This is a genomic window from Kitasatospora sp. NPDC053057 (assembly GCF_044546945.1).
Taxonomy (GTDB): Bacteria; Actinomycetota; Actinomycetes; order Streptomycetales; family Streptomycetaceae; genus Kitasatospora.
On record NZ_JBITZP010000014.1, the window covers coordinates 1 to 190,927 of the forward strand.

The window sequence follows — 190,927 nt, forward strand, 5'->3', positions numbered from 1 at the left end:
TTCCAGCGGGCCCTCCGGGCGCTTCGTTCTTTCGTGTTTCCAGCTTATCAGATGTTTTCCGCTCCGTTTTCCGGGGCTTCGTCATCCAACTCGCTGCTGTCTTCTGCGGCTTGACGCCCCGTCCGACGTTTCAAACTCTAGCCGACCCCCGCTCCGAAAAGCGAATCCAGCCGCAATCCCGATAAACACGCACACCGAATAAGCACCCGAGCCGCACCGCGAGAACGCGAAAACGACCGGCGCGAACCGGGAGTGGTGTTTCAGAGGATTGGCCGCCCCGGGACCGTCCGCGCAGAACTGCGTGTCCGGTGCTCCCTGCCGAGCGACTGGGAGACAGTACCCCTCCCCGGCGCCCGACACAAATCGCTGGAGCAGTCACTCCGGAAACACGGGCGATCTCCACCCGGTGTGGTCCGAAACGTCACCTATACCCGCGTGCGCGAAGCGAGCCATCGGCTGGTCTGGCGCAGCAACCGCAAAGCACCCTCCGCGACCGCAAGTCTCCCAGCACCCCACAAGCCCGGCTGCCGCCCGCACGCGCTGGGCCGACCAGGGGAATCCGGGATCCGGCGCCACCGCCTTGGCCCGTCAGCCCACACCACCGGCGCTAGTTTTGTCGACGTTTGGTCAACTCTGCACCCTCACAAGGGACTAGCCATGTCCAAAGTCCGTCGGCACGCCCTCGTCGCCGCCACCGCCCTGCTGGCACTGCTCGGCAGCGGCTCCCCAGCCGTGCCGGTCCCCCTCTCCTCCCCCGACCCCGAGCCCGCCTCCGCCCCTGCGGCCAGTGCGGGCCCTGCGGCAACCGCCGTCCTGGCTCCGATCGCCGCACACCACCACGGCGGCGGCCTGCTGCACGGCACCAGCAGCAACTGGTCCGGCTACACCGCCACCGGCGGCACCTTCACCAGCGTCAGCGCCGGCTGGGTCCAGCCGTCCGTGTCCTGCACCAGTTCCGACGCCTGGTCCGCCTTCTGGGTCGGCCTCGACGGCGACGGCAGCAAGACCGTCGAGCAGATCGGCACCGAGGCCGACTGCTCCAGCGGCTCGCCGGTGTACTCCGCCTGGTACGAGATGTACCCGGCCTACCCGTCGAACTTCAGCAACCCCGTACAGCCCGGCGACCACTTCACCGCGAGCGTCACCACCGACGGCGCCGGATCGTTCAAGCTCACCCTCTCCGACACCACCCAGGGCTGGTCCCGCACCGTCGACAAGTCGCTGAAGAACGCCACCCTGGCGTCCGCCGAGGTGATCGCCGAAGCCCCGTCCAGCATCTTCGGCGTCCTCCCGCTGGCCGACTTCGGCACCGTCGACTTCACCGGCGCCGACGTCAACGGGCAGAGCCTCGGCGCTTCGAAGGCGTCGATCACCGACATGGCGGAGGACGGCGTCACCCGGGCCACCACCTCGGAGCTCAGCGGCGGCACCGACTTCTCGGTGACCTGGCACCACAGCTGAACCTCCCGGCACGCAACGCCGTCGGCCACCCTCCGGTGGTCGACGGCGCCCGGCGGCGAGCCGCTCAGGCGTCGCCGGCCAGCCGGCAGCCCTGCTCCAGAAAGGCCATGAGGCCGACGACACCGCCGAGTTCACGGACCGCCCGCGCGGCACCGAACGGCGCGTTCCGGAACTCACCCTGCCGCGGGGCGTGCGGGCCGACGTACGCGTACGGCTCCGGCCGGAAAGCGTCGCCGAGCGAGACGCCGTAGTTCACCCCGCCCACCGTCACCCCGAGGTCGAAGTGCTCGGGCCAGACGACCGGCTCTTCGCCCGGGAACAGCGCGCCCAGCGCGGCCTCGCCGAGTCGGCCACCGCGTGCAGGGAACGGCGGGTTCGTACGGCCGTCTCGCTGTCCATGGAGGCATCGTCTCCCAGGAGGCGGGCCCGCGCACGGTCTTCCACCGCGCCCAGCCTTACGTAATCCGCGCCGAAGTCCTTACCGGAACGACCCACCGGGCCCGCCTGCCGACCGTATGCTCACCGGATGGAGACCAACCCGGCAGTGCGGTCGTGCGAAGTGCTCGTCTCCGGGGCGTACTTCGCGGATCTGGTGTTCCACGGCCTGGCGCGGCCGGTGCGACCGGGCACGGAGGTCTTCGCCGACGGCTTCGGCCTGGTGCCGGGCGGCGCTTACACCCTGGCGATGGCGCTGCACCGGCTGGGGCGACGGGTCCTGTGGAGCGCGGACTTCGGCACCGACCTGTTCAGCGCCCACGTGCTGTCCTGCGCCAGGCAGGAAGGACTGGCCGAGGGCGCCTTCCGCCACCATCCCTTCCCCGTCCGGAGTCTGACCGTCGCCCTCGCCTCCGCCGACGACCGGGCGATGGTCAGTTTCCAGGACCCGGTCGACGCCCAGCCGCTCGTCACCGTGCTCGGACGCCTTCGTCCACAGGTGTTGATGCTGCCCCAACTCCGTTGGGACGAGGCCACGATGCTCGGTCTTCGCGCGGCGCGAAAGCTCGGCACGCTGGTGGTCATGGACTGCCACGACACTCCCGCGACGCTCGACGACCCGGTCGTCCGCGAGGCCCTCGCACTGGTCGACGTCTTCACGCCCAACGACACGGAAGCCCTCCACCTGACCGGTGCGGGCGACCTGGACGGCGCGATCGCCGAACTCGCCGGCCTGGTGCCCACCCTCGTGGTCACGCGTGGCGGGCAGGGCGCCGTCGCGGTCCGGGACGGCGAGCGGTACGACGCCCCGCCGGTCCGCTGGGCCGCCGGCATCGACCCGACGGCTGCGGGCGACTGCTTCAACGCCGGTCTGGTGCACGGGCTGCTCAACGGCTGGAGCCTGCCCGACTGCCTCGCCGCGGCGACGCTCTGCGGAGCCGCGGCGACCACCGGCCCCGGCTCCAGCGCAGCCCTGAACGCAGCGGACCTCGTCCGCCACCTCGCCCGGTCGCCCCGGGCAACCACCAACGTGGGGTGAACACTTCACCACCAGACGTGATCGTGTTAGCGTCCGTCGGATGTCGAGGATTCTGGTCACCGATCTGGACGGCACACTGCTCGGCGGCACCCACGGCGACCGGATCCGATTACGGGACGCCCTGGCCCGTCACCCCGAGGTCACACCGGTGTTCGCCACCGGCCGGGGACCGGCCTCGATCCGTGAGGTCCTCCGCGATCCGCTCGTCCCACGGCCGCGGTGGATCATCGCCGACGTCGGCGCCACCGTCATCGACGGCACCGACTTCACCCCCGTCGACCCGGTGCAGGAACAGCTGCGGGCCGGCTGGCCGGGCCCCGACCGGGTCCGCGCCGCACTGCGCCGCTTCCCCGCGCTCGCCTACCAGCACGGCGTCGTCCAGAACGGCCGCTGCTCCTACCACCTGGCCCCGGACGCACTCACCGACGACCTCACCGCGGCCGTCGACGCCCTCGGCTGCACCTGGGTGTACTCCGCGGACCGCTACTTCGACGTCCTGCCGCCGATGGCCTCCAAGGGCAACGCCCTGCAGGCCCTGGCCGCGAAGCTGGGCTGGCAGCCCGAGCACATCCTGGTCGCCGGCGACTCCCTCAACGACCTCTCGATGTTCCGCCTGGGCACCCACGCGGTGGTCGTCTCCGAGGCGGAACCCGCGCTACTCACCGCCCTCGCCGAGGACCCCCTCGTCCACCGTGCCGACCGGGCCGGCGCGGGCGGCATCCACACGGCTCTCCGGAGACTCGGCTGGCTCTCCCCCGACCCCGACCCCGGCCCTGCCCGCGCCCCCCACCGCCCCGCCGGCCCCGACCTCCCCGCCGGGCCACACTCCCTCGTCGTCGCCTACCACCGCCCCCCACACCACTGGAACGGCGACAGCTGGCAGCCGCCCCGCAGCCCCAACGGCATCCTGCCCACCCTGAGCAGCGCCTTCGCCGACGGTCTGCCGGGCGTCTGGGTCACCGCCCTGACCGGCCGCGACCGGCTCGCCCCGCTCCCGCAGCCCACCGCGCTGCCGCTGTCCCCCGTACCGCTGGACACCGCCACCTGGGGCGGGTACTTCCACCGCGCCTGCAAGGAGACGCTGTGGCCGGTGCTGATGTCCGAACCGGACCGGGCCGTCCACGACGAACGGGCCTGGGCCGACTACCGCACGGTCAACGCGCGCTTCGCCGAGCACATCAGCACCCAGGCCGCGCCCGGCGCCACCGTCTGGCTCCACGACTACAACCTGTGGCTCGTCCCCGGTCTGCTGCGCCGCCGCCGACCCGACCTCAGGATCGGGCTCTTCCACCACACCCCCTTCCCGGCCCCCGAGGTCTTCGCCGCCCTCCCCGTCTCCGACGAACTGCGCCACTCACTGGGCTGCCTCGACTGGGCGGGCTTCCACACCGAGGACTTCGCCGAGCACTTCCGCCGGACCCTGGCCGGCCTGTCCGTCCAGCCGCACACCGCCGTCCACCCGCTCGGGATCGATCGGCCGTCCGTCGAGGAGCTCGCCCGCCTCCGCGCGCCACACCGCCGCCCGGCCACCGGCCGCCTGGTGCTGTCGGTCGAACGCCTCGACTACGCCAAGGCCCCGATCCAGAAGGTCGACGCCATCGACCACCTGCTCGCCCTACGGCCCGAACTGCGCGGCCGGCTCACCTTCCGGCTCGTCTGCCCGCCCCCCGAACCCGGCATCACCGCCTACGACACCACCCGCCATCTCCTCGAACGGCGCATCGCCGACGTCAACGCCGCGTGGCGGCAAGGGGATTGGCAGCCGGTCGACTACCTGCCCCGCAGCCTGTCCGCCGCCGAGGTCATCGACGAGTACCTGGCGGCCGACGTCCTCTGGGTGACCTCCCTCCAGGACGGGATGAACCTCACCGCCAAGGAGTTCACCGCCGCCCAGACCACCCTCCCCCACCCCAACAGCGGCCCCGGCGTCCTGGTGCTCTCCCGCCACACCGGCGCCGCCACCGAACTCGGCCCGGCCGCCCTTCTCACCGACCCCCGCTCACTCGACGACCTCAGCACCGTCCTCGCCCGCGCCCTCGACCTCGGCCCCGCCGAACGCCGCGCCCGCATGGACCGGCTCTCCCGACTCCTCGGCCACGAACGCCCCGCCGACTGGGCCACCCGCATCGTCCACGGCATTCGCACCTGCACCCCCTGCCCCACGGCGCCGACGGCCTGACCCCACCCCGTCCGCGTTCGCCGAACACGCGAGGTCCGGGACGGCCGGCGGATCGCCGACGAGCGGCTGGGCGGACTGCTCGGGGTCAGCCGGCGCCGGCCGGAAAGAGCCCGCTCAGCAGGCGCTGGAAGGTGTGCCGGTCCCGCTCGCCGAGTTCGTCCAAGCCGCTGAGGGTGGCCAGCAGCTCGGCGCGGATCTCGTGGACGGTCCGCTCGCCGTCCTCGGTCAGGGTCACCCTCTTGATCCGCCGGTCAGCGGGGTCGGCCTCGCGGCGGACCAGGCCGTGTGCCTCCAGCCGGTCGACGATGCCGGTGACGTTGGACGCGTCACAGGCGAGCAACTCGGCGAGGGTCCGCATGGACATCGGGCTCCGGAGCAGGCTCAGCACCTTGCCCTGCATCAGGGTGAGGCCGCGTGCCGCCGCCACGGTGGCGAAGCTCCGGTAGTACGCGGCCGCGGCCTGGGCCAGCTGGTCCATCAGCTCGATGGACGTGGGAGCGGTGGGCGGGGTGATGCTGGTCATGGATCGAGTGTAGGCCGATTAGTTGACATCCCCAACCATTGAGGTCTACCGTCGAACGCATTACTTGAGGTCCTCAACCATCGAAGCCCTCAACTCATCCGGGAGCACCACCATGACCGCCGCCCTCTTCGTCGTCACCGGCGCCACGCACTGGACCCTCGCCGACGGCACCACCCACCCGACCGGCTACTGGGCTGAGGAGCTCGCCGAGCCGCACCGTGTCTTCCGCGAGGCCGGGTACGCGATCACCATCGCCACGCCCGGCGGTGTCGCGGCCACCGTCGACCGCGGCAGCCTGACCGCCGCGGCCAACGGCGGCCAGGAGCGGGCAGACGCCATCGCCGCGTACCTCGACTCCATCCGGGCCTCGCTCACCAGCCCCGCCACGCTGGAGGAGGTCGACCCGGACGCCTACGACCTGGTCTTCTACCCCGGCGGCCACGGCCCCATGGAGGACCTCGCGGTCAACGAGGCGTCCGGCCGGATCCTCACCCGCGCCCTCGACTCGGGCCGGCCGCTCGGCGTGGTCTGCCACGCACCGGCCGCGCTGCTCGCCGCGCGCCGCGAGGACGGCAGCTGGCCCTTCGCCGGCTACCGCATGACCGCGTTCACCAACGCCGAGGAGACCGCGGTCGGCCTGGCCGACCGCGCCGAGTGGCTGGTCCAGGACCGTCTGGTCGAACTGGGCGCCGACTTCGCCGAAGCCGCCCCCTTCACCCCGCACACCGTCGTCGACCGCAACCTGTACACCGGGCAGAATCCGGCCTCCTCCGCGGCTCTGGCCCACCGGCTGGTCGAGGACCTCGCCACCGATGCCGGTGCCGTCGTGGAGCGACTGCGCGCCACGTTCCGGTCCGGCCGCACCAAGCCGCTGGCCTGGCGCCTCGACCAGCTGGGCGCTCTGCGCGCGCTGCTCACCGAGCAGTCGGAGGCGTTCCTGGCCGCCCTCAACGCGGATCTGGGCAAGGGCGCTGCCGAGGCGTACCGCACCGAGGTGGCCTTCACCCTCAACGAGCTCGATCACACGGTGCAGCACCTGGAGGAATGGCTGCACCCGAAGCCGGCCGCCGTTCCCGACGTCTTCCTCCCGGCCCAGGCCCGGGTGGTCCGAGACCCGCTCGGCGTGGTGCTGATCATCGCCCCGTGGAACTACCCGTTGCAGCTGGCCCTCGCCCCGCTGGTGGGCGCCCTCGCGGCCGGCAACACCGCCGTGGTCAAGCCCAGCGAGCTGGCCCCGGCGACCTCGGCGGCCATCGCCCGCCTGCTGCCCCGCTACCTCGACCCGCAGGCCGTCGCCGTCATGGAGGGCGCCGTCCCGGAGACCACCGCGCTGCTGGAGCAGCGCTTCGACCACATCTTCTACACCGGCAACGGCGCGGTCGGGCGGATCGTCATGGCGGCCGCCGCCAAGCACCTCACCCCCGTCACCCTCGAACTCGGCGGCAAGAGCCCCGTCGTGGTCGAGCCCGGCGTCGACCTGGCCGTGACCGCGCAGCGGATCGCCCGGGGCAAGTTCCTCAACGCCGGCCAGACCTGCGTCGCCCCCGACTACGTGCTGGCCGTCGGCGACACCGCTGCCGCGCTCGAGGCCGAACTGGCCGCCGCCGTCCACGCGGCCTACGGCGACGACGCGGCCGGCGACCCCGAGTACGGGCGGATCGTCAACGAGCGCCACTTCGACCGTCTCACCGCTCTGCTCGCCGAGGGACGAGTCGTCACCGGCGGCGGCCACGACCGCGCCACCCGCTATGTCGCACCCACCGTGCTCGCCGACGTCTCGCCCGCGGCTCCCGTGATGCAGGAGGAGATCTTCGGACCGATCCTGCCGATCATCACCGTGCCCGACCTCGACGCGGCGATCGCCTTCATCAACGAGCGCGACAAGCCGCTCGCGCTGTACGCCTTCACCGACTCCGACCGCACCAAGCAGCGGCTGGCCGAGGAGACCTCGTCCGGTGCGCTCGTCTTCGGCCTGCCCGTGTCACACCTGGCGGTCCCCGAGCTGCCGTTCGGCGGCGTCGGCGAGAGCGGCATGGGCCGCTACCACGGCGAGTACTCCATCGACACCTTCAGCCACGCCAAGGCGATCCTCGACAAGCCGCTCGGCTGAGACCAGGGCGGAAGGCTGGGCCTGCCGGCTGACCGACGGCGCGCCGGCGCGACCGGGCCGGCGCGCCCCGGAGCCGGCGCTGGGGATCCGGCCCGGTTCCGGTCCGATGGGAGCACACGAACGGCCCGCTTCTCCCCGGAACCCCTGCTGACCTGCGCGGATTCTTCCGGCAACGGCCTTGCCCGCACCCTGTGCAGATTGTGCAACAGACCCCGGGCAGGGCTGTCGGCGAGCCGGATGCCGTTCATAAGATCATCCCCGCAATCGCACCTCACAGGGGATGAAAGAACATGAGCAACGAGTTCGGCGGCATGCTCGGCATCGCGCAGCAGCTGTTCAGCGACACGCCGCAGCAGGGCCACGGCGAGCACCACGACAACTTCCTGATGGACCTGGGCCAGAAGCTGATGAACGGCCACCAGCCGGTGCCGGAGGGCGTCGTCTACGACATCGACGAGAAGTTCTTCTCCCCCACCCACGACTTCTGGATCAAGCGCAACGGGGAGCGCGCGTTCCAGGTCGACGAGAAGATGTTCAGTTTCAGCGGTGTGATCGCCTTCCAGGACGTCGAGGGCAACGAGCTGTACCGGATCTCCGAGAAGATCATGACGCTCCGTGACATCCGGTACATCAAGCGCGGCGAGCAGACCATCGCCACCGTGAAGAAGGCGCTCTTCTCCCCGCTGGTCTACAAGTTCACCGTGACCTTCGAGAACGGCGCGGAGATCCACGTCACCGGCAACATCACCGACCACCAGTACGCCATCACCTACGGCGAGCAGGAAATCGCGCACATCTCCCGCGAATGGTCGCTGCTGAGCGAGCACTACTCGGTCAAGATCGTCCCCGGCCAGGACGACGCACTGCTGCTCACCATCGCCGCGTGCGCCGAGGCCATGGTGCTGGACGACTGATCCACCGGCCCGGTCCACCGCCGGGCACCATGAGTTCGCCCGACACTCCGCCGGCCCTCCTTCCGCCTCCTTCCCGGAGGTGCAAGGAGGGCCGACTGCTCCTCGACAAGCCCGGCAACCTCGGTCTGCCCCTGGACGCCTCGCTCAGCGTGCCGGCCGTGGAGGCCCTCGCGGAACCCGACGAGCCGAGCGAACTGCCGCCGCTTTCCGAGGGGTTGGGCAGCATCCGAGTCCTGCGCACCTCGCCGCGCTCGTCCCGGTGCCGGCCATCTGCCCGCCGCCGCACTGACCTGGGCGCCCATCGTCCGGGACTCCGAACCCGTCCGTGCCCGGGATCGAGGAGGAACCACGGGCACACCGCCGAACGTCCGCATCGACATGACCGCCGACGCGGGCGTGCAGCAGGCGCTCGGATCACTGGGCCTCGACGCCGGGAATCGTCGACGGCTCCGTGGGCCCGCTGACGACGGCCGCCATCAACGCGTTTCGCGCGAGCCGCACGCCCCCATGCCAAAGGGCGATATCGACCCGGACTTGCAAGACGCGCTGGCGGCAGCGCCGGCGGATGCGGCAGTCCCCTACAGGCAGTCCAGCGGGCACGCCCCTCCGCTCCGCGCCCCGAACACAAGGTCCCGACTACGAAGTGCTTCACGCCCGGTGAGCGGCGATCAGATCCCGGTACCAGGTGTAGGAGGCCTTCGGCGTGCGGCGCTGCGTCGCGAAGTCGACGTGGACGAGGCCGAACCTCTGGGCGAAGAGCCCTTCCGCCCACTCGAAGTTGTCAATCAGCGACCAGGTGTAGTAGCCGCGAACGTCGACGCCTTCGGCGACGGCCTGGGCGAGGGCGTCAAGGTGGGACTCCATGAAGTCGATGCGGGGCTGGTCGGGGTCGGTGGACTCGGTGACGGAGCAGCCGTTCTCGGTGATGGTGATGGGCGGAAGGGCCTCACCGTACGACTCCCGCAAACCCAGGAGGAGCCGGCGGAGGGCGTCAGGGACGACGGGCCAGCCGAAGGCGGTGTGGGGGGCCTCGGGGATGTCGACGAGGGCGAAGGGCAGGCCGGGGTCGGTGGGAGCGGCGACGCGGGTGGGGTTGTAGTAGTTGACGCCGAGGCCGTCCAGGCCGGGGGTGCGGATGAGGTCGGTGTCGCCTGGGTGGACGGCGCCGTAGATGTCGTCAGGGACGCCGAGGGCGGAGAGGTCAGGGTAGCGGCCGAGAAGGATGGGGTCGGTGAACAGCCGGTTGTGGAGGGCGTCGTAGGCCACAGCAGCGGCCGTATCCTCGGCGGACCCGGAGGCCGGCTCGACGAGCGTGAGGTTGTTGGAGAGCATCACCTCCAGACCGCGCTCATGAAGCAGGGACGCGGCCAGCCCATGACCGAGGAGCTGGTGGTGTGCGGCCGGGAGCGCCTCGAACATCAGCGTGCGGCCGGGGGCGTGGGTGCCCAGGGCGTAGCCGAACACCGTGTGGACGAAGGGCTCGTTGAGGGTGATCCAGGCGGGGATGCGGTCACCGAGGCGGTCGGCGACGATCCCGGTGTACTCGGCGAAGCGGTACGCGGTGTCGCGGTTGAGCCAGCCGCCGGTGTCCTCAAGGGCCTGCGGGAGGTCCCAGTGGAACAGGGTGGGCAGCGGAGTGATCCCGGCGGCGAGTAAGGCGTCCACCAGTCGGTCATAGAAGGCGAGTCCAGCGGGATTGACGGTGCCGGAGCCGGTGGGCTGGATGCGGGGCCAAGCGACTGAGAAGCGGTAGCCGTCGAGCCCGAGGCCCTTCATCAGGGCGATGTCCTCGGGGTAGCGGTGGTAGTGGTCGCAGGCCACCGCTCCCGTGTGCCCGTCGCGGATGACGCCCGGGCGGGCAGAGAAGGTGTCCCACACCGAGGGCCCGCGACCGTCCTCGGCCACCGCCCCCTCGATCTGGTAAGCAGCGGTGGTGGCACCCCAGCGGAAACTCGCCGGCAGGTCGAAACGATCCGGCATGGCAGCATCCTTCCGACAGAACATGAGAAGTACTCATGTTACTGGGGTTTACCTCGCGAAGCACCAGGCGAGGGCCCGGCAGGCACGCGCTGTCCAGCCCGCCGTGTCGGCCTCAGCGAAACAACCCCGGAAGCCGCGCAAGGTCGATCCCGAGGCCGAGCGGGCACGGCTGCCGGCCGCCGGCGACAACAGCGTCCTGTGGGGCTGGAGGAGTGGCATCCGCTGGTAGACCAGGCACTGGTGCATGACGGTGTCAACGGTGTGGCGGAGATGGTGGAGGATCTGCTGCCCGCTCTCCCCTGCCCGACGGGTGCCGCGATGCGGACGAGGTCTGCTACTTCCCCCAGGCCGCGCAGCTGCGCGCCCACATCGGCTTGCCCTCCCCGGGGTCGTACCAGCTGTAGCGGCCTATGGTCGGGGCCGAAGATCCAGTTCTGTTGCCGGTCGGGCGGTTCTCTGACGGTTACAAGCCAGACGGACTTCGGGGGACGGAAGCGGATGACACGGACTCCGGCTTCCAGCGTCCCTGCGAGGGCATACCTCGTCCTTCCCTGGCGCGCAGGTGGCGCGTGACTTCTGGAAGGACTGACCTTGGGTGAGACCATGAACAGGCGGCAGCTGCTGGCGTGGACCGGCGGGGGTCTGGCGGCCGCGGGCGTGCTGTGGCCGGGGAAGGCCGAGGCGCTGTCCGGCCGGTCGGGCGAGAGCCGGCCCAACCACCGCAGCGACCCGATTCCCCACCCTCTCCCGGCGGTGGGCACGGAAATCCCGTTCAGCGGCCACGCGGCCAACGCGCCGCTCAAGCTGGGAACGGAAGTTGTCCATCTCGACTTCAAGGGCGGAATCCGCTTCCGCGTCGAGACCTCCAGCCGCGCTGGGCTGACGATGTCGGTCATCGGCTTCGAGATGACGGCGACCGACCCGGTCCTCGGCACCGTGACCATGGAGCGGGCGGACAGCGAGCTGACCCCGCTCAGCGTGCTGTACGTGAGCAACGTGAGCCGTCACCTGCGCAGCCAGTCTCGGGCTGTCAGGACGGCGCCGCCGTGCGGCACCACCGAGATCGGCGGCGACCAGCGTCCCGGTCACCCATTCACCATCGCCGGTCAACGCCATGCGGACCGGCACCGAAGACGCACAGGCGGTCGTGGCGGCCCAACCCGTGATCCACAACTCCTTCGGATCACACACCGCCCCCTCGACCCGCAGCCGCCCGCCACGCAACACCCGCTCCACGTCCGGCGCCTGACCGTTCAACACCGCCAGCAGGCGACACCGGGGAGGTAGGGGCAAGGAGGTCGTCGGCCGCGGGACCGTTCGTCAACCGCTCACTCCTTTACGGCTTGTAGTCGCTTCCCGCAGCGGGCAGCCGGCGCCTGGCGAGGATGGGGGCCACCACCGACCACAAAGCGCGAGAGGACGGGTGACGGGTCCCGAGAGCCGGACCGGGGCCCTGTGCACGCGCGGTACCGCTGTCACCCGCCGTGTCCCGTCCGGCAGCCGCCGGCCAGCGGCCGTCGCCGCCGCGCACGCGGCTCGCAGTCGCCGCCGAATCCGGGCCGGTGGGCCGAACCGTGGGAGCGGTCACCGACAGGTGTCGTGATGTCCCCTTTCGGGTGATCGACGGCGTGATGCCCTCCTCCGGACGGAGGCGTGTGAGACGTTGGCGAACGGCAACCAACGCATGAGGAAAGGAAACAGGTGCACCTGTGGTGACTCGGACGGAGCGCGACCGCTTCCAGGCCATGTTCAGGAAGCTCGACATCGACGGCGACGGTGTGATCGAGCAGGTCGACATGGACCAGGTGGTCCAGGAGGTACTGGTGCGGACCGGCGCCCTGCCGGGCTCTCCGACCTGGCGGCGGGTGACCGACCTGAGCAACAAGTGGTGGCAGACGCTGCGCAGCAGTGCCGATGCGGACGGGGACGGGAAGGTCACCGCCCGAGAGTTCGTCGCCGCCTACCGTCGCCCGGAGTTCCTCGACCAGGTCGCCATCCCCTTCGAACTCGCCGTTCTGGAGACGATCGATGCCGACAACGACGGCAGGATCTCCCTGGTGGAATGGCTGACCTGGCAGCAGGCCAAGGGGCTCCCCCCGCACGAAGCCCTCCAGGAATTCCAGCAGATCGACGTCGACGGTGACGGTTTCCTCACCCGCGACGAGTGCACCCAGCACGTCAAGGAGTCCTACACCACCCCTGCCTCGTAGGACACCAACGGCCATCGGCCGCACCACCTGCCCCGGCCGCCGGTGCGCCGCGCTTCCGCAGTCCGGCCCAGGCCACTGACTGCTGCACGGCCCCTCGGCGATGCCGGCTGCCCGAGCAAGTTCCACTGATCGGGCTCCAGGCCGGGCCGACCGCACCTGGGGCCGGCAATCGAACTGCTCGCGGCCGCGCCTCCATGACGGAGGCGCGTCGCTCGGTACGTCACGTCATGATTCACACGGATCGAAGTACGGGAGACCACCATGACCACTGAGGAACTCGCCAAGTTCTACGCCCTGTTGACCATCCTGGAGCCGCAGGCGCAGACCTGCGTCCAGGCCGCCCGTCTCGCCGAGGCGGGGACGGCGGGTGAGGGCGACACCGACACCACCGTGGTGAAGCAGCTGAAGGCGCACGCCGACAAGATCGCCGCCGAACTGGCTTCGGTGAGCCCCGAGAAGCTGCAGCGCAAGACGGCTGCGATCGCCAAGTTCCTCGGCTGACCCAGCAGTTCCCCTCGTGGGCCCGCCGGCTCTGTTCGCCGGCGGGCCCACGCATGTGCGGGCCGGCGGCAAGCTTCGTCACCTGAATGGATATCAACCACTCGATGTCATGAATCAACGGACAGAGACGTGTCAGCCCCTGGTGTCGAGTGGAACCTTGCACGCCATGAACACATCGGCCGAACCGGTCTTCCGAACGATCATTCCCCCACACATTCTCGACAGGCTCGCGGAGTCCGAGGATCCCCGGAGGCACGAGCCCGCGCGCCGCACCCTGGAGCACGATGGCGCCATCCGCACCCGGCGCCGGGTCACCGCCGCCGGCAGCCTGCCCCCGACCGCTCCCGCCGCCGCCTCGGACAGCCCCAACCGCAGGATCTGTGACGCCGGGCACGTGGACACCCTGCCCGGCGACGAGGTCCACACCGAGGGTGCCGCCCCTGGCGGGGATGCCACGGTCAACCGCGCCTACACCGCGCTCGGCACCGTCTTCGACTTCTACCTCAACGTCTACGAACGCCACTCCATCGACGGCGCCGGCCTGCCACTGACCGCCAGCGTCCACTACGGCCAGGACTACGGCAACGCGTTCTGGGACGGCGAGCAGATGATCTTCGGTGACGGGGACGGCGGCGTCTTCGTCGACTTCACCACCTGCATCGACGTCATCGGCCACGAACTGACCCACGGCGTGATCCAGTACACCGCGAACCTGGAGTACTACGGCCAGGCCGGCGCCCTCAACGAGTCGATCTCGGACGTCTTCGGCTCGCTGATCAAGCAGTACTCCCTCGGCCAGACCGCCGACCAGGCCGACTGGCTGATCGGGGCGGGCCTGCTGGGCCCCGACTTTCACGGGGCCGCCCTGCGCTCCCTGAAGGCCCCCGGAACGGCCTATGACGACCCCGACCTGGGCAAGGACCCCCAGCCGTCCACCATGGATGATTTCGTGAGGACCTCGCGCGACAACGGCGGCGTCCACATCAACTCCGGCATCCCCAACCGCGCCTTCTATCTCACCGCCTCCGCCCTGGGCGGCCATGCGTGGGAACGCGCGGGCGAGATCTGGTACAGGACCCTGACCGGCGGCGACCTGGCCTCCGATGCCGACTTCGCCACGTTCGCCCGTCAGACCGTCGCCACCGCCCGGAGCCTGTTCGGCGACGGCGACGAGACCCAGGCGGTACTCAAGGCCTGGTCCGAGGTCGGAGTCCGCTCCTCGTAGTCCACGTACCGAACGGAGCCGTCTGGACCACGTCCTCGGCGAGCCGGGTAATGCAACGCCTCCGCCGAGGACGCCGGCACGGAATGAACCCGCACCGGAAGGGTCCGCTGACGATCTCACCATCAGGGGCCCTGCTGCGGTTGGCAGGGAGTCAGCAGGACCGGGACAGCGCGGATGACTGTGTGGAGCTACCGACGTTGGCCGGGCACCCGAAGACGGCCAGCAGCCTGGAACGATTGCTCATATAGTCGGCGAAGCGGTAGGCGGTGTCGCGGTTGAGCCAGCCCCCGGTGTCTTCGAGGGCCTGGGGAAGGTCCCAGTGGAAGAGGGTGGGGAGTCGGCCGGATGACTTCCAACATTCCTGGCCGTCCGCGACCCGGTCTCGTCTTGTCGTTCAGAGGTTGTCTCACGTGGCAAGTTTCGCGAGCTTCTTGTAGCAGGTCAGGGCGGCGGCCATGGCCATGCCTCGGCTCTGCCAGTCGTTGCGGACCATGTACGGGATCTTGAGACCACGAGCAGCCCATGGCAGGCTCATGCCGCATGATCGATGAATTCGCGAAAGACAACCTGCACGGGAGACTGCGGCGGGACCGCAAGGCGCTGCTCTGGAAACTCGACGGCTTGTCCGAATACGACGCCCGCCGACCGTTGACAGCGACCGGGACCAACCTCCTCGGCCTGGTCAAACACGTGGCCGGCGTCGAGGCCAGGTACTTCGGCGAGGTCTTCGACCGCCCTTCCCCGGAACCGCTGCCCCGGTGGCAGGACTCCAACGGCAGCGATCTGTGGGCGACCGAGGACGAGACCCGCGATCAGATCATCGGGTTCTACCGGCGCACGTGGGAACACTCGGACGCGACGATCAACGAGCTTCCCCTCGACGCCCCCGGCCACGTGCCGTGGTGGCCGGAGCCTTATGCCGACACGAACCTGTTCGCCGTCATGGTCCATGTCCTCGGCGAGTCCATCCGGCATGCCGGGCACGCCGACATCCTGCGCGAGGGCCTCGACGGCCGGACCGGGTTGCGCGCCGAACACGAGAAGCAGATCGACGAGGAAGCCCGTGCAGCCTACTGCGCGAAGGTCGAGCAGGCCGCCAGGTCGGCCGCAACAATCAAGGGTTAGAGGTTGTCTCACGTGACTTGGTGTTCGTGCGGCATGATGCCGGTCGTGGGTGCTGATCCATCGGAGCGTCTGGTTGCTGATGAACTCTGGGAGCTGGCCGCCCCGTTGCCGCCATCGTTCGCTGCTCGTCCGCAAGTGGTGGGACCGCTCCGTGTGACGAGCGGGCCGTGTTCACGGCAGTGGTGTACGTGCTGACCAGCGGCTGTGCCTGGCGGCATCTGCCGCCGACGTTCGGCACGCCGCCCGCCACCGCGCATCGCCGCTTCACGGTATGGACCGAGGCCGGCCTGTGGCGTCGGCTGCACCGGGCGGTGCTGGACGAACTCGGGGCCCTGGGCGAGGTGGACTGGACCTCGGCGATCGTCGACGCGGCCTCCGTTCGCGCCAAAAGGGGCGATCGCTGACCGGGCCGAACCCGGTCGATCGCGGCAAGAAGGGCAGCAAGCTGCACGTGCTGTCCGATGCCCAGGGCGTCCCGCTCGCCGTCGCCGTGTCCGGCGCGAACATGCACGACAGCCTCGCCCGGTCTCGCCGACGTTGTGACGCCTGGCGCACTGCTCGTTCTTCGAGCCGAGAGGTCGTCCCGGGCCCGACCGGGACGGTTTCAGTGCGGAGGCCAGGCGGCTGCACATCGAGTCGCTCCGCCCACCCAGGAGATCATTCCGGCTGTCGCGTCCTATCGATTCATCGTGCGGCGCCTGGAGATCGCGCCGCAGGCGGCCGAGGAGCCGGAACGGAAGGACACCCACCGCCGTTTCAGGAGACCGGTCGAGGACGTGAACCAATGTGGGGAGCCCGTGATCACGGCGCCGGCCCGCGCGTTGTGGGCCCAATGGTCCGGGTGAGGCCGATGAGGCCGATGAACGGCATGGCCGCCGTCCGCCTCGGACCGGCCCGTCAGCCCGCCATGGTCGTCACCCGGTCGAGGGAACCGGTCTTGGCCTGGTCGAGGAGGTCTTGGAACTGGTCGGCACTCAGCTGGATCTGCTGGCCGAAGTCGTCGGTGATCCGGATCCGGCGCTCTTCCGACGCGTCGGGGTCGACGAACACCTGCGGGCAACCGCAGTTGCAGTTTCCGCAGAACCTCGCCACCGGCTCGTGCCTGGACTCAGACATGGGACACCTCCGCTTGTTGATGGCAGGCACCGGGCACGGCACCGCTCCTCAAGGGCTTACCCGTCCGCTCCGCCATGCTCACCCCTTGCGCCGCATCGGTCGCCGAAAGTGTCGGATTGGGAACGATATGGGGGAGTCCGACCGGGACGGTGGGCGCCGGTGTCATGATGTCCCGGCCATGTCTGCCCCGAGAACCACGCCCGTGCCCACGCCGGTACATGCCGCCGCGCTCGACCTTCGCGTACTGCGGGCCCTGCCCTTCGCGACGGTCTGCGTCGCGCTGGCCGCCGCCGGGCACGGGCTGGCGTCCGGCAGCGCGGTACCGTCGGGTGCGCTGCTGCTCGGGTGGGCACTCGTCGGTGTCGTCGCCGTGCTCGCGGCGCGGCGGGAGTGCTCGCTGCGGGCGATCATCGGCGGTCTGGCCGTGGGCCAGGGGGGACTGCACGTCCTTTTCCATGCTGCGCAGTGTGGGCGGCGGCCTCCATCGGCTGCCTCGCCGGCGAACCCGTCCTCGGTCTCCTCCATGGTCGGGATGCCTGGGATGCATGGCATGTCCGGCATGGCCGGGATGTCCGGGGCGCTGCCGGTGGGCAGTGGGCGGCCAGGCCCGTCGGCCGCACATGTCGCGGCGGGAAGCGGCGGTGCTGCGCACGCCGTCGTGGCGGCGACGCATGTCTCCTTCTGGGGCCATGCGGCGCTCCTGGGGCTGAGTCCCGCGATGCTCGTCGCGCACCTGGTGGCGACCGTCGCCGCGGGGTGGTGGCTGTGGCGGGGCGAGGTGGCGGTCTGGCGGCTGGTGCGGCTGACGGCCGAGACCGTCTCAGCGACGGTTCACGCCCGCGAGGCTTCGCTGCGCGGGGTGCTGGCCCTGTTCGCGCTGTTGCGCGGCGGGACGGCCGGACGGTCGCGGGCCGCCGCTACGCGCTTCGTGCCCGCCGAGGGCCGGTGGTGGCTGCCGCGGTGGACGTCGTTGCGGCATGTGGTGATCAGGCGCGGTCCGCCGCTGGTATCGGCCGCCTGACCGGAGCGGAACCGCTCTCGGGTCGCGGCCCTCCGCCCTCCCTCTGATCACATACACGTGCTCCGCCTCCACGGGCAGCGGCGCCGGGTCCACCGCGCGCCCGCCGCTCGTGCACACCGGTGTGCGCGTGCCTCCGACCTGGAGACCACACAGCCATGAGCCTGTCCCTGAAGAAGCGTCTTGCCGCCGCCTGCGCCCTGGGCGCCGCGACCGTTCTCGGTGCGGCCGTGCCGGCGTCCGCGCACGTCATCGTGCAGCCGTCCAGCGTGCCGAAGAACGCGACCGACCAGACCTTCGCGTTCCGCGTGCCCAACGAGGACGACAAGAACAGCACGGTGAAGGTCGAGATCGACTTCCCCACGGACCACCCGATCCCGTCCGTCAAGGTCGCGCCTGTGCCGGGCTGGACCGACAGCATCCAGACCACCAAGCTCGCCACCCCGATCCACACCGACGACGGCGACATCACCGACGCCGTCTCCCAGGTCGTGTGGACCGGCGGCCAGATCACCCCCGGCCACTTCCAGGACTTCACCGTCGACCTCGGCGCGCTGCCCGACGGCACGGACAAGGTCGTCTTCAAGGCCCTGCAGACCTACAGCGACGGCAACATCGTGCGCTGGATCGAGGAGCCCCAGGCCGGCCAGCCCGAGCCGAAGAACCCGGCCCCAGTGCTCAAGCTGACCGCCGCCACCGCCGGCGACTCCGACGCTCCCGCCCCCAGCGCCGCGGCGAGCGCCAAGGCCGACCCGGCCTCGACGAGTACCACCACCGCGAAGGCGAGCGGCAGCGACTCCACCGCCCGCGCCCTGGGCATCGCCGGCATCGTGGTCGGCGTCCTCGGCGCGGCGGTAGGCATCGTGCTCGGCCGCCGCGCCCGTGGCACCGGTACGGACGCCTCGGCGTAAGCACACCCTGCGCGTAAGCAGGCCGCGGCCGGTGCGGGGCGCTTCCCTGGCTTTGTTCACGAGAACCGACAGCACTTGTACACGAGTTTGGGCGGCACTCGAAGCTGTGCAGAAATCGAACAGTTCATGGCCTCGGGACCGCGGGCCCCTGCCAGGTTGGCAGGGGCCCGCGGCACATAGCAGAGGAGCGTCAGGACCCGCCCTCGACGAACAGCATCCTGGCCAGCACGGCTTATCGTCTGCTTGTGGCCTGGCGGCCCGGCCTCACCGCAGGTGCCGGGCGAAGAACCGGGCCCCGGCGTCGAGCTCGAACTGCGGGACGCCGGTGTGCCCGCCCATGTTGGCGTGCAGCGTTTTCTCCTTGGAGCCGAAGGCGTCGAACAGGTCCAGGGCCGCCTGCCGGGGGTTCCCCTCGTCGTCCCACTGCAGCAGGACCTGCAGCGGAATGGTGACCTGACGGGCCTCCTCGACGATGGCGGCCGGCACGCGACTCCCGGCGAAGAGACCGGCGGCCGCGATGCGCGGCTCGACCGCCGCCAGCCGGACGCCGATGGAGATGATTCCCCCCTCGTACCCGACCGGGCCGCCGATCTCGGGCAGCTCAAGGAGGGCGTCCAGGGTGGCCCGCCATTCCGGGACCGCCCTCTCCACGAGCGGGAGGATCAGGGCGTTGACGATCTCGTCGCCGACCGGCTCGCCCACCTCCATCGCCCGGCGCAGATCGGCGCGGGCTTGCTCGGCTGCGGGCCAACCGGGCCGGTCACCGCTCCCGGGGAGCTCGATGGTGGCCACGGCGAAGCCGTACTCCGCCGCGTAGTACCGGGCTCGCCCAGCCAGCCGGGGGTACATCTTGCGCAGTCCGAGCGGCGGGGGGCTGATCAGGATCAGCGGCGCCGGTGCGGACCCGGACACGGGCGTCCACAGGATGCCGGGAATCTCGCCAAGGGTGAACTCGCGCTCGAGGACACCGTCCTCGAGGCGCTGCTCAGAAGTGAAATGCATGGTCGTGTCTTTCGGGAGTGCTTTGGAACGGCGCTCCCGGACGACCTATCGCCCGACCGTGACCCCGGAGGGGAGCACCCATATCAATACTGCGTTCACGGGTACCACCTCCTCGCTCTCTCGCACGGCCTCCGGAAAGGTAGCAGTGGTCGGCGTGGTCCGCCAAACAGGTTATTGCACAAGCTCCGTGGCCGGATGCCGCGGAGTCGGAACAGAGATCCTTGGGATCACATCGCGGCTTCCCGAGATGCTGCTGGGTGAAGAGGCCGCCATAGCTCGCCCTCCGCGTCGCCGACCTCGAAGGCTCCATCGCCTTCTACTCCAAGCTGTTCGGCACCGAACCCGCCAAGCGCCGCCCCGGCTACGCGAACTTCGCCATCACCGAGCCCCCGCTCAAGCTCGTCCTCATCGAGGGCGAACCCGGCGAGGACACCCGGCTGGACCACCTCGGCGTCGAAGTCGCCTCCACCGCGCAGGTCACCGCCGCCACCACCCGCCTCAAGGACGCCGGCCTCGCCACCTTCGAGGAGAACGACACCTCCTGCTGCTACGCCCTCCAGGGCAAGGTCTGGGTCCACGGCCCCGGCAAGGAGCCTTGGGAGGTCTATATCGTCAAGGCCGACGCCGACACCCTCGGCAAGAGCGCCGACAACACCCCCGGCACCTGCTGCACCAGCACCGGGCAGACCGCTGCGGGATGCGCCTGCGGCTGACCCTCACCACCACCGATGGCCTCAATTGACGGGGACAGTCGGGCAGTCCCGATTGCGCCGCTGGTCGGCTCGTCTTCTCATCGTCCCCACCGTTCGGAGATCTCGGGCTTGTTGGCCTTCGGGCGTGCTGTGCCAGCTACGCCGTGGGTGCGGTCGGGACCAGCGATTCGAGTACGTCTTTCAGGGTCTGCTCGATCTCGGCCCCGACGGCCGCCTGCGCTACGACGCCAGTCCCACGGGATGTGCACCCGCCGCCGGCAGACCTGCGTATCGGCGCCTTCAACGTCTCCATCTTTCAGGGCTTCTGACATGGCGTCAGAAATGTGAGCTCGCCCACAGGGGCGGCGACGGCATGAACCGATCAAGCGCTCTTCGCTACTGTCCGAGTGCGAAAAGTAGCGTGCCGATGTCATCGCCCCTTCGCCCGGAGGTCCCTGAATGCCCCCTCGCCGTAGCCGCCTGTCACCGCTCCCCGCTCTCGTGGCCTGCACGGCCCTGGCTGCGGGTCTGACCGCCGCCACCCCGGCGTTCGCCCACACGCCGACCCCGGCGGTGCGTGTGGCGCCCGCCTATCCCAACCCATCGCTTGCGGTTGCCAACTCCACCGGCGCCAACTACCAGGCCTTCGTCAAGGCATTGCGATTGCGTGCCACCGACGGCACGGTCTTCTACCAGACGATGTTCAAGACCCGCCCGACGGCGACCGGCGACCTGTTCCCGGTGCGCTTGACCACGAGCACGGGGAAGTCGGTCGACCTGGTGGTGCGCGCGAGCAACCTCTACGTCGTCGGCTGGTACTTGCCGGCGCCCACTGACAAGTTCTACTCCCTGAACGACAGCCCCGCCCCCGTCTACAACCCCACCGGCAAGACCACCGAGGTCCGCACCGGCTTCGACGGCAGCTACACCACTCTGGAACGCCAGGCCCAGACCTCACGCGAGGCTGTGCCGCTCGGCCGCAGCAGCACCGACCAGGCCGCGATCGACCTCGCCACGCCGACGATCCCCCTCGACGTGAAGAAGATCAGCAAGGCCCTGCTCATCCTCGTTCAGGAGACCAGCGAGGCCGCTCGCTTCACCAAGATCGACAGCCTCGTTGCCGCCGACTGGACCACCGGGGCCCCGGGGGAACGGCAGCTGATGGTGGCCCTGGAGAACGACTGGGGCTCCTTCTCGAACTGGGCGATCCAGAAGCTCCAGAATCCGCAGACGCCCGCGCACCATGTAGGCGGGCACACCGTCAACGATCTTCAGGCGGCGCAGCAGTACCTGGGCGTGGTCAAGGCCGCGTAAGCACGCGGTGCCGCAGCAGGTACCGCACGATCCTGTCGTTGGCCTCCAGGAGCCTGGTGCACTGCGTACCCTGGCCGATGATGAAGCGTACGGCCATGTCGAACGCGCACCCCGGGTCGTCCACGCGGTTTCGGGACCGCGGAAGCGGTCCCGGGGAACCCGGGCTGTGCGGCGGCGGTCGGACTGATGTCCTGCTCGACAGCGTCCGCGCCCGGTTCGCGTGGACCAACTGATACGCCGCCACAGGTGGCTCAGGCGATGGAGTCCCGACGGGGGCGGCCTCACCCTCCCGCGAGCTTGTCGAGCACGGCCTGGGGAAGGTCCTCCCCGGTGATGGCAGCCACCACTGCCGAAACGTTCTTACCCATGGGGATCCAGTAGAAGACCCCGCCGGTGTTTGGCTCCTGGTAGTAGTACGAGCATGTCTGGCCCTTTCGTACGGCTGCGGTCACACAATTTCCACCGTTGCCGTTGTAGCCACCCGTCAGCCATTCCCCGCCGATGTTGATGCTGACGAAGCCGTAGTGGGACGACTGGCGTACACGCCCGATGAGGATCCCGGAGGTCGGAGCGGTAAAGGACCGCACGCTGGTGCCCGATGGGAGCGTCTGCACCGTCCCGAACATGTCCACCGCGCCGTTGACCTGGATTTCCCCGAGGGTGGACTTGCCGGTGACCCCGAGCGTCTTGCTGACGTCCACCGAGCCCTTCACTGTGAGGTGGGCGGGAGTGCCGGTGGGGAGCGCCACCTCCTGGATCCAGACGGGGGAGTTGAAGACCACCTGCTTGCGGCTGCCGGCGGGGTCGGGGATCTGGATCGTGTCGGCCTTGAGTGGCTTCTGGGACGGAATGGTGATGCCGTCCGCTGCGGTGACCAGTCCTTCGAAGTCAATCTTGCTCTTGACGGTCACGGTGCCGCCCGACGTGCCGTCCAGTGCCCAGATTCGTGCGGTGTGGACCCCGTAGTACTTTCCTGCGGGGCCTCGGTCGACGAAGATGTTCTGATTCGCCTTGATCGGCCCGTTGGCCTCCAGCTCGCCGCCCACCGTGAGTTTGTTGTTGCCTGTGATGGTGACGTCTCCTTCGAATGTGGTGGACCGGGCCCAGGTCTTCTTGCTGTCCTTGTTGTCGGCCCAGAAGGTGTCGGTGACGGTGACTTTGTCGGTGGCGGTGAGGGTTTTGGCCTTGATATCAGCGTCTTTCACGGTGACGGTGGTGGAGAGGTAGTGGTGGAGCACGGTCGCTCCGTCTTCGGCCTTGGTGCGGGCGTCGAGGACGAAGGTGGTGGTGTCGGTGAGGGTGTGGGAGAGGTGGCTTCGGCCAGTCACCTTGATCGGGGCCTTGTCGTCCCAGGAGAGCCAGTACTCGGTGCCGGCCTCGCTGCCCTCCCAACGGAGCACCACTGAACCGCCGTTGGTGACTTGGGGCTTTTCGCAGGAGAAGCTGCGGAAGAAGAAGTCGGTGATGGTCTCCTGATGCTTCGTGACCGGCTCGGTGCTCACGGGGCGGGTCTCCCAGTCGTCGGTGAGGGCGGTGCGGGCGGTGATGGTGAGAGTGGCGTTGCCGGGAGTGCGGGTGACGGGGATGGCGGAGAGGTTGAGGGTGAAGCGCCGGGTTGGGTCGAAGGTGACCATCGGCGGGTTGCCGGGTGCTTCGGGGGTGCAGGTGAAGGTGACGGTGTGGTTGGTGGCCTGCTTGGTGATGCGCCAGGTGCCCTGGCCCTCGTAGTTGGCCTCGACGGAGGTGGCGCTGCTGGCGAGGTCGGTGTCGGTGGTGCCCACGGGGAGGGTGACGGTGATGGCCTGGCATTTGATGTCGTCGGGGCTGTCGTCGGGTTTGGCGAAGGTGAGGTCGAGGACGCCGTTCTTGGTTTTGCTGGGGGTGGATACCGGGAGTGGGTTGGGGCTGGGGGCGCAGTCCACGTGGAGTTGGGCGTGGGGTGCGGCGGCGCTGGTCTGGGTCACGGGTGCCCTCGCGATCGGGAGTGGGGACGGAACCGGGTGCGGCGGCTACGTGATGGTGACGTCGCCGTCGAATGTGGTGGCGCGGGCCCAGGTCTTGTTGGCGTTGGTCCGGTCCGCGACGAAGGTGTCGGTGACGTCGACCTTGTCGGCGGCGGTGAGGCTCTTGGCCAGGATGTCGGGGTCTTTGACCGTGACGGTGGTGGAGAGGTAGTGGTGCACCGTCTGGTTGGCCGCGTTCCTGGTCTGGGCGTTCAGTACGAAGGTGGTGGTGCGGGTGAGTTGGTGAGTGGGGACGGTGAGTGGTGGTTGTGCGGGCAGGTCGGTGAGCCGTTTAGCGGGCGCGTCGTCCCAGTACAGGTAGTACTCGGTGTTGTGGGGTGTGCCGTCCCACTGCAGGACGGTGGCCTCGCCGTGGGCGACCCGGGGCTTGACGCACGAGAAGTTCTGGAAGCGGAACTCGTTGCCGGCCTTCTCGATGGCGGGCAGGGCGATGGGTCGGTCCGCCCAGCCGGTACCGGTGCCGGTGGTCGTGGTCTCGGTGATCGTGAGGGGGGCCGCGCCAGCGGTGCGGTTGATCGGGACGCTGGAGAGGATGAGGGTGAACTCGCGGCCCGCGCCGAAGGTGGTCTCGCCCGAGGGCGGGGTGCAGGTGAAGGTGATGGCGGTGACCTCGGAGGGAGACCCCGGCTTCTCCGGGGTGGTCTGCCGTTCGATGGTCCAGTCGAGGCCGGTGCTGTCGCGCGGGTAGTCGTCGATGTCATCGGCGTCGGCGCCGCTGGTGTTGCCGACCAGGTCGGTGGGTTCCTGGCCGACCGGGATGGTGATGGTGATCTTCCGGCATTCCACGTCCGGCCCCGTCGCGGGTTTGCGGAAGGTGAGGAACAGGGTCCCCTTCTTGTTCTCCTGGGGCGTGGAGATGGTGAACAGCGGGGGCGTGGTCTCGCAGACGAGGTCGAGTAGGGCCGCGGACGCGGCGGCGAGCTGGTACACGGGCGGGGCCTCCGGTGTGACGGGTGCGGGCGTCGTGCAGGCCTCAGGACGCGTCGGCGGGATCCTGTTGGACGGCGACGGACAGCTCGGTGCTGCGCCGGGCGTGAGCCTGTGAGCCGCCGGCGGTGTCGTCGGTGATGCGCAGGCTGACGGTGCCGGGCGGTCCGGTCAGCGCGATCCGTTCGAGGATCAGGGTGAGCGTGGCGGTCTCGTCGAAGACCGCCTCCCGTCGCGGGTTCTCCGGGGTGCAGGTGATCACGGTGCGGTCGGGGTGCGTGGCGGTGTTCTTGTGGATGTGCCAGCTGCGGCCGTGCGGGGCGCTGTAGGCGGTGTCGATGCGTTCGGGGCGGTCGGTCAGCGCCTGCGGATGACCGCCGCTGGGCACCTCGACGGTGATGCTGCGGCAGCTGGCGTCCCCACGGGCCTGGGGGTTGCGGGAGACCGTGATCTCCAGTCGGCCCTGGCGGGGGTGTCCGGGGGTGGCCCGGACCAGGACGGCGGGGGTGGTGGTCAGGGCGTAGGTGAGGAGTGTGGTGTCGGCCGGCTCGGTCATGCGGCGCTGTCCCTTCCGGGGGTGACGGGTGGTCAGGGCTGAGGCGCCGGTTCGTCGCTCGGCGTGGCGGGGTGGAGCTGGAGGTATCCGGCCCGGGCGGTGGGCAGCGCGTCGTCAGGGTGGGTGAGGTGGTCGGCGGGGATCAGCGCGCGTTCGTCCCAGTCCGGCGTCTCGCTCGCGGTGGCCTGGGGCTGGGCCCAGGACCAGGTGCCGTAGCGGGCCGAGAGCGGCGGGATGACCACGGGGTCGTCCTGGGGGGTGACCTGGAAGCTGCGGATCACCGTCGAGTACTGGTTGGCTTTCAGCACCAGTTGCAGGTAGCGGGCCAGCAGCGGGGGTCCGGTGAGGCTGCGCTGCCAGTGCAGCTCGGCCTGGGTCGCGGCGGCCTGGGCGAGCTCGGTCCATTCCTCGCCGTCCTCGGAGGCCCGCAATTGCTTGGCGGGCGGGATGCGTCCACCGCCGGCCTCCCCGAAGTAGATGTCGATTCCGGTGACGGGCTGGACCTCGCCCAGGTCGACGGTGACCGTGTCCCCGTCGCGTGGTGCCGCGCCGGTCTGGTACCAGGTGTCGAGTCGGCCATCCAGGATCCGCTCGACGGGTCCGGCCTGCGGCGTGTTGGTTCCGTGGCCGGGGATGCTGCTGGTGGCGGTGCGTGGGCTGCGGGTGGTGGCGAGCAGCGGGTTGAGGCGGAAGGAGGCGCGGATCGCGGCGAGGGCCTGGTGCACCTGCTCGGCGTCCAGGCGCAGCTCCTGGACGGGCAGGATGTCCGTGGTGGCGTGGATCGGCAGGTGAGGGTGGGCGAGCAGGGTGACGTGGCGGGTGGTGCGGCCGGTGGCAGTGCGGGCCGGCAGGTCGAGGTCCGCGGCGTCCACGGGCTCGATGTAGCCGCTGCTCCCGAAGGGCTGCAGGGCGCTGAGCCGGGCGTAGTCGACGTTCTGGTCGCGCTCGGCGCTGTAGTAGCCGATCAGTCCGTCGTCCAGGTCGTACGGGTCGCCGAGGCGGATCGGCCAGGCGTAGTCGGTGTACTCGGGGTGGTTCTCGCCGGCCTGGTTGAGGATGGTGGCCCAGGACGGGTCGGTGAGGGGCGGGCCCTGGAGGTCGAGGTTGAGGTCGGCGCGGATCAGGGCCACGGGTCGGCCGATCAGGCGGGCGGGAAGTTGGTCGTCCTCGGCCCCGGAGTCCACGATGGTCCGCAGGCTCTTGTCGATGGTCCTGAGCAGGTCCTCGAACGCCACCGCCGAGTCGCGACGGGCGAGCAGCGCGGCCAATAGCCGGTGCAGCTCGGGGTGGTCGTTGATGAACCGCTGGTCGTCCAGGCCGCTGTACGGGGAGTGCGGGAGTGGGGTGTAGCGGGCCTCGCGGGTGGTCCCGGCGGTGGTGATGACGCGCAGTTCGCCCAGGGCCTGCCCGGTGGGTCCGTACAAGCACAGCGTCTGGTCGAGGTAGTTGGCCAGCAGCCAGCCGGTGATCGGCGTGCCCCGGCCCGCGGGCGCCGGGGCGAACGCGAGGCGGGCGTCCTGCAGGAGGCGGGGCGGGAGCTGGATGAACCGGTCGGGGTTGTCGACCTCGGTGTAGAGATCCTCGCTCGGGGTCACCGAGGCGGTGCGGATCGGGTACTGGTCGTTCCAGTTGCCGTCCGCGCCGGAGGTGACCAGGTCGACGGCACGGCCGAAGCGGTCGACGATGCGCAGGTCGGTGAAGAAGAACTGCCCGGCACGCACGGGTTGGAAGCGCCGCTGGTGCGGTTCGCCGGCGCCGTCGGGGACGTGGTTCTGCTCCCCGGTCAGGTGGGCGAGGGCGCCCTCGGTGGGGACCTGGGCGCCGCCGTCGAGTTGCAGGAGCCAGTCGTTGAACCCGTCGAGGCTCTGTGAGAGGACGTCGAGTTCCTCCAGGTCGTCGCGGAGCGCGGCCAGGGCGCGACGGTCGGCGCCGGGGTAGCCGGCCAGGTAGCGGGCCAGTTGGGCGCGCAGCACGAAGACGGTGGTGGGGGCGAGGTAGGCGCGGCCGCGGAACAGCCGGGTGAGCACGTCGCCGTCGCTCGGGGAGTCGGCCGGCAGGGTGCCGGTGCCGTTCCACACATGGCCGTAGGAGTCCAGGCCGCTGTCGGCCGGCGCCTCGAAGGTCCAGTGGTAGCCCTTGTCGGTGCGGTACGGGGTGGGCGAGAAGTTCAGCTTCCACATCAGGAACATCGGCAGCCACGGCTGCTGCCAAGGGGCGGTGAACTCGGCAAGCGGTCCCTCGGTGTGGGTGGCCGGGTTCTCGGTCAGGGCGTGCAGCGCGGTGCGGTCGCCGTCGCGGGTGCGGGCGGCCCGGTCGAGGAGGGCGAACTCCTTGAGCAGGGCGGCGCAGGGGGCGGGCAGTCCGGCGATGCCCGGGTCGGCGGGATCTGTGGGCGGGGGCGTCATGTCACCGCCGAGCAGCACGCCGCGCAGCAGGTTCGAGGGCACCCGGCAGGGCAGCGGGTTGTCGGCGTCGCGGGTCAGTGGCACGGTGCCACCGCCGGTGCCCTCGACCAGCAGGACGGGGTCGGCGGGCTTGTAGAAGCTGCCTTGGGGCAGGCGCTTGAGCTGGAGGTGCTCGGGCAGGCCCCGTTCTTCGTCCGCGGCCCAGGCGTCGATGGCCTCCTGTGGGTCCTGGCCGTCGACGGCCGTGGGCGGCAGGGCGGCCAGCAGCTGGGCGAGCGTGTCGCGGTGGGCCTCGACCGCCTTGACCAAGTCGCCGGTTTCGGGGTGGAGTTGCCGCTCGCACTGTGCCTCGAAGTCGGCGGGCAGGCCGATGGGACGCTGGTCCGGGGCCAGGTGCTCCAGCTGGTTGCGCAGCCAGTACAGTGCCCACAGCCGCCACTGGCTTGCGGTCAGGTCGTTCAGCGTGGCGTCGTAGCGGGTCTGGTCGGTGTTGAGCTGGTCCAGCCAGTCGGGGGTCAGGTCGGCGCTGCGACGCTTCGGCGGGGCGTCGGGGCCGGGCGCCTGGCGCGGGACGATCTGCCAGGAGGAGCCGCCGTCGCTGCCGGCGAACCAGCTGCTGTGGGTGATCTCCGCCAGATCGCGCTCGCCCTCGGCGCCGTCGAAGGTGTCCAGGGTGCCGTGGAAGAGCGCGCTGACCAGCGAGGCGTGGCGCGACCCGGGAAGCTGCCGCTCGACCAGTGCGGCAGCGGCCTCGCCGGTGCTGTGCCCGACGGCGACCTTGAGGAGTTCGCCGTTGTCGGGGTGGTCCGGGTGCTCCGGGGCGTCGCCGAAGCGCTTCCAGTTCAGGCCCAGCGCGGTGCCGCTGTACACGGTGCGGTCGACCCTCTCGGGGGCGGCGGTGACCTGGGCGGTGCGCACGGCGACGGGCTCGGTGCCGGGCTCCCTGATCCACAGCTGGAGGTAACGGGCCTCGCAGGGCTCCGGCGGGCGGTAGTCGATGACGGGCGTGCCGGCCTCGTAGTCCTGGTGGAACTCCTCGGGCCAGTTCTGGTTGTCCACGGACGTCTGAACGCGCACCTTCGGGAGCAGGTGTTGCTCGTCCGGGTCGCCCAGCAGCACCCGGAACGTGCCGATCTGCTGGATGCTGCCGAGGTCGATGGTGATCCGGCTGCCCGCGGTGGGGGCGTTCGCGCTGAGGTAGTAGGTCTCCTCGTCCGTATCCAGGATGTGCTCGGCGCCGTGTTCGGCGGCGGCACCCAGGCCGCCGAGTTCGGTGGCGGTCCGTCCGGCGGTGGTCCAGCCGAGCGCGGCGACGACGTCGGCGGGAGAGCCGTCGCTGTCCGGTGGCAGCAGGCCGGGGATGGCGGGCACCTGCTTGAGGATGTCCTGGGCGGGGTCGCTGTACCAGCCGCAGACCAGGTAGCTCAGCGTGGCGTCGGGCGGGTAGCTGTCGCCCTGGCCTTTGAGGTCCATGAGGTCGTCGTGCATCGAGAAGACGTTCTCGTGGTACGGCTCGAAGGCGGCGAAGGTGGGCAGGCCGGCGCCCACCGCGGTCAGGAACATGTCGGGGGCGTCCTTCGGATCCTGCTCCTGCCAGGGGCCTTTGGCGAGTGAGTGGATGCGGCCGAGCCAGTCGACCTCCGGGTTCTGCTTGCGCGGGTTGACGAAGCTGTTGATCACCCCCTTGCCGTCCCAGGAAGCGCCGTCGTCGTCGCTGTGGAGGTAGTCGCTGTGCACCACCCAGCCCACCGGAGCTGCCATGGCGCCCCGCACCTCGGCGTAGCGCACCACCAGCCAGCGGTTGGGCACCAGCGGGTAGTTGGTCTGCCCGGTGGCCTCGTCCAGGACGCCGTCGGTCAGCGCCTCGGGCAGCTGCCACTGGACGTGGACACCCTCGAACGACTCGTGCCCGCCGGTGTTCCCGCCGCTGAACGGCTCGGGCTCGGCGGCGCCGCGGCCCGTCATGTTCGGATTGCTGCCCAGCATGTGGTGGAAGCTCGGCTGGTAGCGGTAGAAGGGCTGCGTGGTGCGCACCTTGTCGTTGACCAGCAGGGCGTGCACCTCGACCGGCACGATCAGTTCGCTGTCGCTCATGTGTCCGGCTCCTAGGCGTTGTTCGCGGGGAGCAGGAGTTGCTCCAGGGGTGCGTTGACCAGTTCCAGGGCGAACTGGGCGGGGGTGGGATCCGCGGCCAGAGCCAGGGCCGACTTGAGCGCGGGCAGCAGGCTGCGCAGGTCCAGCACGTCCGCCTCGGCGCGGCCCGGGACGAGCGGGTCGCGCAGATGGGCGGCGAAGATGTCGGGCGCGCCGGTGGCGGGGAACTGGTCCCCGGTGCGCTCGCCGATGGTGTCGCCGTCGAGGTGGCGCAGGTTGATGCGGTGCTGGTCGTTGATGCCGAAGTGAATGCCCTGACCGGGTTCACGGATGGCGATCCGGTCGGGGACCTCGTCCCACAGCACGAGCAGCACGTCGGGGGCCAGGTGGTCGCGGCGCAGCTCGTTGACCGGGGTCTGGTCGGTGCCGGTGGTCGCGAGGATGTCGAAGACGGGCCAGGCGCGCACGAGTTCGGAGTTCATCAGCAGGCCGGCGACCGGCTCGCCGGTGCCGAGCGTACGGGTGAGGCGGGCGCGCAGCACCTCGTCCAGGTCGCGGTCGATGGAGGTGTGCGCGCCGACGTCGCTCGCGCCGGCGACCAGCGCCTTGATCCACCCGGGGTCGACGCGGAACAGGCGCAGGCTCTCCGGGGGCAGCATCCGCGGGTCCGGGACGAGGTGGTTGAAGGGCACCCCGCGCAGCAGGCCCAGACGCTCCAGCCACGCGGCGGCGGTGGGGGTGCGGGCGGCGGCCACGGAGCTGAGCGACTGGCGGGTGCGTGCGTCGGCGAGCAGCGCGGGCGCCTCGCGGCGGGTGGGGCGGGCGGCACGGGACCGGCGTGGCTCGGGGGCCAGGGGGGCTTTCAGGGCCCGGACCAGGCCGCGGCCGAATCCGGCGTCGGCCAACTCGCGCAGCGCGGTGCTCGCGGGCAGCGCGTCGGGGTCGTGCAGGGCGCGGCGGCGATCGGCGCTCAGCGCGCTCAGGGTGGCCGCGCGGTTGGCCATCTCCCGTCGGGCTTCGATGACTTCGGCACTGTAGTCGGGGTCGGCCAGCGCGATGGTGCGGCCCAGCGTCCAGGCGGCGGCGTAGCTGACGTCGAACAGGCCGTGCTCCCGGTCGTAGATCAGGGCGTGGTCGGCGGTGGTGTACGGCCCCGCGGAGTCGGCTTCGGCCTCGTCGTCGGTCCAGGGCACTGTGGGGGCGGTGAGTGGGGTGAGCGGGCCGCGGTACCAGGCGTAGGTGTGCTCCCCGGACAGGGTGCGATAGGGCACGGCGGTGTAGCCGTGGTGCAGCCGCTCGCGGGCGTACTCCTCCTCCGGTGAGGCGGCCTGGCCGGTGGCGGCGGGGCGCAGGCGCAGCGCCAGCTCCTCCCGGTCCTCGGCGGCGGGCTCGACCAGGTTGGCCAGCAGCTTGGCCGGATTCAGGCTGCCGTCGGGGTCGTTGGTGAAGGACCAGGACCACAGGGTGCACAGCCGCACGTGCTGGGTACCACCGGGAAGGCTTTCCAGGCGGCCGATCCAGCCCTCCAGGGAGACCAGGTGGACGGCGTAGCGGCCCTCGGCCCGGGGGAAGCGGTTGGCGGCGAGCACCGCGTAGTCGCCTTCGGTGAGGATCTCGCCGTTGTCCCGACGTTGCGGGGCGGTCCGCACGTCGCGCACGTGGGCCAGCTGCAGCAGTTCGTCCTCGCGCGGCACGACGGCGGTGAACACGGCGGCGGGCACGTCGATGGTGCGGCACTCGACGCTCTCGTCGAGTTCACCGCTGAGCCGGGGGCCGAGCAGTCCCGGCCCCGGCTGAAGCAGTTCGCGCACCGTGCGCTGGCTGAACGCGCCCTCGGCGTCGGGGTCGTCGAGGACCTCGCCCTCGGCGAAGACCAGCAGTGCCAGCCAGGCGGCGCGCGCCACCACGCCTCGGCCCTGGAGTTCGCGTTCCCAGGGCAGGATCGCCCGGTTCAGGGTGATGTGCGGAAGCACGTGGGTGTACAGGCCGGCCGCGTCGGCGGGCGGGTAGCTGGCGTGCACCCAGGCGGGGTCCAGGACGAACTGGGCCGCGCGGATCTCGTACCGGTCCGCGACCTCCGGCAGCCGGGCACCGTCGGTCTCGACCGGGTCGCCGTTCACGGTGAGGCGGTGCTTCATCGAGACGGTGTAGACGCCGGCCGTGGCCTTGGGCTGCAGGTGGTCGTAGAACGTGACGTTCAGGTCAGGAGCGGTGGTCATGACGGGTCACCTCGTGCCGGGGGCAGTGAGCAGCGGGGGGTCGGTCAGCGTGTTGCCGGCCAGGTCGGCGTAGCGGGTCAGCGGGCCGTCGCTGCCCGGCGCCGCGCCGAGCGCGGCCAGCGCCTGGTGCACCTTGGTGCGGGTATCCGCGGTCGCGGTCAGGGTGCTGGTGATCACCCCGACGCTGCCGTCGTCGATGACAGGGGAGGTGCCCGCCTCCGTGGTGTCGTGCAGCGGCATGTTGCCGTCCGGCAGCACGGCCTCCACCTCCAGCGCGTCGGCCGGCACCGGGCCGACGAACTTCTCCGACCGCTGCGGCCCGGGCACCTCGATGGTCACGCCGGTCAGGCAGCCCGGGACGAGTCCCTCCTCTCCCAGGGCCTGTTGGGGGTTGGCCAGCGGCCTGCCCCACAGGGCCCGCGGCACCCCTTCGGTGGTGGGCTCCACCTTCCAGCCGGCCTGCTTCCAGTCGTACCTGGCGTCCTGCTTGCGGATCTCGATGACCTGCTCGCTGATCACGCCGGTCAGCCGCATCGGGCGGATGTCGATTCGCGCTTTGTCGCTGCCGTCGAACAGATCGCCGTTGAGGGTGATCTTCGAGGCGGGCACCGCCGACTCGACGGCCACGGTGAAGCCGTCCATCCGCACCTGCAGGGGCGCGGGCGCCTCGGCTCGCGCCTCGGACTCGTCCTGGGTCGCGTCCGGCAGCTCGATGCCCCGCTTCACCGCGGAGCGCGAGGCCGCGGGCAGCTGGACGTGGAAGTCCTCCCAGGGCACTGGGGGCGCACCCTTGCGGTCCGCGCCGAAACCGATGGTGAAGGAGATGAACCAGATCTTGACCTTCGCCCGCCCGCCGACCGGCGGCAGCCACATCTGCATGCTGACCCCGACCTCCACGGAGACCCGGACCCGCACGAAGAGCACCTTGACGGAGGCCGACACGCCGATGCTGAGTCCGTAGGCGATGTCGGCGTAGAACGGCTTCCACTGCACCAGCGCGTCGACGTGGACGGTGAACCAGGCTCGCAGGTTGATGCCGTGACCGTTGTCGTAGACGGCGGCCAGCGAACCGCCGATCATGAACGCGCCGTCGCTCAGCGCCGCGTACGCCTGTCCCTTGATGGTGATCGGGCCCCGCTCCCACAGCCAGCCGATCCGCGGCGGCTTGGGGTAGTAGTCGGGGGCCTGAAACTGGGGGTGGTAGCCGCCGGCGGAGAGCACGAAGCCCTTCTTGACACCCAGCTCGGGCAGGTCCTTACCCCACACGTACAGGGAGATGCCGCCGGTGAGTTCCGCGGCCGGGTCCAGCAGGTACGAGCCCTTGGCGATGACGGTGTCCATCGAGAGACGGCTCAGCGCGGAGTCGAACGCGAAGACGAAGTCGACGATCACCTGTCCGATCGGGCGCATCAGGGAGTTCGAGCCGTACGGTGATCCGGCCCGCGCGTCGCTCTCGTTCGGCATGGTGGGCGGCAGGGAGAGGGTGGTGCTGCCGGCGAGCATGGCCTTCCAGCCGGCTTGGCCGAACTCCACCAGGGCCAGGGCCCGGGCGTGGATGAACTTGTAGACGGTGAACTCGATGCCGCCGGCCACCCAGTACTGGCCCTGGGCCGGCGTCACCCAGCCCGGGGCGACCACGAGTTCGTTCAGCGCCTCCACCGGCGACTTCTTCTCCACCTCGCCGCCCTGCGCGGGGGGATTGTCCCCCAGTCGCCTGGTCAGCGGGAAGGTCTGGAGCTCGGTGGTGGTGGGGATGCGGACGGTGCTGTTGATACCAACGCCGAGAACGATGCCGACGACCGTGACCGGGCCGAGCGGGAACAGGCCGTTGATCTTCTTGCGCTGGCCCACGAGTTCGGCGTAGCCGAAGAGGGAATCCCAGCCCGCGTTATTGCGCGCCCAGCTGCCGGCCAGCTGCAGGGTGACGAGGCCCTGGATCTCGATCCGGCCCAGGGCGGCGAACGCCAGGTCGAAGTCGGCCAGATCCAGCCGGGTGAACGCCGCGGCCATCTCCACCCGAGGCGGACCGGGCAGCTCCAGGGCCACACTGGCGCCGCGCAGCACCGGCAGGACCTTCCAGTCCTTGTCGACGCCCAGGCCAAGGCCCAGCAGATCCAGGGTCAGCGGGCCGACCGCCAGCGTGGCGTCCAGGGCGACGAACAGCAGGCCGTGCGCGTAGCCCAGTCCTGCGTGACGGAACCGCACCGGGCCGATCGCGAACCCCTCCAGGCTCTTCTCCGTGCCCGGCTCGGATGCGCCAGCGGCTCGCTCACGGCCCAGCACCACGCCCTGGCGGAGCGGGGGCAGCTCCCGGTCCGCCGGCCACACCAGATCCACTCGGTAGTTCTCGCCCAGGTTGAGGGTGGCCCAGATCATCGTGCCGGGCGCGAATTCGTGGTTCGGCAGGGCTGTCGGCAGGACCGGCAGCACCCCGCGGTTCCCGATCACCGGGTCGATGTCGAGCTCGGCCAGGATCTCGTTCAGCTGTTGGATCTCGAGGAGCGACCACACCTTGACCTGCGTGCCGGTGTCGCCGGCCCAGGCGAAGTGGATGTCCGCGACGGTGAGGTCATGGTCCGGGGAGGTCGGCGCGGAGATCACCGGCAGATCCGAGGCCTTCGCCCGCACGGTGCCGCGCACCGCCAGCATGAAGCGACGCTTGGTCTCGTTGACCGGCCGGGTGGCCAGCATCCAGCCGAAGTAGTCGGTGGTGCTGGTGAGGACCAGGAGGTAGGTCTGGAAGTTGAAGTACAGGCCCGCTGATTGCAGGCGCGGCATCAGCTGCTCGGGGATCACCGCGCCGGCGAGCTCGGCGCCCAGGCCGAGCATGAGGTCCGTGGCCGGGATCCCCTCCTCTTCCTCCCCCGCCTGCCAGCGGGCGACCAGCTCGATCGGCTCGGACGACGTGGGCATGGGGACGGCGAAGGTCAACTCGACGTTGCCGGGCAGCGACAGCGACAGGCTCGGGAACCGGGGGTGCACACTCAGGTTCTTCAGGTCGATGTCGAACCCGAGCCCGGGCAGGCCCAGGGTGATCCCGCCGCCGAACGTGATCTTGGCGTCCAGGACCAGGCGCAGGACCCAGTCCGAGCCGACCGTCCAGTCGATCTCGTCCGGGCCCGGCCAGGACAGGCCGATCCGCGACACCTCGATCGGCCCCAGGCTCAGGTCGGGCAGGTCCAGCCAGAACGGCTCCAGAGGCGGCGGCGCGGACGGTGGCCAGGGGATCCCCCAGGCCACGCCGGAACCACCTGGCAGCTTCCAGTCCATGTCCAGTGACCAGCCCGGCCGTCCCAGAGCACCCCCGGAGAAGTCCCAGCTCAGGGTGGGCCACCAGGCGTCCACTCCGCCCGGGAACGAGCCGATCCGCCCGTTCAGCAGCTCCAGTTGCAGTTCGGTCAGGGTGGTGCCGAGCCCGGCCAGGCTGATCCCGTTCGGGGCGAAGTCGGACAGCCCTCCCAGCAGCCCTCCGATGAACGGCAGATCCTCGAGCCACCTCTCGAACCCCGTGACGCCGAGCAGTGCGACCTTGCCCCAGTCCGGGCCGGAGGGCAGGCCGGCCAGCACGAAGCGCAGTGAGATCGACTCGCCGACCAGCTTCAGGCTGCCGGTCAGCTCAAAGTCTCCCTCGCTCAGGTCGAACCTCAATCCCAGAGAGGGCAGTGGCGGATTGAACAGGTCGGGCAGCGACGGCGGCTCGATGCCGAACGGCCGGAGCAGGTCCAACAGCCGCATTCCGTCGCCGCTGTCCCACCAGCCGGTCAGCAGCCGGGCCTTCGGCAGCCCTGGGAAGCCAGGAACCCCGGGTAGGTCCGTCTTGGGCACCGTAAAGGTCAACTCCGCGTCCCCCAGTCGCAGGGAGAGGCTCGGAAGCCGCGGATCGACCGAGAACGCCCCCGTGTCCGGGAGTGACAAGTCGAAGCCGACGTCGGGCAGCGACAGGGACAGCCAGCCCAGTTGGACCGACAGGTCGAGGTACACTCCCAGGCCGCCGCCGTCGCCCACCAGCGGCCAGCACAGCCCGAAGCCGGAGAGGGTGAAGCGGCCCAGCGGGACGGTCGGAAAGTCCGGAACCCGCCCGATGCCTTGCCCCAGCCGCACCACCCACACCTGCGGATCAACCGCGGGCAGCTGGTAGCAGGCGCCCACCCAGAGCCCCGCCTCCAGGCCCCGCTCCGGCAGCAGCGGCCACCACGACTCGCCGCCGACCGCCTCGGCCACCGCCGCGTTCACCAGCGCACCCTGCGCGGCGGTGAGGCCGCCGGGACCCACCACGATCAGCTCGACCCCGAGCACCCCGATCCGCTCACCGCCAGGGATCTCCGGGCCGACGTACGGCAGCTCGGACAACAGCGCCTGACTGTCCCTGACACCGACCAGGCCCACCAGGCCCGCGTCCTGCGCCGGCCTGGCGAACACCAGCCGCAGCCGCTCGGTCTGCGCCGTGATCACCACCCGGCCGACCGTGAGGTCGTAGCGCGCCGTCAACGCCGCCACCTCGGTCAGGAACGCCAGCGGCGCCTGCGCCAGCTCCAGCCCCCAGGCCGCGGCGAGGTCGACCAGACCCATCGCCGCATCGAACTCGGCCCGCAGTCCGGTGACGAGGTCATTCGCCGCGTCGGCGAGGAACACGAGCTGCAGGGCCACCGGGTGGCCGTCCAACGCGGCCTCGCCGATCACCTTCAGCTGATCTTCGGCGACTTCCGTCACCCGCAGCACGAGCTCCTTGCCGGCGGCGAACAGCTGGTACAGCTCGGGCAGTTCGATCGCATCCAGGGGGAGGACGAAGTCCTCGCCCACAGCGGGGAAGGCTTCGAGCAGATCGGCGACAGACAGGGCCATGGGGACGGAGATCCTCTCGTGCTGGGCTGCGGGAGGTCCTGCACGAGAAACCGCACCAGCGAGCCCGCAAGGGCGCGCCGGCACGGCTCCCGATACGACGTGCGATACCACCACCGCGGCCCGCACCGCGCCAGACCGCCCACCTGACGTGTGATCAGAACACGCCAACTATGCGCAAGGCGCCGCGGAGACGACTTCCGTTTGATACCGAGCGCATACAGAGAGTAGCGCCCTGCGCGCCGGGACCGGCCAGTCGATCTCGCAGTGCTCCCCGCCCCGCAGCGAAGGATCGCCGGGTCGGGCCGAGTGGCCGCCGCGCTGTGTTTCTTCAGGGACGCCCAGCGCTCTCCAGCCCCGACCCGCCAAGATGCCACACCCGCGCTGCCAACTGCGCCCGCCACATGCGTGCGTAGCGGCCGTCGCGGTCGGCGAGGAGTTCGGTGTGGGTTCCGTGCTGGGTGATGCGGCCGGCGTCGAGGACGAGGATCTGGTCGGCGCCGACGACGGTGGAGAGACGGTGGGCGATGACGACGACGGTCTTGCCGGTCACCAGGCGGTCGATGGCCTGCTGGACCACGACCTCTGATTCGGTGTCCAGCGCGGCGGTCGGTTCGTCCAGCAGGACGACCGGTGCGTCCTTGAGGATGGCCCGGGCGATGGAGATGCGCTGGCGTTCGCCGCCGGAGAGGGCGGAGCCGATCTCGCCGACCCGGGTGTCGTAACCGTCCGGGAGGCGGGAGATGAAGCCGTGCGCGTTGGCGGCGCGGGCGGCGGTCTCGATCTCGGCGTCGGTGGCGTCCGGGCGGGCGAGGGCGAGGTTGGCGCGGATGGTGTCGTCGAAGAGGTAGACGTCCTGGAAGACCACGGCGATGTGGCGCAGCAGGTCGTCGGGTTCGAGGGTGCGCAGGTCGGTTCCGCCGAGGCGGACCGTGCCGTGCTGCGGGTCGGCGTAGCGGCTGATCAGTTTGGTGATGGTGGTCTTGCCGGAGCCGGACGGGCCGACGAGGGCGGTGAGGCTGCGCTCGGGGACGGTGAACGAGACGTGGTCCAGGGTCGGTTCGTCCTGGCCGTCGTAGGCGAAGGTGACGTCGTCGAACGCGATGTCGTGGGCGGTGGGCCGCTGTCCGCCGGGGGCGACCGGCAGGGGCTCGGTGGCGAGGAGGTCGTCGATCCGGTGCAGGGCCGCTTCGGACTGTTCGAAGAGCTTGGTCATGACGGCGGCCAGGCCGAGCGGTTCGGCGAACCGGGCGGCGGTGACGACGACGGCGACCACGGTGGCCGGGGAGAGCCGCAGTCCGAGGGCGAGCGCGGAGCCGAGCGCGACCAGGGCCACGAGGGCGAGTTGGACGATCAGTTGGGCGCCCGCCACCGGGAGGGCGGCCGAACGGTTGGCCGCCAGCTGGGCGTGGTGCTGGTGGCCGAGCACGGTTCGCAGGCGCGGGGAGTGGGATCCGGCCTGTCCGGTGGCCTTGAGGACGGGCAGTCCCTGGACGTACTCGACGATGCGGGCGGCGAGGTCGGCGTCGGCCCTGTCCACCTGGTGGAAGCCGGAGTTGGCTCGGCGTTGTACCTGGCGGACGAGCGGGAGGGCGGCAAGGGTGGCGGCGACGAGGACCAGGCCGAGCCGCCAGTCGAGGGCCAGGACGACCACGCCCAGTACCGCGGGGACGGCGACGAGTTGGATGAAGAGCGTGGAGAGCGAGGAGATCGCGCCCGCGGCGGCGGTGGCGTTGGAGCCGACGACCGAGGTGAGGTCGCCGGCCGCCCGGCGGGCGAGTTCCTGCTGTGGCATGGCGCGCAGCTTGGCGCCGAGACGAAGGCGGGTGGCCTGGGTGACGAGGTGCCAGTAGTCGTAGGTGAAGGCCGTCTCGCGTGCCCGCAGGATCGCTTCGACGACGACCAGGACGGCGAGCAGGCCGACCCACAGCCAGGCCTGGCCGGTGCGGACCGGGTCGCCGGTCAGTTCGGCGAGCAGCGGGACGAAGGTCGCGTAGGCGGCTGCCTGGACGAGCGAGGCCGCCAGTGAGATCCGCAGGGTGCGACGGAACTGCGGTGCGTACGGGCCCGCGGCGGTGAGCATCAGGCGAAGGATCCGCCTCATCGTGCGTTCTCCAGGTCAGAGGTGGCGGTGACGGCGTTGAGGCCCCAGCGGGTGGCTTCCTCGTGGCGGGCCCAGAGCGCGGCGTAGCGGCCCTGGGCGGCGACCAGTTCGGGGTGCCGGCCGCGTTCGACGATCCGGCCGCCGTCGAGGACGGCGATCTGGTCGACGTCGGTGATGGTGTTGAGGCGGTGGGCGATGATCAGGACGGTCCGGCCGGCCGTGAGGCGGGCGACGGCCTGCTGGATGGCGGCTTCGCTCTCGGGGTCGGCGAAGGCCGTGGCCTCGTCGAGGATCACGATCGGTGCCTCGGAGAGGATGGCGCGGGCGATGGTGATGCGCTGGCGCTGGCCGCCGGAGAGGCGTGCGCCGCGTTCGCCGACCTGGGTCTCGTAGCCGTCCGGCAGTTCGGTGGTGATGAACTCGTGTGCCGCGGCGGCTTCGGCGGCGGCGTGGACCTCGTCGTCGGTCGCCTCCGGACGGGCGAGGCGGATGTTCTCGGCGACGGTGCCGGTGACCAGGAAGGGTTCCTGGAACACCAACGCCACGTGCCGGAGCAGGACTTCGCTGCGGATTTCCCGTACGTCGACGCCGCCGACGCGGACGGAGCCCGCGTCCACGTCGTGGAAGCGCGGGATGAGCCGGGCGATGGTGGACTTGCCGGAGCCGGACGGGCCGACGAGTGCGCAGACCGTGCCGGCGGGGATGTCGAGGTCGATGCCGTCCAGCGCCGTACGGTCGGGCCCGTAGCTGAAGCGGACGTGGTCGAGGGTGATGGCCGAACCGGTGGGCTCGCGGGGGTGTTCGGGTTCGGGCAGGGCGGGGGCGGCGAGCAGTTCGGCGATCCGGACGGCGCCGGCCTTGGAGTCGTTGATGTAGTTGGTCAGGTTCATCAGCGGTGCGGCGGCCTCGATCGGCATCGCGCCGATCAGCAGTCCGACCAGCAGATCGGTGTCCGAGATCCAGCCGAGCGCGTGCATCGGGACGGCGGCGGCCGCCACCAGCAGGAGCGTCGGCAGCGGCACGATGAACAGCTTCGTCAGCAGCCCGGAGGCGCGGGAGGTGGCCAGCCAGCCGGCCACGGCCTCGGTGAATTCCCCCACCGCGGTGGAGAACCGGCGGAAGGAGACCTGGCCGTCGTCGAAGGTCCGTACCACCGGCATGCCCTGGACGAACTCGACGACGGCGGCGTTGACGCTCTCGTTCGCCCGGTTGTATCGCTCGCGCTGCCGGGTGTAGTCACGGGAGAGCAGGGAGAGGCAGACCATCGCGATCGGGAGGATGAGCAGGACGGCGAGCAGCAGGCGCCACTGCACGACGCCGAGGGCGAGCAGGGCGGCCAGCGGTTGGGCGACGCCCGAGCCGATGAACGGCAGGGCGTCGGCGACCACGTTGTGCAGGGACTTCACGTCGTCCTGCACGATCTTCTTGATCGGGCCGGAGCCGAGTTTCTGCACCTCGCCGAGCGGCATACGGGCGAGGGCGTCGGCGAGCCTGCCGCGCAGCACCACTTCGAGTTCGTAGCTCGCCTCGTGGGCGGTGTTCTCGGCCAGCCATCGGGCTCCGAAAGCCAGCACCAGCGCCACCAGGGCGGCGACGGTCCAGCCGACGACGGCCGAGCGGTGGCCGCCCAGCAACGCGCCGACGGCGAGAGCCACGCAGAGGTGGCCGGCGACGGCCGCGAGGCCGCCGAACACGCCGAGCACAGCCGCCCGTCCGAGCCGGGCGCGGACGGCTGGGGCGAGGGCGACGAGTTCGAGGATGGTACGCACGCCGTTCTTGTTCATCGCGTCCTCCCGACAACCAGTTCGGCCAGCGCCCGCTTGTTCACCTTGCCGAGTGCGGTGCGTGGGAACGCCTCCAACACCTCGATCCGGTCGGGGAGTTTGAAGGCGGCGAGGCCGAGGCCGGTGAGGTGGGCGTTGAGGTCGGCGCGGGTGGGCGGGGTGCCGCGGGGGATGACGCAGGCGCAGCTGCGTTCGCCCAGGGTCTCGTCGGGGATGCCGACGACGGCGACGTCGTGCACGGCCGGGTGGCCGAGCAGGTGGTTCTCGACCTCCTCGACCGGGATCTTGTCGCCGCCGCGGTTGATGACGTCCTTGATCCGGCCTTCCACCACCAGGTGTCCGCTGGGCAGTTGGCGCACCAGGTCGCCGGTGCGGTAGTAGCCGTCGGGGGTGAAGGCGGCGCGGTTGTGGTCCTCGGCGCGGTAGTAGCCGCGCAGGGTGTACGGGCCGCGGACGTGCAGTTCGCCGATCTCGCCGGGTGCCACCTCGTGATCGTCGGCGTCGACGATCCGCAGTTCGTCGTCGGCGGCGAGCGGGCGGCCCTGGGTGTGCAGGACCAGGTGGTCGGGGTCGTCGTGGCGGGTGAAGTTGAGCAGTCCCTCGGCCATGCCGAAGACCTGCTGGAGGCGGCAGCCCAGGGTGGGGGTGACCCGGGCGGCGGTGTCCGGCTTGAGCCGTGCGCCGCCGACCTGGAGCAGGCGCAGGCTGCTGAGGTCTGCCCCGGTCCAGTCGGCGGCCTCCAGCCAGAGCAGGACCAGCGGTGGAACGAGGGCGGTGTGGGTGACGCGCTCGCGCTCGATGAGGCGCAGGGTGTCGTCGGGACTGGGGGTGGGGCTGAGCACGACCGTCCCGCCGGCGTGCAGCGTGCCGAGGACGCCAGGGCAGGCCAGCGGGAAGTTGTGGGCGACCGGCAGGGCGGCGAGGTAGCGGGTGTCGGCGTCGAGGCCGGTGACCTCGGCGCTGGCGGTGAGGTTGTAGAGGTAGTCGTCGTGGGTCCGCGGGATGAGCTTGGGGACACCGGTCGTGCCGCCCGAGAGCAGCAGCAGGGCGACGTCGGCGGGCTCGGGCGCCGGCAGTGGTCGCGGCGCGGCGTCGACGTCCGCGAGCGCGGTGAACTCGGCGGGGTCCCCGGCTATCAGGACGTGGCGCAGGGTCGGCACCTGGTCCCGTGCGGCGCGGGCGAGGATGCGGTGGTCGAAGCCGAGGTGGGTGTCGGGGGCCACGTAGGCGACGGCCTCGGAGAGGCGGGCCAGATGGACGATCTCCGTCTCCCGGTGGGCGGGAAGGGCGTAGACCGGGATCGCCCCGAGCCGGAACAGCGCGAAGGACAGGGAGAGGAACTCTGCCGCGTTCGGCAGGTGGACCAGCACGCGGTCCCGCGGGGCGATGCCGAGGCGGTGCAGGCCGGCGGCCAGCCGGTCGGCGCGTTCGTCGAGTTCGCGGTAGCTCCAGCGGCGGTCGCCGTCGACGACGGCGGTGTGCGCGGGCCGCGTCCGCGCCCGCTCGCGCAGCAGGGAGCCCAGCGTGCGACCGCGCCAGTAGCCGCGCTCGCGGTAGCGGGTCGCCAACTCATCCGGCCAGCCGGTGAATCCGTCTAGCATGACAGCCTTTCTCGATCGATCCGGTGTTGCCTGGTCAGCTCTGGGCGGGAACGACGTAGGGGGCGACGCTGGTGAGCTTCTCGCAGGTCTCCTCGTACTCCCGTTCCGGGCGGGACACGCCCACCACGCCGGCGCCGGCCCGCAGCCAGGCTCGCCCGTCACGCTGGTAGACCGCGCGGAGCACCAGCGCCGCGTCGAGCGAACCGTCGCTGCCGGCCATCAGGACGGCGCCGGAGTAGAGGCCGCGCGGTTCGTCCTCCAGCTCCTCGATCAGCCGGTAGGCGGCGGGCTTGGGGATGCCCGAGGCGGTCACGGGCGGGAACACCGCGCCGAGGGCGTCCCAGGCGGTGCGGCCCTCCGCCAGGGTGGTGGCGACGCGGGAGGCCAGGTGCTGGACACTGCCGCGCGGTTTGACCGTGAGGAACTCACTGACACGGGTGGTCTCCGGGCGGCCGACCGAGGTCATCTCCTCGACGGCGAGTCTGACCGAAGTCGCGTGCTCGAAGACCTCCTTGGGGTCGGTCAGCAGTTCGGCCCGCAGGGCGTCGTCGCGGTCCGGGTCTCCGGTGAGCGCGCGGGTGCCGGCCAGCGGCTGGGTGGACGCGGCACCGGTGGCATCGACCTCCAGCACCGTCTCCGGGCTGAAGCCGGCGGCCTGCCAGCCACCGAGGTCCAGCAGGAAGGAGCGGGCCGGGGTGTTGTGGCGCCGGCCGAGGACGTAGGTGGCGCAGAGGTCGACGGTGAACGGGATGGCCACCGGGCGCGACAGGATCACCTTCTCCAGCCGGTGGCGGCCGATCTCCGCGACGGCGTGTGCGACTCCGGTGCCGTAGGAGGGGCCGTCCACCCGGATATCGATCGGTGCGGGCTCCGGGTGCAGCGGTTCGGCGGGCTCTCCCAGGAGCTTGCTCGCGGCGTCGAGGGTGTCGCTGTCCAGGGCACGGATCCGGACCCCGTCAGCCGTCACCTGGAACTCCAGCCGAGGGATCATCAGGTGGGCCAGCCGGTCGTGGGCCGCCCTGCCGTCGCGGCTGGCGAGTTCGAAGCGGGCCCAGCCGTAGGCGTGCCAGTCGGCCACCGGCACCTGTTCGAGCGCCGCCCGGAGGGCGGGCCAGGGCGTCGTCGCCCAGGGCTCGGTGGTGCCGAACGTGCTGTGGACCTGGTGCGCGGCGACGTGGATCTCGCCCAGCGGGTTGCCCGCGACGTGCCAGCGCTGCCCGCGCTCGTAGACCACGTAGTCGGTGAGGAGGCCCGAGCGCACCAGGTGCGTGACGACGGCGAGCGGGTCGAAGCGGCCCTCGACCAGGGCCTCCCGGTAGTGCTGTCTCACGGCGCGGTCCTCTCTGCGGGGATGATCGGGGCGGGGATGATCGGGGCGGCGATGAGCTCGGCGACGCGGCGGGCGTTGTGCTCCTCGATGCAGGTGAAGTGGTTGCCCTCGATGTCGGTGACCGGGAGGTCGCCGAGGCAGACCTCGCGCCAGAAGGCGAGGGTCGTGTCGTCCATGCCGGGGGCGAAGCCGGATTCGCCGCGTGGGCGCAGGAACCGGATGTCCCCGGCGTACGGGGGCGGGGTGAAGCGTGCGGACAGGAAGCTCTGCCGGAAGACACGGAACATCGCGCCGACCATCTCGGCGGGCATCTCCTGGCCGGTCAGCTCGGAGACGGCGGCCGCGTAGCGGGCGAAGCGCTGCTCGCGGGTGTGGGCGGCGAGGTGGCGGAAGTACGCGGCGGCGCGGTCGAGTTCGTCGTCACCGCCGACCTGGCCCAGCGCGTCCTTCGGCACCCGGCCGCCGTTGCTCTCCAGCACCCGGGTGAAGGCGCGCAGCACGGCGGTGGAGTCGATCTCGCCGAAGCCGGCCTGCTGGAGGGTGATGTGCAGGTTGGGGATGAACAGGATCTCGATCATCAGGTCGTCCTCGACGTCGACGACCACGGGGTGGCTGCTCACCAGGACCAGGTCGTCGACCCGCACGCCGCGTTCCGCCAGGCGCCTGGCGACCTCGGTGGCGAACAGGCCGCCGAGGCAGTAGCCGACGAGCTGGAAGCGGGTGTGGCCCTCGGCCAGCAGCCGGTCCGTGTAGTCGTCGGCCAGCCGCTCGATGACCTCGGCGGGCTCCAGCGAGCAGTAGATCTCCGTGTCGGCGATGACGATGCCGAGCACCGGGCCGAGGTCCTGGGCCACCAGCTCCTTCGCCAGCGGCCGGAAGCAGTCCATGGTGCCGAGGCCCGCGTGGAACAGCACCCGAACCGGTCCGTCGCCGCCGGTGCCGAACGGCACCAGGACGGCGTTGCTGTTCTCGGCTCGCCGGTCGGCCAGGTCCTCGGCCGGGGCCGTCGTGGAGCGGTCCCGCAGGAAGCGGGCCAGGTCGGCGACGGTCGGGTGGTTGAGCAGCTGCCGCAGCAGGGTGTCGAAGGGCACGTCGGCTGCTTCGGGCAGCTCCTCGCGGAGCCGTCCGGCCATCCGGGCCGTGATCAGGGAGTCGGCGCCGAGATCGTAGAAGCGCTCGGTGCGGCCGACCCGGCCGATCGCGAGGGCGGCCGCCCACAGCTCCGCCAGCCTGGCCTCGAAGGGGTCGGCGGGTTCGTCGGCGCCGCTGGGCCGGACGCCGTCGGTGGAGACGGGGCGCCAGCCCTGGAGGGTGCGCCGGTCGACCTTGCCGTTGCCGGTGAGCGGTAGCGCGTCGACGATCTGGACGTGGGAGGGGAGCATGTGCGCGGGCAGGCGGTCCCGCAGGTGCCGCAGCAGCTCCGCCTCGCTCATCTGTGCCCGGTCGGTCTTCAGGCGGGCTGCGAACAGGTGGATGCCCTGCGGCGCGAGGATGTGCTCGTCGCCGGGCAGGCAGAGCACCTGACCGGCGCCGGCGGTCTTCGCCAGCAGCTCCCGCCACTGGTCGCGGTCGAGGTAGGAGGCACCGGCGGTGCGGCGGGCGTCCTCGGGGGCGGTCATCATGAACGCCTGCGAGGCCAGGATCCACGGGTGCTCCCGGGTCGGCTCGGTGAGGACCAACCAGCCACCGGGGGCGGTCAGTTCGGCAAGCCGGGCGAGGGAGGCCTCGGTGTCACGGGCGTTCTCCAGCACTCCGGCGGCCAGCACCACGTCGAAGGAGTTCGGCACCAGCCCCTGGGCGCGGTGGTCGGCGTCCACGTCGAACACCCCGAAGCGCACCCACGGATACCCGCCGAAGCGGTTCCGCGCCTCGGGCAGGAAGAACGGCGAGACGTCGGTGAACAGGTAGTCGGCTTCGAAGCCTTCCAGCACCTGGAGGACGCCTTCGGTGGTGCCGCCGGTGCCGGCGCCCACCTCAAGGACGCGCAGCGGGCGGCCCACGGGGTGCTGCGCCGCGATCTGCCGGAACAGCGAGGCCACGGCCTGGTTGAGGTAGCGCGCCATGCCGTGCTCGCGGTAGAGGGCGTCGGCGGTGTCGAACCTGCCCTCGGGGAAGAGCAGTTGGACAGGATCCTGGTCGCCGGTCAGCAGCGCGGGCAGGCGGTCGGCGTTGCGGCGCAGGTAGGCGAGGAACTCGCGTGAGCCCAACTCGCCGGTCCAGGCGGTTTCGAGCCGCTCCCAGCGGTCCGCGACCGCCGCCTCGTCGAGGGGGCCGGGGTCGGCCTGCGCGAGCACCGCCCGCCAGCGGGCGACCAGCCACGCGTGGCGCGGGTCGACGGACGCGCCGGTGCGGTCCAGCTCCGCCAGGGCGAGGGCCATCGAGGAGAGCAGGGCCGCGTCCAGGCTTTCCACGTAACGCTCGACCTGGGCGCGGGTCAGGCCCTCGACGGCGGGTTCCACGGGCATGACCGGCTCACCGCCGGTCGGGGCCGTCCGGGCGGTCTCGACCACGGCGAGCAGCCCGCGCTGGGCGCCCGCGCCGTCGAGGACGGCGCCCGCGGCCGCGACCGCCTGGTGGTCCAACAGGGCCGCCTCGACCTCGCCGAGCTCGATGCGGTGACCGCGGATCTTGACCTGGGTGTCCTCGCGGCCGAGGAACTCGATCTCCCCGCCGGGCAGATAGCGGCCGAAGTCGCCGGTGCGGTAGAGCCGTTCACCGTCGGGGTGCGTGATGAAGCGGTGGGCGGTCGTCCCGGGGTCGCCGAGGTAGCCCTGGGCAAGGCCGGCACCGGAGATGTGGAGCTCGCCGACGGCCCAGACCGGGCGGTCCCGCAGCGCGCCGTCGAGCACTCGGAACCCCTGGTTGGCCAGCGGCCGACCGTACGGGATGCTCCGCCAGCCGGGCTCAAGTCCGGTGCAGGGGTGGTGGATCGACCAGATCGCGGCCTCCGTCGCGCCGCCGAGGCCGACAACCTTCAGGCCGGGGACGCGGGCGGTGATCTCGTCCGGCAGGGTGAGCGGGATCCAGTCGCCGGACAGCAGGGCCAGTCGCAGCGAGGGGAGTTCGAGCGCCGGTTCGGTGGCGAGGTAGGTGGCGAGCATCTGCATCAGCGCGGGCACGGAGTTCCACAGCGTCACGCCGTGCTCGGCGATCAGGGACGCCCAGTGCGAGGGGTCGGTACGGCGCTCCGGGTCGGGGAGGACCAGCGTGCCGCCGGCCGCGAGCGGGCCGAAGATGTCGTAGACGGAGAGGTCGAAGCCGAGGTTGGCCAGGCCGAGGATGCGGTCCTCGGCGGTGACGCCGTAGCGGCGGTTGATGTCGGCGACGGTGTTGCCGGCGGCCCGGTGGCTGATCACCACACCCTTCGGACGGCCGGTGGATCCGGAGGTGTAGATCACGTACGCGGGGGCGTCCGGGTCCCCTGCCGCGGGATCGGCCGCTTCGGTGGCGGGCGGCAGCTGGTCCACGGCGATGACGGCGGTACCCTCCGGCCACTCGGCCGTCACCCAGGACTGGGTGAGGACGTGGCGGACCTCGGCGTCCGCCAGGATCGCGGCCCGTCGCAGCGGCGGCTGAACGGTGTCCACCGGCAGGTAGACGGCTCCGGCGAGCAGCGTGCCGAGGACGGCGGCGACCTGTTCGACGCCCTTGTCCATGACGATCGCGACCCGCTCCCCCGGCGTGCAGCCCGCCGAACGCAGGGCATCGGCGACGGCGGTGGCCCGGCGGGCGAGTTCGCCGTACTCGACCACGCCGTGCGGGCCGTACAGCGCGGGCCGTTCGGGTGTCCGGGCTGCCTGGGCGAACACCGGCTCGTGCAGCAGGGTGTCGGGCAGGGTGGTCGCGGTGTCGTTGGCACGGCGGCGTTCCTCCGCCTGCCAGGCGGGCAGCGGGACGGCGTGCGCGGCTTCCCAGAGCTCGTCGGTGTCGGCGAGGCCGCGCAGCAGGGTCTCGAAGGCGGCGAACATGTCGTCGACCAGACCGTCGGGGAAGATGCCTTCGCGCACATCCCAGTTCACCTGGAGGCCGTCCGCGTCGTCCATCGCCTGGCAGTCGATGAACACCTGCGGGGTCTGGGTGATGCCGAATCCGTCGAGCCGTCCGGTGGTGCGGCGGCCGTCGGCGTCCTCGCCGAGGCCGATGGCGCTGGTGAAGACGATCGGCAGCAGGGCGGCCTCGCGTCCGCGCCGGCGGGCGAGTTCGCGCAGCACCTCGACGCCGGAGCAGAGCCGGTGGTCGAGGTCGTCGAAGAGACGGTCCGTGATGGCCTTCGCCTGATCGGTGAAGGAGCGGTTCGCGCTCCAGTCGACGGCGAGCGGGTTGACGGACGTGAAGTCGCCGACGATCCGGTCAACTTCGGGGTGGAGGGGCAGCCGGTTGAGGACGGTGAGGTTGAGCGAGAAGCGCGGGCTGCGGCTCCAGCGTTCCATCGCGGCGGCGTAGGCGGCGAGCACGGCGGAGGACGGGGTGAGCCCGCGCCGCTGGGCGCGCCGCACGAGCCGTTCCCAGGCCGGGCGGTCCAGCTTCAGGAACCGGCGGCAAAAGCGCGGCTCCGTCTCACGCTCGGCGAGCGGGAGTTCCGGTGCGGCGGGGAGGTCGTCGATCCGGGCCCACCAGTAGTCCCGGTCGCGCTGGTAGCGGGGGCTCTCGCGCAACTCCCGTTCGGCGAGCAGGTAGTCGCGGAAGCGGAGCTCCAACGGCGGCAGCTCGCAGGCCGGGTCGGCGTGCAGGGCGTCGAACTCGGCCAGCAGCAGCCAGATACTGGCCCAGTCCGCGATCAGGAAGTCCATCGACAGGTGCAGCACCGCCCGGTCGGGACAGCGGCTCACCCGGAGGTCGAACAGCGGCCACCGGCTGGTCTCGTACACGCGGTGGCCCATGTCGGCCCGCGCCGCCTCCAGCGCGGCCTCGATCCGCCCGGGATCAGCGTCCCGCAAGTCGGTCGTCGGCACGGGAAGGTGGGGCACGGTCGGCAGGACCCGCTGGTATCCGTCGGCCTCGACGACGGCCCGGAGCATGTCGTGGCGTTCGACCAGCCGGTTCCAGGCGGCCTCGGCGCGCTGCGGGTCGAGGTCGGGGTAGTTGACCTCCAGGTAGACGTGGCAGGCGACCCCGCCGTAGCCGAAGGCGTCGTTGCGGCCGAGCAGGTAGGCGGCCTGGACGTCGGTGAGCGGGAACGGCTCGTGCGCGGTCGCCGGGTCCGGGGTGAGGGCGGTCGGTGCGCTCTCGGCCCGCAGGTGCTCGACGACGGCCGACTTGGCGGCCCTCAGCGCCTCCAGCTGCTGCGGGGTGATGGCGCCCTTCGGCGCGCGGTAACGGAGTTGGCCGCCTTCCTCCCACAGGGTCACTCCGACGCGGCGCAGTTCGGCGATCAGTTCGGTGGCACTCATGCTTCTCGGCCTTCTTCTCGGTCACGTCGGGGTGGGAGCGGCGGGATGTTGGCGTTGAACCGGAACACGTTCTCCGGGTCCCAGGTCCGCTTCAGCCGGGCCAGCCGCTGGTGGGTCTCGGGGCCGTAAGCGGCGTGCACCCACTCGGGTTCGGGGTCGGGCAGCAGGTTCGGGTACGGGCCGCAGGTCACGGGCTGCAGCGAGCGCCAGGCCTGGACGGCGGGCCGGACGTGGACGGGGTTGTCCGCCGCGCCGTACCACTGGGCGCAGATCTCGGCGAACCAGCGGGCCTTGCGGTGGGTGAAGGCGGTGGGTCCGGCCGGGGCCCGGCTGATCGCGCCACCGAGGGCGCCGAGGACGACCGAGAAGTTCGGCCCGGCCGCTGCCCATTGGGCGAGCAGCGAGTCGATGGTGTCGTCGGACAGCTCGGTGAGCAGTTCGCCCCGGTTGTAGACGTGCTGCTCGCGGTGGTTCGGCGGGGAGGGCAGCAGCCGCTGGTAGTCGGCGTAGCGCATCGGAGCGACCCCGTCGGCGACCGGCCGCGGACTGCCGTGGCGCAGCGGTGCGAGGATCTCCTCACCCTGGTCGGGGTCGCCGAACCAGGTGGGAACGAGCATCGCGCCGCGTTCGAAGTGGAGGTGTTCCGGGATGTACGGCAGGGGCGGCGCGGTCCAGACGATGGCGATCAGTGAGGCCTGGTCTGGTGCGGTCGCCAGCCAGTCGCGGGCTGTACGGAGGGCGGCGCCGACCTGCGGGGCGGGGTGGACGAGCGGCCCGGCGAGGACGTGGGTGACCGGGTGCAGCCGGAAGCCGAACCGGACGACGACGCCGAAGTTCCCCCCGCCGCCGCGCAGTCCCCAGAACAGTTCGGGGTGGTGCTCGGCGTCGGCCCGGATCCGGCGGCCGTCGGCCGTGACGAGGTCGAAGAAGAGCGCGTTGTCGCTGGTGAGGCCATGCTGGCGGGAGAGGTCGCCGACGCCGCCGCCCAGGGTGTGGCCGGCGATTCCGACGTCGGTGTTGCGGGCACCGGGCAGCGCGAGGCCGTGCCGCTGCGTGGCGGCGTCGAACTCGCCCCAGGTGAGCCCGGGTTCGGCGACCGCCGTGCGGGTGTGCGGATCGACGTCGATCCGCTTCATGCCGCCGAGGTCGAGCAGCAGTCCGCCGTCACAGGTGCCCCAGCCGGCGACGTTGGCGCCGCCGCCGCGCACCGCGACGGGCAGGCCGAGCCGGCGGGCGTGGGCCAGGGCGGCGATCACGTCCTCGGTGCCGGTGCAGCGGGCGATCGCGGCGGGGCGGCGGTCGACGCGGGCGTTGCGGACCCGCCGGGCGGCGTCGTATCCGGGGTCGCCGGGGGTGAGGAGCTGCATGGTCTAGCCCTTCCTGGCGGCTGCGGTGAAGACGGTGCCGTGCAGCTTGTCCGGGTCCAGGTCGGCGGCCAGTCCGGCCAGTTCGACGCCGAGGACGCCGGTGCGCGGCGCGGGCTCGGCGGCCAGCCGGCCGTCACCGCCGATCAGCGTCCGAAAGGTGGGCCGGTCGGCTTCTGCCACACCGAAGCGGACCCGGGCGACGCCCTCGGCACCGTTGGGGTGGGTGATCCGCGACGGGCGCTGCGGTGGGTCGTACGCGGAGACGACGAACGGCAGGCGGGCCGGGCGCGGGGCGAGGAACTGGTAGCGGACGGTCTCGCCGTCCGGGCGGGTGCGCCTGCCCTTCATCACCCGGGAGACGGCCAGGTTCGCCGCCCGCAGGGCGGTGCGGGTGCCGGTGAGGTCCAACTCGTCGGTCTCCAGGGCGAGATCGCGCCAGCCCTCGCCCGGCCGCGCCCAGCGGGCGAGCCGCTCGCCGGCGCCGAGACCGTGCACTGTGCTCAGTGGCCACCTCAGCAGGCGGAAGGCGGAAGGGAGTTGGAAGAACTCGATGAACGGGCCCTCGGCGAACCAGAGCAGGGCGTTGTGCGCTCGAGCGGGGTCACTGCCGAACTCCATGGTGAATCCGAGTTCGGTGAAATCCCGGACGGCCGCCCGGACGTCGTCGACCTTGCACAGGATGTGGCTGGTTCTCAGCATCGCGCAGTCCCTCAGCATCGCGCAGTCCTCGCGGCGAACAGACGCTGGCCGAGCGGCGCCAGGGGGTGGTCCTCGCCCGGCAGGGTCAGGACGTCGTCGAGGCCCACGGCTGCGAGGACGTCCAGCCACTGGCGGCGGGAGAGGAAGGTGGCGCCCGTTGCCGCGCGGGCGTCTTCGGGGGTGGTCATCATGAACGCCTGGGAGGCCAGGATCTCCAGGTGCTCGCGGGTCGGTTCGGTGATCAGCAGCCAGCCGCCGGGCACCAGCAGTTCGGCCAGTCCTCGGACGGTCGCGTCGGTGTCCCGCGCGTTGTTGAGGACACCGGCCGCGATGACCACGTCGGCCGAGCCCGGCTGGTAGCCCTGGGCCCGTGCGGCGCGGTCGATGTCGAACAGGTCGAAGCGCATCCACGGGTGCCGGCCGAAGCGCTCGCGGGCGGGGCCGAGGAAGAACTTCGAGACGTCCGTGAACAGGTAGTCGGCCTGGAGCCCGTCATGGGCGAGGGCGTCGACGACGGCCTCGGTCGTCGCTCCCGTGCCTGCGCCGATCTCGACGACGCGCAGGGGACGGGGCCCCGGGTGGGCGGCGGCGATGGCGCGGACCGAGGCCGCGACGGCGGCGTTCAGGTAGCGGGCGGTCACGGTGTCCCGGTAGACGGCGTCGGCGCGTTCGGTCCGCCCCTCGGGGAAGAGGAGCAGGGCGGCCTGCTCCTCGCCGGTCATCAGCTGGGGCAGGCACTCCGCGTTGAGGCGGAGGTAGTCGATGAACTCGGCCGTCCCGAGTCGCCCGGTCCATGCCTCGGCGGCGAGATCCCAGGCGCGTCCGACGTCGGCGGCACCGACCGTACGGGTGGCGCTCAGCAGGTCACCGTCGCGTTCGACCAGGCCGCGCTCCACGAGGACGTCCAGCCAGCGCCTGATCAGGCGGTGGTGGGCGGGTGCCACCTGGGCGTCGGCCAGGATCCTCGGCAGGCTGTGGCCGCCCTCGACGCCGAGGGCGAGCAGCATCGAGGACAGGACGGCGTCGTCGAGCCGTCCCACGAACGTGTGGGCCTGGTCGGCCGTGATGCCGCCCGCCTGCGGTTCGGCGCTGCGCATCGCCTCGGCGAGGACGCCGTGCAGGGTCAGCGGGCCCTGGTGCCTGCGCGCGGTCGGGCACCGGCCGGCGCCGACGGCGGCCACCGCTGCGGCCAGCTCACCTACGACCACTGGCTGGTGGATCTGCCCCGGGTGCGGTTCGGGATAGCCGAGCCCGGTGGTGACGTCCTGCCACATCCGGCAGAGCGTCAGCAGGTACTGGTCGGGTCGCTCGCCACCCGGCTCGCCGAGGACGGCGGCGCGGAGCGCGAGCAGGTCGCCGCCGATGGCGGCTGGCCACAGGTCGCGCAGCGTCCGCCGGAGGCCCGGGGGCTGGGGCGGCCCGAGCACGGTCGTCGTGGGCTCCCCCAGATGCTCGGTGTCCCGGCCCTCGAAGTCGAAGCGGTTCTTGACCGCGTCGGGGATGTGCAGGCGAGGGGTCCAGGTGACCGGGCCGTGTGTCTCGCCGAGGGTGAGGCTGCCGCCGGCCGTTCCGAGGGTCACGCGGTGCAGCAGGTGCAGATGGTTGTCGGGGTCGGTGGGATCGACCTGGTTCTGCACCCGCAGGGTGAGCGGCGCTCCCCCGATCCGTCCGGTCAGCACGGAGAACGGGCCGGCGATGCGGGTCGCGTCGGTCAGCTGCCAGGGACGTACCGCGCCCAGCGCATCACCCAGGATGTGCAGCAGCGGGAAGGCGACCTGCACCGAGCAGGCCGCGTCCACGTACTCGGCCGGCTGCCGGTCCAGCAGCGCGCGGGCCGCCGCCGTGAACCGGCGTACGGACGGCAGCCGTACGTACAGGTCGCCGACGCGGTAGTGGACGCCGCTGCGCCGCGCCTCGCGCAGGCAGGCGGCCAGGTCGTCGTGGTGGACCGGCTGTTCCTGGACGACGTGCACACCCCGGCGCAGCAGGCGCAGCGCCAGGTCCGTCCCGGCTCCGCCCATCACCCCGGAGCGCAGCACCACGCAGGCGAGGTCGATGTCCCCGGGCAGCTCCTCGGGGTCGGTGAACAGCGGCACGCCGTACCGCTGGGCGCACTCGACGGAGCGCGGGCTGCCCTGGGCGAGCACCCCGGCGATCTCGAACTCCTCCGGCAGTGCGGCGAGTGCGGCCAGGTAGAACTGGCCGAAGGTCGTCCCGCACACCACTGCCCGCAGTCTGCTCCGCCCGTTCACAGCGCTCCTTCCTCGATCACCGTGAGCTGATCGATCGCTATTTGATGGATAGTCAGGTCAAGGACCTCGCGGAGCCGGGTGACGGTGGCGGACGGGTCGAGCACCGTGGCGGCATGGTGCGCGCCGGCCGGTACCTCGCCGTTCAGGACCGCGACCGTGGCGGCGGCGGCCGTGGCGCCGGTGAGCTGAGCGATACCCGGTGCACGCACAACGGCGGTGCGGGTGGTCGTCCGTCCCGCCGCCGTGCCGTCGAGCTGGGCCAGCATGACGACGTACGGCGTTCGCCCTGCGGCGTCCAGCGCGGTGGCCCGGCACAGTCCGGCGACCGCGCCGTCCATCGGCAGGGCGCGGGCAGCGTCCAGCGCGGCGGTGAGGTGCCCGCCGTCGAGCACGGTGTACCAGCTGCCGTGGATGAGCGAGAGGTCACGGGCCACGTGCTCGCCCTCCGCGTCGAGGTACGGGAAGGCGCTGACCTCGCGGGGGAAGCACGGCAGGGTGACCGTGGAGCGACGGGTCAGCGCCGCGGAGCGGCGGGAACCGTCCCGCCACGCGGCGAGCGGCTCGTTGGCGCCGCCGAGGACGCCGTGCAGGTAGTCCTCGGCACCGGTGGCGGTGAAACGGTCGAGTACTCCGGCGTAGACGGTCAGGGCGTGCACAGTGTCGAATTCCTGGGCGGCCAGCCAGCGCGGCAGCAGTCCGGAGAAGCCGGGCAGCGCGCCCGCCGCGAAGACCGCGCAGCGGCCCGCGGTGTCCGACGGCAGGCCGTCCCCGCCCGCGTCCACGTGGTGTGCGCCCGCTGCCAGCGCCGCTCGGGCCACGCGCGCGGAGATCCGGTGCGACGGCCCCGCGCAGTTGACGACCACCTCGCACCCGCGGACGAACGCCGCGAGCGAGGTGGCGTCCTCGACGTCGACCGCGACCGCCTCGACCGCCCCGGGCAGGGCTGCCGTGGTGTGCTGCGCCTGACGGAGGTCCCGGCCGCCGATCCGCAGCGGGCCGGCCCCCCAACTGCCCAGCAGCCGGGCAGCCTGCTCGCCGACCGCGCCGTAGCCGCCGATGACGCCGATCACAGGGCGCCCTCTTCCATGTCGTCCAGTGCCGCGAGTCCGTCGGCGAGCGCTGCCGTGACGTGCTCAAGGCTCGGCCCGGAGAACATCCGCCGCAGCGGCAGCTCCACGCCGTAGCGCTGCCTGACCTGTTCGATGAAGCGGGTGGCCAGCAGGCTGTCGCCGCCGAGTGCGAAGAAGCTCCGCCTGCGGCCGACGCTCGAACGGCCCAGCAACTCGCCCCAGATCAGGGCGACTTCCCGCTCCAGCTCACCCTGCGGCTCCTCGTCCGGGTTCTCCGGGCCGTCCTCGCCGGCGAGCGCGGCGAGTGCCGTGCGGTCGACCTTGCCGTTGGCGCTGAGGGGCAGCCAGGGCAGCACCTCGATGCGCTCGGGCACCATGTGGGCCGGCAGCCGCCTGGTGAGGTCGGCGCGCAGCAGGCCGGGGTCGAGGTCGGCCGCGCTCTCCGGGCGGCGGGCCTGGAGCAGTTGCGTGAAGGTCTCGCCGACCGGCCGGTGGCCGATGCCCGTCAGACCGGCCCGGGCGAGGAGCTCGGCCCAGCGCGCGCCGGAGAGCATCGGAGTGCCGGCGAGGCGGCGTTCCCGGTCGAACCCGTCATAGCCGCGGTCCAGCAGCGCGGCCGTCAGCAGTGCGACCGGTGTCAACTCGGTGCGCTCGACCGCGAGCAGTGTGCCGCCGGGCCGGGTGAGCAGACCGGCCAGGGCGGGGCCCTGCGCCGGGTCCGGGTAACGGTGCAGGACGTTGTCGGCGAGCACCACGTCGAAGCGGTACCGCAGGTCGTCGGGGATCCGCGCGCCGCGCAGAAGGTGGCATTCGGTCCGGTGGGGCAGCGCCTCCAGGCGACGGTTCGCGGAGGCGATCATCGCGGGTGCGGGATCGAGCAGGGTGTAGCGCACCTGCTCCGGGGCAAGCAGGCGGAGCAGTCGCTCGGCGAACCGTCCGTCCCGGCCGTCGAGTTCGGCGACCTCGATCGGCCGTCCGAGCTCCCCCGCCAGCGCGGCGAGGCTGCGGGCGATGTCGTTGACGGCGAGGGCCGTCCCCGGGTCGTGTTCGGCGAGGCTCGCCGGGGCGAGTACCTCGTCGTCGAGGAGCACGGCGGGATCGAGGCGGCCGGCGAGGATCTCCCGGTAGCCCTCCAGTCGTTCCAGCAGCCGCGCGTGGGCACGGGCGATCAGACGGCCGTACTCACTCCGGGCATCGGATTCGGGCTCGGTACGGGCCAGGGCGGTGGGGAGGCCGGGGCCGGCACCGTACCGGCCCGTCTCCTCGACCAGGACCTTCCGCTCGACCAGCCAGCCCAGCCACAGCCGCAGAACCGGCAGGTGCTCGTCCGCCGCGTCCAGCCGCGCGGCGAGTTCGTCGAATGTCGCGCCGGTGAACCCGTCCAGGCGGAGCAGCCCGCAGAGCGCCGCCTCGGCCGCCTCGGCCTCCACCTGGGCGGCCCTGGCGCGGGCCGCCAGGAGGTCGGCGCCGGGCTCCACGCCCTCGACCGCCGACGCATCCGCGGCCACGGCCGGGACGACGGCGGCCGCCAGCTGTCGGGCCGCCGCCTCACCCACCACCGTGACGGCGGCTTGGCCGACGCCCGGGTGGTCCTTCAGGGCGGCCTCGATCTCGCCGAGCTCGATCCGGTGACCGCGGATCTTGACCTGCTGGTCGGCCCGGCCGAGGAACTCCAGCGTGCCGTCCGGCCAGTACCGCCCCAGGTCACCGGTCCGGTACCACCGCTCACCGCCCAGCGTGATGAATTGAGCATCCGTCAGCGCAGGTGCGCCCCGGTAGCCCCGGGCGACTCCCGCACCGCCGATCCACAGCTCCCCCGCCACCCAGTCCGGACAGTCGCGGCCCAGCTCGTCGACGACCCGGTAGCGCTGGTTGCGCAGCGGGTGGCCGTACGGGATCGAGCGCCAGCCCGGCTCGACCTCGGCGACCTCGAAGGCGTTGGACCAGATCGCGGCCTCGGTCGCGCCGCCGAGGGCGACGAACCGGCAGCCGGGGCGCTGGGCGGACAGCCGGCCGGGCAGGTCCAGGCCCACCCAGTCGCCGGAGACCAGCGCGAGCCGCAACGAGGCCGGCGGCTCCGTCCCTTCGGCCACCACGAGGAGCATGTCCAGCAGCGCCGGCACGGTGTTCCAGACCGTCACCTCGTGGCGTCGCACCAGCTCCAGCCAGCGCCTGGCGTCCCTCCGGGACTCCTCCTCGATCAGGACGACCGAGCCTCCGGCCGAGAGCAGGCCGAAGACGTCGTACACGGAGAGGTCGAAGTCGAGGGCCGAGACGGCCAGGACGCGGTCGTCCTCGCCGATCGCGTAGCGCTCGTTGACGTCGGTGACGGTGTTCGCGGCCGCACGGTGGGTGATCTCCACACCCTTGGGGTCGCCGGTCGAGCCGGAGGTGAAGATGACATACGCCAGCTGGTCCGGATCGGTCTCGGCCGGTGCCGCCGCCGGTTCGACGGTCCCGAGGTCGTCGGTCACGATCGGCCGGAGGGAGTCGGACCAGGTCGAGGCGGTCTTGCCGGCCTGGTCGGTGACGACGAGGCGGACGCCGGCCAGGTGGTGGATGCGCTCGCGCCGGACCGCCGGCTGGTCCACGCCGACCGGCAGGTAGGCGGCGCCCGCCGCGAGCACGCCGAGCACGGCGGCGATCTGGTCGGGTCCCTTGGGCAGGGTCACCGCTACGGGCTCCCCACGGCCGACTCCCCGCTCGGTCAGCATCGCGGCCAACCGCAGGGCCCGGTCGGCGAGTTCGCCGTAGGCCAGCTGCCCGTCATCACCCCACCGCAGCGCGATGCGGTGGGGCTGTTCGAGGGCGCGCTGGAAGAAGCGCGTGTGGAGCAGCTGGTCCGGGGCCTCGGTTCCGGTCGCGTTGACCCGGGTGCGGGTCCGGCGCTGGCCGTCGGGGAGCAGGTCGGGTGCGGGCGCGTCCCAGTCGCCCCAGCCGAGCCAGTCGAGCAGCCGGAGGTAGGCGGCGAACATCTCGTCGAGCAGGCCGTCCGGGAAGAGCTCCTCGACGGCGTCCCAGTTGAGCCGTACGCCACCGCCGGGGGCCTCGGTGACCTGGTGGTCGAGCCAGACCTGCGGGGTCTGCGACACGCCCCAGACGTAGTCGCCGAAGAGCCCCGAGTCGGGTTCGCCGCCCACGCCGAGCGCGCTGGTGAACACCACCGGCATGGTCGTCCCGGGTTCGCCCTGGTACCGGGCGAGGTCGCGCAGGACCCGGACGGCCGAGACCTCCCGGTGGTCGAGTGCGTCCCACAGCTCCTGCTGCACCCGTCGCGCCCGGGGCAGCCAGCTCTCGCCCGGCTGCGGGCGGGCGGCGACGAGCAGCAGCGAGGTGAAGTCGCCGAGCACGTTGGCGATGTCGGGGTGCACGTCCTGGCGGTCGAAGAGGGTGAGGTTGAGCGTGAGATCGGCGCGGGAGCTCCAGCGGCCGAGCACTTCGGCGAAGGCGGTGAGCAGGACGGCCGACGGGGTGAGGCCGTGCTCCCGGGCGCGCTCGGCGATCGGGCGCCACTGCGCTGCGCCGATCACGGTCTGGCGCCGGGTGAACCGCGGCCGGTGCACCTCCGACGGGTCGATGGCCAGCGGGAGTTGAGCCGCGGGTGGCAGCACCGGAAGCTGCCGGGTCCAGTACTCCCGCGCGGTGGCGAGAGCGGCCGGATCGGGCGCCGCACCGAGTACGTAGTCGCGGAACGAGACGCCCGCCGGTGGCAGTTCGCGCTCCAGGTCCTCGTAGAGGGCGCCGAGTTCGGCGTAGAAGGTGAGGATGCTCAGGGCGTCGAGGACGATGTTGTCCATGCCGATGCCGAGCCGGGTGCGCTCGCCGGCGCGGACGGCACGGATGGCGAACAGCGGCCAGCTCGCCGGGTCGAACCGCTGGTGGGAGGCGGTGTCCCGCAGGTCCTGGAACGCGGCCTCCGGGTCGGATCCGGCGTCGGTGACGATGACCCGGTAGTGCGGGACTTCGGGGAGGATCCGCTGCTCGCCGCGCTCGTCGATGACGGCGCGCAGCATCTCGTGCCGCCGCACGAGCCGGTCGACGGCGGCCTCCAGGCGGGCGACGTCGAGGTCCGGTACGTCGTACTCGCGGTAGAAGTGGCAGCCGGTCCCGCCGAGGACGAAGTCCTCCCCGCGGCCGAGCCAGTAGGCACGCTGGACGTCGGTGAGGGGGAACGGGTCCAGCCGGTGCTCAGGATCGGCCGGCAGGACGGCCCGGGACGCGGCGCGGTCGTCGAGCCGCAGGGTGGTGGCGAAGTCGGCCAGCACGGGATGGGCGAAGAGCTGGGCGAGTTTGAGGTCGGCGAATCCGTCCACGCGAAGCCGTCCGACCAGCCGCGTCGCCAGCAGGGAGTCCCCGCCGAGGGCGAAGAAGTCGTGCTCACGGCCGATCTCCGGCACACCGAGGATCTCGGACCAGGCCGCGGCCGCGCGGCGCTCGATCTCGCCGGCAGGCGCGGTGACCGATCCGGTTCCGTGGGCGTCGTGGATGGCGAGGGTGCGACGCAGGGCCGCGCGGTCGATCTTGCCGTTGGGGGTGAGCGGCAGCGCGGGCAGGAGGACGATCCGCTCGGGCACCATCGCGCGGGGCAGACGGTCCGCCAGGAACCCGCGTAGCGCGGCGGTGTCCGGCTCCTCGCTGCGGCGGGCCGTGGGCCGTCCTCCCGCGACGGCTGCCAGCGCGGTCCAGTCCGGCACTTCAAGAGCCGTGTCACGCGTGATCGCGGCACCGAGTCTGCCGTCCTCGCAGACCACCGCGACACCCTGGCCGACTCCCGGGAAGGAGGTCAACGCGGCTTCGATCTCGCCGAGTTCGATCCGGTGGCCGCGCACCTTGACCTGGTGGTCGGCCCGGCCGAGGAACTCCAGCGTGCCGTCCGGCCAGTAGCGGGCCCGGTCGCCCGTGCGGTACCAGCGGCGGCCGTCGATCTCCAGGAACCGTTCGGCCGTACGAGCCTGGTCGTTACGGTAGCCGCGAGCGACACCGGCACCGCCGATCCACAGCTCTCCGGGTACGAGGTCCGGGCAGTCACGGCCGAGCGGATCGACCACCCGGCAGGCCACATTGCGCAACGGAGTGCCGTACGGGACGGAGGTCCACGCTGTGGGCAGGTCGCCGATCTCGCAGATCGTGGAATGGATCGCGGTCTCGGTGGTGCCGCCGAGCGCGACGAACCGGCAGGCCGGCGCGACGGTGGCCAGCCTGCCCGGCAGCTCCAGCGGCACCCGGTCACCGCCGAGCAGTGCGACGCGCAGCGGCAGCTCGCCGCCCGCCGCCGTCACCAGCATGTCCAGCAGTGCGGGAACGCAGTTGACCACGGTCGCGTGGTGGCGGCGGGCCAGTGCGGCCCAGGCGTGGGCGTCCCGGCGCTCGGGTTCCTCGACACACACCACGGCGCCGCCGCAGGAGAGCGGGCCGAAGATGTCGTAGACCGAGAGGTCGAAGTCGAGGGCGGACAGGGCCAGCGTCCGGTCGTCGGGGCCGAGGGCGAAGCGCTCGTTGAGGTCGGCGACGGTGTTCATCGCCGCCGCGTGGGTGAGTTCGACGCCCTTGGGTTCGCCGGTGGAGCCGGAGGTGTAGATCACATAGGCGAGGTCGTCGTCACTCCCGGGCACCGGGTGGGCCAGCGGCACGGCGTCCGCGGGGAGGGTGACGTCGTCGAGGACCAGCCGGATCCCGGCGGTGCGGTGGATGCGCTCGCGCCTCAGCTCGGGCTGGTCGACACCGATCGGCAGGTAGGCCGCGCCCGCGGCGAGCACGCCCAGGACGGCGGTGATCTGGTCCGGGCCCTTGGGCAGCGTCACGGCGACCAGGTCTCCCGCGCCGACGCCCTGGGCCCGCAGGTGCGCCCCGAGTGCGAGCGCCCGCCGGGCCAACTCGCCGTAGCCGAGCGATCCGCCCGCTCCCCAGTACAGGGCGGTGGCCTCTGGGTTACGGGCGGCCTGCGCGAAGAAGCCGTCGTGCAGGCGGGCGCCCGGCGTCGGTCCCGCCGTGTCGTTGACGCGCGTGCGTACCGAGAGCTGCGGCGCGGGAAGCAGCGCCGGAACCGGCTCGGCCCACGCGTCGGCGTCGGACAGCAGCCGGTCCAGCAGCCGGGTGTAGGCGTCGAACATGCCGTCGAGCACTCCGGGTGCGAATGCGTCCTCACGGGCGTCCCAGTTGACCAGCAGCCCGCCGTCGAGCTCGGTGACCTGGGCGTCCAGCCAGACCTGCGGGCCCTGCGAGATGATCCAGGCGGCCTCGCCGAACGCGTCCCGGACCTCGTCCGGGAACAGCTCGCCCAGGCCCAGGGCACTGGTGTAGACGACGGGCGCGAGGATCCGCTCGCCGTGCAGGCGGGAGGCGTCACGAAGGACCTCGACGCCGGAGTGGCTGGCGTGGGCCGCGTCGGCGTGGAAGCGCGCCTGGAGCCGGGCGGCCCGTTCGGCGAACGTACCGGGCGTGGCACCGTCCCAGGCCAGCAGCACTGATGAGGTGAAGTCGCCGACTAGGGAGCCGACTTCGGCGTTCAGCGGCTCGCGGTCGAAGAGCGGGAGGTTGAGCAGGAAGCGCGGCTCGGCGCTGAAGGCCGTCAGGGTCTCGGCGAACACCGAGGCCAGCGCCATCGCGGGAGTCAGCCCGTGGTCGCGGGCCAGCTCGCCGAGCCGTCGCATCATTCCGGCGTCCAGCCACCGGTGTCTGCGCACCACCGTGGCCTGCTCCGACGGTGCGACGAGGGGAAGTTCAGGCGCGCCGGGCAGGTCGGGCAGGTGGCGGCGCCAGTAGTCGCGGTCGGCGTCGAGGGCCGCCGCGCGGGTCGGTTCCGCCCGGGCCGCGCGGCGCTCGGCGAGGTAGCGCGGGTAGCTGTAGCCGAGTTCGGGCAGCGGAGTGTCGGGGTCCGCATAGCCGCGGGCGAGGTCGGCGAGCAGGACGCGCAGACTCAGGGCGTCGGCCGCGACCATGTCCAGGTTGACGTGGACGCGGGTGCCGCCCGGCCTGATCTCATCCGGCAGCAGGGAGAGTTGGACGTCGAAGACCTCACCGGACTCGATGTCCAGGCTGCGATGGGACAGCAGCCGCCGGATCTCCGCCAGCTCCCGCTCGGCGTCGGCCGCGCTCAGCCCGCGCAGATCGTGCACCCGCAGCCCGGGCCAGACACTCCGCTCGGTGATCTGCTGACGGCCGTCGTCGAGGATCCGCACCCGCAGCATCCCGTGCCGCGCGAACACGGCCCGTACGGCGGCCTCCAGTCGGGCCGGCTCGACCCCCGCACCGTCGAACTCGTTGTAGAAGTGCGCTGCCACGCCGCCGAGTTGCTGGATCTCGCTGCGGCCCACCCAGTAGGCGTGCTGCATCAGGGCGAGTTCGAAGGGTGCCGACTCGTCCACCCTGCGGGCGTCCGCCGGAAGGCTGGCCCCGGCTCGGGCCATCAGCTCGCGCCAGGCGGCGAGGGTGGGTTCGGTGGCCAGTTCGGCGAAGCCGATCTCCCGGCCCGAGCGCCGGAGCCGACCGGCCAGCCGCATCATCGCGAGCGAGTCCAGGCCGAGGGCGATCAGGTTGTCCTGTTCCCCGATCTCCTCCGCCGACAGCGCCAGCAACTCCGCCACGACTCCCGGGAGGTCGACGGCAGCGGTCCCGTGATCCTGCGACAAGTGGGTTCCCCTCCTCGGGATGTGAACGAGCACGCGGCGGTGACGACGACGTCGGCCCTGGAGGCACTGGGGCGCCGGAACGCGTACCGCGACCCGACAGCCCGGCGGAATGCGAGTATTACGGCCATGTTGCTATCGGTAGTGGTTATCATATGCATTAAGCCTCTCCGGCAGGCAAGCCCCAACGCGCAAACACCGGTCCAAATCCGAGGAAGCCGCCGGGGGGAGTGGATCTGACAGACCGTCACGATGACGCAGACAGAGAGGACACTCATGAGTACGACCGAAGCCGACGCGGTGGAGGCGGCGATCCCGCCCGAGGTCCGAACCGCAAGGCGCTGGACGACCGCTGTGACCTCGCTCGCGGCGGCGATGATGACCCTGGACATCACCGTGGTCAACGTGGCGCTGCCGCGCATCGGCGTTGATCTGGACGCCTCACTGGACAGCCTCCAGTGGATCGTCAACGCCTACACCCTGACCTTCGCCGCCCTGCTGCTCACCGCCGGCTCGGTGTCCGACCGGATCGGCCGCCGCAGGATCTTCCTGGCCGGCGTCGCGCTGTTCACGCTCGCGTCGGCGGTGTGTGCGCTGGCGCCGGACGCCGGGGTCCTCATCGCGGCCCGCGCCGTCCAGGGTGCCGGGGGTGCGATGGTCCTCGGCACCTCGCTCGCCCTGATCGCGGGGGCGTTCGAAGGCGCGCCGGCCCGTTCCCGGACCACGGCCATCGGACTGTTCACGGCAGGGGGAGCCGTCTCGGCGGCGCTGGGCCCGCTGGTGGGCGGTTCGATCGTCGAGTGGCTGAGCTGGCCGTTCCTGTTCGCGGTCAACGTGCCGGTCGGCCTGCTCATCCTGATCGCCGCCGCCCGCAAGGTACCGGAGAGCGTGGCCACCGACGCACCCGACCGGATCGACTACGCGGGCGCGGTGCTGGCCGTGCTGGCCCTGTTCGCCCTCAACTACGGCCTGCTGGCCGGATCGGAGAAGGGCTGGTCGGCGCCGGACGTCCTCACCGGGCTCGTCGCGGGTGCGGTGCTGGCGGCCGCGTTCATCGCCGTGCAGTGGAGGCTCGGCTCGAACGCCATGCTGGACCTGCGGCTCTTCGCCATACCCACCTTCAGCGGCGCGGTGCTGCTCAGCTTCGCCGCCCGGATCTTCAGCTTCGGCCTGCTGCCGTTCCTGACCCTCTGGCTCGGCGGCATGCTGGGACTCAGCCCGTTCCGGATCGGCCTGGTGCTGCTCGCACAGTCAGTGGCCCTGGTGATCGCGGCACCGCTGAGCAGTCTGCTCACCAAGGTGATGCCCGTCTCCAGGGTGCTGGCGCTGGGCATGGCCGTCGTCGCGGTCGGCATGTTCCTGGCAGTCGGGATCGGCCCGCACGACAGCTGGACGGCCGTCCTGCCCGCACTGCTCCTGCTCGGCGCGGGCGCCGGTCTGACGCTCCCCCACCTCCTGGCGCTGGCCGTGGGCGTGGTGCCGGCCTCCCGGGCGGGAACCGCCTCGGGCGCGGCCAACAGCTTCTTCCCGCTCGGCACCGCGACCGGCGTCGCCGCCTTCGGCGTGGTACTGAACGGGAAGGTCGGTTCCGCGATGTCGGCTGCCGCGCTCGACCGCATCGGCCTCCCGCCGGGCGACTCCGGATACCTGCGCAAGCTCGTCACCGCGGGCCAGTTCGACGCACTCGCGGCAGCCAGCCCAGAGGCCGTCCGCGGCCAGGTGCTCGATCTGGCGCACAGCGCCTACACGGGGGCGCTGTCGGCGATCTTCCTCATCGCCGGCATCGCCGGGCTGCTCGCCGCCGTCGCGAGCCTTCTCCTGGTCCGCGAGCAGGACAACCTCGACACCACATGACCGGGTTCGGCGGGTGAGACCTGGCAACAGGCCTCACCCGCACCTCACGCCGGGGCCGTCGGGTACCGGACGAGCTGCCGGCGGACCGCGCCCACCACCTCCTGCGGGTGCTCCGAGAGGTAGAAGTGCCCGCCGGGGAAGGCCAACCGCCGGAACGGGCCGGAGGTCCACTCCCGCCAGCCGTCGGCCTCCTCGACCGTGAGCTCGGTGTCCTCCGTGCCGATGAGTGCGGTCACCGGACAGCTCAGCAGGCCCGCCGGACGGGGCTGGTAGGTCTCGATGAGCCGGTAGTCCCCCCGGACCACCGGAAGCACCAGCCGCCTCAGCTCGGGCATGGCCAGTAGAGCGGCGTCGGTGCCGCCGAGACGGACGAGTTCCGCACACAGGGCATCGTCGTCGAGCAGGTGCGTGGTGCCGCCACGGTGGTACTGCGGTGCCTCGCGGGCCGAGACGAAGAGGTGCCTCGGCGGGCGGCACCCCCGCCGAGCCAGCTCCAGGCCGAGTTCATGGCCGACGCTCGCCCCCATGCTGTGCCCGAAGACCGCCCAGGGCCGGTCCAGGAGCGGCGCCAATGCGGCCGCCAGCCCGCCCACGAGTGCGGACAGGTCCGCCGGGAGGGGATCGTCCAGGCGGTCCTCGCGCCCCGGCGGGCAGACGAGCAGCAGTTCCACCTCCGGCGGGAACAGGGCGGCCCACGTCCGGTAGAGCCCCGGAGAACCGCCCGCGTGGGGCAGGCAGACCAGCCTCAGCGCGGCGTTCGGGCGGGGTCGGGGTCGGCGCAGCCAGCGCGCTGAGGTCATCGGTAGGTCCTTCAAGGTCGGTCGGTGGTCCCGGCTGGTGTGATGGCGGACGGTGGCAACGCCGGTATGGCCGCGAGCAGTTCACGGGTGAGTGGATCGGCGGGCGCGGTGAGCAGCCGCTCGCTGGGACCGCTCTCCCTGATCCGGCCGTCGGCGAGCACGGCGAGCCGGCCGCCCAGCCGTGCGGGGACGCTGAGGTCGTGGGTGACGACGATGAGGGCCACGCCCAGGTCGCGGCGCAGCTCGGCCAGCAGGGAGATCACGGTGTGGGCGGTCGGCGCGTCCAGGGCGCTGGTCACCTCGTCGCACAGCAGCACCGCGGGATCGGAGGCCAAGGCCCTTGCCACGGCGACTCGTTGGCGCTGACCGCCGGACAGCTGGGCGGGTCTGCGCCCGGCGTGCTCGGATGCCAGCCCGACCCGTTCCAGCAGCCGTTCCACCTCCCTGCGCAGCCCCTTCGGGTCCAGCTCGGGGCGGATCCGGCTGAGCGGGCGGGCGATGATCCGGCCGACGGTGTGGCGGGGGTTGAGCGAGGAGTGCGGGTCCTGGGGCACGAGTTGCAGCCGGCGCAGCTGTTCCCGGGACCGGCCTCGCAGCCCGTGCGCCACGTCCTGATCCGCCAGGCGGAGGGTGCCCGACCAATCGGAGTGCAGGCCGGTCAGGCAGCGCAGCAGGGTGGTCTTTCCGCCACCCGAGGGGCCGACCACGCTGAGGCAGCCGCCGGGTTCGACGGACAGGTCGATGGCGGCGAGTACGCGGTGCCCGTCCCTGCGTGCCTCCAGCCCCTGCACGGCCAGGGCCGTCGGACCGGCGAGGTCGGCGGACTCGCGCGGCCCCGGCAGTCCGGTTCCCCGTGCGGCGTCGACCAGCCGCCGGGCGGCCGGGCTCACCGGACGGGCGAGGAGTTCGGCGACCGGTCCGTGCTCCACCAGCCGCCCTGCGTCGAGGACGGCCACCTCGTCGGCCACCGAGGCGACTTGGGCGAGATCGTGGGCCACCAGCAGCACGGCGGGGCCGCCGTCCTCACGCAGCCGTCTGATGTCGGCGAGCAGCGCGGTCGCGGTCACCGGGTCGAGAGCGCTGGTGGGTTCGTCGAGGACCAGCAGGTCCGGCCGGTGGGCGAGGGCCGCGGCCAGGGCGACCCGCTGGCGCTGCCCGCCGGAGAGCTGATGCGGCAGGCGCCGCAGGAAGCCGTCGTCGCAGGGCAGTCGGACCATGCGCAGTGCGGCGCGGATGCGCTCCGGACGCTGCTGCCTGGGCACCGAGCGGGCGCGCAGGAACTCCCCGATGTGGTCGCCCACCCGCATCGTCGGGGCGAGCGAGGTGCGCGGGTCCTGCGGGACGTAGCCGGCGTGGCGGCTGCGCAGTCGGCGAAGCGCCCGTTCGGACAGGCCGAGGACGGACCGGCCCGCCAGGTGGACCTCACCTCCCAGCAGGGAGAGTCCCGGCCGCAGTTCACCGAGGGCCGCGAGGGCCACCGTGGTCTTCCCACTGCCCGACGGCCCGACGAGCGCGAGGATGCGACCGGGGGCGAGGTCGAGGTCGACCGCGGCGACGACCGTACGCGGCCCGTCCGGGCCGTGCGCCCGCACGGTCAGGCCGCGCAGCCGCAGCACCGGGGATCCAGCCGCGAGGTCGGCGACGACGGGTACCGGCCGCCACCGGGAGCGCGGGCGGCGGGCGGCCGGGAAGACGGCGTCCACCAGCAGGTTGGCGGACAGCAGAAGGGCGAGGATGCCGGCTGCGGGAACGGCAACCGCCAGCGGCTGCAACGAGAGCCCGTCCCGGTTCTCCAGGACCATCAACCCCCAGTCCGCAGCCGGAGGTTGCGCGCCGTAGCCGAGGAATCCGGCGGTGGAGACGATGAACACCGCGCCGACGAAGCGCACGGCGGCGTCGGCGGCGAGCACCGGTGCGAGGTTGGGCAGCACCTCGCGCAGCAGCACGTACCCGGTGCGCTCGCCCCGCGCGAGGGCCGCCTCGACGTAGTCGTGCTGCAGCGCCTGTAGGGTCGCGGCCCGCACCACTCGGACGATCTCCGGCAGCAGCACGACGGCGGCGGCCGCCCCCACCCCGGTCACGCCCCGGCCCAGCGCGACGACCGTCAGGCTCAGGAGCAGGAACGCGGGCAGGCTCAGCAGCACGTCCGCGCCGCGCAGCAGCACGGTGTCGGTCCGTCCGCCGCGCAGCGCCGCCAGCATGCCGGCCGTCGCGCCCAGCGTGTACGCGGCGGCGAGTGCGGCCAGCGAGAGCAGGACCAGGGATCGGCCGCCGGCGAGGAAGCGGCTGAGCACGTCGGCACCCAGGTGGTCGGTGCCCAGCGGCGCGGCCCCGCCGGCCGGGCCGTACGGCATGTCCAGCACCTCGCCGGATCCGTGCGGGGCGAGGAACGGCCCGAGCAGGGCGAGCAGCACGGTCGCGGCCAGGATCAGCGCCGCGACCGCGGAGCGCCATCGCTGTTTGGTCAACTCATCCTCCTGGCAGCAGGGTTGAGCGCCGTAGCCAGAAGGTCCGCGAACAGGTTGAGGGCGACGGTGACTGCGGCGACGATCAGGGTCACGCCCTGGACGACAGGGACGTCCCGCGCGGCGGTGGCGTTCACCAGGGCGGCGGCCAGGCCCGGGTAGCCGAAGAGCGTCTCGGCCACCAGGGTCCCGCCGAGCAGGTAGGCGAGGTAGCGGGCCAGCACCGGCACGACGGGCACCACGGCGGCCGGGAGCACCCAGCGCAGCACCACGCGGTGCTCGGGGACACCGCCGAGCCGGGCGGTACGGGCGGCGTCCGAGTCGGTGGCGGCGATCACCCCCGCACGCACCAGCCGGACGTTCTGGGCCAGGCAGACCGACAGCAGCGTCAGCACCGGCAGGACCAGGATCCGCGGTTCGCCGAGCACGCCGCGCCCGGCCGAGGGCACCGACACGGCGGGAAGCCAGCCGGGCCCCACCGCCAGGAGCAGCACCAGCAGCGTCCCGATGACGAATTCGGGCAGGCTGACCAGCGCGAGCGTCGCGGTCGACACCACACGGTCCGCCGCCCGCCCGGCCCGCATCCCCGCCCACAGGCCGAGGCCGACCGCCAGCGGTACCAGCAGCACCGCCGCCACGGCCCCGAGCAGCAGGGAGTTCCCGGCCCGCTCGGCGATCAGCTCCGACACCGGCCGGCCACTGGCGTAGGAGGTGCCGAGGTCGCCCTGGAGGGCGTGCCAGAGCCAGTGGGCGTAGCGGCTCCAGAGCGGCCGGTCCAGGCCGAGGCTGTGCCGCAGCGCGGCGATCTGCTCGGGTCCGGCCTTCCCGCCGAGCCGGGCCGCGGCCGCGTCGCCCGGTGCCAGTGCGGTCGCCGCGAAGACCAGGACGGAGGCGGCGAGCAGGGTGCCCGCCGCCATGGCCAGCCGGCGCAGGACCGCCGTCACGAAGCCAGGAAGGCGTCGCGCAGACACGGGTAGTCGAAGAAGCCGCGCGACTGGATGCCGTGGACGGCGGGCGTCGAGGCCGCGACCGGGGGGATGCGGGCGAAGACGGCGTCCCCGCCGTGGTCGTACAGGTGGTGCTGGACATCGTGCACGGCGGCGGTGCGCCTGGCATCGCCGACGGCGGCGTGCATGGCGGTGATCAGCCCGTCCAGGGTGGCGCCGGCCGGCCCGGTGAAGGGGTAGGACGCCTTGGAGCCGTAGTACATCGACAGCTGCAGCGGGAGCGGCATGGCGTGGTACAGGTTGGTCTGCAGCGGGGTGCTGAGCAGCGTCTTGATGTCCGCGTAGTAGTCGGCGGCGGGGATCTTGTCGACCGACACCGACAGCCCGGCGGCCCGGGCCTGCTGGACGAAGGCGGTGGCGCTCTCCAGCATCCCGTACTCGTAGTCACTGGTGCGCACCGAGAGCGTCCCGCCCGGCAGCAGCTTCCGCGCCTGGTCCGGGTCGTGCGCCCGGCGCGGCAGCGAGGTGTCGTACCAGGACTGGTGACGGCCGAGGGCATCGTCGGCGACCTCGCCGTAGCCGAGGGTGACGGTACGGACCATCGCCTCGCGGTCGATCGCGTACTTCACGGCCTGGACAGCCTCGGGCCTGGTGAACGGGTCGGCGCCGAGATTCATGGTGAACGAGAGCTCGCTCCACAGTTCCTGCGGCGCGGTGAGGATGCGCAGGGCCTGGTTGTTCTGCTCCGCGCGGGCGGCGGTGAGGGTGAGCCCGCCCGCGTAGTCGAACTGGCCGGCCTTCAGGCCGTTGAGCCGGGCGCCGGCGTCCGAGACGGAGAACAGCTCGATCTGGTCGAGGTAGGGGCCGCCGTCGGCCGAACCCCAGTAGTCGGTGCGGGCGGTGAGCAGGCTGCTGCTGCCGGCGGTCCAGTTCTTGAGGACGAACGGCCCCGAGCCGGGTGCGTGCGCGAAGTCGGTGGTGCCGTCCGGGAAGACGAACATCGACTGGGCCAGCACCAGGTCGAAGAAGCCGTCGGGGGCTTTGAGTTGGAGCTCCAGCGTGCGCGGGTCGCGGACGGCGGAGGCCGCGGGGTCGAGGCCGCCGAGCAGGCCGCTCTGGACGGTGGGATTGGAGGCGAGCGTGCGCAGGCTGAACAGGACGTCCTGGGCGGCGAGTTTGCGGCCGTCGCTGAACGTGGCGCCGTCGCGTACCCGCACGGTCCAACGGGTGGCATCCGCGTTGGGCTCGGCGGACTCGGCGAGCCGCCAGACCGGGTTGCTGCCCTCGATCTCGCCGAGGGTGTCCCAGATCAGGCGCGCCCTGACGTAGTCGACGGCGCTGCCGGTCGCCTGGATCACACTGGTCGACTCGGCGCTGGATCCGGCGAACGCCGCCCGCAGCCTGCCTCCTCGCCGGGGCGCGACCGAGGCGGTCGCACTCGTGGCCGCGGCGAGCGGCGCACGGGCGGTCGATCCGCTGCTGCAGGCCGCGAGCAGGCCGCTGCCGAGCACGGTGCCCGCGCCGATCGCACCCAGCAGGGCTCTCCGAGATATCTGACGATCAGTCATATTGCCCTCACTCATGGACGTCGCCCAACCCTAGAGCGAAACGATAATGCTTTTCAATAACTTGGCGGGAGAAGGCAGTTCAGGCGCGCGCTCGGCGATACGTTGCCCGCTTTCGCCGTTCATGCGTAGGTTTGGAAGCATCGAAGGAAGGGACAGGCGAGATGAGCACCCCGGTCAAGCACCAGACCCACGGCGCGCACGGCCACGACCACGGCGAGGGCTGCGGGCACGTGGCGGTCCCCCACGGCGACCACGTCGACTACGTCCACGACGGCCATCTGCACCGCGTCCACCAGGGCCATGTCGACGAGTGCGAGCCGCCGACCCACGTCGAGCACTCCGGCCACGCTCACGACCACGGCGAGGGCTGCGGCCACGCGGCGGTCCCCCACGGCGACCACGTCGACTACGTCCACGACGGTCACCGCCACGCCGCCCACGGAGGCCACTGGGACGACCACTGACCCAGCCGGCCTCAGCGCACGGCGACCGGGACGCAGCCGCTCAGGCCACCGGGTCGAGCATGTCGTCGAAGGCGTCCGGCAGCTGCTTCCAGCCCTCTTCGCCGGAGGCGAGTTCGTCCTCGGTGAGCAGGCAGGAGTCGAGCAGCTCGACGATCCCGTCGGCGTCCAGGCCCTCGGCGGTGAAGCAGAGCTGCTGCACCCGGTCGCCGTGGACCGGGTCCCAGTCCAGTGCCGCCGCCGCCCGCCGCTGCGGCGGGTAGAGCTCCCAGTCGGCGTCCGAGAGTGACACCAGCCAGGGTCCGCATTCCTCGACGACCAGGCTCGCCCCCGCCGCATCCCAGCCCAGCAGTAGATCGGGCCGGTTGGCGAGCCAGAAACGGCCCCGGCTGCGCTGGGCGGCCGGGACGAGCAGGTCCAGCGCCGCATGGAACCGGGCCGGGTGCAACGGGCGCCGGCGCTCCCACACCAGGGTCGCGACGCCCGCCTCGTCCTGCGGGTACGGGAGCAGGGCGAGCGCCGGGTTGACCCGGTCCCGGGCGGCGGGCACGTCGAACCCGGCCAGCGCCGCGGGGGCGAGTGCGCCCGTGCCGAGGGTGACGGTGCGGGCGGACGGGTGCAGCTGGCGGAGCATGGCGAGGCCGGCGTGGAGCTCGGACGAACCGGCGACATCACCCGCCCTGGGGACCGCATGGACGGTGGCGTACTCGATCTGCTGCGTCAGCGCCTCGGCACGGGTCCGGGTGTCATCGGCACAGGTATGGGCCTCGTGCTCACGGAGCGTATCGGGCACGGACAGCTGGGGCACGAGCCGCAGGGGATCGACGGCGGCGACCACCCCGGCCACCACCACCGCCTCGGAGAGGCAGCGGCCGTCGACCTCGCCCTCCGCGATCACCTCGACGGCCGGGTGCGGGTCGCTTCCGCCCCACAGCTCCACCACCGCCAGGCTGTGCCGGCCGGCGTCGGCTATCCGCAGGAGTTCGGGAAGCAGGTCCTCCCGCAGTGCGCAGCACGGGCAGTCGTCGGTCAGCGGAACGTCGGACTCGCTGCGCGAGCCGGCGGCGTCCAGGATGTCCCGTCGGACCCGGCCATGGACGGCGTCGGTGAGATCGTGGTGCAGGACGACGGCGTTTCCGCCCCCGCTCAGCAGTTCCAGGACCGCTCGGCGTCGCTCGGCCTCGTGGAGGCCGGCGACGACCACCACCGGCAGCCGGGTGTCGTCGGACATCGTCTTCCTTTCGGCGTTTGCGACTTCCGTACGGACTCGCACGGATTGAGGTCGCGTCGCGGGCGGCGGCAGGTGGATAGGGCTGCTCGCGGCCACGGCACCGGGAATGCCGTGGCCGCGAACCGCGTTGCCACCCTACAGCTAGATGGAAACGAAAACCATTTCGCTATGATGATGGCTCACCGATCGCCGATCCGCTCCAGGAGGACGCCGTGGCCCGCAACGACCTGCGCCCGATCATCAAGCTCCGCTCCACCGCCGGCACCGGCTACACGTACGTCACCCGCAAGAACCGCCGCAACGACCCGGACCGGCTGGTGCTGCGCAAGTACGACCCGGTGCTCGGCCGCCACACCGAGTTCCGCGAAGAACGCTGACCCGACCCCACCCAGCCAAGGAGAACCCGATGAAGCCCGGTATCCACCCCGCCTACCGCCCCGTCGTCTTCCGCGACCGCGTCGGCGGCCTGACCTTCCTCACCCGCTCGACTGCCACCAGCGACCGCACCATCGAGTGGGAGGACGGCAACACCTACCCCGTGATCGACGTGGAGATCTCCTCCGCCAGCCACCCCTTCTACACCGGCGCCGCCCGCGTCATCGACACCGCAGGACGGGTCGAGCGCTTCGAACGCCGCTACGGCACCGAGGCCGCCCGGCGCCGGGGCTGAGCCACGGATAACGGACGAGGCCCGGGCACTCCCGCGAAGGGAGTGCCCGGGCCTCGGCGTGCGGTCATCTCGGACGCAGATGCTCGACGTGGGCGAGGGCTTGGTCGAGCAGGACCGCGACATGGTGGTCGTGGAGCGCGTAGACGATGTGCCGGCCCCGGCGTTCGCTGGTGACCAGGCCGAGGTTCCTCAACAGGCGCAGCTGGTGGGAGCAGGCTGACTGCTCCATCCCCACCGACTCGGCCAACTCGGTTGCCGGACACGGGCTCTGGCGCAGCCGCGCAAGGATGAGCAGTCGGGAGGGCGCTGCGAGGGCCTGGAGGGTGACGGCCAGTTGCTCGGCGGTGCCGGCGTCCAGGAGGGCGGGTGCGGTCACCGGTGTGCCGGGCGGCGCGTGCCCCATCGGCTGATCCTCCCCTGTAGGCCCGGGCGCCTGCCGGCGGGGTGCCGCCGGCAGGCGCCCGAGTGCGTCATCGGCGTCGGGCCGTGCCGAGCGGCCTGGGCGGTGCGATGCGTTGCAGTTCGAGGGCGGCGGGCAGGTCCGCGATGCCCGGACCGCCCGCGAGGGCCCAGCCGATGACCAGGTCGATGCCGTCGTCGTCCAGCGCCCAACCGAGCCAGACCGCGCGGCCGCCACGGGTGCGGCCACGGGTCGAGGGCTGGACGACGATGACGTTGGACTGCGGGCAGGCGTCCAGGCAGTCCGTGGTCCGGACCGCCAGTGCGCCGCCGGAGGCCTCGGCCGCCGCGCGCAGGCTCGCGAGTTGGCCGTCGTGGTCGGTGTCGGGGTGTTTGCGGGCGCTGCCGCAGCAGCAGCCCCGGCACACGACCACGGTGCACGGCCGGCCGCCGGCCCGCAAGGTCACCGGGCCAGGTTGTCCGGAACCGGCCATGCCTCCACCCGCCCCTCGTAGTCCGCGACCACCAGCACGTCCGGTCCCGCCCAGGCGAGCGCGGTGACCGGCTCGGGGAGTTCACGTTCGTGGACGGGACGGAGCAGCGCGCCGGCCCGGCCGGCGTCGGCCCGCCACAGCGCGACCTTGTTCTCGGCGCCCGCGCTGGCGAGGACTGCGCCGTTGCCGGGCCGCCAGGCCAGGGCGGTGACGGTCTCGTGGGCGCGCAGGGCGCGCGGCTTGGTGCCGGCCGGCCCCTTTCCGGAGAAGTCCCAGACGGTGATGTCGGGGGCGCCGTCGGAGGCGAGCCAGCGGCCGGAACCGTCGAAGGCGAGGCGGGCGATCTTGTCCGGGTAGCCCTGCATGGCGAGTTCGTCGCCGTCGCGGGTACGCCAGATGTGGATGCTGGCGTCCTGGTTGCCGGTGCAGATCCACCGGCCGTTCGGGTTGAGGGCGATGGCGAGGTGCGAGCCGAGGTACTTGTACTCGGCCACCGGCTTCTCGCTGTGCCGCTCGTGGCAGCGCACGCCACCGTAGGCGGAGCTGGCGAGGCGTCGGCCCTCACGCAGCCAGGCCACATCGGTCACGGTGCTGGGCGCGAGGTCGGTGCCCCACTGACGCACGCCGTCCGGATCCAGGACCTGCACCCGTCGGCCGCAGGCGACGGCGACCCGGTCCGGCGAGGCCCACCGTACGGCCGCTGACCAGGACCCGGTTTCCGAGCTGAGGAACCGGCCGTCCGAGCGCCGCCACAGGCCGTAGCCGGTCGGCCCGGCCAGAGCGAGGTGGGCGGCGTCCGGGGAGAACTCGAGAGCGAGCAGGCCTCCGGGCAGGGTAACGGTGCCGACCGGGGTACCGGAGGCGGCGTCCAGGATCCACGCGGTGCCGGCGGCGCCGGCGATGGCGACCAAGCCGGCGCCGGTGGCGACGGCGACGGCGACCGGAGCATCGTCAACTTCCGTGGTCCACTGGGCGGTCAGGGTATCGGTGATCACGCGGCGACTCCGGCGAGGCACGAGGCGAAGCCCTTGTTCAGGGCGTCGCGGTCGAGGTTGCGCCCGATGAAGACCAGGCGGTTGCGGCGCGTCTCGCCGTCACGCCACTCGCGGCCGTTATCGCCTTCGAGCAGCATGTGCACGCCCTGGAAGACATACTGCCGCTCGGAGCCGGCGATGGCGAGGATGCCCTTGGAGCGGAAGATGTCCGCGCCCTGGGTGCGCAGCAACTGCCCGAGCCAGGAGTTCAGGCGGTCCTCGTCGACCTCGCCGGGCAGGTCGATGCCGACGGAGGTCACGGTGGTGTCGTGCTGGTGCTCGGTCTCGGTGAGGAAGGCGGGGTCGCCCTCCAGCACCCGGTCCAGGTCGAAGGCGTGCACGTCCAGGACCTGGGTCAGCTCGACCTTGGCCTGCTGGGCGGGCAGGATCTCGGCGAGGGCGTTGACCTGGCGGATCCGGCCGATGACGTGGGTCAGGTGCTCCTCGGTGACCAGGTCGGTCTTGTTGAGGACGATCTTGTCGGCGAAGGCGATCTGCTCGACGGACTCGTTCTCGACGCCTTCGGGCTTGTCCTCGTCGAGGTGGTCGAGGATGTGGGCGGCGTCGACGAGGGTGACGATGGCGTCGAGCCGCAGGTGGGAGGCGATCTCGTCGTCCATGAAGAAGGTCTGGGCGACGGGGGCGGGGTCGGCGAGGCCGGTGGTCTCGATGACGATGCGGTCGAAGGTCTCGCGGCGGCGCATGAGGGCGCCGAGGATGCGGATGAGGTCTCCTCGGACGGTGCAGCAGATGCAGCCGTTGTTCATCTCGAAGATCTCCTCCTCGGCATCGAGGACGAGGGCGTCGTCGACGCCGACCTCGCCGAACTCGTTCTCGATGACGGCGATCCGCAGGCCGTGCTGCTCGGTGAGGATGCGGTTGAGCAGGGTGGTCTTGCCGGAGCCGAGGAAGCCGGTCAGCACGGTCACGGGGACGCGGGTATCTTCAACTTCGGTGGTGGTCAAGGTCGTTCTCCTTCATCGGTGCCCGGCGATTCGGCCAGGGCGTGTGCGAGCAGTTCCGGGGTGATCTCGTCCAGTGGGTGGTGCAGCGTCCAGCGCCTGGTGGCACCCGAGGGCGGCAGCACCGCGACCACCGTCTCCACCGGTGGGCATCCGGGTTCGGTGCAGTCGAGTTGGCGGATCATGACGATGTCGTCATCGGTCAGCGCGAGCAGTTCCCGGGTCCGGCTCTTGAGAGCGGTCGACAGCGCCGCGAGGCGCGGAGTGGCAGGTCTGGGCATGGCGAATGCCTTCCTCGGTAAGGAAGTTGTTTGAGGTCGAGCGCCGGTCAGGCGGTGGTGCGGCAGTTGGGGCAGACGCCTGCCAGCTCGACGGTGTGGTGCACCTGCGTGAAGCCGGATATCTCGGCGATCTGCTCGGCCCAGGCCTCGACGGCCGTTGAGTCGACCGGCAGGCTCAGACCGCACTCGCGGCAGATCAGGTAGTGACGGTGGTCCGGGCCCGGCCGGTAGCGGAAGAGCCGTTCGCCGTTGGCGTCGCGCACGACGTCGGCGCGGCCGACGGCGGCGAGAGCGGAAAGGGTGCGGTAGACGGTGCTCAGGCCGACCCGCGAACCGGCCTGGACCAATCGGGCATACAGCAGTTGGGCGCTGACGAACTCCTCTGAATCGACCAGCGCCTGCAGGACCTCGGCGCGGCGCGGAGTCGGCCGGCCGAGCAACTCGACGTCACCGGCGGCCGGGCGAGCAGGCGTACGGCCGGCGGCGGCCACGAAGGCAGTGGGCTTCGTGTCGGTCATCCTCTCCCCCGTTCAGCGCTGCGGTCAGGCCGCCGCCGGGCGGACGGCGCGGTGTGGACGGACCAGGAAGGTGGCGGCGTAGACGGCGCTCGCGGTGGCCATGATGGCGAAGCTCGGCGGGAGCTTGGGGGCGGCCGCGCTGAGCAGCAGTCCGCCCCACATCTCGGCGACGGCGAGTGCGGCGGACAACGCGAGGGCGCGGTACGGGCGGTCGGTGAGGCGGATCGCGGCGCCGGCCGGGGCGGCGAGCAGGCCGAGCAGCAGCAGCGAGCCGACCGCCTGGGTGGCCTCGCCGGCGGTGGCGCCGACGAGGGCGAGGAAGGCGAAGCCCAGCAGCCGTACGGGTACGCCGCGGGCGCCGGCCACGGCCTCGTCCAGGGTGGCGAACAGCAGCGGGCGGGCGATCAGCAGCAGGAGCAGGCACACCGCACCCGCGATCACGACGGCGACGGTGGTCTGGTTGCCGTGCAGACCGAAGATCGAGCCGAACAGCACGCTGGTTCCGGCGCCGCCCTGGGCGCCGCTGCGCGAGGTGGTGTAGACGGTCAGGAAGAACGCGCCCAGGCCGAGGATCCACGCGAAGACGCTGCCGATCACCACGTCGTCCGCCCGGCCCCGGCGGCCGAGCCCGCCGATCAGCAGACCCACGCCGATGGTCGCGGCGAACAGACCGAGCCGCAGGTCGTAGCCGCCGGCCAGGGCGGCCATCGCTCCGGTGAACGCGACGTGGCTGAGCACGTCACCGGTGAAGATCTGGGCCCGCAGGACCAGGAAGTAGCCCACCAGCCCGCAGGCCAGCGCGATGAACGTCCCCGCCAGCACCGCGTGCTGGAAGAACGCCTGGGTGATCACCGCGTTCATGCGGTTCCTCCGATCGCGAGCGGCCCGCGGGCGCGGTCGAATGCCCCGCGGATGTAGCGGATCAGGTGGGCGAGCAGGTAGCCCGCGAACGCGAAGCCGGTGACGAAGAAGCCGAGCGGATAGGGCTGGTAGTACGCCGTGATCAGCCCCGCCCAGCACGCCGCCAGCGCGAGCACCACGGACAGCAGCAAGCTGGGCCCCGGCCTGGCGGTGAGCTGTTGGGCGGTCGCGGCCGGGATCACCATCAGCGCGAACACCAGCAGCGTGCCCGTGATCTGGCTCGCCTCGGCCGTCGCCGCGCCCAGCAGCACCAGGAACACCGCGCCCAGCAGCCGCACCGGCACCCCGCGCCCGGCAGCCACCTGCGGGTCGACGGAGGCGAACAGCAGCGGCCGTCCGATCACCGCCAGCACGGCGAGCACCACCGCGCCGACCACCGCGAGCACAACGACCTGGCCGGTGGTGATCCCCAGGAAGTCGCCGAACAGCAGCGCCGTCGGCCCCTCCAGCAGGCCCTTGTAGAGGCTGATGAACAAGTACCCGCAGGCCAGCGCGAACGCCTGCACGGTACCGGTGACCGCGGTCTCCTCCGCCCCGTTCTCCCTGCCCTTGCGCCCGAGCGCGGCGATCACCAGCGCGGCGGCGATGCAGAACCCGAAGTAGCCGAGCGTCGTGGAGAAGCCCGCGAGGACCGCCAGCGAAGCGCCGGGGAAGGCCGCGACGGAGAGGCTGTGCCCGGCGAAGGTCTGCCGGCGCAGGACCATGAACCAGCCCACCACCGCGCACACCACCGCCACGACCAGCCCGGCCCGGAACGCGTTCACCATGGACAGGTAGGACCACATGTCCTGGAAGTCCGCAAGCAGGTTCCAGGAGAACACCGGTGATGCGGTGTCAGCCAGTGACATCGCGGCCTCCTGTGCCGTGCCGGTCAGTGTGGACGGCCGGAGCCTCCGGCTGGCCGACCACCACCAGCCGCCCGTCCGACGTCTGCAGCACCTCAACCGGCGTGCGGTACAGGCGGGTCAGCGTCTCGGAGGTGATCACCTGTTCCGGGGTGCCGGAGACGGCGCCACCCTCGGCGATGTACACCACCCGGTCCAGGTGGTGGAGTATCGGGTTGACGTCATGGGCGACCATCACCACCGACACCCCCTCCAGGTGGCAGATCTTGCCCAACAGGCAGGCGATCGCGGCCTGGTTGGTCAGGTCCAGGCTGTCCAACGGCTCGTCCAGCAGCAGCACGCGCGGACGCCGCACGAGCGCCTGGGCGATCAGCAGCCGCTGCTGCTCGCCACCCGAGCACTGCCCGATCGGCCGGTGCGCGTACTTGCTCGCTCCGACCAACTCGATGACCTGATCGACCCGCTCCCGGGCGGCCCGGCGCTTGGCCCGGCCCAGACCCGGGACGGGGATCCCCCACCGATCCCCGTCCAGGCCCAGCCGCACCACATCCACCCCGCGGATGCGCACGCTCGCGTCGAAGTTGCGGCGCTGCGGCAGGTAGCCCACCGCGGCGCTGCGCTCCCCGGGCGCCGCGCCGAGCACCCGCACCTCACCGGCCGCCGCCGGGAGGACCCCCAGCAGGACCTTGACCAGCGTGGACTTGCCGACCCCGTTCGGGCCGAGCACCGCGGTGAACTCCCCGGCCCCCACAGCCAGATCGACACCCGACCACAAGGTCCGCCCGCCCACGCGCACAGCGGCCCCACGCAGCGACAGCACCGGCTCCGCGCCGGGAACGGTGCGCTCCATCTCCGTACGGACCTTCTCGGCCGGGTGGATGCTCACTTGCCCGTCGCCTGCTTCAGCGCGTCGGCGATGCCCTGCAGCTCCTGGGTCTGCCAGTCCTGGAAGGTCGCGTTCGCCGGAGCCAGGGTCTCCGTCACCTGCGCGACCGGAATCCCCTGCGCCTTCGCGGCGTTGACCTGCGCGACCACGTCGGGGTTGGAGTTCTGCGTGTTGTACACGTAGATCTTGATCTGCTTGCCGGAGATCTGCTGGTCGATGGCGGCCTTGTCGGCGGCGGTCGGGTCGGTGCCCTCGCTCTCCGCGTCCAGGAACGTCTCCGGGGTGAGCATCTTCAGGCCTGTGCTCTCGGCGAGCGGGGTCACGATCGACTCCGAGGCGCCGATCGGGGTGCCCGCGTACTTGGCCTTGATGTCGGCTTCGACCTGGTGGTACTTGGCCAGCGTCTGGGTGGTGAACGTCTGCTTCTGGGTGTCGAAGTAGGCCGCGTCGGCCGGGTCTATCTTCTTGTAGTCGGCGGTGATCTGGTCGATCACCTTGGTGACACTCTCAGCCGAGTACCACTGGTGCGGGTTGTCGCCCTCCTTCTTGCCCAGCAGGTCGCCGACCTTCAGGGCGGTACGGCTCGATGCCGGGTTCGCAGACAGCAACTTGTCCGACCAGGCGTCGTAACCGATCCCGTTGCTGATCACGTAGTCCGCACCCGCCACCGTCCGGCCGTCGGCGGCGGTCGGCTCGTAGGAGTGCGGGTCGGTGTCCGGGTTGGTGATGACGCTGGTGACCTTCACGTGGTCACCGCCCAGCTGGGTGGCGATGCTGCCCCAGAAGTTCTCCGCCGCGACGACCTGGATCACCTTCGATCCCCCGCCGCTGCTCGAACCACCGGAGGCGTTCTTCGCCGACGAGGCGGTCGAGCACGCACTGGTGGCGGCGAGCGCCGCGACGGCGGTGGCCGCGAGAACGGCTCTGACGGGAACGACTCTGGCGGGCTTGCGACGGGCCTTGCTGGACAGGGCGGCACGCATGGCGACTACTCCTTCAAACCTGCTGACCCCTGCCCCCACAGGCAGGGGCCAGCTCCGGTGGACGCCCTCAGCCTAGATGGAAACGGTTTTCATAACTAGATGCCTGAAGCAGGAGATGGAAATCATTGCCAAAACTTGACGCGACAGACGCCTCTGCGCCGACGAGGCCGAGCCAACAGCGCGACTGAACAGCGGCAGGATGCGGAACGCCGGGTCGAACTCTCCGGCCTCTCCGGCGCCGGACAGCCAGGAGTCGTGACCACCCACGGTCACGGCGCGATCTGGATCAGCCAGCACCGGCCCGGCTCCGCCGACGGACGCCCGGCCGATGCCGACCGGGGCTTCCATCTTGCTCAACTACACTGCGATAAAGGTATGTTGAGGCATGATACGGACAACTTCGGTGGGCGGGTGAGCGGCCGGCGGGCGGGCGCGGCGGTGCTGCCGGCGTCGTGGCACGGGTGGCTCGGGCTGGTTGCGGGGTTCGCCGCGTTGGTGGTCGTCGTGCTCGGGGTCCGGTATGCCGGTGAGGGCGGGCCCGGGAGGGTGGACGCGCGGATCGGGGCGGCGCTGGACGGCGTGCGGCCGCCGTGGCGGTCCGTCGCACTGGCCCTGGACTCCCTGGGGGAGCCGGTGGGATCCACGGCGCTGGTCGTGGCCGCCGTGACGGGCTGCCTGCTGCTGCGGCGTCCTCGCGCGGCAGTGTTCACCGTTGCCGCGGTCGGACTGACCGTGGGGGCGGCGACGCTGCTCAAGCACCTGGTGGGGCGCACCATCCACGGCGAGAACCTGTCGTACCCGAGCGGGCACACCGCCTTCGCCACCGCACTCGCCCTCGTCGTGGCGATGCTCGCGACGGGCCGCCAGGGCCGGAACGGGCCCGCGGTCGGGCTCGGGCTAGCGGCGCTAGCGGCGCTGGTGGCCGGCGCCGCCATGGGCTGGGCGCAGGTCGCGCTGGGCGCGCACTACCCGACCGACGCCCTCGCCGGCTGGTGCACCGCCCTGGCGGTGGTACCGGCGACAGCGCGGCTGGTCGACCGGACGGCCGACCGGATGGCCGACGTCAGTCGGCGGAAGCACCGCTGACGTCGGCACCTCACGACACACCACGTCACTTCACGTCAGGCGACGGAACACCGGCTTCACCGGCCGCCCGCCCAGCCAGGGGGTGGGGTCGCCGGCATCCAGCGCCTTCCGGTACACGGCGCACGCCCCGGCCACCACGTCGACGGTGTGGTCGATGTCGGCCTCCCCTGGGGGCCTCCGGCGCGTGCGCCCTCGGCGGCGACTGTGGTGCCGGGGGGATTCGTTCGCCCTCACACCCTGTGCAATCTCGCGCTTCGCACTATGATCGTCACGCTGCGTGTCGATTGGGGGATGTGCATGGCTGCGGGTGGATCGGCGGGGAGGCGGGCGCAGGACGCTCGGCGGCGGGAACGTGACCTGCGTGAACAATGGCAGGCCGCCCGGCGCGAGGCGGGCCGGTGGGAGGCGGCGAGCGACGGTGAGCAACAGGTCGCGGCACGGCTGCTGTTCCTCACCGCGCGCGGGTGGCGGCTGCTCGTGGACCGCCGTTGGCCCGGGACGCGTACGGCGAACGTGGACATGCTGCTGGTCGGACCCGGTGGTGTGTTCGTCATCGGCGTCAAGAACTGGAGAGCCGAACCCACCCTGGTGAACGGCCAGTTGTACGCGGCCGGGCAGAATCGGGACAACGAGGTGGCCAAGCTGCTTGCAGTCACACAGGTGGCTGAACGGGCCGTGGGAGAGCTGGGCCTGTCCCCGGTGGCGGTACGGCCGGTCATGGTCTTCGCCGGACACCGGGTGAACCTCCGGCTCGGCGTCGTGCACCTGCTGGGCGAACCGGAGGTGGCTCCGGCACTGGCCTCCGAGCCCGCTCGGCTGAGACCCGCCGCAGTGCGGGCGATCTCCGATCACCTGTCCCGTGTCTTCCCCGCGTACGAGTCCGCGGAGGTTCCCGCGGCCCGCACCACCGTCCCGCAGCCGGCTCCGCCCGAGCCGGACACGCTCTTCGACGGAGAGGCCCTGCGTGAAGCGGAGATGGCCGCCGCGCGGCAGGCGCCCATCGAGCAGTGGATGACCTTCCTCCACCCGGACCAAGCGGCACTGGTCCGCCGCAACTGGGGTGGCCCGGCACGCATCTCCGGCCCGGCGGGCACCGGAAAGACCGTCGTCGGCCTGCACCGTGCCGCCTACCTCGCCCAGCGCACCACCGGCCGGATTCTCTACGTCACCTTCGCCAACAACCTCCCCCGGGTGCAACGCACCTTCCTCCAGGCGATGGCCCCGGCGATCGCCGACCGGGTCGAGTTCAGCAGTCTGCACGGCTGGGTCCAGTCGTACCTGCGCGAGCACGGCATCGAGACACGCCTGCACGGGAACCGTGCTCGATCCGCCTACAGCCTCGCCTGGCTCCGGTCGGGGCGTGACACCGTACTGGCCTCTCTCGACGCGACGTCCCACTACTGGCGTGAGGAGATCGACTACGTCATCAAGGGTCGTGGAATCACGAGCTTCGACGAGTACGCCGTCCTGCCGCGCCGCCGCCGTCGGACCGTACTGCGCCGCAACCACCGCGAAGCCGTCTGGGCCCTGTACGAGGAGTACGAACGGCTGCGCGTCGAGCGCGGGATCCACGACTTCAACGACGTTCTCTCGCTGGCCGCCGAGCAACTGCGCGTCACGGCCGCCCCGCCGCCGTACGCCGCGGTGATCACCGACGAGATCCAGGACCTGTCCCTCACCGGCCTGCGTGTCCTGCGGAACCTCGCCGGAAGCGTTCCCAACGGTCTGCTGCTGATCGGCGACGGCCAACAGGCGGTCTACCCGGGAGGATTCCGCCTCAGCGACGCCGGCATCGACATCCGGGGCGACCGGAGCCAGGTGCTGCGCACCAACTATCGCAATGCGAAGGAGATCCTGGACACTGCTCTCAGCATCGTCCAGGGCGACGACTTCGAGGACCTCGACGGGGAGCGCACCCCGGGCAAGCGCGACGTCGAACAGTCCTACCGGGCCGGCCGGGTCGCACGGGTAGAGGCCCCGACCCGTGTCGAGCACGACGCGGCGCTGCTCGCGGCGCTGCAACGAGACCTTGGCGACCCGGCCTCGGGGCCGCCGGAGAACCACGTCAACTTCCCGGGGAACTGGGGCGATGCCGCGCTTCTCTGCTCGAACCGGCAACAGCTCCAGCACTACCAGCGGCTTCTCGCCGAGGCGGGAGTGCCCGTCGTCTCGCTCGAACAGTACGAGGGCTGCCCTGTCGCGGCGGTGAAGGTCGGGACCTATCGCAAGGCCAAGGGGCTGGAGTTCAAGCACGTCTACCTGCCGTGCCACGACCAGGCCCTCCGGTGCAGGGCCGAGGACGGCGGGGAAGTGGCGGCGGAACGAGCGGAACTCGCCCGGAGTCAGCTCTTCGTCGCCATGACCCGCGCCCGCGACACCCTCTGGCTCGGCAGCGTCATACCGTCGGACGTCGAGACTCTTCGGACCTCGACGGCGTGAGGGAGCGGAGGTCTTGGTAGCGGGCAGTCCGGATCGCCTTCTTCCGTGGGCTCAGAAGTGGTCGGGCAGCCAGGGGGCCTCACCGGCTGTTGCCTTGAGAAGCCCGGCGAGGGCAGCGTTGGAACGGATGCGGACGCCGGAGAGTCGGGCTGTCTCGGGGCTGCGCCAGCCTCCGGCGTACCACACCGCGAACTGACCGGTGGTGAGGGTCACGTGGCCTTCGTCCGGGGTGGGGGTGAGGTCGCCGGTGCCGGCGCAGATGTGTAGCAGGTAGCGGTGGGGCGTCGTGCGGGGGGCTGCTTGCCCGATCTCGATGGGCAGTTCGAGGTCGATGTCGTGGGACCAGCCGCGCAGGCGTACCGCGCCTTGGGGGTCGAGGATGCGCAGCATCCAGGGGTGCCAGGCTTGGGTGGTGACCTGGTAGCGGTGGAGGTTGTGCAGCAGCAGGTGTGCGGGTGGGAGGGCTCCGCGGCGGAAGTGGATGGTCTCGGTGCGGCTGTGGTGGCGGCCGAGGAAGGCGAGCATCGCGGCAGCGCAGTCGTGGTCGTCTGCCCAGAAGTCGTGGACGGTGAGGTCGGTGCCGTGGTGCTCTCGTCGGTTGGTGGTGAGGGAGAGCCATCCGGCGGTCGGCTGGCCGGAGCGGTGGAAGCGGTAGGTGGTCAGATTGCTCTTGGCGTTCTTCCAGTCCTGCCACCAGGTGGGGCGTTCGAGGGGAGCGTTCCAGCGGCGGGCGAGGTCCCGTTGCAGGGCGCGGGTACCCGGTCCGTCGCCACCACGCAGGGGTCCGCGACTTCCTAGAAGCCGGGCAGGCGCAGGAGCTCGCGTAGCCGTCGGGCGACCACATCCTCGTCCAGCCCCAGCACAGGGGTGAAGCCGAGCCGCTGGGCAGCGACGAGGTTCTCCTCACTGTCGTCCACGAACAGGCACTCCCCGGCGCCGACACCGAGGCGCTCCAGCACGACCTGAAACGCCTCGGGTTCGGGCTTGCGGACACCATGCTCCGCCGACAGCACCACCGCATCGAAGGTGCCGTGCAGATCGAAACCCGCGTACGGGTCGTAGGGCTGCCGCCCGAGGCTGTTGGACAGTACCGCCGTCCGCACCCCCTCCGCACGAGCCTGCCGCGCGACCTGGAGAACCTGGTACGCCGGAAAAGCGTCGTGAAGGTACCTCGCCAGCAGGTTGTCCGGCTTCACGCCCATCAGGGCCGCGAACCCGGTGTTCCAGTCCTCCTGGCTGATCCGGCCGAGTTCAAGATTCCGGAACAGGTCCTGCCCCCGGGGGTCGGACCAGGCACGCAGGAACGTCCCCGGGGCGATCCGCTCCCGGTTCTCGAACCACGTGATGACCTCGACCATGTTCGACGTCAGGACGCCGAAGAAGTCGAAGACCACCGCACGAAACGAAGTCACTGCAGCTCGCTCCATCCGCACAGCGTACGGCCGCTCCTGGCTGGTTGCACCGAGGTTTGGTCAGGTCCGGCGACCGCGTGGCTGGTCGATCGGGTAGCGGACCCTTAGGTCAGGCCTGGCGCCGGAACACCGGCTTCACCGGCCGCCCGCCCAGCCAGGGGGTGGGGTCGGCGGCGTCCAGCGCCTTCCGGTACACCGCACAGGCCGCGGCCACCGCGTCGACGGTGTGGGCGATGTCGGCCTCGTCCAGCGCGCTGCTCACCACGAACGACGGGGCCAGCACCCCGCCCGCTAGCAGCTGCCGCAGGAACAGGGTGCGGTACCGCTGCGACGGCTGGCGGTTCTCGTCGAGGGTGGCGAAGACCAGGTTGCTGGCCCGGCCCCGGACCACGACGTGGTCGCCGACCCCCATGGCGGCGGCGGCCTCACGGACACCGGCGGCGAGCCGCTCGCCGAGGACGTGCAGCCGGGCGGTGACGCCCTCCTCGACGTAGGTGGCCTGTACGGCCATCGCGGCGGCCAGCGAGTGGGTCTCCGCGCCGTGGGTGGTGGAGAGCAGGAACACCCGGTCGCCGTCTCCGCGCAGCCCGCCGCGCTCCATCAGGTCGCGGCGCCCGGCCAGGGCGGAGACGGCGAAGCCGTTGCCGAGGGCCTTGCCGAAGGTGGAGAGGTCGGGGACGACGCCGTACAAGCCCTGGGCGCCGGCCTCGGACCAGCGCAGGCCCGTGATCATCTCGTCGAAGATCAGCACGCAGCCGTGCCGGTCGGCCAGTTCGCGCAGGCCGGCGAGGTATCCGGGCGGCGGTTCGGTGTGGCCGGCGGGTTCGAGGATCAGGCAGGCGATCTCGCCCCGGTGGCGGGTGAGCAGTTCCTCGGTCGCGGCCAGATCCCCGTAGGGGAAGGAGACGGTGAGGTCGGTGATCGCCGAGGGGATGCCGGCGTCCATGGGGGTGGTGCCGATGAACCAGTCGTCAACTGAGAAGAACGGGTGGTCCGCACAGATGGCCACCCGCGGGCGCCCGGTGGCGGCGCGGGCGAGCCGCACGGCGGCGGTGGTGACGTCGGAGCCGTTCTTCGCGAACTTCACCATCTCGGCGGTCGGCACCGTGGCCAGGAAGCGTTCCGCGGCCTCGACCTCCACGACGGACGGCCGGACGAAGTTGCTGCCGCGGTCGAGTTCCCGCCGCACCGCCTCCAGCACCCGCGGGTGGGCGTGGCCGAGGCTGACCGACCGCAGGCCGGAGCCGTACTCGACGTAGCGGTTGCCGTCGACGTCCCAGACGTGGGCGCCGCGGCCGTGGCTGATGACCGGTGCGAGGTGCTCGGGGTACTGGTCGTCGCCCTTGGCGTAGGTGTGTGCGCCTCCGGGGATCAGGGCGTGCAGCCGCTCGTTGGCCGCCCGCGACTTGGGGAGCTGGAAGTCGTCAACGGTCATGGGACTCAGTTCTCCTCAGAACGCAGGGCCTCGGCGAGGCTCCGCGCCTCCCGGTCCCGCTTGGACATCGACACGGGCGGCAGCGGCCAGGCGATGGCGAGCTCCGGGTCGTCGAAGGCGATGGTCACGTCCTCGCTCGGGTCGTGCGGGCGGTCGATCCGGTACGAGACGTCGGCGTCGGTCAGCGCCTGGAAGCCGTGCGCGCACCCGGCCGGGATGTACACGCTGGCCTGCGTCTCGCCGGACAGTTCGAAGGTGGCCACGTTGCGGTAGGTCGGCGAGTCGGGGCGCAGGTCCACGACCACGTCGAACACCTCCCCGTGCGAGCAGCGCACGATCTTGGCCTCCCCGGCGCCGGAGCGCAGGTGCAGGCCGCGCAGGACGCCCTTCACCGAACGGGACACGCTGTGCTGCACGAAGGCGTCGGGGTCGAGGCCCACGGAGCGGAACACCTCGGCGTCGAAGGTGCGGCAGAAGAAGCCGCGCTCGTCGGTGTACGGGGTCGGGGTGAACAGGTAGGCGCCGGCGATCGCCGGGACTTCGGTGACCTTCAAGAGTGGTCCTTAGGCAAGTTCGGGAAGAGGGCCGCGGTCAGGGCGGTGAACTGGTGGCCGAGGCGTCGGCCGGCCGCGAGGTTCCGCTCGGCGAGGGTCAGCCGCAGCTCCGCCGACCGCTTCTCCAGCTCCCGGAACTGCTCCAGCAGCCGGTCGGCGTCGACCTCGCGCGCCGGATGGCAGTACGCGCCCAGGCCCATCCGCTCCATGAGCGCGTCGCTCTTGGCCGCGTAGCTCAGGGCGAGGGTCGGGGTGCCGACCTTCAGCGCGCAGATCAGGTTGTGGTAGCGGGTCGCCACCACGGAGTCGGCGGCCGCCGTCTCCTCCATCAGCTCGGCCAGGGAGGCCGCATCGGAGGCGGTGACCAACGGTGAGCCGACCGCCTCGATGATGGCGGTGACCACCGCGGCGTCGGCGCCGTCGCCGATGAGCAGCCGCACCTGCCGGCCGTCCTCGACCAGGGTGCGGACGAAGCAGGTCGTCCCGTCCACGTAGCGCCGGTGGATCTCGCGGGCGCGGGCACGGTCGTCGTTGCCGCCGTGGAAGTCCATGACGCCCACGCAGACCCGCCCGGGCGAGGGATCCGGGGCGGCGGGCGTCGGCAGGGCGAAGGCGAGGTCCGGGTAGACCTCGTCCCGCGCGGTGTCCACGCCCATCGCCCACATCGCGTCGCGGGACAGCGTGTCCCGGTAGGACCGGTACGCGGCCAGCCGTGCCGACCAGCGCACCAGGGCCCGGGTGGGGCGGTCGGCGATCGCGGCGGCGCCGACGCCGACCAGCGCCACCCGGGTGCCGACCAGTCGCCCGGAGGCGCAGAGCAGGAACAGCGCGTACGGGAAGCCCCAGGGCCGCAGGGGCAGTGTGGCCTCCAGGACGCCCATGCCCGGCACGATCACCACGTCGTGCCGGCGCACCCAGGCGGCGGTGCGGACGGCGTCGACGAGTTTGCCCAGGCCCTTCGCCGCGATCGCGCCCACCCGCGACGCGGTCCGGTACTCGCCGCGGTACCAGTGCAGCCGGGTCGCGGGGATCCGGTACCGGGCCGCGACGACCTCCGGTCCGCCGCACAGGGCGTCCACGACCGCCTCCGGGTGCTCGGCGCGCAGGTAGCCGAGCACGGCCTCCAGCGACCCGTCGTTGCCGAGGTTGCCGGAGCCGAGCAGGCCGAACACCCCTACCCGCAATGGGGGTTGCTTCATGCCCGCCTCCCCTCGCGTCCGGCCACCAGGGCGTCGACGGAGACCGTGAGCCGGGCCGGGTCGGCCGGGGCGCGGTCCTCGACCCGCTCGCCGGCGCCCGGCCGGAGCCGGCTGGTCATCCAGGAGGCCAGGTGGCGGTGGCAGGCGCGCCGGTCGTCCGGGGACAGCGGCGCCCGCCGGATCGCCGAGGCGAAGCCCCAGACGTACTCGGCGAGCAGTCGGGGCGTCGGGTGCAGCGGCCCGGCCCGACGCGGGTCCAGGTTGACGCACCGGGACCGCTTGGAGGGGTTCGCCCGCTCGGCGCGGGTGGGGTGGTCGCGGCGGAAGTAGAGCAGCTCCGGCACCTGGTGGAAGGGCCCGTGCAGGGTGATCTCGGCGACGAAGGTGCGGTCCGCGTGGTGGTAACTGTCGTGCGGCTTCACCCGGCGCAGCACGTCGGCCCGCATCACCCCGTAGAAGTCGTCGCCGCCGGGCTCGAACAGCAGGCTGCGGAAGCGCTCCGGCGCGTACGGCGATTCGGTGGCGAGCCCGTACTCGTAGGGGACCTTCACCCGGCCGTGCTCGTCGATGACCGCCTGGCCGGAGTGGGCGAGGATGATCTCCGGCCGCTCGTCCAGCGCCTCCACGCAGCGCAGCAGGAGGTCCCGGGCGTAGAGGTCGTCGTGCGAGGCCCACTTGAACAGTTCGCCGCGGCACTGGGTGAAGACGTAGTTGTGGTTGGGCGCGGCGCCGATGTTCCGGGGCAGCCGCAGGTAACGGATCCGCGAGTCCCGGGCGGCGTACGCGCGGCAGATGGACTCGGTCGCGTCGGTCGAGGCGTTGTCGGTGATGACCAGCTCGAAGTCCTCGTAGGTCTGGCCGAGCAGGGCGTCGAGCGACTCGGCGAGGTACTCCTCGCCGTTGTAGACGGGCAGGCCGATGCTCAGTCGGGGAACGGCGGTCACGGTGTCCTCACTTCGGGGATGGGGTCGCTCATTTCGGGCCTGCGGGGGCGTTCGCGCAGGGCGCTCCGCAGCTGCAGCCACCACAGGGCCGAGCCGCAGGCGGTCGCGGCGGCGACGCCCCAGGCCGAGCCGACCGTGCCGGCCGCGGCCGCCCCGCCGAGCCCGCCGCCGAGGTAGCAGGCGGAGGCGAACAGCTGGCAGCGCAGGCTGCGCCGGGCCGCGGCGAGCGCGCGCAGCCCGGCCGCCGCGCCGCTGCCGAGGCCGGCGCCCGCGACGCCGAGCGTGGCCGGGACGATGAGCTGCGAGGCGGAGTGCCAGACGTCGCCGAGGACGAGTTCGCCCGCCCGGTCCGGCATCAGCAGCAGCGCCGCGCCCCACAGCAGCGCGGCGGCGGCCTGCCCGCCGCCCAGCAGGAGGCAGAACCTGCCGAGCCGTTGCGGTGCCTGCCGCAGCACCCGGGCCGCCTCGGCCACGGTGACCAGCGACAGCCCCATCAGCAGGGCGAGGAACGGGCCGAGCAGGAGTTCGGCGCCCCGGACCGCGCCCACCGCGCCGACCCCGGCGATCGCGCCGAGCCCGTACGCCCGCAGCTGGCCGGCGCCGCTGAGGCTGACGTTCTCGACCAGGTACCGGCTGCCGAGGTCGCGCTGCTCGCGGAGCCACCCGCGGGCCCTGGTCACCCGGGGCCGCAGGCCGGACTGGAGGCAGCCGTACGCCGCGGCGACCGCGGCGGAGGCGCCCCAGGCGAGCAGGAAGGCGGCCACGGTGCCCACCCGGGCCGCCACGACCATGGCCGGGACGAGCATGACGCCCTGCACCAGGTCGTTGGTGAACGCCTTCTTCCCGGTGCCGGCGGCGAAGAACGCGAACCGCCAGGCGTCCTGGAGCAGCAGCGCCGGCAGGGCGACGCCGAGGCAGGCGAAGGCGGGCCCGACCCGGCCGCCGAGGCCGAGCCCGACCAGCAGGCACACCGCGCCGAGGGTGGCGCCGACGGCGAGCGCGGCCCCGGTCGCCCGCGCCGCGGCGGCCCGCCAGGGCGCGTTCGGCACGCCGCTGAAGCGCACCACGAGCGGGTCGGTGGCCAGCCCGCGGGCGACGTTGAGCACCACGCCGTAGGTCAGCCAGGCCAGGCTGAACACGCCGAAGGCACTCACCCCCAGCTCGCGGGCCACGTAGATGCCCACCGCGAAGTTGGTCATGCTGGAGGCCGCCTGGTCGGCCAGCCCCCAGGACAGCCGGCCGACGACGCCACGCTTGCCGGTCGGCCGGGCCGCTCCCGGCGCGGTCGCCGGTGTCGTCGTCTTCACCCCCTCGGTGGTCATCGGCGTCACGCCTTGATCAGCCCGGCGCCCTGGAGGGCGCCGGCCGCGACGGCGACCGTGTCGAAGGGCAGCCCGGACCGCTCGGCGACGTCCAGCAGGCTGTGCCGGCCGTCGGAGAGGCTGAGCACCCAGAGCATGGCCAGCTGGGCCTGCTTCGCGTCGCTGCGGCCGCCGAGCGAGTCGTACAGTCCGCGTCGGCCCAACTGCGGTTCGCCGTACGGGCAGAGGTTGAGGTAGCTCCGGTTGCGGTCGAGCAGGGAGAAGGCCTCCCGGCAGACGGCGAGGGTGTCCGCCATCGCCTCCGGCTTGACGAAGTCCGGGTCGTCCGCCGAGGTGTGGTACTCGGGGTACCCGGCGTACGGGGTGCGGCTGAGCGAGCCGACGCCGAGGTCGAACCCGGGTGAGCAGAACTGCCGCTCGTCGTAGCCGTACGGGGTGAACTCGGTGACGCGGTGCGGGCGTTCGGAGGCGGCCAGGACGTGCCGCAGCACCCGGTCGATCTCCGCGTCACCGCGCCGGCTCTGCTTGTACGTCAGCTGTCCCGGGTCACCGGCACAGGCCAGCACCAGCCCGTGCCTGACCCGCTCCACCCGCTCCGCGTTGCGGGCCAGCCAGGTGATCGCCCCGATGGTGCCGGGGGCGAACAGGAAGCGGTAGGTGTAGTGGGGCGACCGCTGCGCCAACTCCCGTGCCAGGAACGTCGCCACCGCGATGCCCGCCAGGTTGTCGTTGGCCAGCGACGGGTGGCAGACGTGACAGGAGACGATCACCTCGTCGGCGACCTGCCCGGGGACGACGTGCTCGGCGTAGGTGAGGTGGCCGTCCGCGAGCGTGGAGTCGATGCGCACCTCGTAGTCGCCGTCCGGCAGGGCGTCCAAGGTCTCCTGGGCCAGGCAGAACCCCCATTCCGGTGTGTAGTAGCTGGTGCGGTACGGCACCCAGGTCGGGTGGTCGGGCAGGGTGTGGAGGTGTCCGCGCAGTTCGGCCAGCGGCATGGTCGCCACCACCGGCACGCTGTAGCCGAGCACGTGCAGGCTGGACGCGGCGAAGTCGACGACCCGGCGGCCGGAGACGTCGGCGATGTACGCGTCCCGGATGTTCCACTCCTGCGGCACCGTCCAGTCGAGCACCCGCGTCCCGGTCGGCACCTCGTGCACCTGCAGCGGAAGGTACTCGCCGACGATCTCCAGGGTGGCGCGCACCCCGTCGCCGGTGATGCTCCGGCAGAGCGGGTACAGCCGCTCCACCAGCGCGTGCATCTCCTCCCCGACCGCGCTCATCGGCGCCACCGCAGGGTGTCGTCGACGGCGCCGGCCTCGGACGCCCGGCGCAGCACGGCCAGCCGGGTGAAGTTCCGCTCGAAGGCCTCCCGGGTCAGCCCGAACTTCCGGTAGGCGTCGGCGAGTTCGAGCGCGCCCTGCTTGACCGTCCACTCGCAGTCGAAACCGGGCAGCGCGGCGCGGAACCGGGAGAAGTCCACCCGGTACGACCGCGGGTCGGCGCCGGTCTCCCCGGTGATCACCACCCGCGCGCCGGCCACCGCCTCGGCGACCTGCCCGGCGATCTCGGCGACGGTGACGTTGTTGGCCTCGGTGCCGATGTTGAACGCCCGGTCGTGCACCGCCTCGCGCGGCGCGGTCAGCGCGGCCGCGAAGGCCCGGGCGATGTCGGCGGCGTGCACCAGCGGGCGCCACGGGGTGCCGTCGGAGAGCACCAGCACCTCGCCGGACAGGTGCGCGTGGCCCACCAGGTTGTTCAGCACGATGTCGGCGCGCAGCCGGGGCGAGTAGCCGAAGGCGGTGGCGTTGCGCATGTACACCGGGCTGAAGTCGCCGTCGGCCAGCGCGTGCAGGTCGTCCTCCACCCGCACCTTGGACTCCGCGTACGGCGTCACCGGGCGCAGCGGGGCGTCCTCGGTGACCAGCTCGTCGCCGCCGGCGGCGCCGTAGACGGAGCAGGTCGACGCGTACAGGAAACGCCGCACCCCGGCGTCGCGGGCCAGTCGGGCCAGCCGTACGGAGGCGTGGTGGTTGATGTCGTACGTGAGGTCCGGCGCCAGCGAGCCCAGCGGGTCGTTGGACAGCGCGGCGAGGTGGATCACGGCGTCCACTCCGGCCACGTGGTCGGCGGTGACGTCGCGCAGGTCCACCCGGTGCCCGGGCGGGTCCACGGGCACCGGGCCGAGGACGCGGTCCGCGAACAGGCCGGCGTCCAGCCCGACGACTTCGTGCCCGGCGGCCGCGAGGACCGGGGCCATCACGGTGCCCAGGTAGCCCTGGTGTCCGGTCAGCAGTACGCGCAAGGTTCAGCCCCCCAAATTGAGAGTGAGTTTGGTGACGGCGAAGGCCTCGGCGTAGCGGGCGTGGCATTCGATGCCACGGATCCGCGCCAGCCCGAGGAAGGCCTCCCGGTCGTACCACGGCCGGTGCCGTTGCGAGGGGTAGTGCTCCTGCAACAGCCGCACCTTCTGTTCCGCGGTCTCCGGGGACAGCGGCTGGTACGCCGACGGGCGGCCGAGGTCGCCGTCCCACTTGACGATCTCGTAGCCGAGCACGAGGTGGTCGCGGAACGCGGTGGGGACCAGCTTCGCCAGGCCGCGGTGGTCCTGGTGCGCGTCGTCGGTGCGCGGCGCCAGGAGCAGGTCCGGCTCGGTCTGCCCGCGCAGCTCCTCGACGGCGCTCTTGGCCTCGCCCCAGTGCGAGGGCAGTCGGCCGTCCGGCAACTTGAGGACGGTCAGGCGCAGTTCGGCCCCGGGACAGAAGGCGGCGAGCGCGGCCCGCTCCTCCTGCTCCCGCTCGCCGCCACCGCCGGAGAGCACCAGCGCGTCGACCCTCAGCCCGGGACGCGCCAGGCACATCGTCAGCAGCGTGCCGCCGGCGCCGATGGCGATGTCGTCGCAGTGCGCCCCCAGCGCGACGATCCGGTCCAGGCGCCCGGCGCCGAGCCGGATCACGCGGTCCTCACCCCGGCGCCGTCCTTCTCCCACACGGCCCACGGGCGGTCGCCCCGGACGTAGGCGGCATCGAGCGCGGCCCGTTCCTTCACGGTGTCGGTCGGCTTCCAGAAGCCGCGGTGCTGGTGTGCCACCAGCCGTCCGCGCTTGGCCAGTTGGGTGCATCCGTCGGCGACCAGGTCGCCGTTCTCCGGGATGTGGTCGAAGACCTCCTGGCGGAGCACGAAGTAGCCGCCGTTCTCCCACAGCGGCAGCTCGCTCACCGCGGTGATGCCCCCCACCAGGCCGTTCTCGCCCAGCTCCACGCAGTGGAACGAGGACTGCGGCGGCACCACCATCATCGAGGCGCCGGCGTCGCGCTGGGCGAAGCGGTCGATCATCTCCGGCAGCGGGGCGTCGGTGAGCACGTCGGCGTAGTTGGCGAGGAACATCTCGTCGCCGTCCAGGTGGTGGCGCACCCGGCGCAGCCGCTCCCCGATCGGCGACTCGATGCCGGTCTGCGCGAAGGTGATCGTCCAGGAGGCGATGTCCGTGGACAGCAGCTCGGTCCGCCCGCCACGCAGCACGAAGTCGTTGGACGTCGTCTCCTCGTAGTTGAGGAAGAAGTCCTTGATGTGATGGGCCCCGTACCCGAGGCAGAGGATGAACTCGGTGTGCCCGAAGTACGCGTAGTAGCGCATGACGTGCCAGATCAGCGGCCGGGGGCCGACCATCGCCATCGGTTTGGGCATGTCGTCGGAGGCTCCGCTGCGCATCCGCAGCCCGTAACCGCCGCAGAACAGGACGACCTTCACGCCTTCGCCTCCACGATGCTCAGTTCCGGGATGGGGAAGACCAGTCGGCCGCCCCACTCGTGCACGAAGGACAACTGCTCGACCAGTTCGGCCCGCAGGTTCCACGGGAGGACCAGGACGTAGTCCGGCTGGTCGGTGCCGATCTGCTCGGGCGCCAGGATCGGGATGCGGGTGCCCGGGGTGAACCGGCCGTGCTTGTAGGGGTTGCGGTCGACCGTGTACGGGAGCAGGTCGGGCCGGATGCCGCAGTGGTTGAGCAGGGTGTTGCCCTTGCCCGGGGCGCCGTAGCCGACGACCGTCTCGCCGCGCTCGGCGGCGTCGATGAGGAACCGCAGGAGGTCCCGGCGCACCTTGGCCACCCGGGCGGAGAACTCGGTGTACCCGGACAGCTCCTGGAGCCCGGCGGCCTTCTCCCGGTCCAGCACCTCGGCCACCCGCCGGCTCGGCTCGCCGGCCGCCCCGGCCGGGCGGGCCCACAGCCGGATGGAGCCGCCGTGGGTGGGCAGCAACTCGACGTCCACCAGCGTGAGTCCACCGCTCGCCAGCGCCCGGGTCGCGGAGGCGACCGTGTAGTACTGGAAGTGCTCGTGGTAGATGGTGTCGTACTGGTTCTCCTCGATCAGGGTCAGCAGGTGCTGCACCTCGATGGAGACCCAGCCGTCGTCGGCCACCAGGGCGCGCAGTCCCCGGGTGAACCCGACCACGTCGGGGATGTGGGCGTACACGTTGTTGGCCACCACCAGGTCCGCCGGGCCGTGCTCGGCGCGCACGGCCGAGCCGGTGTCCGGGGAGAGGAACTCGGTGAGCGTGGGCACGCCCGCCTCCCGCGCCGCGGCGCCGACGTTCACCGACGGTTCGATGCCGAGGCAGCGGATCCCCCGGTCCACCACGTGCCGGAGCAGGTAGCCGTCGTTGCTGGCGACCTCGACCACGAAGGCGTCGGGGCCGAGGCCGAGGCGCTGGACGGCGCCGTCGACGAAGGTGCGGGCGTGCTCCACCCAGGAGGTCGAGTAGGAGGAGAAGTACGCGTACTGGGTGAAGGTCTCCTCCGGCGTGATCAGCGGGGGGATCTGCGCGAGCCAGCAGTCGGTGCAGACCCGCAGGTGCAGTGGGTACGCCGGTTCCGGCCGGTCGAGTTCGTCGGCGGCGAGGAAGCTCTCGCACGGCGGGGTCGCCCCCAGGTCGACGACGCTCTCCAGCGCCGCCGAGCCGCAGAGTCGGCATCGTGTCATGTGGTGCCCCCATTCCCGCCCGCGCGGGTTCCCCGCCGCGGGCCAGCGTTTGCGTTCCCTACCGGCGGCGCGCCGTCCGCGCCGCCGGACCGACCCGCGATCGCGGTGCGGTACCCCTCCACCAGGCGCTCCAGCCCGACGGCCGGGCTGAACCCCTGCTCGTAGCGGCGCCGGGCCGCCTGGCCCATCTCCTGGTTGCGGTCCGGCAGGGCCGCGATCCGGCGGATGGCGGACTCGAGGGAGGCCGCCTCGCCCGGCCGGTGCAGCAGTCCGGTCACCCCGTCCTCGACGAGTTCGACGAAGGCGCCGTGACCGGCGGCGACGACCGGCACCCCGGCCGCCATCGCCTCCACGACCACCAGACCGAACGCCTCCAGCCAGGTCGAGGGCGCCAGCACCGCGACCGACCGCGCGACGGCCTCCCGGCACCGGGCCGGGTCGTACAGGCCCGCGTACCGCACGTCGTCCCGGCCCGCCGCCCAGGCGGTCACCTCCCGCTCCAGCGGCCCCGCGCCGGCGATCACGAGTGGCACGCCCACCCCGCCGTCCGCGGCGAGCCGGTCCCACGCGGCCATCAGCAGCCGCACGCCCTTGGCCTCCGCGAGCCGGCCGAGGTAGAGCAGGTGCTCACCGGCGCCGGTTCGGCCGACGCCCGGCTCGGGCACGAAGTTGTGCTTCACCGCGAGCCGTTCGGGCGGCAGGCCGGCCCGCGCCAGGACATCGCGCTGCGCCGCGGAGATGCAGAAGAACCGCTCCACGCCGGACCACCACCGCCGCCGGTTGACCGCCAGGCTGACCGCGAGCGGCACCGTCGCCAGCCGGGAGCCGCGGTAGCAGCCGTGCCGGACGGCGGGCAGCGGTGACCCCCCGACGCACTCGGTGCACGGCCGGCCGTCCCGCTGCAGCGTGCCCGGCGGGCAGACCTGGGTGTAGTTGTGCAGGGTGGCGACGGCGGGCACCCCGGCGTCGGCGCAGGCGGACAGCACCGCGGGCGACAGCAGCGGGAAGACGTTGTGGACGTGCACCACGTCCGGCCGCTCGGCGCGTAGCCGGGCGGTGAGCTCCGCGCGGACCGCAGGGTTCCACGGCACCAGCAGCGGCACCGCGACCTTGCCCAGCAGGGACCGGGCGGCGATGTCGTCGCTGCGCCGCTCGAACACCTCGACCCGGTGGCCCGCCTCGCGCAGCAGCGCCACCTCCTGGTCGACGACCTTGTTCTCCCCGCTGGGCTGCGCCGAGCCGTAGCGGTTGTGCACCACGAGGACGTGCATCTCAGGTCACCTCTTCACGCGTCGGGCGGGGAGCGGCAGGGGCCGCCAGCAGCGAGGCGGCCACGGTCAGGTGCAGCAGGTACGGCGAGGCGTCGCCGAGCCCGGCCTCGGTGTACGACGCGATCGCGCAGTAGCTGATCAGGAAGATCGCGCAGGCCCTCGACAGCGACGGCGGCCGCAGCAGCGCGACGCCGCCCAGCGCGACGAAGACCGCCGCCACGATGGCGGTGCCGGTCAGGCCCTGTTCGTTGTAGACGGCCAGCCAGCTGTTGTCGATCGGCAGCCCGCCGAAGGACTTGTCGCCCAGGCCCGTGCCGAACAGCTGCTCCAGGGTCGTGCGGGGCGCTGCCAGCAGGGCGTCCCAGACCTTGGCCCGGCCGGTGAGGTTGGAGAAGTTCTCCTGGCTCTGTCCGCGCAGGAACCACGCCTCCAGCAGCGAGCTCAGCGCGACCGCGGCCACGGTGGCGCACAGCACCGCCCAGCCGAAGAACCTGCGGGCGGCGGCGCTGGTCAGGACGAGCGAGCCGATCGCCAGCGCCAGCCCGATGATCAGGCCGAGCGTGGCCGTGCGGGTGTGGGTCAGCGCGAGCAGGACGAGTGAGGGCACGACGATCGCGGCCGCACTGGCCCCGGTGGTCCGGCGGCCCAGCAGGAGCAGCACGGTGAGGCCGGTGATCACCGCGGCGTACTGGCCGATCTGCGGCGGGGTGAGCGGCCACAGCGCGCCGACCAGCCGCCCGCCGTAGAGCTCGGGCATGGCCGCGCCCGGTGAGACGACCAGGCCGGCGGCCACCGACACGAGCACCGCGAAGTACATCCGGATGTGGTAGCGGACGAACGTCGGTCCGCCGTCCCACCAGCGGCTGAGCAGCCACAGCGTGCCGACGAAGAGCGCCAGCCGGAAGCAGCGGAAGAGCGCGCCGAACCCGGACTCCAGGTGCGCGCTGGAGACCACGCTCAGCACCAGCAGCAGGGTGAGCAGGCACAGGAAGGCGCTGGCCCGGATGCGCAGCCGCGGGTTGAGGACGAGCGCCAGCGTGAACGCGCAGACCAGCGCGCCCATGGTGGCCATCTGGATGAGGGAGCGGGGCAGCGGGATGATGGTCACCGCCCCGGCGGAGCCGAGGGTGTTGAGGATCAGCAGCCCCCAGATCACCTCGACGGTCCTGGGCGGGCCGGCGCGGCGCGGTCCGGCGCCGGGCCGCGGCTGTCCGGTGTCCTCGTCGAGCCCTTCACGGGTCAGGTCCCGGCCCATCTCAACCACCGGTCCGTGGCCGGAAGGTGCTGCCCGCGTCCTGCTGGTACGGCCGGCCCTGCCACTGCCCGAAGTCGAGCGCGCGGCTCGGGTCGTGGGCGACGAAGCTCCACGGGCCGAGGTAGGTGTTGTCGTGCCAGCGGTTCTGCTGCTTGCCGGTGATCGCCTCGGCCACCGGTTCGCCCTTGTACGGCGACCAGTCGGGATAGGTGCCGTAGTTGGCCAGCACCGCCATCCGGCCGCACTTGACGGTACAGCCGACGACGGACGGGTCCAGCTCGAAGCGGTTGTCGTGGATGTCCACCCGCTGGGTCTTCCATCGGCAGTCGGCGTAGAGCGGCGGGGTGGCGATCGTCGGCTGGGAACAGCTGTCGGTCTTCTTGACCAGCAGGGTGCAGTCACCGGTCGAGGTGTTGGCCGGGCTGTTGCAGAACCGGTCGGCGTTCTCCCACAGGGTGATCCCGGACCAGTTGTCCTCCAGCACGTTCCGGTAGATCTCGATCCTGTCCGTGCGGGCCGGGATCCGTGGTTCGCCGCCGGACTCGGACAGGTAGACGGTCGCGTACGGGAAGTCGTCGCCACGGTCGGCGGCGTTGCGCCCCTCGACCCAGTCGTTGCGCCGGATGGTGTTGTCGCGGATGACCGCGTTGTAGCTGGTCTCGTAGATCAGCGCGGCACCGTCGTTGGCCTCCAGGACGTTGTCCTCGATGCGGAAGTCGTTGTTGTTGGTATCCGCCCACAGCCCAGGTCCGCGGTTGTCGTGCACCCAGTTGCCGCGCACGTCGGCGCCGTTGACGGCCCAGAACTTGACGCCGCCGGTGCAGCCGCAGCCCGGCTGCCGCCGCTCCCACTGGTCGGTGTCGTTGCCCGTGATCTCGTTGCCCTCGACCAGCAGGTCGCTGACGGGGGCACCGGACTTGTACGCGTTGATGCCGTACTGTCCGTTGCCGCGAAGGCAATTGGCGCGGACCCGCTGGCGGGCACCGGCCATCAGCCCGGCGCCGGAGTTGTCCTGGATCGTCGCGTGCTCGATCACCCAGCCGTCGGCCGAGTCGTGGTTGACCACGCCCTCGTTCTGCGGCGCGACGAAGCCCCGCACGGTCAGGTAGCGGATGGTGACGTCGGCGGCGGCACCGCTGAACGCGTACTCGTTGGTCTTCCGGCCGTCGAGCACCGCGCCCGACGCGCCGAGGTAGCTGTCCCCCTCCTTGGGGACGACCTGGGCGTACCGGTCCGAGTCGAGCGTGTGCGTTCCCGGCTGGAGCCAGAAGGTGGTGTGCGGGGGGCTGCTCCTGGTCTTCGCCGCCAGGTCGCCGACCACCGCCGGGTCGACCGTCACCGCGCCGGCCGGCGCCTGCGCCGGCCCGGCCGAGGGGCCGGCGCACACCCGGGCGACGGCCGCCGAACCGGTCGGCGTGGCGGTCGGCTCCGGCGGGGCGTCCGAGCCGCTCGGGCAGCCCGTCGCCGTCAGCAGGGCGAGCGTCAGCAGCGCCGCCGCCAACGCCCCCCGGTGCCGCCTCTTGATCCCCACCCTCCCCCCTAGCCCCGGAACCCGAGGACGGTGGTGAACCCCTGCGCGCCGTCGGCGAAGCCGGTGCCGACCAGCGTGGTGGCGGGTTCCCTGCGTCCGAAGCCGGCGGAGTACCAGCCCAGCGGCGGGTCCGTCTCGCCGCGGTGCGCCTGCCAGGACAGCTGCCCGGGCAGGTCGAGCACGGCGGAGCGGTCCTCGCCGTCCCTGGTCCAGGTCAGCACGGCCCGGTTGCCCGTCAGGTCCGCGGTGATCGCCGGGCCGAGGTGGAACGCCAGGCGCACGGCCCGGCGCGGGCCGCGCAGCTCGTCGACCACCCGCAGCTCCCGGCTCGCGGCGGTCAGCTCCACCCGCCGGCGGTGCACCGACTGCTGGTAGCCGTCGTGCTCGGCGCACCAGCGGGCCAGCCCCGGGTCCGAGGTGTCCGCGACCAGCACGCGGGTGCGGGCGTGCCGGGTCCACAGGAAGGGGCCGCCGGAGCGGGACTGGTCCTCGCCGTCCACCTGCAGGGTGTTGTGGCCCAGGGTCGAGCGGAAGTACCGCCGCCACTCGGGCTGCCCGTGGTAGCAGAACGTCCCCGGGTCGGCGAGCACGTCGACCCCGTCGTGCCGGACCTCCACGGACAGCGCGTCCGCGTGGGCGTGCGCGGCGATGGACAGGAAGCCGTGCGGACCGCCGTCGCAACGGCACCAGATCTCCCCCGGACCGCGCAGGACGGTCATCCCCGCGTCGGGGAAGTGGACCGGCCGGCTCGCCGGGCGGGCCACGGATCCGTCCTTTCGGTACGGCCGGATCAGCGCGGCCAGCAGCGGGGTGCGCACATCGGTGCCGGTCACCGCCGGCCACCAGTCGAGCCGGCCGAACACGGCGTCCCCGGTGGCCAGCAGCGAGGCCCAGCGGTCGGTGCCCGCGCCGTCCAGGACCAGCCCGTGCCCGTCGTCCGCGTCCCCCTGGCGCGGCGGCCGCAAGCGGTTGTCCACGACGGCCGCGAGCGCGTCGGTCATCCGCAGCAGCACCGGCCGGACGGTCGCGGGGACGGGCACGGCGGCGGCGTCCGCCTCGGCCAGCGCGGCCAGGCCGAGTTCCAGGACGAGTCCGTGGTACTCGGTGGCGAGCTCGCGGTTGAGGCCGGACTGGAAGGTGTTGGCGCGCAGCTGCCGCTCCAGCGACCGCAGCGCGCCCGAGCGCCAGCGCGCCGAGGAGGGGAACCAGCCGAAGGCGCAGGCCGCGGCGAACTGCCCGGCGGCCTCGGCGATGACGTGGTTGTTCGCCGAGGACCCCCGGCTGGGGAAGGCGGCCAGCCAGCGCTGGTGGTGCCAGATCTGGTCCAGCGCCACCGGGTTGCCCTCGAACAGGGCGGCCGCGCCCGGCCAGCCGTCGAGCAGCCGGCGGATCCACACCCAGGACAGCAGCCGGATGCCCAGCTCGATGCCGCTGGTCCAGTGCACGCCGCGCAGCGGCGGGTTGGCCGCCCACCAGGACCGCAGGTGCTCGGCCACGCGCTCGGCGTACCGCTCGTCGCCGGTGATCGCGTAGGCGGCGGCGAGCACGGTCAGGTACTGGTGCCGGGAGGGCTCCCAGATCTGCTTGATGTCCCCGACCGCGTCCTCGTCGCGGTACGGCACGTCGAATGCGTAGCCGGCCGGGGCCCGGCGCCCGGTCTTCGGGTCGCGCCACCAGTCCGGGGCGGCCAGGTCGTCGCGCTCCACCCCGAAGAACTCGGCGTGCCCGTCCATCAGCCGGTCCGCCTGCGCGAGGAGGCGCTTCGCGGCGTCCGGCGGCACCGAGGCCATCGTGCCGGCGGGCAGGACGGCGGTGAACCGGGCGCCCGTGACGCTCGGGCCGTGCGGCGGCACCGCCGACCGCCACCGCTGCCTGCGCACCGCGTCGCCGACCCGGCCGCCGACCTCGTGCGGCCCCATCCGGGACAGCCGCCGCAGGTACCAGCCCGCGCTCATGGTCATCGGGCGCCCGCCAGCGTCACCGGCGCGCCGCCGACCAGGGCGGCCTGCACGGCGAGGGTGGCCGCCGTGGTGGCGACCAGCGACTCCAGCGGCACCGGCATCGGCCCGCCGGTGCGCACGGCCTTGATGAACGAGGCCAGTTCGGCGGACTGGCCCTTGTCCCGGGCCTTGGGCAGCCGCGAGCTGACCCACCGCTTGCGGCCGGCCGTGTTGTCGAAGTACACCGAGGCGCGGACGAAGTCGTCGAGCTTCAGCACCTTGCCGTCCGCGACCAGGTCCAGCGTCTCCTTGGGGAAGCCGGGCGCGCCGGTGGTGACGTAGCTCAGGGTGGCGGTGGAGTCGTCCGGGTAGCGCAGCACGATCTGGAGGTCCTCGTTGCCGGACGGGGCGACCGCGTACACCGAGACCGGGTCGGCCTCCAGCAGCCAGCTCGCGGTGTCGATGAAGTGCCCGCCCTCGCCGGCGAACCGCGAGCCCTCGGTGCCCTGTTGGAGGTACCAGCTGCCGTGCTGCAGCCGGCCCGCGTTGACCAGGTAGCGCAGGCTCGCCGGGCCGGTGCGGGCGCCGAACCGGGCCTTGGCCTCCCTCAGCAGCGGCGCGAACCGGCGGTTGAAGCCGACCTGCAACCGGTCGTTGCCGGACTCCTCCACCGCCGCGAGCACGCCGGCCAGTTCGTCCTCGGTGAGGGCCAGCGGCTTCTCCACGAACACCGCCTTGCCGGCCAGCAGCGCCCGGCGGGTCAGTTCGGCGTGCGAGCTGTGCCGGGTGACCACGAACACCGCGTCGATGGACGCGTCCCCGAGCACCGCGTCGAGGTCGGTGGTCGCCCGGGCGAAGCCGAACTTCCGCCGGGCGTTGGCCGCGGACAGCGCCGTCGTGGTGACGACGGTGGACAGTGCGACGCCGTCGCGCTGGGCCAGGTGCGGCAGCAGCATCGAGGTCGCGTAGTTCCCGGCGCCGACGAACGCCAGCCGCACGGGCGACCTGGACGGCCGGGCCGGGGCGGACGCCGCGCCGCGGCGCACCTCGGGCACCGCCACCGTCGGGGCCTGCGCCTTCACCTCCCCCGCCGCCCCGGGGTAGCGGAACAGCACGGCGACGGCCTTCAACTCGCCGTCCTTCAGCCGCCGGTACGTCTCGACCGCGTCGTCGAAGTCGGCGATGTGGGAGATCAGCGGCTCCACGTCGACCCGGCCGCGGGCGGCGAGGTCGAGGAAGCAGGCCAGGTTGCGGCGCTCGGTCCAGCGCACGTAGCCGATCGGGTAGTCCCGCCCGTCGAGCTCGTACTCCGGGTCGTAGCGCCCGGGGCCGTAGGAGCGGGAGAAGCGGACGTCGAGTTCCTTCTCGTAGTACGCGTTCCACGGCAGGTCCAGGCGGCACTTGCCGATGTCGACGACCCGGCCGCGGTCCCGGCTCAGCCGGGCGGCCAGCTCGACGGGCTGGTTGCTGCCGCCGCCGGCGGCCAGGTACACCTGGTCCACGCCGTGACCGTCGGTCAGCTCGGCGACGGCGTTCTCCACGGCCGCGGACCCGGGGTCGCCGCAGGCCACCGCGCCCAGGCGCTCGGCCAGTTCACAGCGCACCGGGTCGGGGTCGGCCCCGACGACGCGCACCCCCGAGGCGGTGAGGAGCTGCACCACCAGCTGCCCGATCAGACCGAGGCCGATGACCAGCGCCACCTCGCCGAGCTGCGGCTCGCCCTGGCGCACGCCCTGCAGGGCGATCGACCCTACGGTGCCGAAGGCCGCGTGCCGCGGCGCGAGGCCGTCCGGCACCGGGGCGTAGAGGTTCCTCGGCACCCAGTTCGACTCGGCGTGCAGCGCGTGCTCGTTCCCGGCGCAGGCCACCAGGTCGCCGACCTTCACGTCGTCGATCCCGGTGCCGACCTGCTCGACCACCCCGCACAGCGAGTAGCCCAGCGGCGTGTAGGAGTCCAGCTTGCCCATCACCTTGCGGTAGGTGGCGGGCAGCCCGTTGGTGGCCACGCTCTGCATGACCTTGGCCACCTGGTCCGGACGGGAGCGGGCCTTGCCCAGCATCGACATGCCGGCCTCGGAGACCTTCATCAGCTCGGTCCCGGTGGAGATCAGCGAGAAGGTGCTGCGGACCAGCACCCCGCCCGGCTTGCACCCCGGCACCGGCACGTCGAGCACCGACAGTTCGCCGCTCTTGTAGTTCTGCACAACCTGTTTCACCGGAAGTCCCCTTGCTTCTGAGCCGGTTGCCTCTATGCCGGAAAATGAGCCCTACGCCGTCAGGTGATCGCTGTGGCCGGAGCCGGAGGTCGCGCCGCGGTACCAGTACTCGAGCGTCAGCACGTGCCACAGGTGCTTGGAGAAGTCCCGCTGCCCGGCGGCGTCCTCGGCGACCAGTCGCGCCAGCGCGTCGCGGCGCAGGAACCCGGACCGCACCAGCTCGCCGTCGTTGATCACCTCGCGCACCAGCGGTGCCAGGTCCCGGCTCATCCAGGCCCGCAGCGGGGCACTGAACAGGCCCTTGGGCCGGTACACGATCTCCCGGGGCAGGACCGAGGTGGCCGCCTCCTTGAGCACGGCCTTGCCCTGCCGTCCGACGATCTTGCGGTCGCCGGGGACGGCGAACGCCGCCCTGACCACCTCGACGTCCACGTACGGCACCCGCACCTCGGTGGACGCGGCCATGCTGGAGCGGTCCGTGTAGGCGAGGTTCAGGCCCGGCAGGAACATCCGGGCGTCGCCCAGGCACATGCGGTTGACGAAGTCGTCGAGGTCGTTGTCCCGGTAGACGTCCGCGTGCTCGGTCAGCACGTCCTCGACCGTCCCGGCCAGGTCCGGATCGATCAGGGCGAGCAGTTCGTCCTGGTCGTACATGGTGTAGCTGCGCCGGAACGCGGTCTCCTCCGGCAGGTCGGCGAAGGAGAGGAACCGCTTGGCGAACCGCACCGAGCGCAGCCCCCGGTTGGCCGTGGCGACCGGCAGCCGGTCCACGGCGGCGGACAGGCCGCGCCGCAGCGGCCGCGGGATGCGCTGGTAGCGCAGCGCGAGCTGGTTGGCCAGGTGCTTGCGGTAGCCGGCGAACAGCTCGTCGGCGCCCATCCCCGAGAGCAACACCTTCACCCCGGCCTCCCGGGCCGCCGAGCAGATCAGGAAGGTGTTGATCGCGGCCGGGTCGCCGATCGGCTCGTCCAGGTGGTACGTCATCCGCGGCAGCAGGTCGAGCACGTCCGGGGCGATCTCGATCTCGTGCAGGTCGACGCCGAACCGCTCGGCCACCTGCCGGGCGTAGCGCAGGTCGTCCGGCATCGCCTCGAACCTGGCGTCCTCGGCGCGGAAGCCGATCGTGTAGGCGGAGATCCCGGGGTGGTCACGGGCGGCCAGCGCGGTCAGGTAGCTGGAGTCCAGCCCGCCGGAGAGGAAGGTCGCCACGGGGACGTCGGAGAGCAGGTGACGCCTCGTCGACTCCTCGACGATGGCGGCGAGGTCCGGCAGCTCGCCGGCCCGGGCCCGCTCCCGGCCCTCGGCGGCGACCTCCCGCAGGTGCCAGTACCGGCCGCGCTCCACCCGGCCGTCGGGCCGACAGCGCAGCCAGCTCCCCGGCGGCAGCTTCTCCGCCTCGCGGAACGCGCAGCGCGAGTCCGGCACCCAGTAGTACAGCAGGGAGGCCACCAGCGCCGCGTGGTCAACCTCCAGGGAGCCGCCGGTGGCGGCGGCCAGCGCCTTGAGCTCGGAGGCGAACACCAGGCCCTCGCCGCGCCGCACCAGGAAGAGCGGCTTGATGCCGAGTTGGTCGCGGGCGAGCACCAGCTCACCGGTGCGCTCGTCGAAGATCCCGAACGCGAACATGCCGCGCAGCCGTGGCAGGCAGTCCGTGCCCCAGCGCCGCCAGGCCTCCAGCAGCACCTCGGTGTCGGAGGTGCCGCGGAAGCGCACCCCGGCGGCCGTCAGTTCGGCGCGCAGCTCGGGTGCGTTGTACAGCTCGCCGTTGTACGTCAGGACCAGGCCGTCCGAGACCATCGGCTGGGCGCCGGTCCTGGACAGGTCGATGATGGCCAGCCGGCGGTGCCCCAGGTGCACTTCGCCGTCGCCGAGGGGGTGGCCGTACCGGCCCGCCCCGTCCGGGCCGCGGTGGGCGAGGGTGTCGGTGAGCAGGTCGGTCACGGCCTTGCCGTCCGGCCATCGGTACGTGCCCGCGATGCCACACATGTCCTACCTCGCCTCCTGGTCGCTGTCCGGGACCGGTGCGGTCCGCATCGGTGGTCGTTCTGGCCGCCGCCGGCCCGTCCGGTTCTGCCGGGCCGCCAGGCCGTCCCGGCCGCGCAGCGCGGTGTGCGGGCCGTCCCACAGGGTGCCGTCGGTCCGGTCCCGCGGATCGGGGTCGATCAGCACCACCCCGAGCACCGGGATGCGCTGGTCCGCGAGCTGCCGTGCCACGGTGTGCAGCCAGGCGGCGCTGCCGTGCCCGGCGCGCACCACGAGCACGGTCCGGGTGCCGAGGTGGCGCAGGTCGGTCCAGGCCGTGCCGGGCGCCACCGAGCCGACGCCGAGCCGGCGTTCCTCGGGCGGCAGGGCCGCGGCCCGCTCGCCGTCGACCACCGTCGGGTCCCCCGGTTTCGGGCGGCGCCCGGCGAGCCGCGGGCCGGGCAGACCGTCGACCACGACCACCGGCCCCTCCTGCGCCAGGGCGCCGGCGAGGTCCAGGGCGATCGCGCCGGCGCTGCGCGCACAGCCCAGTTCCAGCAGCGACACCGCCTCCGCGGAGCCTCGCACGGTGCGGGCCAGGGTCGTGACGACCCTCGTCCGTGCCGTCCGCGTCCGTCGGAGCTGTAGGCGGCCGGCCGACCGGCGGGGTACGCGGCGCAGCTCCGCGATGACGGAGGCGCCGAGGTTCGCCGCGATCTCCCGGCGCAGCACGGGGCGGTCCGCCACCACCGCGCCGACGGCGGCCACCGCGATGCCGAGGACGAGCCCGAGGACGAGCCCGATCCCGGCGTCGGTGGCGGCGGTCGTGGGCAGGGACTGCCGCACCGCGCGCGGGGCGTCCACGATCTGGGTGCCGGCGACGAGCCGGGGCGTGCCGACCTGCGCCTCCGCGGCGCGCTGGCCGAAGTCGGTGATGCGTGAGGTGAGTTCGGCCCGGTTGGCGTAGAGCGACTCCAGGTTCGCCGACGCGTTCGGCCCGCTCTGCTTCGCGGCGTCGCCGATCGACTGGTTGACCTGGGCGAGTTCGTCCCGCATCCGGTCCCGCTGGTCGAGCAGGGCCTTGGCCTCGGCGTCCGCGGCATCCCGGAGCCGCTTCACGTGGTCCGCGACGAAGGCGTCGGCCAGCGCCTCGGCCCGGGCCACCGCTTCCGCGTCGCTGGGGCCCGTCACGGTGATCTGCAGCAGGTTGTTGGTCAAGCCGGTCCCGCCGTAGTCCCGCATGAAGTCCTCCGGTTTCTCCGGGGACCGGAGGGACTTCAGGGCCTGGCCGGCGATCCCCGTGGTCTGCAGCAGGGCGACGTCGGTGCGGATCAGTGTTCCGGGGTCGTTCGGCTGGTCCGCCTGGTGCGCGACCAGCACCTTGGCCACCGCGGTCGGCGGCGGCGGCCGCAGGACCGCCACGGCCGCACCGAGCAGCAGCCCGACCAGCGCCAGGGAGCACCAGAGGCGGCGGCGCCTGCGCACGGCGACCACCAGGGCCTGGAGGTCCAGCAGTGGAGCGGCGGCCGACGACTCCGAGGTCGTACTCGTCGTCACCCCGACCCTCTCCCCGCGTCGTCGCCGACCGCGAGCGCTGGCGCGGCGGCCGTGGCCGCCGGCTCGGCGCCGTCCGGGTGGCGGCCGCCGGAGCGCGCCGGGCGGTCCCGGACCGGGCCGGCGACGACGATGCCGACGACCTCCTGCCCGGCGTCCGCACACGCCTCGGCGATCCCGGCGAGCTCCTCCGCCGTCCAGCTGCCCGCGCTGAGCACGACCAGGACGCCGGACTCGTCCTCGCCGTCCGGCACCAGCGGCCGGTCCACCGGTACGCCCACCACCCGCAGCTGCGGATCGCTCCCCGCCTCGGCGGCGAGCTGCCCGGCGGCCCGGCGGGCCGTCTCGTCGCCGTCCGGGACGAGCACCAACAGCCGCCGAGGGTCCGGCAGTTGATCCCGCAGGCGGGCGCACACCCGCCGGTAGCGGAGCTGCCGGCTCGCCTCGTCGCCGGACGCCTGCGGGATCGGCAGGTCCCACCGGACGTCGAGGCCCAGCAACCGGCGGACCATTGCCCGCGGGCCACGGCCACGGCCCGGCGGCCGGTGCGCGCCCCGTCCACCGGGGACGTCGACGGTGCCGAGCAGCGCCGAGCCCAGCGCCGCGGCGATCTCCGGCCCGGTGCGCGGCCGGCGGCTCATCCGGGCCGCGGCGAGATGGCCGACGACCCCGAGCAGGAAGAACAACAGCGCCCCGGCGCCCACGAGTTGGGTCCTCGTCGGCGGCGCCTCGCCGGACGGCCGGGGCGCCGACCCCATGACGACCATGTTAGCCCTGTTGGCGGCCGGGTCGACCTGGTCCAGCTTCGTGATGGCGTCCTGCAGCGTGGTGCGCAGCTTCTCCAGTTCGGTACGGGTCTGCACGCTCTCCACGGTCTGCCCCGGATCGGCCGCGGCGGCCAGGTCGGTGATGCGGCGGCTGGCCTGCACCACCAGCTGCCGCAGCGCCTCGGGCTGCGCCGCCTCGGGGTCGGCGCTGTCGCCCGCGATCCGCCCGGCGAACGTGACGAACTGCTGGGCCACCTGGTCGGAGAGCTGCTGGGCGCGCTCCGGGGTGTCGGCCGTGCCCGAGATCTTGATGATGTTCCCGTCCGCGGCCGTGGCGCTCACCCGGTCCCGCAGCGCGCTGCCGCTGACCCCGGCCCAGCCGAGCGTGGCGGCCGCGCGGTCGACCACCACCGAACTGGTCGCGATCTCCGCCTGGGTCAGCAGTTCGCGGTCCTGCCACACCCCGGGCAGCAGGACCGATGCCGACGCCGTGTAGCTCGGCGGGAACAGCAGCGAGCCGCCGTACCCGACGAGCGCACCCACCACGGCGAGGACGGCGAGCAGCCGCCAGCGCCGGCGGAGGATCCGGCCGATCGTGACCAGGCGTATCGTGTCGTCGCTCAACGGCGCGGCCTTGGGCGGCAGGCGGCGGCGTAGGCGGCGAGCAGCGACCGCTGGGAGTTCCGCCAGGCGAGTGGCCCGTTGATCCGCTCCTGGCCGAGCTTGCCCATCCAGGCCCGCTTCTCCGGATCGTCCATCAGCTCCGCGATGAGCCTGGCGAACTCGCCCTCGTCGTCGGCGGGCGCGTAGAGGGCGGCGTCACCGGCGGAGACCCGCGCCTCCCGCAGGTCGAAGGAGACGATGGGCCGGCCCATCACCATGTACTCCAGGACCTTGTTCATGGTCGACACGTCGTTGAGCGGGTTGCGCGGGTCCGGGGACAGGCACACGTCCGCGGTGGACAGGTAGCGCACCAGGTCGGCGTCCGGAACGCGCCCGGTGAACTGCACCTGGTCGGAGAGCCCGAGCCGCCGGGACAGCTCCACCATCGCGTCGAAGGTGTCGCCGCCGCCGACGAACACCGCGTGCCAGTCGCTCCGCCCGAGCTCGTCACGCAGCTTCGCCAGGGACCGCAGGGCGTAGTCGACGCCGTCCTGCGGGCCCATGACGCCGAGGTAGCACAGCAGATGGGGCTTGCCGCGCTTCAGCTCCGGCTCGGGCGGCACCGGCTGGAACCGGTCGGTGTCGGGCGCGCTGCGCACCACGAAGACGTCCTCGGGCCGCCGGCCGCCGCGGCTCAGCGCGACGTCCCGGTAGCTCTCGTTGGTGGCGAGCACGACGTCCGCGGCCCGGTAGGTCCACCGTTCCAGCGCGCACACGGCGCGGTAGAGCAGGTCCTCGCCGCGGTCGAACCGGGAGAGGTACAGCTCGGGCACCAGGTCGTGCTGGTCGAACACGAACCGCGCGCCGCGCCGCTTCAGCCACAGGGCGGGCAGGAACAGCAGGTCGGGCGGGTTGCAGGCGTGGACCACGTCGACCGGGCCGACCTTGCGGGCCAGCCTCGCCGTGTGCCACAGCGCCGATCCGTACTCCTGCAGGTAGCCGGCCGGCCCTCCGGTGGCGGCGCGCAGCGGGTAGCGGTGGATCCGCACCCCGTCGATCACCGCTTCCGGCTCCGTGTCCCGCTTACTCCCCCGCGGGCAGATGACGTCGACCGTCCAGCCGGCGTCGCGCAGCGTCGTGCACTCCTGCCACACCCGCCGGTCGAAGGGAACGGACAGGTTCTCCACCAGGATCAGCGCGCGACGGGTCCGCCCGTGGCCGCCGACCGTGTCATCGAACGATGTGTCACCAAGCAAGGCCCGTGTACCCCGGTTCGGTCCGGCGCGCGTCGGCGTCGGGAAGGTGGATGAGGTCGACGATCATCGGGCCGTCGCCGTGGGGCAGGGCCGACAGCACGGCCGGGTCCCTGGTCCCGACCACGCACACCTCGGCGTGTTCGAGCACCTCGCCGACGGACTCCGCGAGCAGCTGCGCCAGGTGCGGCAGCCGGGTCTCGATGTACTCGCGGTTCGCGCCGAGCAGCCGGGAGAGGTTCACGTTGGGGTCGTAGATCCGCAGGTCGTAGCCCTTGCCGAAGAGCCGCTCGGCCAGTTCGACGAGCGGGCTCTCGCGGAGGTCGTCGGTGCCGGGCTTGAAGGACAGGCCGAACAGGCCCACCCGGCGCCTGCCGGTGCGCTCGACCAGCTCGACCGCGCGCCGCAGGTGGTCGGAGTTGGAGGGCAGCACGTGGGAGAGGATCGGCACCGAGACGTCGGCCCGCTGCGCCGCGTGGACCAGGCTGCGCAGGTCCTTGGGCAGGCAGGAGCCGCCGAAGGCGAAGCCGGGCCGCAGGTAGGCGGGGCTGATGTTCAGCTTGCGGTCGGCCAGGAACACGTCCATCACCTGGTGCGAGTCCACCCCGAGCGCCTGGCAGACCGCGCCCAGCTCGTTCGCGAAGCCGATCTTGAGGCCGTGGAACGCGTTGTCCGCGTACTTGATCGCCTCGGCCGTCGGGACCGGCACCCGGAACACCTCGCCGGGCAGTCCCTCGTACAGCGCCGCGACCACGTCGCCGCTGGCGGGGTCGAGTTCGCCGATGACGGTCTTGGGCGGGTCGAAGAAGTCCCGCACGCTGGTGCCCTCGCGCAGGAACTCCGGGTTGACCGCGACCCCGAAGTCCGCCCCGGCGGTGCCGCCGGCGTGCTTCTCCAGGATCGGCACCAGCAGGTTCAGGCAGGTGCCCGGGAGCATGGTGCTGCGGAACACGACGGTGTGCCGCCCGCCGCGCTCGGCCACCGCGGCACCGATCTGCTCGGTGACCCGCTCCAGGTAGGTGGTGCACAGGCTGCCGTTGGGCTCCGACGGCGTGCCCACGCAGACCAGCGACACCTCGCTGCCCGTGATCGCCTCGCGGACGTCGCCGGTGGCGCGCAGCGCTCCGGTCCGCACGACCCCCGCGATGAGCTCGCCGATCCGCTCCTCGACCACCGGGGCCTTGCCGTCGTTGACCAAGTCGACCTTCACCTGGTTGACGTCCACCCCGATGACCTCGTGGCCCAGACTGGCCAGGCACGCGGCCGACACGCAGCCCACGTAGCCGAGCCCCAGGACGCTGATCCTCATGACCCGTTCCTCCCCTCGGGCAGGCCCCTTCGGCCGGCCATCCGCGCGCCGATCGGACGACGACGCCCCCCACCCATCAGTAGGCCCCCTGCCCCTGGAGCACCGCACGCAGCGTCTTCCACAAGATCACCGCGTCCAGGGCGAGCGACCAGTCCTCCACGTACCGCAGGTCCAGCCGGACCGCCTCCTCCCAGGGCAGGTCGCTGCGCCCGCTGATCTGCCACAGGCCGGTGAGCCCGGGCTTGACGAGCAGTCGCCGCCGGATGTCCGGGCCGTACGCGGCGGACTCCTCCGGCAGCGGGGGCCGCGGCCCGACCAGCGACATCGAGCCGGTGAGCACGTTGAGGAGCTGCGGTAGCTCGTCCAGCGAGTACCGGCGCAGCACCCCTCCGACCCGGGTCACCCGCGGATCCCGGCGGAGCTTGAACAGCAGGCCCGCGCCCTCGTTGCGGTCGGCCAGCTCGGCCCGGGCCCGGTCCGCCCCGGCGACCATGGTGCGGAACTTGACCAGGGTGAACTGGCGGCCGTCCTTGCCGACCCGGTGCTGCCGGTAGAACACCCCGCCCCGGCTGTCCGCCAGCACGAGCAGCCCGACGGCCACCATCAGTGGCGCGAACAGCACCAGCAGCACCGCGGCGCCCAGCCGGTCGACGACCGCCTTGACCGCCCGCGGGCCCCCGGTGAAGGCGGGCATGCTGACCCGCAGCATCGGGATGCCGAGCACCGCGTCGACGTGCAGCCGCGGGCCGGCCACCTCCATCAGCACGGGGGCGACGACCATCTCGGCGTCGCCGCCCTCCAGGTTCCAGGCCAGCCGCTGCAGCCGGTCCGGTGACCAGTACGGGTCCGGGGTGATCGCGACGACGCGGTAGCCGTCGCGGCGGACGTGGTTGGCGACGTCCGTCAGCCGGCCGACGACCGGCACCCCGTCCAGCCGGTCACCGCCCGGACCGAGGGCGTACGGCGTGCACACCGCCTCCACCCGCCAGCCGAGGTGCGGGAACTTGCGGGTCCGGGTGATCAGGTCGCGCACGGTGGCCGGGCTCCCGGCGGCGAGCACCGGGCGCAGGCACCGTCCCCGGTTGCGTTGTCTGTGCAGCCAGAGCCGCAGCAGGTACCGCTCGGTCATGGTGACGAGCGTGATCGCCGGGATCGCGACGAAGATCCAGAGCTTGATGTTGTGCGAGGTGAGGGCGATCCCGCCGAGCGCCAGCACGACGGCCGCCGTGAACAGCGAGCGCCCGAGCCGGCGGAACTCCTCGGCGCCCTCGCCGAGCACGGCCGGAGCCCACGAGCGGGTCGTCGCCAGCGCACCCAGCACCAGCAGCTCGGTGCCGAAGGCGAGAATTCCCCATTTCTCGTGCCAGTTGGCCGCGTCCCGAACCCCGAAGAAACCGCCTATCGCCGCTACCACGAAGGCGGTGGCCACCGTATCGCCGATGATCACCGTACGGCGGTACTGCTGCTCCCAGTCGATCTCGGGCCGGCTGAATTTCCCGTTTCTCCGGCGCCTCGACGCCGGTGGAAACGGGCTGACTAATTCCCCCTCCCCTTGCTCGACAGCCCCGTCCAGGTCGCCAGTGGGTTCGACGTGCTCGCTCCACACGGTTCCTCCCCCCGGGAGGCCCGCGCCTCCCGCACCTGTTCGTTCCTCCCCCGGAAGGCTCCGCCTCCCGTGCCGCACTGTTCCTGGCTCCGGAAGGCCCCCGCCTCCCGCGCATGGCAAAACCGGCCACTGCCGCGCTACTTGAACATCCGGCCACACTCAAGGCCCGTTTTCGGGCACCAAGAATTGATCACCCAACGCCTGCCGCCGGGGACGCGACTACGTACCGTCCGCAGCACCGGACCCGTAGATCATGACTTCTCGCGCCTCGCGCCCAACCTTGCGGAGTCGAAATCAATCTAGAGCATCCAGACCACCCGAAGAGGGGGATATGTGAAACACGTGCACGATATTTGAACCCTGGGCTACCGAATGATCACCGGCGGGGGTGCCCGGAAGCCATGGATGTGCGATGTGACCTGTGAGGACGGGCCGGGTGGTGGTGCCGCCCGACAGCGGCGCCACCGGTCCGTCACTCCCCTGCGGCGTCGAGCAGGATCCGGGCCAGCTCGCGCGGGCGGGAGAACATCGGCCAGTGGCCGGTGTCCAGTTCGACCAGCCGCCAGTGCTCTCCGGTCAGCAGCTCGGCCACCTCCTCGTCGGGCTCGGCGTCGGGGAGGAGGCACTTGAGGTAGGTGGTGGGCAGGTCCGCGAGCGGGCCCGCCAGGACGGCGGGTTCGGTGAGGGTGGCGCCCGGGTGCGGGGTCGCACCGGCGACGATGCGGGCGGTCTGCTCGTCGGTGAGGCCGTGGCCCGTGAAGTGTTCGCGCTTCGCGCACGGCCACCAGCCGCCGTTCTCGGCGATCGCCGCCTCCAGCGCCGCACCGCCGTCCGGCCAGCCGGCGGCGAAGGACTCGCCGTCGACGGGCACGCCCGCGTCGACCAGGACCATGCGGGCCAGCCGGTCGCCGATCCGCTGGGCGGCCTGGCCGACCGGGACACCCGCGTAGCTGTGGCCGACCAGCACGACCTCGTACAGGTCCCGGCGCTCGACCTCGGTCACGATGTCCTGGACGTGGGTCTGCTGCCCGGCCGGGACGCCCCGCTTCTCCGCCAGCCCGGACAGCGTCAGCGGATGGACGCCGTGGCCGGCCGCACGCAGGTGCGGGACCACGTCCTGCCAGGCCCAGGCCCCGAGCCGGGCGCCGGCCACCAGTACGAAGTTCACCATTCCCGCACCCTAGGCCCGGCGGCCGTCGTCCGGATATCCCATGGGGCGCTCAGGCGCTCCGCTCCCGGTGCCGCCATCGCACCGGGTCGACCACCGCCTCGCCGCGTCGGCCGGCGCCCGGGGCGGTGGGCGCCGGAGCCCGGTAGCCGGCGCAGGTGAGCACCAGCATCTCGTCGTCTCCCGGCTGGAACTCGTAGGCCACCCGCTCCACCCTGCTGCCGATGCCGAAGCCCGCCAGCTCCTCGCGCAGCCGGTCCAGGCCCCGGTAGCGCTCGCCGGTGTCGTACACCATCAGCGGGAAGAGCCGGACCTCCCGCCGTGCCACCCGGGCGAGTTCCAGCAGCGCGGACCGCTGGAACTCCTCGCCCAGCCGGTTGCCGTACGAGAAGACCAGGTGCGAGCTGAGCACCAGGTCGAAGGAGCGGTCCGGGAAGGGGAGTTCGGGCAGTGACCCGGCCAGGTAGCGCTCCGGGCGGGCGGCGATGTCGGCCCGGAACAGCCGGGAGTTGGCGGTCCACTGCCGGATCATGTCGTCGGCGTCGGCGTACCAGGCCCGGGCGTAGCCCGCGGTCTCCTGCGCCAGCAGCTCGCGCTTGAAGCTGGTCTCCCGCTCGACCAGCAGGCCCAACTCCTCGCGGTGCAGGGCGTATTCGCGGTCGACGGCGACCACGTCGATCCCCCGCTGCCCGGCTTCGGCGACGAAGCTCGCCGCGCCGCCCGGGCAGTCCAGGATGCGCTGGTCGAGGTCGCGGTCGGTGAGCGCGAACATCGCGCGGTACTCGGCGAAGGAGCGGGCGCTGACCAGCACGGTTCACCCCCTCCCGACGAACGGCATGGTGGCCGGCAGCACCACCAGTGACTGGATGCTGGTGTCCGGTGGCTGGGAGGCCATCAGCAGCAGGGCGTCCGTGAAGCGCTCCACCGGGATGGTCGCCTCCACCGCCATCGTCCCGTCGGCCTGCATCGCGGCGGGCTGCGGGCTCCCGTCCAGCGGGGCGACGTTGCCGACGTCGATCTGCCCGCAGGAGATGCCGTACGGGCGGCCGTCCAGTGCGAGCACCTTGGTGAGGCCGAGGACGGCGTGTTTGGCGGCGGTGTAGGCGAGGGAGTTGGGGCGGGGCACGTACGCGGAGGGCGCGCCGTTGTTGATGATCCGGCCGCCCTGCGGGGTCTGGGTGCTCATCAGCCGGAAGGCCTCCCGGGCGCACAGGAAACTGCCGGTGGCGATGGTGTCCAGGACGCGGTTCCAGTCGCCGAACGGCGTCTCGGTGATCGGACGGCGAGGGGCGGCGGCGCCCGCGTTGTTGAACAGCAGGTCGAGCCGGCCGTACCGGTCGCGGACGGCGTCGAACAGCCGGGCCACCTCCTCGGGGCTGCGGATGTCGGTCGGCACGGCCAGCACCCGTTCCGGGTCGACCTCGGCGAGGGCGGTGGTCTCCTCCAGCGCGTCCTTGCGGCGCCCGGCCAGCACCACCGTCCAGCCGGCGTCCAGCAGGGCCAGCGCGGAGGCCCGGCCGAGCCCGCTGCCGCCACCGGTGACCAGTGCGACCTTCCCGTGCGGCTGAGTCACGGCGGGTTGAGTCACGGCCGGTTGAGTCACTGCGGGTTGAGTCACGGCCGGTTGAGTTACTGCGGGTTGAGTCACGGCCGGTTGAGTCACTGCGGGTTGAGTCACGGCGCCCACGCCTCCCCCTCGTTGAGCCAGATCCGCAGCATCCGCCGGGCGTGCGGGCCGGGTTCGTCGATATACGCCGAACGCCCGTGCAGCACCCGGCTGTTGCGGATGATCAGCAGGTCCCCCGCGGCCATCGGCAGCCCGAAGGCGATCTCCGGTCGGTACAGCACCTCGTCCAGCACGCCCAGCGCCTCCCACTGGCGATCCGTCAGTTCCGGTCCACCCCGGTCCGGCGAGGAGCGGACGGTACGCGTCTGGTAGTAGCAGCCGATCGTCCCGTCCTTCCTCGGGTACAGGATCGGGGTGACGACCAGCTGCGGGCCCGCTCGGCCGGTCCGGTCGAAGGTCCAGTCCTGGCTGAGGGTGGCCAGCGCGTCCGGCCGCTCCCGCCCGATCAGGTCGTGGACATGCCGGGCGCTCGCCAGCTTGGTCAAGCCGCCACCGTGGTAGGCCGGTTGGAGGCAGAGCAGGACGAGCAGGTCGCAGGTGTCGCAGTGGAAACCGAGTTCGGTGTTGCCGTCGCCGTCCTGGTCGCGCAGCACCGAGGTGAGGTCGCCGCGCCCGTTCTGCGGCACGATCCGGCCGTGGTCCCGCAGCAGGAAGGACAGCACCTCGGTGATCTCCTGCTCCGGCTGCGCCGGGTCGACCAGGTTGGCGACGTGGGTGAGCCCGACCGAGTCGATGCTCTCCCGCATGAAGGACCGCAGCCGCTCGCGCACCGGCTCGCCCGCGCCCCAGCGTCCGGCCCGGGCGTCGGCCCAGAGCAGCCGCCGCTCCTCGTCGCCCAGCGGCAGCGACCACAGTTGCCGCCTGGCCTCCAGCTCCAGGCTGCTCCAGCCGATCTCGGTCACGGTGTGCTCGTTCACAACGCCTCCTCCGACCGGGCCCCGGCCTCGACGGCCTTGGACCAGAGCGCCAGCGCCTCGTCGATCTGCGCGGCCGTGACGACCAGGGCGGGGACCATCCGGACCACGTTGAGGTGGATCCCGCAGGTCAGGAGCAGCAGGCCGAGGTCGGCCGCCGCCTGCTGGACGCGCCGGGCGGCGTCCGGGTCCGGCGAGCCGTCCGGTCGGCAGAACTCTCCGGCCGCCATCAGGCCGAGGCCCCGGACGTCGCCGATTTCCGGCGCCCCGGCGGCGACCGCGCGCAGGCCGTCCAGCAGCCGCGTGCCCTGCTCGGCCGCGTTCTCCACCAGCCGCTCCTCGCGCAGCACGTCCAGGGTGGCCAGGGCAGCGGCGCAGGCCACCGGGTTCCCGCCGTAGGTGCCGCCCTGTGAGCCGGGCCAGGCGCGCTTCATCAGTTCGGTGGGTGCGGCGATGGCGGACAGCGGGAAGCCGCTGGCCAGGCCCTTCGCGGTGATCAGCACGTCGGGCAGCACCCCGGGCTCGTGCTGGTGGGCCCAGAACCGGCCGGTGCGGCCGAAGCCGGTCTGCACCTCGTCCACCACCAGCAGGATGCCGTACCGGTCGGCGCGCTCGCGCAGCCCGGCGAGGAACCCGGCCGGGGCGGGGACGTAACCGCCCTCGCCGAGCACCGGTTCGACGAACATCGCGGCCGTCTCGGCGGGCGCGGAGACGGTGGCCAGCACCTCGTCCAGCCCGCGCAGGGCGTGTGCGACCGCCTCCTCCTCCGACAGTCCGAGGCGGAAGGCGGCCGGGAACGGCGCCACCGCGACCCCGGGCACCAGCGGGCCGATGCCCGCGCGGAAGCGGGTCCCGGCGGTGGTGAGCGAGGCCGCCCCCATGGTGCGGCCGTGGAAGGAGCCCTCGAAGACGATCACGTTCTGCCGTCCGGTGGCGTGCCGGACCAGCCGCAGGGCCGCCTCCACCGCCTCCGTCCCGGCGGTGGCGTAGAACAGCGAGTCCAGGCCGGGCGGCAGGACGTCGCCCAAGCGCTCGGTGAGGGTGAGGAGTTGGTCGTGCAGGACGGTGGTGTACTGGCCGTGGAGCAGCCGGCCGGCCTGTTCGCGGACGGCCTCGACCACCTTCGGGTGGCAGTGGCCGGTGCTGGTCACCCCCACGCCGGAGGTGAAGTCGAGGTAGCGGCGGCCGTCGGCGTCGTAGAGGTGGAGGCCTTCGCCGCGCACGGCGACGACGGGGGTGGCCTGCTTCAGCACTGGGGAGAGCTGGGACAACGGAGTCTGCCTTCTCTCAAGGGCCTGTCGGATCGGGGCGGTTGGGATCGGAGCTGACGGGTAAGGGCTGTCGGATCAGGGTCGGCGGGTCGGGTCGGCGGGCGGCAGGTAGCCGGCCTCGGCGGCCCAGGCGAGCGCGGCCGACCACCACTGCGGGGTCGGCGCGGTGAAGCGGACGCCCAGTCGGTCCAGCACGGCGGTGGTGTAGCCGCTGTCCACCCGGACGTTGCGCTCCTCCTGCTGGGCCCAGGCGGCGGCCAGCCGGGCGGCCGTCGGGTGCTGCCGCTCGGCGCGGGCGATGGCGGCGGCGAAGGCCGCGTCGTCGGTGAGCCGGACGGGGTGGCCCAACGCCGCGAGCCAGTCGACGAGTTCGTCGTGCGGCGTGGTGTAAGGGGTCTCGACGTGGTAGGCGCCGGGGGCGGCGTACGGGTCGAGGGCGATCGCGGCGATCCCGGCGGCCACCGTGTCCACGTGCGAGAACGCGAAGGCGGTGTCCGGTCGGCTGGGGGCGGCGCCGGCCAGCAGGTAGCCGCGGACGAGCTGGTAGATCCGGTTGTCGCCGACGTTGGCCTGGAAGGCGCCGGTGCGGCTGTGCGCGGCGATGTGGCCGCTGCGGTACAGGTAGGCGGCGTGCCCGGTGGCCGCCCAGGCCCGGACGGCCTGCTCGGCCCGGTACTTGGTGCGCTCGTACGGGGTGCGGAAGTGCTGGCCGATCCACAGGTCGGCCTCGCTGAAGCGGCGCGGCGGCCCGTCCACGCCGCCGGACACGGCCAGCGTGGAGACGTGGTGCAGCCGGGCGTGCGGGGTGTGCTCGTCGACCCAGCCGAGCAGGCGGCGCACCGCGGTGTGGTTGGCGCGTTCCAGCTCGTCGGGCGAGGCGACCAGCCGGACGTCAGCCGCCGCATGCACCACGATCCCGGCTTCCCGGGCCCGTTCCAGCCCGGCCGGGGAGAGGCCGAGGCCGTCCCGTTCGATGTCCCCGGCGACGACCTGGGCCCGCCGGCCGGCCAGCCGCCGTACGGCTCCGGCGTCGTCGGCGGCCCGCACCAGGCAGGTGACCACGGCGCCGCGCTGCCGGAAGGCGTCCAGCAGGTGCCGTCCGAGGTAGCCGGTGGCGCCGGTGAGCAGCACCCGGGCGGGCTCGCGGACGCTCGCCCGGGCGGTGGGCGCCACCCGGGCGTGCAGCAGCTGCCCTGAGGTGGACAGCGGCGAGCGCTGCGGCCGGGCGGCCGCCGGTCCGGCGATCGCCGTGGCGAACCGCCGGAGGATCAGCTCGGCGGCGTGGTGCGCCACCGCGGGCCATCCGTACACCAGGTCGACGACCAGTCGCTGTTCCACCACCCTTGCGGTGAGCCGTAGTTGGTACAGCGGGTCGCCCCCGGCGCAGCGGGCCGCCCCGGCCTGCTCGTCGGCGACGGTCCAGTCGAGCGCGGGCTCCTCGGGCAGCCGGAAGGTGCCGAGGAAGTTGAACCCGACCGTGGGCTGCCCGCCGGCCCCGCCTGCCGCGTCCATCGGCCGGACGGGTGCATCGCGCAGCTGCCGCGCCGTCTCTTCCGGGCCTGCGGACGGGTCCAGCTCGATGTGCTTGACGGCGGTGAACCAGCCGACGGTGTCCAGGAATTCGCCCGGGTCGCCGGCCGTGTCCCGCCCGTGGGTCTCGACCTCCACCGCGAGCCGGGGCTCGCCGCGCCAGTGGGCGACGGCTCCGGCGAAGGCGTCCAGCAGGACGGCCTCCAGTCCGGCGCCGCCGCCGTGCCGGGCGACCAGCCGGGCGGTGGTTTCGGCGTCCAACGCCCAGCTGAGCGCGCCGGGTTCGGCGGGCGCGGCAGGCTCAGGGACCGCGAGCTCCGGAGCGGCCGGTGGAGCGGCCGCCGCCCACCGGTAGAAGTCCGCCGTCGGTGGCAGGTCGACCGGCTTGCGCTCCAGCGCCGACCGGTAGGCGTGGGCGAGGTCGTCCAGCAGGATCCGCCAGGACAGCCCGTCGACCACCAGGTGGTGGGCGATCAGCGCGAGCCGGTCTTCGGTGCCGGGCGGGCCGGTGAACAGGTGGGCGCGCAGCAGTCGTCCGGCCAACGGGTCGAGGCTGCGGTGGAGTTCGGTGCAGACCCCGGCGACGGTGTCGGCGATCGCACCGGCCTCGCGCGGGAGTCGGGAGTGGGAGACCGGGTCGAGGTCGGCTACCGCCAGGGGTTCGCCGTAGCCGTCCGGGCGGAGGGGGCGGCGCAGTGCCGGGTGGCGTTCCAGGACGGCCGCGACCGCCGCCGAGAGCGCGGCCGGGTCGACGGCGGTGCCGCAGCGCAGCAGCACCGACTGGTTCCAGTGCCGCAGGTCTCGGAGGGACCGCTGCCGGTACAACCAGCGCTGGGCGGGCGCGAGTTGGCCACCTTCTGAAGTGTCGCCGCATCGCGGGGCCGGGACGGCCGGGCCCACCGGTACCGCCACCCCGGCCAGCGCGGCCGCCGTGGGGTGCCGGTAGAAGTCCTCGTAGGCGACCCGCAGTCCGGAGCGCCGCAGGAGGGCGATGGTGCGCATGGCGAGGATGGAGTCCCCGCCGAGGCCGATGACGTCCGCCCGCGTCCCGATGCCGGGCAGGCCGAGCGCCCCGGCCCAGAACCGGGCGATCTCCCCGGCCAGGCCGTCCTCGGCCGGACCGGGCTGCCCGGCCGACTCCGCGCGGGATTCGACCAGTCGGGCCACCAGCTCGCCCAGCCGGGCCCGGTCCAGCTTGCCGTTCGGCCCGACCGGGAACTCCGGCAGCACCAGGATCGGCTGCGGCACCGAGTATCCCGGCAGCCGGTCGCGCAGGTACTCCGGCAATCCTCCCACCTCGGCGGATGGGTCCAACAGCCGTACCGCAGCGAGCAGTTGGTTGCCGACGGCGGTCTCGCGTAGCAGGGCCGCGGAGCCGGCCACGCCCGGGTACCCGTCCATGGCCCGCTCGACCTCGGCGAGGTCGACCCGGTACCCCCGGACCTTCACCTGGCGGTCCACCCGGCCGAGGAAGACCAGGTTCCCGTCCGCCCGCCGACGGCACAGGTCGCCCGTCCGGTAGGTCCGCCGGCCGTCGTGCCGGACGAAGCCCCGGGCGGTCTCCTCGGGCCGTCCGAAGTACCCGGCGCTGACGCCCCGGCCGCCGATCAGCAGCTCCCCCACCGCACCGTCGGACACCGCCCGCCCCGCGCCGTCCACGACGCTGAGCAGCACCTCGCCGATCCCGCTGCCGATCGGTACGGTCGGCTCCCCGATGGGCAGTTGACGGGTGCTGGTGGCCAGGAAGCAGGTCGCGCCGACGGTGGTCTCGGTCGGCCCGTAGTGGTTGACCAGCCGCTCGGTGACGCCTTCGTCGAGCAGGGCGGCGGCGAGCGGGCGCGGCAGGGCCTCGCCGCCGAGCAGCAGGGTGCGCAGCGGCGGGGTGCCGGCCGGGCGGCCCTCCAGCAGGGCGGTCAGGTGCGAGGGGGTGGTCTTGAGGGTGTCGACCCCGGCGCGGCGCAGCGTGGCCCAGAAGGCCGCGGGGTCGCGGACCTCGCGGTCGGGCACGAGGTGCACCGAGCCGCCGGTGGCCAGGGCGAGCAGCCAGGCGGTGTGTCCGAGGTCGGCGGCGAGGGTGGTGACGTGCGCGGTCCTGGGGGCGTCGGCCTCGGTGAGCCCGAGCCGGGCGGCCAGCGAGCGCGCGTAGTGCACGGCGTTGGCGTGGGTGACGGCCACCGCCTTGGGTTCGCCGCTGGAGCCGGAGGTGAAGGAGAGGTACGCCGGGTCCTCCCCGGTGGGCTCGGCGCCCTGCCAGCCGGGGCCGCCCGCCAGGACGTCCACCACCTCCACGCCGAGACCACCGAACGCGCCGAACCCGCCGGGCCCGCCCTCGGTGGCCAGCACCCGCCCGACCCGGACGGCCGCCAGCCGCCGGGCGAGGTCGGCCGCGGACCAGTCGAGATCGGTCAGCACGGCGGCCGCGCCGCAGCGCAGCACCCCGTGCAGCAGCACCAGCATCCGGGCGTCCCGGGGGCCGAGCAGGGCGACCCGGTCGCCGCGTCCGGTGCCGCCGGCGGCCACCCGGGCGGCGATCCGCCCGGCGGCGGAGTCCAGGGTGCGGTGGTCGAGGCTGCGGACGCCGTCGGCGACGGCGGGCCGGTCGGGGTGGGCGCGGGCGAGGTGCGACAGCAGGGCGGTGAGCGAGTCGGTGGCGGGGGTGGACCGGACGTGCCGTGTCGCGGAGGTCACGCCGCCTCGTCCCCCGTCCGTGCCGTCCCGGCTGGTCGGGCGAGCACCCGGGGGTCGCCCGCCAGGTACCCGTCCAGTTCGGCGCCTTCGGGCAGGCGCCCGGCCAACTCCCAGGCCAGCATGCGGTGCAGGCCGTCGACGTGGATCAGTCCGGCCCGCACCGCCAGGTCCGCGTAGTCGGGGTGGTCGACCGGCGCGGTGCAGAGGTAGAGCGGCGTGAACGGCGCCCGGCGCAACACGTGCAGCTTCGCCGCGCAGACCGGGTTGGCCGCCGCCCAGGCGGCGCCGCCGTCACGGACGCGCTCGGCCGCCCGGGCGACGGTCAGCCCGGCGCGCGGGACGAGTTCGAGCTCGCCGCCCTCGCTGAGGTGCCAGGGCAGCACGACGCCGAGGACGTCGGCCCGGGTGAGCCGGACCCGCCACCAGCCGCCGCCGATCTTGTCGGCGCGCTCCAGGTTCTCCTCGCCGTACACGTTGGTGTTCGCCTCGTGGGGCCGTTCCACCGGATGGTCCCACAGGTAGGCGTCGTGGACCTCGGAGTAGGCGACGGCGGTGACGATCTCCACGGCGGTGCTCCTCACGCGGTTCAGACGGTTCCGGTGTACTCGGTGAAGTGGTGTTCCGCGAACAGGTCGGGCCACTGGCCGTCGGCCAGGTCCAGTTCGCGGGCCCGGGCGAGCATCTGCCGCCAGTGCGGCTTCACCGGGCGCCAGCGCGCTCCCACCTGGCAGTAGGAGGCGTCGATGAAGTAGCGGGGGCGGCCCGGCCCTTCGGGTGCCGGTCTGCGGGTGTGGAACAGCGCCGAGTTGAGCAGCACGGTGGTGCCGGGCGGCAGCCGGCCGAGGACGACCTCGCCGGGCAGTTCCGCGGTGCCGTGGTGGGCGTAGGCGTTCTTGCCGGCGGTGTTGCGGTGCGAGCCGGGCAGCACGGCCAGGCTGCCGACCTTCTCGTCCAGGCCGCCGAGGTAGTGCAGGGCGTGGACCATCACCAGCGACGGGTCGGAGCCGTCGTGGGGCTCGCAGTCGTGGTGCCAGGGCTTTCCGGGGATGCCCGGGGACTGCCGGTCGCTGTGCAGGTGGTGGAAGACGAAGGACGGGCCGATCAGTCCGGTCAGCGCCCGCAGCAGCGGCGGGTGGGCGATCAGCTCGCCGTGGGCGGGCAGCTCCAGTTCCAGCACCGGTGGCGGGCCGTGCCGGCCGGGGTCGGTGCAGGCGGCGATGGAGCGGGCCCGCAGGCCCTCGTCCACCCAGCGGTCCACCTCGGGGACGAGGCGTTCGCGCAGCGCTTCGGGCAGCAGTCCGGGCAGGACGAGGTACCCGGACTCCAGGAACTGGCGGCGGTGCTCGGTGTCGAGGGCCTCACGCCCAGCGAAGTGTACGGTCACCGAACCGACCCCCTCCTTCCGTTCGACGGGACGCACAACGGGACGCACGACGGGACACACAACGGGACACACAACGGGACGCGGTACGGGAAAGGAGGCACACGGGTCCGTCCAGACTTCGGGTGGCGGCGGTGAAGCCCGTCGTCGCCACGGACAGCTGAGTTCGGGTTCGCGTTCGGGCCCGATCGGGTCGCAAGGGCCACGAAGAGACACGCGTCAACCACGCAAAGTGATCTGCCCCAGGAGTATGAACCGGCCTTCGCGTCCACGACAAGAGCAAAGCCAACCCGTGGACGCCTTCCCGCCACCTTGCCGTTCAGCTCCGGCCATCACTCGATTCCCGGCCCACCGGAAACTCCAGCCCTCCCCCGCCCCGGTGATTCGCCGTCGGAACAGCCGATGCGGCAGAGTTGCGACATGAGCGTCGACGCCCGGAGTCACCAGCACAGCCCCGGACCGGCCCGGCGGCGGCCGGTCCAGCAGCGCAGCCAGGAGCGGTACGGCCGCATCCTGGACGCCTGCGCCGGGCTGCTGGACGAGGTCGGGGCGACCGCGCTCACCACCAAGGAGGTCGCCCAGCGCGCCCAGGTGCCGATCGGCACCCTGTACCAGTTCTTCGCCGGCAAGGAGGACCTACTGGCCGCGCTCGCCACCCGCAACCTCGACCACTACCTCCAGCGCCTGGACACCCGGCTGGCCGAGTCCGCCCCGCTCGGCCCGGCCGGCTTCACCGACCTCGCGGTGGAGGAGTTCGTCGCGATGAAGCGCGCGGTGCCCGGCTTCGGCCAGGTGGACTTCGGGCTCGCCGGTACGGCGGTGCCGTCCGGGGTGCGGGACGAGACGCACCTGCTGGACGCGGGCGTGGACAACAACACCGCGGTCGCCCTGCGGCTGCAGGCGCTCGGCGGCGAGCTGTTCGAGGCGGGCGACCCGGCGGCCACCACGCTCGCCCTGCGGGTCGCCCTGGAGGCGGCCGACGCGGTGCTCAAGCTCGCCTTCCGGGGGGACCCGCAGGGCGATCCGGCGCTGATCGCCGAATGCAAGCGGCTGGTGCGCGGTTACCTCGCGCAACAACTGCCCACCGGCTGAGCCACGCTCCCGGCGGGCTCCGCCGGTCCCGTCCGCCCGAGGCGTTGCGAGCCCGCCGCGGCCGCAGCACAGTGGATAGCGGAACGGCGGACCGGCGGCGAAGGCCGCCGCCACGACCCGAGGAGAACGAGCATGCACGCAACGGTAGGTGACCAGCTCCACATCCACAGCAGGTCGGTGGGCATGGTGGACCAGAAGGGCGAGATCCTCGAGGTGCGCGGCACCAACGGAGAGCCGCCGTACTGGGTCCGCTTCGAGGACGGCCACGAAGGTCTGATCTACCCCGGCCCCGACTGCAACATCGAGACCCGCAGGGTGGAACGCTGACCGACTCCCCCGCCACCCCGCGCCTGCCGAGCAGTGCGAGGTGGTGAGGAGCGGTGACCTCGCCCTCGCCCCCGCTGCCCGGGGCGCTCGCCGGGCTCGCGCCACTGCTGGACCACTACGGGTACCTCGCGGTGGCGCTGCTCGTGCTGCTGGACAACTGCGGCATCCCGGTGCCCGGGCAGACCATCCTGGTGCTCGCCTCGGTGTACGCCGGCACCGGGCACCTGGACTTCACCGCCGTCCTGCTGATCGCGGCCGCCGCCGCGACCCTGGGCAACAGCCTCGGCTACCTGATCGGCCACACCGGCGGGCGCGCCTTCGTCCACCGCTGGGGCCGTTACGTGCTGCTCACACCGGCCCGGATGGAACGCGCGGACGGCTTCTTCGCCCGGCACGGCGGCAAGGTGGTCGCCGTCGCCCGCTTCGTGGACGGCCTGCGGCAGTACAACGGCATCATCGCCGGGACCACCGAGATGCCCTGGCGCCGCTTCGCGCTCTTCAACCTGCTCGGCGCCGCGCTGTGGACGGCCGTCTGGGGCACCTTCGGGTACGTCGCCGGAGCCAACATCGGGACGGTGTACCGCACGGCCATCCGTTACCAGCTCTGGTTCGCGGTCGGGCTAGGGCTGCTGGTCGCCGCGTTCCTGCTGCGGCAGGTGCTGCGCTACCGGCGCCGGCGCGGCGAGGGCACCGGCGCCTCCGCCGAAACCGGCGAATCCTGCGAGCCCGACGAGTCCGACGAGTCGGAAGACTCCTCCGAGGGCGACTAGCTAACGGAGCGGGAACACCTCGAACGGCACCGCGAAGCGCGTGCCCAGCCGGGTGCCCGCCCCCCGGCCGAAGCCCTCCAGGAACTCCCGGGCGTCCGCCATCGCCCCGCCCAGCCCGGCCAGGTACGCCTTGTGCTCCTCCAGCGAGGCGACGCCCAGGTCGAAGGTCCCGGTGGTGTCCACCGCGTGCCGGGCCTCCGGCGAGGACGCCGCCCAGATCTGCCGGACGCCGTTCCACGGCTCGTGGCCCTCGTCCAGCAGCTCGCGGAACACCCAGCGGTTCCCGGCGTCGCGCACGCCGTCCAGGGCGGCCCGGCCGACGGCGATGTGGTCGGCCTGGTTGAGGAACACCCCGCCGTAGGTCTCCCGGAAGTTGCTGGTGATCACGATGTCCGGGCGGTGCCGGCGCACCACCCGGGCGATGTCGCGGCGCAGCGGCAGCCCGTACTCGACCACGCCGTCCGGGTAGCCGAGGAACTCGACGGTCTCCACCCCGACGACGCGGGCCGAGGCGATCTGCTCGGCCTCGCGCAGCGGCCCGCACTCCTCCGGGTTCACCAAGTCGATTCCGGCCTCGCCGCTGGTGACCATCACGTAGATCACGGTCTTGCCCTGGGCCGTCCAGCGGGCGACGGCCGCCGCGCCGCCGTACTCCATGTCGTCGGGGTGGGCGACGATCGCCACCGCGGTCTGCCAGTCCTCGTCGACGGGTTCGAAGGGCTCGGGGGCCTGCTCGGTCATGCTGCTCTCTTCCCTCTCACGCACAGTCGTTCGGTCGTACCGCAGGCGACTCTAGAAGATCGCCATCCCCCACACGCCGTCAGGCCTCCTGTCCGCTCCAGCCCTTGCCCCTGACGCATAGGTCAGGAGTTAACGTCCTGGCGTCCCGCGGCGGCCCGACCGCCGCACCCCTCCCCTCCACGAGGAGCACCGCCATGGCCCTGCCCACCACCGCCCGCGTCGTCCGACTGGCCGCCCGGCCGAACGGGCTGCCCGTACCCGAGGACTTCGCCATCGCCGAGGAGCCGCTGCCCGCGCCCGGGCCCGGCGAGGTACTGGTCCGCAACCGGGCCTTCCTGGCCTTCCCCGGCCTGCGCACCCTGATCGGCGGCGGGGGCGCCGGCCTGCCCGTCCCCCACATCACCCCCGGCGACGCGCTGTTCGGCCCCGCCCTCGGCGAAGTGCTGGCCGCCCCGGGCGGCGGGCCGCTGCGCCCGGGCGACCTGGTCACCCACCTGTCCGGGTGGCGGGACCAACTGGTCGGAGAAGCCGCCCGGTTCACCCCCGTCCCGGCGGACTTCCCGGACCCGATGGCGCTGCTGTCGATCGCCTCGGCCGGGTACGGCGGCCTGACCCGCACCGCCGGGCTTCGGCCCGGGGACGTGGTGCTGGTGACCGGCGCGGCGGGCGCGGTCGGCAGCATGGCCGGGCAGATCGCCCGGCTGCTCGGCGCCGCCCGGGTGATCGGCACCACCCGCTCGCCCGCCAAGGCGAAGCGGCTCACGGCCGAACTCGGCTACGACGCCGTCCTGGTGCCCGGCGAGCGCCCGTTCGCCGAGCAACTGGCCGAGGCCGCACCGGAGGGCGTCGACCTGGTGCTGGACCTGGTCGGAGGCGAACAGCTGACCGCCGCCGTGGACGCGGCCCGCCGCGGCGCCCGGATCGCCGTGGTCGGCGCCCTGGCCGGGCAGCTCGACCCCGGAACGCCGGGCGGCGACGCACCCGCGGTCATCGACAGCTTCCGGGTCTGCACCCTCGGCCTGACCCTGCGCGGCTTCACCGGCGCCGACCACCCGGACCTGGACGCCGAATGGCGCGAGCGCCTCGCCGACTGGCTGCGCGCCGGGGACGTCACCTTCCCCTGGACCTCGGTCACGGGCATCGATCGGGCCCCCCACGCGTTGGTCAGGCTGTTCACCGGAGACACCTTCGGAGCGACCATCGTGGAGCTCTGAGCACCGAGGAGGCGGAATGCGGATCGGCGACGCGGCAGCCGCGGCGGGCACCACCCCCAGGGCCCTGCGCTTCTACGAACAGCGCGGCCTGCTGCCCCCGCCGACCCGCACCCCCTCCGGCCAGCGCGAGTACGGCCCCGGCGAGGTCGCCAGGGTCCGGGCGATCCGCCAACTGCTGTCCGCGGGCCTGACGGTGGACGACCTGGTCAGCCGGGTGCACCGGTTCGACCTGCTGGACGAGGACCCGCCACGCCGCTGCTGCGCCACGGACCCCGGGCCCGAGACCTTCGCCCCCGTGGTGTCCGCCCGCCTCGCGACCCTCGACGCCGAGATCGCCCGCCTCACCGCCCTGCGGAACAAGCTCGCCCGGCTCGCCGCGACGGGGGACGCGGACGAACCGGGCGAGGACTGAGGGGCGGTCAGCCAGCCTCGGAGGCCAACTGCTGGGCTGTGTGCCCGCGTTGGGGGTGGGGCCAGCTGATGCGGGTGGCGCAGACGGAGACCATCGCGGCGGAGGCGGCGACGGCGGCCAGGCCCCAGACCAGGCTGGTGCCGCCCGCGATGAACCCGATCAGCGCGGGGCCGGCCAGTAGGCCGGTGGTGCCCATGGCGGCGACCAGGGAGAGGGCGTCGGAGCCCTGGCGGGCGGCGGCGACGTAGACGCACGGGGTGACGGCGGCGACGCCGAGGCCGACGCAGGCGAAGCCGAGCAGGGTCGGCACCACGCCCCCCGCCAGCAGGGCGAGGGCGAGGCCCAGGCCGGCCAGCAGGCTGCCGGTGCGGACGATCCGGCCGTCGCCGAAGCGGGTGCGCCAGCCGTCGGCGAAGATCCGGGCGCAGACCATCATCACCGAGACCACGGCGATGCCCATCGGGGCGAGTCCGGCGCCGGCGTGCACCACCTCCTTGAGGTAGAGCGCCGACCAGTCGTTCATGGCGCCTTCGGTGACGGTGCCGAAGACCATCGCCAGGCCCATCCAGAGGGTGGCCGCGGCGGGCAGCGCGAAGCCCCGGCGCTGCCGCTGCTTCTTCTCCGTCGGAGCGGCGGCGTCCTGCGGCCCCTCGGCCAGCAGGCCCGGCCGGGCGGCCGCCACCAGTACCGCCAGCAGCAGCGCGGCCAGCCCGAAGTGGACGGCGAGGGTGCCGGTGAAGGCGTTGACGCCGGAGGCCAGCAGGGCGGCCAGCAGCGAGCCGGCGCTGAAGGTGGCGTGCAGCCTGGACATGGTGGTGCGCTCGAAGCGGGCCTCCAGCGCGGCGCCCTGGGCGTTCATCGCGACGTTCAGGCACCCGACCGCGACGCCGTCGCAGAACAGCACCAGCAGGGTGACCGGGTAGTTCGGCACCACCGACAGCGCCGGCAGGATCACGCCCAGGGCGACCGCGGACAGCACCGAGAGCAGCCGGGAGCCGAGCCGCCGCATCAGCACCGCGACCAGCGGGAAGGACACCGCCGCGCCGATCCCGCAGGTCATCAGCAGCAGCCCGATCTGAGCCTCGCCGAGATCGAGCCGGGCCTTGAGCGCGGGCACCCGGGACACCCAGGTCGCGTACTGGAACCCGAGGACGAAGAACAGTGCGCCGATGGACAGTTGGGACCGGCGGAACTCGTCGCGTACGGGGGACATGTGCATCAGCCCACTTCGGCTCTGGAGGGGGACGGGACGGTGTCGGCCGAGGGAGGTGCCAGCGGCTTGGCCATGTAGACCGCCTCGGTGCCGTAGCTGGCGGGCAGCCCGATCTCGGGCCGGGCGCGGTAGCCCAGTCGCGACCACAGCACCTGCGAGCCGCGCACGGCGACCAACGAGAGAGTGCGGAAGCCGGCCGCCCGCCCGGTCTCCTCCAGGTGGCGCAGCAGCCGGTCGGCCAGGCCGCGGCCGCGCGCCCGCTCGGCGATCACCAGGTCGTGGGCGTGCAGGTTGCTCCCCCGTTCCACGCCGTCGGACTCGGCCCGGCTGAGATCCGGGCAGTGGAACAGCGGGTACGGCAGGGCGAGCAGGTAGCCGCAGAAGCCGTCCGCGTCCTCCAGCACGAAGCAGGTCGACGGCGAGGCGTGGTGCCGGGAGCGCAGTGCCGCACCGCCCTCGGAGAGGCCGCTGGGGGCGTAGGCGCGTTCCTCGGCCGCGATCACGTCCGGCCAGTCGCCTTCGCGGAGCAGCCGGATGTGGTACTCGCTCATGCGTTTCCCCTTTTGCGGTGCCCGCCGACGCAGGTGTACGGCAGCGGCTCGAAGCCGTTGAACCCCTGGGTCGCGTAAGCGGTGGCGTACGCGCCGCAGGAGTGGATCCACACCGGGTCGCCGGAGGCGATCGCGCGTGGGACGCGGACCGGGCCACCCTCCTGGGCGTAGGCGTCGTCGCTGTCGCAGGTCGGGCCGGCCACGACGGCGTTGACGAACTGGCCGCCGGGGTGGGTGGGGAACTCCAGCCGGTACTGCAACTGGTCCATCTCGTACAGGCCGTTGAACTTGCCGCAGCTGAGGTAGAGCCAGTCCTCGCGGGTGCCGTCGAGGCGGTGGCGGGAGGTGAGCCGGGCGACGTGGGCGCGGATCGCGCCGTGGTCGGCGACCAGGTGGCGGCCGGGTTCGAGCAGGAAGTCCAGCGGGGCGGCGTTGACGGCGCGCAGCCGTTCCATGCCCTCGCGGAGCACCGTGAAGATCTTGTCCAGCGGTGGTTCGAGCGGGCGGCCGTGCCGGTCGAGCACGCCGAGGGCGGGCAGTCCGCCGCCGAGGTTGATCCGGTCCGGCACGATGCCACACCGGTTGAGCGCCTCCAGGACGGCGGCCAGCGAGTCGATCGCCGTGGCCCAGGCCTCGGTGGTCATCTGCTGGGAGCCGACGTGGACGGACAGGCCGGAGGGCACCAGCCCGGCGGCGCGGGCGGCGCCGAGCACCCGCAGGGCGTCCTCGGGCGAGCAGCCGAACTTGTGGCTCAGGCCCCACAGGGCGCCCTCGCCGGTGGTCGCGATGCGGCAGAACACCCGGGAGCCGGGGGCGTGTTCGGCGATCGCGGCGACGTCCTCCAGGCTGTCGGTGGCGAAGTCGCGCACGCCGAGGCGGTAGGCCTCGGCGATGTTGCGGTCGGACTTGATGGTGTTGCCGTAGTGGACCAGTTCGGGGGCGACGCCGGTGCGCAGCGCCTGGGCGATCTCCTGCGGGCTGGCCGCGTCGAAGCCGGAGCCGAGCCGGGCGAGGTGGTCGAGCACCTCGTCGACCGGGCAGGCCTTCATCGCGAACCGGACGGCGACGTCGGGCAGTTCGGCGCACAGGGCGGCGTACTGGCAGCCGATGCCGTCCAGGTCGTAGATGACGGTGTCCTCGGTGGCGGCGGCGAGCGCGGCGTCGATCGAACGCTCCTCGGCGGAGCGGCGCGGCTCGCTGGAGCGCGGTTCGGTGGTCTGGGGTATCACGTGTGAACTCCCGGCGGCTAGCACGGCAGCCGGTCGGCGGGCGTGGCCTTGCTCGCCCGCACCAGCGGGCCCCACGCGTCGATCAGCAGGGCGAAGTCCTCGATGTCCGCCTGCGCCTCGTCGAGCAGACGCGCCCTCCCGGGCGCTAGGTGGTCGGCGAACTCGGCGTACTTTCCGCCCAGTTGCCGGTAGCAGCGGTCGAGTTCGGTGAGTCGCCGGTGGTTCTCGGCGCGGTCCGTCGCGGCGCTGCGGCGGGCGGAGTCGGCGATCACCTCGGGGCGGACGTGGTGGTGCTCGTCGAGCAGGGCGTCGCCGGCCCGCTCCATCTCGGCGTAGACCGGGTGGAGGTAGAGCATGGAGAGCAGGAACTTGGCGTAGCGCTCCTGGTAGGCGGTGAAGCCGGCGCCGGTGCGCCGTTCCGGTGTGTAGTAGTTGACGATGTGGCGGTTGTGGGTGACGCCGGGCAGGGTGGCGTCGCGCACCAGGTGGTGCAGGAAGTAGTCACTGCCGATGGTGTCAGTGGCGGGCGGCAGCGGGACGCGCTCGTAGACCTCGTGGTCGAGGGCGATGTTGCACATGTCGATCCGCCAGATGTCGGGGTGGTCGAGCACGGCGCGGTCGGTGGTGAAGGGCTCGGTGCCGGCGCCGGTGAAGGACTCGGCGACGAGTTCCCGGCGCTCCTCCTCGGTGGCACCGGTGGGCGCCCAGAGTGCGACCACGTCGTGGTAGACCGCCGGGTCGAGGTCGCGGATCTCGCCGAGGTCGACGGAGAGTTCGCCGATGAAGGACGCGCCGACCAGGGCGACCGGCTTGTCGGCGTGCTCTGGGTCGAGGGTGTGCTCGGTGACGGCGGCGGCCGCGTCGGCGGCCTTGAGCCCGATGGTGGCGAGTTCGTGCTCGATCGGGAACACCGGTTCGCCGTCGTGCCACTGGTAGCGGCTGTCGGAGTCGCGCCGGTGCACCGAGGTGCAGCCGAGTGCGGCGGCCAGCAGGAAGGCCCGGTTGGTGCAGGCGCCGTAGGAGACGGTGTCGGGCAGCATCAGGTCGAGCAGTTTTTCCGGCCCCGGCAGGTCGGCGCGCTCGATCGCCGCGCGCAGGAAGGCGCGTTGGGCGTCCTCGTCCAGGTGGTGGACCACCACGTTCTCGACGGGCGGAAGTGCGGCGGCGGCCGCGGCGTGCCGGGCGCGCGCCGCCGGGTCGGCGGAGTCGAGCACCAGGAGGTGCACCCGGACGCCGAACCGCCGGGCGGCGTGGGCGGCTTCGGCGCCGACGGCGGTGATGGTGTCCGCGCACTCGCGGTTGGTGGGCAGGGTCAGGCAGACGGCGCGCATTCCCGCTCCTGCTCCTCGAAGGCACGGCCGGTCCAGGACCGAAGGCCGAGCAACTTCTCGCCCAGTTCGGTCAGTTCGGCCCGCCCGTAGCGCAGCGCCTCGGGCCGGTCGGCGTCCCCGACCAGGGTGCGGTTCCAGTCCGGGGTGGCGAGGGTGTGCCAGGACTCGACCCGGGAACGGCGCAGCGGCTCGGCCTCCTCCAGGGCCGGCATCATGGACAGGTACTGCACCGACCGCACGCCGTCCACGGAGGTGTTGGGGGCGACGCCGTGGGCGAGCAGCCCGTTCCAGATCAGCAGGTCGCCGGCCTTCAACTCGGGCCGGATCACCGGATACTCGGCGCGGTCGACGGCCGGGCGGATCGGGTCGCGGTCGGCGGGCTGGGCGGCCTGCCACTCGTTGTAGCGGCGGAACAGTTCCGGGTTGCACTGGAAGCCGCCGTGGTCGGGGGCGGTGTCATTGAGCGCGATGATGCCCTGGACGCGCTGCGGCAGCATGCCCTGGGTGGTGTCGACGTCCCAGTGCAGTTCGATGTCGAAGCCCTTGTCGGTGGGTTCGATGAGGGCGCGGTCGCGGTTGCGCACGTTCGGCGGGTTGAGGTTGAGCCGGTCGAGGGTGACCCAGAGCTCCTCGCAGTCCCACACGTCGACGAAGGCGTCGTAGACGCGCTGCGCCTGGCGGCTGTCCCAGATGAGCTGGTGGTGGTAGGCCTCGACGAAGCCGTAGATGTGCAGGTGCTGGTCGAGTTCGTCGCGGTAGTCGCGCTCGCCGTACCAGTCCTGCGGGCGGTCGGGCGACAGGCCCTCGAACTCCCAGGTGAAGTCGAGCAGTCGCCGCGCGGCGTCGGCCGGGATCGCCTCCTTCACCACGACGTAGCCGTAGGTCTGCCAGTGCGCGAAGTCCTCCTCGGAGAGCACCCGCAGCGGGTGCTTCTTGCGCAGTTCGCGCAGGGCGGTCCGGGCGAGGTAGCTCTCGGTGTCGGCGCTGAAGTAGGGGCGCTCGGAAGCGGCCCGGTACAGATATTCCCCGGGGCGTTCGTCAGGGCTCGGCATGGGCGGTCACTCCGTGGTTCGTGGTCGATGCAGCTCGTCCTGGGCGCCCGGTGCGGGCACGGCGAGCCGGCGGCCGGGGTGCGGCCGGAAGGGGAATTCGGCGCGCGGACCGGACGGCCGTCCGCATGCGCTCCTTCTTGCCTCGGCCTCCGAGCAGCGCATTGCGCCACATCAGGGGGCCAACTCGCCCGTCCGGCAGGGGTACTCACCCCGCATCAGTCTCCGCCGGACCGCGCTCCCCATACGTTGGACTAGACCAACTAATGGTGTCAACCCTTTCCCACGGGTTACCGCTTGGGAAATCAGCGCAGTTCACGGCGCCTCTGGGGGTTCGCTTTATGTTTCGGAGATTGACATAAGGCCGGGTATGTTTCGGCAATTGGCATAAGTGTGAAGACGATGAACCCCGACGGCCTGCGGGCCGTTACACCGGGCCACCGCCGCCCGCCCGCCGTACGTTGGGACTGTGGCACGCACCCGGCTGGAACACACCCGGCTGGCCCCGCCCGGCTGGCTGACCGAGAGCCTGCGGCCCCGGGACGCGCCGATCCCCTGGGCCGCGGCGGCCCGTGCCTCGGTGGCGCTCGCCGCCCCGCTGGCCGTCGGCACCGCCACCGGCCGGACCGGCTACGGCGCACTGGTGTCGATGGGCGCGCTGTCCGGGGTGATCGGGGACACCGCCGACGCCTACCGGATGCGGGTGTTCAACATCGCCGTGCCGCAGCTGCTCGGCGCCCTCGGGGTGCTGGTCAGCACCCAGGTGTACGGCTCCGGCTGGACGGCGGTCGTCGTGCTGACCGCGGTCGCGCTGATCTCCGGAATGATCTCCTCGATCGGCGCGGTCGCCTCCGTCTCCGGCCTGCTCCTGCTGCTCAACGCCGTGATCGGGGCCGGCCTGCCGATGCCCTCCCCCTGGTGGCTGCCACCCGCCCTGCTGCTGCTCGGCGGCCTGCTCGTGCTCGCCCTCACCCTGCTCGCCTGGCCGCTGCGCGGGGGCACCCCCGAGCGCGCCGTGGTCGCCGACACCTACCGGGCCGTCGCCGAACTGCTGGAGGCCGCCGGCTCACCCGGCTACGAGGACCGGCGCCGGGCGCTCACCCAGGCGCTCAACCACTCCTACGACCTGCTGCTCGCCCGCCGCGCCCGCCGGCACGGCCGCTCCGCCACCCTGGTGCGCCTGCTCGCCCAGCTCAACGCGCTGATCCCGGTGGTCGAGGGGGCGTCCGCGGCCCAGCTGCGCCCACCCGGGTACGGTCCGCTGTCGCCCGCCTACCCGGCCGCCGTGCGCGAACTGGCCGAGGCCGTCGAGCAGGGCCGCACCGGCCCCGCCCCGCCGCCCGCGCTGCCCGAGCCGCGCGGCCCTTCCACCCGCGCGCTGGCGGAGGCGATCGGGCACGCCGCCACCGTCGTGCACGAGGCCGCGCCCGACCCGTACGCCGCCGACGACCGGCTCGGCCGGCCCGCCGGCCTGGAGGTCCGGACCCGCCGGGCGGCCCGCGCACTGCTGCTGTCCGGGGCCTCCTGGCGCTACGGACTGCGGCTGGCTCTGTGCATCGGGCTGGCCCAGGTGCTGGTCTCGGTGATCGCCGTGCCGCGCTCCTACTGGGTGGCGCTGACCGTCACCTTCGTGCTGAAACCGGACTTCGGCTCGGTGTTCTCCCGGGCGGTGCTGCGCGCGCTCGGCACGGCGGCCGGGCTGCTGATCGCCATGCCGGTGCTGGCCGAGGTGCCGCACGGCTGGTGGGACGTGCCCGTGATGGCGGTGCTCGCCACGCTCATCCCGGCGCTCTCCGCCAAGGGTTACGCCTTCCAGACCGCGGCCATCACCCCGGTCATCCTGATGCTCTCCGACCTGCTCAACCACCAGGGCTTCCACCTGGTGCTGCCCCGGCTCTACGACTCGCTGATCGGCTGCGGCATCGCGCTGCTGGCCGGCTACCTGCTGTGGCCGGAGTCCTGGCACACCCGGATCGGCGACCGGCTGGCCGACGCCGTCCAGGACACCGCCTCCTACGTGTCGCTGGCCTTCACCACCGCACCGGGGCGGGACGAGCCGGCCCGGGCCCGCTACCGGCGGCGGCTCTACCGGGACCTCTCGGCGGTGCGCAGCGAGTTCCAGCGGGCGCTCACCGAGCCGCCGCCGGTCGGCGCCCGGGCGGAGGCCTGGTGGCCGCTGGTGATCGCGGTGGAGCGGATCGTGGACACCACCACCGCCACCCGGGTGCGGATCGAGCACGGCGCGCCGGTGCCGACCGAGGCCGAGGTCGGCGCCGTCACCCGGGAGCTGACCGAACTGGCCGAGGCGCTGCGCACCGGCGCCCCGCCGCCCGGGGGCGATCGGGACGCGCTGGCACCGGACTGCGCGCTGGCCCGGCTGCACCACGAGGTGCACGCGGCCCTGTCGGTGGCCTGCCCGTGACGGCGCGACCGGGTGGCCGCGCTCAGTCCTGGATGCGCCGCCAGGGCCGGTCCGCCTCCAGCGCGAAGGCCAGCTCCAGCAGCACCCGCTCCTGCCCGTGCGCGGCCGACAGGTGCACCCCGATCGGCAGCCCGCTCGGCGCCGCCCCGGCGGGCAGCGCGATGCCCGGGCCACCGGTCACGTTGTTGACCGGGGTGAAGGCGACGTAGCGCAGCAGCCGCTCGACCAGCTCGTCGAAGGCGACGTTCGGGCTGAGGTGCCCGATCGGCGGGGCGGTGTGGGCGAGCACCGGGGAGAGGATCGCGTCGTGCTCGCGGAAGATCCCCGCGTACACCGCCTCGGCCCGGCGCAGCCGCCGCAGCACGCCCGGGGTGCGCGGGAACTCGGCCTGGAAGCTGCGGCGCAGCCCGGTGGTCAGCCCGTCCAGCTTCCCGGCCCGGAAGCTGGGGTCGAGCACCAGCCGGCCGGTGAGCGCGATCACCCAGGCGATGTAGCCCCAGTACGAGAGGAAGTCGCGGGAGAACTCCTCGCCGAACGGCAGGGTGGTCGGCACGACCCGGTGGCCCATCGCCTCCAGCCTGGCGGCGGTCTCCTCGACGGCCCGGCGGGTCGCCTCGTCGGTCTTGGCGGTCGGCGAGTCGATGACCAGCCCGATCCGCAGCCGGCGCTCGCCCGGGCCCTCGACCAGGCCGAGTGGGGGCAGCTTCGGGTTGCGGTGATGGCGTTCGGCGGCGGCGAAGAAGGCGGCGGTGTCGCGCACCGAGCGGGTCACCACCCCGTCGGTGACCAGGTCGATCGGCAGCTTGCCGCCCTGCGCGTTGGTCACCAGCCGGCCGCGGGTGGGCTTGAGGCCGACCAGGCCGCAGCAGGCCGCCGGGATGCGGATCGACCCGCCGCCGTCGTTGGCGTGCGCTATCGGCACCACCCCGGCGGCCACCAGGGCCGCCGCGCCGCCCGAGGAGGCGCCGGGCGAGTGCGAGGTCTTCCACGGGTTGCGCACCGGCTGGGCGGTGGCGAACTCGGTGGAGGCGTTCAGGCCGAACTCGGGCAGCCTGGTCTTGCCGAGCACCGCCAGGCCGGTGGCGAGCAGCTGGTCGGTGAAGCGCGCGTTGCGGCGGGCCGGACGGGCGCGGAAGGCCTCGCTGCCCATGGTGGTGGGCAGGCCGCGCAGGTCGACGTTGTCCTTGAGGTAGGTCGGCACGCCCCAGAGCGGGCCGCCGATGCCCTCACGGCTGATCCGGGGCCGGTCATACGAGGCGTGGGCGACGGGCAGCAGCGCGCCGTCGATCCGCCCGGCGCGGGCGGCGGCGGCCGCGACCAGCTCCCGGGGGTTGACCGCGCCGGACCGGACCAGGGCGGCCAGCGCCACCGCGTCGTGCGCGCCGAGGGCGTCGTCGGTGAACGCGTGGGCCCGCTCGTCGGCCATCCCAACTCCCAACCGGTAGTACCAAGTAGCCGTACCGGCGGGTATACCAGCCGGTAATCGTACGGAGCTTCGCAGTGTAGGCGCGTGGCACCACCCCCGGAAACCCCTGCGCCGGGCGGCCCCGGGCGAGCCGTCAAATATTGTGGGGCGCACGGGCGTTCGGCACGCGCCCCCGCGTTCACCCCACCCGCCGGTCACGGACCGTTTCACCGCCGGACACCGGGAAAGATCCCGATCACCCGATGAACCGGCCCTCCCCGAGGTGACGCCCGTGACCACCCAGTACCACCCGACCGCCCAGTACACCTCGGTCACCGCGCCCGGCGCGCTCCCCCTGCTCGGTCACGCCCCCGCCTTCATCCGCAGCCCGCTCGACTTCGTGGCCGGCCTGGCCGCCCACGGCGACCTGGTCCGGCTGCGGCTCGGCCCGCTCGACGCGTACGTCGCCTGCCACCCCGACCTGGTGCGCCGGCTGCTCACCGAGGACCGTACGTACGACAAGGGCGGCATCATCATCGAGAAGGCCCGCGAGGCCTTCGGCAACGGCCTCGCCACCTGCCCCGCCGGTGCCCACCGGCGCCAACGCCGCATGCTCCAGCCCGCGTTCCACCGCGACCGGCTGCCCGGCTACACCGCCATGATGGCCGAGGAGATCGCCGGCACCACCAGCCGCTGGCGCGACGGCGACGTGGTCGACGTGCCCGCCGCGATGTACCGCCTCAGCACCGCCGTCACCGCCCGCTGCCTGTTCGCCGCGCACGAGCGGGCCGGCACCCTGCCCGTCCACGACTCCATGGACGTGGTCACCCGCGGCGTCGCCCGCCGGATGATGCTGCCGCTGCCCGGCGCCGACCGGATCCCCACCCCCGGCAACCGCCGCTTCAAACGCGCCCGGCAGAACCTGCGGGAGATCACCCGGCTCCTGATCGCCGACTACCGCGCGGCCGGCACCGACCACCAGGATCTGCTCTCCGTGCTGCTCAGCGCCCGCGACGAGCACGGGCGGGGCCTGACCGACGGCGAGATCCACGACCAGGTGGTCACCTTCCTGCTGGCCGGCATGGAGACCAGTGCCGCCACCCTGTCCTGGGCCTGGACCCTGCTCGCCGCCAACCCCGCCGTCCGCGAGCGCCTGCACACCGAACTCGACACCGTCCTCGACGGCCGCCCCGCCCGCCACGAGGACCTGGCCGCCCTGCCGCTCACCGCCAGGATCGTCAGCGAGACCCTCCGGCTCTATCCGCCCGCCTGGATCCTCAGCCGCACCGTCACCGCCGACACCGAACTCGGCGGCCACCGCCTCCCGGCCGGCGCCACCGTCCTCTACAGCCCGTACCTGCTGCACCGCCGCGCCGACCTCTTCCCCTGCCCCGACCGCTTCGACCCCGACCGCTGGCTCACCACCGCCCGCCCCGCCCCCGGCACCTACACCCCCTTCGGCCTCGGCGCCCGCCGCTGCATCGGCGAAGCCTTCGGCACCACCGAGGCCGCCCTCGCCCTCGCCACCATCGCCGCCCGCTGGACCATCACCCCCACCCGCGACCGCCCCATCCGCCCCCACCGCAGCTCCTCGCTGTCCCCCCGCTCCTTCACGGCGAGGCTCGCCCGCCGCATCCGCTGACGAACGCGCCGACCCGGTGTCCACCCGGGTTCGGTACTGTCCCGGAAAGGGCGGCCGCATCCGGGCCGACCTGACCCTCCGCTCGACCGGGACACCATCAGCACATGAACGCTCGACGCCCGTTGGGGCTCCTCACCGGGCTGCTGCGCGCCGTCCGCACGTACCCGCGGCGCTCGCCGCTGACGCTCGCCTACGTCGTCCTGCTGCTGCTCGGACACGCCTGGGTCGAGTACGGACTGTCCGAGCAGCGGGCCGACGACCTGCGCGGCTACATCAGCACCAACCTGGACAACCTCCACGATCACCCGGTCCGCGCCATGATCGGCAGCGCCCTGCTGTACGACGGCACGCTCACCGACATCGCCTCCACCGGCTTCGGCGGCACCCTGATCACCCTCGGCCTCGGCATCGTCGTCGGCCTCGCCTGGGCCGAGCGCCGCTACGGCACGCCCCGCGCCGCCGCGGTGTTCCTGGCCGGACACGTCGGCGCCACCCTGATCACCGCCCTGGTGATCCTGTTCGCCCTGCACCAGGGCTGGTACCCGGCGAGCGTGCGGGAGGCCTCGGACTACGGCATCAGCTACGGCGCCCAGGCCGCCCTCGCCTTCGTGGTCCTCGCCCTGCCCCGCTGGGCCCGCCTGCCCTGGGTTGCCTTCGTCCTCGCCTGGCCACTCGCCGGCGACCACGAATGGCCCGGCCCCATCCCCGAGTTCACCACCATCGGCCACCTCCTCGCCGCCGCCCTCGGCTTCACCCTCGCCGCCGCCACCGCCCGCCGCCGCACCCCCGCCCTTGCCACCGCGAGCAGCGGCGGATGACGCCCTGAACGCCGCCGGGGGCCGTCAGTGCGGCGGCCGGCGGTCGGCGGCGAGGGTGGTCAGCAGGCGCTCGATCGCCGCCAGGCGCTCCCGCAGTTCGTCGACGTCGCCCTTGGTGGCGCTCTGCTCGTCCGCCTTGAGGGTGACCAGCAGCTGGCCGTCCGGCTCCAAGCGGGCCCGGGCGACATCGCTGACGTTGTCGCCGTTCTGCAGCCGGATCGCGTGTTCCAGCTCGGACGGGCGCAACGCCAGCTCGCGCAGTGCGCCGGGCACCAGCTTGCCGTCGCGGACGACCGTGGTGGGCTCGCCCTCCAGGACGCGCGCGGCGCGCGGGTCGCGGGCCAGCCAGCGGGTGACGGCGGCGTTCACCGCGATCAGGGTGACCGCCCCGATCGCGCCGCCGAGCAGGCTGTTGTCGTTGCCGATGATCGCGTTCTGCACCACGTTGGAGAGCAGGAACACCACCACCATGTCGAAGGTGTTCAGCCCCGCCAGCCCGCGCTTCCCGGCGAGCCGGAACAGCACCAGGATCAGCAGGTAGACGGCGATCGTCCGGAGGATCTTCTCTACGATCGGAATCTGGACGACCACCAGGTCATGCCACACGGCCCCGCTCCTCCCACCACGGCTTCCGGAACGGGGCCGACGCTACTCTCCGGCGGCCCTACGAGCGCCGCTTCGGCTTGCCCCGCCGGGCCGCGGCCGGGCCGCCGCCCCGCCCCTTCTGCGCGCCGGACTTCTGGCCGCCCGCCTTCTGGCCGCCGGCCTTTTGCTGCTGGGGCTTCCGCGGCGCCGCCGCCTTCTTCGGCTGGCTCTTCGGCTGGGTCTCGGCGGCCTGCCCGGCCCCGCGGCCGCGCGAGCTGTTGACCGTGCGCCCCCGGACGATCCCGATGAACTCCTCCACCAGGTCCGTGGTCCGCTCCTGCGGCCAGGACAGCGCCACCTGCGACTGCGGCCCCTCCGCCACCGGCCGGTAGGTGAGATCCCGCCGGTGGTGCAGCCGGGCCAGCGACTGCGGGACCAGCAGCACGCCGACGTTGGCCGCCACCAGTTCGACCGCGTCCGCCGTGGTGTCCGGGCGGGCGATCGCCGGGCGCCCGGGCAGGGTGTCGGCGGTGAAGCCGAGGGTGTCGTCCAGCGGGTGGAAGACCACCTCCTCGGCGAGGTCGTCGAGGGCGACCTCCTCGGCGGCGGCGAGCCAGTGGTCCTTGGGGAAGACCACGACGGTGGTCTCGGTGTACAGCGGGATCGCGCTGAGCACGTCCTTGTCGACCGGCAGCCGGACCAGTCCGGCGTCCACCTCGCCCTCGCGGACCGTCCGCTCGCCCTCGGTGGAGGGCACCGCGACCAGGTCGAGCGGAACGTCCGGAAGCCGCTCGACCCAGACCCGGGCCCATTTGCCGGGGGTCACGCCCGGGACGTACGCGAGCCGGAAGGACGGGTTCACCTGCATGTCTGTCACAGGGCAAGGCTACCGACCGTGACCGGAAGCGCCCGCGCACTCCCTTACCCTTGTCACCATGACATCGCTCAAGCAGAAGACCAGCCAGACCATGAAGCCGGCCACGGCGGCCAAGAAGCTGGGGATCTACCTCGACGCGGCGCCGACCGACTTCCAGGAGGGCGTGGTCTCCCGCGAGGAGCTCAACGCGCTGCAGGCCGAGCCGCCGCAGTGGCTCCAGGAGCTGCGCAAGAACGGCCCGCACCCGCGCCCGGTGGTCGCCGCCAAGCTCGGCATCTCCATCTCGGGCCTGGCCCGCGGCGGCGTGACCGAGGCACTCACCACGGACGAGATCGACGCGATCAAGGCCGAGAACCCGCTGTGGCTCCAGCACGAGCGCGCCAACCAGGTCGACGTCCGCAAGGAGGAGGCCCGGATCAAGGCGAAGCACGAGAAGGAGGCCGCCGAGAAGGCCTCCAAGGAGTCCCAGGGCCGCTGAGCCTCCCGGCGCTCGGAGTCCGGAATCCTGACTCCTGAATTCTGGCTCCTGAATTCTGAATTCCGCTTCGGCGGCGGCGCGTTCACGGCGGGCGGACGGAAACGTCTTTCCCACGCCGCGTATTGACCGCGTCGCCGCCGACTCCGAATAATCGCCCAATGACCGACCAGCCGGGCGACAGCCCGACCGCGCCCTCCCCTCAGGCCGAACTCGCCGCCCTCGCCGATGAGTTCTTCGCCGCCGAGAACGCCCACGACCCCTTCGAGGCCACCCTCAGCGGCACCGAGGGCTACGCCCACGAGGTGCCCGACCCGTCGCGCGCGGCCGCGCTGCGCCACCGCGAGGTGCTGCGGGCCTTCGGCGCGCGCCTGGCGGCGATCCCGCTGGACGGGCTGACCGGCGAGGACCGCCTCACCCACCGGGTGCTCGCCCGGCTGATCGAGAACAACAGCGGCCGGATCGCCCACGGGCTGGACGACTTCAGCGTCTCCGCGACCATCGTCGCCCCGCACAACACGGTCTTCAGCACCCTCGCCATGACCGCCATCGACCAGGAGGGCGCCGACGCCTACCTGGAGCGGCTGGCCGGCCTGCCCGGCTACTTCGACGCCGTCCTGCGGCGCAGCCTGGACGCCGCCGCCGAGGGCCGGCTGCCGCTGCGCAGCGGGGTGGCCGCCGCCGTCACCCAGCTGGACGGCTACCTGGCCGCCGGCCCCACCGCCGACCAGCTGCTGCGCCCGCTCCAGGGCCGCCCGGAGTTCGAGCGGGCCCGGGCGATCGTGCGCGAGGGCGTCCGGCCCGCGGTGGCCCGCTACCGGGCCGGGCTGGCCCAGCAGCTGGCGCCGACCGCCCGTCCGGACACCGAGGCCGGGGTCTGCCACGTGCCGGGCGGCGCCGAGGGGTACGCGGACGCCGTCGGCCGCTTCACCCGGCCCGGGCTGGCCCCGGAGGAGGTGCACCGGATCGGCCTGGAGACGGTGGCGGCACTGCGCGAGGAGTTCGCCGAGCTGGGAGGCAAGGTGCTCGGCATCAGCGGCACCGACGCCGTGCTGACCGCGCTGCGCGAGGACCGGTCGCTGCGCTTCGGCAGCGCGGCCGAGATCGTCGCCCTGGTGGACGGCGTCCTGGACCGCGCCCGGCTCGCCTCGGCCGACTGGTTCCGCCCGTACCCGATCGCCGACTGCGTGACCAGGGAGATCGACCCGCTGGAGGCGGAGACCGCGCCGCTGGCCTACTACCAGCCGCCGGGCCCGGGCGGGCTGCCCGGCACCCACTGGATCAACACGCTGAACCCGGAGAGCCGGTTCACCTACGAGTACGAGGCGATCGCCTTCCACGAGAGCGTGCCGGGCCACCACCTGCAGCTCGCGGTCGCCCGGACCCTGCACCACCTGCCGCGGTTCCGGCAGCAGCCGAGCAGCCAGCTGACCGCGCACGTCGAGGGCTGGGGCCTGTACACCGAGCGGCTGGCCGACGAGATGGGCCTGTACGGCTCGGAGCTGTCCCGCTTCGGCATGCTGTCGATGGACGCGCTGCGCGCGGTTCGCCTGGTGGTGGACACCGGGATGCACCACTACGGCTGGCCCCGGAGGCGGGCGATGGCCTTCATGCGGGACAACACCGCCACCCCCGAGGCCAACGTCCGCAACGAGATCGACCGCTACATCGCCTGGCCGGGCCAGGCCACCGCGTACCTGGTCGGCCGTCGGGAGATCGTCCGGCACCGCGAGCGGGCGCAGGCCGCGCTCGGCGGGCGCTTCGACGTCCGGGAGTTCCATCACGAGCTGATCGGGCACGGCAGCCTGCCGCTGGACGTGCTGGACGACCTGATCACGGACTGGATCGCGGCGCGGTAGACCCGGTGGCGCCGGTGGGGCGGGCGTAGACGGCCCCGCCGTCCGGGGTGGGCGCGACCTCGTCGCGGGCGCCGAAGCCGGCCACCGTGTCGATGACCGCCGGGGCGGTGGCAGACCTGTCGGGGTGTCAAGAGTGCGGAAACGATTCCGCGCGCCCGCAACAGTCCTCCCGCGCCGGACGTGGCGTCACCCATTCGGCCCCCTCGACACGGTAGTGTCCGCTGACGCGGCCTCCGGCACCATCGTCGGCCGGCCGGCCGCCCGTACCACCGCAACGACCTGGAGGAACTCCGTGCCGGCTCCCGCCCGAGGCGCCCTCGCCATAGCCGCGGCCGTCCTGCTCGCCGCAGCCGCAGGCTGCTCGTCCGGCGGTGGCCACACCGCCAAGGACGGCTCCCACGCCAAGGACGGCGCCCACAGCTCCGCCCCGGCGGTCGCGGGCGACGCCGCCCAGCCCGCCCCGGCCAAGATCGTGACCGGCTCCGGCCCGAAGAGCTCCTACGACGCCCAGCCGCAGCCCGCGGCGGGCAGCTGCCACTACCGCTACACGGCGGACAAGCAGCCGCTGCCCGACCCGAACTGCACCCCGGGCGCGATCAGCCCGGCCGTCAACCAGGGCAACATCAACGACACCATCTGCAAGCCGGGCGGCTACACCTCGACCATCCGCCCGCCGGTGAACATCACCGGCAAGGAGAAGGCCGACAACGCCAAGTCCTACGGCTACACCGGCCCGATGGGCGACGCCGAGTACGACCACCTGATCAGCCTGCAGCTCGGCGGCGACCCCAACGACCCGCGCAACCTGTGGATCCAGCCGCCCTCCCCCGGCCACGTCCCGGGCAAGGGCCCGAACAACCCCAAGGACTCGGTGGAGACCCACCTGCACACCGCGATCTGCAAGGGTCAGGTCACCCTGGCCGCCGCCCAGCAGGCGATCGCCACCGACTGGACGACGGCCGAGGCGAAGCTCGGCATCAGCAAGGGCGCCACCGCCGCGCCCACCGCGGAGGCGGACGCCGACGGGGACTGACCCTCCGGCTGGCGAATCGTTTCAGCCTTCACGGCACCTGATCCGCCCTCACGGCGCCCGATCGACCCTCAGGGCGCCCGATCAGCCCGCGCGGCAGCCGATCAGCCCGCGCGGCGCCCCAGCGATTCGACCAGCTCGGCGATGGTGTCGAACGGCCGGTACTCCGCGAACTCCGCGCCCAGCGCGCGGGCCCGTTCGCGGAACCGGCCCTCACCCAGCACCTGCTCGACCGCCCGGCCGACCGCCTCCGGCGCCGGGCGGCCGGTGCGCAGGTCCACCCCCGCGCCGGCCCACTGCACCCGGGCCGCCACCTCCGGCTTGTCCTCGCTCGCCCCGGCCACCACCAGCGGCACCCCGTGGCGCAGCGCGGTCTGCACCCCGCCGTAACCGCCGTTGCTCACCAGCACGTCGGTGTGCGGCAGCAGCCGGTCGAACGGCACGTACCCGGCGGCGCGGACGTTGCCCGGCAGGCTGCCCCCGAGCAGTTCGGTCAGCACCCGCGGCCCGTCCGGGCGGACGGTGGCGGCCACCACCAGCACGTCCCGCTCGGCCAGGGCGCTGACCGTCGGCACCACCAGCTCGCCCAGGTCGTCATTGGCGAGCGTCCCCTGGGTCACCACCACGACCGGCCGCCCGCCGCCGGTGACCTCGTCCCACCACTCGGGCAGCGGCTGGTCCTCGCCCACGTTCCCCGGCAGCGCGCCGATCAGCCGGTACGAGGCGGGCGCGTCGCTGCGCGGGTACTCGAAGCCCGGCACGGTCAGCTGCAGGAACACGTCCGGCACCGCCACCTGGGCCCACCCGCGCGGCCCCTCCGGCAACCGGACACCCACCTCCGCGAACACCTTCTCCGCGTACCGCTGCAACGGCTCGCCGCGCCGAGCCGCCTCCTCCCGCAACTCCCGCAACCGGGCCCGGCCCTCCTCGCCGGGCAGCGGCGGCACCCCCAGCCCGAACGGCGCGGTGTCCACGCTCGGCAGCATCGACGGGCTGATCCCGACCCCGATCAGCGCCGGGCGCTCCGCCCTCGGCCGGCTCAGTGCCAACGGCAGCGCGCCCTGGATGAAGGCGTCGGCGATCACCGCGTCGGCCGGGAAATCGGCCAACAGCGCGAGCAGCGCCCGGTACTGGTACGGAATCGGGTCGAGGAAGACGTGCTGCACGTCGAAGGCGAGCCGCTCCGGACCGGGCGGCAGGTCCGCCCGGCCTGGGAAGGACGCGTCGAGGTCGCGGTCGTCCCAGTCGGCCTCGGCGGGCAGCGCAGCGAAGCGCACCCCCGCCCGTTCGGCGGCGTCCGCGAAGCGCGAACCGCCGAGGAAGACCACCTCGTGGCCGCGCGCGGCGAGGTCGGCGGAGATCGCCAGCAGCGGGCTGACGTGCCCGTGCGCGGGCAGGGCGGTGGTGATGATCCTGGACAGCGGAGACTCCTGTGTTCGGGCCCACGTGCGGTCTGCGACTCACCGTAGGCAGGGGTGATAGACGACCGATGAACAGCTCATCTGCCCAGAACCGCACCACCGTTCAAACCGATCACCTGCCCGGTGAGGTAGCCGGCCGCCGGGGAGGCGATGTAGGCGACCGCCTCGGCCACGTCGGCGGGGGTTCCGGCCCGGCCGACCAGGGTGTCGGCGACCTTCCGGGCGTGGAACTCCTCGTTCCAGTCGGCCCCGAAGATCTCGGTGTCCACGACGTAGCCGGGCGCCAGCACATTCACCGTGATGCCGTCCGGCCCCAACTGCCGCGCCAGACCGAACGCCCAGCCGTGCAGGGCCGCCTTCGCGGCCGCGTACGAACCCGCCGAGTGCGGCCCGGCACCACCGCGCTGGGCGGCCGCCGAGCTGATCACCACCAGCCGGCCGCCCGGGCGGCGCAGCGCGCCCTGGAGCGCGGTGGTCAGCAGCACGGCGGTGAGCAGATTGATGTCCAGATCCCGCCGCCAGGACGCGGCCAGGGCGGCCAGAGTGCCGTCCTCGGGCGGGGTGATGATGGCGCCCGCGTTGTTCACCAGCACGTCCACCGGCCCGAGTTCACCGATCCGGGCGGCCACCTCCTCGACCGCCGCGGGATCGGCCAGGTCCCCCGCCACCGGCACGACCGCCCCCGGCCCGGCGTCCCGCTCGATCTCCGCCCGGGCCTCCTCCAGCACCGCCGCCCGGCGCCCGAGGACCGCCACCCGGTAGCCGTCCCCGGCCAGCCGCGCCGCGATCGCCCGCCCGATCCCGGTACCCCCACCGGACACCACGGCGAGTCGCTCCCGGGTCACCGCTCAGCCCTCTCCGTCGCAGTACGCCCGTACAGCGCCTCCTCGGTGAACTGCCCGCCGGCCGGCCGGATCACCGCCCCGACGCTCCCCCAGCCGTCGTCGCGCATCTCCTCACGCCCCCCGACCACCCGGGACACCGGACGCACCGTCACTTCACCCATGCTGCTTCCCCCTTCGACGTCGAACCGTTCACTCGGTACGGTAACGAGCCGAACGCGCAGACGATCAAGGGGGGCGGTGCGGTGGCGGGCAGGGGGATCAGGGGCCTGGCTGCGGAGAACGGCGACACGGTCCGGCGCCGCCGTGTTCGGCGTCCTGCTGACCCGGATCTGGCGCTGGGCGGGCGAGCAGACCACGGCGGAGCACCGGGCGGCGGTGCCCCAGACCGGCATCCTGGCCGGGGCCGTCCTCTTCGCCGTCCTCTTCGCCGTCCTGCTCGGTGTCGCGATCGCCGGTCAGTGGTCCACGCCGCACCGGCGCCGGCGCTGCGCGATGCTCAGCGCGCTGGCCTCGCACCTGTTGCTGCCGCTGGGGTTGTTCCTCGCGCTGGCCGGCCGCTGAGGGCGGGCCGCCGCGGCGCTCGTCAGGCCGCCAACTGCTCCGCGATCCACAGCAGTTCGGACGCCCTCAGAACCCGGCCGCCGGAGCCCGGCAGGGGTACGTGCAGCGGTTCGGTCCAGCGCGCCGGGATGGCCGCCACGCCGTAGCGGGCGCCGGCCAGGCCGCCGGTGACGGCGGCGACGGTATCGGTGTCGCCGCCGAGGTCGACGGCGGCGCGCAGCGCCTGCTCGAAGCCGTCGGTGTTGCGCAGGGCCCAGACGGCCGAGCCCAGGCAGGGCCAGACGGCGCCGTTGGCCTCGGTGGCACGGTCGGGGTGCCAGTCGGGGGCGAGGACGGCGGCGTAGCGCTCGCGGTGGTCGTGGTGGACGGCGGCCAGGACGGCGGGGAGTTCGGCGAGCGGGTCGGTGCCGTCGAGGGCGAGGCGGACGAGCTCGTGGAAGATCGCCGTCCCCTCCCAGGCGGCCCGGTCGCCGTGGGTGAGCGCGGCGATCCGGCGGGCGGCATCCATGGTCGCCTGCCGTCCGTCGCCGGCGAAGGCGACGGCGGAGGTGGCGGCGCGCATCAGCGAGCCGTTGCCGGCGGCGCGCAGGGTGGTGTTGAAGTGGATGGCGGCGGCGAGGTCCCAGGGGTGGCCGCTGGCGAGGACGTCCTCGGTCTGGATTCCGATGTCCTTGGGCTCGGCGGCGGCCCAGCGGCGGAACCGGTCGAAGATGTCCGGGAGGCTCAACTCCCCGTGCTCGATGAGGGATTCGGCGACCAGGACGGCCATCTGGGTGTCGTCGGTGGCTTCGCCGAGCTCCCATCCCCCGCCGGCGACCAGCTCGACGGGCCCGGCGGGGAAGCGGGCCGAGAGGGCGCCGGCCGGGCCGAACTCGTAGGGGGCGCCGAGGGCGTCGCCCACGGCTGCCCCGAGCACGGCGCCGGCCGCGCGGCCGTCCCGGTCCGTCGGGTCGGTCACGCCTGGCCCGGGGTGATGGGCAGGCCGCGCTTGTGCTCGGTGCGGCGGTAGTGGCCGAGGACGGTGTCGAAGACCTGCTCGCTGACCGGGCGACCCTCCAGGAAGTCGTCCAGGGCGTCGTACTCGACGCCGAGCGCGTCCTCGTCGGGCTTGCCGGGGGCGAGGTTCTCCAGGTCCGCGGTGGGGACCTTGCCGACCAGCTCCTCGGGCGCCCCCAGGTGGGCCGCCACCGAACGGACCTGACGCTTCGTCAGGCCGGAGAGCGGCATCACGTCGGCCGCGCCGTCGCCGAACTTGGTGAAGAAGCCCACGGCCGCCTCGGCCGCGTGGTCGGTGCCGACGACCAGGCCGCCGCCGGCGCCCGCGGCCGCGTACTGGACCACCATCCGCTGGCGGGCCTTGACGTTGCCGCGCACGAAGTCCTCGTGGGCGTGGTCGCGGAAGGTGAGGCCGGCCGTCAGCAGGGCGTCGAAGGCCGCGTCGGTCGCGGGCTTGATGTCGACGGTGAGCACCTCGTCGGCCCGGATGAAGTCGAGCGCGCGCTGGGCGTCCGCCTCGTCCGCCTGGACGCCGTAGGGCAGCCGCATCGCCGTGAAGGCCGCCTGGTACCCCTCGGCGCGCAGCCGCTCGACGGCGAGCTGGCAGAGCCGCCCGGTGGTGGTGGAGTCCACCCCGCCGCTGATGCCCAGCACCAGGGTGCGCGCCCCGGAGGCCCGCAGCTGGTCGGCGAGGAAGGTCACCCGGCGCTCGGCCTCCTTCGCGGGGTCGGCGACGGGCGCCACCCCGAGGGCCAGGGCGATCTCGCGCTGGACGTCCGCGGGCAGGGTCTCGGTCATGGTCGGCTCCTTCAAGTCGGTACCACGACATCATCCACCCGGGCCGCGGCCGGGCCGTCGGCGGCCCCGGCCCGTCGGGCGTCAGGCCGCCGCCCCCGGGTCCGGCTCCGCGTCCGGCCCGAGGTCCGACCCCGCGCCCAGGGTCCGGCCCGCCTCCGGTACCGGGTGCCCGAGGATGTCGAGCACCACGCGGCCGTCCACGGTCTCCTGGGCGACCAGCAGCGCCGCCAACTCGTCCAGGTGGTGCCGGTGTTCGTGCAGCAGCCCGACGGCCCGGCGTTCGGCGGCGCGCAGCAGGGCGGCCACCGCCTCGTCCACCGCGTGCTGGGTCTGCTCGGAGTAGGGGCGGCGCAGCAGGTCCTCGGGGTGGTCGCCGAGGTACTGCGAGGAGCCGCTGGAGTAGCCGACCGGTCCGAGGTCCGGGGAGAGGCCGAACTCGCGGACCATCCGGGTGGCGACCGAGGTGGCGTTGGCGAGGTCGTTGGCGGCGCCGGTCGAGCCCTCGCCGAAGACGACCAGTTCGGCGGCCCGCCCGCCGAGCTGGACGGTGAGCAGGTCGGTCAGGTAGCTCTCGCTGTACAGGTGCCGTTCGGCCTCGGGGAGTTGCTCGGTGGCACCGAGGGAGACCCCGGCCGGGAGGATGGTCACCTTGGCGACCGGGTCGGCGTGCTCGCACAGCGCGGCCATCAGGGCGTGCCCGGACTCGTGCACGGCGACGGCGTGCCGCTCCTCGGGCAGCAGCGCGTTGGAGGACTCCCGGCGCCCGAGCAGCACCCGGTCGCGGGCGTCGTCGAGGTCGGCGGCGGTGATGGTGGCCCGGTCGGCGCGCACGGCGTTGATGGCTGCCTCGTTGACCAGGTTGGCGAGGTCTGCGCCGGAGAAGCCGGGGGTGCCGCGGGCGATCCGGCCCAGGTCGGCGTCGGGGGCGAGGGTCTTGCCGCGGGTGTGGACGGCGAGGATGGCCGCCCGTTCGGCCTGGTTGGGCAGCGGCACGGTGACCTGCCGGTCGAAGCGGCCGGGGCGCAGCAGCGCCGGGTCGAGGGCGTCCGGCCGGTTGGTGGCGGCGATGACGACGATGCCGGTGCTCTGGTCGAAGCCGTCCATCTCGGAGAGCAGTTGGTTGAGGGTCTGCTCGCGCTCGTCGTTGCCGCCGATCCGGGTGCCGCCCGCGCGGCGGCCGCCGACTGCGTCGATCTCGTCGATGAAGATGATGGACGGCGCGCGCTTGCGGGCCTCCTCGAACAGGTCGCGGACCCGGGAGGCGCCGACGCCGACGAACATCTCCACGAAGCCGGAGCCGGTCACGGAGAGGAACGGCACCGAGGCCTCGCCGGCCACGGCCCGGGCGAGCAGCGTCTTGCCGGTGCCCGGCGGGCCGACCATGATCACCCCGCGCGGCCCCTTGGCCCCGGCTGCGGCGTAGCGCTCGGGGCTGCGCAGGAAGTCGACCACCTCGCTGACCTCCTGTTTCACCCCCTCGTACCCGGCCACGTCGGCGAAGCCGGTGGCGGGCCGCTCGGCCTCGATGATCTTCGCCCGGGAGCGGCCGATGGCGCTCAGCCCGCCACCGAGCGAGCGCGCGGCCATCCGGCCCGACCAGAGGAACAGTCCGCCGAAGATCAGCAGCGGCAGGAACAGCAGCAGGGTGGACCAGATCGAGCTGCCGCCGCTGCGACTGCCGGTGACGTTCACGTGCTGGTCGGAGAGCGCGTGGCTGAGCTGGGAGGTGTCCAGGGCGGTCGGGATCTGGCTGGTGAAGTGGGTGCCGTCCTTGAGGGTGCCGGACACGCCGCCGGTGTCGGTGACGTCCACGGTCTGCACCTGGCCGGTGTCGACCCGGTTCAGGAAGTCGGTGTAGCCGTAGCGGGGGCCGGTCGGGGCGGACTTGGAGAACAGGACCAGGAGGAGCAGGGTCACCAGCACCGCGACGGGCAGCAGCCAGCGGCGCAGCGCGGGCGGGGGCGGTTTGGGCGGGGTGCCGCCGGGGCCGGGGCCCTGGCCTCTGCCGGGGCCGGGGCCCGGGCCTCTGCCGGGGCCGGGGCCCGGCCCGGTTCCGGGGGCGCGGCCGGGGCCCGGCGGGGTCGCGGGGTGGCGGGCGGCGCGCAGACGCGTTCGTACGATCATCCACGCTCACCACCTCTCGGGCTCGCCGCCCGGGCCTGCTCCGGGCCTTCCTCTCCATGGTCGACCCCTCCGGCCCCGGACGGGAGGCCGAGCGGGTACCGGCTGGACGCGACCGGCCCGGTGGCCCGGGCTTCATCCCCGGCTCCCGCCGCACCCTGCGGCTACCCCACCGGCGCGGAACCACCCAGCGCGGCCCGCTCGACCGGCCCGCTCACCGGGCCCGCCGCACCCGTACGGCGCCCAGCGTCGCCGTGCCCGCGAGCAGTGCGCCCACCGCCATCAGCACCAGCAGCTTGACCGGCGAGTCCACCCCGCCCGGCAGTCCGGCCAGTGACCACACCGCCGTCCGCAGGCCGCCGCTCACCGGTACGGCCAGCGCGGCCGCGAAGGCGACGGCCCGGGCGGCACCGGGCGGCCGCGCGGGGGCGGCGATCCGCAGCAGGGCGTCACATAGCAGGCAGAAGGCGAAGAACCCGCTGAAGAAGACGCTCAGTTCGACCAGCAGGAGCCAGCCCCCGGGCCAGCCCTCCCCGGCCGCCTGCCCGGTGACCACCAGCGCCGCGGCCAGCAGGCTCAGCGCCGCCGCGGCGGCCACGATGTGGCGGCGCAGGAAGCGGGTGAGGGCGCGGAGGTCGGCCAGCGGCGCGGCGAGCAGGGCGAGGTCGTCCAGCCAGTCCCCGCCCGGCCGCCGCCGCTCCTCCGGCGGCAGCTCCCGGACGGCGCGCCGCAGCAGCGCCAGGCACCGTCCGGCACCGGCGCCCAGCGGCAGCAGGGCGGCGATCAGCCAGACCGTCCGCGCGTCCCACAGCTCGCGCTCCGCCCGCAGCGCCGCGGCGGTCGCGTCGGTGGCGACGGTCACCGCGACCAGGGCGACGCCCAGCCGGGCCGCCCGCAGCAGCTGGTCCACCCGGTACCCCGGCTGCGGCCCGACGCCCCGGCAGAGCCAGGCCCGTACGGTCGTCACCCCGGCGAGCGCGGGGACCAGGAACAGCGTGAACGACACCACCGCGTCGTAGGGATCCCCCTGCCAGGGGCTCGCCGCCCGCAGCGCCCGCGCCTGGGTGGTCCCGTACGCGAAGCCGGTGAACGCCACCGCCAGCGCCAGCGCGCCCCACAGCGCCCGCAGCTGCACCCTGCTCATCGCCCTCGCCCCGGGGCCGCCCGCCTCACCGCCGCCCATCGCCGTCCCTCCCGCCCATCCCGCCCCGCACCAGCAGCTCCGGCAGCTCCGGCAGCTCCGGCAGCTCCGGCAGCCACGGCACGCCCGGCGCCACCTGCTGCGCCAGCCGCTGCTCGGCCGGGAGGACCCGGCCGAGCATGCCCAGCACTCCGACCGGCAGCCGGACGGCCACCAGCCCGACCAGCACCAGCCCGGCGGCGACCGGGAGCCATCCCCAGCCGCCCGCCAACTCCCCTGCCGCCTGGCCGCGTTCGGCCACAGGTGTGCTCTGTTCGACCATGCCGGAATAGTACACGCCACGTAGTACTTGTCACGTAGTACTTGTCACGTAGTATCGTGAAGCGACACCGCCACCCCCGAGGGAGTGACCTCATGCAGGCGTACGACGCCCAGACGCTGGTGCTCTGCGCGCTGGCCGACGGCCCGCTGCACGGCTACGCCGTCAACGCCGCGATCGAGCGGCTGGTCGGGCAGAAGCTCGGCCCCGGCAGCCTCTACGGGGCGCTCACCCGCCTGGAGGCCAAGCAGCTGATCGAGCCCGCCGAGGCCACCGACGCCCAACCGCGCCAGCGGCCCGTACGGTTGACGCCGCAGGGCCGGCAGGTGCTGGAGCGGGAGCTGCGGTCGATGGCGAAGGTGGCCGCCGCCGGGCTGGCCAGCCTGAAGGTGGACCCCGCATGAGCGGCGGGCGGCCGCGGCGGCCCGTCGACCTGTTCCGCCTCTACCCCGCGCCGATGCGCGAGCGCTGGGGCGAGGAGCTGGCGGAGGAGATGGCCCGGGAGGTACGGGCGGCCGGCTGGCGCGCCTGGCCCGGACTGCTGACCGCGATCGCGGACCTGTGGCTGCACCCGGCGGTCTGGCCCGCCGAGCACCGCTCCGAACGGCGCGACCGGGCGGCCGTGCTGGCCGTCGCCGTGGCGCTGGCGACCGGGTTCGTCGGCACGCTGGCGGCCGAACAGGGCGCCCGTCAGACCGCCGCGCCCGGCGGCGCCTGGGTCGCGCCGCTCGGCCAGGTGCTGCTGCTGGTCGGGCTGGCGCTGGTCACCCCGCTGCCCCGCCGCGATCCCGCCGCACTGCGCGCCCTGCTCGCCACGGCCGCCCGCCGCCTCACCGCCCCGGCCCTGGCGGGCGCGGCAGTGGTGGCCCTCGCGCACTCGGCGCCGGGCTCGGCCCTCGCGGCCGGTGACTACCGCTTCGCCGCCGTCGCCTGCTGGTGGACCGTCCTGGCCGTCGGCGCGCTGCAGACCTGCCGCACGGTGGCGAGCCCGGCGGGCCGGCGCGCGCTGGGCACGCCGCACCCGGCCCGGCTCAGGCTGGGCCTCGGCGCGCTCACCGCGGCCGGCGTCCTCGCCGGGGCCGCCCTGCTGGCCACGAGGACGGCCGGCCACGCGGCCGTCGCGGCGGCCGCCGGGATCCTGCTGGTCCTGCTCGCCTGGCCACTCGCCGCGACCCTCAGGGACCTGCGCCAGACCGGGAGCTGAGCCATCGTCAACCGGGCGGGACCGGGCGGGCGGCGGGCGACGGGCGGCGGGCGACCGTCACGAGAAGTCGAGCGACCCCGTCCGGGTCCGCTTGAGCTCGAAGAACTTCGGGTACCCGGCCAGCAGCCGGACACCCTCGAAGACCCGCAGCGCGTCCTCGCCGCGCGGGATCGCGCTCAGCACCGGGCCGAAGAAGGCGACGCCGTCCACGTGGATGGTCGGGGTGCCGACCTCCTCGCCGACCGGGTCCATGCCCTCGTGGTGGCTCTTGCGCAGCGCGATGTCGTACGCGGTGCTGCCGGCCGCCTCGGCGAGCTCCTCGGGCAGTCCGGCCGCCACCAGGGCCTCGCGGATGACGGTGTCGTCGGCTTCCCGGTCCTGGTCGTGCAGGCGGGTGCCGAGCTCGGTGTACAGGTCGCGCAGCACGTGCTCACCGTGCTGCTCGGCGGCGGCGATGCAGACCCGGACGGGGCCCCAGCCGGTGGTCATCAGGCGCTGGTAGCGCTCCGGCAGGTCGGTGCGGCCCTCGTTGAGGACGGACAGGCTCATCACCCGGAAGTTGAGGTCCAGCTCGCGCTGCTTCTCGACCTCCAGGATCCACCGGGAGGTGATCCAGGCGAAGGGGCAGACGGGGTCGAAGTAGAAGTCGACCTTGGTGGTGTTCTCGTTCGCGTGCGTGTTCACGTCGATGACCATATGGCGCGATTGGACCATTCCCCAGGGCCAATCACCGCCCTCGACCCTGGGCCACTTCTCAGCTGCAGGTGGTCCCGTCGGCAGGTACCGTACCGTCCAGCAGGTAGGCGTCCACCGTCTTCTTCAGGCACGGGTTGCCGGTGTTGTAGCCGCCGTGGCCCTCGCCGTTCAGGGTGACGGTGACGCCGACGCCCGAGCCCAGCTGCTGCGCCATCGCGTGGGCGCCCTCGACCGGGGTGGCCGGGTCCCCCGTGGTGCCGACCACCAGGATCGGGGCGGCGCCCGGGGCGGAGACGTCCGGGTGGTCGGTCTTGCCCGGGACGGGCCAGCCGGTGCAGCCGGTCAGGCTCCAGGCGGTGAAGGCGCCGAACACCGGGGAGGCGTTGCGAAACTGCGACAGCTGCTGTTCGACGTCCTGGTCGGAGTAGCGCTGCCGGGCGTCCACGCAACTGATCGCCCGGTTGGCCGCGTTCAGGTTGTTGTAGTGCCCCTGCGGGTCGCGGCCGAGCAGCGAGTCGGCCAGCTGGAGCAGGGTGTCGCCGGTGCCGTGCTGCATCGCCTCGGTGAGCCCGGAGGCCAGCGCGGGCCAGGTCTGCTGGCTGTACAGGGCGGCCGCGATGCCGGTGATGGCCAGGCTCTCGGTGAGCTTGCGTCCGCTGCCGGTGGGCAGCGGCGACTGCCCGAGCTTCTGCAACAGGTCGGTGATCCGCGCGGTGCCCTCGGCGCCGCCGGCGCCGGTCGGGCAGGCGCCGCCCTCCTGGGTGGCGCAGGCCTTCATGAAGTCGGCGAGGGCGAGTTGGAAGCCCTGGGCCTGGCCGAGCGCGCTCTGCTGCGGGTCCTTGGTCGGGTCGACCACCGAGTCCAGGACCATCCGGCCGACCTCCTGGGGGAACAGGTGCGCGTAGACGCCGCCGAGTTCGGTGCCGTAGCTGATGCCGAAGTAGGAGAGCTTCTGGTCGCCGAGCACCTGCCGCATCAGGTCGAGGTCCCGGGCGGCGCTCTCGGTGTCCACGTACGGCAGCACCGGGCCGGAGTTGTGCTCGCAGGCGGCGGCGAACTGCGCGTTGCTGTCGTCCAGGGCCTTGACCTCGGCCGGGGTGTCCGGGGTGCTGTCGACGGCCACGTTGGCGTCCATCGCCGGGTCGTTCAGGCACTTCACCCCGGCGCTGTCACCGACCCCGCGCGGGTCGAAACTCACCAGGTCGTAGCGGGTGTTGAGGGAGGCGTAGGCCGGGGCCAGGGCGGGCAGGGTGGCCACGCCGGAGGCACCGGGGCCGCCGAAGTTGAAGAGCAGCGAGCCGATCCGGTGCTGCTCGTCCTTGGCCTTGCTGCGGATCAGCGCGAGGTCGATGGTCTTGCCGCCCGGCTTGGCGTGGTCCAGCGGGGCCTTGAGGGTGGCGCACTGCCAGTCGCTCGCGGGCGGGGTGCCGCCGCCCTGCGCGGTGCTCGGCGCCGGGCAGGGGCGCCAGTCCAGCCGCTGGGCGGCCAGACCGGCGACGCCCGTGCCGGTGGCCGGGGAGGTCGGCGCGGGCTCGGCGGCGGAGTGAGCGTCGCCCTGGCAGCCGGAGACGGGGGCGAGCAGCAGCGCGGTCAGGCCGAGCGCGCCGGCGCCGCGGACGACGGTGTGCATGGAGCGGTCCACCTCTCGGGTTGGCCGGGCCGGTCTGCCGAAGGCACCGGCGCGTCGCAGGACGGCATTGCGCCCCAGCGCGTCGGGAAGGCAGGCGTACGCCCCGGCGCTCGGCACCGTCGGCGCACCACAGACCCTAGGGGCCGCGGGGCGGCGGCGCCCGTCGGAATCCCCGGACGGGGGGAGTGTGCCGAACGGACTGCCACCGGCTGACCGGGTGAGGGTTCAACCGGCCCACCGGGTGGCAGCCTTACCGCCGGCCGTCGGGCGCCCGCGCAGCGCGGATCGGGCGCGGGCGCGTCGTGGAGTGGATGTGGAGTGGATGTGGATACGGAGGGCACGTTGAGCACCGACACCGACTTCGTCAGCGTGGACGTCTTCATCACCACCGGCAGGCAGGAGGTCCTGCTGCAGCTGCGCGACGACAAGCCGGACATCCGGTGGCCCGCCCACTGGGTCGTCCCCGGCGGACACCGGGAGCCCGGCGAGACGCCCCACCAGACCGCCGTGCGCGAACTGCGCGAGGAGACCGGGCTGCACGTACCCGACCTGCGCCCCTTCCACCCGGTACTGGCCGAGACCGACCACCGCGGCCCCCGACGGCGTGCCTTCCACGCCCAGGTGGACGTCGACCCGGCCGAGCTGGTCCTCGGCGAGGGCCAGGAACTGCGGCTGGTCCCGTTCGCCGAGGCGCAGCGGATGAAGCTGCCGCCCGCGCTCAAGGGCTACCTGCGCCAGCTGGAGGCCCGGCTGACCGCCGGGCGGACGCCGGACTGGGCCGTGGTCGACGACATCCACCGCCACCTCTCCGCCCACCGAGCCGGGCTCGGACTGCCGCTGCTGCACCTCCAGGTGGTGAAGATCCAGGAGGAGGCCGGGGAGGTCGCCGAAGCCCTGCTCGGCGTGCTCGGCGCCAACCCGCGCAAGGGCGTCAGCCACACCGTGGCCGACCTGCAGGGCGAGCTGTGCGACGTGATCACCGCCGCCATGGTGGCGTTGCGCGACACCACGGCCGACCCGGGCACCGTCCTCGCCGAGCACCTGGCGCGCTGGCGGCCGTCACGGCGGGAGGAGTAGCCGTCAGCTCTTCCATTGCGCCGGATCCACCGTGATTGCGCCGGATCCACCGCTATTCCCCTGGCCGATCAGCACCCCTGCCGGGCAAATCCGCTGGTCGGAACCTCCCGATCGGCACATGTGTGGGCGGTCTGCGGCGCGCGAGGATGACGGTCATCGGGGCCCCGCCGGTGGGGCCCGGGAAGGAGTCCTGCCATGACCGCCGCCCTCATCTCGCCCCTGCTCGCCTCAGCACAGTTCCAGCCCAGGCCGGCCGCGCACCACGTACGCCGGCAGCCGCAGCTCGCCCAGCACCGCCCGGGGCAGCCGCAGCCCGAACCGCCGCCCGACCACACCGAGGGTCCGCCGACGGACGCCCGCGTACGGCACGCCCCCGAGGGCGCAGCGGGTGACGCCATCGGCCTCCAGGACGTTCGCGGCGACCAGCTCCGGCACGAGCAGGTCGGGTTCCTGCCCCCAGCGCCAGCGCTCCTCGCCCAGGCCGAAGCCGCACAGCACGGCGCCGTCCCGGGCGTAGTCAAGCAGGGCCGGGGGCTGCTCCGGCATCGGCCGGAAGTGGACCACCTCGACGCCACCGCGTGCTATCTCGGTGAGCAGTTCGCCGCCGGTCGAGTCCCCGTACTCGATCGCGAAGGACCACCCGGCCGCCTCGCCGACCCGGATCACGCCGTCGCCGTCGTCACCGGGGCGGTAGACCTCGATGTCCAGGTCCCAGATCTCCGTCCCGCTGATCGGCCCGGTGGCGGCAGCCGGGTCGGCGCCCATCCGGCGGGCGAGTTCCTCGGGCGGGATCCCCCGTGCGAACACCACGCCGTCCACTTCCCCACCCGCATCCGCCAGCCACTGGATGCCCTCACCGTCCTGATCCTCGGCCTCGCGCGAACCGTCACCGATGACGCCGATCATGACGCCCCTCCCCTCGCGCCGACCCTGCGATGGCCAGGCGCAGCCGGTCCGCACCCTAACCGAGATCACCGACACGCATCGCCGAACGCCCGGAGGGACGACGGCGAGGAAAAGGAACTCACCCGGGCCACACCGCCGTTCGCCCGGCACCACCCCAACCGCAACCACCAAACAACGGGCAGGGTGTGAGAGTTGACTCTCACACATTATAAGAGAACACTCTCACAACATGGAGCATGGGAATCGCCTGGGCGATATCGAGATCATCGACCCGAAGGCCATGCGAGCGTTGGCGCATCCGGTACGGCTGGCGATCCTCGAGCGGCTGCAACTGCACGGGCCGGCGACGGCGACGCAGTTGTCACCGGATGTCGGAGCCACCCCGTCCGTGACCAGCTGGCACCTGCGTCACCTGGCGGGCTTCGGGCTGGTCCGCGACGCCGAGGCCGCAACGGACCGCCGGGAGCGGCGATGGGAGGCCGTGGCGCGGGGCTTCCGGTTCGGGATGCCGGAGGACGAGGCGGGCCAGTCCGCCGCACGGGCGCTGTCCCGGGAGATGTTCGCCCGCTCCGCCGACCTGCCACACCGGTGGGCGACCGAGACCGAGCCCGGACTCGATCCCGTGTGGCGCAAGCCCGCAGGGCTGGCGAACACCCGCGTGGTGGTGTCCCCCGAGGAACTCGCAGCCATCGAGGACGCGATCGAAAGCATCCTCGCCCCCTATGTGGCGCGCGACCCGGCGCAGCGGCCGAGCGGAAGCCGCGGCGTCCGGCTGCTGCGCTACGTCCTCCCGGAGGCCGGCGACGAGTGGACGGGGGAGACAGCGTGAACTCCTTACGGGAAACGGCCGCTTCGGTGTCACTGTGGCAAGACCGGCGCTTCGTTCGCTTCTGGGCCGGGCAGTCGGTGTCGCAGTTCGGCGACCGGATCTCGGAGCTGGCGTTACCCCTGATCGCCGTGGTGGCGTTGGATGCCTCGGCCGATCAGGTCGCGTGGCTGACGGCGCTCGCGTGGGCTCCGAATCTCCTCGCCATCGTGCTGGGCGCCTGGGTGGACCACCGGGTCCACAAGCGCCGCCTGATGATCACGGCCGATCTGATCCGCGCCTGCGTGCTGCTCACCCTGCCCGCGGCCTACCTGTGGGGCACGGTGACGCTTCTCCACTTGTATGCGGTGGCGTTGCTGACCGGCGCCGCGGCGGTGCTCTTCAACACCGCCTATCCGCCTTTCTTTGCCCACCTCGTGCCTCGCTCGTCCTACGTCGACGCGAACAGCAAGCTCAGCGCCAGCCGGTCCGCTTCCTTCGTCGTCGGCCCCGCCGTGGGCGGTGCCCTCGTTCAGGTTCTGACCGCGCCCGTCGCCGTGGTCGCCGATGCCCTGTCCTTCCTGGCCTCGGCTGCCCTGATCGGGCCGATCCGGGTCGATGAACCAGCCGTTACCGCCGGTGGGGCTGCGGGGCCTTCGCTGCTGCGGCGAGCCAGGGAGGGGCTGGTCTTCGTCGTCCGCCACCCGGTGCTGCGGGCGAGCCTCGGCTGTGCGACGACCCTCAACTTCTTCACCTTCGTGTCGGGTTCCGGCCTGACCGTCCTCTTCGCCGAACGGGAGCTCGGTCTTTCCGCGGGGAGCATCGGGCTGGCCTTCGGCATCGGATCCACCGGAGCGCTCGCGGGCGCGGTGATAGCCCCGAGGGTCTCGCGACGCATAGGCGTGGGCCGCAGCATCGCGGCTGGCGCCGTACTGTTCCCGGCCCCCATCGCCTTCGCCGCCACCGCGAGCGGTCCCGTCTGGGCCCGCGCGGGGGCTCTGGGGGTTGCCGAGTTCCTCTCCGGAATCGGCGTGATGCTGTTCGACGTCAACCTCAACTCCCTGCAAGCCGCCGTCATACCGGACGGCATGCGCAGTCGCGTGGCCGGCGCCTACAGCACGGTGAACTACGGCATCCGCCCCATCGGCGCCCTCGTCGGAGGCATGGTCGCCACCCTCATCGGACTCAGGGCCACCCTGATCACGGCCGCCGTCGGAGGAACTCTGTCCCTGCTCTGGCTGCTCCCCTCCCCGATACCGCGCATCCGCTCCCTGACTCCGGCCGACCCGCTCGCCGCCGCCACCGACGACGACACCAAGGCAACCGGTCGACCGGTACCTCGATGACACCCGTCGCAGAACACCCCGACGCGGGAAGTCGAACCCGCCGACTTCCTGCGCACACCCCCACCACCCCCGGAATCACGCGCTCCCGCGCGCCACCGGTGAGGTCGGCCCGGTGGCCGACCTCACCGTCGTGGCCGCCGACCCGTTCTCCACTCCCGCCACCGGCCTCGCGGAGGTCCCAGTCCTGCTCACCGTCCTGGATGGCCGCCCCACCCACCGCGCCGACCGGCTCTCCTGACCCGGAACACCCGGAACACCCGGAACACCCGGGAACCGCAGGAATCGCGGGGACACGCGGACACTGCCCGCTACCAGCACTTCGCCCAGCCGTCCAGGTGGCCCTAGGGGAACCGTCCCGGTGCCCCCAAGGGCCCGGGGCGGGTGGGGAAGCCCCCCGGGAAACCTGGCGGCCCTCCCCAGCGCGCCCCACGCCCTCCGCGGACGAGGATTCTCTCACCGGCCCACACAGCCGGACGAGTTGAACCGACGAGCCGAGGAGTAGCCATGATGACCGTCACCCGGACCCCGATCGACCGACGGACCCTGCTGACCGCCACCACCAGCACCGCGGTCGCCGCCACTGCCGCCCTGCTCACCCCGGGAACGGCCAAGGCCGCAAGCACGACGGGCCCAGCCCCGCAGACCTCGGACGTCTCCGCCGAGCTGGACCGGATCGCCCACCCCCTTCGGTCCACCGAGCCCGACGCCCCGACCAGCGGTCTGCGGGCGCTGGGCGTGATGATCGGCGACGCCCGGGTGGTCGGCCTCGGCGAGGCCACCCACGGCTCGCACGAGTTCTTCACCATGAAGCACCGGGTGTTCCGCTACCTGGTCGAGGAGAAGGGCTTCACCACCTTCGCCCTGGAGGCCAGTTGGTCGGCCGGCCTGCTGATCGACGCGTACGTCCAGGGCGAGGGCGACGGTGACGCCCGCCGGCTGGTCCGCCGGACCATGGCCGGATCGCCGTGGCAGCGACGGGAGTTCGCCGACCTCATCGGCTGGATGCGCGAGTACAACCGCAGCCACCCGCAGCGCCCGGTCCACTTCGTGGGCACCGACCTCGGCTTCCCCGGGATCGGCGAGCAGCCCTTCGCCGAGGTCACCGCCTACGTGCGGAAGGCCGCGCCCGCCTCGCTGTCGAGCGTCGAGCAGCTGTACGCCGGCCTGCGGCCGTTCGACGACGCCATCGGCTACGTGAGCCGGATCCCGCTGCCCGAGCGGCAGCGCAACGCCGACCTGGCGCAGCAGGCGCTGGACCTGGTCACCGCCGCCGGGAAGGACGGCGACGCGGAGTACGAGTGGGCCGTCCAGCACGCCCGGAACATCGCCCGGACCTTCGCCTTCTCCACCATGCGGATCGGCGACGGCGCCTCCGTCACCGCCGCGCAGGTGCTCCGCGACCGGGCGATGGCCGACAACACCCTGTGGTGGCAGCGCCGCCTCGGTGGCAAGGTCCTGCTCTCGGCGCACAACGGCCATGTCGGCTACCGGTCGAGCGACCCGGCGCTGTACCCCACGACCCAGGGCTCCCACCTGCGCGACGCGCTCGGCGCCGACTACGTCAGCATCGGCTTCACCTTCGGCGCCGGCTCCTTCCTCACCGAGACCGACCCGTTCGCCGACAACTGGCAGAGCACCACCGTGCCCCCGGCCACCCTCGGCATGAACGAGTACCTCCTGGACCGGGTCCGCCCCCGCGACTACTACCTCGACCTGCGCCAGGCCCCGCCCGCGGCCCGCACCTGGCTGGACACGGCCCGCCCGACCTACGACGCCGGGACGACCTTCAGTCGCGACCCGCTGCCCACCCTCGCCCTGGGCGCCGGCTACGACGTGCTCATCCACCTCCACCGGGTCCGCGCGGCCGAGAAGCTCTGACCGGCGCCCCTCCCGCCCCCTTCCTCTTCCTTCCCCCTCCCGAAGGGTGGTTGACCAAACGGAACGACGTTCCGTATCGTGACCGGAACAAGGTTCCGCTTTGGGCTCAGCCCGGGCGGCAAGGGAAAGGCACCTCATGACTGCATCGACCCACACCCCCGACACCACCCCCGACACCACCCCCGAGCCCGCTCCCGTCCTCTCGGTCAGCCCGATGGTCCTGCCGACCCCCGGCCGCGCCGTGGACCTCCAGCTGCGGGTCTCCGCCCCGGTGACCGGAAGCGACCTGCCGATCATCCTGCTCTCCCACGGCCAGGGGCCCTCGAACCACCTGTCCTCGCTGAACGGCTACGCCCCGCTCGCCGACTACTGGGCGTCGCACGGCTTCGCCGTCATCCAGCCCACCCACCTGAGCTCGCGGACGCTGCGCCTGGCTCCCGACACCCCCGGGGCGCCGATGTACTGGCGGTCGCGGGCCGAGGACATGACCCGCATCCTCGACCGCCTCGACGAGATCGAGACCGCCGTCCCGCAACTCCGCGGACGCCTGGACCGGGGCCGGGTGGCCGTGGCCGGGCACTCGATGGGCGGACACACCGCGAGCCTGCTGCTGGGCGCCCGGCTCACCGATCCCCAGGACGGCACCGAGGTTGACCTGACCGAGCCCCGGATCAAGGCCGGCGTCCTGCTCGCCGCCCCGGGCCGAGGGGGTGACGCCCTCACCCGGTTCACCACCGAGAACTACCCCTTCTTCCTGACCACCGACTTCTCCCGGATGGCGACGCCCACGCTCGTCGTCGCCGGTGACGACGACCCCTCCCCCCACCTGACCGTCAGCGGCCCGGCCTGGCACACCGACCCGTACGTTCTCGCCCCGGGGCCCAAGTCCCTGCTCACCCTCTTCGGTGCGGGGCACGGCCTCGGCGGGGTCTCCGGCTACGACGTCGCCGAGACCACGGACGAGAGCCCCGAGCGCGTCGCCGCGGTCCAGCACCTCACCTGGGCCTACCTCCGCACCGCGCTCCACCCCGGCGATCCCGCCTGGCCCACGGCGCGCCGGCTGCTCGCGGCCGGGCCCGACCCGCTCGGCCGGGTCGAGTCCAAGTAGCCCACGACATCCGCCACTTCGAGGAACCGGAGACGCTCAGCGGATCCGTGCCCGCATCAGACTCCCGGACCAGACTCCCGGACCGGGCCAGGGAACATCGGTCGCCACCGCCGCGGAGTAGTCGACCCCGGGTACGGAGAACCCGTACAGGCGCCGGACCTCGGCGCGGAACCAGTCGAGGTCGGCGAGACCGGCGATGGTGTCGGTCGTGGCGGCCTCCCAGCGTTCGGCGACGGCCGCCTGGACGTCTTCGGCGAGTTCCCAGGTGTCCAGGCGGATCCGGCCCTCGTCGTCCAGCACGAGCGGGGCGGCACCGGTGAGCTGGTCCCACAGGGCGGCGAGCTGGCGCACCGGCGGGACCATGCCCGCCCCGAGGACGCCGCGCAGCAGGCCGGTGTACAGCGCGATCCCGGGGACGGCGGTGGAGGACTGGGTGACGGCGGCGCCGTTGACGGAGGTGACGGCCCGCCCGCCCACCGCCTTGCCGAGCCGCTCGTCCAGGGTGCGGGCGGTGGCCTCCAGGTGGACCTTGGCCGCGCCGATGGTGCCCTGCCGGTAGATCGCCGCGGTCAGCGGCGAGCCGATGTACGACAGAGCCGCGGTGGCGAAGCCCTCGCCGAGCAGTCCCCGACCGGCCAGACGGTCGATCCAGCGCTCCCAGTCCGCACCGCCCATCACGGCCACGGTCTGCTCGACGTCATCTCCCTCGGCCGGCCCGGTCTCCACCTCGCGCACCTCGGGAACGCCCTGGTCGTCGAAGACCAGCGTCTTGGTGCGGTTCGCCCTGCCGATCGGCTTGAGGACGGAGGCGTACGTGCCGCCGGTGTCCGGGTCGGTGCGCCGGGGCGCGGCCACCGAGTAGACCAGGTAGTCCAGTCGGCCGCCGAACCGCTGCTCGATGAGATCGGCGACCCGGTCCTTCATCGCGTCGGAGAACGCGTCGCCGTTGAGGAAGACCAGGTCCCGCCCGGCGGCACGGGCGATGTCGGCGGTGGCCGCCGTCCGGTACCAGCCGGCCGTGGCGGTGCGCCGCCCGGTGGGGGCCTTCTCGTAGGACACGGCGATGCCGCGGATGCCGGCGCGCTTGAGGCCTGCGACGGTGGCCGCCAGCCCGTACCCGGCCGAGGAACCGATGATCAGCGCCACCGGCCCGGCCCCCTCCGGCAGTTCGGCGGAGCCGGGGCACGCCTGCCACATGTCCGCCACCAGCCGCTCGCAGCCCGCCGGATGGGAGTTGAGGAAGAGGAAGCCCCGGTGACGGGGGGTGAGAACGCGCTCGCTCACGATGGCAGTCCTTGGATCAACTGGGCCGAGGCCGCGGCCACCGACCGGGCCGCGACGCCCTGAAAGTCTGTGCCAGGACGGCCTCGGGCCGTGGCCCCCACCAGGAACAACGATCAGGAGCCGATCTTGGCGCGTTCCACCAGTTCCACCGGAGCCGGGGCATCGCTACGACCGGCGGCGAGCGCGGGCTCAGGCCGACCGGCGACGGCGGTGGTCGACCGTGACGTGCCCGGTCAGGCGCTCCCAGTTGCCGGACCCGATGGCCGCCTTCTCCTCCCCCGTGAAGGGCGCGTTCTCCAGGAACGACCGGGCGACGCCGCCGCTGGTGTCCAGGTACGGGAAGCCTCCGTGCCGGGGTCGTAGGTGTAGGGGTAGTCGGTCGAGTAGAGCATCCGGTCGGTTCCCATGACCTCTGCCGTCCACCGCAGGTAGCGCTCGCTGACCGTGCCGCTGCCCGCCACCCAGAAGTCCTGCCGGAAGTAGCCGGCCAACGGCCGTTGAAGCCGGGCCGTCTCCCGCATGAAGCCGACGTGGTCCAGGTAGAAGAGGACGATCACCCTCGACCGGCCCGCCGTCCGCGACACCGGCCCCGCCGGCGCCGCCCGCGCCCTACGCGCCGCCCTCCCCCAACAGACCACCCTCAGCAGCGCCGAACGACACCTCCTCGGCGAATGGCTCGACCGCCTCACCACCGACGGCGGGCGGACCGAGCCCTGAACGCATCGCCGAGGGACCGGATCAGCCGCCCAGTCCCGGCAGACTGCGGAGTTCGCCGATGCGCAGCAGGCGGGCGAAGGCGAGGAACAGCAGGGCCATCGCGATGCCGCCTGCGGCGAGGGAGATGGCCGGTGTCCAGGAGGCCGGGGCCGGGGTGTGGGTGCAGGTGCGGGCGATGAGCCAGCCGGTGGCGGCGGCCGCGGTGGCGGCTGCGGTCAGCTTGGCGTAGGCGCGGCAGATGCGACGGCCGTCGAGCAGGCCTCCGGTGCGGCGCCTGAGCCGCAGGGCGGTGAGCAGCAGGCCGACGGCGTAGGAGAGGGCGTAGGCGGCGGCCATGCCGGTGACCGCCCAGCGGGGGGACAGCAGCAGGTGGCAGGCCGCGGCCAGGACGATGTCGGTGGCGCTGATCCACAGCGTCATGCGGAACGGTGTGCGGGTGTCCTCGAAGGCGTAGAAGCCGCGCAGCAGGAGGTACTGGGCGGAGAACGGGATCAGCCCCAGGCCGAAGGCCTGCAGCATGTGGCCGAGCGGGGCGGTGGCCGCGGCGTCGGCGGCTCCGTGGGCGAACAGCAGTCGGGCGATCTGCGGGCCGAAGGCGGCGAAGAAGAACGCCGCCGGGACGATGACGACGCCGCTGACCCGGAGCGCGCGGGAGAGGTCGGCGCGCAGTGCGTCGAGGCGGTGCTCGGCCACGGCCCGGCTCATCCGCGGGAGGAGTGCGGTGACGAGGGAGACCGTGACGATCGACTGGGGGAGCATCCAGATCTGCTGGGCGTAGCTGTAGGCGGTGTAGCCGACGCCGTCGTCGGGTAGGGCGGCGTCCGCGGCGGAGGCCAGGCGGGTGACCACGGTGTTGGCCACGAGGTTGGCCAGGACGAACAGCAGGGTCCAGCGCGCCGCGCTCACGCTCTTGCGCAGGCCGGTGCCCCGCCAGTCGAAGCGCGGTCGCAGCCGGAAGCCGGCGGCGTGGGCGTACGGGATCAGGGCGAGCGCCTGGAGGGCCAGGGCGAGGGTGGTTCCGATGCCGAGCAGCCTGACCTGGGCACCGGTGATGTCCGAGACCTTCTCCGGGACGGTCACCATGCCGAGGTAGAGGCCGAACATCGTGATCAGCACGAGGTTGTTCAGGACCGGGATCCACATCATCGCCCCGAAGCGGTTCCGGGCGTTGAGGACCTGTCCGAGGATGCTGAACACGCCGTAGAAGAAGATCTGCGGGAGCAGGAAGCGGGCGAAGACCACGGTCAGCTCGAACGCCTCGTGCGTGGCGGGCGTGTCGTGCTGGTAGATGCCGATGATCCCGGGGGCGGCCCAGGTGGCCAGCGCACTGCCGACGCCCAGGACGCACAGCACCAGGGTGGGCCCGGCCGGGTGGCGCACCTATCGTGGGTTGGTGACCGATCATCGGACTACTCAGCCCGCCCGCGCCCGAACGGGCTACCTCCTGGCCGCCTTCGCCTTCGCCGTCTGCATGGCCGGCACCACCCTGCCCACCCCGCTGTATGGGCTGTACCGGGAGCGGATCGGCTTCTCCGAGCTGACCGTGACGCTCGTGTTCGCCGTCTACGCCTTCGCCGTCATCGGCGTCCTGCTGCTGGTCGGGAACGTCTCCGACGTCGTCGGGCGCCGTCCCGTCCTGCTCTGCGGGCTGGTCTGCGCGGCCGGCAGCGCCGTCGTCTTCCTGGCCGCGGACAGCGTGCCGCTGCTCTGCCTCGGCCGGCTGCTGTCCGGCCTGTCGGCGGGCCTGTTCACCGGCACCGCGACCGCGTACGTCCTGGAGCTCGCCCCGTCCGAGCACCGCGGGCGCGCGAACTTCGTCGCGACCGCCGCCAACATGGGCGGCCTCGGCTGCGGACCACTGCTGTCCGGCCTGCTCTCCCAGTACGCGCCGCACCCCCTGCTGCTGCCGTTCGCGGCGCACCTGGTGCTGCTCGCGGTGTCCTTCGGGCTGCTCCTGCTGCTGCCGGAGACGGTCGCCGACGCCCGCCCGCTGCGCACCGCCCGCCCCAACCGGCCCGAACTTCCGCCGGAGGTGCGCCGGGTGTTCCTTCCGGCCGGCATCGCGGCCTTCGCCGGGTTCTCCCTGCTGGGCCTGTTCACCTCGGTCAGCCCGGCCTTCCTCGCCGAGGGCCTGGACGTCCACAACCGCGCGGTCGTCGGCCTCGTCGTGTTCGCGGCCTTCCTCGCCTCCACCTTCGGCCAGCTCCTCGTGCCCCGGCTGGGCAGCGCCCGGGCGATCCCGCTGGGCTGCCTGGTGCTGATCGCCGGACTGGCCCTGCTGGCGGGCTCGCTCGCCTGGGCCGTCCTGGCGTTCCTGGTGCTGGCCGCGCTGGTGGGCGGCGCCGGCCAGGGCATGGGGCTGCGCGGCGCGGTGGGCGAGGTCGCCGCCGCGAGCCCGGCCGAGCATCGCGGCGGCGCCCTCTCGGCGCTGTTCGTGGTCGCCTACTTCGGCATCTCGATCCCCGTCATCGGCGTCGGCCTGCTCACCGGCCCGCTCGGCCTGGCCCACGCCGGCCTGGTCTTCACCGCCTGCATGGCCCTGCTCGCCGCCGCCTCCGGCGCCTACCTGCTGCACCAGGCGAGCACCGAGACCTGAACCCGCGACCACCGCGACAACCGCAACCATCGGACGGCCGCCGCGACCGCCCCGGCCCTCCCGGCCTCCCCGGCCTCCCCGGCCGTGGGCCCCTACTCGACCGACGCCCGCGCCGAGCCTCCGGCGCGGATCCGCTGACGCAGAAAGAGGGCGGCCCGGTCCAGGGCCTCGTCCGCCTCGTCGAGGACTCCGGCGAAGGCCTGGAACACGTGCGGCGCATCGGCGGTGACGTCCAGGATGACGTCCACGCCCGCGGCCCTCGCCCGCGCGGCCAGGCGGGTGGAGTCATCCAGCAGCATCTCGTTGGCGCCGACCTGGATCAGCATCGGCGGGAAGCCGGTGAGGTCGGCGTGGACGGCCGGGCTGAGCAGCGGCTGGCGCGGGTCGGCTCCGGCGAGGTACATGGCTCCGGTGTGTTCGAGGGCCGCGCGGGTGAAGATCGGGTCAACGCCCTCCTTGGTCCTCATGCTCTCACCGGTCCGGGTCGCGTCGAGGCCCGGGGAGAAGGCCAGGACGGCGGCGGGTAGCGGGAGGCCCGCGTCCCGGGCGGCGAGGCAGGTGGTGACGGCGAGGCCGCCGCCGGCCGAGTCCCCCGCGAAGACGATGGCGGAAGGGTCCTCGCCGCGGTCGAGCAGGGCGCGGTAGGCGCTCAGGGTGTCCTCGATCGCGGCGGGGAAGGGGTCTTCGGGGGCGAGCCGGTAGTCCAGCGAGTACGCCCCGAGGCCGGTCCTGGCCACCAGGTTCCCGGTCAGCGAGAGGGCGGTCTCGGGCGAGCCGAAGACCCAGCCGCCGCCGTGGAAGTACAGGATCGTCCCGGCGCCCGGGCCGCCCTCCGCGCCCGCGTCCGGCCCGGTCTTCGGCTCGACGCGCAGGGCGGGCCGGCCGCCGAGGGTCGTGGCGGCGGTCCGGATGCGGCTGTGCGGCACGATCATCCGGGCCATCAGCTCCCTGAACCCGGCCCGGATCTCCTCGACGGTCCGGGGCCCCTCCGGAGCCGGCTGCCGCAGGATTCCATCGATCCGAATGCGCTGTTCCCTGCTCATGGGCACACTCCTGCCACAAGTAGCTTCCCGTACACTATATGCCGTGGAAGATACATCGAACGGGGACCGCACCGCAGCCGGACTCCCCGACCTGTTCGCCGACCTTGTCAGGTGCGAGACCCGCCTGTACAACGCCCTCAACGACCGCCTCCGCGAACGGCACGGAATCGTCACCTCGCAGTACGAGTTCCTCGACTACCTGCACCGCCACCCCGGATGCCGGGTCGCGGACATCGCCGCCGAGTTCGCCATCGGCGTCGGGGCGACCAGCAAGGGCATCGACCGCCTGGAGAAGCAGGGATGGGCCATCCGCCGGCCGAACCCCTCGGACCGCCGGTCCTCACTGCTGGCCCTGACCGCCGACGGCACCCGGCTCGTCGAGGAGGCACGGCAGACCTTCACCGACGCCCTGACCGAACTCCTCACGGGCACCCTCGACGCCGCCTCGCTCTCAGCGGCCGCCCGGACCTTCGCGGCCCTGCGCTCCGCCCTCGAACGCGACCAGATCGGCACACCCACCGGCTGACCGGTCCCCGATCCGGCCCTGCGGCCCGGGCTTGACCTCAAGTCGACTTCAACTTCTAGGGTCGGTCGCACCGAAGTGATCAACGAGAAGGGGCGGGCCCGGCCGTGGAGTACTCGCACAGTGACGACGAACTGGTCAAACAACCGATCGGCTACTGGAGTTGGGCCGCATACAAGGCCGTCGTCAGCCGCATCCGCGGCGCGCTGGCAGAGCTCGGCACCACGCAGCCGCAGTGGTGGGTGCTCGCCCAGCTCGCCCGTGCCGAGGAGCCGAGGAACCGCGACGACGTCACCGCCGTTCTGCGCGACTACCTCGACACCGGGCAGGACGCCCTGAACACCGAGATCGACGCGACCGTCGAGCGCGGCTGGGTCACCGAGTCCGCCGGGGGCCGACTCGAACTGACCGCCGGGGGCCGGGCGTTCTTCGACCAGGCAGCCGCCCGCCAGGACGAGTTGTGGGCCGAGCGCCACGCGGGCATCTCGGACGAGGAGTACCTGACCACACTGAAGGTCCTGCAGCGGTTCGTCCACAACACGGATGGACGGGCCTGGCACCACTGAACGGCCGCCGCCCGGCCCACCCCGGCTGTCGGGTGGGTCGCGCGGACGCCGTCAGACGGTGGCGGTCGGCGAGGCGGGTGCGTTCACGTGGTGCTCCTCGGGCGCGGGGTCAGGGGTCTGTCCAGCTGGCAAAACGTCCCACCTTTCACTTCAACAGTCTGTTTATCATCTGCGGGTCCCCCGTCACCCCATCCGGAGCCGCCGCGCATGCCCGCCCCGCCGTCCCCTCCGTCCGTGCACCCGAGTCCACCCGTGCGCCCGAGTCCCCCTGTGCACCCGAGTCCACCCGTGCACACGCCCCCGCCGACCGGTCCCTGCTGGACGCCGCCCAGCGCGGCGAACCCGACGCCGTCCGCGCGGCCCTGACGGCGGGCGCGAACGTCGAGGCGCGGGACTCCGAGGGCCGCACCGCCCTGCTGCGGGCCGCCTTCGCCGACCGGGTCGCCGCCGCCCGGCTGCTGGTCGAGGCCGGCGCCGACGTCAACGCCCAGGACCCCCAGCTGAACAGCCCGTGGCTGGTCACCGGCATCACCGGCGGCGTCCCGATGATGCGCGCCCTGCTCCCCGGCGGGCACCTCGCCCGCCGCAACCGCTACGGCGGCGTCTCGGTCATCCCGGCCGCCGAGCGCGGCCACGTCGCCTACGTCCGCGCGGTGCTCAGGACCAGCCTGACGCCCCCAGGACCAGCCCGGCGTCCTCAGGACCAGCCCGGCGTCCTCAGGACCAGCCCGGCACCGGCGGCAACGGCCATCCCGGCAGCAGCGGCAGCGGACCGTCCGCGCGCAGCCCCGCCGCCGGGGCGCGCCCGGCGAACCAGGCGAGCAACTCGTGCCCCGGGCCACTCACCACCGGACCCGCCCCGCCGACCGTCCAGCCCCGGCCGAGGTCCTCCGCCTCGACCCGGGCGAGCGGAACCCCGCGCGCCGCCAGCGCGTCGGCCGTCTCCGCGAGGGCCGTCCGCACGAAGCCGTCCGGCCAACCGGCCGACGTACGACCGGTGTTCAGGTCGACGTGGTGCACCTCCAGCTCCCGCCAGGCCCGCCACAGCAGGTACCAGGCCGGGTGCCGCCAGCCCGCCAGCGCGGGGACCAGCACCGTCCTGCGCTCGACGGGCAGCTCCGCCGCGTCCCGCAGCAGCCCGTCCAGGCTGTCCCGCAGGTCCGCGGCCAGCGCGTCGGCCCCGCGCCCCGCACCCTCGCCCAACCGCCGCTCCAGCTCGGCGGCGTCCGCCCGGGGCCCCGGCGCGGTGCCGGTACGGGCCAGGGCGAGCATCCACCGGTACGCGTCGGCGCTGCGGGCGAGGTGGGTGAGCACATGGCCCCGGCTCCAGCCGGGGAGCAGGGACGGCTCGCGGGCCTGCCGGTCGGTCAGCGCCTCCACGTCCGCGCCGAGGCGCACCGCCGACGCCCGGACCTCGCCGAACAGCTCGTCGAACTCCAGCACGTCCTGAAGTCCTAACTACCCGCCTCGGCGAGCGACTTGACGCCCTCCAGGGTGGCCGTCATGCCGGTCCGCAGTTCCCCCAGCCGGAAGGCGACGATCTTCTCCTCGGCCTCCGGCCGGGCCTCGATGGCCAGCACGACACCGCTGCGGCCCGGGCCGATGACCACCGATTGGCGCAGCTGGGTACCGCCGTCCTCGGGGATCAGGTCGAAGCGCCACCGGGCCAGTGCGCCGGCCACCTCCGACACCGGGTCGCCGAACCGGCCGTCCGCGTCCAGGACGGCCCAGGCGAAGGAGCGGTGCTCGGTCAGCTCCACCACCTCGGAGACCGTCCGCCAGTCGCGCATGGTCGGCCTGCTGTTGTACCCCTCGAAGCGCGCGCCGACGGCGGGGCCGTCCGCGCCGTCCAGCCAGGCGACCCGCTGGAGCTCCGGGCTGAGCCGGGCGGGCAGCTCGATGTCGGCCACCAGCGCCCAGACGCGCTCCACCGGCGCCTGGACGAACACCTCGCACTGCGCACCCGGACCATCGGCGTACCGCATACCGCTCCCCCTCCACTGCCTGACGTACTCGTCCCTACGGGTCGACACCCGCCGTGCCCCCGCCTGTGCGTCCGGAACGCCGCGAAGACAACGGGCGGGTTGCCGCCCTTCTCGCGGGCCCTGCCATCGATGATCGATCCTGCCGAACATCCAAGTCAATCCACCGATTTCCTGGGAAACCCCCAAGCTCGGCCTTGGGTCGGGCCTCTCGACCACCGGCCCGGATCCGGCGGTAGCCTGGGCGCTCGTGACCCTCGACGACCTCCGCGTTTTCGCCGCCGTCTGCCGGGCCGGCTCGCTCAGCGCCGTCGCCCGCGAGCTGGCCTGCAGCCAGTCCGCCGTCAGCCAGCACGTGAAGCGGCTGGAACGCGAGCTGGGGCTCACCCTGATCGAGCGACACCCGCGCGGCGTGGTGCCCACCAACGCCGGACGCCATCTGCAGACCGCCGTGGCCAACGGCCTCGGCGGCATCGACCACGCCCTGCGGACCATCGCCGAACTCGCCCGCGGCGAAGGCGGGTCGGTGCGGATCACCACCGGCGCCACCAGCATCCGGCACTTCATGTCCGCGGCCGTGGTGGACTTCCGCGAGCGGTTCCCGCAGGTCAGCCTGGAGTTCCAGACCGGCGTCTCCAGCCGCAACTGCCTGGAGGCGCTCACCGCCGGCCAGGTCGACCTGGCCTGGATCACCCTCGGCACCCCGGTCCGCGGCATCGAGCAGCGGCCGGTCGCCGACCTGCCCTGGGTCCTCGCCGTGGCGGCCGGTGACCGGCTCGCCACCAGGGCGCGCATCGAACCCGCCGACCTGCAGGACGCCCGGCTCATCGGGCTGCCGCAGAACTCGGTTTCCCGCTCCCAACTCGACGACTGGCTGGGCAAGTCGGGCATCCGACCGGTCTTCGACACCAGCGTCACGGACTGGGACACCGCGATCCTGCTGGCTGAACTCGGCCTCGGCCACGCCGTCGTGCCCGCGCTCCCCGAATGGCAGGGCCCCGGACACCCCGGCCTGCGGCTGGTCCCGCTGCCCGACCTGCCCGGCCTCACCGTCGGCTGGGCCGCCCGCGAATGGGACACCCTCGGCCCGCTCGCCCGCGCCTTCGCGGACACCGTCGCCGCCCACTGCGGGCGTGCGGCACCGCCGTCGGTCAGTCCCGCGCCCGCTGCCACTCCCTGACCGAGGTCACCCCGCCCCACTGCAGCGACGCCACTCGTCTCCGGCGCCGCCCCCGGGCAACGCGTTCGCCCGCACCCGCGCCAGGTCCAGCCGCCGGGAGAGGCCGAACTCGCCCGTCCGGTCCGCCAGTCGGGGCCGATGCTCGATGGGCACTCTCGATGCTCAACGCACCGGTCAGTTCGTGTGGAACGAGTGGCTGCGCCCGATCTCGATGAAGCCCCGGCGCGTGTACCACTCGCGCGGCCAGCCGTCCGCGTCCGCGAGGAGGAAGAGCTGCGGGATCCCGGCGGCCGCCGCCAGCGCCAGACCGCTGCCGAGCAGGGTGTCGCCGTGGCCCGCGCCGCGGTGCCGGGCGGCGGTGACCAGGTCCTCCACCTGGGCCAGCCCGGCGGCCGGTTCGAGGTAGAGGTCGACCCAGGCCGCGACCTCGCCCTCCGCCGTCCGGGCGGCCAGGAAGTGCACCTGCTCCGCGCCGCGCAGCCGGGTCGGCCGGCGGTCGGTGAGCTGCCGGATCAGCTCCTCGCCCTCGTACCACTCCGACTGCTGCCGCAGCACGGCCTCCCGCATGTCGGCGAACTCCGTCGGCAGGGCGGCCGGTTCGGGTAGCTCACAGCCCGCCGTGTCCCGGACCAGGACCACGGCGGTGCCCCGCTCGTACCCGGCCTCGGCCAGCACCGGGGCGGCCCGCTCGCCCCACTGCTCGTCCAGCACGGTGATCGCGTACTGCCGCCGCTGCCCGAGCCAGCGGGCCGCCAGGCCCGGCAGCGCCGCCGGGTCGGTGCCCGGCCCGGTGACGATCAGCTGGTTGTGCTCGTGGGAGAGGACGTAGTCCGCGTTCCGGACCGCGAAGACCCCCGGGAACTCGGGCAGTTCGACGATCTCCCCGGCATGGCGGCGGGCGAAGGAGGCACGGAAGGCGCTCACGCGCTCAAGCAGATCGGACATCCTGCCATGATCGCCCCGGCTTCCTGCTCCGGCCAAGCGAGTTTCAAGCGGAGGTCAACGGGCCCGGGCGCGGTCGAGGAACCGCCGGATCCCGTCCCGTACACCGTCCGTCGGTACGGTGGCGGCGAAGGCGGCCACCTCGACCGCGAGACCCTCGTCGATCGGCAGGTTGATCCCCCCGGGTGGCGGCCCGCAGGCAGGCCGCCACCGCGGTCGGCGCGTAACGGATGATGCGGTCGGCCAAGTCCCTGACCTCATCAAGGAGTTCACTGGCTGGGACAACCGGGTCACTGGTCAGGATCAGCTCCAGCCCGCGCTTGCGGCCCATGTGGCGCGGCAGCCGCTGCTCGCCGCCGAAAGGCGGCGGGAAGCCCAGCGAGATCTCCGGCTCGGCGAAGGTCGCGTGCTCGGCCGCGATCGCCAGCGGCGCCGCCTCGGTGATCTCGCAACCCCCGCCGTACGCGAGCCCGTGGACCGCGACGATGACCGGCTTGGGGAACTCCTCGATCCGCCGGGTCAGGGCGTGCCCGCGCCGGACGAACTCGCGCAGCGCCCGCTCCTGCCCGCCGGCGATGCTGCCCGCCAGGGACGGGATGTCCGCGCCCGCGCTGAACGCCCGCGGCCCGGCGCCTTGGTCCCTACCCGACCGAGGCCAGGAAAGACGATCCAGGACAATCCAGTCATTGTCCTGGATACTCCGGCCTGGATACCTTCCTTCCGGCCGGGATGCATTCCGGCCTGGACACACTCCGGGCACACCCACGCCGGACCACGGAACGGCAGGCCAGCATGCGACCGCCCTCCTACAAGACCATCGTCGACGAGTACGCGGCCGCGATCCGCTCCGGCACCCTCCCGGCCGGCACCCGACGGCCGACCCACCGCGCCCTCGCCCGCGACCGCCGGATCGCCCTCGCCACGGCCACCCGGGTGTACGCCGAACTCGGCGCCGCCGGGCTGGTGGTGGGCGAACAGGGCCGGGGCACCTTCGTCCGGACCCGCTCCGGCTACGACGGCCTCGAACCTTCCCGTGCCCTCCCCGTCCCCCGGGTCGCCGACCTGTCCTTCAACCAGCCACTCGCCCCCGAACAGGGCGCCGAACTACGCCGGGCCCTGCGCGCACTCGCCTCCTCCGGCGATGCCGAGGCCCTGCTGCGCCAGCACCCGCCGGGCGGCCACCGCCACGACCGGGCGGTGGCCGCCCGGTACCTGCTGGACCGCGGGGCCGACACCGCCCCGGAGAACGCCCTGCTCACCAGCGGCGCGCTCAGCTACCCGGGCATCAAACTGCTCGCCGCCGCCCACGGCCCCGACCTCGCCCCCGTCCCGGGCACCCCCGACGGACCGGACCTCGACGCACTCGACCGGCTGTGCCGCACCCGCCCGCTCCGCGCGGTCTACACCATCCCCACCGTCCACAACCCGCTCGGCTGGGTGCTCTCCCCCACCCGGCGCGAAGGCCTCACCACCATCGCCGCCGCACACGACTGCACCCTGATCGAGGACGGCACCTACGCCTTCCTGGAGGCCGCACCACCCCCGCCGCTGCACGCCCTCGCGCCCGACCGCACCTGCTACCTCGCCGGCCTGTCCAAGTACGTCGCCCCCGGCCTGCGGTTCGGCTTCGCCGTCCTCCCCGACCACAACCTGCGCGCCGCCACCACCCACCTGCGCGCGGCCGCCCGGGGCGCCCCCGGCCTGACCACCGCCATCGCCACCGGCTGGCCCGCCGACGGCACCGTCACCCGCCTCGAACAGCAGCGCCGCACCGACACCGCCACCCGCCAACACCTCGCCCGCACCGCCCTGGCCGGACTCCCCGTCACCGCCCACCCCACCTCCTACATCCAGTGGCTCACCCTGGAACCCCACACCAACGCCCCGACCAGGTCGCCGCCCTCCTCGCCGCCGAGGGCATCCTCATCTCCACCACCCCACCACCCCAACGCCCTCCGCCTCGCCCTCGCCACACCCCCACTCCCCGAACTCCCCACCGCCCTCCACCGCCTCCGCCACCCTCGAATCCATCGCCCCCCGAACCGCCCCGCACAGAAAGTCGGCCGATCCGACTTCCCACTCCTCGCCGAACCCCCGCCGCCTCCGCACCACGATCGAATCCATCGCCCCCCGAACCGCACCGCACAGAAAGTCGGCCGAGCCGACTTCCTACTCATCACCGAACTCCTCCACAGCGGTTCCCTCGGCCGACGTGCGGAGCCCCACTGGCCGCATCGAAAGGTCGGCCGGGCCGACGTCGCCGGCACCGCCCCGACAGGCCGGTGGCGGGGGGTGGGGTCATGCGTGGTGGGCGCTGGATGCCGAGGGCGGTCCGCTCCTGCGGCGTGGAAAGTCGGCCGGGCCGACTTCCTACTTCGCCGCTCGGCCGAAACGGGCCGACCACTCGGCGATGAGCTCACGCAGTTCGGGTGGGCGGATGACCCGGAAGTCCGCGCCCAGGGAGCCCAGGGCCATTGCGGGCCAGTCCAAGGAGTCGGCGGTCATCCGCAGGCGGCAGCGGGTGGCGTCGACCTCCTCGATCTCGCCCCAGCGGCCGACGTGGGCGCGGACGCGCTCGGCCGGGGCTTCGACCAGGGCCTCGACGCGGTTCGACCGGGGCGTGGCGTTGAGGCCCGCGCGGACGTACTCGGCGGCGTCGGCGGCGGGGAGGGTGCGCGGGGCGAAGCGGGCGCCGGTCACCTCGGCGGCGGTGAGGCGGTCGAGGCGGAAGGTGCGCCAGTCGCCCCGGTCGAGGTCGTACGCGACCAGGTACCAGCGCCGGTCGAGGCAGACCAGCCGGTGCGGTTCGACGTGCCGTTCGGTGCGGTGCGCGGTGGCGGCGGTGTACGAGAAGCGGAGCCGCTCGCTGTCGCGACAGGCGAGGGCGAGCGCCGTGAGGGCGTCCGGATCGACGCCGGAGCCGGCGGAGGCGCCCCAGTCGACGGGGACGGTGACCGCGCGCAGCGCCTCGACCCGGCGGCGCAGCCGGGCGGGCATCACCTGCACCACCTTGGCCAGCACCCGTACGGAGGCCTCGGCGACGCCCTCGACCGGGCTCTCGGCGGCCGCCTGCAGCCCCACCGCGAGGGCGACCGCCTCCTCGTCGTCGATGACCAGCGGGGGCAGCGCGGCACCCGCCGCCAGTTGGTAGCCGCCGTCGACCCCGCGCTGGGCTTCGACGGGGTAGCCGAGTTCGCGCAGCCGGTCGATGTCGCGGCGCAGGGTGCGGACGGAGACGCCGAGCCGGTCGGCGAGTTCCTCGCCGGGCCAGTAGCGGTGGGTCTGGAGCAGGGAGAGCAGTCGCAGCGTTCGGGTGCTGGTGTTCGCCATGTCCCGATTCTGTCCTGAATTCAGGACAGGAAGTGGCCGCAATGGCCCGTAGCGTTGTTCTTGTCCGAGGGAGCAGGAACCGAACGGAAGGCCAGAGCCATGACCACGACCACCACCAGGACGACCACCAGCCCCGCCACCCCCGCCCCCGTCACGGGCGAGCGCGCCGACCTCCTGGTGGCGCTGGAGAAGCAGCGGCACTTCCTGCGCTTCACCACCCGTGACCTCACCGACGAGCAGGCCGGCCGGCGGACCACCGCGAGCGAGCTGTGCCTGGGCGGTCTGGTCAAGCACGTGACCTCGGTCGAGCGGCTGTGGGCGAACTTCATCGTGGAGGGCCCGTCCGCGATGCCCGACTTCTCCGCCTGGACCGAGGCCGACTTCGCCCGCCGGGCCGACGAGTTCCGCCTGCTGCCCGACGAGACGCTGGCCGGTGTGCTTGCCGAGTACGCCGAGGTCGCCCGCCGCACCGACGAGCTGGTGGCCACGCTGCCCGACCTGAACGCGACCCAGCCGCTGCCGAAGGCCCCCTGGTTCGAGGCGGACGCCGAGTGGTCGGCCCGCCGGGTGCTGCTGCACGTCGTCGCCGAGACGGCCCAGCACGCGGGCCACGCGGACATCATCCGCGAGTCCCTGGACGGCGCGAAGAGCATGGGCTGAGCCGAGCGGGGCCTGCCTGCCGCACTCGGCGCCGGGCAGGCCGCAGGCCTCCACTGCCACCGGGGTTCAGACCTCGCCGACGAGGGTGAACCCGGCCCCGTCCACCGCGCTGCGCACCGCCGCCGCCTCCAGCGGCCGGGCGGAGGCCACGGTGACCCGGCCGCTCGGCGCGTCCGCGACGACGTCGGTGACGCCGGGGATGGCGGAGAGCCCCGCGCTGACGGTCCGCTCGCAGTGGCCGCAGCTCATGCCGTCGACGGTGAGGACGGTGGTGATGGACATGGCGGTGCCTCCAATGGCGTGTCAGGGATGGTCGGAGGGCCGGGGTGATCGGCGGGCCGACCCGCACCACCCCAGCGGATTCCGGCCGCCGCGCCCAGGGACACGCCGCCGGGATGGCACCATCGAGTGGTTCCGGGAACCAGGCGGGCTCCGCGCCCGACGGGGGCCGTCCAGGGGTGCCGGCGCACCGCGTTGATCGCCCGCCGATCGTCTGTTGATCCCGCTCCGCCACAGTGGCCCGAGGACGCGCGCGCTCCGCCCAAGGAAGCACTCCGCCCAGCGACCCTGCCCCTGCCCCTGCCCCTGCCCCTGCCCCCGACCTCGCCCCCGACCTCGACCACGGAACAGGCGGACACCCCATGCCCCTCGGACTCGCCCTGCCCCAGTACGGCCGCTTCGCCGACCCCGCCCTGACCGCCCGGATCGCCGCCGAGGCCGAGGCGATCGGCTACGACCGCCTCTGGACGGGCGACCGCCTCCTGGTGGCCGACGACCCGCTGAGCCCGTACCCCGGCGCGGGCGGCTCGGCCCCGGAGAGCCACAAGACCTTCCTCGACCCGCTCACCCTGCTGGCCGTCGCCGCCGGCGCGACCGGCCGGGCGCGGCTGGGCACCAGCACGCTCAACGCGCTCTGGCAGCCCCCGGCGCTGCTCGCCCGCACCCTGACCACCATCGACCTCCTCAGCGGCGGCCGTCTCGACGTCGGCATCGGGCTCGGCTGGTCCGAGGACGAGTACCGGGCGGTCGGCGTCCCCTGGCGGGGCAGGGCGGCCCGGCTGGAGGAGACCCTGGACGTCCTGGAGGCGTTCTGGGCGGGCGGGCCGGACGTCCGGCACACCGGTGCGCTGTGGACCGTCCCGCCGTCGACCGTGCTGGCCCGTCCGGCCCAGCGGCCGCGCCCGCCCGTCCTGCTCGGCGGGTTCAGCCCGGCCGCGCTGGAACGGGTCGGGCGCCGCGCCGACGGCTGGCTGGGCGTCGGGCTGCCGCTGCCCGCCCTGCGCGGGGTCCGGGAGCTCGTCCACGGCTCCGCCCGCGCCGCCGGCCGCGACCCGGAGGCGCTGCGCCTGGTGGTGCGGGTGAACCCGGTGATCACCGCCACGCCGGCGCCCGCCGAACAGGTCCCGCAGCGCGGAACGGTCGAGCAGCTCACCGACTACCTGGCCACCACCGTACGGGAGTTGGGCGCCGAACCGCTGATCGACCTGCACCACGCCGCCGCGGACCCAGCGGAATTCCTCGCCCTGGCCCGGGAGTTCCGCACCGCACTGGCGACCGCCTGACCTCCCCTGAGCAACGGCCCCCTGAGCAACGGCCCCCAGAGCGACAACCCCAGGAGCGACAACCCCCGGAGCGACAGCCAGCTGAACCTCCCCCGCCCACCTGCCCGTTCCTGCTGATGGACCCCTTTCGCCCACCACCCAGGAGCTGTTCTGCCACCATGAAGCGCTGGAAGCCCTGGCACGGAGCCCTCGCCCTGGCGCTGGTCGCGACGGTGACCGCCGGCCTGCTGTGGTGGCAGCCCTGGCGGGACGGGTCGGCGCCGCTGGCCTTCACCACCGCGCCCGGCGGCTCCGCCCGCTTCGGCACCGGGGAGCACCTGTACCGCTACAAGGTGCGGGTGGAGGACGGCATCCAGGAGAGCCCCCAGCAGTTCGCCGCCGAGGTGGACGCGGTCCTCGGCGACACCCGGCGCGGCTGGGCGGCCGGGAACACCGCGTCCTTCCAGCGGATGCCCGCCGACCCCGTGGACTTCACGGTGTACCTGGCGACCCCCGCGTCCACCGACCGGATCTGCGGCCAGTACGGGCTGGACACCGGCGGCCAGGTCAACTGCGGCGTCCAGCACCAGGTGGTGATCAATCTCAAGCGCTGGACGGAGCTGTCCGAGTTCTACCAGGGCCGGCCCGAGCTGTACCACGCGCTCGCGCTCAACCACGAGGTCGGCCACATCCTGGGCAACGGCCACGTCGACTGCCCGGGCCCGGGCGCCCCGGCGCCGGTGATGATGCAGCAGATCAAGGGCCTGCACGGCTGCGTCCCCAACGGCTGGCCCTACTCGGACACCGGCACCCTGCTCACCGGCCCGCCCGTCCAGGCGCCGAGCAACGCGCCGTAGGGCGTATCAATGCCCGGCGGGCGCGAGCACTCCCCCGAGCACGGATAATCACTGGTCGGCCCGGGTGTCGCCGCACGGCGGCCCCCGGTCCCGATCGTGTCCGTACCCGTCCGTGCGTGGAGTGAAGAATCTTGAACGATGTGGAGAACCTGGACTACCCGGTCCTGCTGGAGGCGGCCGAGGCGGCCGCCCGGGCGACCACGGGCCGGGGCCGCGTCGCCGACTACATCCCGGCCCTCGCCGAGGCCGATCCGGAGGCCTTCGGCATGGCCGTGGCCACCGTCGACGGCGAGCTGTACGGCGTCGGGGACTGGGAGCAGCCGTTCTCCATCCAGAGCGTCTCCAAGCTGTTCTCGCTCGCCCTCGCCCTCGCGTACAGCAGCGACGGCGGCGAGGCGCTCTGGCGGGGCGTCGGCCGCGAGCCCTCCGGGAACCCCTTCAACTCGCTGGTCCAGCTGGAGACCGAGCACGGCATCCCGCGCAACCCGTTCATCAACGCGGGCGCCCTGGTGGTCACCGACCGCCTGCACTCGCTGACCGGTGACGCCTCCGGCGCGGTACGGGAGTTCCTGCGCCGCGAGTCCGGCAACCCGCTGCTCGACACCGACCCGGTGGTGGCGGCCTCCGAGGCCGAGCACGGCCACCGCAACGCCGCGCTCGCCCACTTCATCGCCAGCCACGGCAACCTGGAGAACCCGGTCGACACCGTGCTGGAGCACTACTACGCCCACTGCGCGGTGGCCGCCAGCTGCCGCGACCTCGTCCTGGCCGGCGCGTTCCTGGCCCGCTACGGCGTCCGCACCGACGGCACCCGTCTGATGACCCGCAGCGAGGCCAAGCGGATCAACGCCGTCCTGCTGACCTGCGGCACCTACGACGCCGCCGGCGAGTTCGCCTTCCGGGTCGGCCTGCCCGGCAAGAGCGGCGTCGGCGGCGGCATCCTCGCGATACTCCCGGGCCGCGCCGCCGTCTGCGCCTGGGGCCCCCGCCTCGACCAGGCCGGCAACTCGGTCGCCGCCGTCACGGCCCTGGACACCCTCACCACCCTCTCGGGCTGCTCGGTGTTCTGACCGGACCGCAGGCGCCCCGGCACGGTCCCACGGGCCGGACGGACGGTTGTGCAACAAACTGTCAGTAGCCCATGCTGGCCGCATGCATCGCCACGCGCACCTGAGCCGTCGACTCGACGTCGACCTCGGGCACGCGTGCTCGGCGATCTGTCACCGCGCGCTCTGACGCGGTGATCAGCCCGGCGCCCCCGGCGCCGTCGGGAACCCCCAACCGGGCGATCACGTGCACCGCCACGCCGTCCACTCCTCCTCCCGATGGGGCTCCCATGCGCATCGCGCTGCCCGCACTCCTGACCGCCGCCCTGCTGGCCCTCGCGGTCCCCGCCCACGCCGACAGCCCGTTCGGGCCGCTGCCGCCGCACAACCCGTACGCGGGGCCCGACGGCACCGCCACCATGCACGGCGACACCGGCTCCTCCGACGCCACCCCGCTGCCCGGCCCGAAGCCCGGCCCGCTCGACACCGAGCGGGTGGCCCTGCAGTCCGCCTGCCCGACCGTGCTGGTCGGCTCCGACGGACGCCCGGTCGCACTCTGCACCACGATCTTCGGCCTCGTCCCGACGGTCCACCTGCTCGACCCGGCCGACGGCGGCTCCGTCGCCGAACTCCCCATCGCCAAGGGATCGTTGCTCGGCGGCGTGTACGCCTACCTGGACCAGGACGACCGCCTGACCGTGGTGGACGGCAACCGCGACCTGCTGCGGATCGGCCACCACCGCACCGCCACCGGGGCCTGGGCGCTTACCGTGGACAGCCGGCTGTCGCTGGCCGGCGCCGTGCCCGACGGCGACGCCGTGACCGGCCTGTCTCCGGACTGGCAGGGCCGGGTCTGGTTCGCCACCGGCGGCGGGGTGGTCGGCACCGCCGACGACCGCACTGGCACCGTCCGCACCCTCGCCCTCCCGGCCGGGGAGAAGGTCGCCAACTCCATCTCCACCGCACCGGCCGGCACCCTCGTCGCCACCACCCACGCCACCTACCTGCTGACCGCCGACGCCGACGGCACCCCGCGCGTCGCCTGGCGCCGGCCGTACGACCGCGGGCCGGGCCGCAAGCCCGGACAGCTCAGCTGGGGCACCGGCTCCACCCCGACCTTCTTCGGCCCGCGCACCGGCACCGACTACGTCACCGTCGTCGACAACGCCGCGCCGACCGTGCACCTGCTGGTCTACCGGACCGCCGACGGCTCGCCGGTCTGCTCCGTCCCCGTCCTCAAGGCGGGCGGCAGCGGCAGCGAGAACTCCCCGATCGGGGCGGGCGACGCCGTCTTCGTCGCCAGCACCTACGGTTACCCGTACCCCAAGCTGCCCGCCGACGCCGGCCCGAGCGTGCCCGCCTCCGGCCGCTTCTCCGGTGGCCTCAGCCGGGTCGACGTCCGGCCCGACGGCTCCGGCTGCGACCTCGCCTGGGACACCACCGTGCGCTCCGCCGCCGTGCCGAGGCTCTCCACCGGCGACGGCCTGATCCACACCGTGCTGCGCCGGCCCGTCATCCCGGGCACCGACGCCACCTCGATCCTGGACCCCTACGACTACGCCGAGATCGACCCCCGCACCGGAGCCGTCACCCGCACCCACCGCCTCGGCGCGGGCTTCCTCTTCGACACCCTCCAGATGGTCGGCTCCATCGCCCCCGGTGGCGTGGTCTACCAGGGCACCACCACCGGCATCCTGCGGATCAGCAGCGCCGGATAGCCCCCGGCCCGTCACCACGCCCCGGGCGAGCCGGTCACGGTGCCGTCGATGTCCTCCTCGACCGACCTCGTCCCTCACCCCTACGGCTCCCCCGCGCCGGGGCGCAGCCGGGAGCCTAGGGTGAGTCCGAGGGGGGGTTCCACCAGGTCGGCGGCGTTCGGAGGTGGGCGAGGTGATCCGCGGTGTCCACCTGGAGGCGCAGTGGCGGCGCGAGGCGCTGCGGACCAACCTGTGGGTGGTGCCGGTCCTGGAGGTCGTCTTCGCCGGGGCGCTGTTCGTGGTCACGGTGTCGCTGGACCGGGGGGCCTACGACGGCACCCTGGTCCTGCCGTCCTGGGTGATCAGCGGGACGGCGGACTCGGCGCGGCAGATCCTGGCGGCGATCGCGGCGGCGCTGATCACCGTGGTGGGCGTGGTGTTCTCGATCATGATCGTGACGCTCACCCTGGCCTCCACCCAGTTCGGGCCGCGCATGCTGCGCACGTTCATCCGGGACCGGACCACCCAGATGACCCTGGGCACCTTCGTCGGGACGTTCGTCTACGCGATCCTCGCGCTGGTCGTCATCGGCCCGGGTTCGAAGGGCGACTTCGTGCCCCACCTGTCGATCACTGTCTGCATGGTCCTGGTGATGCTCGACCTCGCCGTACTGATCTTCTTCATCCACCACATCGCCACGTCCATCCAGCTGCCCCGGGTGATCGCGAGCATCGCGGCGGAGCTGTCGGAGGCGATCGAGGCGGGCGCGGGCGGGGCGGACCGGCCGGACGGGAACGGGGCGGGGCCGCCGGCCGCGGAGCTGAACGCCTGGCTGGACGCCTCGGGGGCGACGGTGCCGGCGCCCGCCAGCGGCTACCTCCAGTTCGTCCGGCACCGCACGCTCGTCAGGATGGCGACGGAACTCGACGCCGTGATCCGACTGGACCACCGACCGGGCCACTTCCTCGTCCAGGGGCACCAGTTGGCCACCGTCTGGCCGCCCGGGACCGCACCGGAGGTGGCCCGCAGCTTCGCCCGCGCCCACGTGGTCGGCTCGACCCGCACCCTCGCCCAGGACATCGCCTTCGCCGTCGACCAGCTGGTGGAGATCGCCATCCGGGCCCTGTCCACCGCGGTCAACGACACCTTCACCGCCCTGACCTGCATCGACTGGCTGGGCGAGGGCCTGTGCCGGATCGCCGCCCGATGGAACCCGAACCCCGTCCACCGCGACGAGTTCGGCCGCATCCGGGTGATGACCGCCCCCGTCAGCTACGAGCGCCTGGTCCAGCGCTCGTTCGAGAAGATCCGCCAGGCGGCCCACGGCATGCCCGCCATCCTGATCCGCCAGCTCGACGCGCTGGCCGAGATCATGGCGGAGACCCGCACCGAACAGCAGCGCCTGGTCCTGCTCGAACAGGCGGAGATGATCGAGCGCGTGAACCGGGAGACCGTCCCGGAGGCCGCCGACCGGGAGGACGTCCGGCGGCGCTACCTCGCGGTCCTGGCGGCGTACGCCCGGTCGGGTGGAACCGGCTGACGCCGGGCGGTCCGGGGAACGGGAATCGAAGCGCGGGACTCGGTAGCGATACGTGGATATGGCATGTACGCTGCGTATCGCTGGTTGAACACCCTGCGGGCCTGGTCGCCACTCCGTGGGGGGAGTCACGCCCAGGCCCGATCGCCGGCCCCGGGCCCGGTTGTGCTTCGTGGGGGAGCGTCAGCCGGGCCCTTCGGTGGGTCTACGTCGTTATGCCCAACCGGACGCTGTTTCAGTCATGACAACCCGCCCGGCATCGCGAAGCCGCGTCGCCCCGCCCCGCCCCGCCCGGCGTCCGCAGCACTCCCATCCTCGGACCCCCACCCTCCGACACCCGGCCGGTCACCCGCCTCACCCGCGCGGGCTGCCTGCCCGCCGAGGAGACCGGCGCCGCGGTCATCGCCAGTTGGGCCACCGTTCACGGCATGGCCACGATCCTGCTCAACCTCCAACCGGACCGCTCGCCCGCGGAGCGCGAGGAAGCCATCGACGCGGGCCTGCACTACCTGCTGCGGGGGCTCACCCGACAGGGCTGACCTGACCCGGGGTCAACCGCGGCCGCTCGTCCGGCTCTGCCAGACTGTGGCGGACTTGCACGCGGCGGAACGGGGGGCGGAAGGGTGACGGACAGCGGGGACGGCGTCGACGGGGGCACGTCCGTGACCTCGGCGGGGCGGCTGGTCGGCGGCCGGTACCGGCTGGCGCGGCGGCTCGGCGCCGGCGGGTTCGGCAGCGTCTGGCAGGCCCACGACGAGGTGCTCGGCGTGGACGTGGCCGTCAAGGAGGTCCGGCTCCCGCCCGCCGCTTCGCCCGAGGAGCACGCCGAACGGCTGCTGCGCGCCCAGCGGGAGGCCCGGCACGCGGCCCGGCTGCGCGATCACCCGAACGTCGTCGGCGTCCATGACGTCGTGGTCGACGGCGGCGTCCCGTGGACGGTGATGCAGCTGATCGTCGGCCGTTCCCTGGAGGACCGGATCGCCCGGGAGGGCCCGCTCCCGACCGCCGACACGGTGACGGTCACCGAGGCCGTCCTCGCCGCGCTCGGCGCCGCGCACCAGGCGGGGATCGTGCACCGCGACGTGAAGCCGGCGAACATCATGCTGGCCGACGACGGCGGGGTGCTGCTCGCCGACTTCGGGATCGCCGTGCAGCAGGACCAGACCGCGCTCACCGCCTCGGGCGCCTTCATCGGCTCGGTCGACTACCTCGCCCCCGAGCGCGCCCACGGCAGCGCGGCCGCCCCGGCCGGCGACCTCTTCTCGCTCGGCGCCACGCTCTACCAGGCCGTCGAGGGCCGGCCGCCGTTCCGCCGCGACACCCCGGTGGCGACGCTCACCGCGGTGCTGTTCGAACAGCCACCGCCGATGGCCATGGCCGGCCCGCTGGCCCCGCTGATCGACGGCCTGCTGGAGAAGGACCCGAAGGCCCGCCTCACCGGCGACCAGGCGGCCGCCCTGCTCGCCGGGCAGCGGCCCCGGCAACCGCGGCAGCCGCTGTTGCCGGCCCAGCCCTCGTACCCGCCGACCGCGCTCGCCACCCAGCCGGTCGCCCCGCCGACCCACCCGGTCCAGCCGGGACGGCCCGCACCGACCGATCGGCGGGGGCGCCTGGTGGCGTCCGTCCTGGTGCCGGCCGGGCTGCTCGCCGTCTACGGCGTCTCGATGCTGCTGACCGGCGGCACCGTCAGCGCCAGGCTCGGCGACACCACGGGCAGGGTGCTCGAACGGTCCTACCCGCTCCACACCGCGCTCGGGCTCGACGGGTTCCCCGACACCGAGCAGGGCACCCTCTTCATGCCCTGGCCGTGGCTCGTGCCCGCCCTGCTCGCCCTCGTCTGCGCGGTCGTCCTGCCGCATCGCCCGTACCCGGCCCTCCGACGCTTCGGCTACCTCTGCGCCCTGCCACTCCCGGTCGTCCTCGCCCTCGTGGACTTCACCACGCGCCCCCAGGACGTGGACATCTTCCACAGCCTGCCGCCCGCGGTGCTGGCGAGCCTCTCGCTGTCCTTCGGGGCCGGCTGGTGGCTGCTGCACGCCGCCGCCGTCCTGACCCCGGCCGCCCTGATCGGGCAGCACGTCCGGACGGCGCGCGCGAACCGGGCCTGACCGCCCGAACCCCGGGCCCCGGTCGTCCGGACAGCGACCGGGGCCCGGGGGTTCGACAGGTGACGGCTACTCCACCGTCACGCTCTTCGCCAGGTTCCGCGGCTTGTCCACGTCCCGGCCGAGCGCGACCGCCGCGTGGTAGGCCAGCAGCTGGAGCGGGATGTTGAGGAGCAGCGGGTCCAGCTCGGGCTCGCTCTTGGGCACCAGGATGCAGTGGTCCACGAGCTTGTCCTCGGGCCGGCGGTGGGCGACGGCGATGACGCGGCCGGAGCGGGCCTTGATCTCGCCGAGGGTGGTGAGGTTCTTGTCGAGCAGCTCGTCGTCCGGAACCAGTGCCACGGTGGGCAGTTCGGGGCTGATCAGGGCCAGCGGGCCGTGCTTCAGCTCGCTCGCCGGGTAGGCCTCGGCGTGGATGTAGGAGATCTCCTTGAGCTTCTGCGCGCCCTCCCGGGCCACCGGGTAGCCGCGGACCCGGCCGATGAACATCATTCCGGTCGAGTCGGCGTACTCGGCGGCCAGTTTGGCGATCGCCTCGCTCTGGTCGAGCACCTCGCGGATCTGGTCGGGCAGTGCCTGGAGGGCGGCGACGATCCGGCGGCCGTCGGCGGGCGAGAGGTCGTGGATGCGGCCGAAGTGCAGGGCGAGCAGGGCGAAGGCGACCACGGTGGAGGTGAACGCCTTGGTGGAGGCGACGGAGACCTCGGGCCCGGCGTGCAGGTAGATGCCGCCGTCGCACTCGCGGGCGATCGCGCTGCCCACGGTGTTGACGACGCCGAGCACCCGGCCGCCCTTGCGCTTGATCTCCTGGACGGCGGCGAGCGTGTCGTAGGTCTCGCCGGACTGGCTGACCGCGACGTACAGGGTGTCGGCCTCGATCACCGGGTTGCGGTAGCGGAACTCCGAGGCGGGCTCGCTGTGCGCGGGGATCCGGGCCAGCTCCTCGATCAGCTGGGCGCCCATCTCGCCCGCGTAGTAGGCGGATCCGCAGCCGAGGATCTTCACCCGGCGGATCTCGCGCAGCTCCCGGGCGTCCAGGTTGAGGCCGCCGAGGTGGGCGGTGCTGAAGCGCTCGTCGAGCCGGCCGCTCAGGGTGCGCTCGACCGAGCCGGGCTGCTCGTGGATCTCCTTGAGCAGGTAGTGCTCGTAGCCGCCGGTGTCGAAGGAGTCGATCTCCCAGTCGACGGTGGACGGCTGGCGGTGGGTGGTGCGGGCGTCGGCGGTGAAGGTGCGGAAGCCGTCGGCGCGGACGGTGGCGAGCTCGCCGTCCTCCAGGTGCACGACCTGGCGGGTGTAGCGGACCAGGGCGGAGACGTCGGAGGCCGCGAACATCTCCTTCTCGCCGATGCCGAGGACGATCGGGCTGCCGTTGCGGGCGACCACGATCCGATCCGGCTGCTCGGAGTCCAGCACGGCGATGCCGTAGGTGCCGACGACCCGGCCGAGCGCGGCGCGGACGGCGTCCTCCAGCTCGACGCCCTCAGCGGCGTGCGCGGCGATCAGGTGGGAGAGCACCTCGGTGTCGGTCTCGGAGCGGAACACCGCGCCGTCGGCGGTCAGCTTGACGCGCAGTTCGTCGGCGTTCTCGATGATGCCGTTGTGGACGACGGCGATCCGCTCGGCGTTGTCCAGGTGCGGGTGGGCGTTGGCGTCGCTGGGGACGCCATGGGTGGCCCAGCGGGTGTGGCCGATGCCGGTGCCGCCCTTGAAGCGGGCCGGTACGGCGGCGGCGAGGTCGGCGACCCGGCCCTTGACCTTGCGGAGCTTGAGCCCGCCGGTGCGCCCGGCGACGGCGACGCCGGCCGAGTCGTAGCCGCGGTACTCGAGCCGGGCCAGTCCCTCCAGCAGGAAGGGGGTCGCGTCCTTGGGGCCGATGTAGGCCACGATTCCGCACATGCGTGGACTCCTCCAGAAATAGGGAATGGACCGGGGCTCAGCCGTAGACGATCCGGCGCAGCTGCCGGGCCGAGAGTTCCGGCGCCGCGACGCGGCGGGCGGGCAGCTCCTCGGCGAGCCGGGCGAAGATCCGTTCGTTGGTGAGGCCTCGTGCCTGCAGCTCGCCGTGGCGGCGACGGACGTACTCCTCGGTGGTCTCGGAGAAGTACGCCAGCACCTCCGCCACGACCCGCGCCGCTTCCCGGGGCCCGAGCGGGCTGGTCCGGGAGAGGTGGGCGAGGAGGTCTTCGTGAGGGTGGGGTGAGCTCGGCACGAGTGAGAACTCTAGGTCGCGATTCTCGCCGAAGCCAAAGATCTTGCCCGAAATCGGGCAGGCTTTACGAGTTTCGGCGCAGGTAACCGATCGACCCCCCTTCCGCCACCTTCCCGACAGACTCTTGATGCCTCGCCGATTCCGCCCTTAGCGTGATCTCCGGCACACCTAGCCGAAGACCGGAGGGCTTGCTGATGTGCGGGATCACCGGATGGGTCGCCTACGATCGCGACCTGACCTCCGAACGGGACGTCCTCGACGCGATGACGGCCACCCAGATCTGCCGCGGCCCCGACGCCGGGGGCGTCCACCTGGAGCCGCACGCCGCGCTCGGCCACCGCCGCCTCGCGGTGATCGACATCGAGGGCGGCGTCCAGCCGATGGCCGTCGAGCACGACGGCCGCCCGTCGGCCGTGCTCAGCTACAGCGGCGAGGTCTACAACCACCGCGAGCTGCGCGCGGAACTGGAGGCGGCCGGGCACCGCTTCCGCACCCGCAGCGACACCGAGGTCGTGCTGCACGCCTACCTGGAGTGGGGCGAGGGCCTGGCCGCGCGGCTGAACGGCATGTTCGCCTTCGCGATCTGGGACTCCCGGCGCGAGGAACTGCTGCTGGTCCGCGACCGGATGGGCGTCAAGCCGCTGTACTACCACCCGACCCCCGACGGCGTGGTGTTCGGCTCCGAGATGAAGGCGGTCCTGGCCCACCCCTCGGTCCGCGCCGTGGTCGACCTGGACGGGCTGCGCGAACTGCTCGCCCACACCCGCACCCCCGGCCTCACCCCGTACCGGGACATCCTGGAGGTCCGGCCCGGGCACGTGGTGCGGGTGCGCCGCGGCGGCGTCTCGGCGCACCGCTACTGGGCCCTGGAGGCACGCGAGCACACCGACAGCCTGGAGGCGACGATCGCCACCGTCCGGGCCCTGCTGGACGACATCGTCCACCGCCAGCTGGACGCGGACGTGCCGCTCTGCTCGCTGCTCTCCGGCGGCCTGGACTCCAGCGCCGTCACCGCCCTGGCCGCCAGGACGCTGGCCGCCGCCGGCGCCGGCCCGGTGCGCTCCTTCGCGGTGGACTTCGCGGGGCAACCGCAGAACTTCCACGCCGACCCGGTCCGGCAGTCCCAGGACGGCCCGTACGCCCGGCTGCTCGCCGACCACGTCGGCGCCGACCACAGCGTGATCGAGCTGGACGCCGCCGAGCTCGCCGACCCGGCCCTGCGCTCCGCGACGGTTCGCGCCCGCGACCTGCCGAACGGCGTCGGCGACATGGACGTCTCGCTGCTGCTGCTCTTCCGGGACGTGCGCCGCCACTCCACCGTCGCGCTGTCCGGCGAGTCCGCGGACGAACTCTTCGGCGGCTACCGCTGGTTCCACGACCCGACGGCCGTCGCCACCGACGACTTCCCCTGGGCCGCCAGCGTCGCCGCCATCGCCGGCGCCGGCTCCGCCCCGCGCGAGCAGCTGCTCGACGCCGACCTGCTCCGCAAGCTCGACCTGGAGGGCTACCGCCGGGCCCGGTACCGCCAGGCACTCGCCGAGGTCCCGCACCTGGACTCCGCCGACCCGCTGGAGCGTCGGATGCGCGAGATCTCGTACCTCAACCTGACCCGCTTCGTCTGCATCCTGCTCGACCGCAAGGACCGGATGAGCATGGCCAACGGCCTGGAGGTGCGGGTGCCGTTCTGCGACCACCGGCTGGTCCAGTACGTCTTCAACACGCCGTGGGCGATGAAGGCCTTCGACGGCCGGGAGAAGAGCCTGCTGCGCGCCGCCGTCCGGGACGTGCTGCCGGCCGAGATCGCCGATCGGGTGAAGAGCCCGTACCCGGTGTCGATGGACCCGCTCTACCCGGCGCAGCTGCGCGCCGAACTCGCCCGGCTCGCCGCCGAACGGAAGTCCCCGGCCCTCGACCTGCTCGACCGGCGGCGCCTCACCGACGCGCTCGCCCCGGACACCGACCCCCAGTCCGTGCGGCTGGCCGTCGACCTCGCGCTGGACCTCGACGCCTGGCTGACGGACTACCCGGTGACGCTGGAACTCTGACGCCCCACCGTTCCTAAACAGTGTCCAGGAGCGACATTTGCTGCCAGCTCCCGGAACTGCGCGCATCCCGAACGGTGTTGGATGCGCTGGGTTCCCGCGTTCGCTGTTCCCCGATCCGGCTACGTGCATCGTGTGCACGCTCCGTGACGAGTGGGCGGGTTCCCTCACGCCCTCGATCACCCGGTCCGGCCTGGGCGGTCCGATGCCCACGACGATCACTCTGGTCGTCGTGGGGCGGTGCCGTCCGTCGCCGGATCGGGTGCCCGAGGGCGCGTCGCCCGATCGCGACGCTCGCTGCGTCGTGTCGGGACATCTTTCGCTTGTCGCCGGTCAGGGGCTTGCGCCAGTGCTGATCGCCCCACATCGACGTGTACGCCGGGTCGACGGCGACGATCGACAGGCCGTGCTCGGCCGCCATGGAGACGAGCCGGGCCTTGAGCTTGCCGGTGGGGATGCCGGAAATGAGCTGACGGAACCGCTTCTTACGGCCGTGCTTCTCGCGGGTCTTCTCGGCGGTGAAGTCCAGGTTCTCGATACCGATGGCCTTGACGCCGCACCGGCCTGCCCAGTGCAGCAGTTGGCTGATGGCGTGCCGGA

154 protein-coding genes and 4 pseudogenes are annotated in these 190,927 nt (G+C 72.8%); 55 read left to right on the forward strand and 103 right to left on the reverse strand.

The window, feature by feature from the left end; translation table 11 throughout:
• The first annotated feature begins 657 nt into the window (after nt 1-657).
• Complete coding sequence (locus ACIG5E_RS16770) at nt 658-1,461, forward strand: G1 family glutamic endopeptidase (RefSeq protein WP_396534164.1); 804 nt, start codon at nt 658-660, stop codon at nt 1,459-1,461.
• A 64-nt stretch (nt 1,462-1,525) separates the two neighbouring features.
• Here ACIG5E_RS16770 and ACIG5E_RS16775 read toward each other — a convergent pair whose 3' ends face one another.
• On the reverse strand, nt 1,526-1,717 hold the full coding sequence (locus ACIG5E_RS16775; RefSeq protein ID WP_396534165.1) for a hypothetical protein: 192 nt from the start codon (nt 1,715-1,717) through the stop codon (nt 1,526-1,528).
• A 270-nt stretch (nt 1,718-1,987) separates the two neighbouring features.
• On the opposite strand from ACIG5E_RS16775, the gene ACIG5E_RS16780 reads away from it, so the two are divergent.
• Together ACIG5E_RS16780 and ACIG5E_RS16785 are read left to right on the forward strand one after the other, a co-directional pair.
• Entirely contained in the window at nt 1,988-2,935 is a 948-nt protein-coding gene (locus tag ACIG5E_RS16780) for a carbohydrate kinase family protein (protein WP_396534166.1), read from the forward strand.
• 40 nt (nt 2,936-2,975) lie between these two features.
• Nucleotides 2,976-5,114, forward strand: coding sequence for an HAD-IIB family hydrolase (locus ACIG5E_RS16785; protein WP_396534167.1), 2,139 nt, complete (start codon nt 2,976-2,978; stop codon nt 5,112-5,114).
• Nucleotides 5,115-5,199: 85 nt separating this feature from the next.
• Here ACIG5E_RS16785 and ACIG5E_RS16790 read toward each other — a convergent pair whose 3' ends face one another.
• Nucleotides 5,200-5,637, reverse strand: a complete 438-nt coding sequence (locus ACIG5E_RS16790; protein ID WP_396534168.1) for a MarR family winged helix-turn-helix transcriptional regulator — start codon at nt 5,635-5,637, stop codon at nt 5,200-5,202.
• 112 nt (nt 5,638-5,749) lie between these two features.
• On the opposite strand from ACIG5E_RS16790, the gene ACIG5E_RS16795 reads away from it, so the two are divergent.
• A complete protein-coding gene (locus ACIG5E_RS16795; RefSeq protein ID WP_396534169.1) occupies nt 5,750-7,747 on the forward strand; it encodes an aldehyde dehydrogenase family protein in 1,998 nt (665 codons plus the stop codon).
• Nucleotides 7,748-8,037: 290 nt separating this feature from the next.
• A complete protein-coding gene (locus ACIG5E_RS16800; protein WP_396534170.1) occupies nt 8,038-8,661 on the forward strand; it encodes an LURP-one-related/scramblase family protein in 624 nt (207 codons plus the stop codon).
• Nucleotides 8,662-9,309: 648 nt separating this feature from the next.
• On the opposite strand, the gene ACIG5E_RS16805 is transcribed toward ACIG5E_RS16800, so the two are convergent.
• Entirely contained in the window at nt 9,310-10,641 is a 1,332-nt protein-coding gene (locus ACIG5E_RS16805) for a GH1 family beta-glucosidase (RefSeq protein WP_396534171.1), read from the reverse strand.
• Nucleotides 10,642-11,232: 591 nt separating this feature from the next.
• Here ACIG5E_RS16805 and ACIG5E_RS16810 point away from each other — a divergent pair.
• From ACIG5E_RS16810 to ACIG5E_RS16825, 4 genes are all read left to right on the forward strand, one after another.
• Entirely contained in the window at nt 11,233-11,928 is a 696-nt protein-coding gene (locus tag ACIG5E_RS16810; protein WP_396534172.1) for a hypothetical protein, read from the forward strand.
• 422 nt (nt 11,929-12,350) lie between these two features.
• Nucleotides 12,351-12,851 (forward strand): EF-hand domain-containing protein, encoded by a 501-nt coding sequence (locus tag ACIG5E_RS16815; RefSeq protein WP_396534173.1) that lies wholly within the window; start codon nt 12,351-12,353, stop codon nt 12,849-12,851.
• Between the two features lie 261 nt (nt 12,852-13,112).
• Entirely contained in the window at nt 13,113-13,352 is a 240-nt protein-coding gene (locus tag ACIG5E_RS16820) for a hypothetical protein (RefSeq protein WP_396534174.1), read from the forward strand.
• 166 nt (nt 13,353-13,518) lie between these two features.
• Nucleotides 13,519-14,577: a M4 family metallopeptidase gene (locus tag ACIG5E_RS16825; RefSeq protein ID WP_396534175.1), complete on the forward strand. Its 1,059-nt coding sequence runs from the start codon at nt 13,519-13,521 to the stop codon at nt 14,575-14,577.
• A gap of 244 nt (nt 14,578-14,821) precedes the next feature.
• On the opposite strand, the pseudogene ACIG5E_RS16830 reads toward ACIG5E_RS16825, so the two are convergent.
• Both ACIG5E_RS16830 and ACIG5E_RS16835 read right to left on the reverse strand, forming a co-directional pair.
• Nucleotides 14,822-14,914, reverse strand: a pseudogene (locus ACIG5E_RS16830) (family 1 glycosylhydrolase); the annotation flags it as partial.
• A gap of 69 nt (nt 14,915-14,983) precedes the next feature.
• Nucleotides 14,984-15,112, reverse strand: coding sequence for a hypothetical protein (locus ACIG5E_RS16835; protein WP_396534176.1), 129 nt, complete (start codon nt 15,110-15,112; stop codon nt 14,984-14,986).
• Nucleotides 15,113-15,117: 5 nt separating this feature from the next.
• Here ACIG5E_RS16835 and ACIG5E_RS16840 point away from each other — a divergent pair, with 5 nt between their 5' ends.
• Together ACIG5E_RS16840 and ACIG5E_RS16845 are read left to right on the forward strand one after the other, a co-directional pair.
• Entirely contained in the window at nt 15,118-15,702 is a 585-nt protein-coding gene (locus ACIG5E_RS16840; protein ID WP_396534177.1) for a DinB family protein, read from the forward strand.
• 113 nt (nt 15,703-15,815) lie between these two features.
• Complete coding sequence (locus ACIG5E_RS16845; RefSeq protein WP_396534309.1) at nt 15,816-16,106, forward strand: transposase; 291 nt, start codon at nt 15,816-15,818, stop codon at nt 16,104-16,106.
• Between the two features lie 493 nt (nt 16,107-16,599).
• Here the strand turns inward: ACIG5E_RS16845 and ACIG5E_RS16850 are convergent, their stop codons facing one another.
• On the reverse strand, nt 16,600-16,818 hold the full coding sequence (locus ACIG5E_RS16850) for a hypothetical protein (RefSeq protein ID WP_396534178.1): 219 nt from the start codon (nt 16,816-16,818) through the stop codon (nt 16,600-16,602).
• Between the two features lie 202 nt (nt 16,819-17,020).
• On the opposite strand from ACIG5E_RS16850, the gene ACIG5E_RS16855 reads away from it, so the two are divergent.
• On the forward strand, nt 17,021-17,839 hold the full coding sequence (locus ACIG5E_RS16855; RefSeq protein ID WP_396534179.1) for a hypothetical protein: 819 nt from the start codon (nt 17,021-17,023) through the stop codon (nt 17,837-17,839).
• A gap of 155 nt (nt 17,840-17,994) precedes the next feature.
• On the forward strand, nt 17,995-18,747 hold the full coding sequence (locus ACIG5E_RS16860; RefSeq protein ID WP_396534180.1) for a YcnI family protein: 753 nt from the start codon (nt 17,995-17,997) through the stop codon (nt 18,745-18,747).
• Between the two features lie 264 nt (nt 18,748-19,011).
• Here ACIG5E_RS16860 and ACIG5E_RS16865 read toward each other — a convergent pair whose 3' ends face one another.
• Nucleotides 19,012-19,749 carry a dienelactone hydrolase family protein gene (locus ACIG5E_RS16865; protein ID WP_396534181.1) on the reverse strand — a complete coding sequence of 246 codons (738 nt, stop codon included), beginning with the start codon at nt 19,747-19,749 and terminating at the stop codon, nt 19,012-19,014.
• Nucleotides 19,750-20,057: 308 nt separating this feature from the next.
• Between ACIG5E_RS16865 and ACIG5E_RS16870 the strand changes: the two genes are divergently transcribed.
• Nucleotides 20,058-20,462: an ArsI/CadI family heavy metal resistance metalloenzyme gene (locus tag ACIG5E_RS16870; protein WP_396534310.1), complete on the forward strand. Its 405-nt coding sequence runs from the start codon at nt 20,058-20,060 to the stop codon at nt 20,460-20,462.
• Between the two features lie 480 nt (nt 20,463-20,942).
• Entirely contained in the window at nt 20,943-21,755 is an 813-nt protein-coding gene (locus ACIG5E_RS16875) for a ribosome-inactivating family protein (RefSeq protein WP_396534182.1), read from the forward strand.
• Nucleotides 21,756-22,036: 281 nt separating this feature from the next.
• Here the strand turns inward: ACIG5E_RS16875 and ACIG5E_RS16880 are convergent, their stop codons facing one another.
• From ACIG5E_RS16880 to ACIG5E_RS16955, 16 genes are all read right to left on the reverse strand, one after another.
• Complete coding sequence (locus tag ACIG5E_RS16880) at nt 22,037-23,719, reverse strand: hypothetical protein (protein ID WP_396534183.1); 1,683 nt, start codon at nt 23,717-23,719, stop codon at nt 22,037-22,039.
• Between the two features lie 45 nt (nt 23,720-23,764).
• Nucleotides 23,765-24,709 (reverse strand): hypothetical protein, encoded by a 945-nt coding sequence (locus ACIG5E_RS16885; protein ID WP_396534184.1) that lies wholly within the window; start codon nt 24,707-24,709, stop codon nt 23,765-23,767.
• Nucleotides 24,710-24,752: 43 nt separating this feature from the next.
• Complete coding sequence (locus ACIG5E_RS16890; RefSeq protein ID WP_396534185.1) at nt 24,753-25,262, reverse strand: hypothetical protein; 510 nt, start codon at nt 25,260-25,262, stop codon at nt 24,753-24,755.
• Nucleotides 25,263-25,294: 32 nt separating this feature from the next.
• The gene (locus ACIG5E_RS16895; RefSeq protein ID WP_396534186.1) at nt 25,295-29,761 is read right to left on the reverse strand and encodes a discoidin domain-containing protein; all 4,467 of its coding nucleotides are present in this window, start codon (nt 29,759-29,761) and stop codon (nt 25,295-25,297) included.
• A gap of 11 nt (nt 29,762-29,772) precedes the next feature.
• The gene (locus tag ACIG5E_RS16900) at nt 29,773-31,980 is read right to left on the reverse strand and encodes a hypothetical protein (protein WP_396534187.1); all 2,208 of its coding nucleotides are present in this window, start codon (nt 31,978-31,980) and stop codon (nt 29,773-29,775) included.
• Between the two features lie 6 nt (nt 31,981-31,986).
• Entirely contained in the window at nt 31,987-36,822 is a 4,836-nt protein-coding gene (locus ACIG5E_RS16905; RefSeq protein ID WP_396534188.1) for a DUF6603 domain-containing protein, read from the reverse strand.
• A 328-nt stretch (nt 36,823-37,150) separates the two neighbouring features.
• Complete coding sequence (locus ACIG5E_RS16910; protein ID WP_396534189.1) at nt 37,151-38,902, reverse strand: ABC transporter ATP-binding protein; 1,752 nt, start codon at nt 38,900-38,902, stop codon at nt 37,151-37,153.
• Between the two features lie 17 nt (nt 38,903-38,919).
• Nucleotides 38,920-40,707, reverse strand: coding sequence for an ABC transporter ATP-binding protein (locus ACIG5E_RS16915; protein WP_396534190.1), 1,788 nt, complete (start codon nt 40,705-40,707; stop codon nt 38,920-38,922).
• Nucleotides 40,704-42,308, reverse strand: a complete 1,605-nt coding sequence (locus ACIG5E_RS16920) for a (2,3-dihydroxybenzoyl)adenylate synthase (protein WP_396534191.1) — start codon at nt 42,306-42,308, stop codon at nt 40,704-40,706. The genes ACIG5E_RS16915 and ACIG5E_RS16920 overlap by 4 nt, the downstream gene beginning before the upstream one ends.
• Nucleotides 42,309-42,342: 34 nt before the next feature.
• Nucleotides 42,343-43,638, reverse strand: coding sequence for a salicylate synthase (locus tag ACIG5E_RS16925; RefSeq protein ID WP_396534192.1), 1,296 nt, complete (start codon nt 43,636-43,638; stop codon nt 42,343-42,345).
• Nucleotides 43,635-49,028, reverse strand: coding sequence for an amino acid adenylation domain-containing protein (locus ACIG5E_RS16930; protein WP_396534193.1), 5,394 nt, complete (start codon nt 49,026-49,028; stop codon nt 43,635-43,637). The genes ACIG5E_RS16925 and ACIG5E_RS16930 overlap by 4 nt, the downstream gene beginning before the upstream one ends.
• Nucleotides 49,025-50,395 carry an FAD-binding oxidoreductase gene (locus ACIG5E_RS16935; RefSeq protein ID WP_396534194.1) on the reverse strand — a complete coding sequence of 457 codons (1,371 nt, stop codon included), beginning with the start codon at nt 50,393-50,395 and terminating at the stop codon, nt 49,025-49,027. The genes ACIG5E_RS16930 and ACIG5E_RS16935 overlap by 4 nt, the downstream gene beginning before the upstream one ends.
• 3 nt (nt 50,396-50,398) lie before the next feature.
• Nucleotides 50,399-51,094, reverse strand: a complete 696-nt coding sequence (locus ACIG5E_RS16940; RefSeq protein WP_396534195.1) for a VOC family protein — start codon at nt 51,092-51,094, stop codon at nt 50,399-50,401.
• Nucleotides 51,095-51,105: 11 nt separating this feature from the next.
• Nucleotides 51,106-53,319 carry a Gfo/Idh/MocA family oxidoreductase gene (locus tag ACIG5E_RS16945; RefSeq protein WP_396534196.1) on the reverse strand — a complete coding sequence of 738 codons (2,214 nt, stop codon included), beginning with the start codon at nt 53,317-53,319 and terminating at the stop codon, nt 51,106-51,108.
• A gap of 23 nt (nt 53,320-53,342) precedes the next feature.
• Complete coding sequence (locus ACIG5E_RS16950; RefSeq protein ID WP_396534197.1) at nt 53,343-54,416, reverse strand: saccharopine dehydrogenase NADP-binding domain-containing protein; 1,074 nt, start codon at nt 54,414-54,416, stop codon at nt 53,343-53,345.
• On the reverse strand, nt 54,413-62,044 hold the full coding sequence (locus tag ACIG5E_RS16955; protein WP_396534198.1) for an amino acid adenylation domain-containing protein: 7,632 nt from the start codon (nt 62,042-62,044) through the stop codon (nt 54,413-54,415). The genes ACIG5E_RS16950 and ACIG5E_RS16955 overlap by 4 nt, the downstream gene beginning before the upstream one ends.
• Before the next feature lie 273 nt (nt 62,045-62,317).
• On the opposite strand from ACIG5E_RS16955, the gene ACIG5E_RS16960 reads away from it, so the two are divergent.
• The gene (locus ACIG5E_RS16960) at nt 62,318-63,895 is read left to right on the forward strand and encodes an MFS transporter (protein ID WP_396534199.1); all 1,578 of its coding nucleotides are present in this window, start codon (nt 62,318-62,320) and stop codon (nt 63,893-63,895) included.
• 44 nt (nt 63,896-63,939) lie between these two features.
• Here ACIG5E_RS16960 and ACIG5E_RS16965 read toward each other — a convergent pair whose 3' ends face one another.
• The 4 genes from ACIG5E_RS16965 to ACIG5E_RS16980 are packed head-to-tail and all read right to left on the reverse strand — an operon-like array spanning nt 63,940 to nt 69,675.
• Nucleotides 63,940-64,695, reverse strand: coding sequence for a thioesterase II family protein (locus tag ACIG5E_RS16965; protein WP_396534200.1), 756 nt, complete (start codon nt 64,693-64,695; stop codon nt 63,940-63,942).
• 11 nt (nt 64,696-64,706) lie between these two features.
• Nucleotides 64,707-67,163: an ATP-binding cassette domain-containing protein gene (locus ACIG5E_RS16970; protein WP_396534201.1), complete on the reverse strand. Its 2,457-nt coding sequence runs from the start codon at nt 67,161-67,163 to the stop codon at nt 64,707-64,709.
• Entirely contained in the window at nt 67,160-68,104 is a 945-nt protein-coding gene (locus ACIG5E_RS16975) for an ABC transporter permease (protein ID WP_396534202.1), read from the reverse strand. The genes ACIG5E_RS16970 and ACIG5E_RS16975 overlap by 4 nt, the downstream gene beginning before the upstream one ends.
• Nucleotides 68,101-69,675, reverse strand: a complete 1,575-nt coding sequence (locus tag ACIG5E_RS16980; RefSeq protein WP_396534203.1) for an ABC transporter substrate-binding protein — start codon at nt 69,673-69,675, stop codon at nt 68,101-68,103. Before ACIG5E_RS16980 ends, ACIG5E_RS16975 begins: the two co-directional genes overlap by 4 nt.
• A 161-nt stretch (nt 69,676-69,836) precedes the next feature.
• Here ACIG5E_RS16980 and ACIG5E_RS16985 point away from each other — a divergent pair, with 161 nt between their 5' ends.
• Entirely contained in the window at nt 69,837-70,139 is a 303-nt protein-coding gene (locus tag ACIG5E_RS16985) for a hypothetical protein (RefSeq protein WP_396534204.1), read from the forward strand.
• A gap of 40 nt (nt 70,140-70,179) precedes the next feature.
• Here ACIG5E_RS16985 and ACIG5E_RS16990 read toward each other — a convergent pair whose 3' ends face one another.
• A complete protein-coding gene (locus tag ACIG5E_RS16990) occupies nt 70,180-71,367 on the reverse strand; it encodes a CobW family GTP-binding protein (RefSeq protein WP_396534205.1) in 1,188 nt (395 codons plus the stop codon).
• A gap of 212 nt (nt 71,368-71,579) precedes the next feature.
• Between ACIG5E_RS16990 and rpmG the strand changes: the two genes are divergently transcribed.
• Together rpmG and ACIG5E_RS17000 are read left to right on the forward strand one after the other, a co-directional pair.
• Nucleotides 71,580-71,744 carry a 50S ribosomal protein L33 gene (rpmG, locus tag ACIG5E_RS16995; RefSeq protein WP_030289986.1) on the forward strand — a complete coding sequence of 55 codons (165 nt, stop codon included), beginning with the start codon at nt 71,580-71,582 and terminating at the stop codon, nt 71,742-71,744.
• 29 nt (nt 71,745-71,773) lie between these two features.
• Entirely contained in the window at nt 71,774-72,037 is a 264-nt protein-coding gene (locus tag ACIG5E_RS17000; protein ID WP_396534206.1) for a type B 50S ribosomal protein L31, read from the forward strand.
• 64 nt (nt 72,038-72,101) lie between these two features.
• Here ACIG5E_RS17000 and ACIG5E_RS17005 read toward each other — a convergent pair whose 3' ends face one another.
• From ACIG5E_RS17005 to ACIG5E_RS17055, 11 genes are all read right to left on the reverse strand, one after another.
• Nucleotides 72,102-72,440, reverse strand: a complete 339-nt coding sequence (locus ACIG5E_RS17005) for an ArsR/SmtB family transcription factor (protein WP_396534207.1) — start codon at nt 72,438-72,440, stop codon at nt 72,102-72,104.
• 67 nt (nt 72,441-72,507) lie between these two features.
• Nucleotides 72,508-72,930 (reverse strand): (2Fe-2S) ferredoxin domain-containing protein, encoded by a 423-nt coding sequence (locus tag ACIG5E_RS17010; protein WP_396534208.1) that lies wholly within the window; start codon nt 72,928-72,930, stop codon nt 72,508-72,510.
• On the reverse strand, nt 72,900-73,925 hold the full coding sequence (locus ACIG5E_RS17015) for a WD40 repeat domain-containing protein (RefSeq protein ID WP_396534209.1): 1,026 nt from the start codon (nt 73,923-73,925) through the stop codon (nt 72,900-72,902). Before ACIG5E_RS17015 ends, ACIG5E_RS17010 begins: the two co-directional genes overlap by 31 nt.
• Complete coding sequence (locus tag ACIG5E_RS17020; RefSeq protein ID WP_396534210.1) at nt 73,922-74,893, reverse strand: CobW family GTP-binding protein; 972 nt, start codon at nt 74,891-74,893, stop codon at nt 73,922-73,924. The genes ACIG5E_RS17015 and ACIG5E_RS17020 overlap by 4 nt, the downstream gene beginning before the upstream one ends.
• Nucleotides 74,894-74,925: 32 nt before the next feature.
• Entirely contained in the window at nt 74,926-75,207 is a 282-nt protein-coding gene (locus ACIG5E_RS17025) for a hypothetical protein (protein ID WP_396534211.1), read from the reverse strand.
• Nucleotides 75,208-75,254: 47 nt separating this feature from the next.
• Nucleotides 75,255-75,725, reverse strand: coding sequence for a Fur family transcriptional regulator (locus tag ACIG5E_RS17030; protein ID WP_396534212.1), 471 nt, complete (start codon nt 75,723-75,725; stop codon nt 75,255-75,257).
• Nucleotides 75,726-75,749: 24 nt separating this feature from the next.
• On the reverse strand, nt 75,750-76,586 hold the full coding sequence (locus tag ACIG5E_RS17035) for a metal ABC transporter permease (protein WP_396534213.1): 837 nt from the start codon (nt 76,584-76,586) through the stop codon (nt 75,750-75,752).
• Entirely contained in the window at nt 76,583-77,494 is a 912-nt protein-coding gene (locus ACIG5E_RS17040; protein ID WP_396534214.1) for a metal ABC transporter permease, read from the reverse strand. Before ACIG5E_RS17040 ends, ACIG5E_RS17035 begins: the two co-directional genes overlap by 4 nt.
• On the reverse strand, nt 77,481-78,377 hold the full coding sequence (locus ACIG5E_RS17045) for a metal ABC transporter ATP-binding protein (RefSeq protein WP_396534215.1): 897 nt from the start codon (nt 78,375-78,377) through the stop codon (nt 77,481-77,483). The genes ACIG5E_RS17040 and ACIG5E_RS17045 overlap by 14 nt, the downstream gene beginning before the upstream one ends.
• Nucleotides 78,374-79,360, reverse strand: coding sequence for a metal ABC transporter solute-binding protein, Zn/Mn family (locus ACIG5E_RS17050; RefSeq protein ID WP_396534216.1), 987 nt, complete (start codon nt 79,358-79,360; stop codon nt 78,374-78,376). Before ACIG5E_RS17050 ends, ACIG5E_RS17045 begins: the two co-directional genes overlap by 4 nt.
• A 72-nt stretch (nt 79,361-79,432) precedes the next feature.
• The gene (locus ACIG5E_RS17055; RefSeq protein ID WP_396534217.1) at nt 79,433-79,717 is read right to left on the reverse strand and encodes a hypothetical protein; all 285 of its coding nucleotides are present in this window, start codon (nt 79,715-79,717) and stop codon (nt 79,433-79,435) included.
• 18 nt (nt 79,718-79,735) lie between these two features.
• Between ACIG5E_RS17055 and ACIG5E_RS17060 the strand changes: the two genes are divergently transcribed.
• Both ACIG5E_RS17060 and ACIG5E_RS17065 read left to right on the forward strand, forming a co-directional pair.
• Nucleotides 79,736-80,446 (forward strand): phosphatase PAP2 family protein, encoded by a 711-nt coding sequence (locus ACIG5E_RS17060; protein ID WP_396534218.1) that lies wholly within the window; start codon nt 79,736-79,738, stop codon nt 80,444-80,446.
• Between the two features lie 297 nt (nt 80,447-80,743).
• Nucleotides 80,744-82,885, forward strand: coding sequence for a UvrD-helicase domain-containing protein (locus ACIG5E_RS17065; RefSeq protein WP_396534219.1), 2,142 nt, complete (start codon nt 80,744-80,746; stop codon nt 82,883-82,885).
• Between the two features lie 51 nt (nt 82,886-82,936).
• Here the strand turns inward: ACIG5E_RS17065 and eis are convergent, their stop codons facing one another.
• From eis to ACIG5E_RS17220, 31 genes are all read right to left on the reverse strand, one after another.
• The gene (gene eis / locus ACIG5E_RS17070; RefSeq protein ID WP_396534311.1) at nt 82,937-83,665 is read right to left on the reverse strand and encodes an enhanced intracellular survival protein Eis; all 729 of its coding nucleotides are present in this window, start codon (nt 83,663-83,665) and stop codon (nt 82,937-82,939) included.
• Between the two features lie 14 nt (nt 83,666-83,679).
• Nucleotides 83,680-84,312, reverse strand: a complete 633-nt coding sequence (locus ACIG5E_RS17075; protein ID WP_396534312.1) for an HAD family hydrolase — start codon at nt 84,310-84,312, stop codon at nt 83,680-83,682.
• Between the two features lie 94 nt (nt 84,313-84,406).
• Nucleotides 84,407-85,732, reverse strand: a complete 1,326-nt coding sequence (locus ACIG5E_RS17080) for a glutamate-1-semialdehyde 2,1-aminomutase (RefSeq protein ID WP_396534220.1) — start codon at nt 85,730-85,732, stop codon at nt 84,407-84,409.
• A gap of 5 nt (nt 85,733-85,737) precedes the next feature.
• A complete protein-coding gene (gene rfbC, locus ACIG5E_RS17085; RefSeq protein ID WP_396534221.1) occupies nt 85,738-86,286 on the reverse strand; it encodes a dTDP-4-dehydrorhamnose 3,5-epimerase in 549 nt (182 codons plus the stop codon).
• Nucleotides 86,283-87,485, reverse strand: coding sequence for a polysaccharide pyruvyl transferase family protein (locus ACIG5E_RS17090; RefSeq protein WP_396534222.1), 1,203 nt, complete (start codon nt 87,483-87,485; stop codon nt 86,283-86,285). Before ACIG5E_RS17090 ends, rfbC begins: the two co-directional genes overlap by 4 nt.
• On the reverse strand, nt 87,482-88,429 hold the full coding sequence (locus tag ACIG5E_RS17095) for a glycosyltransferase family 2 protein (RefSeq protein ID WP_396534223.1): 948 nt from the start codon (nt 88,427-88,429) through the stop codon (nt 87,482-87,484). The genes ACIG5E_RS17090 and ACIG5E_RS17095 overlap by 4 nt, the downstream gene beginning before the upstream one ends.
• The gene (locus ACIG5E_RS17100) at nt 88,426-89,751 is read right to left on the reverse strand and encodes a hypothetical protein (RefSeq protein WP_396534224.1); all 1,326 of its coding nucleotides are present in this window, start codon (nt 89,749-89,751) and stop codon (nt 88,426-88,428) included. The genes ACIG5E_RS17095 and ACIG5E_RS17100 overlap by 4 nt, the downstream gene beginning before the upstream one ends.
• A 5-nt stretch (nt 89,752-89,756) precedes the next feature.
• On the reverse strand, nt 89,757-91,031 hold the full coding sequence (locus tag ACIG5E_RS17105) for a DUF4910 domain-containing protein (protein ID WP_396534225.1): 1,275 nt from the start codon (nt 91,029-91,031) through the stop codon (nt 89,757-89,759).
• Nucleotides 91,028-92,053: an NAD-dependent epimerase/dehydratase family protein gene (locus ACIG5E_RS17110; protein WP_396534226.1), complete on the reverse strand. Its 1,026-nt coding sequence runs from the start codon at nt 92,051-92,053 to the stop codon at nt 91,028-91,030. Before ACIG5E_RS17110 ends, ACIG5E_RS17105 begins: the two co-directional genes overlap by 4 nt.
• A gap of 3 nt (nt 92,054-92,056) precedes the next feature.
• Complete coding sequence (locus tag ACIG5E_RS17115) at nt 92,057-92,704, reverse strand: PIG-L deacetylase family protein (RefSeq protein ID WP_396534227.1); 648 nt, start codon at nt 92,702-92,704, stop codon at nt 92,057-92,059.
• A complete protein-coding gene (locus ACIG5E_RS17120; RefSeq protein WP_396534228.1) occupies nt 92,701-93,498 on the reverse strand; it encodes a sugar phosphate nucleotidyltransferase in 798 nt (265 codons plus the stop codon). The genes ACIG5E_RS17115 and ACIG5E_RS17120 overlap by 4 nt, the downstream gene beginning before the upstream one ends.
• The gene (locus ACIG5E_RS17125; protein WP_396534229.1) at nt 93,495-94,730 is read right to left on the reverse strand and encodes a methyltransferase domain-containing protein; all 1,236 of its coding nucleotides are present in this window, start codon (nt 94,728-94,730) and stop codon (nt 93,495-93,497) included. The genes ACIG5E_RS17120 and ACIG5E_RS17125 overlap by 4 nt, the downstream gene beginning before the upstream one ends.
• Nucleotides 94,727-96,001: a glycosyltransferase gene (locus tag ACIG5E_RS17130; RefSeq protein WP_396534230.1), complete on the reverse strand. Its 1,275-nt coding sequence runs from the start codon at nt 95,999-96,001 to the stop codon at nt 94,727-94,729. The genes ACIG5E_RS17125 and ACIG5E_RS17130 overlap by 4 nt, the downstream gene beginning before the upstream one ends.
• A gap of 1 nt (nt 96,002) precedes the next feature.
• On the reverse strand, nt 96,003-97,256 hold the full coding sequence (locus ACIG5E_RS17135; RefSeq protein ID WP_396534231.1) for an O-antigen ligase domain-containing protein: 1,254 nt from the start codon (nt 97,254-97,256) through the stop codon (nt 96,003-96,005).
• Between the two features lies 1 nt (nt 97,257).
• The gene (locus ACIG5E_RS17140; protein WP_396534232.1) at nt 97,258-98,787 is read right to left on the reverse strand and encodes a right-handed parallel beta-helix repeat-containing protein; all 1,530 of its coding nucleotides are present in this window, start codon (nt 98,785-98,787) and stop codon (nt 97,258-97,260) included.
• A gap of 8 nt (nt 98,788-98,795) precedes the next feature.
• Entirely contained in the window at nt 98,796-100,748 is a 1,953-nt protein-coding gene (locus ACIG5E_RS17145; protein ID WP_396534233.1) for an alginate lyase family protein, read from the reverse strand.
• Entirely contained in the window at nt 100,745-102,943 is a 2,199-nt protein-coding gene (locus ACIG5E_RS17150) for a bi-domain-containing oxidoreductase (RefSeq protein WP_396534234.1), read from the reverse strand. Before ACIG5E_RS17150 ends, ACIG5E_RS17145 begins: the two co-directional genes overlap by 4 nt.
• A gap of 51 nt (nt 102,944-102,994) precedes the next feature.
• On the reverse strand, nt 102,995-104,929 hold the full coding sequence (gene asnB / locus ACIG5E_RS17155; RefSeq protein WP_396534235.1) for an asparagine synthase (glutamine-hydrolyzing): 1,935 nt from the start codon (nt 104,927-104,929) through the stop codon (nt 102,995-102,997).
• Between the two features lie 3 nt (nt 104,930-104,932).
• Nucleotides 104,933-106,462: a Wzz/FepE/Etk N-terminal domain-containing protein gene (locus ACIG5E_RS17160; protein ID WP_396534236.1), complete on the reverse strand. Its 1,530-nt coding sequence runs from the start codon at nt 106,460-106,462 to the stop codon at nt 104,933-104,935.
• The gene (locus ACIG5E_RS17165; protein WP_396534237.1) at nt 106,459-107,850 is read right to left on the reverse strand and encodes a Wzz/FepE/Etk N-terminal domain-containing protein; all 1,392 of its coding nucleotides are present in this window, start codon (nt 107,848-107,850) and stop codon (nt 106,459-106,461) included. Before ACIG5E_RS17165 ends, ACIG5E_RS17160 begins: the two co-directional genes overlap by 4 nt.
• Nucleotides 107,847-109,085, reverse strand: coding sequence for a glycosyltransferase family 4 protein (locus ACIG5E_RS17170; protein WP_396534238.1), 1,239 nt, complete (start codon nt 109,083-109,085; stop codon nt 107,847-107,849). Before ACIG5E_RS17170 ends, ACIG5E_RS17165 begins: the two co-directional genes overlap by 4 nt.
• Nucleotides 109,075-110,391 (reverse strand): nucleotide sugar dehydrogenase, encoded by a 1,317-nt coding sequence (locus ACIG5E_RS17175; protein ID WP_396534239.1) that lies wholly within the window; start codon nt 110,389-110,391, stop codon nt 109,075-109,077. Before ACIG5E_RS17175 ends, ACIG5E_RS17170 begins: the two co-directional genes overlap by 11 nt.
• Nucleotides 110,392-110,467: 76 nt before the next feature.
• Nucleotides 110,468-111,964, reverse strand: a complete 1,497-nt coding sequence (locus tag ACIG5E_RS17180; RefSeq protein ID WP_396534313.1) for a sugar transferase — start codon at nt 111,962-111,964, stop codon at nt 110,468-110,470.
• Nucleotides 111,965-112,469: 505 nt separating this feature from the next.
• Entirely contained in the window at nt 112,470-113,168 is a 699-nt protein-coding gene (locus ACIG5E_RS17185) for an alpha/beta fold hydrolase (RefSeq protein ID WP_396534240.1), read from the reverse strand.
• A 49-nt stretch (nt 113,169-113,217) separates the two neighbouring features.
• Nucleotides 113,218-113,976 carry a class I SAM-dependent methyltransferase gene (locus ACIG5E_RS17190; RefSeq protein ID WP_396534241.1) on the reverse strand — a complete coding sequence of 253 codons (759 nt, stop codon included), beginning with the start codon at nt 113,974-113,976 and terminating at the stop codon, nt 113,218-113,220.
• 3 nt (nt 113,977-113,979) lie between these two features.
• Entirely contained in the window at nt 113,980-114,738 is a 759-nt protein-coding gene (locus ACIG5E_RS17195; RefSeq protein WP_396534242.1) for an SDR family oxidoreductase, read from the reverse strand.
• 101 nt (nt 114,739-114,839) lie between these two features.
• Complete coding sequence (locus tag ACIG5E_RS17200) at nt 114,840-115,709, reverse strand: TauD/TfdA family dioxygenase (protein ID WP_396534243.1); 870 nt, start codon at nt 115,707-115,709, stop codon at nt 114,840-114,842.
• A complete protein-coding gene (locus ACIG5E_RS17205) occupies nt 115,706-116,977 on the reverse strand; it encodes an aspartate aminotransferase family protein (RefSeq protein WP_396534244.1) in 1,272 nt (423 codons plus the stop codon). The genes ACIG5E_RS17200 and ACIG5E_RS17205 overlap by 4 nt, the downstream gene beginning before the upstream one ends.
• A 75-nt stretch (nt 116,978-117,052) precedes the next feature.
• Nucleotides 117,053-121,195, reverse strand: a complete 4,143-nt coding sequence (locus tag ACIG5E_RS17210; RefSeq protein ID WP_396534245.1) for an AMP-binding protein — start codon at nt 121,193-121,195, stop codon at nt 117,053-117,055.
• On the reverse strand, nt 121,192-121,761 hold the full coding sequence (locus ACIG5E_RS17215) for a DUF6309 family protein (RefSeq protein ID WP_396534246.1): 570 nt from the start codon (nt 121,759-121,761) through the stop codon (nt 121,192-121,194). Before ACIG5E_RS17215 ends, ACIG5E_RS17210 begins: the two co-directional genes overlap by 4 nt.
• A gap of 20 nt (nt 121,762-121,781) precedes the next feature.
• Nucleotides 121,782-122,579 carry a phytanoyl-CoA dioxygenase family protein gene (locus tag ACIG5E_RS17220; RefSeq protein ID WP_396534247.1) on the reverse strand — a complete coding sequence of 266 codons (798 nt, stop codon included), beginning with the start codon at nt 122,577-122,579 and terminating at the stop codon, nt 121,782-121,784.
• A gap of 417 nt (nt 122,580-122,996) precedes the next feature.
• On the opposite strand from ACIG5E_RS17220, the gene ACIG5E_RS17225 reads away from it, so the two are divergent.
• The 3 genes from ACIG5E_RS17225 to ACIG5E_RS17235 all read left to right on the forward strand — a co-directional run bounded on the left by ACIG5E_RS17225 (nt 122,997) and on the right by ACIG5E_RS17235 (nt 124,765).
• Nucleotides 122,997-123,668 (forward strand): TetR/AcrR family transcriptional regulator, encoded by a 672-nt coding sequence (locus tag ACIG5E_RS17225; protein WP_396534248.1) that lies wholly within the window; start codon nt 122,997-122,999, stop codon nt 123,666-123,668.
• Nucleotides 123,669-123,800: 132 nt separating this feature from the next.
• On the forward strand, nt 123,801-123,995 hold the full coding sequence (locus ACIG5E_RS17230) for a DUF1918 domain-containing protein (protein ID WP_396534249.1): 195 nt from the start codon (nt 123,801-123,803) through the stop codon (nt 123,993-123,995).
• Between the two features lie 53 nt (nt 123,996-124,048).
• Nucleotides 124,049-124,765, forward strand: a complete 717-nt coding sequence (locus ACIG5E_RS17235; RefSeq protein ID WP_396534250.1) for a DedA family protein — start codon at nt 124,049-124,051, stop codon at nt 124,763-124,765.
• Here ACIG5E_RS17235 and ACIG5E_RS17240 read toward each other — a convergent pair whose 3' ends face one another.
• Nucleotides 124,766-125,506, reverse strand: coding sequence for a PIG-L deacetylase family protein (locus tag ACIG5E_RS17240; protein WP_396534251.1), 741 nt, complete (start codon nt 125,504-125,506; stop codon nt 124,766-124,768).
• A gap of 194 nt (nt 125,507-125,700) precedes the next feature.
• Here ACIG5E_RS17240 and ACIG5E_RS17245 point away from each other — a divergent pair, with 194 nt between their 5' ends.
• Nucleotides 125,701-126,720 (forward strand): zinc-binding dehydrogenase, encoded by a 1,020-nt coding sequence (locus ACIG5E_RS17245; RefSeq protein WP_396534252.1) that lies wholly within the window; start codon nt 125,701-125,703, stop codon nt 126,718-126,720.
• Nucleotides 126,721-126,736: 16 nt separating this feature from the next.
• Entirely contained in the window at nt 126,737-127,132 is a 396-nt protein-coding gene (locus ACIG5E_RS17250) for a MerR family transcriptional regulator (protein ID WP_396534253.1), read from the forward strand.
• 7 nt (nt 127,133-127,139) lie between these two features.
• Here ACIG5E_RS17250 and ACIG5E_RS17255 read toward each other — a convergent pair whose 3' ends face one another.
• From ACIG5E_RS17255 to ACIG5E_RS17275, 5 genes are all read right to left on the reverse strand, one after another.
• Nucleotides 127,140-128,345 carry an MFS transporter gene (locus ACIG5E_RS17255; protein WP_396534254.1) on the reverse strand — a complete coding sequence of 402 codons (1,206 nt, stop codon included), beginning with the start codon at nt 128,343-128,345 and terminating at the stop codon, nt 127,140-127,142.
• A gap of 5 nt (nt 128,346-128,350) precedes the next feature.
• Entirely contained in the window at nt 128,351-128,896 is a 546-nt protein-coding gene (locus tag ACIG5E_RS17260) for a GNAT family N-acetyltransferase (RefSeq protein ID WP_396534255.1), read from the reverse strand.
• Entirely contained in the window at nt 128,893-130,062 is a 1,170-nt protein-coding gene (locus tag ACIG5E_RS17265) for a type III PLP-dependent enzyme (protein ID WP_396534314.1), read from the reverse strand. The genes ACIG5E_RS17260 and ACIG5E_RS17265 overlap by 4 nt, the downstream gene beginning before the upstream one ends.
• 80 nt (nt 130,063-130,142) lie before the next feature.
• Entirely contained in the window at nt 130,143-131,456 is a 1,314-nt protein-coding gene (locus tag ACIG5E_RS17270) for a DUF6271 family protein (protein ID WP_396534256.1), read from the reverse strand.
• Complete coding sequence (locus tag ACIG5E_RS17275) at nt 131,438-132,508, reverse strand: phytanoyl-CoA dioxygenase family protein (RefSeq protein WP_396534257.1); 1,071 nt, start codon at nt 132,506-132,508, stop codon at nt 131,438-131,440. Before ACIG5E_RS17275 ends, ACIG5E_RS17270 begins: the two co-directional genes overlap by 19 nt.
• 466 nt (nt 132,509-132,974) lie before the next feature.
• Here ACIG5E_RS17275 and ACIG5E_RS17280 point away from each other — a divergent pair, with 466 nt between their 5' ends.
• On the forward strand, nt 132,975-134,927 hold the full coding sequence (locus tag ACIG5E_RS17280; protein WP_396534258.1) for an FUSC family protein: 1,953 nt from the start codon (nt 132,975-132,977) through the stop codon (nt 134,925-134,927).
• Between the two features lie 22 nt (nt 134,928-134,949).
• On the opposite strand, the gene ACIG5E_RS17285 is transcribed toward ACIG5E_RS17280, so the two are convergent.
• Entirely contained in the window at nt 134,950-136,353 is a 1,404-nt protein-coding gene (locus tag ACIG5E_RS17285) for an amidase (protein WP_396534259.1), read from the reverse strand.
• A 271-nt stretch (nt 136,354-136,624) separates the two neighbouring features.
• Here ACIG5E_RS17285 and ACIG5E_RS17290 point away from each other — a divergent pair, with 271 nt between their 5' ends.
• Nucleotides 136,625-137,974 carry a cytochrome P450 gene (locus ACIG5E_RS17290; protein ID WP_396534260.1) on the forward strand — a complete coding sequence of 450 codons (1,350 nt, stop codon included), beginning with the start codon at nt 136,625-136,627 and terminating at the stop codon, nt 137,972-137,974.
• Nucleotides 137,975-138,078: 104 nt separating this feature from the next.
• Nucleotides 138,079-138,792 carry a rhomboid-like protein gene (locus ACIG5E_RS17295; protein WP_396534261.1) on the forward strand — a complete coding sequence of 238 codons (714 nt, stop codon included), beginning with the start codon at nt 138,079-138,081 and terminating at the stop codon, nt 138,790-138,792.
• A gap of 24 nt (nt 138,793-138,816) precedes the next feature.
• On the opposite strand, the gene ACIG5E_RS17300 is transcribed toward ACIG5E_RS17295, so the two are convergent.
• Together ACIG5E_RS17300 and ACIG5E_RS17305 are read right to left on the reverse strand one after the other, a co-directional pair.
• Complete coding sequence (locus ACIG5E_RS17300) at nt 138,817-139,398, reverse strand: DUF421 domain-containing protein (protein ID WP_396534262.1); 582 nt, start codon at nt 139,396-139,398, stop codon at nt 138,817-138,819.
• A gap of 58 nt (nt 139,399-139,456) precedes the next feature.
• Nucleotides 139,457-140,254, reverse strand: coding sequence for a LysR family substrate-binding domain-containing protein (locus ACIG5E_RS17305; protein WP_396534263.1), 798 nt, complete (start codon nt 140,252-140,254; stop codon nt 139,457-139,459).
• A gap of 58 nt (nt 140,255-140,312) precedes the next feature.
• Here ACIG5E_RS17305 and ACIG5E_RS17310 point away from each other — a divergent pair, with 58 nt between their 5' ends.
• From ACIG5E_RS17310 to ACIG5E_RS17320, 3 genes are all read left to right on the forward strand, one after another.
• Nucleotides 140,313-140,732, forward strand: coding sequence for a DUF5997 family protein (locus tag ACIG5E_RS17310; protein WP_396534264.1), 420 nt, complete (start codon nt 140,313-140,315; stop codon nt 140,730-140,732).
• Between the two features lie 158 nt (nt 140,733-140,890).
• Complete coding sequence (locus ACIG5E_RS17315; RefSeq protein ID WP_396534265.1) at nt 140,891-142,588, forward strand: DUF885 domain-containing protein; 1,698 nt, start codon at nt 140,891-140,893, stop codon at nt 142,586-142,588.
• 292 nt (nt 142,589-142,880) lie between these two features.
• Entirely contained in the window at nt 142,881-143,621 is a 741-nt protein-coding gene (locus ACIG5E_RS17320) for a hypothetical protein (RefSeq protein WP_396534266.1), read from the forward strand.
• A 101-nt stretch (nt 143,622-143,722) separates the two neighbouring features.
• Here the strand turns inward: ACIG5E_RS17320 and ACIG5E_RS17325 are convergent, their stop codons facing one another.
• The 3 genes from ACIG5E_RS17325 to ACIG5E_RS17335 form a co-directional block, all read right to left on the reverse strand.
• Nucleotides 143,723-144,946 (reverse strand): glycosyltransferase, encoded by a 1,224-nt coding sequence (locus ACIG5E_RS17325; protein WP_396534267.1) that lies wholly within the window; start codon nt 144,944-144,946, stop codon nt 143,723-143,725.
• A gap of 170 nt (nt 144,947-145,116) precedes the next feature.
• Nucleotides 145,117-145,884 carry an SDR family NAD(P)-dependent oxidoreductase gene (locus ACIG5E_RS17330; protein WP_396534268.1) on the reverse strand — a complete coding sequence of 256 codons (768 nt, stop codon included), beginning with the start codon at nt 145,882-145,884 and terminating at the stop codon, nt 145,117-145,119.
• Nucleotides 145,881-146,045 carry a hypothetical protein gene (locus ACIG5E_RS17335; protein ID WP_396534269.1) on the reverse strand — a complete coding sequence of 55 codons (165 nt, stop codon included), beginning with the start codon at nt 146,043-146,045 and terminating at the stop codon, nt 145,881-145,883. The genes ACIG5E_RS17330 and ACIG5E_RS17335 overlap by 4 nt, the downstream gene beginning before the upstream one ends.
• Nucleotides 146,046-146,187: 142 nt before the next feature.
• Between ACIG5E_RS17335 and ACIG5E_RS17340 the strand changes: the two genes are divergently transcribed.
• Complete coding sequence (locus ACIG5E_RS17340; protein WP_396534270.1) at nt 146,188-146,445, forward strand: hypothetical protein; 258 nt, start codon at nt 146,188-146,190, stop codon at nt 146,443-146,445.
• 22 nt (nt 146,446-146,467) lie between these two features.
• On the opposite strand, the gene ACIG5E_RS17345 is transcribed toward ACIG5E_RS17340, so the two are convergent.
• From ACIG5E_RS17345 to ACIG5E_RS17365, 5 genes are all read right to left on the reverse strand, one after another.
• Complete coding sequence (locus tag ACIG5E_RS17345; RefSeq protein ID WP_396534271.1) at nt 146,468-147,403, reverse strand: ADP-ribosylglycohydrolase family protein; 936 nt, start codon at nt 147,401-147,403, stop codon at nt 146,468-146,470.
• The gene (gene nadE, locus ACIG5E_RS17350; protein ID WP_396534272.1) at nt 147,400-148,239 is read right to left on the reverse strand and encodes an ammonia-dependent NAD(+) synthetase; all 840 of its coding nucleotides are present in this window, start codon (nt 148,237-148,239) and stop codon (nt 147,400-147,402) included. Before nadE ends, ACIG5E_RS17345 begins: the two co-directional genes overlap by 4 nt.
• An 81-nt stretch (nt 148,240-148,320) precedes the next feature.
• A complete protein-coding gene (gene ftsH / locus ACIG5E_RS17355) occupies nt 148,321-150,363 on the reverse strand; it encodes an ATP-dependent zinc metalloprotease FtsH (RefSeq protein WP_396534273.1) in 2,043 nt (680 codons plus the stop codon).
• A 211-nt stretch (nt 150,364-150,574) separates the two neighbouring features.
• On the reverse strand, nt 150,575-151,504 hold the full coding sequence (locus tag ACIG5E_RS17360) for a hypothetical protein (protein WP_396534274.1): 930 nt from the start codon (nt 151,502-151,504) through the stop codon (nt 150,575-150,577).
• Nucleotides 151,505-151,529: 25 nt separating this feature from the next.
• A complete protein-coding gene (locus ACIG5E_RS17365; RefSeq protein ID WP_396534275.1) occupies nt 151,530-151,823 on the reverse strand; it encodes a hypothetical protein in 294 nt (97 codons plus the stop codon).
• Between the two features lie 92 nt (nt 151,824-151,915).
• Between ACIG5E_RS17365 and ACIG5E_RS17370 the strand changes: the two genes are divergently transcribed.
• Both ACIG5E_RS17370 and ACIG5E_RS17375 read left to right on the forward strand, forming a co-directional pair.
• Nucleotides 151,916-152,224 (forward strand): PadR family transcriptional regulator, encoded by a 309-nt coding sequence (locus ACIG5E_RS17370; protein WP_396534276.1) that lies wholly within the window; start codon nt 151,916-151,918, stop codon nt 152,222-152,224.
• Nucleotides 152,221-153,024 (forward strand): hypothetical protein, encoded by an 804-nt coding sequence (locus ACIG5E_RS17375; protein WP_396534277.1) that lies wholly within the window; start codon nt 152,221-152,223, stop codon nt 153,022-153,024. Before ACIG5E_RS17370 ends, ACIG5E_RS17375 begins: the two co-directional genes overlap by 4 nt.
• A 57-nt stretch (nt 153,025-153,081) precedes the next feature.
• Here ACIG5E_RS17375 and ACIG5E_RS17380 read toward each other — a convergent pair whose 3' ends face one another.
• Nucleotides 153,082-153,720 carry a disulfide bond formation protein DsbA gene (locus tag ACIG5E_RS17380; protein WP_396534278.1) on the reverse strand — a complete coding sequence of 213 codons (639 nt, stop codon included), beginning with the start codon at nt 153,718-153,720 and terminating at the stop codon, nt 153,082-153,084.
• 58 nt (nt 153,721-153,778) lie between these two features.
• Nucleotides 153,779-155,350: an alpha/beta hydrolase gene (locus ACIG5E_RS17385; protein WP_396534279.1), complete on the reverse strand. Its 1,572-nt coding sequence runs from the start codon at nt 155,348-155,350 to the stop codon at nt 153,779-153,781.
• 342 nt (nt 155,351-155,692) lie between these two features.
• Here ACIG5E_RS17385 and ACIG5E_RS17390 point away from each other — a divergent pair, with 342 nt between their 5' ends.
• Nucleotides 155,693-156,427 carry an NUDIX domain-containing protein gene (locus tag ACIG5E_RS17390; RefSeq protein ID WP_396534280.1) on the forward strand — a complete coding sequence of 245 codons (735 nt, stop codon included), beginning with the start codon at nt 155,693-155,695 and terminating at the stop codon, nt 156,425-156,427.
• A gap of 228 nt (nt 156,428-156,655) precedes the next feature.
• On the opposite strand, the gene ACIG5E_RS17395 is transcribed toward ACIG5E_RS17390, so the two are convergent.
• On the reverse strand, nt 156,656-157,333 hold the full coding sequence (locus tag ACIG5E_RS17395; RefSeq protein ID WP_396534281.1) for a DUF6461 domain-containing protein: 678 nt from the start codon (nt 157,331-157,333) through the stop codon (nt 156,656-156,658).
• A gap of 229 nt (nt 157,334-157,562) precedes the next feature.
• Here ACIG5E_RS17395 and ACIG5E_RS17400 point away from each other — a divergent pair, with 229 nt between their 5' ends.
• The 5 genes from ACIG5E_RS17400 to ACIG5E_RS17420 all read left to right on the forward strand — a co-directional run bounded on the left by ACIG5E_RS17400 (nt 157,563) and on the right by ACIG5E_RS17420 (nt 162,470).
• Nucleotides 157,563-158,162, forward strand: a complete 600-nt coding sequence (locus tag ACIG5E_RS17400) for an ArsR/SmtB family transcription factor (RefSeq protein ID WP_396534282.1) — start codon at nt 157,563-157,565, stop codon at nt 158,160-158,162.
• Nucleotides 158,159-159,484 carry an MFS transporter gene (locus ACIG5E_RS17405; protein WP_396534283.1) on the forward strand — a complete coding sequence of 442 codons (1,326 nt, stop codon included), beginning with the start codon at nt 158,159-158,161 and terminating at the stop codon, nt 159,482-159,484. The genes ACIG5E_RS17400 and ACIG5E_RS17405 overlap by 4 nt, the downstream gene beginning before the upstream one ends.
• 112 nt (nt 159,485-159,596) lie before the next feature.
• Nucleotides 159,597-159,722 carry a hypothetical protein gene (locus ACIG5E_RS17410; RefSeq protein ID WP_396534284.1) on the forward strand — a complete coding sequence of 42 codons (126 nt, stop codon included), beginning with the start codon at nt 159,597-159,599 and terminating at the stop codon, nt 159,720-159,722.
• 266 nt (nt 159,723-159,988) lie between these two features.
• Nucleotides 159,989-161,362: an erythromycin esterase family protein gene (locus ACIG5E_RS17415; RefSeq protein ID WP_396534285.1), complete on the forward strand. Its 1,374-nt coding sequence runs from the start codon at nt 159,989-159,991 to the stop codon at nt 161,360-161,362.
• Between the two features lie 136 nt (nt 161,363-161,498).
• Nucleotides 161,499-162,470, forward strand: a complete 972-nt coding sequence (locus ACIG5E_RS17420) for an alpha/beta hydrolase family protein (RefSeq protein ID WP_396534286.1) — start codon at nt 161,499-161,501, stop codon at nt 162,468-162,470.
• Nucleotides 162,471-162,506: 36 nt separating this feature from the next.
• Here ACIG5E_RS17420 and fabV read toward each other — a convergent pair whose 3' ends face one another.
• Together fabV and murJ are read right to left on the reverse strand one after the other, a co-directional pair.
• The gene (gene fabV / locus ACIG5E_RS17425) at nt 162,507-163,754 is read right to left on the reverse strand and encodes an enoyl-[acyl-carrier-protein] reductase FabV (RefSeq protein ID WP_396534287.1); all 1,248 of its coding nucleotides are present in this window, start codon (nt 163,752-163,754) and stop codon (nt 162,507-162,509) included.
• Between the two features lie 738 nt (nt 163,755-164,492).
• Nucleotides 164,493-165,851, reverse strand: coding sequence for a murein biosynthesis integral membrane protein MurJ (gene murJ, locus ACIG5E_RS17430; RefSeq protein WP_396534288.1), 1,359 nt, complete (start codon nt 165,849-165,851; stop codon nt 164,493-164,495).
• Nucleotides 165,852-165,861: 10 nt separating this feature from the next.
• Here murJ and ACIG5E_RS17435 point away from each other — a divergent pair, with 10 nt between their 5' ends.
• Nucleotides 165,862-167,067: an MFS transporter gene (locus ACIG5E_RS17435; RefSeq protein WP_396534289.1), complete on the forward strand. Its 1,206-nt coding sequence runs from the start codon at nt 165,862-165,864 to the stop codon at nt 167,065-167,067.
• Between the two features lie 92 nt (nt 167,068-167,159).
• On the opposite strand, the gene ACIG5E_RS17440 is transcribed toward ACIG5E_RS17435, so the two are convergent.
• Nucleotides 167,160-168,110, reverse strand: coding sequence for an alpha/beta hydrolase (locus tag ACIG5E_RS17440; protein WP_396534290.1), 951 nt, complete (start codon nt 168,108-168,110; stop codon nt 167,160-167,162).
• A 43-nt stretch (nt 168,111-168,153) separates the two neighbouring features.
• Here ACIG5E_RS17440 and ACIG5E_RS17445 point away from each other — a divergent pair, with 43 nt between their 5' ends.
• The 3 genes and pseudogenes from ACIG5E_RS17445 to ACIG5E_RS17455 all read left to right on the forward strand — a co-directional run.
• Nucleotides 168,154-168,636 carry a MarR family winged helix-turn-helix transcriptional regulator gene (locus tag ACIG5E_RS17445; protein ID WP_396534291.1) on the forward strand — a complete coding sequence of 161 codons (483 nt, stop codon included), beginning with the start codon at nt 168,154-168,156 and terminating at the stop codon, nt 168,634-168,636.
• Nucleotides 168,637-168,740: 104 nt separating this feature from the next.
• Complete coding sequence (locus tag ACIG5E_RS17450; protein ID WP_396534292.1) at nt 168,741-169,199, forward strand: MarR family winged helix-turn-helix transcriptional regulator; 459 nt, start codon at nt 168,741-168,743, stop codon at nt 169,197-169,199.
• Between the two features lie 77 nt (nt 169,200-169,276).
• Nucleotides 169,277-169,681: pseudogene (locus ACIG5E_RS17455) on the forward strand (ankyrin repeat domain-containing protein); the annotation flags it as partial.
• 235 nt (nt 169,682-169,916) lie between these two features.
• Here ACIG5E_RS17455 and ACIG5E_RS17460 read toward each other — a convergent pair.
• Nucleotides 169,917-170,642, reverse strand: a complete 726-nt coding sequence (locus ACIG5E_RS17460) for a maleylpyruvate isomerase family mycothiol-dependent enzyme (protein WP_396534293.1) — start codon at nt 170,640-170,642, stop codon at nt 169,917-169,919.
• An 11-nt stretch (nt 170,643-170,653) separates the two neighbouring features.
• Nucleotides 170,654-171,184 (reverse strand): SRPBCC family protein, encoded by a 531-nt coding sequence (locus ACIG5E_RS17465; RefSeq protein WP_396534294.1) that lies wholly within the window; start codon nt 171,182-171,184, stop codon nt 170,654-170,656.
• 247 nt (nt 171,185-171,431) lie between these two features.
• Here ACIG5E_RS17465 and ACIG5E_RS17470 point away from each other — a divergent pair, with 247 nt between their 5' ends.
• Nucleotides 171,432-172,361 carry a LysR family transcriptional regulator gene (locus ACIG5E_RS17470; RefSeq protein WP_396534295.1) on the forward strand — a complete coding sequence of 310 codons (930 nt, stop codon included), beginning with the start codon at nt 171,432-171,434 and terminating at the stop codon, nt 172,359-172,361.
• Between the two features lie 174 nt (nt 172,362-172,535).
• On the opposite strand, the gene ACIG5E_RS17475 is transcribed toward ACIG5E_RS17470, so the two are convergent.
• Nucleotides 172,536-173,306, reverse strand: a complete 771-nt coding sequence (locus tag ACIG5E_RS17475) for a GNAT family N-acetyltransferase (RefSeq protein WP_396534296.1) — start codon at nt 173,304-173,306, stop codon at nt 172,536-172,538.
• 43 nt (nt 173,307-173,349) lie between these two features.
• A complete protein-coding gene (locus ACIG5E_RS17480) occupies nt 173,350-174,069 on the reverse strand; it encodes an enoyl-CoA hydratase-related protein (RefSeq protein ID WP_396534297.1) in 720 nt (239 codons plus the stop codon).
• Nucleotides 174,070-174,095: 26 nt separating this feature from the next.
• On the opposite strand from ACIG5E_RS17480, the pseudogene ACIG5E_RS17485 reads away from it, so the two are divergent.
• Nucleotides 174,096-175,118: pseudogene (locus ACIG5E_RS17485) on the forward strand (PLP-dependent aminotransferase family protein); the annotation flags it as partial.
• Nucleotides 175,119-175,673: 555 nt separating this feature from the next.
• Here the strand turns inward: ACIG5E_RS17485 and ACIG5E_RS17490 are convergent.
• Entirely contained in the window at nt 175,674-176,633 is a 960-nt protein-coding gene (locus ACIG5E_RS17490; RefSeq protein ID WP_396534298.1) for a helix-turn-helix transcriptional regulator, read from the reverse strand.
• Nucleotides 176,634-176,732: 99 nt separating this feature from the next.
• Between ACIG5E_RS17490 and ACIG5E_RS17495 the strand changes: the two genes are divergently transcribed.
• The gene (locus ACIG5E_RS17495) at nt 176,733-177,293 is read left to right on the forward strand and encodes a DinB family protein (protein ID WP_396534299.1); all 561 of its coding nucleotides are present in this window, start codon (nt 176,733-176,735) and stop codon (nt 177,291-177,293) included.
• Between the two features lie 66 nt (nt 177,294-177,359).
• Here the strand turns inward: ACIG5E_RS17495 and ACIG5E_RS17500 are convergent, their stop codons facing one another.
• A complete protein-coding gene (locus ACIG5E_RS17500; RefSeq protein ID WP_396534300.1) occupies nt 177,360-177,575 on the reverse strand; it encodes a heavy-metal-associated domain-containing protein in 216 nt (71 codons plus the stop codon).
• A gap of 359 nt (nt 177,576-177,934) precedes the next feature.
• On the opposite strand from ACIG5E_RS17500, the gene ACIG5E_RS17505 reads away from it, so the two are divergent.
• The 3 genes from ACIG5E_RS17505 (at nt 177,935) to ACIG5E_RS17515 (ending at nt 180,761) form a co-directional block, all read left to right on the forward strand.
• Nucleotides 177,935-178,855: an LLM class flavin-dependent oxidoreductase gene (locus ACIG5E_RS17505; protein ID WP_396534301.1), complete on the forward strand. Its 921-nt coding sequence runs from the start codon at nt 177,935-177,937 to the stop codon at nt 178,853-178,855.
• A 158-nt stretch (nt 178,856-179,013) separates the two neighbouring features.
• Nucleotides 179,014-179,691, forward strand: coding sequence for a DUF3152 domain-containing protein (locus tag ACIG5E_RS17510; RefSeq protein ID WP_396534302.1), 678 nt, complete (start codon nt 179,014-179,016; stop codon nt 179,689-179,691).
• Nucleotides 179,692-179,840: 149 nt separating this feature from the next.
• The gene (locus ACIG5E_RS17515; protein ID WP_396534315.1) at nt 179,841-180,761 is read left to right on the forward strand and encodes a glutaminase; all 921 of its coding nucleotides are present in this window, start codon (nt 179,841-179,843) and stop codon (nt 180,759-180,761) included.
• A gap of 61 nt (nt 180,762-180,822) precedes the next feature.
• Here ACIG5E_RS17515 and ACIG5E_RS17520 read toward each other — a convergent pair whose 3' ends face one another.
• A complete protein-coding gene (locus ACIG5E_RS17520) occupies nt 180,823-180,996 on the reverse strand; it encodes a hypothetical protein (RefSeq protein WP_396534303.1) in 174 nt (57 codons plus the stop codon).
• A 31-nt stretch (nt 180,997-181,027) separates the two neighbouring features.
• Here ACIG5E_RS17520 and ACIG5E_RS17525 point away from each other — a divergent pair, with 31 nt between their 5' ends.
• The 3 genes from ACIG5E_RS17525 to ACIG5E_RS17535 all read left to right on the forward strand — a co-directional run bounded on the left by ACIG5E_RS17525 (nt 181,028) and on the right by ACIG5E_RS17535 (nt 186,079).
• Nucleotides 181,028-182,455: a hypothetical protein gene (locus ACIG5E_RS17525; RefSeq protein WP_396534304.1), complete on the forward strand. Its 1,428-nt coding sequence runs from the start codon at nt 181,028-181,030 to the stop codon at nt 182,453-182,455.
• A gap of 172 nt (nt 182,456-182,627) precedes the next feature.
• On the forward strand, nt 182,628-183,974 hold the full coding sequence (locus tag ACIG5E_RS17530) for a DUF2254 domain-containing protein (RefSeq protein WP_396534305.1): 1,347 nt from the start codon (nt 182,628-182,630) through the stop codon (nt 183,972-183,974).
• A gap of 620 nt (nt 183,975-184,594) precedes the next feature.
• Nucleotides 184,595-186,079 (forward strand): serine/threonine-protein kinase, encoded by a 1,485-nt coding sequence (locus tag ACIG5E_RS17535; RefSeq protein ID WP_396534306.1) that lies wholly within the window; start codon nt 184,595-184,597, stop codon nt 186,077-186,079.
• A 66-nt stretch (nt 186,080-186,145) separates the two neighbouring features.
• On the opposite strand, the gene glmS is transcribed toward ACIG5E_RS17535, so the two are convergent.
• Together glmS and ACIG5E_RS17545 are read right to left on the reverse strand one after the other, a co-directional pair.
• A complete protein-coding gene (gene glmS / locus ACIG5E_RS17540) occupies nt 186,146-187,972 on the reverse strand; it encodes a glutamine--fructose-6-phosphate transaminase (isomerizing) (RefSeq protein ID WP_396534307.1) in 1,827 nt (608 codons plus the stop codon).
• A gap of 37 nt (nt 187,973-188,009) precedes the next feature.
• Nucleotides 188,010-188,285: a hypothetical protein gene (locus tag ACIG5E_RS17545; RefSeq protein ID WP_360237016.1), complete on the reverse strand. Its 276-nt coding sequence runs from the start codon at nt 188,283-188,285 to the stop codon at nt 188,010-188,012.
• A gap of 194 nt (nt 188,286-188,479) precedes the next feature.
• Between ACIG5E_RS17545 and asnB (ACIG5E_RS17550) the strand changes: the two genes are divergently transcribed.
• Entirely contained in the window at nt 188,480-190,330 is a 1,851-nt protein-coding gene (gene asnB, locus ACIG5E_RS17550; RefSeq protein WP_396534308.1) for an asparagine synthase (glutamine-hydrolyzing), read from the forward strand.
• A 13-nt stretch (nt 190,331-190,343) separates the two neighbouring features.
• Here asnB (ACIG5E_RS17550) and ACIG5E_RS17555 read toward each other — a convergent pair.
• Nucleotides 190,344-190,927: pseudogene (locus ACIG5E_RS17555) on the reverse strand (IS200/IS605 family accessory protein TnpB-related protein); the annotation flags it as partial.

Excerpts from the sequence above, each read along its gene's own strand:
- ACIG5E_RS16770 (WP_396534164.1), top strand. The coding sequence starts at position 658 with ATGTCCAAAGTCCGTCGGCACGCCCTCGTCGCCGCCACCGCCCTGCTG.
- ACIG5E_RS16780 (WP_396534166.1), top strand. The coding sequence starts at position 1,988 with ATGGAGACCAACCCGGCAGTGCGGTCGTGCGAAGTGCTCGTCTCCGGG.
- ACIG5E_RS16785 (WP_396534167.1), top strand. The coding sequence starts at position 2,976 with ATGTCGAGGATTCTGGTCACCGATCTGGACGGCACACTGCTCGGCGGC.
- ACIG5E_RS16790 (WP_396534168.1), bottom strand. The coding sequence starts at position 5,637 with ATGACCAGCATCACCCCGCCCACCGCTCCCACGTCCATCGAGCTGATG.
- ACIG5E_RS16795 (WP_396534169.1), top strand. The coding sequence starts at position 5,750 with ATGACCGCCGCCCTCTTCGTCGTCACCGGCGCCACGCACTGGACCCTC.
- ACIG5E_RS16800 (WP_396534170.1), top strand. The coding sequence starts at position 8,038 with ATGAGCAACGAGTTCGGCGGCATGCTCGGCATCGCGCAGCAGCTGTTC.
- ACIG5E_RS16805 (WP_396534171.1), bottom strand. The coding sequence starts at position 10,641 with ATGCCGGATCGTTTCGACCTGCCGGCGAGTTTCCGCTGGGGTGCCACC.
- ACIG5E_RS16820 (WP_396534174.1), top strand. The coding sequence starts at position 13,113 with ATGACCACTGAGGAACTCGCCAAGTTCTACGCCCTGTTGACCATCCTG.
- ACIG5E_RS16825 (WP_396534175.1), top strand. The coding sequence starts at position 13,519 with ATGAACACATCGGCCGAACCGGTCTTCCGAACGATCATTCCCCCACAC.
- ACIG5E_RS16835 (WP_396534176.1), bottom strand. The coding sequence starts at position 15,112 with ATGAGCCTGCCATGGGCTGCTCGTGGTCTCAAGATCCCGTACATGGTC.
- ACIG5E_RS16840 (WP_396534177.1), top strand. The coding sequence starts at position 15,118 with ATGATCGATGAATTCGCGAAAGACAACCTGCACGGGAGACTGCGGCGG.
- ACIG5E_RS16850 (WP_396534178.1), bottom strand. The coding sequence starts at position 16,818 with ATGTCTGAGTCCAGGCACGAGCCGGTGGCGAGGTTCTGCGGAAACTGC.
- ACIG5E_RS16860 (WP_396534180.1), top strand. The coding sequence starts at position 17,995 with ATGAGCCTGTCCCTGAAGAAGCGTCTTGCCGCCGCCTGCGCCCTGGGC.
- ACIG5E_RS16865 (WP_396534181.1), bottom strand. The coding sequence starts at position 19,749 with ATGCATTTCACTTCTGAGCAGCGCCTCGAGGACGGTGTCCTCGAGCGC.
- ACIG5E_RS16890 (WP_396534185.1), bottom strand. The coding sequence starts at position 25,262 with ATGACCGAGCCGGCCGACACCACACTCCTCACCTACGCCCTGACCACC.
- ACIG5E_RS16895 (WP_396534186.1), bottom strand. The coding sequence starts at position 29,761 with ATGAGCGACAGCGAACTGATCGTGCCGGTCGAGGTGCACGCCCTGCTG.
- ACIG5E_RS16900 (WP_396534187.1), bottom strand. The coding sequence starts at position 31,980 with ATGACCACCGCTCCTGACCTGAACGTCACGTTCTACGACCACCTGCAG.
- ACIG5E_RS16905 (WP_396534188.1), bottom strand. The coding sequence starts at position 36,822 with ATGGCCCTGTCTGTCGCCGATCTGCTCGAAGCCTTCCCCGCTGTGGGC.
- ACIG5E_RS16910 (WP_396534189.1), bottom strand. The coding sequence starts at position 38,902 with ATGCTCACCGCCGCGGGCCCGTACGCACCGCAGTTCCGTCGCACCCTG.
- ACIG5E_RS16915 (WP_396534190.1), bottom strand. The coding sequence starts at position 40,707 with ATGAACAAGAACGGCGTGCGTACCATCCTCGAACTCGTCGCCCTCGCC.
- ACIG5E_RS16920 (WP_396534191.1), bottom strand. The coding sequence starts at position 42,308 with ATGCTAGACGGATTCACCGGCTGGCCGGATGAGTTGGCGACCCGCTAC.
- ACIG5E_RS16930 (WP_396534193.1), bottom strand. The coding sequence starts at position 49,028 with ATGAGTGCCACCGAACTGATCGCCGAACTGCGCCGCGTCGGAGTGACC.
- ACIG5E_RS16935 (WP_396534194.1), bottom strand. The coding sequence starts at position 50,395 with ATGCAGCTCCTCACCCCCGGCGACCCCGGATACGACGCCGCCCGGCGG.
- ACIG5E_RS16940 (WP_396534195.1), bottom strand. The coding sequence starts at position 51,094 with ATGCTGAGAACCAGCCACATCCTGTGCAAGGTCGACGACGTCCGGGCG.
- ACIG5E_RS16960 (WP_396534199.1), top strand. The coding sequence starts at position 62,318 with ATGAGTACGACCGAAGCCGACGCGGTGGAGGCGGCGATCCCGCCCGAG.
- ACIG5E_RS16965 (WP_396534200.1), bottom strand. The coding sequence starts at position 64,695 with ATGACCTCAGCGCGCTGGCTGCGCCGACCCCGACCCCGCCCGAACGCC.
- ACIG5E_RS16980 (WP_396534203.1), bottom strand. The coding sequence starts at position 69,675 with ATGACTGATCGTCAGATATCTCGGAGAGCCCTGCTGGGTGCGATCGGC.
- ACIG5E_RS16985 (WP_396534204.1), top strand. The coding sequence starts at position 69,837 with ATGAGCACCCCGGTCAAGCACCAGACCCACGGCGCGCACGGCCACGAC.
- ACIG5E_RS16990 (WP_396534205.1), bottom strand. The coding sequence starts at position 71,367 with ATGTCCGACGACACCCGGCTGCCGGTGGTGGTCGTCGCCGGCCTCCAC.
- ACIG5E_RS17000 (WP_396534206.1), top strand. The coding sequence starts at position 71,774 with ATGAAGCCCGGTATCCACCCCGCCTACCGCCCCGTCGTCTTCCGCGAC.
- ACIG5E_RS17005 (WP_396534207.1), bottom strand. The coding sequence starts at position 72,440 with ATGGGGCACGCGCCGCCCGGCACACCGGTGACCGCACCCGCCCTCCTG.
- ACIG5E_RS17010 (WP_396534208.1), bottom strand. The coding sequence starts at position 72,930 with ATGGCCGGTTCCGGACAACCTGGCCCGGTGACCTTGCGGGCCGGCGGC.
- ACIG5E_RS17025 (WP_396534211.1), bottom strand. The coding sequence starts at position 75,207 with ATGCCCAGACCTGCCACTCCGCGCCTCGCGGCGCTGTCGACCGCTCTC.
- ACIG5E_RS17030 (WP_396534212.1), bottom strand. The coding sequence starts at position 75,725 with ATGACCGACACGAAGCCCACTGCCTTCGTGGCCGCCGCCGGCCGTACG.
- ACIG5E_RS17035 (WP_396534213.1), bottom strand. The coding sequence starts at position 76,586 with ATGAACGCGGTGATCACCCAGGCGTTCTTCCAGCACGCGGTGCTGGCG.
- ACIG5E_RS17040 (WP_396534214.1), bottom strand. The coding sequence starts at position 77,494 with ATGTCACTGGCTGACACCGCATCACCGGTGTTCTCCTGGAACCTGCTT.
- ACIG5E_RS17050 (WP_396534216.1), bottom strand. The coding sequence starts at position 79,360 with ATGCGTGCCGCCCTGTCCAGCAAGGCCCGTCGCAAGCCCGCCAGAGTC.
- ACIG5E_RS17060 (WP_396534218.1), top strand. The coding sequence starts at position 79,736 with ATGTTGAGGCATGATACGGACAACTTCGGTGGGCGGGTGAGCGGCCGG.
- ACIG5E_RS17065 (WP_396534219.1), top strand. The coding sequence starts at position 80,744 with ATGGCTGCGGGTGGATCGGCGGGGAGGCGGGCGCAGGACGCTCGGCGG.
- ACIG5E_RS17075 (WP_396534312.1), bottom strand. The coding sequence starts at position 84,312 with ATGGAGCGAGCTGCAGTGACTTCGTTTCGTGCGGTGGTCTTCGACTTC.
- ACIG5E_RS17080 (WP_396534220.1), bottom strand. The coding sequence starts at position 85,732 with ATGACCGTTGACGACTTCCAGCTCCCCAAGTCGCGGGCGGCCAACGAG.
- ACIG5E_RS17090 (WP_396534222.1), bottom strand. The coding sequence starts at position 87,485 with ATGAAGCAACCCCCATTGCGGGTAGGGGTGTTCGGCCTGCTCGGCTCC.
- ACIG5E_RS17100 (WP_396534224.1), bottom strand. The coding sequence starts at position 89,751 with ATGACCACCGAGGGGGTGAAGACGACGACACCGGCGACCGCGCCGGGA.
- ACIG5E_RS17105 (WP_396534225.1), bottom strand. The coding sequence starts at position 91,031 with ATGAGCGCGGTCGGGGAGGAGATGCACGCGCTGGTGGAGCGGCTGTAC.
- ACIG5E_RS17125 (WP_396534229.1), bottom strand. The coding sequence starts at position 94,730 with ATGACACGATGCCGACTCTGCGGCTCGGCGGCGCTGGAGAGCGTCGTC.
- ACIG5E_RS17130 (WP_396534230.1), bottom strand. The coding sequence starts at position 96,001 with ATGCACGTCCTCGTGGTGCACAACCGCTACGGCTCGGCGCAGCCCAGC.
- ACIG5E_RS17135 (WP_396534231.1), bottom strand. The coding sequence starts at position 97,256 with ATGGGCCGGGACCTGACCCGTGAAGGGCTCGACGAGGACACCGGACAG.
- ACIG5E_RS17145 (WP_396534233.1), bottom strand. The coding sequence starts at position 100,748 with ATGACCATGAGCGCGGGCTGGTACCTGCGGCGGCTGTCCCGGATGGGG.
- asnB (WP_396534235.1), bottom strand. The coding sequence starts at position 104,929 with ATGTGTGGCATCGCGGGCACGTACCGATGGCCGGACGGCAAGGCCGTG.
- ACIG5E_RS17175 (WP_396534239.1), bottom strand. The coding sequence starts at position 110,391 with ATGAGGATCAGCGTCCTGGGGCTCGGCTACGTGGGCTGCGTGTCGGCC.
- ACIG5E_RS17185 (WP_396534240.1), bottom strand. The coding sequence starts at position 113,168 with ATGGTGAACTTCGTACTGGTGGCCGGCGCCCGGCTCGGGGCCTGGGCC.
- ACIG5E_RS17225 (WP_396534248.1), top strand. The coding sequence starts at position 122,997 with ATGAGCGTCGACGCCCGGAGTCACCAGCACAGCCCCGGACCGGCCCGG.
- ACIG5E_RS17230 (WP_396534249.1), top strand. The coding sequence starts at position 123,801 with ATGCACGCAACGGTAGGTGACCAGCTCCACATCCACAGCAGGTCGGTG.
- ACIG5E_RS17240 (WP_396534251.1), bottom strand. The coding sequence starts at position 125,506 with ATGACCGAGCAGGCCCCCGAGCCCTTCGAACCCGTCGACGAGGACTGG.
- ACIG5E_RS17245 (WP_396534252.1), top strand. The coding sequence starts at position 125,701 with ATGGCCCTGCCCACCACCGCCCGCGTCGTCCGACTGGCCGCCCGGCCG.
- ACIG5E_RS17250 (WP_396534253.1), top strand. The coding sequence starts at position 126,737 with ATGCGGATCGGCGACGCGGCAGCCGCGGCGGGCACCACCCCCAGGGCC.
- ACIG5E_RS17255 (WP_396534254.1), bottom strand. The coding sequence starts at position 128,345 with ATGTCCCCCGTACGCGACGAGTTCCGCCGGTCCCAACTGTCCATCGGC.
- ACIG5E_RS17260 (WP_396534255.1), bottom strand. The coding sequence starts at position 128,896 with ATGAGCGAGTACCACATCCGGCTGCTCCGCGAAGGCGACTGGCCGGAC.
- ACIG5E_RS17270 (WP_396534256.1), bottom strand. The coding sequence starts at position 131,456 with ATGCGCGCCGTCTGCCTGACCCTGCCCACCAACCGCGAGTGCGCGGAC.
- ACIG5E_RS17275 (WP_396534257.1), bottom strand. The coding sequence starts at position 132,508 with ATGCCGAGCCCTGACGAACGCCCCGGGGAATATCTGTACCGGGCCGCT.
- ACIG5E_RS17285 (WP_396534259.1), bottom strand. The coding sequence starts at position 136,353 with ATGGCCGACGAGCGGGCCCACGCGTTCACCGACGACGCCCTCGGCGCG.
- ACIG5E_RS17295 (WP_396534261.1), top strand. The coding sequence starts at position 138,079 with ATGAACGCTCGACGCCCGTTGGGGCTCCTCACCGGGCTGCTGCGCGCC.
- ACIG5E_RS17310 (WP_396534264.1), top strand. The coding sequence starts at position 140,313 with ATGACATCGCTCAAGCAGAAGACCAGCCAGACCATGAAGCCGGCCACG.
- ACIG5E_RS17315 (WP_396534265.1), top strand. The coding sequence starts at position 140,891 with ATGACCGACCAGCCGGGCGACAGCCCGACCGCGCCCTCCCCTCAGGCC.
- ACIG5E_RS17335 (WP_396534269.1), bottom strand. The coding sequence starts at position 146,045 with ATGGGTGAAGTGACGGTGCGTCCGGTGTCCCGGGTGGTCGGGGGGCGT.
- nadE (WP_396534272.1), bottom strand. The coding sequence starts at position 148,239 with ATGACCGAGACCCTGCCCGCGGACGTCCAGCGCGAGATCGCCCTGGCC.
- ftsH (WP_396534273.1), bottom strand. The coding sequence starts at position 150,363 with ATGATCGTACGAACGCGTCTGCGCGCCGCCCGCCACCCCGCGACCCCG.
- ACIG5E_RS17360 (WP_396534274.1), bottom strand. The coding sequence starts at position 151,504 with ATGAGCAGGGTGCAGCTGCGGGCGCTGTGGGGCGCGCTGGCGCTGGCG.
- ACIG5E_RS17365 (WP_396534275.1), bottom strand. The coding sequence starts at position 151,823 with ATGGTCGAACAGAGCACACCTGTGGCCGAACGCGGCCAGGCGGCAGGG.
- ACIG5E_RS17370 (WP_396534276.1), top strand. The coding sequence starts at position 151,916 with ATGCAGGCGTACGACGCCCAGACGCTGGTGCTCTGCGCGCTGGCCGAC.
- ACIG5E_RS17375 (WP_396534277.1), top strand. The coding sequence starts at position 152,221 with ATGAGCGGCGGGCGGCCGCGGCGGCCCGTCGACCTGTTCCGCCTCTAC.
- ACIG5E_RS17380 (WP_396534278.1), bottom strand. The coding sequence starts at position 153,720 with ATGGTCATCGACGTGAACACGCACGCGAACGAGAACACCACCAAGGTC.
- ACIG5E_RS17385 (WP_396534279.1), bottom strand. The coding sequence starts at position 155,350 with ATGCACACCGTCGTCCGCGGCGCCGGCGCGCTCGGCCTGACCGCGCTG.
- ACIG5E_RS17395 (WP_396534281.1), bottom strand. The coding sequence starts at position 157,333 with ATGATCGGCGTCATCGGTGACGGTTCGCGCGAGGCCGAGGATCAGGAC.
- ACIG5E_RS17400 (WP_396534282.1), top strand. The coding sequence starts at position 157,563 with ATGGAGCATGGGAATCGCCTGGGCGATATCGAGATCATCGACCCGAAG.
- ACIG5E_RS17415 (WP_396534285.1), top strand. The coding sequence starts at position 159,989 with ATGATGACCGTCACCCGGACCCCGATCGACCGACGGACCCTGCTGACC.
- ACIG5E_RS17420 (WP_396534286.1), top strand. The coding sequence starts at position 161,499 with ATGACTGCATCGACCCACACCCCCGACACCACCCCCGACACCACCCCC.
- ACIG5E_RS17440 (WP_396534290.1), bottom strand. The coding sequence starts at position 168,110 with ATGAGCAGGGAACAGCGCATTCGGATCGATGGAATCCTGCGGCAGCCG.
- ACIG5E_RS17465 (WP_396534294.1), bottom strand. The coding sequence starts at position 171,184 with ATGCGGTACGCCGATGGTCCGGGTGCGCAGTGCGAGGTGTTCGTCCAG.
- ACIG5E_RS17475 (WP_396534296.1), bottom strand. The coding sequence starts at position 173,306 with ATGTCCGATCTGCTTGAGCGCGTGAGCGCCTTCCGTGCCTCCTTCGCC.
- ACIG5E_RS17490 (WP_396534298.1), bottom strand. The coding sequence starts at position 176,633 with ATGGCGAACACCAGCACCCGAACGCTGCGACTGCTCTCCCTGCTCCAG.
- ACIG5E_RS17495 (WP_396534299.1), top strand. The coding sequence starts at position 176,733 with ATGACCACGACCACCACCAGGACGACCACCAGCCCCGCCACCCCCGCC.
- ACIG5E_RS17500 (WP_396534300.1), bottom strand. The coding sequence starts at position 177,575 with ATGTCCATCACCACCGTCCTCACCGTCGACGGCATGAGCTGCGGCCAC.
- ACIG5E_RS17505 (WP_396534301.1), top strand. The coding sequence starts at position 177,935 with ATGCCCCTCGGACTCGCCCTGCCCCAGTACGGCCGCTTCGCCGACCCC.
- ACIG5E_RS17510 (WP_396534302.1), top strand. The coding sequence starts at position 179,014 with ATGAAGCGCTGGAAGCCCTGGCACGGAGCCCTCGCCCTGGCGCTGGTC.
- ACIG5E_RS17525 (WP_396534304.1), top strand. The coding sequence starts at position 181,028 with ATGCGCATCGCGCTGCCCGCACTCCTGACCGCCGCCCTGCTGGCCCTC.
- glmS (WP_396534307.1), bottom strand. The coding sequence starts at position 187,972 with ATGTGCGGAATCGTGGCCTACATCGGCCCCAAGGACGCGACCCCCTTC.
- asnB (WP_396534308.1), top strand. The coding sequence starts at position 188,480 with ATGTGCGGGATCACCGGATGGGTCGCCTACGATCGCGACCTGACCTCC.